This window comes from Rhodococcus sp. 06-462-5 (assembly GCF_002258315.1).
In the GTDB taxonomy this organism is placed as follows: Bacteria; Actinomycetota; Actinomycetes; order Mycobacteriales; family Mycobacteriaceae; genus Rhodococcoides.
Map to the genome: position 1 here is coordinate 113,114 of NZ_NOYD01000005.1, position 230,686 is coordinate 343,799.

General features: G+C 65.4%; 171 protein-coding genes and 2 pseudogenes (2 of these 173 cut by a window edge). 43 read left to right on the forward strand and 130 right to left on the reverse strand.

Annotation, left to right across the window (positions count from 1 at the left end; translation table 11 throughout):
- From CH251_RS02925 to CH251_RS02940, 5 genes and pseudogenes are all read right to left on the reverse strand, one after another.
- Positions 1-2: a 2-nt sliver of a hypothetical protein gene (locus tag CH251_RS02925; protein WP_094611772.1), read on the reverse strand. It extends 700 nt beyond the left edge of the window; only 2 of the gene's 702 nt are visible here; only part of the start codon is in view: it crosses the left edge, with 2 bases visible at positions 1-2; its stop codon lies beyond the left edge, outside the window.
- Positions 3-87: 85 nt separating this feature from the next.
- The gene (locus tag CH251_RS27690; RefSeq protein WP_179273598.1) at positions 88-258 is read right to left on the reverse strand and encodes a hypothetical protein; all 171 of its coding nucleotides are present in this window, start codon (positions 256-258) and stop codon (positions 88-90) included.
- A gap of 229 nt (positions 259-487) precedes the next feature.
- Positions 488-679: pseudogene (locus CH251_RS27155) on the reverse strand (MerR family transcriptional regulator); the annotation flags it as partial.
- Positions 680-731: 52 nt separating this feature from the next.
- Entirely contained in the window at positions 732-1,379 is a 648-nt protein-coding gene (locus tag CH251_RS02935; protein ID WP_032397495.1) for a response regulator transcription factor, read from the reverse strand.
- Complete coding sequence (locus CH251_RS02940; protein ID WP_373454909.1) at positions 1,376-2,704, reverse strand: sensor histidine kinase; 1,329 nt, start codon at positions 2,702-2,704, stop codon at positions 1,376-1,378. Before CH251_RS02940 ends, CH251_RS02935 begins: the two co-directional genes overlap by 4 nt.
- A gap of 256 nt (positions 2,705-2,960) precedes the next feature.
- Here CH251_RS02940 and CH251_RS02945 point away from each other — a divergent pair, with 256 nt between their 5' ends.
- Complete coding sequence (locus tag CH251_RS02945) at positions 2,961-4,334, forward strand: PspC domain-containing protein (RefSeq protein WP_256978776.1); 1,374 nt, start codon at positions 2,961-2,963, stop codon at positions 4,332-4,334.
- Positions 4,331-4,579 carry a hypothetical protein gene (locus CH251_RS02950; protein WP_094611776.1) on the forward strand — a complete coding sequence of 83 codons (249 nt, stop codon included), beginning with the start codon at positions 4,331-4,333 and terminating at the stop codon, positions 4,577-4,579. The genes CH251_RS02945 and CH251_RS02950 overlap by 4 nt, the downstream gene beginning before the upstream one ends.
- Positions 4,580-4,584: 5 nt before the next feature.
- Here the strand turns inward: CH251_RS02950 and guaA are convergent, their stop codons facing one another.
- From guaA to guaB, 4 genes are all read right to left on the reverse strand, one after another.
- Entirely contained in the window at positions 4,585-6,174 is a 1,590-nt protein-coding gene (gene guaA / locus CH251_RS02955; RefSeq protein WP_094611777.1) for a glutamine-hydrolyzing GMP synthase, read from the reverse strand.
- 30 nt (positions 6,175-6,204) lie between these two features.
- Positions 6,205-7,959 (reverse strand): FAD-dependent oxidoreductase, encoded by a 1,755-nt coding sequence (locus CH251_RS02960; protein ID WP_094611778.1) that lies wholly within the window; start codon positions 7,957-7,959, stop codon positions 6,205-6,207.
- 186 nt (positions 7,960-8,145) lie between these two features.
- Entirely contained in the window at positions 8,146-9,285 is a 1,140-nt protein-coding gene (locus CH251_RS02965) for a GuaB3 family IMP dehydrogenase-related protein (RefSeq protein ID WP_094611779.1), read from the reverse strand.
- 57 nt (positions 9,286-9,342) lie between these two features.
- On the reverse strand, positions 9,343-10,866 hold the full coding sequence (gene guaB / locus CH251_RS02970; RefSeq protein ID WP_179273623.1) for an IMP dehydrogenase: 1,524 nt from the start codon (positions 10,864-10,866) through the stop codon (positions 9,343-9,345).
- Between the two features lie 298 nt (positions 10,867-11,164).
- Between guaB and CH251_RS02975 the strand changes: the two genes are divergently transcribed.
- Positions 11,165-11,569 (forward strand): DUF5319 domain-containing protein, encoded by a 405-nt coding sequence (locus tag CH251_RS02975; protein ID WP_032378069.1) that lies wholly within the window; start codon positions 11,165-11,167, stop codon positions 11,567-11,569.
- Between the two features lie 83 nt (positions 11,570-11,652).
- On the opposite strand, the gene CH251_RS02980 is transcribed toward CH251_RS02975, so the two are convergent.
- The 3 genes from CH251_RS02980 to CH251_RS02990 all read right to left on the reverse strand — a co-directional run bounded on the left by CH251_RS02980 (position 11,653) and on the right by CH251_RS02990 (position 14,198).
- Positions 11,653-12,663, reverse strand: coding sequence for an anti-sigma-D factor RsdA (locus tag CH251_RS02980; protein ID WP_094611780.1), 1,011 nt, complete (start codon positions 12,661-12,663; stop codon positions 11,653-11,655).
- Positions 12,656-13,234 carry a sigma-70 family RNA polymerase sigma factor gene (locus tag CH251_RS02985; RefSeq protein ID WP_032376740.1) on the reverse strand — a complete coding sequence of 193 codons (579 nt, stop codon included), beginning with the start codon at positions 13,232-13,234 and terminating at the stop codon, positions 12,656-12,658. Before CH251_RS02985 ends, CH251_RS02980 begins: the two co-directional genes overlap by 8 nt.
- 136 nt (positions 13,235-13,370) lie before the next feature.
- A complete protein-coding gene (locus CH251_RS02990) occupies positions 13,371-14,198 on the reverse strand; it encodes a hypothetical protein (protein ID WP_094611781.1) in 828 nt (275 codons plus the stop codon).
- A gap of 721 nt (positions 14,199-14,919) precedes the next feature.
- Between CH251_RS02990 and CH251_RS03000 the strand changes: the two genes are divergently transcribed.
- The gene (locus tag CH251_RS03000; protein WP_027496361.1) at positions 14,920-15,213 is read left to right on the forward strand and encodes a WhiB family transcriptional regulator; all 294 of its coding nucleotides are present in this window, start codon (positions 14,920-14,922) and stop codon (positions 15,211-15,213) included.
- Positions 15,214-15,277: 64 nt separating this feature from the next.
- On the opposite strand, the gene groL is transcribed toward CH251_RS03000, so the two are convergent.
- Both groL and groES read right to left on the reverse strand, forming a co-directional pair.
- A complete protein-coding gene (gene groL, locus CH251_RS03005) occupies positions 15,278-16,891 on the reverse strand; it encodes a chaperonin GroEL (RefSeq protein WP_037188249.1) in 1,614 nt (537 codons plus the stop codon).
- A gap of 98 nt (positions 16,892-16,989) precedes the next feature.
- Entirely contained in the window at positions 16,990-17,289 is a 300-nt protein-coding gene (gene groES, locus CH251_RS03010) for a co-chaperone GroES (RefSeq protein ID WP_008718149.1), read from the reverse strand.
- Positions 17,290-17,821: 532 nt separating this feature from the next.
- Between groES and CH251_RS03015 the strand changes: the two genes are divergently transcribed.
- Complete coding sequence (locus tag CH251_RS03015) at positions 17,822-19,462, forward strand: Hsp70 family protein (RefSeq protein WP_094611783.1); 1,641 nt, start codon at positions 17,822-17,824, stop codon at positions 19,460-19,462.
- Here the strand turns inward: CH251_RS03015 and tsaD are convergent.
- From tsaD to glmS, 8 genes are all read right to left on the reverse strand, one after another.
- Complete coding sequence (tsaD, locus tag CH251_RS03020; RefSeq protein WP_094611784.1) at positions 19,447-20,484, reverse strand: tRNA (adenosine(37)-N6)-threonylcarbamoyltransferase complex transferase subunit TsaD; 1,038 nt, start codon at positions 20,482-20,484, stop codon at positions 19,447-19,449. The genes CH251_RS03015 and tsaD overlap by 16 nt on opposite strands.
- On the reverse strand, positions 20,481-20,972 hold the full coding sequence (gene rimI / locus CH251_RS03025) for a ribosomal protein S18-alanine N-acetyltransferase (RefSeq protein ID WP_094611785.1): 492 nt from the start codon (positions 20,970-20,972) through the stop codon (positions 20,481-20,483). The genes tsaD and rimI overlap by 4 nt, the downstream gene beginning before the upstream one ends.
- Positions 20,969-21,640 (reverse strand): tRNA (adenosine(37)-N6)-threonylcarbamoyltransferase complex dimerization subunit type 1 TsaB, encoded by a 672-nt coding sequence (gene tsaB / locus CH251_RS03030; protein ID WP_094611786.1) that lies wholly within the window; start codon positions 21,638-21,640, stop codon positions 20,969-20,971. Before tsaB ends, rimI begins: the two co-directional genes overlap by 4 nt.
- Before the next feature lie 52 nt (positions 21,641-21,692).
- On the reverse strand, positions 21,693-22,199 hold the full coding sequence (tsaE, locus tag CH251_RS03035) for a tRNA (adenosine(37)-N6)-threonylcarbamoyltransferase complex ATPase subunit type 1 TsaE (protein ID WP_094611787.1): 507 nt from the start codon (positions 22,197-22,199) through the stop codon (positions 21,693-21,695).
- On the reverse strand, positions 22,192-23,211 hold the full coding sequence (locus CH251_RS03040; RefSeq protein WP_094611788.1) for an alpha/beta fold hydrolase: 1,020 nt from the start codon (positions 23,209-23,211) through the stop codon (positions 22,192-22,194). The genes tsaE and CH251_RS03040 overlap by 8 nt, the downstream gene beginning before the upstream one ends.
- A gap of 3 nt (positions 23,212-23,214) precedes the next feature.
- The gene (gene alr / locus CH251_RS03045) at positions 23,215-24,417 is read right to left on the reverse strand and encodes an alanine racemase (RefSeq protein WP_179273622.1); all 1,203 of its coding nucleotides are present in this window, start codon (positions 24,415-24,417) and stop codon (positions 23,215-23,217) included.
- Between the two features lie 80 nt (positions 24,418-24,497).
- The gene (locus CH251_RS03050; RefSeq protein ID WP_094611789.1) at positions 24,498-25,931 is read right to left on the reverse strand and encodes an NAD(P)H-hydrate dehydratase; all 1,434 of its coding nucleotides are present in this window, start codon (positions 25,929-25,931) and stop codon (positions 24,498-24,500) included.
- Positions 25,932-25,939: 8 nt separating this feature from the next.
- Positions 25,940-27,802, reverse strand: a complete 1,863-nt coding sequence (gene glmS / locus CH251_RS03055) for a glutamine--fructose-6-phosphate transaminase (isomerizing) (protein ID WP_037188267.1) — start codon at positions 27,800-27,802, stop codon at positions 25,940-25,942.
- A 98-nt stretch (positions 27,803-27,900) separates the two neighbouring features.
- Between glmS and CH251_RS03060 the strand changes: the two genes are divergently transcribed.
- Positions 27,901-28,761, forward strand: a complete 861-nt coding sequence (locus tag CH251_RS03060; RefSeq protein ID WP_094611790.1) for a dienelactone hydrolase family protein — start codon at positions 27,901-27,903, stop codon at positions 28,759-28,761.
- A 22-nt stretch (positions 28,762-28,783) separates the two neighbouring features.
- Here the strand turns inward: CH251_RS03060 and CH251_RS03065 are convergent, their stop codons facing one another.
- From CH251_RS03065 to CH251_RS03075, 3 genes are read right to left on the reverse strand one after another with little or no spacing between them, the layout of a single operon-like run.
- Positions 28,784-29,053, reverse strand: a complete 270-nt coding sequence (locus tag CH251_RS03065) for a hypothetical protein (protein ID WP_094611791.1) — start codon at positions 29,051-29,053, stop codon at positions 28,784-28,786.
- Positions 29,050-30,909: a hypothetical protein gene (locus CH251_RS03070; RefSeq protein WP_094611792.1), complete on the reverse strand. Its 1,860-nt coding sequence runs from the start codon at positions 30,907-30,909 to the stop codon at positions 29,050-29,052. Before CH251_RS03070 ends, CH251_RS03065 begins: the two co-directional genes overlap by 4 nt.
- Positions 30,906-31,211, reverse strand: coding sequence for a type VII secretion target (locus CH251_RS03075; RefSeq protein WP_094611793.1), 306 nt, complete (start codon positions 31,209-31,211; stop codon positions 30,906-30,908). The genes CH251_RS03070 and CH251_RS03075 overlap by 4 nt, the downstream gene beginning before the upstream one ends.
- 153 nt (positions 31,212-31,364) lie before the next feature.
- On the opposite strand from CH251_RS03075, the gene CH251_RS03080 reads away from it, so the two are divergent.
- The gene (locus CH251_RS03080) at positions 31,365-32,405 is read left to right on the forward strand and encodes an LLM class F420-dependent oxidoreductase (RefSeq protein ID WP_094611794.1); all 1,041 of its coding nucleotides are present in this window, start codon (positions 31,365-31,367) and stop codon (positions 32,403-32,405) included.
- A 4-nt stretch (positions 32,406-32,409) separates the two neighbouring features.
- Here CH251_RS03080 and glmM read toward each other — a convergent pair whose 3' ends face one another.
- The 8 genes and pseudogenes from glmM to eccCa form a co-directional block, all read right to left on the reverse strand.
- Complete coding sequence (gene glmM / locus CH251_RS03085; protein WP_094611795.1) at positions 32,410-33,765, reverse strand: phosphoglucosamine mutase; 1,356 nt, start codon at positions 33,763-33,765, stop codon at positions 32,410-32,412.
- A 107-nt stretch (positions 33,766-33,872) separates the two neighbouring features.
- A complete protein-coding gene (rpsI, locus tag CH251_RS03090) occupies positions 33,873-34,397 on the reverse strand; it encodes a 30S ribosomal protein S9 (RefSeq protein WP_032397516.1) in 525 nt (174 codons plus the stop codon).
- Complete coding sequence (rplM, locus tag CH251_RS03095; RefSeq protein WP_037188282.1) at positions 34,394-34,837, reverse strand: 50S ribosomal protein L13; 444 nt, start codon at positions 34,835-34,837, stop codon at positions 34,394-34,396. The genes rpsI and rplM overlap by 4 nt, the downstream gene beginning before the upstream one ends.
- A gap of 199 nt (positions 34,838-35,036) precedes the next feature.
- Positions 35,037-35,378: a TraR/DksA C4-type zinc finger protein gene (locus CH251_RS03100; RefSeq protein WP_094611796.1), complete on the reverse strand. Its 342-nt coding sequence runs from the start codon at positions 35,376-35,378 to the stop codon at positions 35,037-35,039.
- Positions 35,379-35,505: 127 nt separating this feature from the next.
- Positions 35,506-35,787: a WXG100 family type VII secretion target gene (locus CH251_RS03105; RefSeq protein WP_128645625.1), complete on the reverse strand. Its 282-nt coding sequence runs from the start codon at positions 35,785-35,787 to the stop codon at positions 35,506-35,508.
- 65 nt (positions 35,788-35,852) lie between these two features.
- Positions 35,853-36,218, reverse strand: a complete 366-nt coding sequence (locus tag CH251_RS03110) for a WXG100 family type VII secretion target (RefSeq protein WP_179273621.1) — start codon at positions 36,216-36,218, stop codon at positions 35,853-35,855.
- A 234-nt stretch (positions 36,219-36,452) separates the two neighbouring features.
- Positions 36,453-37,802: pseudogene (locus CH251_RS03115) on the reverse strand (type VII secretion-associated protein); the annotation flags it as partial.
- 26 nt (positions 37,803-37,828) lie between these two features.
- Positions 37,829-41,827: a type VII secretion protein EccCa gene (eccCa, locus tag CH251_RS03120; protein ID WP_094611800.1), complete on the reverse strand. Its 3,999-nt coding sequence runs from the start codon at positions 41,825-41,827 to the stop codon at positions 37,829-37,831.
- Positions 41,828-42,039: 212 nt separating this feature from the next.
- Here eccCa and CH251_RS03125 point away from each other — a divergent pair, with 212 nt between their 5' ends.
- The 3 genes from CH251_RS03125 to mycP all read left to right on the forward strand — a co-directional run bounded on the left by CH251_RS03125 (position 42,040) and on the right by mycP (position 46,108).
- On the forward strand, positions 42,040-43,029 hold the full coding sequence (locus CH251_RS03125) for an LLM class flavin-dependent oxidoreductase (RefSeq protein ID WP_094611801.1): 990 nt from the start codon (positions 42,040-42,042) through the stop codon (positions 43,027-43,029).
- A 128-nt stretch (positions 43,030-43,157) separates the two neighbouring features.
- Positions 43,158-44,720, forward strand: coding sequence for a type VII secretion integral membrane protein EccD (gene eccD / locus CH251_RS03130; RefSeq protein ID WP_094611802.1), 1,563 nt, complete (start codon positions 43,158-43,160; stop codon positions 44,718-44,720).
- Complete coding sequence (gene mycP / locus CH251_RS03135) at positions 44,720-46,108, forward strand: type VII secretion-associated serine protease mycosin (protein ID WP_373454910.1); 1,389 nt, start codon at positions 44,720-44,722, stop codon at positions 46,106-46,108. Before eccD ends, mycP begins: the two co-directional genes overlap by 1 nt.
- Before the next feature lie 8 nt (positions 46,109-46,116).
- On the opposite strand, the gene eccB is transcribed toward mycP, so the two are convergent.
- Positions 46,117-47,610, reverse strand: a complete 1,494-nt coding sequence (eccB, locus tag CH251_RS03140; protein ID WP_256978789.1) for a type VII secretion protein EccB — start codon at positions 47,608-47,610, stop codon at positions 46,117-46,119.
- A gap of 96 nt (positions 47,611-47,706) precedes the next feature.
- Here eccB and eccE point away from each other — a divergent pair, with 96 nt between their 5' ends.
- Entirely contained in the window at positions 47,707-49,401 is a 1,695-nt protein-coding gene (eccE, locus tag CH251_RS03145) for a type VII secretion protein EccE (protein WP_094611803.1), read from the forward strand.
- Positions 49,402-49,408: 7 nt separating this feature from the next.
- Here the strand turns inward: eccE and CH251_RS03150 are convergent, their stop codons facing one another.
- From CH251_RS03150 to infA, 9 genes are all read right to left on the reverse strand, one after another.
- On the reverse strand, positions 49,409-49,966 hold the full coding sequence (locus CH251_RS03150; RefSeq protein ID WP_094611804.1) for an NADPH-dependent FMN reductase: 558 nt from the start codon (positions 49,964-49,966) through the stop codon (positions 49,409-49,411).
- 30 nt (positions 49,967-49,996) lie between these two features.
- Complete coding sequence (gene truA / locus CH251_RS03155) at positions 49,997-50,893, reverse strand: tRNA pseudouridine(38-40) synthase TruA (RefSeq protein WP_094611805.1); 897 nt, start codon at positions 50,891-50,893, stop codon at positions 49,997-49,999.
- A 5-nt stretch (positions 50,894-50,898) separates the two neighbouring features.
- Positions 50,899-51,486, reverse strand: coding sequence for a 50S ribosomal protein L17 (gene rplQ, locus CH251_RS03160; RefSeq protein WP_032397527.1), 588 nt, complete (start codon positions 51,484-51,486; stop codon positions 50,899-50,901).
- A gap of 34 nt (positions 51,487-51,520) precedes the next feature.
- Positions 51,521-52,585, reverse strand: coding sequence for a DNA-directed RNA polymerase subunit alpha (locus CH251_RS03165; RefSeq protein WP_008718222.1), 1,065 nt, complete (start codon positions 52,583-52,585; stop codon positions 51,521-51,523).
- Positions 52,586-52,684: 99 nt separating this feature from the next.
- Positions 52,685-53,290, reverse strand: a complete 606-nt coding sequence (rpsD, locus tag CH251_RS03170; RefSeq protein ID WP_032397528.1) for a 30S ribosomal protein S4 — start codon at positions 53,288-53,290, stop codon at positions 52,685-52,687.
- A gap of 21 nt (positions 53,291-53,311) precedes the next feature.
- On the reverse strand, positions 53,312-53,725 hold the full coding sequence (gene rpsK / locus CH251_RS03175) for a 30S ribosomal protein S11 (RefSeq protein WP_027496331.1): 414 nt from the start codon (positions 53,723-53,725) through the stop codon (positions 53,312-53,314).
- Positions 53,725-54,099 carry a 30S ribosomal protein S13 gene (gene rpsM, locus CH251_RS03180; RefSeq protein WP_008718227.1) on the reverse strand — a complete coding sequence of 125 codons (375 nt, stop codon included), beginning with the start codon at positions 54,097-54,099 and terminating at the stop codon, positions 53,725-53,727. The genes rpsK and rpsM overlap by 1 nt, the downstream gene beginning before the upstream one ends.
- 204 nt (positions 54,100-54,303) lie before the next feature.
- On the reverse strand, positions 54,304-54,417 hold the full coding sequence (gene rpmJ / locus CH251_RS03185; protein WP_025347279.1) for a 50S ribosomal protein L36: 114 nt from the start codon (positions 54,415-54,417) through the stop codon (positions 54,304-54,306).
- 89 nt (positions 54,418-54,506) lie between these two features.
- Complete coding sequence (infA, locus tag CH251_RS03190; protein WP_005140011.1) at positions 54,507-54,728, reverse strand: translation initiation factor IF-1; 222 nt, start codon at positions 54,726-54,728, stop codon at positions 54,507-54,509.
- A 347-nt stretch (positions 54,729-55,075) separates the two neighbouring features.
- Here infA and CH251_RS03195 point away from each other — a divergent pair, with 347 nt between their 5' ends.
- Positions 55,076-55,969, forward strand: a complete 894-nt coding sequence (locus tag CH251_RS03195) for a glycosyltransferase family 2 protein (RefSeq protein WP_179273619.1) — start codon at positions 55,076-55,078, stop codon at positions 55,967-55,969.
- 2 nt (positions 55,970-55,971) lie between these two features.
- On the opposite strand, the gene map is transcribed toward CH251_RS03195, so the two are convergent.
- The 9 genes from map to rpsH form a co-directional block, all read right to left on the reverse strand.
- The gene (map, locus tag CH251_RS03200) at positions 55,972-56,769 is read right to left on the reverse strand and encodes a type I methionyl aminopeptidase (protein ID WP_094611807.1); all 798 of its coding nucleotides are present in this window, start codon (positions 56,767-56,769) and stop codon (positions 55,972-55,974) included.
- Positions 56,769-57,323 (reverse strand): adenylate kinase, encoded by a 555-nt coding sequence (locus tag CH251_RS03205; protein ID WP_094611808.1) that lies wholly within the window; start codon positions 57,321-57,323, stop codon positions 56,769-56,771. The genes map and CH251_RS03205 overlap by 1 nt, the downstream gene beginning before the upstream one ends.
- On the reverse strand, positions 57,320-58,642 hold the full coding sequence (gene secY, locus CH251_RS03210) for a preprotein translocase subunit SecY (protein WP_032397531.1): 1,323 nt from the start codon (positions 58,640-58,642) through the stop codon (positions 57,320-57,322). The genes CH251_RS03205 and secY overlap by 4 nt, the downstream gene beginning before the upstream one ends.
- Before the next feature lie 315 nt (positions 58,643-58,957).
- The gene (rplO, locus tag CH251_RS03215) at positions 58,958-59,401 is read right to left on the reverse strand and encodes a 50S ribosomal protein L15 (RefSeq protein WP_032397532.1); all 444 of its coding nucleotides are present in this window, start codon (positions 59,399-59,401) and stop codon (positions 58,958-58,960) included.
- A gap of 2 nt (positions 59,402-59,403) precedes the next feature.
- The gene (gene rpmD / locus CH251_RS03220; protein WP_008718256.1) at positions 59,404-59,583 is read right to left on the reverse strand and encodes a 50S ribosomal protein L30; all 180 of its coding nucleotides are present in this window, start codon (positions 59,581-59,583) and stop codon (positions 59,404-59,406) included.
- Positions 59,583-60,254, reverse strand: coding sequence for a 30S ribosomal protein S5 (rpsE, locus tag CH251_RS03225; RefSeq protein WP_032397534.1), 672 nt, complete (start codon positions 60,252-60,254; stop codon positions 59,583-59,585). Before rpsE ends, rpmD begins: the two co-directional genes overlap by 1 nt.
- Before the next feature lie 34 nt (positions 60,255-60,288).
- Positions 60,289-60,705: a 50S ribosomal protein L18 gene (rplR, locus tag CH251_RS03230; protein WP_032365631.1), complete on the reverse strand. Its 417-nt coding sequence runs from the start codon at positions 60,703-60,705 to the stop codon at positions 60,289-60,291.
- Position 60,706: 1 nt separating this feature from the next.
- Positions 60,707-61,246: a 50S ribosomal protein L6 gene (rplF, locus tag CH251_RS03235; protein ID WP_032397535.1), complete on the reverse strand. Its 540-nt coding sequence runs from the start codon at positions 61,244-61,246 to the stop codon at positions 60,707-60,709.
- Between the two features lie 14 nt (positions 61,247-61,260).
- Entirely contained in the window at positions 61,261-61,659 is a 399-nt protein-coding gene (gene rpsH, locus CH251_RS03240) for a 30S ribosomal protein S8 (RefSeq protein ID WP_008718266.1), read from the reverse strand.
- 396 nt (positions 61,660-62,055) lie between these two features.
- Here rpsH and CH251_RS03245 point away from each other — a divergent pair, with 396 nt between their 5' ends.
- Both CH251_RS03245 and CH251_RS03250 read left to right on the forward strand, forming a co-directional pair.
- Positions 62,056-63,423, forward strand: a complete 1,368-nt coding sequence (locus CH251_RS03245; RefSeq protein ID WP_094611809.1) for a glutamine synthetase family protein — start codon at positions 62,056-62,058, stop codon at positions 63,421-63,423.
- 22 nt (positions 63,424-63,445) lie between these two features.
- The gene (locus tag CH251_RS03250) at positions 63,446-64,123 is read left to right on the forward strand and encodes a hypothetical protein (RefSeq protein WP_143537914.1); all 678 of its coding nucleotides are present in this window, start codon (positions 63,446-63,448) and stop codon (positions 64,121-64,123) included.
- 91 nt (positions 64,124-64,214) lie between these two features.
- Here the strand turns inward: CH251_RS03250 and CH251_RS03255 are convergent, their stop codons facing one another.
- The 4 genes from CH251_RS03255 to rplN are packed head-to-tail and all read right to left on the reverse strand — an operon-like array spanning position 64,215 to position 65,665.
- Positions 64,215-64,400 carry a type Z 30S ribosomal protein S14 gene (locus CH251_RS03255; protein WP_008718273.1) on the reverse strand — a complete coding sequence of 62 codons (186 nt, stop codon included), beginning with the start codon at positions 64,398-64,400 and terminating at the stop codon, positions 64,215-64,217.
- A 4-nt stretch (positions 64,401-64,404) separates the two neighbouring features.
- Positions 64,405-64,977 (reverse strand): 50S ribosomal protein L5, encoded by a 573-nt coding sequence (rplE, locus tag CH251_RS03260; RefSeq protein WP_008718275.1) that lies wholly within the window; start codon positions 64,975-64,977, stop codon positions 64,405-64,407.
- A gap of 1 nt (position 64,978) precedes the next feature.
- A complete protein-coding gene (gene rplX / locus CH251_RS03265) occupies positions 64,979-65,296 on the reverse strand; it encodes a 50S ribosomal protein L24 (RefSeq protein ID WP_032397537.1) in 318 nt (105 codons plus the stop codon).
- Positions 65,297-65,665 (reverse strand): 50S ribosomal protein L14, encoded by a 369-nt coding sequence (gene rplN / locus CH251_RS03270; RefSeq protein WP_032397538.1) that lies wholly within the window; start codon positions 65,663-65,665, stop codon positions 65,297-65,299.
- 238 nt (positions 65,666-65,903) lie between these two features.
- Between rplN and CH251_RS03275 the strand changes: the two genes are divergently transcribed.
- Genes CH251_RS03275 through CH251_RS03290 form a run of 4 tightly spaced genes read left to right on the forward strand, consistent with a single transcriptional unit; the run spans position 65,904 to position 72,078 of the window.
- Positions 65,904-66,941 (forward strand): endonuclease domain-containing protein, encoded by a 1,038-nt coding sequence (locus tag CH251_RS03275; protein WP_094611811.1) that lies wholly within the window; start codon positions 65,904-65,906, stop codon positions 66,939-66,941.
- Positions 66,938-67,582: a hypothetical protein gene (locus CH251_RS03280; protein ID WP_094611812.1), complete on the forward strand. Its 645-nt coding sequence runs from the start codon at positions 66,938-66,940 to the stop codon at positions 67,580-67,582. The genes CH251_RS03275 and CH251_RS03280 overlap by 4 nt, the downstream gene beginning before the upstream one ends.
- Before the next feature lie 17 nt (positions 67,583-67,599).
- Positions 67,600-70,722 carry an ATP-binding protein gene (locus tag CH251_RS03285; protein WP_094611937.1) on the forward strand — a complete coding sequence of 1,041 codons (3,123 nt, stop codon included), beginning with the start codon at positions 67,600-67,602 and terminating at the stop codon, positions 70,720-70,722.
- Between the two features lie 33 nt (positions 70,723-70,755).
- Entirely contained in the window at positions 70,756-72,078 is a 1,323-nt protein-coding gene (locus tag CH251_RS03290; RefSeq protein WP_094611813.1) for an AIM24 family protein, read from the forward strand.
- Positions 72,079-72,142: 64 nt separating this feature from the next.
- Here CH251_RS03290 and rpsQ read toward each other — a convergent pair whose 3' ends face one another.
- From rpsQ to rpsJ, 11 genes are read right to left on the reverse strand one after another with little or no spacing between them, the layout of a single operon-like run.
- A complete protein-coding gene (rpsQ, locus tag CH251_RS03295; protein WP_032397542.1) occupies positions 72,143-72,421 on the reverse strand; it encodes a 30S ribosomal protein S17 in 279 nt (92 codons plus the stop codon).
- Complete coding sequence (gene rpmC / locus CH251_RS03300; protein ID WP_027496314.1) at positions 72,418-72,663, reverse strand: 50S ribosomal protein L29; 246 nt, start codon at positions 72,661-72,663, stop codon at positions 72,418-72,420. Before rpmC ends, rpsQ begins: the two co-directional genes overlap by 4 nt.
- Complete coding sequence (gene rplP / locus CH251_RS03305; protein ID WP_027496313.1) at positions 72,663-73,079, reverse strand: 50S ribosomal protein L16; 417 nt, start codon at positions 73,077-73,079, stop codon at positions 72,663-72,665. Before rplP ends, rpmC begins: the two co-directional genes overlap by 1 nt.
- A gap of 3 nt (positions 73,080-73,082) precedes the next feature.
- Complete coding sequence (rpsC, locus tag CH251_RS03310; protein ID WP_027496312.1) at positions 73,083-73,892, reverse strand: 30S ribosomal protein S3; 810 nt, start codon at positions 73,890-73,892, stop codon at positions 73,083-73,085.
- Positions 73,892-74,314 carry a 50S ribosomal protein L22 gene (gene rplV / locus CH251_RS03315; protein ID WP_037188319.1) on the reverse strand — a complete coding sequence of 141 codons (423 nt, stop codon included), beginning with the start codon at positions 74,312-74,314 and terminating at the stop codon, positions 73,892-73,894. Before rplV ends, rpsC begins: the two co-directional genes overlap by 1 nt.
- Positions 74,311-74,592: a 30S ribosomal protein S19 gene (rpsS, locus tag CH251_RS03320; protein ID WP_008718309.1), complete on the reverse strand. Its 282-nt coding sequence runs from the start codon at positions 74,590-74,592 to the stop codon at positions 74,311-74,313. Before rpsS ends, rplV begins: the two co-directional genes overlap by 4 nt.
- 13 nt (positions 74,593-74,605) lie before the next feature.
- A complete protein-coding gene (gene rplB / locus CH251_RS03325) occupies positions 74,606-75,442 on the reverse strand; it encodes a 50S ribosomal protein L2 (RefSeq protein ID WP_008718311.1) in 837 nt (278 codons plus the stop codon).
- Between the two features lie 39 nt (positions 75,443-75,481).
- Positions 75,482-75,787 (reverse strand): 50S ribosomal protein L23, encoded by a 306-nt coding sequence (gene rplW / locus CH251_RS03330; protein ID WP_027496310.1) that lies wholly within the window; start codon positions 75,785-75,787, stop codon positions 75,482-75,484.
- Positions 75,784-76,461 carry a 50S ribosomal protein L4 gene (gene rplD, locus CH251_RS03335; protein ID WP_008718317.1) on the reverse strand — a complete coding sequence of 226 codons (678 nt, stop codon included), beginning with the start codon at positions 76,459-76,461 and terminating at the stop codon, positions 75,784-75,786. The genes rplW and rplD overlap by 4 nt, the downstream gene beginning before the upstream one ends.
- Entirely contained in the window at positions 76,458-77,123 is a 666-nt protein-coding gene (rplC, locus tag CH251_RS03340; RefSeq protein WP_027496309.1) for a 50S ribosomal protein L3, read from the reverse strand. The genes rplD and rplC overlap by 4 nt, the downstream gene beginning before the upstream one ends.
- 14 nt (positions 77,124-77,137) lie before the next feature.
- On the reverse strand, positions 77,138-77,443 hold the full coding sequence (gene rpsJ / locus CH251_RS03345; protein WP_003938093.1) for a 30S ribosomal protein S10: 306 nt from the start codon (positions 77,441-77,443) through the stop codon (positions 77,138-77,140).
- 491 nt (positions 77,444-77,934) lie between these two features.
- Here rpsJ and CH251_RS03350 point away from each other — a divergent pair, with 491 nt between their 5' ends.
- The 8 genes from CH251_RS03350 (at position 77,935) to CH251_RS03385 (ending at position 85,368) form a co-directional block, all read left to right on the forward strand.
- Positions 77,935-78,429 (forward strand): hotdog fold domain-containing protein, encoded by a 495-nt coding sequence (locus CH251_RS03350; RefSeq protein ID WP_094611814.1) that lies wholly within the window; start codon positions 77,935-77,937, stop codon positions 78,427-78,429.
- 12 nt (positions 78,430-78,441) lie between these two features.
- On the forward strand, positions 78,442-79,347 hold the full coding sequence (locus CH251_RS03355; protein WP_094611815.1) for a prephenate dehydrogenase dimerization domain-containing protein: 906 nt from the start codon (positions 78,442-78,444) through the stop codon (positions 79,345-79,347).
- 32 nt (positions 79,348-79,379) lie between these two features.
- The gene (locus CH251_RS03360; protein WP_094611938.1) at positions 79,380-80,333 is read left to right on the forward strand and encodes a diiron oxygenase; all 954 of its coding nucleotides are present in this window, start codon (positions 79,380-79,382) and stop codon (positions 80,331-80,333) included.
- A 120-nt stretch (positions 80,334-80,453) separates the two neighbouring features.
- Entirely contained in the window at positions 80,454-81,425 is a 972-nt protein-coding gene (locus CH251_RS03365) for an ATP-binding cassette domain-containing protein (protein ID WP_094611816.1), read from the forward strand.
- Positions 81,422-82,279: an ABC transporter permease gene (locus tag CH251_RS03370; RefSeq protein ID WP_094611817.1), complete on the forward strand. Its 858-nt coding sequence runs from the start codon at positions 81,422-81,424 to the stop codon at positions 82,277-82,279. The genes CH251_RS03365 and CH251_RS03370 overlap by 4 nt, the downstream gene beginning before the upstream one ends.
- Before the next feature lie 10 nt (positions 82,280-82,289).
- A complete protein-coding gene (locus CH251_RS03375) occupies positions 82,290-83,144 on the forward strand; it encodes an ABC transporter permease (protein ID WP_094611818.1) in 855 nt (284 codons plus the stop codon).
- 406 nt (positions 83,145-83,550) lie between these two features.
- A complete protein-coding gene (locus tag CH251_RS03380) occupies positions 83,551-84,474 on the forward strand; it encodes a triacylglycerol lipase (protein ID WP_094611819.1) in 924 nt (307 codons plus the stop codon).
- A gap of 39 nt (positions 84,475-84,513) precedes the next feature.
- Positions 84,514-85,368: a glycosyltransferase family 2 protein gene (locus CH251_RS03385; protein WP_179273618.1), complete on the forward strand. Its 855-nt coding sequence runs from the start codon at positions 84,514-84,516 to the stop codon at positions 85,366-85,368.
- Here the strand turns inward: CH251_RS03385 and CH251_RS03390 are convergent.
- The 11 genes from CH251_RS03390 to CH251_RS03440 all read right to left on the reverse strand — a co-directional run bounded on the left by CH251_RS03390 (position 85,365) and on the right by CH251_RS03440 (position 155,781).
- Complete coding sequence (locus CH251_RS03390) at positions 85,365-99,089, reverse strand: non-ribosomal peptide synthetase (RefSeq protein ID WP_094611821.1); 13,725 nt, start codon at positions 99,087-99,089, stop codon at positions 85,365-85,367. The two genes, CH251_RS03385 and CH251_RS03390, sit on opposite strands and share 4 nt — an antisense overlap.
- 197 nt (positions 99,090-99,286) lie before the next feature.
- A complete protein-coding gene (locus CH251_RS03395) occupies positions 99,287-105,025 on the reverse strand; it encodes a non-ribosomal peptide synthetase (protein ID WP_256978777.1) in 5,739 nt (1,912 codons plus the stop codon).
- 235 nt (positions 105,026-105,260) lie between these two features.
- Complete coding sequence (locus tag CH251_RS03400; RefSeq protein ID WP_094611823.1) at positions 105,261-127,028, reverse strand: non-ribosomal peptide synthetase; 21,768 nt, start codon at positions 127,026-127,028, stop codon at positions 105,261-105,263.
- Between the two features lie 53 nt (positions 127,029-127,081).
- Positions 127,082-147,967, reverse strand: a complete 20,886-nt coding sequence (locus tag CH251_RS03405; RefSeq protein ID WP_256978778.1) for a non-ribosomal peptide synthase/polyketide synthase — start codon at positions 147,965-147,967, stop codon at positions 127,082-127,084.
- 267 nt (positions 147,968-148,234) lie between these two features.
- Complete coding sequence (locus CH251_RS03410) at positions 148,235-148,660, reverse strand: PPOX class F420-dependent oxidoreductase (RefSeq protein ID WP_094611824.1); 426 nt, start codon at positions 148,658-148,660, stop codon at positions 148,235-148,237.
- A gap of 155 nt (positions 148,661-148,815) precedes the next feature.
- The gene (locus CH251_RS03415; RefSeq protein ID WP_094611825.1) at positions 148,816-150,009 is read right to left on the reverse strand and encodes a glycerate kinase; all 1,194 of its coding nucleotides are present in this window, start codon (positions 150,007-150,009) and stop codon (positions 148,816-148,818) included.
- A gap of 30 nt (positions 150,010-150,039) precedes the next feature.
- Positions 150,040-151,539 carry an SLC13 family permease gene (locus tag CH251_RS03420; RefSeq protein ID WP_094611826.1) on the reverse strand — a complete coding sequence of 500 codons (1,500 nt, stop codon included), beginning with the start codon at positions 151,537-151,539 and terminating at the stop codon, positions 150,040-150,042.
- Between the two features lie 72 nt (positions 151,540-151,611).
- Complete coding sequence (locus tag CH251_RS03425; RefSeq protein ID WP_094611827.1) at positions 151,612-152,271, reverse strand: response regulator transcription factor; 660 nt, start codon at positions 152,269-152,271, stop codon at positions 151,612-151,614.
- 10 nt (positions 152,272-152,281) lie between these two features.
- On the reverse strand, positions 152,282-153,772 hold the full coding sequence (locus CH251_RS03430; protein ID WP_256978779.1) for an ATP-binding protein: 1,491 nt from the start codon (positions 153,770-153,772) through the stop codon (positions 152,282-152,284).
- The gene (locus CH251_RS03435) at positions 153,769-154,209 is read right to left on the reverse strand and encodes a hypothetical protein (protein ID WP_094611828.1); all 441 of its coding nucleotides are present in this window, start codon (positions 154,207-154,209) and stop codon (positions 153,769-153,771) included. The genes CH251_RS03430 and CH251_RS03435 overlap by 4 nt, the downstream gene beginning before the upstream one ends.
- A 114-nt stretch (positions 154,210-154,323) precedes the next feature.
- Positions 154,324-155,781, reverse strand: a complete 1,458-nt coding sequence (locus CH251_RS03440) for an amidohydrolase (protein ID WP_045195987.1) — start codon at positions 155,779-155,781, stop codon at positions 154,324-154,326.
- A gap of 73 nt (positions 155,782-155,854) precedes the next feature.
- Between CH251_RS03440 and CH251_RS03445 the strand changes: the two genes are divergently transcribed.
- The gene (locus CH251_RS03445; protein ID WP_045195989.1) at positions 155,855-156,289 is read left to right on the forward strand and encodes a thioesterase family protein; all 435 of its coding nucleotides are present in this window, start codon (positions 155,855-155,857) and stop codon (positions 156,287-156,289) included.
- Here the strand turns inward: CH251_RS03445 and CH251_RS03450 are convergent.
- The 13 genes from CH251_RS03450 to mftE all read right to left on the reverse strand — a co-directional run bounded on the left by CH251_RS03450 (position 156,265) and on the right by mftE (position 172,355).
- Entirely contained in the window at positions 156,265-158,211 is a 1,947-nt protein-coding gene (locus tag CH251_RS03450; protein WP_094611829.1) for an acetoacetate--CoA ligase, read from the reverse strand. The two genes, CH251_RS03445 and CH251_RS03450, sit on opposite strands and share 25 nt — an antisense overlap.
- A 31-nt stretch (positions 158,212-158,242) precedes the next feature.
- On the reverse strand, positions 158,243-159,859 hold the full coding sequence (locus CH251_RS03455; RefSeq protein ID WP_179273617.1) for an AMP-binding protein: 1,617 nt from the start codon (positions 159,857-159,859) through the stop codon (positions 158,243-158,245).
- Between the two features lie 55 nt (positions 159,860-159,914).
- Complete coding sequence (gene eutC, locus CH251_RS03460; RefSeq protein ID WP_373454911.1) at positions 159,915-160,688, reverse strand: ethanolamine ammonia-lyase subunit EutC; 774 nt, start codon at positions 160,686-160,688, stop codon at positions 159,915-159,917.
- A 56-nt stretch (positions 160,689-160,744) separates the two neighbouring features.
- Positions 160,745-162,157: an ethanolamine ammonia-lyase subunit EutB gene (locus CH251_RS03465; RefSeq protein WP_094611832.1), complete on the reverse strand. Its 1,413-nt coding sequence runs from the start codon at positions 162,155-162,157 to the stop codon at positions 160,745-160,747.
- Positions 162,154-163,608 carry an ethanolamine permease gene (gene eat, locus CH251_RS03470; protein WP_094611833.1) on the reverse strand — a complete coding sequence of 485 codons (1,455 nt, stop codon included), beginning with the start codon at positions 163,606-163,608 and terminating at the stop codon, positions 162,154-162,156. Before eat ends, CH251_RS03465 begins: the two co-directional genes overlap by 4 nt.
- A gap of 140 nt (positions 163,609-163,748) precedes the next feature.
- A complete protein-coding gene (locus tag CH251_RS03475) occupies positions 163,749-164,726 on the reverse strand; it encodes a cation diffusion facilitator family transporter (protein WP_094611834.1) in 978 nt (325 codons plus the stop codon).
- Between the two features lie 80 nt (positions 164,727-164,806).
- Positions 164,807-165,346, reverse strand: coding sequence for a DUF779 domain-containing protein (locus CH251_RS03480; RefSeq protein WP_179273616.1), 540 nt, complete (start codon positions 165,344-165,346; stop codon positions 164,807-164,809).
- Positions 165,346-166,869 carry an aldehyde dehydrogenase family protein gene (locus CH251_RS03485; protein WP_094611835.1) on the reverse strand — a complete coding sequence of 508 codons (1,524 nt, stop codon included), beginning with the start codon at positions 166,867-166,869 and terminating at the stop codon, positions 165,346-165,348. The genes CH251_RS03480 and CH251_RS03485 overlap by 1 nt, the downstream gene beginning before the upstream one ends.
- A 123-nt stretch (positions 166,870-166,992) precedes the next feature.
- Positions 166,993-168,288 (reverse strand): transcriptional regulator, encoded by a 1,296-nt coding sequence (locus CH251_RS03490; protein WP_094611836.1) that lies wholly within the window; start codon positions 168,286-168,288, stop codon positions 166,993-166,995.
- A gap of 109 nt (positions 168,289-168,397) precedes the next feature.
- Entirely contained in the window at positions 168,398-168,535 is a 138-nt protein-coding gene (locus tag CH251_RS27355) for a hypothetical protein (protein WP_167326762.1), read from the reverse strand.
- Between the two features lie 92 nt (positions 168,536-168,627).
- Positions 168,628-170,112: a mycofactocin system GMC family oxidoreductase MftG gene (gene mftG, locus CH251_RS03495; protein ID WP_094611837.1), complete on the reverse strand. Its 1,485-nt coding sequence runs from the start codon at positions 170,110-170,112 to the stop codon at positions 168,628-168,630.
- A 33-nt stretch (positions 170,113-170,145) separates the two neighbouring features.
- Positions 170,146-171,543, reverse strand: a complete 1,398-nt coding sequence (gene mftF, locus CH251_RS03500) for a mycofactocin biosynthesis glycosyltransferase MftF (RefSeq protein WP_094611942.1) — start codon at positions 171,541-171,543, stop codon at positions 170,146-170,148.
- A 125-nt stretch (positions 171,544-171,668) separates the two neighbouring features.
- Positions 171,669-172,355, reverse strand: a complete 687-nt coding sequence (gene mftE / locus CH251_RS03505; protein ID WP_094611838.1) for a mycofactocin biosynthesis peptidyl-dipeptidase MftE — start codon at positions 172,353-172,355, stop codon at positions 171,669-171,671.
- Between the two features lie 70 nt (positions 172,356-172,425).
- Here mftE and CH251_RS03510 point away from each other — a divergent pair, with 70 nt between their 5' ends.
- The 3 genes from CH251_RS03510 to CH251_RS03520 all read left to right on the forward strand — a co-directional run bounded on the left by CH251_RS03510 (position 172,426) and on the right by CH251_RS03520 (position 175,634).
- Positions 172,426-173,142 (forward strand): GntR family transcriptional regulator, encoded by a 717-nt coding sequence (locus tag CH251_RS03510; protein ID WP_094611943.1) that lies wholly within the window; start codon positions 172,426-172,428, stop codon positions 173,140-173,142.
- 196 nt (positions 173,143-173,338) lie between these two features.
- Positions 173,339-174,892, forward strand: a complete 1,554-nt coding sequence (locus CH251_RS03515) for an NCS1 family nucleobase:cation symporter-1 (protein ID WP_094611944.1) — start codon at positions 173,339-173,341, stop codon at positions 174,890-174,892.
- A gap of 10 nt (positions 174,893-174,902) precedes the next feature.
- A complete protein-coding gene (locus tag CH251_RS03520; RefSeq protein ID WP_094611839.1) occupies positions 174,903-175,634 on the forward strand; it encodes an aspartate/glutamate racemase family protein in 732 nt (243 codons plus the stop codon).
- 3 nt (positions 175,635-175,637) lie between these two features.
- Here the strand turns inward: CH251_RS03520 and CH251_RS03525 are convergent, their stop codons facing one another.
- Both CH251_RS03525 and CH251_RS03530 read right to left on the reverse strand, forming a co-directional pair.
- Positions 175,638-175,835: a hypothetical protein gene (locus tag CH251_RS03525; RefSeq protein ID WP_094611840.1), complete on the reverse strand. Its 198-nt coding sequence runs from the start codon at positions 175,833-175,835 to the stop codon at positions 175,638-175,640.
- Between the two features lie 27 nt (positions 175,836-175,862).
- Positions 175,863-179,636 carry a hypothetical protein gene (locus CH251_RS03530; RefSeq protein ID WP_094611841.1) on the reverse strand — a complete coding sequence of 1,258 codons (3,774 nt, stop codon included), beginning with the start codon at positions 179,634-179,636 and terminating at the stop codon, positions 175,863-175,865.
- A gap of 222 nt (positions 179,637-179,858) precedes the next feature.
- Between CH251_RS03530 and CH251_RS27160 the strand changes: the two genes are divergently transcribed.
- A complete protein-coding gene (locus CH251_RS27160) occupies positions 179,859-180,185 on the forward strand; it encodes a LuxR C-terminal-related transcriptional regulator (protein ID WP_143537913.1) in 327 nt (108 codons plus the stop codon).
- Positions 180,186-180,227: 42 nt separating this feature from the next.
- On the opposite strand, the gene mftD (CH251_RS03540) is transcribed toward CH251_RS27160, so the two are convergent.
- From mftD (CH251_RS03540) to mftA, 5 genes are read right to left on the reverse strand one after another with little or no spacing between them, the layout of a single operon-like run.
- Positions 180,228-181,451, reverse strand: a complete 1,224-nt coding sequence (mftD, locus tag CH251_RS03540) for a pre-mycofactocin synthase MftD (RefSeq protein ID WP_094611842.1) — start codon at positions 181,449-181,451, stop codon at positions 180,228-180,230.
- On the reverse strand, positions 181,448-182,626 hold the full coding sequence (mftD, locus tag CH251_RS03545; protein WP_094611946.1) for a pre-mycofactocin synthase MftD: 1,179 nt from the start codon (positions 182,624-182,626) through the stop codon (positions 181,448-181,450). Before mftD (CH251_RS03545) ends, mftD (CH251_RS03540) begins: the two co-directional genes overlap by 4 nt.
- A gap of 2 nt (positions 182,627-182,628) precedes the next feature.
- Entirely contained in the window at positions 182,629-183,879 is a 1,251-nt protein-coding gene (mftC, locus tag CH251_RS03550) for a mycofactocin radical SAM maturase (RefSeq protein WP_094611843.1), read from the reverse strand.
- 34 nt (positions 183,880-183,913) lie between these two features.
- Positions 183,914-184,198: a mycofactocin biosynthesis chaperone MftB gene (gene mftB / locus CH251_RS03555; RefSeq protein WP_094611844.1), complete on the reverse strand. Its 285-nt coding sequence runs from the start codon at positions 184,196-184,198 to the stop codon at positions 183,914-183,916.
- Positions 184,199-184,200: 2 nt separating this feature from the next.
- The gene (mftA, locus tag CH251_RS03560; protein WP_082073741.1) at positions 184,201-184,314 is read right to left on the reverse strand and encodes a mycofactocin precursor MftA; all 114 of its coding nucleotides are present in this window, start codon (positions 184,312-184,314) and stop codon (positions 184,201-184,203) included.
- Between the two features lie 288 nt (positions 184,315-184,602).
- Here mftA and mftM point away from each other — a divergent pair, with 288 nt between their 5' ends.
- The gene (gene mftM, locus CH251_RS03565) at positions 184,603-185,430 is read left to right on the forward strand and encodes a mycofactocin oligosaccharide methyltransferase MftM (RefSeq protein ID WP_094611947.1); all 828 of its coding nucleotides are present in this window, start codon (positions 184,603-184,605) and stop codon (positions 185,428-185,430) included.
- Between the two features lie 28 nt (positions 185,431-185,458).
- Here the strand turns inward: mftM and CH251_RS03570 are convergent, their stop codons facing one another.
- The 8 genes from CH251_RS03570 to CH251_RS03605 all read right to left on the reverse strand — a co-directional run bounded on the left by CH251_RS03570 (position 185,459) and on the right by CH251_RS03605 (position 194,973).
- A complete protein-coding gene (locus CH251_RS03570; protein ID WP_179275125.1) occupies positions 185,459-187,819 on the reverse strand; it encodes an HNH endonuclease signature motif containing protein in 2,361 nt (786 codons plus the stop codon).
- A 207-nt stretch (positions 187,820-188,026) separates the two neighbouring features.
- Positions 188,027-189,124, reverse strand: a complete 1,098-nt coding sequence (trpS, locus tag CH251_RS03575) for a tryptophan--tRNA ligase (protein ID WP_373454912.1) — start codon at positions 189,122-189,124, stop codon at positions 188,027-188,029.
- A 176-nt stretch (positions 189,125-189,300) separates the two neighbouring features.
- Positions 189,301-190,566, reverse strand: a complete 1,266-nt coding sequence (locus CH251_RS03580) for an acyl-CoA dehydrogenase family protein (RefSeq protein ID WP_094611948.1) — start codon at positions 190,564-190,566, stop codon at positions 189,301-189,303.
- 149 nt (positions 190,567-190,715) lie between these two features.
- Positions 190,716-191,732: a helix-turn-helix domain-containing protein gene (locus CH251_RS03585; RefSeq protein ID WP_094611847.1), complete on the reverse strand. Its 1,017-nt coding sequence runs from the start codon at positions 191,730-191,732 to the stop codon at positions 190,716-190,718.
- Between the two features lie 132 nt (positions 191,733-191,864).
- Positions 191,865-193,127: a gephyrin-like molybdotransferase Glp gene (gene glp, locus CH251_RS03590; RefSeq protein WP_094611848.1), complete on the reverse strand. Its 1,263-nt coding sequence runs from the start codon at positions 193,125-193,127 to the stop codon at positions 191,865-191,867.
- Positions 193,124-193,366, reverse strand: coding sequence for a MoaD/ThiS family protein (locus CH251_RS03595; protein ID WP_094611849.1), 243 nt, complete (start codon positions 193,364-193,366; stop codon positions 193,124-193,126). Before CH251_RS03595 ends, glp begins: the two co-directional genes overlap by 4 nt.
- 18 nt (positions 193,367-193,384) lie before the next feature.
- Complete coding sequence (gene moaA, locus CH251_RS03600; protein WP_094611850.1) at positions 193,385-194,440, reverse strand: GTP 3',8-cyclase MoaA; 1,056 nt, start codon at positions 194,438-194,440, stop codon at positions 193,385-193,387.
- Complete coding sequence (locus CH251_RS03605) at positions 194,407-194,973, reverse strand: molybdenum cofactor biosynthesis protein MoaE (RefSeq protein WP_179273645.1); 567 nt, start codon at positions 194,971-194,973, stop codon at positions 194,407-194,409. The genes moaA and CH251_RS03605 overlap by 34 nt, the downstream gene beginning before the upstream one ends.
- A gap of 247 nt (positions 194,974-195,220) precedes the next feature.
- On the opposite strand from CH251_RS03605, the gene CH251_RS03610 reads away from it, so the two are divergent.
- The gene (locus tag CH251_RS03610; protein WP_094611852.1) at positions 195,221-196,246 is read left to right on the forward strand and encodes a helix-turn-helix domain-containing protein; all 1,026 of its coding nucleotides are present in this window, start codon (positions 195,221-195,223) and stop codon (positions 196,244-196,246) included.
- An 18-nt stretch (positions 196,247-196,264) separates the two neighbouring features.
- On the opposite strand, the gene CH251_RS03615 is transcribed toward CH251_RS03610, so the two are convergent.
- From CH251_RS03615 to CH251_RS03630, 5 genes are all read right to left on the reverse strand, one after another.
- Positions 196,265-197,254 carry an NAD(P)/FAD-dependent oxidoreductase gene (locus CH251_RS03615; protein WP_218828262.1) on the reverse strand — a complete coding sequence of 330 codons (990 nt, stop codon included), beginning with the start codon at positions 197,252-197,254 and terminating at the stop codon, positions 196,265-196,267.
- Entirely contained in the window at positions 197,251-197,565 is a 315-nt protein-coding gene (fdxA, locus tag CH251_RS27695; protein WP_094611854.1) for a ferredoxin, read from the reverse strand. Before fdxA ends, CH251_RS03615 begins: the two co-directional genes overlap by 4 nt.
- 36 nt (positions 197,566-197,601) lie before the next feature.
- Positions 197,602-198,036: a molybdopterin dinucleotide binding domain-containing protein gene (locus CH251_RS27750; protein ID WP_256978781.1), complete on the reverse strand. Its 435-nt coding sequence runs from the start codon at positions 198,034-198,036 to the stop codon at positions 197,602-197,604.
- Entirely contained in the window at positions 197,949-199,781 is a 1,833-nt protein-coding gene (locus CH251_RS03625) for a molybdopterin-dependent oxidoreductase (protein ID WP_256978782.1), read from the reverse strand. The genes CH251_RS27750 and CH251_RS03625 overlap by 88 nt, the downstream gene beginning before the upstream one ends.
- Positions 199,782-199,906: 125 nt before the next feature.
- The gene (locus tag CH251_RS03630) at positions 199,907-200,503 is read right to left on the reverse strand and encodes a TetR/AcrR family transcriptional regulator (RefSeq protein WP_094611855.1); all 597 of its coding nucleotides are present in this window, start codon (positions 200,501-200,503) and stop codon (positions 199,907-199,909) included.
- A gap of 187 nt (positions 200,504-200,690) precedes the next feature.
- On the opposite strand from CH251_RS03630, the gene CH251_RS03635 reads away from it, so the two are divergent.
- On the forward strand, positions 200,691-201,524 hold the full coding sequence (locus CH251_RS03635; protein ID WP_094611856.1) for an alpha/beta fold hydrolase: 834 nt from the start codon (positions 200,691-200,693) through the stop codon (positions 201,522-201,524).
- A gap of 41 nt (positions 201,525-201,565) precedes the next feature.
- Positions 201,566-201,988, forward strand: a complete 423-nt coding sequence (locus tag CH251_RS03640) for an SRPBCC domain-containing protein (RefSeq protein WP_179273644.1) — start codon at positions 201,566-201,568, stop codon at positions 201,986-201,988.
- Positions 201,989-201,998: 10 nt separating this feature from the next.
- Here CH251_RS03640 and CH251_RS03645 read toward each other — a convergent pair whose 3' ends face one another.
- The 9 genes from CH251_RS03645 to CH251_RS03685 form a co-directional block, all read right to left on the reverse strand.
- On the reverse strand, positions 201,999-202,679 hold the full coding sequence (locus tag CH251_RS03645; protein ID WP_306436830.1) for a response regulator transcription factor: 681 nt from the start codon (positions 202,677-202,679) through the stop codon (positions 201,999-202,001).
- Entirely contained in the window at positions 202,676-204,064 is a 1,389-nt protein-coding gene (locus CH251_RS03650; RefSeq protein WP_179273643.1) for a GAF domain-containing sensor histidine kinase, read from the reverse strand. Before CH251_RS03650 ends, CH251_RS03645 begins: the two co-directional genes overlap by 4 nt.
- On the reverse strand, positions 204,061-205,248 hold the full coding sequence (locus CH251_RS03655; protein WP_256978792.1) for an iron-containing alcohol dehydrogenase: 1,188 nt from the start codon (positions 205,246-205,248) through the stop codon (positions 204,061-204,063). Before CH251_RS03655 ends, CH251_RS03650 begins: the two co-directional genes overlap by 4 nt.
- A 184-nt stretch (positions 205,249-205,432) precedes the next feature.
- Positions 205,433-206,950, reverse strand: a complete 1,518-nt coding sequence (locus tag CH251_RS03660) for a VWA domain-containing protein (protein WP_094611859.1) — start codon at positions 206,948-206,950, stop codon at positions 205,433-205,435.
- Entirely contained in the window at positions 206,947-207,984 is a 1,038-nt protein-coding gene (locus CH251_RS03665; protein ID WP_094611860.1) for a MoxR family ATPase, read from the reverse strand. Before CH251_RS03665 ends, CH251_RS03660 begins: the two co-directional genes overlap by 4 nt.
- An 82-nt stretch (positions 207,985-208,066) precedes the next feature.
- A complete protein-coding gene (gene mdo / locus CH251_RS03670) occupies positions 208,067-209,338 on the reverse strand; it encodes an NDMA-dependent methanol dehydrogenase (protein WP_032376592.1) in 1,272 nt (423 codons plus the stop codon).
- A gap of 199 nt (positions 209,339-209,537) precedes the next feature.
- Positions 209,538-210,722, reverse strand: a complete 1,185-nt coding sequence (locus CH251_RS03675) for an MFS transporter (RefSeq protein WP_094611861.1) — start codon at positions 210,720-210,722, stop codon at positions 209,538-209,540.
- Between the two features lie 123 nt (positions 210,723-210,845).
- Positions 210,846-211,622, reverse strand: coding sequence for a glutamate racemase (locus CH251_RS03680; protein ID WP_094611862.1), 777 nt, complete (start codon positions 211,620-211,622; stop codon positions 210,846-210,848).
- Complete coding sequence (locus CH251_RS03685; RefSeq protein ID WP_094611863.1) at positions 211,619-212,791, reverse strand: cystathionine gamma-synthase; 1,173 nt, start codon at positions 212,789-212,791, stop codon at positions 211,619-211,621. The genes CH251_RS03680 and CH251_RS03685 overlap by 4 nt, the downstream gene beginning before the upstream one ends.
- A gap of 81 nt (positions 212,792-212,872) precedes the next feature.
- Here CH251_RS03685 and CH251_RS03690 point away from each other — a divergent pair, with 81 nt between their 5' ends.
- Positions 212,873-214,045 (forward strand): acyl-CoA dehydrogenase family protein, encoded by a 1,173-nt coding sequence (locus CH251_RS03690; protein ID WP_094611864.1) that lies wholly within the window; start codon positions 212,873-212,875, stop codon positions 214,043-214,045.
- A gap of 53 nt (positions 214,046-214,098) precedes the next feature.
- Here CH251_RS03690 and CH251_RS03695 read toward each other — a convergent pair whose 3' ends face one another.
- A complete protein-coding gene (locus CH251_RS03695; protein WP_094611865.1) occupies positions 214,099-215,484 on the reverse strand; it encodes a cystathionine beta-synthase in 1,386 nt (461 codons plus the stop codon).
- 96 nt (positions 215,485-215,580) lie between these two features.
- On the opposite strand from CH251_RS03695, the gene CH251_RS03700 reads away from it, so the two are divergent.
- Together CH251_RS03700 and CH251_RS03705 are read left to right on the forward strand one after the other, a co-directional pair.
- On the forward strand, positions 215,581-216,594 hold the full coding sequence (locus CH251_RS03700; RefSeq protein ID WP_094611866.1) for an SGNH/GDSL hydrolase family protein: 1,014 nt from the start codon (positions 215,581-215,583) through the stop codon (positions 216,592-216,594).
- A 71-nt stretch (positions 216,595-216,665) separates the two neighbouring features.
- Entirely contained in the window at positions 216,666-217,886 is a 1,221-nt protein-coding gene (locus tag CH251_RS03705; RefSeq protein ID WP_094611867.1) for an acetyl-CoA C-acetyltransferase, read from the forward strand.
- A 67-nt stretch (positions 217,887-217,953) separates the two neighbouring features.
- On the opposite strand, the gene CH251_RS03710 is transcribed toward CH251_RS03705, so the two are convergent.
- Positions 217,954-218,802: a Bax inhibitor-1/YccA family protein gene (locus tag CH251_RS03710; RefSeq protein WP_094611868.1), complete on the reverse strand. Its 849-nt coding sequence runs from the start codon at positions 218,800-218,802 to the stop codon at positions 217,954-217,956.
- Between the two features lie 197 nt (positions 218,803-218,999).
- On the opposite strand from CH251_RS03710, the gene CH251_RS03715 reads away from it, so the two are divergent.
- Positions 219,000-219,425 carry a hypothetical protein gene (locus CH251_RS03715; RefSeq protein ID WP_094611869.1) on the forward strand — a complete coding sequence of 142 codons (426 nt, stop codon included), beginning with the start codon at positions 219,000-219,002 and terminating at the stop codon, positions 219,423-219,425.
- A 4-nt stretch (positions 219,426-219,429) separates the two neighbouring features.
- Here the strand turns inward: CH251_RS03715 and CH251_RS03720 are convergent, their stop codons facing one another.
- Positions 219,430-220,557: a methyltransferase gene (locus tag CH251_RS03720; RefSeq protein ID WP_094611870.1), complete on the reverse strand. Its 1,128-nt coding sequence runs from the start codon at positions 220,555-220,557 to the stop codon at positions 219,430-219,432.
- A gap of 82 nt (positions 220,558-220,639) precedes the next feature.
- Here CH251_RS03720 and CH251_RS27755 point away from each other — a divergent pair, with 82 nt between their 5' ends.
- The gene (locus CH251_RS27755) at positions 220,640-220,762 is read left to right on the forward strand and encodes a hypothetical protein (RefSeq protein ID WP_254923930.1); all 123 of its coding nucleotides are present in this window, start codon (positions 220,640-220,642) and stop codon (positions 220,760-220,762) included.
- Between the two features lie 13 nt (positions 220,763-220,775).
- Here the strand turns inward: CH251_RS27755 and CH251_RS03725 are convergent, their stop codons facing one another.
- The 3 genes from CH251_RS03725 to CH251_RS03735 are packed head-to-tail and all read right to left on the reverse strand — an operon-like array spanning position 220,776 to position 222,685.
- Positions 220,776-221,300, reverse strand: coding sequence for a peroxiredoxin (locus tag CH251_RS03725; protein WP_032397591.1), 525 nt, complete (start codon positions 221,298-221,300; stop codon positions 220,776-220,778).
- Positions 221,301-221,316: 16 nt separating this feature from the next.
- Positions 221,317-222,087, reverse strand: a complete 771-nt coding sequence (locus tag CH251_RS03730; protein WP_094611871.1) for a tyrosine-protein phosphatase — start codon at positions 222,085-222,087, stop codon at positions 221,317-221,319.
- A gap of 25 nt (positions 222,088-222,112) precedes the next feature.
- Positions 222,113-222,685: an antibiotic biosynthesis monooxygenase gene (locus CH251_RS03735; protein ID WP_094611872.1), complete on the reverse strand. Its 573-nt coding sequence runs from the start codon at positions 222,683-222,685 to the stop codon at positions 222,113-222,115.
- A gap of 171 nt (positions 222,686-222,856) precedes the next feature.
- Here CH251_RS03735 and CH251_RS03740 point away from each other — a divergent pair, with 171 nt between their 5' ends.
- Both CH251_RS03740 and CH251_RS03745 read left to right on the forward strand, forming a co-directional pair.
- A complete protein-coding gene (locus CH251_RS03740) occupies positions 222,857-223,348 on the forward strand; it encodes an Lrp/AsnC family transcriptional regulator (protein ID WP_094611873.1) in 492 nt (163 codons plus the stop codon).
- Positions 223,345-224,523, forward strand: a complete 1,179-nt coding sequence (locus CH251_RS03745) for an FAD-binding oxidoreductase (RefSeq protein ID WP_094611874.1) — start codon at positions 223,345-223,347, stop codon at positions 224,521-224,523. The genes CH251_RS03740 and CH251_RS03745 overlap by 4 nt, the downstream gene beginning before the upstream one ends.
- A gap of 68 nt (positions 224,524-224,591) precedes the next feature.
- Here CH251_RS03745 and CH251_RS03750 read toward each other — a convergent pair whose 3' ends face one another.
- Positions 224,592-225,209 (reverse strand): TetR/AcrR family transcriptional regulator, encoded by a 618-nt coding sequence (locus tag CH251_RS03750; protein ID WP_094611875.1) that lies wholly within the window; start codon positions 225,207-225,209, stop codon positions 224,592-224,594.
- 146 nt (positions 225,210-225,355) lie between these two features.
- On the opposite strand from CH251_RS03750, the gene CH251_RS03755 reads away from it, so the two are divergent.
- Entirely contained in the window at positions 225,356-226,825 is a 1,470-nt protein-coding gene (locus CH251_RS03755; RefSeq protein WP_094611876.1) for an MDR family MFS transporter, read from the forward strand.
- 1 nt (position 226,826) lies between these two features.
- Here the strand turns inward: CH251_RS03755 and CH251_RS03760 are convergent, their stop codons facing one another.
- The 3 genes from CH251_RS03760 to CH251_RS03770 all read right to left on the reverse strand — a co-directional run.
- Positions 226,827-228,974, reverse strand: coding sequence for a thiamine pyrophosphate-dependent enzyme (locus CH251_RS03760; protein WP_094611877.1), 2,148 nt, complete (start codon positions 228,972-228,974; stop codon positions 226,827-226,829).
- 37 nt (positions 228,975-229,011) lie between these two features.
- On the reverse strand, positions 229,012-230,301 hold the full coding sequence (locus CH251_RS03765) for a dihydrolipoamide acetyltransferase family protein (protein ID WP_094611878.1): 1,290 nt from the start codon (positions 230,299-230,301) through the stop codon (positions 229,012-229,014).
- Between the two features lie 63 nt (positions 230,302-230,364).
- Positions 230,365-230,686, reverse strand: the 3' end of a protein-coding gene (locus CH251_RS03770) for an alpha-ketoacid dehydrogenase subunit beta (RefSeq protein WP_094611879.1). The gene runs 674 nt beyond the window's last position; the window shows 322 of its 996 coding nt (coding positions 675-996); its start codon lies off the right edge, out of view; its stop codon occupies positions 230,365-230,367.

Sequence of the window (230,686 nt, forward strand, 5' to 3'; positions counted from 1 at the left end):
ATACGCTCACGGTATCGAGAGTGGAAGCTGGTACCCAGTCATCGAAAGTCGACACTTCGCCGACTTTCGACGGTAGGAAGCACTCGATCAGCCGAGAACCGGCATCACCAGTGTCGTCAGAGCGCCGTCGACTGCCGACCGCACCAGCACCGGATGGTCCGGAGCGGCGATATCGAGCATCAGGTCCACCTCGACCAGCACGCCCCGCAGCACCGGAAACTCCTCGCTGGTCCCGGCCGCAGACGCGACCTGTTCCACCGCCGACGCGAATTCGGCGGCAGATACCGTTGCTGTGCAGTATTTTCGTCGAACAACCGGCGGATGGACACTGCGGCCTCGGCTGCTGCCCGCGCGCGTGCTGCCAGCTCGTCGACGTGCCGATCCACGATGTCGACCGCCGCAGCTCCCCCGCCGTCGAGAGCGGAGGCCACCTTGTCGAGCAAGGAGTGGAGCCTGCAGGAATGACCATGAAGACAGGCAAGCCGATCTCGCGCAATTGTCGAATGATGCTCGCCCGCTTCGCTTGTGCTCGGGTGTAGTAGCGATAGCCGGACTTCGCGTCGATGAAGGCCGGGACGAGCAGTGCACAGTCGTCGTAGAACCGCAGGGCGCTGGGGGTCAGCCCGCTCGAGCGAGCGAACGCACCGATGGTCAGGAATTCTTCGTCCGAATCAGTCATGGTGAAATCCTGAGGCTTCGGGTTGGTCGAAGGTCAAGCGTGATCCCGTCACCTAGTCGATTCGACGCTTGTGCGCCCATCGAGTGAGCGCATTCCTGTTGGACTGCTGAGTCTTTCGGAGAACGTTCGAGGCATGCGTCTCGACGGTCTTGACCGAGATGAACAGATCCTCGGCGATCTCACGATAGGTGTACCCGCGCGCCAGCAGCCGCAACACCTCGAGTTCACGGGGCGTCAGCGAATCCAGTTCAGGATCCAGCGGGGGCTCCGGGGCGGCGCTGCGACCCGTGAACGAGTCGAGCACGAACCCGGCCAGACGGGGGCTGAAGACGGCATCTCCCCCGGCGACGCGTCGAACACCGTCGGCGAGCTCCGAGCCGGAGATCGTCTTGGTGACGTACCCCCTCGCCCCGGCACGGATGACGGCGATGACGTCCTCGGCGGCGTCGGACACACTCAGGGCAAGACATACCGGACCCTCGGAGATGCGGTTCAACACGGCCACGCCGCCGCCGTCGGGCATGTGCACGTCGAGCAACACCACGTCCGGCTTCGTCGATTCGATTCCCGAGACCGCCTCGGACACGCCTCCGGCTTCCCCGACGACATCGATGTCCGCCTCGCGAGCGAGCTCGGCGCGCACGCCGGAACGGAACACCGCATGGTCGTCGACCAGGAAAACGCGGAAAGGTTCGGTCACGTCGGCTGCTCCTGCTGGGTGGATTCGGACGATTCGGTGGTGACGGAGGAGCCGTTGCGGGGCATGAAGATTCGCACTTCGGTTCCCTTGCCGACTGTCGACCGTACCTGCACCGTGCCACCGCGGCGCTCGATGCGTCCCCGAATGGACTTCGCCAGTCCCTGTCGATCCTCGGGTACTTCGGATTCGTCGAACCCGGTTCCGCGATCGCGGACGAAAACGCTGACCTGTTCCGGTTCGGTTTCGGCGAACAGATCGATATTGGTCTCACCGGAGTGCTTGGCCGCGTTGACAAGAGCCTCGCGCGTGGCACCCAGTAGCGCGGTGAAGCTCTCGCGGGACAGACCCGATTCGACGTCGTCGGGCAGTAGGTGCACGTCGCCGACTGTGATGGGTCGAACCGTCACGCCGTGCTGATCCTCGACCTCACCGGAGATGGTCTTGAGCGCGTCGGCCAAGCTGGAGTTGTCGGTGTCGCCGCCGTCGAAGAGCCATTTGCGTAGTTCACGCTCCTGCCCGCGCGCCAACCGCATCACCTCCTGCGGCTGGTCGGACTGCTTCTGGATCAGGGCCAGCGTCTGCAAGACCGAATCGTGCAGGTGCGACGCGATCTCCTCGCGTTCGTCGTTGCGGATGCGTGCAGACCGCTCGGCACCGAGCGCGCGCCAGGTGCGTAACCAGATGGGAACCGTCAACAGGCCGACGCCGACGAGAGTGACCACCACCGCCAGCAGTGACGAGCGCAGCGCGGCCAGATCGACGCGGGCGAGCACCACCACGGCGAGGCCGAGCACGATCAAGGTCGCTCCGCCGACGACCCTCGCCCAACTCAGCACGCTCGGATGCTTGGGGAGACCCAAAGCCGTTCGCGGTCCCTCGGAGTCGAACTCACGCCAGACCAGGGCCGCCCCGATCACCACGACGATGACCGGCACGATGACCGATGCAGCGGTACCGCTGAGCAGCCACGCGAGCCCGACGGCGAGGCCGAGACCGATGGCAGCCAACCCGAGCGCACGCTGACGTTCGGCGGCACTCGGATGCGCAGTGTCCTCGCCCGCGGGCGTGAACATCCAGATCAAACCGTATGCGGCGATGCCTGCACCGGCGGACGCGGCAAGCAGTGCGAACGCCACCCGAACCTTGAACACGTCGACGCCGAGATGGTCGGCGAGCCCGCCTGCGACGCCGCCGACGATGCGTCCGCCGCCGCGGCGTTGGAAGGGAGCAGGAGCGGAGCCTGCAGAAGCGACAGGAAAAGCAGGAGCGGAGCCTGCAGGAGCGACAGGAAAAGCAGGAGCGGAGCCTGCAGAAGCGATGGGCAGAACAGGGGTGATGGGCACGGCTGACGTGGTGTGGGCGGCCGTCGCGTCGCCTGCCGGGGACGGTGTGTTCCGGGCGGCGTCGACGGGTGGATTGTCGACAGGGTGCACGCCTTCGATCCTGGCACGGATGCGGTGGTGGTCGCATCAGGGTTCGCCCTGATGTTTCGCGGATCCGTCGAGGTGGGCCCGATATCGGGGACGAAGATCAGGGGTATCCCTGATGTGTTCGGTGGTCGTGGCGGCCACGATGGTTGGCATGAGCAACGTGACCGTCTCGGATCAACTTCAGCAGATGTGGCGCACCCGTCCGCACCGCTTGCCGCAACGCGGGCATGTGGCGGGTGTTGCGGCCGGTATCGGCTATCGCTACGACGTCGACCCCGTTCTGATTCGGATCGCGTTCGTCGTCTCCACCTTGTTCGGCGGTACCGGCATCGTGCTGTATCTGGCGGGGTGGCTGGTGCTCAACCGCGCCGGTGACACGGCGTCGGGCGCGGAGTCGCTGGTCGGGCGCGGCAACAGTTCCGATTCGACGACCAAGATGGTGGTCGTGGCGGTGGCATTGGTCATCGCGGTGTCGACGATCGGCCCGGTGGGTGTCGGACTCGGGGGTTCGGGGCTGATCTCGCTGGTGGCGATGCTCGGTGGACTGTGGTTGCTGCACCAACGGTGCCCGGAGCCGCCGCCGTACATGCGGACGGCGGAGTTCTCCCGTAACCGTTACGCCCCGATGCCTTTCGGCTCTCCCAGCACGTCGGCCGAGCAGTGGACGGCCGCGCAGTACCGTCCGCCGCAGTTCCAGCACGAGCGCTACACCCCGTACACGACATTGCCGAAGAGCTACGTTCCGACACCGAAGACTGTCGAGCACACCGGCACCGACGCGCATACCGTGAACCTGAGCAAGTCGACCGCATCGGCCGAGAAGTCGACCGACACGCCCACCGACATGCCCACCGTGACTCCACCGTCGTGGGACCCCCTCGGTGTGGCCCCGTTCGCCTGGGATCTTCCCGAACCGGCAGGCACATTCCCGCCTGCGGCGATCGAACGCAAGCGTCGATCACGGTGGACCGCAAGCTTTCTCGGCCTCGCTCTGCTCGCTGCCGGCATCACCGCGGCGGTAGGTGCCGCAACCGGCGGAGACTGGGCCACGGCGGGCCGCGTCGGGGCCGTCGCTCTCGCGGTCATCTCCGTGGGACTCGTGCTCGGTGCATTCCTGCGCAAGGGCTACGGATTGCTGGTGGTCGCGGCACCCCTGGCCGGCTTCGTCGTCCTGGCGTCAGCGGTCGGTCCGATGGACGTCGGCAACAGTGCGTCGGGAACGCAGCGCATCGCACCGGTCGCCGTTGCCGATCTCGCGGAAACCTACGACGTCGGTATGGGTGAGCTGGACCTCGACCTCACGGGCCTCGACCTCACCGCGAACCGCACCGTGAGTATCGATGTGGCGCTGGGCAGTGCATCGGTCACCGTGCCCGATTCGATGAACGTCACCGTGGAGTGCGAGGCGCTGGTCGGCACGTGCCCCTTCGAGACACGGTTCGGTCCGGGAACGAGCAGCGATGATCCGGTACTGACGATCGTCGGCGATGTGGCATTCGGCGAACTGAAAGTGGGGAACCAGTGAAGAAGAACAAGACAGACCGTGTCGGCCGCGACGACTCCGCCACCGAGGAGCGCAACTCGAGCCGGCGCGGCCCCTCGGCACTACTGCTGCTCGCCGGGCTGGCCGCCATGGTCGTCTCGGTCGCAGCACTGATCGGGCAGGGAGCGATCGCCGCACTGGGCGACGTCCAGTTCCGCTGGGTGTTCGTCGTCGCCGCGGTGGTGGTCGGCTTCGCGCTTCTACTGGGCCCCAGCAGAAAGAACTGAGTCCGCTACTCCCACTCGATGGTGCCCGGCGGCTTGCTCGTGACGTCGAGAACGACTCGGTTGACCTCCGGAACCTCGTTGGTCACCCGAGTCGAGATCGTTTCCAGCACGTCGTACGGCAAACGAGTCCAGTCCGCGGTCATCGCGTCCTCGCTCGAGACCGGACGCAGCACGATCGGGTGGCCGTAGGTACGGCCGTCGCCCTGCACGCCGACACTGCGCACGTCGGCCAAGAGCACCACCGGGCACTGCCAGATCTGCTGATCCAGGCCTGCGACCGTAAGCTCTTCTCGGACAATCGAATCCGCGTGACGCAATGTGGCCAGACGGTCGCGGGTGATCTCACCGACGATGCGAATCGCCAGACCGGGTCCGGGAAACGGCTGCCTGCCGACGATGTCCTCGGGCAATCCCAGTTCACGTCCGACCGCACGCACCTCGTCCTTGAACAGTGCGCGAAGCGGTTCGACCAGGGCGAACTGCAGATCGTCCGGCAGCCCGCCGACGTTGTGGTGGCTCTTGATGTTCGCGGTACCGGACCCGCCGCCGGACTCGACGACATCCGGGTACAACGTGCCCTGCACCAGGAACTCGACCGCGTCGCCGTGCTCGGCGTTCTCGCCCAGCACCTCGGCCACCGCACCCTCGAAGCTTCGGATGAACTCGCGGCCGATGATCTTGCGCTTCTCCTCGGGGTCCGAGACACCCTCGAGCGCACCGAGGAAGGTATCGACCGCATCGACGGTGACCAACTTGGCACCCGTCGCGGCGACGAAATCCTGCTGCACCTGCTCACGCTCGCCGGCGCGCAGCAGTCCGTGGTCGACGAAGACACAGGTCAGACGGTCACCGATCGCCCGTTGCACCAGCGCGGCCGCCACTGCGGAGTCGACGCCGCCCGAGAGGCCACAGATGGCCTTGCCCGTGGGACCCACCTGCTCCTGCACTGCGTCGACCAGGGCGTCGGCGATGTTGGCTGCAGTCCAGTCCGGGGCGATGCCCGCCGTCTCGTGCAGGAATCGGCTGAGAACCTGCTGCCCGTGCGGGGAGTGCAGAACCTCGGGGTGATACTGCACGCCCGCCATGCGCTTGCCCTCGTTCTCGAAGGCGGCGACCGGCGCGCCCGCGCTGGTCGCGGTGACGGTGAAGCCCTCCGGGGCCGCGGTGACAGCGTCACCGTGACTCATCCAGACCGGCTGCGTGGCGGGCAGACCGTCGTGCAGACGACCGCCGTCCACGCTGAGTTGGGTGCGGCCGTACTCCCGCGTTCCGGTGTGTTCGACGGTTCCGCCGAGGGCCTGAGCCATGGCCTGGAATCCGTAGCAAATCCCGAACACGGGGATGCCGAGGTCGAGGAGCGCGGAATCGAGCCCGGGCGCACCCTCGGCGTAGACGCTCGAGGGTCCGCCGGAAAGAACGAGCGCGACAGGATCTTTCGCTGCGATCTCCTCGGCGGTGGCGGTATGCGAGATCACCTCGGAGTACACATTGGCCTCGCGCACACGGCGGGCGATCAACTGCGCGTACTGGGCGCCGAAATCGACGACGAGAACCGGGCGTGCGTGTGCGGGATCGTGTGCAGAGGAGTCGGTCACCGGGTCAGTCTAGTGGGACTGCCGTAGCGGTCATGCAACACCCGAATGCTCGACCGGCCGTGCCGAGGAACCCGACCGGATCTCGACGATCGGCAGTCGCAGACCTCCGGGAGCATCCACCGGGACGACCGGGGAGTTCGGGGCGATCGGGTCGAGGCGCTGGTACGGCAGGCCCTGTGCCGGACGGAGATCCAGCTCGCCCTTGTTCGGCCACAGCGCGGCGGAACGCTCGGCCTGCGCGCTGATGGTCAGCGACGGGTTCACTCCGAGGTTGGCCGATACCGCAGCCCCGTCGACCACACTGAGCGTCGGGTAGCCGTGCACGCGGTGGTACGGATCGATGACGCCGTGCTCGGAATCCGAGGCGATCGCGCAGCCACCGAGGAAGTGGGCCGTCAGCGGAATGTTGAACAATTCTCCCCACGTACCGCCTGCGACACCACCGATCTTCTTGGCGATGCGTCGGGTGGCGTCGTTGCCCTCCGGGATCCACGTCGGGTTGGGCTCACCGTGACCCTGCTTGCTCGAGATCTTGCGGCCGAAGGGCCCGCGCTTGGTGAACGTGGTGATCGAGTTGTCCAGGTTCTGCATGACCAGCGCGATGATGGTGCGCTCGCTCCAGTGCCGGACGTTGACGACGCGGACGAACTGAATCGGATGAGCGATCATCGCGAACACGAACTTGAGCCAGCGCGGGATCTTTCCGCCGCCGTCGGTCATCAGTGTCTGCAGCATGCCCATCGCGTTCGAGCCCTTGCCGTACCGGACCGGTTCGATGTGGGTGTTGGGGCTGGGGTGGAACGAGGACGTGATGGCCACACCGTGCGTGAGGTCCATGTTCGGATCGACCGCCAACTTCGCGGCCCCGACGATCGACTCGGAGTTGGTGCGCGTCAGTTCGCCGAGCGTGTCCGACAGCTTGGGCAGCGCGCCGGTGTCTTTCATCTTGTGCAGCAGGTTCTGCGTTCCCCACGTGCCCGCGGCAAGCACGACGTTGGCAGCGCTGTAAGTCTTGCGTCCCTTGCGAATACGAGCACCGGTGCGTTCGGTGTCGACGTCCCAGGTGCCGTCGGATCGGGGGCGAAGGCCGGACACCGTCGTCATCGGCACGATCTCGGCTCCCGCGCGCTCGGCGAGACCGAGGTAGTTCTTTAGCAGGGTGTTCTTGGCTCCGTGGCGGCAACCGGTCATGCACTCGCCGCATTCGATGCATCCGGTGCGATCGGGTCCTGCGCCGCCGAAGTACGGATCCGGGACCGTCTTGCCGGGTTCTTCCCCGAAGAACACTCCCACCGGGGTCTGGATGAAGGTATCGGCGACGCCCATGTCCTCGGCGACCGACTTCATCACCTCGTCGGCCGGGGTCATGTGCGGGTTGCGGACGACGCCCAGCATGCGGGTGGCCTGGTCGTAGAACGGCGAGAGCTCACTGCTCCAGTCGGTGATGTGCGCCCACTGCTTGTCCTCGAAGAACGGTGCCTGGGGCTTGTAGAGGGTGTTCGCGTAGTTGAGGGAACCGCCGCCGACTCCGGCACCGGCGAGGATGAGGCAGTCGCGCAGCAGGTGCACGCGCTGGATGCCGTAGAGGCCGAGCTTCGGTGCCCACAGGAAGCGCTTGAGATCCCAGCTGTTCTTCGCGAAGTCCTTGTCCTCGAAGCGTTGTCCGGCTTCCAGGATGCCGACGCGGTATCCCTTCTCCACCAACCGAAGCGCGGTGACGCTCCCGCCGAAGCCCGAACCGACGATCAAGACGTCGTAATCCGTTGCGCGAACAGCTGAACCCATGGTGACCTCCGCTACATCCGATGCTGTCGAACAGTATGCACACCCCCATGTGACTACCGCCACAACCGATTCTAGCTGTTACGAGAGGTATCACCAACCCAGGGTCGGCTTACGTGGACGACAAGCAGCAGAAAGGGCGCGCACCCCCGTGTGAAAGGAGTACGCGCCCTGCCGGAGCAGTCTCGATCAAGCCCTGACGTTCAGGCCGACCTTCTGAAATTCCTTGAGATCGGAGTAGCCGGACTTCGCCATCGACCGACGCAGACCACCGACGAGGTTGATCGAGCCGTACGACTCACGCGACGGTCCGTTGAGCACCTGATCCAGGCTCGGTCGCTCCCCTGCCGACATCGGCAGCAGCGCGCCGCGCGGCATGGACGGGTGCGCCGCGGCGGACGGCCAGTACCAACCTCCACCGGGAGCCTCCGCGGCGACGGCGAGCGGAGCACCGAGAACCGCAGCATCGGCTCCGCAGGCGATGGCCTTGGCGAGGGCACCGGAGGTGGTGATGTCGCCGTCGGCGATGACGTGCACGTAGCGCCCGCCGGTTTCGTCCAGGTAGTCCCGACGTGCCGCGGCCGCATCGGCGATGGCGGTGGCCATCGGAACGCCGATGCCGAGCACCTCGCCGGTGGTCGTGCCACCTTCCACCGAGCCGTATCCGACGATGACGCCTGCCGCGCCGGTGCGCATCAGGTGCAACGCAGTGCGGTGATCGCTCACGCCGCCTGCAATGACGGGAACGTCGAGCTCCGCGATGAAGGTCTTGAGGTTCAGCGGCTCGTCCTCACCGTGAGCCACGTGCTCGGCGGAGATGATCGTGCCCTGGATGACCAGCAGATCGAGACCCGACGCCACGAGGGCGGGGGTGAGTGATCGAGCGTTCTGGGGGCTCACCCGAACGGCGACGGTCACCCCGGAGTCACGGACCTGACCGACCGCTGCGGCCAGCAGATCCGGCCGAATCGGCGCGGAGTGCAGCTCCTGCAGGAAGGCGATCGGTGCGTCGGGATCGAGATCGGTCTCGGCGATGTGGATCAGCTGATCGAGCTTGGCCTGCACGTCCGGGTGGCGCGCCCACAGTCCTTCACCGTTGATGACCCCCAGCCCACCCTGACGGCCCAGCTCGATGGCGAACTCGGGCGAGACCAGAGCATCGGTCGGATGCGCCAGAACGGGAATGTCGAAGCGGTACGCGTCGAGCTGCCATGCCGTCGACACCTCCTTCGACGACCGAGTACGACGGGACGGCACGATGTCGATGTCGTCCAACTGGTAGGTGCGGCGGGCTTCTCTGCCCATGCCGATTTCAACGAGGTCGCGCACGCGCGCACCTTTCTACTTCGAGAGCGAATCGAATCGGCCGAGGAACGGCCGAAGCGACTATCGGGTGGTGTAGTTCGGGGCCTCTGCGGTCATCGTGATGTCGTGCGGGTGGCTCTCCTTGAGCCCGGCCGCCGTGATCTGCACGAACTGAGCCTTCTGCAGGTCCTCGATCGAGGTGGAGCCGGTATAGCCCATCGCAGCGCGCAGACCACCGGTGAGCTGGTGGATGACCTGGTTCAACGGTCCGCGGTACGGAACGCGACCTTCGATGCCCTCGGGCACCAACTTGTCCTCGGCCAGCACATCGTCCTGGAAGTAGCGGTCCTTGGAGAACGACTTCGCTCCCCCTCGTCCCTGCATCGCGCCGAGCGAACCCATGCCGCGGTAGCTCTTGAACTGCTTGCCGCCCACCAGAATCAGCTCGCCCGGGGACTCAGCGGTGCCGGCCAGCAACGATCCGAGCATGGCGGTCGACGCACCGGCAGCGAGCGCCTTGGCGATGTCGCCGGAGAACTGCATACCGCCGTCGGCGATTACCGGCACACCGTGCGGCTTGCACGCGGCGACGGCTTCGAGGATGGCGGTGATCTGCGGAGCGCCGACGCCTGCGACCACGCGGGTGGTGCAGATCGATCCCGGCCCGACGCCGACCTTGACCGCGTCCGCACCTGCCTCGACGAGGGCGAGTGCGCCCGCGCGGGTGGCCACGTTGCCGCCGACGACCTGCACACGGTCGCCCACCTCGGCCTTGAGCTTGCTGACCATCTCGAGGACCTGCGAATTGTGGCCGTGCGCGGTGTCGACGATGATGACGTCCACTCCGGCATCGGTCAACGCCATCGATCGCGCCCATGCGTCCTGCCCGACACCCACAGCGGCACCGACCAGCAGACGACCGTCACGGTCCTTCGTGGCGTTGGGATGCTGCTCGGTCTTGACGAAGTCCTTCACGGTGATCAGGCCGGTGAGCGCGCCCTTGCCGTCCACGATCGGCAGCTTCTCGATCTTGTGGCGGCGCAGCAACCCGAGGGCCGCTTCGGCGGTGACGCCCTCCTGCGCGGTGATCAACGGTGCCTTGGTCATCACGTCGGCGACGCGGCGGTTCTGATCGACCTCGAACCGCATGTCGCGGTTGGTGATGATGCCGACCAGCGCGCCGGTCTCGTCGGTGACGGGAAGACCGGAGATACGGAAGCGCGCACACATGGCGTCGACCTCGGCCAACGAGTCGGTCGGCTTGCAAGTGACGGGGTCGGTGACCATCCCGGCCTCCGAGCGCTTGACCGTCTCGACCTGGGACGCCTGATCCTGCAGCGACAGGTTGCGGTGCAGCACGCCCATACCGCCTGCGCGGGCCATGGCGATGGCCATCCGGGCCTCGGTGACGGTGTCCATGGCCGAGCTGACCAGCGGCACCCGCAGGCGGATCTCGCGGGTGATCTGGCTGGAGGTGTCGACCGAGCTGGGAATCAGATCCGAAGCGGCCGGCAGCAGCAGGACGTCGTCGAACGTGAGGCCGAGCATCGCGACCTTGTTGGGATCGTCGCCGCCTGTGCGGACGTGGGCTCCGGGACTACTCATGCGAATCTGGCCCTCCCTAGAGCCTGGTTGCACTTCGGCGCGGCGTGCGGCTGGTGAGAGCTCGCAGGCGCACCGCAGTGCGGGATTGGAGAACGGATGGAGTTTCGGCACTTGCACTCATCTGTTCAGCGCCGTGAACCATGTTATCGGCTAGGGCGCAACCAGTGCGAATGCCTCCCGCTGTGGTGGCCTTCGAGCACCGAAATCGCAGTCGGCAGCATTGTCGGCGGCGGCCGCGTCCGGCATGTCGCATTCGAACAGCTGGCGCAGACCCACCAGTCCTGCGTACCGTGGAGGCGTGCGCGATCAACTGCCTCCCGGTCTACCCCCGGATCCGTTCGCCGGAGACCCAGCCGACCCGTCGGCCGCCCTCGACGCCATCGAGCCCGGCCAACCCCTCGATCCTCAGGAGCGGCTCGCCGTCGAAGAGGACCTGGCGGACCTGGCTGTCTACGAGGCACTGCTCGGCCACCGCGGCATTCGCGGACTGGTCGTGTGCTGCGAGGACTGCCAGCAGGACCACTACCACGACTGGGACATGTTGCGGGCGAATCTGCTGCAGCTCCTGGTCGACGGTACCGTCCGGCCGCACGAGCCCGCCTACGACCCCGTGCCCGATGCCTATGTGACCTGGGATTACTGCCGCGGTTTCGCCGACGCCTCGATGAACGACGCGTTGCACGGCGACGGATTCGACAGCTGACCTTTTCGACACCAACGCACGAAGAAGCCCGACACGATGATCGTGTCGGGCTTCTTCGTTGTCGATAGGGAACCGAAACCCGGTCAGCTGCCGCCGGACGGAACCGACATGCGATCGCGGTTCTCCGACGAGCTGCTGCCTCCAGCCGTCGCCGTCGGCTGATCGGGCTCCTGAACCACCGTCGTCGTGACATCCGGGGTCGTTGTCGGACTCGGAGTCGTCGTGGGCGGAACCTCGGTCGTCGTCGTGGGAGCCGGAGTGATCGGCACACCCGTGGTGTCGGGCGCGACCTGATCCACCGGTGCCTGTGGCAATAAGGCCTCCGAGCTGGGGACCGGAGCCGGGGCAACCGGAGCCGGCGGCGGAACGGGCGCAGGCAGCGTGAGTGCCTGCAGTTCCTGCAGCAGACGCGCCAGCCACTGATCGAGCTCGGCGCGCTGCGCGTCGTCGAGTACAGCGGAACTGCTGTTCGACGCGCCGTCGAGCAGTGCGCGAGCGGCAGTGGTGTCTCCGGAGGACAGAAGATTCTCGGCCTCTTGCAGCTTGGACGTCGTATCGATCTGCGCCACAGTCGAATCGGCCTGCTCCGAGAAGACGACCGACTTGACGCTCCACAGCGGATCGTCCGGTGTCGAGTTGTACGAGATGACAACCAGGCCACCCATCACGACGGCGATCGCGGCTGCGGCACCGGCGATGGGACGCAGCAAACGCATCCGTCCACCGCGGTTGGCCGAGCTCGAGCGCGCCATGTCGGCGGCGAGCTTCTCGCGTTCGACCGAGGCGACGACCACATCGAGGGAGGGTCCGGCCGGCATCGCCGGCGTGACCACGTCTGCTCGCCAATTGGCCAACAGAAGGGCGAGTTGGTACTCGTCTGCGTCATCGGTGGCAATCGGTCCGTCACCACTGATCGCGTCGATGAACGCATCGTCACGACGTACGGCGACGAGGTCCACAGGACCACCGTCTGCGCCGATGTCGGCATAGGGATCGTTCTGCTTCGGTCCAGTGGAGTTCACGTGCTCACCGATACGCGAGATTCCGCGACGCGGCGTCTCACCGGGGCCACCGTGACCATTGTCCCTAGCCATACATTTCACCTGCTCTCACAACTTCGTTCTTCAGTTTTGCGATAGCTCGGTGCTGAGCCACGCGGATAGCGCCTGCAGTGCTGCCGACGGCGGCTGCTGTTTCCTCGGCCGACAATCCGACTATGAGTCGGAGCACCAGAATCTCGCGGTGCTTGGCGGGCAAGGTGTCCAGCAGTGCAGTCATCTGTCGACTCGACTCGGATTCGAGAGCGCGTTGCTCCGGTCCGTGCTCCATCGACACGACATCTGGTACTTCGGCGGCCGGGTCCGATTTGTTACGCGAGGCACTGCGATGGGCGTCGGCGACCTTGTGAGCCGCGATGCCGTACACGAATGCCATGAACGGACGACCTTGGTCCTGGTATCGCGGCAAGGCGGTCATGACTGCCAAACAGACCTCCTGCGCCACGTCGTCGGCCGAAAGCTGACCGCGCTCAGCCGAACCGACCCGTGCCCGGCAGTACCGAACGACGAGTGGTCGGATGAATTCCAGGACCCGGGACAGAGCCAGTCGATCGCCTTGCGCTGCGGCAACGACGAAAGAGTCCAACTCCTCACCCGCTGTGTTCATCGTCGGCAAATTTCCCCGCGTTACAGGTACGCACCCGCCTGGGAGCGCTTCCACGTGGTGGTGGAACGAGACCAAGGATAGCGACACCACCCCGCAGCAACCGAACCACTCGGTCCGTCTCCGACCCAGGTCCTGGTCAGTCGACCGACGAACGACCCCGACGATCGATCACGGCAGCCAGATCGGCGGACGTGGCCATCCCGGGGTCGATGCCGCCGGTGCCCTCGCACAGCATCGTCGCAGCCCAACGCAACGGCAGTAGACCGTGCATCGCCGCAGCGCTGGCCACCTGGACGGCCGAGGCACGGGCACGGGAGGTCTCACCGACACAACTCAGTGCCGCCGCCAGCACCAGGTCCGTCTTGATGCTGTGGCGTAACGAATCGGCATCGGTGGAGAGAGCTCGAGCGGCCTCGGCGTGTCGGACCGCCTCGGCTCCGTCGCCGCGCATCATCGCCAACTCGGCCGCCACCCACGCCGCCCGCAGTGCCGGACGCCACAGCCCCTGACCGACAGGGCCCTGCCGCTGCTCCGCACTGCGGGCCAGCATGGCGTCCGCGAGGTGAAAACGTCCGCTTCCCAATGCATCTGCGGCCAGGCCGGTCAGTGCGTCGCTGCGGGCCTCAACGGAGTCCTTCGAATTCGACGGCCCTACGAGACCGACGAGAGAGACTGCGATGCCGTCGAATCGGCGGGCTCGCTCGTGTTCGCCCACCTGACGCAACCACGACGCTCTGGTCGAGGCGTGCAGCGACCGAAGTTCCGGGGTGCTGGGTCGATGCCGCCGAAGCTCGACTTCGGCGGCGCTGTACCGCCCCTGGCCTGCCAGCGCGACACTGCGAAACCAGCTCTCCCGCGGATCGGCGGCTGCGGGGAGCGGAAATCGGCCGGGGTTGCTGCCGAAAGCAGCATCGAAGAGTTCGGACTGCGTCGCGGTGAACCGCGAGCTCTGCTCTGTTGGCACGGACTAGAGGGTAGGGCCTTCGCCCGCGCCGAACCGCGCCCGAGTCCTATTCCATTCGATGCGACGCATTTGCATGGCGCGAATTCGCTATCGGCCTCGGAGGGACAACGGTGCGTCGTTTCGCGCGAACGGAATGCAGTTTTCAAGGAATTAACAATGTGAACACGGGCCGAATCGAAGACGAGAATCTGAACGCTGTGTGGCGAATAGGTTAATCGGCGCGCTCGATCGCACAATCGGGTTCCGACGCATCACCTACCGAATGCGCGGCCACTCGGCCGTCGCCCGGCGATCCGCGCCATCGCGTCGGACACTCCGCGCAGGCTCGGCCGAGCGAAACCGACGTCGAACCCGACGCGTGGATTCGAACTGCCTTCGACACCACCGAAACGGCTGTGATCAGCGGAAATGTCGGCAACAACAGCCCGGCCGGATCCAACGACAGTCCTGTCGACCACTGACGGACGTTTGCGCTCCGCAACACCGCACCGGCAACCGGAAAGCCGGTGCACTCCCCATCGTCTCGCGTGTCGACGGAATCTTCAACAGGAAGGACACGCACGCGGGTGAGGCGAAGTAAATATCGCCCGTGTTAATTCTTTGCCCCATAACTATGCATTTGCCCACGACAGAGAACTATTGACTCGATTTCGTCGATCCACATAACGTTGTCGGCATTCGGATCACGAATCCGAGAAGCCACACCACCCTAGGAGTTTCCATGCCGCAGCCGAATCACCTCCCTGGGCCGAACGCCGACATTTGGGATTGGCAGATGCACGGCCTGTGCCGTGGCGTCGATTCGTCCATGTTCTTCCACCCGGACGGCGAGCGGGGCCGGGCACGAGCACAGCGCGAGATGCGGGCCAAGGAAATGTGCCGCAGCTGCCCCGTACTCGCTCAGTGCCGTACACACGCTCTCAACGTCAGCGAGCCCTACGGGATCTGGGGCGGGATGTCCGAAACCGAGCGAGAACTGCACGCACGTCACAACCGCCGCCGCATCGCGGTGTAGTCACCGAACACACGAGAAAGCCCCCAACCCGATCGGGTTGGGGGCTTTCTCGTGTCACCGAACGTCAGTGAGCGTGTCCGTGTCCGGCAGCAGGCTCGGAGGCCTCTTCCGGCTTCTCCACGATCGCGCTCTCGGTCGTCAGGATCATGCGTGCAACCGACGCGGCGTTGACCACGGCGGAGCGAGTCACCTTGACGGGATCGACGACGCCGTCGGCCAGCAGGTCGCCGTACGTCAGGGTCGCGGCGTTGAATCCGTGGCCCTTCGGCAGTTCTGCCACCTTGCTGACGACGACGGAACCGTCGATGCCCGCATTGGAGGCGATCCAGAACAGCGGTGCATTGAGCGCTGTGCGCACGACGGCCACACCGGTGGCTTCGTCGCCCGTCAGGCCGAGGTCGTCGGCCAGAGCCAACGCTGCCTGAGTCAGGGCCGAGCCACCGCCGGGGACGATGCCCTCTTCGACGGCAGCCTTGGCTGCAGCCACAGCATCGTCGACGCGGAACTTGCGTTCCTTGAGCTCGGTCTCGGTGGCAGCGCCGACCTTGATGACCGCGATGCCGCCCGAGAGCTTCGCCAGACGCTCTTCGAGCTTCTCGCGATCCCACTCGGAATCGGTGTTCTCGATCTCGCGACGGAGCTGACCGACGCGTGCATCGATGTCGTCCTGCGTGCCCGCACCGTCGACGATGGTCGTGTCGTCCTTGGTGACGACGACGCGACGAGCGCGACCCAGCAGCTCGAGGCCGGCTTCCTTCAGACTCAGACCCACATCGGCGGTGATGACCTGCCCGGCCGTCACGACCGCGAGATCGTCGAGGAACGCCTTGCGGCGATCACCGAAGAACGGTGCCTTGACTGCCACGGCCTTGATCGTCTTGCGGATGGAGTTGACGACCAGCGTCGAGAGAACTTCACCCTCGGTGTCCTCGGCGATGATGAGCAACGGCTTGCCGCTCTCGGCAACCTTCTCCAGCAGAGGCAGGAAGTCCGGAAGCGACGTGATCTTCTCGCGGTACAGCAGGACGTAGGCGTCCTCGAGAACTGCTTCCTGCGCGTCGACGTCGGTGACGAAGTACGGCGAGAGGTAGCCCTTGTCGAACTGCACGCCTTCGGTGACCGAGAGCTCGGTGAGCAGCGTCGAGGACTCCTCGACGGTGACGACGCCGTCCGCGCCGACGCGGGTGAGCGCCTCGCCGACGAGTTCGCCGATTTCGGGGTCACGCGAGGACACGGTGGCGACCTGAGCGATCGCCTGCTTGCCCTCGACCGGGGTTGCGGCGGCGAGCAGGGCCTCGGCGACCTTGTCGGCCGCCTTGGAGATGCCGGTGCCGAGCGCGATCGGGTTGGCACCCGCGGCAATGTTCTTCAGACCGCCGCGCACAAGCGCCTGCGCGAGGACCGTCGCGGTGGTGGTTCCGTCGCCTGCGACGTCGTTGGTCTTGGTGGCGACGCTCTTGACCAGCTGCGCGCCGAGGTTCTCGAACGGATCCTCCAGGTCGATCTCACGAGCGATCGAGACACCGTCGTTCGTGACGGTCGGACCGCCGAATGCCTTGGACAGGACGACGTGGCGTCCCCGCGGCCCGAGCGTCACCTTGACTGCGTCGGCCAGCTTGTCGACACCGCGTTCGAGTGCGCGGCGCGCTTCCTCGTTGAATTGGATTTGCTTTGCCATGTTTCGGTGTTACTCCTTCGAGTAAAGAAACTCGATCGAACGCACACCGCCCCGGGACCGACACGAAAATCGGATACCGGGGCGGGATGCGTTGTGGCCTACTTGGCGATGACAGCCAGCACGTCGCGTGCCGACAGAATCAGGTACTCCTCGCCGGCGTACTTGATCTCGGTGCCGCCGTACTTGCTGTAGATGACGGTGTCACCTTCTTTGACGTCGACCGGGATGCGGTTGCCCTTCTCGGTGACACGGCCTTCGCCCACGGCGACGACGGTGCCCTCCTGGGGCTTCTCCTTGGCTGTGTCGGGGATGACCAGACCGGAGGCGGTCGTCGTCTCGGCCTCGTTGGCCTGGACGAGGATCTTGTCCTCGAGCGGCTTGATTTTCACGCTCGCCACGTTGAGCCCTCCAAAGTTATGGGGTACGCGTCCGGGGTCGGATCCCCGGACAGCTGTGTGTAAGTACTTCTCGTGCGGTTCTGACAATCACGGCCTGAGCTCGTTCCCGTCGTCGCGGGTGCCGGGACTTCGCTCGGTGCCAACTAGCACTCTATACACGAGAGTGCCAGCACTCAAGGGCTGGGTTCGCCAGGTTCGCGACGCGGTGTCCGCACTCGTGTGCAGGAGAGTGACTCTGCGCCGCTCGGCGCCGCCGCGGAGATCCGAAAACTGCCGAATTCGGGCTCGAAACGCCGAACAACGGTGTCGTTTCCCGTGGTTTCTCGGCGTTCGCAGACCCATCGAAAGGCCAGGTCGGACGCCATGAATGCTTCCCGGGTAACCGACCGAGCGGCATATTACACTCGCGTCGGAGCCCGAAGTAACGTTACGATAACGGAGCTGTCCGAACGATAACGATCGACAGCTGTGCCGCGACATGGCACACAGGTCAGTCGATTCCGGACGGATACACAGGGGCGGGAGGTGCAGCATGCGAGTAGGAGTGGGGATATCGACCGGATCCGAGGTCGTGTGCGCAGCCCTCGTCACCGTCGACACCGACGGTGGTCGCACTGTCGAGTACCGCACCGTCTCGACCGATCGCCAAGCCAACACCGACATCGGTGATCTGGTCACCTCGGCCATAGAACTCATGGCCTCCCTGATCCCCGGCCATCGGTCCCCCGACGCGATCGCCGTCACCTATCGCACCGAGCAGCACGCTGCGGGTATTCGTGCGGCGCTGGCCCACACGACCCGTGATGTTCGACTGGTGCCCGAGTCCGCAGCCGCGTCCGCGTACCTGGTGCCCACCGGCCTGGTCGATCGGTACGACACGATCGCGCTGGTCGATCTGGGAGCCTCGGGGATGTCGGTCACCGTCACCGATCGGTCCGCCGAAACGGTGCTGGCCCACGGCCGGTCGGACGCCGTCGCCGGCGACGCACTCGACGTGCTCGTCAAGAATCTCGTGCAGGACATGACCCGTGACAATCTCCGGGACGACATCCGCGACGACCGCGGAATCGGGTCTGCGCGGTACCGATCGATCAAGGAACGGCTCTCCCACGAGGACGAGGTCCGCATCGAGCGGTACAGCGGAATCCCACTGACGGTCACCCGCGACGCGTTCGACACCGCCGTGACCCCGATCTTCGACACCGCCGCTCAGTTCGTCCGCGGAGTGTTCGACGAGAGCACTCACGAACCCGAGGCCATCGTGCTGATCGGCGGAGGGGCGCACATTCCCCGGCTCGCCGCCGCGCTCACCGATCTGTTTCACGCCCCGGTCGTTCGACTGCCCGAGCCCGATGCCGTTCTTGCCGTCGGCGCTGCTGCCGTCGCCGCATCGGCCGTCGGCGGCGGCTACCAACTGGTTTCGGCCACGCGCAACTCCGCGGACCGGATGAGCCGATACTCCGGAGCCATCGCAGCTGCCGTCGTCGCAGGTGGCCTGGTGCTCGCCTACGGCGTGCAGACGATGACACCGGCCGACGATTCCAGCGTCTCACCGGCCGGAAGTGCCGCCAATTCCGCAACGGAATCGAGCGACGTCAGTACGCCGGTCGCCGGGGGCCGGTCTCCCGACGAGAGCCGCCCCACGACGGGACGCTCCCCCGGCGATCGATCCGACCCGACGACAACCTCGGTCGACGCCACCGGATCGTCGGCTCGGTTCACCACCACCGCTCCGCCGACCAGTACCCCGACGCTGCGTCCGGCACCCGACCTCCCGCGGATCGAATGGCCGATCGACCCCACGTCGAATCCTGTGTCCCCCGATGTCACCACTTCAATCCCGATCGAACCGCCGACCTCGGTCACCACGATTCCGGTTCGGCCCTCCGAACCTGTCGAGTCCTCGGACCCGAGCGATACGACCGAGATAGTCCCGGGACCGACGCCCGAGCCGACGACCGAGGTCACCCCGGTGCCGACCGAGTCGATCAGCGCGCCGACCACCGATGTCAGCGGTTCGGAGCCCACTCCGGAACTGACGGCACCTCCGACGGTATGGTCGCCGCCTGCACCGGCCCCCTCGAGTGAGCCTCTGTCCGCGGCCGTGCCGTCGACGACCCGTTCGTCCGAGACCACCGCCGCGTCCACTCAGGACGCTCAGCCGGGCACCTGACTGGTCGCGACCGACAGGCCGGGATCGGTCACCGCGGTCAAGGCCGACGGCTCGGCTCCGCCCGCGACGAGGTGAGCGCCCAGTGCGGCGATCATCACCCCGTTGTCGGTACACAGTCGCGGCTTCGGGATTCTCAACGTCAAACCCTGCTCGGCGCAACGGCTTTCGATCAACGAGCGGATCCGCGAGTTGGCAGTGGCACCTCCGCCGAGAACGATGGTGTCGACGTCGACGTCGGTGGCCGCACGGACGGCCTTCATCGTCAGGACATCGGCGACCGATTCCTGGAAGGACGCGGCGATGTCCGCGACCGGAATCGGATCTCCGGCGCGCTGCCTGGCCTCGACGAATCGAGCCACAGCGGTCTTGACTCCGGAGAACGAGAAGTCGTAGCGCGCATCGCGTGGGCCGGTCATTCCTCTCGGAAACGCGATGGCGGCCGGATCACCCTCGCGCGCAGCATCATCGAGCGCGGGACCACCCGGGTAGCCCAATCCCAGCAGCCGCGCAACCTTGTCGAAGGCCTCCCCGGCAGCGTCGTCGACCGTGGTCCCGAGCTCGACGATCGGCCGGGACAGATCGTCGACGTGCAGCAGATGAGTGTGCCCACCGGAGACCAACAGTGCCACGCACGACGGCATCGGCCCGTGCTCGAGCGTGTCGACCGCGACGTGGCCACCGAGATGGTTCACCGCGTAGAAGGGCACACCCCAGGCCGCGGCGTACGCCTTGGCAGCGGCAACCCCGACGAGCAACGCCCCGGCCAGCCCCGGGCCGATCGTCACCGCGACGGCGTCGGGACGGTCGATGTCCGCGGCCGCCAGGGCCCGCCGCATGGTCGGCACGATGGCCTCTAGGTGCGCGCGCGATGCTACCTCGGGCACCACCCCGCCGTACCGGGCGTGTTCGTCGACACTCGAGGCCACCTCGTCGGCCATCAGCTCGCACGTGCCCGCCCCGCCCCAGCGGACGATTCCGACTCCTGTTTCGTCGCAGGAACTTTCGATACCCATGACGATCATCGGGCTGATCCTTCCGTCTTCTCGCGCCGACGCATGGTGAAGGCGTCGGCGCGGCTCGGTTGGTAGTACTTCGCCCTGGTACCCACGATCTCGAATCCTTCGCGTCGGTACAGCTCGATCGCGGGCTCGTTGTCGGTGCGGACCTCGAGAAAGACCGGCCCACCGTGCTCGTCGGCCACGCGCAGCAATTCGTCGAGCAGCCGCCCGCCGATTCCTCTGCGGTGATGCGCCGGATCGACGCCGATGGTGTGCACCTCGGACTCCCCGACGACGAACGCTCCGCGGCTCGGCTGCCCCAGCAGAGAGATGCCTGCGTAGCCGACGACCTCACCGTTCTCTCGCGCAGTGACGTAATGATTGTGTGGTGCCGCCAGTTCCGCGATGAATGCATCCTCGGCCCACGGGTCGTCACCCGGGAACAGCACGGTCTCGAGATACGCGCACCGCGCGGCATCCGCCGCCGCCATCGACTCGATCGACACCGTCACTTCGCAGCCTTCGCTGCGGCGCGCTCGTCGAGCGTCTTGGCGTCGGGGCGGCGCAGGTACAACGGGACGAGCGGGCCCGGGACGACACCGCTGCCGATATCGGCGGCAGCAACCGCGACCAATCCGGCCGGAGACGGTGCCTGCACGTCACGAATCGGAAGCTCGAATGCCGCAGCATGCGGTGCCGATCCAGCGACCGCATCGACTCCCACACGATCCAGTTCGGCCGGGGCGACAACGTCGGGTCCCGCCACCCTCACTCCGGCTTCGTAACGCGCCCAGTAGATTTCGCGTCGGCGCGCATCGGTCACCACCAAAAGCGACCCGGGTTCGGAGACATCTGCGGCGATGGCGTCGAGACTGCAGACCCCGTACACAGGAAGACCGAGTGCGTCACCGAACGCCGCAGCCGTCGCCATTCCCACCCGGAGCCCGGTGTAGGGCCCGGGGCCGACGCCGACGACGACGGCACCCAACTCGGCCGCGGTGATGCCGGATTCGGCCAAGCACTCGACGATGTTGGGCGTCAGAATTTCTGCATGCGATCGAGCGTCCACCCGAACCCGGGTGGCGAGCGTCGTGGCCTCTGCACCGGCGGCGGGCTCGGTCAGGCTCACCACACCTGCGGTGACGGCGGGAGTCGAGGTGTCGACGGCAAGTACAAGCACGATATTTCAGATTACCCGTCACCGGGGATACGGCCGCGCACCCGGTACCCGGTCAGGGCTCTCGCGGATCCGCCCCGCTGTGTACCCGACTCACCGTCACGCGCCGAACATCGGAGTCCGGATCACGTGTCAGTCGAACCGACACATGGCCGTCCGTCAGCTTCTCGACCAATCCCTCGCCCCACTCGACCACGACGACGGCGTCGGTGAGGTCGGTATCGAGGTCGAGGGCATCGAGTTCGTCGACCGCGGACTGCCCCGTCATACCGAGCCGATAGGCATCGACGTGGACCAATGCAACCGGCGGTAATCCATGGGCCCGTGAGCCGGGCCGATGCTCGCGGGCGATGACGAACGTCGGCGAGGTGACGCGGCCCTGAACACCGAGTCCGGCCGCAATCCCCTTGGTCATGGCGGTCTTTCCGGCCCCGAGCGGGCCGTCGAGGATCACCAGATCACCGGCGACCAGAATGTCCGCAAGCCGGGCACCGAACTCGGCAGTGTCTGCGGCAGTGACCAATTCGACGTCCACCGGCAAGGTCAGTGGCTCGTCAGACAACGCCCCACCGCCGCTTCTTGCCCGCGGCCTCCGTTGCCCGTGCCACGAGCCGCTGTATCGCGCCGTTGACCTGTTCGGGGAATTCGAGTTGAACGAGGTGCCCACCCTGGCGCACCCGCACCATCTCCGAACGCGGCAGAGCCTGAGCGAGAGCCTCCGAGCTGGCGAACGGAATGATCCAATCCTCGTCGCCACACACCACCGACACCGGAATGTTCTCGAATTCGAGCAGGGCCTCGGACTCGTCGTGCAACTCGAGCGTCTCGAGGAAATTGACGATCGTGACGACGGAGGTGTCGTCGATCATCGACTGCGAGAACGCCACCAGCCGCGGAGAGACCCTGGTGCCGTAGGACGCCGCGCGCAGTACCGGTGAGATGAGCGCACGTACCGCGCCGCGACCGAACTGCACCAAGCCCGGTGACGTCCGAACTGCCGCGCGGAACGCATCCACTGCCGGGTTCTGCAGACTACGACCGACCCCGGACTGTGCGAGACCGGCAGCGGTCGTCGAGATCAGGACTGCGCCGATGACCCGCTGGCGCAGCACGTCCGATCGTTGCCGCGCCATGGACAGAATCGACATTCCGCCCATCGAGTGCCCGACCAGAACGATGCGACCCTTGGGTACCACCGAGCGAATCACCGCATCGAGATCGAGGCCGAGCTGTCCGATGGTGCAACTCTCCGGACTCGGCACTCCCGAACGTCCGTGACCGCGCTGGTCGTAGAAGACCATGCGCACCGCCCCACCCCACTGTTGTTCGAGCGCGCGGCGCTGAAAGTGCCACGACGACATTCGCAGGCAATAGCCGTGCACGAAGATCACGGTGGTCTCGGCGTCCGACGGACCCACTTCACGTACCGCGAGCGGTACACCGTCGTCCGCGGTGACGATACTGCCGCGATCGGCGTCCATCAGGTCCAGATTCTCGGTGGCAAGCGGATCCTTGTTGGACCGAAACGCCGTCTCGCGCACGACAATCGCAATACTCTCCAGCAATCCCAGCATGATCTAGATCGTCGCCTCCCCTGCGCGAGCGCCGACGAACCGTCGTCGGACGCGTCCACGAACGCCTGTGACGACTTCGTAGCTGATTGTCTCGAGCACATCTGCCCATTCCTGAGCGTGCGCCTCTCCCCTGTCCCCTGATCCGAACAGTAACGCCTCGTCGCCGACCGCGACACCTGAGCAGTCGCCACCGAGGTCGACGACGAATTGATCCATGCACACTCGCCCCACCGAGGGATAGCGACGACCTGCGATGGTCACCTCGAATCGCCCGCTGAGGCGACGGACGACACCGTCGGCGTATCCGAGAGCGACGAGTGCGACCACGGTGTCGGCGGGAGCGGTCCAGGTGTAGCCGTAGGACACCGATTCACCTTTGCTCACCTTCTTGATGTTCGCCACCTGCGCCGAGAGCGTCATGACCGGGCGTAGCCCCAACGTTCCCAACTCGGGCACCGGCGACAAGCCGTACAGAGCAATACCCGGGCGGACCATGTCGAAACCGAGGTCGGGTCTGGTCAGCGTGGCGGCCGAGTTGGACAGATGCACGACGGCGGGAGGCGTTCCGCGCCGGGTGGCTCGCCGCACCGCGTCGCGAAGCCGCTCGGCCTGGGCGTCGTTGGCGGGGTGAGCCGGTTCGTCGGAGCAGGCCAGATGCGAGAACATTCCGGTCAATCGCACCGAGCCCTCGGCGACGGCGTCTGCTGTGGCGTCGAGTACGGCGTCGAGATCCGCTTCCGCCACCCCGTTGCGGTTGAGCCCGGTATCGATCTTGAGCGAGAGATCAGCAGTGGAACCGACCCTGCGTGCTGCGTCGACCACGGCGTCGAGCTGGGCAGCCGTGGACACTCCGATCCCCACCTGCCCGGCGATCGCCGCCGCGAAATCGGAGTCCGTCCGGTGCAACCACGCCAACACCGGGACCGTCACACCCGCAGCACGGAGTTCGAGGGCCTCACCGATGGTGGTGACACCGAGCTCCTGCGCCCCTGCTGCAATTGCCGCGTGTGCGACCTCGACGGCACCGTGGTTGTATCCGTCGGCCTTGACCACCGCCATCACGGCGGCGTCCCCGGCGAACTGCTGCAACACGCGGACGTTGTTGGCCACTGCGTCGAGGTCGACGGACGCGACGGCACCCGAACCCGTCCGAGGATCGGTCCCCTCGTCTCCGCAGCCGATACTCACAACATTCGATAGTGCCATCCGAGCCGCCGATACGACGGATCAGGGTGCCACAACTCGTGACACACCCGGCGTCGAACGTGGGCCACCCAGGACCACGGTCAGACTGTGACCGAGCGCACGGTTCGGATGGCGTCGCGGATGGACTCGCGCAGTGGGCTCGCAGAAATGGGTGCCGCGAATTCTCCGTCCGACCCGTGAGCCGCACGCGCCGCAGCCAGTGCGTGGACCTTCGCTCCGCAGGCAGCCGCGGTGGACGGCGTCATTCCCGACGCGAGCAGGGCCCCGAGGATGCCCGACAGTACGTCGCCCGAGCCTGCGGTCGATGCCGCCGATCCCCCGGCGTCGCTGACGAACGTGGTGCCCTCCGCATCGGCGACGATCGTCGCTCGCCCCTTGAGGAGCACGGTCACGCCCCAGCGCGCGGCGAGATCTCGAACCGCGCCCACTCGGTCGGGTGCGGGGTCGGATCCGGTCAGGCGGGCGAATTCCCCGGCATGCGGGGTCAGCAGAGTCGGTGCGGCGCGTCCGGCGACCCAGCGTTCGTTGCGGGCGAGGATCGTGAGCGCATCCGCGTCGACGACGACCGGCAGATCCGTCTCCAGAACTCGACGCACGATCTCGGCCGAATCCTCGTCGGTGCCGAAACCGGGACCGACCACCCACGCCTGCACCTGCCCCGCCGCGTCGAGGTCCGAGGCGGCAACGACCTCCGGACAGTGCGAAACGACCTCTGCGCCTGCGCTTCCCACATAGCGGACCATTCCGGACGTGGCCGCGACCGCCGCTCCAACACAAAGCAGTGCGGCACCGGGGAACGTGGCACTACCGGCCAGGACACCCACCACCCCCTGCGAGTACTTGTCGTCCGAGGCTGTCGGCATCGGCCACGCCCTGCCCACGTCGACCGGCTCGAACGACGCCATCGCCGGAGCCGGCAACTCCAGGCCGATGTCCACGAGTTCGATTCGGCCGCAACGTGGTACGGCCAGCACATGAACGGGCTTGCGGGCACCGAACGTCACCGTCACATCGGCCGACACGGCCGGCCCGGAGACGGCACCGGTCTCCGCGTCGACTCCACTGGGCACGTCCACCGCCACGATCGGTGCGGTGATCTGCTCGACCACGGCAGCAGCATCGGGCCGCAGCGGACCCTTGCCGGAAATTCCCACGATGGCGTCGACCACGATGTCGGCAGGTCCGCATCGACTCACCACGCGTCCGCCCGACGACCGCAGGGCCTCGAGACCTTCGGCGTGCACCCGCGTCGGGTCGAGCAGTAGAGCCGAGACCGAGACGCCGCGTCGACGCAGATACGCCCCCGCCCACAGACCGTCGCCGCCGTTGTCGCCCGTGCCGACCAGGATCGTCACGCGACGCCCGGCGATGCCGCCCGTACGCACGGCCAGCTCGCCTGCCACGACCGTGGCCAGTCCGTACGCAGCGCGGCGCATCAGCACGCCGTTCGGCAGGGAACCAAGCAGTGGCGCTTCCGCATTCCGAATCTGCTCGGGTGTGTAGTAGCCGCGCATGCCGAGCGCTATTCGACGGTGACGGACTTGGCCAGGTTGCGCGGCTTGTCCACGTCGTAGCCGCGCGCCTGGGCGACTTCGGCGGCGAACACCTGCAGCGGGATCGTCGACAGCAGCGGTTGCAACAGCGTCGAGGCCGCCGGGATCTCGATCAAGTTGTCCGCGAACGGCCGCACTGCCTCGTCGCCTTCTTCGGCGATGACGACCGTTCGAGCACCACGCGCCTGGATCTCGCGAATGTTGCTCAGCATCTTCGAGTGCAACACCGCCCGACCCTTCGGCGACGGCATCACGATGATCACCGGCACACCGTCCTCGATGAGCGCGATCGGACCGTGCTTGAGCTCGCCGGCAGCGAAGCCCTCGGCGTGCATGTACGCCAGCTCCTTGAGCTTGAGCGCGCCTTCGAGAGCAACGGGGTATCCGACGTGTCGGCCGAGGAACAGGATGGTCGTGGCCGTCGAGAGCTCGCGCGCGAGCGCCCGAACCGGTTCGACCGTCTCGAGCACCCGCTGCACCAACTCGGGCATCGCTTCGAGTTCGGCGAATTCACGCGCGACCTCGTCGGGATACTTGGTGCCGCGAGCCTGCGCCAACGCCAGCCCGACCAGGTAGTTCGCGGTCACCTGGGCGAGGAAGGCCTTGGTCGACGCGACACCGATCTCCGGACCGGCCCGCGTGTAGAGCACGGCGTCCGCCTCGCGCGGAATCTGCGAGCCGTTGGTGTTGCACACCGCGAGCACTCGCGCCTTCTGGTCCTTGGCGTGCCGAACGGCTTCGAGTGTGTCCGCAGTCTCACCGGACTGCGAGATGGCCACGACGAGAGTCGATCGATCGAGAACCGGGTCGCGGTAACGGAATTCGCTGGCCAGTTCCACCTCGACCGGCAGTCGGGTCCAGTGCTCGATCGCATACTTGGCGAGAAGACCCGAATGATAGGCACTGCCGCAGGCCACGACGAACACCTTGTCGACGTCTCGCAGCTCCTGATCCGACAGTCGCTGCTCGTCGAGCACGATTCGACCGTTGTCGAAGTGGCCGAGCAACGTATCCGCCACCGCGGCGGGCTGCTCCTGGATCTCCTTGAGCATGAAGTAGTCGTGGCCGCCCTTCTCGGCGGCAGCCAGATCCCAGTCGATTCGGAACGGACGCCCCTGCGCCTCGTTGCCCTCGAAATCGCTGATGTCGTAGCCGTCGGCGGTGATCACGACGACCTGGTCCTGGCCGAGTTCGACAGCGTCGCGGGTGTGCTCGATGAACGCAGCGACGTCGGATCCGAGGAACATCTCGCCCTCGCCGACACCGAGTACCAGGGGCGTCGAGCGACGGGCCGCGACGATCGTGTCCGCGTGGTCGGAATGGGTGAACACCAGGGTGAACGCACCCTCGAGACGACGCAGCACTGCTTTCGCGCTGGCCACGAAATCGCCTGCGGTCGGGCCCTCGGCGTAGGCACGCGAGACGAGATGGACGGCCACCTCGGTGTCGGTGTCGGACAAGAACTCGATCCCGACTGCTTCCAGTTCGGCACGCAGCGGACCGAAGTTCTCGATGATGCCGTTGTGCACCACCGCGACGGTGCCGGACGCGTCGCGATGCGGGTGCGCGTTGCGGTCGGTGGGACGGCCGTGCGTCGCCCACCGGGTGTGTCCCATGCCGGTGGTGCCGACGAACGTGTCGGTGCCGATGTCGTCCAGTTCCGCTTCGAGATTGGCCAGGCGACCGGCCTTGCGCTCGACTGCCGTCGCTCCCGCGCCGTCGAGAATTGCTATGCCCGCAGAGTCGTAACCCCGATATTCCATACGCCGAAGCGCCTCGACCACCACACCCAGAGCTGGGCGGTGGCCGACGTAACCCACGATTCCGCACATGGACAGTCAGGGTACTCGGCGGGGCGCGCACGACCCATTCGCTCGGGTCGACGTGTCCCCGTCACCTGACGCGCCGCGGTTCGGTAGCGTCATCTCTCGTGGCGAAACCGAAGAAGCTGGCATCTGCTCTCTCCAAGCGCGGCCCGCACAAGGTGCTCCGAGGCGACCTGGCCCTCGCCGGGCAACCCGGTGTCGTCTACACCCCCGCCGAGGGCTTCGGCCTGCCCGGCGTGGCCTTCGCACACGGCTGGATGCTGCGTCCCAGTCATTACACCGACACCCTGAAGCATCTCGCGTCCTGGGGCATCGTGGTTGCGGCACCGGATACCGAGCGCGGTCTCGTACCGTCCCACCGCGGCCTAGCCACCGATCTGGGCACTGTGCTCGACATCATGACGGGCGTGCGACTGGGCCCCGGCAACATCAGCGTGCACCCGGACAAACTCGCCACGGCAGGCCACGCGATGGGTGCGGGCACCGCAGTTCTCGCCGCCTCGCGGCGATCCGACGTCAAGGCCGTCGCCGCGCTGTTCCCCGCACCGACGGCACCCTCGTCCGAGGACGCCGCCGCGGGCCTCGCCGTGCCGGGACTCGTCGTCGGAGACAACTCGAACGCCGATTCGCTCACCGACAACTCACTCGCGCTCGCCCAGGCCTGGAACGGACCGTCCATCCTGCGACGAATCGACGGCTCGACGGCGGACGGATTCGTCGAGGGCCGCCGGATCCTGGGCGCACTCGGTATCAACAAGCCCGACCGCAAGACTCAGCAGCGCACCCGCGCCGTCCTCACCGCGTTCCTGCTGTTCCACCTGACAGGTGACTCCGACTACGAGGAGCTGGCCGGATCGGCAGGTGAGATCGACGGAACCAGGGCGGTCGATCCGCACGCGCCGCTCGACGCGCAGCCCAAGCCCAAGGCCACCGCATCGATCAAGGCGCTGCTCGGACGGGGCTAGTCCCGATCGCCACCGAACGGCGTCAGACCAGCCAGGATCTGGGACGTTCGTCGGGGTCGGTCTCGACGTGCTGCATCGGCTCTCGCCGGTCCAGGTGAGCCGGTTGCAGTACCGAGCCCGGTATCGACTCGATGTCGGAGTCCGCTTCGCTCACCGCGGCTGAAACCCGTCCGCGTCGGTCGATCGCAGGAGCCTGGGCCCGACTCAACGCCTCGGCCGCCCGCGACATCGCGATCCGGTGATCGTCGCGTATTCGGTGCAGCTCCCGTCGCCACCCATTGCCGGTGCTCACAGCTCCCCTGCCTCACTCAGGCCCGCACCGGTACTCGTGTCTGCGGGTTGTGCATCGGTGACCGGTCGATCCGCAGTGACCGGATGCTGCACAGCAGGCTGCTCGATGTCGGGTGATTCGGGCGGGCACTGCGCCGGTGCATCCGAATCGGCTTCGGCGACAGGCACCGGGTCGATTGCAGGCACGGGTTCGGTCACAGGCACGGGCTCGGCCGCAGGCACGGGCTCGGCGGCCGGCACCGGTTCCGCGGCCGGCACGGGTTGCGCCGCAGCGACGGATTCGGCCGGGAGCACCGGTTCGGGGGGCAACGCTGCAGCAGAAGCCGGTCCGCCCACCGCGTCGGCGACACCGGGAACCTCGACGATCTCGGGTAGGCCCAACGGTCCGATTCTCATCTCGAACGAGCGAGTTCCCAGTCCAGGAGTCTCGAGTTCGAGGGACACCACACCGTCGTGTTCGAGCGCGATGCGGGCCCGATGCCCATCGAGCTCGGCCTCGAGATGACCACGCTCGTCGCCGGCCGCCTCGTTGCCGGCCGTGGGCGACGACTGCCCGGGCTGCGGTAGCGGAGCCGGCTCGGGTGGCTGATCACCACTCGCATCCGGAGCAGCGTCCTTCGCATTGTTTTCATCGGCCCGGCTGTCGACTGCGGTGTCGCCGGAGCCGTCGAGATCTCGACCGTCGATCGTCTCGGTCAGCGCGTTCTCGACCCGGTCGACGATCTCGGCGACCACTCGATCCACGAGCCCGTCCAGAGAATCCCCCGACTCGTCACCGACGGCGCTGTCGGCGGTCGGAGATCCGGCCGAATCCACGGTGTCTGCTCCGGCTGGTCCGCGGCCGCCGGGCAGTGACGCCTCCGGTCCTACCCCCGCTGGTCCTACCCCCGCTGGTCCGACCGAAGCAGGTCCGACCGCTGCCGAACCGAGGGCCGCCGGTGCTGAGCCGAAAACGGCCGGTGCAGAACCGATCTCGGTCGAAGCCTGGTCTGCGGACGGGCCGGCGGGCCCCGGCCACAGCGCCGACACCCCGGGTTCCATCGCCCAACTGCCCTCGTCGAGTTCGCCGAACGACGGCTCGTGAACACTGCCCAGAACGTCCACCACCAATGCCAGGCAGTTTTCGACGGCGATATCCGTGGCAGTACATGCTGCGAGGACCGCCTCGCACGTACCCTGCACCCTCGGTACGAACTCGGTGTCGATCCAGCGCCTGCAGCGTTCGGTCACCTCGGCGGCGAACTCGTCGGAGACATCGCCGCCGAGCACCCTGCCGTTCAGATCCTCGAACGCAGACGCCAATCGTGGGAACACCGACTCCCGATCGACCGGGAGGCACTCGATTCCCGACGCCACCAGAATGGCATCGATCTGGTCGACATCTTTGCCGTCCACCAGATCGATGTCGATGACGCCGACGAGCTCGGCCTTGTCGGTCACGGCGTCACGGAGAACCTCGACGGCCGCACACATGGTCTGGTGAGAATCCTCGATCGACGCGAGGAACTGGGAAGCCTTCTCCTGTTCGGCCGAGAGGTAGGTCTGCACTGCCTCCCCCGCATCACCGTGCCAGCGCAACTGCAGGACCCGGCGAAGTCGAACCTGCTCCTCGAGTTGATCGGTGAGTACGGCGGACACCGTCCCGACGGTGTCCGCATCGGCTCCGAGCGCACCCAGGTTCAGTCCGCGCTGCTCGTCGTACCTGGCGCACACGTCCTGATATTGCGGGACGTCGACGCCTGGAACCCGGCCGGCCAGCGGCAGGAAGCGCTCGAAGTACAGCAGCCCTTCTGCGTTGGCATCGAGAATGTCGTCGATCGACGCCCCGTCACCGGACGAGGCCGGAGGAGGTGTCACCGGTGTGACTCGATCGCGTACGCGGTGGCGTCGTCCTGCTGCTCGTACCCGTTCATCGCGGTGGTGAGGGCCTCGGAAATGTCGTCGACCGAGGACCTCCATGCCCTGACGGCCCGCCCGAGCCCGAGGTGCGCCTGGGAGTAGGCAGCGCCGAGGTCACCGTAGTTCCGTCCGGCGCCGGCTGGGCCGAAGCCTGCGTCGGCAACGGAATCGGCGGCGTCGCCGAGCGCCTCCGCCGACAACGTCAATGCATCTGCCACGCCGCGAACTCGGTCCGCGTCCACCCCGACTCCGTCGCTCATACGTTCCCGTTCCCCCCCTCGAAGTGCCCCTATCTCACTATGACGTGCGCCGACTCACATCGGTTCCCCAGGGAGCGGTAACGTCCCGATGTGAAATGTCCGTAACAGGTACCTGAAGTGGCTGCACCAGCTGCTCACCGAACGAGGAGTCCCATGCACATCGGAACGATGCTGAACTACAGCGGTGGTTTCAACGAGACCGTCGCCGAGGTCGCCGAGCTCGAGAAGGCAGGTCTCGACATCATTTTCGTGCCCGAGGCCTACTCGTTCGACGCCGTCAGCCAACTCGGGTTCCTCGCGGCCAAGACGAGCACGATCAAGATCGCGTCCGGCATCTTCCAGATCTACACCAGGACTCCGTCACTGACCGCCATGACCGCTGCCGGTCTCGACTACGTCTCCGATGGCCGGTTCGTACTCGGACTCGGCGCGTCGGGACCACAGGTCGTCGAGGGCTTCCACGGCGTCAAGTACGACGCACCGATCGCCAGAACCCGCGAGGTCATCGAGATCTGCCGCCAGGTCTGGCGCCGCGAGAAGGTCCAGCACCAGGGCAAGTACTACCAGATCCCGCTGCCCGCCGACAAGGGAACCGGCCTGGGCAAACCACTGAAGCTGATCAATCACCCTGTGCGCGATCGTATTCCGGTCGTCATCGCCGCACTCGGACCGAAGAATGTCGAACTCACCGCCGAGATCGCCGAAGGCTGGCAGCCCATCTTCTACTTCCCGGAGAAGGCCGCCGACGTGTGGGGCGATTCGCTCGCCGCAGGCAAGGCCAAGCGTGACCCGTCACTCGGCGATCTCCAGGTCTTCGCGAGTCCCACCCTCGCCATCGGTGAGGACGCGGAGAAGTACCTTCCCTGGGTCAAGCCGCACCTGGCGCTGTACATCGGCGGCATGGGAGCCAAGGGCAAGAACTTCTACAACTCGCTTGCCCAGCGATACGGGTACGAGGCCGAGGCCGAGAAGATCCAGGACCTGTACCTGGCCGGCAAGAAGGAAGAGGCCGCTGCGGCAGTTCCCGACGAGCTCGCTCGCGCAGTCAACCTCATCGGCCCGGAGAGCTTCGTCAAGGAGCGAGTAGCAGCCTTCGCCGAGGCCGGTGTGACCACTCTCAATGTCGCGCCGCTGGCCGAGAACACCGCAGGCCGTGTCGCGCAGCTGACCGCACTGCGCGAACTCACCGCCTGAGACGTCAGACCGACGCGACCCGGCCCGCCAGCTCTTCGGCGAGCCGGGTCGCGACGTCCAGTTCGGACGCTTCGACCATCACTCGCACCAACTGCTCGGTACCGCTGGGGCGCAACAGAACTCGACCCGATTCCCCGAGTTCGCGCTCGGCCGACGCCACGGCGTCCGAAACCGACGGTGCCGACGCCACCGCTGCTTTGTCGGACACTCGCACGTTGATCAGCACCTGCGGCAGTGTCCGCATGGCCGACGCCAGATCCGCCAGCGAACGCCCGGTCTGCGCCATCCGCTCCATCAGTCGCAGGGCAGTGGCGATTCCGTCTCCGGTCGTTCCGACCGCGGGCAACACGACGTGTCCGCTCTGCTCGCCGCCGAGCGCGAAGCCGCCGCGGCGCAACTCCTCGAGCACGTACCGATCTCCGACCGCGGTGGTGCGCAACGTGATTCCGGCCTCGCGCATCGCAATGTGCAGACCGAGGTTGCTCATCACCGTCGCGACCAACGTGTCGTCGGTCAAGTGGCCCGCGTCGTGCATCGCGATGGCCAGCACCGTCATGATCGCGTCGCCGTCCACCACGGAACCCGACGCATCGACGGCAAGGCATCGGTCCGCGTCTCCGTCGTGCGCGATACCGAGGTCGGCACCGTGCTCCACGACGGCCTTCTGCAAGCCCTCCAGGTGCGTCGACCCGCACCCGTCGTTGATGTTCAGCCCGTCGGGTTCTGCATTGATCGCCACGACGGTCGCGCCGGCCCGCCGGTAGATCTCGGGCCCGACGACCGAGGCTGCGCCGTGCGAGCAATCCACCACGACGGTCACGCCGTCGAGTCGATGCGACACCGACCCGGCGAGATGCTGGGTGTATCGCGCCGCAGCGTCGTGCGCGAGTTCGATACGGCCTATCGCGGCACCGGTGGCGTCGTAGGGCTGTTCGTCGTTCCGGGAGCGCCCCTCGGGATCGAGGGCAGCTTCTATCCGGTCTTCGACGTCGTCGTCCAGCTTGTGCCCACCCGCGGCGAAAATCTTGATTCCGTTGTCGAGCATCGCATTGTGGGATGCCGAGATCATCACACCGAGCGCCGCGTCGTATTCGGCCGTGAGGTAGGCGACTGCGGGTGTGGGCAGTACTCCGACGTCGATCACGTCGACACCCGACGCGGTGAGTCCGGCGCACACGGCTGCGCTCAGCATCGCCCCGCTCACCCGCGGGTCACGACCGACCACTGCCACAGCCCTGACTCCGTCGACCTTCGGTGCCAACACGGAGGCTGCGGCCCGCGCGATTCTCAACGCCAGCTCAGCGGTCAGAACCCCGCCCGCCAGTCCCCGAACTCCGTCGGTGCCGAACAATCGCGCCATGAACCAATAACCCCTTCGAGCGGAGAGAATGCGGTGAGAAATGCCTCGAGGGCAGGCGTCCGATACTGCTGGATGCCTGCCCTCGAGGATGAAACGGGTAAGACGCGTCAGCGCTTGGAGTACTGCGACGCCTTACGGGCCTTCTTCAGGCCGTACTTCTTGCGCTCGACTGCACGCGCGTCACGCGTGAGGTAGCCCGCGGCCTTGAGCGGCGGGCGATCGTCGGGTGCGAGCTCGATCAGTGCGCGCGAGATGGCCAGACGCAATGCGCCTGCCTGTCCCGACGGTCCGCCGCCGTGCAGCAGCGCGACGATGTCGAAGGACTCTGCGCGGTCCACCAGAACGAGCGGAGCCTTGATCAGCTGCTGGTGCACCTTGTTGGGGAAGTAATCCTCCAGGGTGCGGCCGTTGAGCTTGAATCCGCCGGTGCCCGAGGACAACCGAACGCGAGCGACGGCTTCCTTACGGCGACCGACGGTCTGGATCGGGCGATCGAACACGATCGGGGCCGGAGCGGCTGCGGCCTCGATGTCCGAGACGACCTCGGGATCTTCGACTGCCACGAACTCGTCGGCGGCGATCTCTTCGATGTTCTCCTGCGACGTCACGTCATTTCCCTCCGGCGCCGTCACTGGGACACCTGCTTGATCTCGAACGGAACGGGCTGCTGAGCGGCATGCGGGTGGTTCGGTCCCGCGTAGACCTTCAGCTTGCTCGCGATGGCACTACCGAGCTTGTTCTTGGGGATCATGCCGACAACGGCCTTCTCCACGAGACGATCGGGGTTGCTCTCGAGGACCTGACGGGTCGAGCGCGACTTCAGACCGCCCGGATGGCCGGAGTGGTGGTGGTGGAACTTGCCGTCGAGCTTGTTGCCGCTGATGGCAACCTTCTCGGCGTTGATGATGACGACGAAGTCGCCACCGTCGACGTTGGGTGCGTAGGTGGGCTTGTGCTTACCGCGGAGCAGAGTCGCGGCCTGGACGGCGAGGCGTCCGAGCACGACGTCCGTGGCGTCGATCACATGCCACGTCCGGGTGGTGTCCCCGGCCTTCGGGGCGTAAGTAGACACAGAAAATTCCTGTCTTCATGATGTCGCTGCTGGCCAAGACGAGTGGATGCCCCCGGCGGCCAGTTGAGACCCGAGGACAAGAGCTCGATACGCACACAAGTACGCGGCGAGCCCGTACACGCCAACGGGGAACGATACCGGGAGCGGACGCCCAGGTCAAAACGCCTCCGCTCGTCGACGCCTCGACTCGTCGTCCTCGTCAACGCAGGCGCACACACTGCATGCATCGACGGGCAGCGGGAAGAGCCTCGAGCCTGATCGCCGGGATCTCGCCACCGCACCGCTCGCAGGAACCGTACGTCCCGGCCGTGAGCCGCGAGACCGCCGCGTCGATCTCACGAATCTCGGTTTCGGTATCGGTGATCAGCGCCGCGATCTTCGCTCGCTCGAACGCGATCGTCGACCCCTCGGGATCGTGCTCGTCGTCGTCGGTGGTCAGCCGCGATCCTTCGATCACCGACGCCAGTTCGGCCCGCAGCGACGCCAGTCGATTCTCGGCACGAGACCGCTCGGCCCCCAGTACCGCTCCGAAGTCCGTCACCGGACCAGTAGACACCCAGGCGGTCGAAACCAGGACACCGAGCCCTCGAGAACCGGGCTCACCAGAAGACGAAAGCCCCGACCGATGTCTCGGTCGGGGCGTCCGCTCTTCTGTTCGTGACGACGGGTCAGCGAGCCATCCGCGCCTTGTTGGCCATCTCGACGCCGTGCATCGTCTCGCCACCGGTGCGGGCGGCCGCGACGAGGCTCGACAGAATGAGGTTGAGCTCGTCGGATGCAGAGGTCCACTGACGCTGCAGCTCGTAGTAGGACGTCATCGCGTCACCCTCCCAGGACTGGTAGAGCCGCTTCGCGGTGCTGTCCACGTCCCCGAGCAGGTCCTTGGTCACGTTCGCCTGCTTGTTCATCGCCTCGGTCAGCGCCGCGATCTGCGCGAAATCGTATTTCATGTCTGATCGGTCTCCTTGGTCGAGCATGGTCGTGTGGATTGTCGTGTGGTCACCGGATGCGACGTTCACTTGAACGAGGACAGTCCCGAGTTCAGGGATCCGGCCACCTGGTTCACGGCCGACACGTTGTCGTCGTCGGCGTCCGAGTAACCGTGGCCGTTGGTCTTGATGTCCGCGGAGATCTGTTCGAGCGCACTCCGCATCTTCTGCGCACTGGTGTCCCACTGGGCCATGACGTCCTGAAAGGACTTGCCTGCCTTGCCGACCCACGCCTCGGCGGTCTGCTCGACGATCGAGCGAACGGCCGAATTGGACGCGTTGATCGACACGCTCAGGCCTTCGATCGTGGCTCCGGCAGCGACGAGCTCCTGCGGTGTGACCGTGACGCCGTTCGACGAACCCGTTGCTTCCGGTCCCCCTGGATATCCCACTTCGACTCCTTGTCTTCGATACTCGATTCACGTGCACCCGCTGCGCACGTGCTGCTCGACCGAGAGGCCACTGTCGGCCCGCTCACTCCCCTACATCTCCTTTGACGCAACGCCCCCTCGATTCGGTTCCGACCGTGCGCGAAAAACTGTGGGCCGCTCTCACGACGCCGGAACGATGTCCAATGTCTGCGTTGCCTGTCCGCATTCGGCATCGATCACCGTCGCGTCGTCGCCCTCGAACTGGCAACCGATGCTGACCTGCAGGTCGGACTCGACGAACACGCGCCAGAGCACCGTCGAATAGTCGATCGGTCTCTCGATGTAGGCGATCCCGACGCGGCCGCCGAAATCGCGGGTGGGCTCGAGAGATCCGACGGTGGAATCCGGCCCACGGGCATCGATAGCCGACCGAAGCTCGTCGGCGACCTGCTCCTGCGTCGAGCCCGGCAGCAGGTCTGCCACGGTGACGACGATCCGACGCTCGGGCGGGGTCGGCGGAATCAGCACCATGCGGTCCGGGTCGTCCACCTTCGTCCAGGTGCCCGGCAACCGCATCGACACCCGCCCGAACACGAATGTCACCGTCTCGACCGGCGTCGGCGCGTCGGCCGTCGTGGTCGGCAGCGGTTCGACGACGGACGACGACGTGGCACTCGGGCCCATGGCAGGCGAAAAAGGTTGCGCCGCAGCACTACCGGAACCATCTGGAGACTGTCCGGCGAAGTACACAGCTGCGCAGACTATTGCGACGACCGCCGCCGCGGCACCCGCCACGAGCACTGGTGGACGCCGCTTCTCCCGCGGCCGCCGCGGTGCGGTGACGTCGTCGAGCCATGCCGCCGATCGCGTCGTCGCGGCACGGACCGTCGGTGCCGGGACGAGGTCCGCCCCGGCTCGCCGGTACAGCGACCTGGAGACGTCGAGTCCGGTCAACCATCGAGTGGGGTGATCGACGACGGGATCCGCTCCGTCACCGGGCACCCCCACCACGTACACCTCGTCGGGACAGTGCGGGACCGACGACCGAACGTACTCCCCGACCGCTCGTCGCCAACCATTGTCGTCACCCGTACCGAACGGCAGGATCGCGCCGGTGTCTCCGCCGTGCGCCCCCGATTCGTCGAGGACGACGACGGACGTATCGAGGGGCCCGACTTCGACGACGACTGCGGCGGACGGCGCGCGTTCACCCGACCACGACAGGGCCGCCTCGGCCGTCTCCACGAGCACCACCTCGTTCGCCGAGGTCGCGAACAGTGCGCGAACAATGCCCGATCGCTGCTCGCCCCAGGTCGACGGATACGCGATCTCGAGCACGTCGAGTCGGTCGTGCACCCCGGCACCCTGCAGGGCCGACCACACGATTCCGTGGAGTACCGCCTCCCGGTCCCACACCGTGCTCCCCACCGGGATCGACGCATCGTCGATACAGAGCAGGGGCGGAATCTCGTCTCCCGCCGCGCCCCGGCCGAACACCAGGCGGCCACCCTCCACCGTGGCGAACGCCGATCCGACGCTCTCTCGCGGACCCTCGAAGGCTCCGCCCGTGGCGACGACGGATATCTCCGTGTAGCCCAGATGCACTGCGGCATAACGCCACGAGGGGCTCGTCAACTCGAATGTCCGAGCTGGACGAGTGCCTGGCCCGAGCGGTCGACGAATACCCCACGTCCGGGCGGCATGGCGCTGGGACGTACCGTCCCGAGCAGATTCCCCTCGTCGCGGCTTCCGCTCATGACCAGTCCCGGCGTCACCAGATCGCGCAACCGTCCGATCACCGGGTCGAACAGCGCCCGGCCTGCCCCGCCGGAACGACGCGCGACGATGACGTGCAGCCCGATGTCCCGTGCATGGGGAAGGTGTTCCACCAACGGGGCCAACGGATTTCCCGACGACGTGGCGACCAGGTCGTAGTCGTCGACGACGACGAACACCTCCGGGCCGTTCCACCACGACCGTTCGCGAAGCTGCTGCTGGGTCACGTCCGCACCCGGCATGCGATCGGCCATGCGGCCGGCGAGGTCGACGAGCATGGCCGTCAGCGTCGCCTGCGAGGCCGCATACCCGGCCAGATGCTCGGAATCGACTGCGCCGAGGAGAGTTCGGCGATAGTCCGCGACGATGAGTTTGACCGAGTCGGACGAGTTCGCCTCGACGAGCGATCGACAGATTCCGCGCAACAGAGAAGTCTTGCCGCACTCGCTGTCGCCGAACACGACGAAGTGTGGATTCTCCGCGAAATCGACCACGACCGGTGCCAATTCGGCCTCGTCGATGCCGATGGGAACTCCGAGCTCGGGGATACCGCCACGGGTTCGCGGCCACGCATCGCCGAGTCGATCGAGAACTGCGGATCGTTCGAGCAGCTCCGGCAGCATCCGCACCGGCGGCGCCGGGGTTCCCGCGGATGCAGCCGTGATCGCGGCGACCGACTCACCGACGGCGCGAGACAGGTCGTCGACGGAACAGACGTCGTCCACCCGTGGAAGTGCGATCAGCAGATGCAGTCCGTCCCTTGTCATGCCCCGGCCCGGACGCCCCTCGGGAACGCTCGCGGCCTTGGCTCGGCCCATGTCCGAATCAGACGGATCTCCCAGCCGCAGTTCCAGTCGGGTACCGATCAGGTCCTTGGTCGCAGGCCGAACTTCCGCCCACCGCGATGCGGTGAGGATCAGGTGCAGACCGAAGGCGAGGCCCTGCGTCGTCAAGGTGGCGATCTGCTGTTCGAGACTCTCGAAATCGGACCTGATGGACGGCCAGCCGTCGATGACGAGAAAGACGTCACCGAACCGATCCTCGGGGTCGACGGGTTGGGTTGCGCGTCGACGTCGGAACTCCGCCATCGAGTCGATCCCGCGATCACGGAATGTCCTCTCTCGCTGCCGAACGACGCCGGCGACCTCGGCCACGGTCCGCCGAACCCGATCGACATCGAGTCGGTTGGCCACCGATCCGACGTGCGGCAGATCGGCCAGCCCGGCCAGCGTTCCGCCGCCGAAATCCAAACAGTAGAACTGGACCTGCGCGGGCGAGTGCGTCATCGCGAGAGCCAGGATCAACGACCGAAGCGCCGTCGACTTACCCGATTGCGGGGCACCGACGATGGCGACGTGGCCTGCAGCACCGGACAGATCGACGGTCAGCAGATCGCGGCGCTGATCGAAAGGCCGGTCGATGATGCCGATCGGGGCACGCAGGGCGGCGAGCGGACCGATGCGCTCGGTCAGAACCGATCCGGGCAGCAACCGGTTCAACGTCGGTGCGGTGTCCAACGGCGGCAACCACACCTCGTGGGCCGGCATTCCGCGACCCCGAATTCGTCCGACGACCACGTCGAGCACCGTCGCACCGGTGCTCTCGGAGTCGACCGGATCGGGCTGCGCCTCCGGCGCAGTGGCAGCCTCGATGCGGCCGAGATCGATGGAGTCGAGCGGTACCGCGTAGGCGGTGAAGGGCTTCGGCCTGATGTCGCCTCCGAGCGTGGGCCGCGCGCCAGGACCGGAACGCGGCGGCGCGTACGGACCGGAGACGTACGCCGCAGCGAACCTGACGATCTCGGCCGAATCGCACTTGAGGTAGCCCGCACCCGGCTGCGCAGGCAGGTGATAGGCGTCGGGAACTCCGAGCACCGATCGAGACTCGTTCGCGGAGAACGTCTTCAGGCCTATTCGGTACGAAAGATGACTGTCGAGACCGCGCAATTTTCCTTCTTCGAGGCGCTGGCTGGCGAGCAGCAAGTGCATGTGGAGAGACCGTCCGAGTCGGCCGATCGCGACGAACAGTTCGGCGAATTCAGGTTGCTGGCTGAGCAATTCCGAGAACTCGTCGACCACCACGAACAGGGCGGGCATCGGTGCCAGGTCCGCTCCCGCGGCTCGTGCCCTCAGGTAGTCGGAGACGTTCGCGAAGTTGCCGGCCGAACGCAGCGACTCCTGCCGACGGTTCATCTCACCGGCCAACGCATCGCGCATTCGATCCACCAACGCCAGGTCCTCGGACAGGTTGGTGATGACCGCGGCCACGTGCGGTGCCGACTCCAGGCCAGTGAATGTCGCGCCGCCCTTGAAGTCGACGAGGACCAGGTTCAGCTGTTCCGGCGAGTGAGTCGACACCAAGCCGAGCACGAGCGTGCGGAGGAACTCGGATTTTCCGGAACCCGTTGCCCCGATACACAATCCGTGAGGTCCCATGCCGTTCTCGGCGGATTCCTTCAGATCGATCTCGACGGCGCTGCCATCGGGGGCGACACCGATCGGTACCCGCAGCCTCTCGCGTCCGCGCCGCATCGTCCACGCTCGATCCGTGTCGAATGCGCCGACATCGGCGATACCGACCAGGCTGTTCCATCCCGAGATCGGGGTTCCGCCGTCGTCCACGACGTCGACGACCGACGAGGACGACGGCGCACGATACGGCGACAGGCGTCGAGCCACGGCGTGCGCCTGGGTGGTGCTCATCGAATCCGCGACGGCGAACACCTCGACCGTGGTTCCGCTGACCGCTCCGATCGACCCGTTCTCGGCGAAGAGTTGGAGACCACGCGATGCGGCGAGTCCGGGGCACAGGCCGGACAGATCGATGATCGTGACGGAATCGAGGCCCGTGTCGGTGAGATCGGTCGATCGGTTGTCCAGAAGCCCGCCGTCCACCACGATCACCAACTGCACGACGCCTGCAACCGGCACAGCTCCGCGCGCGAACCGATTCCGCATCGACAGCACGTCGCCGAGCGCGCCCTCGAGTTCGAGGAAACTGCCGAAGATCATCCGAGCGGACCCGGCCCCGTCGCGCAGAGCGTCGTGCTGAGTGTGCGGAAGCCACTTGGCCCACTCCCACTGCTGCACGGTGTCCGGACCGCAGACGATCGCGACAGCGACGTGGTCGGGTCCGTGAAAGCTGCACAGCGAGGCCAACATCGCGCGCACCATGGCTCGGGCGTCGTCTCGGTCTCCGGCGATGGACAACGCCGCGAATCCCCTCAGTGACACCGCAGTCGGCAGCGCGGCCACCACCGAATGCGCCCGTACGAAACGCCGCAGAGACACTGCCGAGACGGGTTCGAGTTCTTCCACCGGCCCGGTCTCCGGTGGAACCAGTCGAGTGGCAAGCCGCTGATCCCCAAGGCCGACGCGTACGTGGGCGAAATCCGGATCCGACAGTCGCCGTTCCCACATCCGCTCGGTTCCGGCGATCGACCACAATGTCTCGGGGGCCGGGTGACTCCATTCGAGCGCTCGGCGTTGCGCGCGCTCGGTCTCGGCGACGTCGCGGCGGAGCTGATCCAGATAGCGGAGGTAGTCCTTGCGGTCCTCGTTCGCCTCGGCCGTCCGCGCTCCGCCCGACTTCCCGCCACCGGCCAACATCCCCACCATGGACATCAACATCATGGCCGGGAACATCAACATCATCGGGTTCGCCGCTGCCCCGGAGGTGAACATCAGCGCGACCATCCCGACCATCGCGGCCACCATCACCAGCGGCATCAGCTTCATCAGCAGATTGCCCGGCACCGCGCGCGGGATCTCCGGCGGCGACTGCAGGGTGACTTCACCGCCCGGCGATCGAGGTACTTCCCGTCGGGCACCGCGAACGAAACGCACGGTACTCATCGATCCGCCCCCACGGCCACGCCCCCAAGAACTGCATCGCGGCGGCCTCCCCCCGAGGCCGCAGGACGACAGGCTAACGCATCGAAGACCGGGTGGTCCACAGCTGCCGTCCCACCCCCGGAGGGTCGAGAAATAGAACGCTGCCCGACGCCGTTGCACTCTGATGTGGCTCTTCGGCCGCGTGCTCGACGAACGAAAGGCTGGCCCCAACCGTGTCCGTACCTCTGTCCATCCTCGATCTCGCTCATGTCGGCGAGGGCGAAACAGTCCGCGACAGCTTCGATGCAAGCGTCGCACTCGCTCAGCATGCCGAGAACTGGGGATACCGACGCATCTGGTACGCCGAGCACCACAACATGAAGACGATCGCGTCGTCGGCCACGTCGGTTCTCATCGCGCACGTCGCTGCCAACACCGAGCGAATCCGGCTCGGATCCGGCGGGATCATGCTTCCCAATCACGCGCCGCTGACCATTGCCGAGCAGTTCGGCACCTTGGCGACGCTGCACCCGGGACGAATCGATCTGGGTCTGGGCCGCGCCCCCGGCAGCGACCAGGTGACGATGCGGGCGATGCGGCGCGATCCCGCGTCGTCCGATCGCTTTCCCCAGGACGTCCAGGAACTGCAGGGCTACCTGTCGTCCGAGTCCCTGATCCCCGGAGTGAGTGCGACTCCCGGCGCCGGTACCGAGGTACCGCTGTACATCCTTGGGTCGTCGCTCTTCGGCGCGCAGCTCGCTGCCGCACTCGGCCTGCCCTTTGCGTTCGCCTCGCACTTCGCACCCGACGCCCTCGAGCAGGCCGTCGAGATCTATCGACGCGACTTCCGACCGTCCGCGCAATTGTCGGAGCCGCACCTGATCGTGGGTGTGAACGTGATCGCGGCCGATTCGCTGGCCGAGGCACAGGCGCAGTTCCTGCACACCAAGCGCAGTCGCGTCAGCCTGCTGCTCGGCCGCGGCCGGACCTTCACCGACGAAGAAGCCGACATGGTCCTCGAAGCGCCTGCGGGCCAACAGATCGCGAAGATGACCAAGTACTCGGCGGTCGGCACTGCGGACATGGTGAAGGACTACCTCGATCGATTCGCCGAACGCACGGGGGCGGACGAGCTGATTGTCGCGTCCGGTGTGTCCGACCGCGCATCGTGGCTTCGCTCGTTCGAGTTGCTCGCACAGGTCAGTGATCTGGTTCCTGCCTGAGAGCTGCGCGCGTCGCCGGCAGATCCCGACGGGCGGTTGCTTGTCGCCGTGATGTCGTAAGGTTTGGACACCGATGCCCACTGGGGCGGGCATCGGCACGCGAATCGTACGTATCCGGGGGGATCTTCATGACACGCGCCGACAGCCGTCCATCGGCCGGCCATGCGCCGCCGCGCACAGCACCTGCCGATCCGACACAGTCACCCACCGCGCCGGACACGAGTCGGCGGGCGTCGGGCGCGCAGGCCGTCTTCGCGCAGGAAGTCTGTCGGGTGACGGTATTGGCCAGGTCCACGCAGGTGGACATGGCGCTGCCGGTGGACGTTCCGGTATCGCTTCTCGTTCCGGGAATCGTCGACATGATTTCGGCTCATAGTCCTGGTTCGGGACGCGGTGAGCCGAGCGACGGGGATCGAGCGTCGGACGGGTTGCCCGTTGCGTGGACGCTCGCACGGATCGGGTTTCCACCGTTGTCGCCGACTGCGACGTTGGCCGAGCTGTCGGTGCGAGACGGGGAACTGCTCGTGCTGGGTGTAGCCGAGCGCCCCGCGCCGGTTCCGCTGTTCGACGACCTCATGTATTCCGTTGCACGGTCGGGTAGTGACGATGTTCCGCACTGGACTGCCCGTACGGCGCGGACAGTGGGTTCGGTCGTCACCGGTCTGCTGGTGTTGCTGGCGTGCGCGGTCGTGTTGCGTGAGCCGATCCGCGCGGGAACCGAGCACGTCGGCAGTCTCGTCGAGGGGCTGGCTGCCGTCACTGCGTCGATTCTCTTCGCGATTGCGGGTGTGATTCTGGGGCGGGTGTATCACCAGAACGCCGTCGCTGTCCTCCTCGGCGGATGTGCCGTCGCGCTGATGTTCACCGGCGGAACCGTGCTGGTACCCGGGCAGTTCGGTGCGGCTCAGCTGATGTTGGGTTCGGCCATGGCAGGCGCTGTGGCGCTGCTGTCACTTCGTATCGGCGGGACCGGGTTCGCTGTGTTCACCGCTGCGATCGTGCTCGCACTGCTGACGTTCGCTGCTTCGGTGTGCACATTGTTCACCTCCGTTCCGCAGCCGACCATCGGCACGGCGGCTGCCCTCACCGGCCTGGCGGGGATTGCGCTCTCTGCCCGAGTGTCGATGATGCAGGCCAAGTTGCCGCTTCCACCGGTTCCCACCGCAGGAGCACCGTTGGACACGGTGGAGGAAGCCGAACTCGACGCGATCTCGTTCGCCGATCTGCAGGCCGCCGCAGCCCGGGCGCGTAGCTGTCTGACCGGATTGCTGTCGGCGTTCACCGTCGCCGTGGTGGCGGGCGTGCTCGTTGCGGCGGCAGCCGACTCCGCCGGTGGCGTGCGGTGGCCTGCGGTCGCGCTCGCGGGATTGTGCGCGCTCGTCCTGCTGCTGCGTGGACGCACCTATGCGGTGGTGACCCACGCTGTTCCGCTGGTCGCAGGCGGAACGACAATTCTGCTGGCGCTCCTCGTCGGTGCGGTCGTTGCACTACCCGAATACTCTCTCGCCCTGTTCGGTGTGGCACTGGCCGGCGCAGTGACGGCATCGATCTTCGGGGCTTTCGTGCCCACACGCACGTATTCGCCGGTGATCCGGCGATCGGCAGAACTGCTCGAATACGCCACCATCGCTCTGGTCATTCCGATCGCAGTGTGGGTGTGCGGTCTGTACAGCGTCGTTCGCGGGCTGTGATTGCGCGCAAGCAGCGAACGATCGTCATTGCAGCGTTCACTGCTCTCGCCCTGTCGTTCGACGCGGTCGTCGGCGTGTATCCGGCACGCGCCGAACGTCCGGTGATCGACCCGTTCCAGCTGCCTCCGCCGAGTCCTCCCGGCCCTCTCGAACCAACGGAACAGAAGAACGCCTGCGCCCTTCCGTCCGCGGCCACCGATGTTCAGGACGTGCCGACCGCGCTGAAGGCGCTCGACTTCGCATCGGTCTGGCCCATCACCCGTGGGGCAGGTCAAACGGTTGCCGTCATCGACACCGGGGTCACCGCTCATCCACGCCTACCGGGTCTGATCGCCGGCGGTGACTACGTCAGCGCAGGTGACGGATTGTTCGACTGCGATGCGCACGGGACGATGGTCGCCGGCCTGATCGCCGCACAGTCCGCACCGGGCAGCGGATTCGCCGGAGGCGCACCCGATGCACGAATTCTGTCGATTCGTCAGTCCAGCAATGTCTTTCAGATCGTCGACAACAGGCCGGAGGAGGAGCAGGCGGGCGAGCCGGAGAACGCCGCCGGCTACGGCAACGTTCGCACCATGGCCATGGCCATCCGAACTGCGGTGGACTCGGGTGCTTCGGTCATCAACATCTCCGAGGTCGCCTGCGTGCCCGCGGGAGGCGGTGTGCCCGACGGTCCGCTCGGTGCGGCCGTGCAGTACGCGGTCCGAGAAAAGAATGTCGTCGTCGTTGCAGCAGCCGGTAATCTCGGCAGCGCGGCCTGCCAGGCCCAGAACCCGATGACCGACCCGCTTCGGCCCGACGCGGACCCGTGGGCCTCCTTCGCGACCATCGCCACTCCGGCGTGGTTCGACGACGTGTTGACGGTCGGCTCGGTCGAGTCGGATGGCACACCGTCTTCGTTCAGCCTGGCCGGTCCGTGGGTCGACGTCGCGGCTCCGGGTTCGAATATGACCTCGCTGTCGCCGACGGGCAACGGACTGGCGAACGGCACCCGGGGCACCGATGGCGTGATTCCCATGACCGGAACCAGCTTCGCGGCACCGCTGGTGGCTGCGGTGGCGGCGCTGGTGCGCGCCCACCGGCCCGAACTGTCGGCGCTCGAGGTGGTGGACCGGATCGAACGAACCGCGCATGCGCCGGCCGAAGGGTGGAATCCCCTCGTCGGCCACGGCATCGTCGATCCGCTTGCCGCAGTGACCGATTCGGTGACACCGGCTCCCCTGTCGGTGCCTGCGGACAGTGTCGCGATGAGTGCGCCGTTGCCACCGCCCGCGCCGGATCATCGCCCGCGGACCGCAGCGGTCACCGGTTCGGTGCTGGTGGCGGTGATCCTGGCGCTCGGGCTCGCACTGTCGGTGCCGCTGCGCCGACGCGGCAGACCCGACTGAGCCGGACGCTACTTCGTGGGAAGTGCCGCGGCCTGCGGGTCGGGAGCAACACCGTCGTGCATCGTCAGGGCTTGGCCGCGCCCCAGAGTGGGCCCACTGCCGAGCAATTGGAGTATCTGCCAGGGTGCCGGTGCAGGCGGCCCGAACCCCAGCGCTGACGCGGCCTCGGCACCGTCGACGCCGTAGCGCACTCCGGTGTCGGCCACGAAGAAGACGCTGCCCTGACGCGTACTCGACGTCGAGATACCGGTACTGCGCACGAATCCGCCGCTGCCGGGTGCCAGATAGACCTGGTCGACGGCGTCGCCGCCGCCATCGGCCTGAGCCAACGCAACCGGTTGTGCCCCGGTCTCGAGCGGCAACCCACGACCGGCGGACTCGATCAGTCGGGCCGACGGTCCGCCGTCGGCCACTGTGAGTGGCTCCCACGTCAGGCATCCGACAGGGCGCTCACCGGTATCGACTATCTCGGGAGTGGTCGCCGGGAACGTCGACACCTCCAGTCCGGACGAGGTTTTGGGAGCATCCGCGAGCAGGTCGGGATTGACGGCTGCGATATCAGGACTGCCCTGCGAATCGGTGAACTTGATGAGCAGTGCCGCAGTTTCGTTGATCGCTTGGATTCCGTCCTCGAGAACCACGTAGTACTGGACGTCGCGACCGGCGACCTGGACGACCGAACCGATCGTCCGGCCGTCGAACGGGAACGCAGGGGCCTCGCCCGCTCGAGGAACGAACGGTGCTGCGACGGGCGGCGATTCGGGCACGGAGTTGAGCAGACCGGTACTGACCGGGGACGGCGTCGCGTCCTCCAGTCCCAGTGCGCGGACCACTGCCCTGTTGTTCAGATCGACCGGCGATCTGGTGCCGTCGTGCACCAGATACGCAGTGCCGTTGGATGTCCAGAGAAACGCCTCGGAATCGGCGAGCGGAGCCGTGCTGTCACCGTAGCGAGGATCGCCCACCACCACCGTTGTCGAGGTCACTCCTGCGATCGGGTCGACGGTGTCGCAGACGGTCCACGATTGCGCGCTGCCGTCACCGTCGTGCGGCAGCGCAGACGGAGCACCGGGAATCCCCACCAGTGCGCCGCGGGGTCGTGACGACAACTCGGATTCCTTGACCGTCAACGGATTGTCCGGCTTTCCGACGATCAATCGAGCCGACGCGAGATTGAGGACCGGATGAAACACGTCGTCCACTTTCACGAACATCGCGGCCGAGTCCTTGCCGACCACGATCGACGCGTCGCCGATCTTGTCCTGTGGCCGAAACAGTGCCAGGGCAGCGCATCCCGCCAAGCCGATGCAGGCGATGACGACACCCACCAACAGTGCTCGCGACTGCGACTTCATCGGGTCGTGCAGCATCCGAACGTCGCGCCTGATCAGCGCGTGTTCCATCCTGCGGACGAGAAAGCGATAACCGCCAACCTGCCACTTCGTTGTCGGCGTCGACGCCACGATTCCTCCCCAGGATTGTGCAGACGACCCGATCCCCATTCGGGTCACGCGACACAGTACAGTTCGTCCGCACACCTCGGCGACCGCGTTGGCGGTCATCGACGGGGCACTGCGACCTTCGGGGGGAGGGTTTCGATGACGCGTACCGGTTGGGCAGGGCGGGGGCGAGCTTCCGGTCCTTTCGTCGCGCCCACGGTCCGGCGGGTGATCGTGGCCGAGTCCGCAGCCGTGGCGACCGGTCTGGCTCTGTCGGCGGCGCAGGTTCGGCCCGGGTGGGTACTACTCGCCGCTGCCGCAGTAGCGCTGGCTCCGTTCGTGGCCGTTCGGCGCAGACCGGTCGTCGACTGGGTTCGGGCCATCTGGCGGTTTCTCGCCGATCGCGCCCCCGCTGTGGGCGTGACCACGGAACACACCGACACCGCAGACGGCCCGGTCGGGGTCCACTGGCAGCGCGACACCGTCACCTGCACCATCGAAATCACCGCTCCCGAACACGCCACCACGGTCCTCGGCCGGGCGAGCGCCGAGACGCAGCACGCACTTCCCGTCGATGCGTTGGCGTCGTGTCTACGACAGCACGACATCGAGGTCTGCTCGATCGACGTCGTCGTACTCGGTTTCCGCAGTTCGGCCGGTTCGGTCGCCGCCGAGGTGTACGAGGGACTCATCGGTCCGCTGCCTGCAGTAGCGGTGCGAACCGTCTGGGTGGCAGTCACTCTCGACCTGCGCGCGAATGCTCGAGCGATCGAGGTCAGAGGCGGAGGCAGGTCCGGCGGCGCCCGCACGGCTGTTGTCGCGACGACGCGGGTCCTTCGCGCTCTCCGCGCCCACGGTCTGTCCTCGCGACTGTTGACGGGCTCCGAACTCCGGACGGCCGTGTTGCACCTCTGTCAGGGGGTGAGTACCGACGATCTGACCCAGACTTGGTCGACAGCACCCCTGCCGGGTGCGTCGAGCACGGTATTCGGAATCGATTGCAGCGCAGTAACTGCCGAGGACATCGCTACTCTGTGGGCAACACCGTCACTCGGAACGACGATGTCCTTCCACCTGCAGCCGAGCCGCGACACCGGAAAGGTGCGCCTGCGTGGGTCGTGCAGATTCGCCGCCAGGACACCCATCACGAAGCCTCGTGTACGCGCGTTGACCTCGATGAGCGCAAGTCAGCGTGACGGCATCCTCGCACAGCTTCCGTTGGCCGTACCCGCACCGAATTCATTGTCTCCCAGCCGAATACTCGACATCTCGACGCTGAACGAGTTGATGCTCCCCGTGAGCGGCTGCGGCCAGCTGCTGGGATCCGACGCCCGCGGACACGGCGTCGCGGTGCGGCTGTTCGGACCGGGACTGACTCGGGTTCGAATCGTCGGAGAGCTCTATCTCGCTCGGCAACTGCTCTTCCGCGCCATCGCCACCGGCGCCAGAGTCCTCGTCCGCACCGACCGCCCCCATGCCTGGCGCGCGCTGCTCGACGCCATCGGCGCTCCCGATCGACTACTGGTCGATGGCACCACGTTCCGATCCCGCCCGTCCTACGACGTGATCCTCGTCGACTTCGCCGACGGTTCGGCACCGCCTGCGCAACAGGGACTTTCGGGCGTCACCGTGATCTCGCTGTTCGAGCACGTGCCGCGGACCGGCCACACCGAGCAGGAGCGAGGCGTGCCGCGATCGGAGCCGAATCTGACGATCGTCCAGCCCCATGCGTCGGGTGATCGAATTCGAGTCCGGTCCGGTCCACTCGACGTCGAGTTGACGCTGGTCACGATTCCTCAGGAGACGGCGTTCATCGGCCGGCCCAGGAGTCTGCGCCCTGCGGTACGTACGTGACCGATTCTCAACCGGGGTAGTCCGCCCGCCCACGAGCGCCGGCCACTGCGTCGGCCCACCATTCGAGCTGGTCGAGAAGACGCCCGAGAGCGTCGACGGCGGCTGCGTCGTCGATGCGTCCCGACTCGTCGAACCGCTTGCGCACCCGATGCAGCGACACGGCGTCCCGGACGGAGACCATGTGCAGTTCGGCGGTGATCTGCCGTAGCTGTTCGGTGGCTCGAATTCCTCCGCCGAGCCCACCGTAGGAGACGAATCCCACCGGCTTGCCACGCCACTCGTACTTCACCGTGTCGAGGGCAGTCTTCAACGAACCGGGCACGCCGTGGTTGTACTCGGGGGTGACGAACACGAAGGCATCGGCGCGTCCGACGGTCCGGGTGAAGCGTTCGGAGTCCTCGCACGGAACGAGGGAGTTCGGCAGATCGAACTCGGCCAAGTCGACGTCGACCACCTCGACGGTGGCGCGTTCGGTGGCGACACCTCGGACCCAGGCGGCGACTGTCGGTCCCACTCGACCGGCGCGCACACTACCGACGACGATCGCGAGCTGTATCGGCTGCATCGCTCCGACAGTAGACCCGGTGGCGCTCGGTCAGCCCTCTCCCCCACAGCAACCGTCGCCGGTGATCGCCGACCGCACTTCTCGGGTGGCCGCGTTCCGGGCGGCCAGCTCGTCGGCCGGTGGATAGTCGACTCGAACCAAGGACAAGCCGTGCGCCGGAGCCACCGCCACCTCGCTCGCCCTTTCGCGGCGAGTCAACAGTGAGCGCGCCCAGTCGGGAGTTCGGCGACCTTCCCCCACGGCCTGCATGGCGCCGACGAGACTACGGACCATCGACCAGCAGAATGCGTCGGCGCTGACGTACGCGGTCAGGCGGTCGCCGTCACGCTCCCAGTCGAACCGCTGCAGTTCCCGAACGGTGGTGGCACCGTCACGTCGCTTGCAGAACGCGGCAAAATCGTGCAGACCGATCAATCCTGCGGATGCCTCGCGCACCGCGCCCAGATCGATGGGCCTCGGCCAGGAGACGACACCGGCGACGTCGAGGGGGTCGACGCCGTAGAGCGCCGTGCCGAATCGATACTCGTAGTGCCTGCGGTACGCCGAGAACCTGGCGTCGAAATCGCTCGAGACGGGGCTGATGGCCCGCACTCGAACATCGGTGGGCAGAAACCGGGCCATTCGCCGGACCAGTCTGTCGTGATCGTCCGGCACGTCGACGGCATCGAAGTGAGCCACCTGACCCGTTGCATGGACTCCCGCGTCGGTTCGCCCCGCCACGGTCAGCTCTACCGGCTGCCGCAGCACCGTGGAGAAGGCTTCTTCGAGCACTCCGCACACGGTGCGGATACCGGGTTGACGTGCCCATCCGGAGAAGTTCGTGCCGTCGTAGGAGATGTCGAGCCGAAATCTGGTGGGTACCGAAAAAGCGGGCCCGCCTTCCCCTGAGGGAATGGCGGGCCCGCTTCGATCGTGCTCGGAGCTCAAAAGGACTAGTCCTTCTTGGCTTCCTCGGCCTCGGGGGCGTCCGACGCGTGTGCGTCGTTGTCCTCGATGCCGTCGATGACTGCGTCGGCGTTGGCCACCTCGGCGTCGGTCGCGTCGGCTTCGACAGCCTCGACGACGTTCTCGTCGGTCGCGTCCTCGGCCGGAGCCTCGGTTGCGGCGGGAGCAGCCTGCGAAGCCTTCACGCGGCGTGCGCGATCGGCTTCGTTGGACACCGTCTGCTCGTTGACGAGCTCGATGATGGCCATCGGCGAGTTGTCACCCTTGCGGGGGACGGTCTTGATGATGCGCGTGTAGCCACCGTCGCGATCGGCGAAGAAAGGCCCGATCTCGGCGAACAGCTTGTGCACGACATCTTTGTTGTTGATCGTCTTGAGAACCTCACGACGATGCGCCAGATCACCCTTTTTGGCGTGGGTGACCAGCTTCTCGGCGTGGGGACGAAGGCGCTTGGCCTTCGACTCGGTGGTGGTGATGCGGCCGTGCTCGAAGAGTGACGTCGCCAGGTTGGCCAGGATGGCCTTCTGGTGCGACGCCGACCCGCCGAGACGGCGGCCCTTGGTGGGCTTGGGCATGATGAATCTCCTAGTAAGAGCTCCAGCGAGCTGATTACAGCTGTTCTGTCTCGGCGTAGTCCTGCTCGGCACCTTCGGTGTCGCTGAAGGAGCCGGCGTCGGTGTCACTCCACGTGCCCGTGGTGGCGTCGTAGCCAGGCACGGTGCTCGGATCGAACGACGCGGGGCTGTCCTTGAGGGAGAGGCCGAGCGAATGCAGCTTGACCTTCACCTCGTCGATGGACTTCTGCCCGAAGTTACGGATGTCGAGCAGATCGGACTCGGTACGGCCAACCAGCTCGCCGACGGTGTGAACACCCTCGCGCTTGAGGCAGTTGTAGGAACGGACGGTGAGGTCCAGGTCCTCGATGGGGAGTCCGAAGGAAGCGATGTGATCGGCCTCGGCGGGCGAGGGTCCGATCTCGATGCCTTCTGCTTCGACGTTCAGCTCACGGGCGAGGCCGAAGAGCTCAACCAGGGTCTTGCCCGCCGAAGCGAGCGCGTCCCGCGCGGTGATGGAATTCTTGGTCTCCACGTCGAGAACGAGCCGATCGAAGTCGGTGCGCTGTTCGACGCGGGTGGCCTCCACCTTGTAGGTGACCTTGAGCACGGGTGAGTAGATCGAGTCGACCGGAATACGGCCGATCTCGGCACCCGATGCCTTGTTCTGAACGGCGGGGACGTAGCCGCGACCGCGCTCGACGACGAGCTCGATCTCCAACTTGCCCTTGTCGTTCAGGGTCGCGATGTGCAGGTCGGGGTTGTTCACCGTGACGCCTGCCGGAGGCACGATGTCGCCTGCGGTGACAGCGCCGGGGCCCTGCTTGCGGACGTACATGGTGACCGGTTCGTCTTCTTCGGAGCTCACCACGAGGCCCTTGAGGTTCAGGATGATGTCGGTGACATCTTCCTTGACTCCGGGGACGGTGGTGAATTCGTGGAGGACGCCGTCGATACGGATGCTGGTGACAGCAGCGCCGGGGATCGACGACAGCAGGGTGCGGCGGAGCGAGTTGCCGAGTGTGTAACCGAAGCCGGGCTCGAGCGGCTCGATGACGAATTTCGAGCGGTTGTCGGCGATGACCTCTTCGGTCAGCGTCGGGCGCTGTGAAATGAGCATTGTGTGTTCCTCCTGTACGGGCGTCCGCTATTTGACGCCCACGTGTGGAGGCGAAGACGCATGTGAGCCTCGCGGGGAGACTCACATGCGTGCCGCGCCTTACTTCGAGTAGTACTCGACGATGAGCTGCTCCTGGAGCGGCACATCGATCTGTGCGCGCTCCGGCAACCTGTGAACCAGGATGCGAAGACGGTTGGGAACGACCTGCAGCCACGGGGCGACGGGACGGTCGCCGTAGCTTTCGCGTGCGATCTGGATCGGCAGCGTCTGGGCCGACTTCTCACGGACGTCGATGATGTCGTACTGCGAGACGCGGTAGCTGGGGATGTCGACGCGCTTGTTGTTCACCAGGAAGTGACCGTGCGTGACCAGCTGACGGGCCTGACGACGCGTACGTGCCAGTCCGGCACGGTAGACGACGTTGTCGAGACGACTCTCGAGGATGGTCAGCAGGTTCTCGCCGGTCTTGCCGACGGTCCTGTTGGCTTCCTTGTAGTACAGACGGAACTGCTTCTCCATGACGCCGTAGGTGAAGCGAGCCTTCTGCTTCTCCTGCAGCTGGAGCAGGTACTCGCTCTCCTTGATCCGCGCGCGGCCGTGCTGGCCGGGCGGGTAGGGACGACGCTCGAACGCCTGGTCGCCTCCGACGAGGTCGACGCGCAGACGACGCGACTTGCGGGTGATAGGACCGGTATAACGTGCCATTTTCTAAACCTTTCCTTCCCGCTAGACCCGACGCCGCTTGGGCGGACGGCAGCCGTTGTGCGGCTGAGGGGTGACATCGGAGATGGTGCCGACCTCGAGGCCAGCGGCCTGAAGCGAGCGGATCGCGGTCTCACGGCCGGAGCCGGGACCCTTGACGAACACGTCGACCTTCTTGACGCCGTGCTCCTGTGCCTTGCGCGCAGCGTTCTCGGCTGCGAGCTGTGCGGCGAACGGAGTCGACTTGCGTGAGCCCTTGAAGCCCACGTGTCCCGAGGACGCCCACGAGATGACGTTTCCGGCGGGGTCGGTGATCGACACGATCGTGTTGTTGAACGTGCTCTTGATGTGCGCAGATCCGTGCGGGACGTTCTTCTTGTCCCTGCGACGCGTCTTCTGCGCCTTCTTCGGACCGGTACCGCGTGCTTTGGGGGGCATTACTTCGCCTTCTTCTTGCCGGCAATGGTGCGCTTGGGTCCCTTGCGGGTACGCGCATTGGTCTTGGTGCGCTGTCCACGGACGGGCAGACCACGACGGTGGCGAAGACCCTGGTAGCAGCCGATTTCGATCTTGCGACGGATGTCGGCCTGAACCTCGCGGCGCAGGTCGCCCTCGACCTTGAGGGACTCGTTGATGTAATCGCTGAGCTTGCGCAGATCGTCGTCGCCGAGATCCTTGCTTCGCAGGTCGGGGCTGACGCCCGTCGCTGTGAGGATCTCCTTGGAGCGGGTACGGCCGACGCCGTAGATGTAAGTCAGTGCGATCTCCATGCGCTTTTCGCGCGGCAGATCCACACCTGCGAGACGTGCCATGTGGCATTTCCTTTTCTTGTCCGGAGGTCTGCTCCCAGTCCGTCCCCTGTGTCCTTCTCACCGCTGGGGTGTGAAGCGTCTTTCAACAAACTCAGTGGGGCCCCGGCCTCCGTGCCGGGGGTGTGCCGTGACGCGTGTGTCACGGTTGGTGCTGGGAGGTCATCTTCTAGCTGTTGCCAAGCCGACGTGCGAAATGCTCGGTGGTTATCCCTGACGCTGCTTGTGACGCAGGTTGTCACAGATCACCATGACGCGTCCGTTACGACGAATCACCTTGCACTTTTCGCAGATCTTCTTGACGCTCGGCTGAACCTTCACGTCGTTGATCTCCTGTGTGTAGCTCGGCCCCGCTGCATGCAGTGGCCCCGAGCATGGTTCTCCCCGACCGGACGTGGCCGGGGAAGCTCTTACTTGTAGCGGTAAACGATGCGTCCACGCGTGAGGTCGTAGGGCGAAAGCTCTACCACGACGCGATCCTCGGGAAGGATGCGGATGTAGTGCTGACGCATCTTTCCGCTGATGTGAGCGAGTACCTTGTGGCCGTTTTCGAGCTCAATGCGAAACATCGCATTGGGCAGCGGTTCGACAACTCGGCCCTCTACCTCGATAGCACCGTCTTTCTTGGCCATATCCTCCGCGATCCTGGCTCTCACACCTGGTTGATTGCATCTGTTTCCGTTACCGTGATGCCCACTGACCGACCCGAGTCAACGGGCCGGTGTGTCGCCGGAACGGTTCGCAGGCCACCAGGGCACGCGAACATCCGGTACGCAGGACGCACCGTCGATCCATGTTACCGGGTAATGCACGTCTGGCCAAATGCGTCCCGCGTCCATGCTCCAGGTCAACGGTTGCCCCAGTTCGATTTCCTGAGCTAGCGTTCTGCCGGGCTGCATCACAGCCGCACAACACAAGCCGTCCCGCCTGCGCTCGCAGCGACGGCGAAGTCCGCGACGACGACTACAAGGCAACCCTCTTGAGCTCAGACACGCGCGCCGGCAACCCGGTCGTATCCGTCATCATTCCGGTCCACAACTCCAAGGATGTTCTCGACGATCAACTACGAGCTCTCGCTCGACAGGACTACGAGCATCCCTTCACGGTGATCGTCAGCGACAACGGCTCGACCGACGGCCTTCGCGAACACATCGAGAACCATTGCCTCCAAGGGGCCCTGGACCTGACGTACGTCGATGCTGCGGGACAACCGGGCGCATCGTTCGCACGTAACAGGGGTGCGGACGCCGCCCGCAGCGAACTGCTCGCATTCTGTGACGCGGACGACGCGGTCCACCCGAACTGGCTCCGGCGCATCGTCGCCGGCCTCGACGAGTTCGACCTGGTGGGTACCGGCCTCGAGACGGAGACCCTGAACTCCGCTGCCACGCGCGCATCGACACCGTTCGCACCGCCCTCGGATCAGGGCAAGTCGGCATTCCTACCGTTCGCCATCGGTGCCAGCATGGCGTGCCGCAGATCGACCTACCGTCAACTCGGCGGAATGCTCGAATACATTCACGCCAGCGAGGACATGGAGTTCTCGTGGCGCGCGCAGCACGCGGGATATCGATTGCACTTCATCGCCGAACCGCTGGTCTCGTACCGACTGCGCACCGGCCATCGGGAGAACTGGAAGCAGGCAGGCGCGCTGGGGTACGGATCGGCTCACGTGCGCGGCCTGTACCGAGCACACGGCTGCCCGCCCTTCCGGGCTCGCTCGATCTCCATCGCCCTGCTGATGCTCGGCATACGAAACCCGCTGCTTCCCACTGCAGTGACCAGGATGCCCACTCGACTCTGGCTTCGTCTGGTGGCTGCGCACCTCGGACTGGTCCGCGGCGGACGACGCTACGGATCGTTGGCCTGGTGACGCTAGCTGGGTCGTAGTGTCAGGATCCGCGGCCCGTCCTCGGTGACGGCAACGGTGTGTTCCCAATGCGCGGACCGGGATCCGTCAGTGGTCACGACAGTCCATCCGTCGTCGAGAATGTCGGTGTCGTACGTTCCGAGGGTCAGCATGGGCTCGATCGCGAGAGTGGATCCGACGACCAACTCCGGTCCCTTACCCGGCGCACCCTCGTTCGCGAGAAACGGATCCATGTGCATCTCACGTCCGATGCCATGACCGCCGTACCCGTCGACGATTCCGTACTTGCGGCCGTGAGCCTGCTCGGCCGCGTGAGTTCCGGATTCGATGGCGTGCGAGACGTCGGTGAGCCGGTTGCCGGGAAGCATCGCGGCGATGCCCGCTTCCATCGACAGCCTCGTCGCCTCGCTCAACATCGCATCGGCCTCGATGATGTCGCCGACACCGAATGTCCACGCAGAGTCTCCATGCCAACCGTCGAGCACTGCCCCACAGTCGATGGACACCAGATCGCCTGCGACCAGCAGCTCGTCTGCCGACGGAATGCCGTGCACCACACGGTCGTTCACCGACGAGCAGATACTGCCGGTGAAGCCGTGGTAGCCGAGGAACGACGGCACCGCGCCGGCGTCCCGAATGACCGCCTCGGCCACTCGATCGAGCTCGAGAGTCGAGACACCGGGTACCGCCGCCGTACGGACGGCCACCAGAGCAGCGCCGACGACCGCGCCGGCCGCAGCCATGGCGTCGAGTTCGCCGGCACTGCGGAACGGCACGACCTTGCGTTTACGGCCGAATGCCATTACTTGCCGTGGTCCTCGATGGACTTCAGCGCGCGAGCATTGACCTCGTCCACCTCACCGATCGCGTCGACCGTGACGAGTTGGCCCTCGTAGTAGTCGAGCAGCGGCGCGGTCTCGTCCCGGTACACCTTGAGTCGGTTCCGGATGACGTCTTCCTTGTCGTCCTCGCGGCCACGCGAGAGCATGCGTTCGACGACGACGTCCTCGTCGACGGCGAAGGAGAGGACGGCGTCGAGCTTGGCGTTCAGATCCGCCAGGATGCCGACCAGCGCCTCGGCCTGACCCACCGAACGTGGGAAACCGTCGAGCAGGAAGCCGTTCACGGCGTCGGGCTCGGAGAGGCGACTGCGGACCATGTCGATGGTCAGCTCACTGGGAACCAGGTCGCCTGCATCGAGGTACTTCTTCGCTTCGAGTCCGAGCGCCGTCTTCTCACCGATGTTCGCGCGAAACAGGTCGCCGGTCGAGATGTGCGGAACGCCCAGCTTCTCGGACAGGAGGACGGCCTGGGTGCCTTTGCCGGCACCGGGGGGACCGAGCAGAACAAGTCTCACTTGAGGAACCCTTCGTAGTTACGCTGCATCAGCTGGCTTTCGATTTGCTTCACGGTATCCAGGCCCACACTGACCATGATCAGCACGGCAGTGCCACCGAAGGGGAGGTTCTGTCCTCCACCCGAACTGCCGATGTCGAGGAACAGGTTCGGGAGCACGGCAATGGTGCCCAGGTAGACCGCGCCCGGCAACGTGATGCGACTGAGGACGTAGTTCAGATAGTCGGCGGTCGGCTTGCCCGGCCGGATGCCGGGGATGAATCCGCCGAACTTCTTCATTTCGTCGGCGCGCTCTTCGGGGTTGAACGTGATCGCAACGTAGAAGTACGTGAAGAAGACGATCAATCCGAAGAAGATGGCGATGTAGACCGGGTTGGCGGGGTTCACCAGGTACTCGTTGATGATGCGCTGCCACCAGCTCGGATCGACCGCGGTGCTGGCCGAGGTGAGCTGGGCGATGAGGTTGGGCAGGTACAGCAGCGAGGACGCGAAGATCACCGGGATGACGCCGGCCTGGTTGACCTTGAGCGGAAGGTACGTGGACGAGCCGCCGTACATCTTCCGCCCGACCATGCGCTTGGCGTACTGGACGGGAATTCGGCGCTGACCCTGCTCGACGAAGACCACGCCGGTGATGATCAGGAACGCTGCGAAGCAGACGAATCCGAACACCAACCCACCGCGGCTCTCGAGGATCGAGTTGCCCTCGGACGGGATACGCGAGGCGATTCCGGCGAAGATGAGCAGCGACATACCGTTGCCGACGCCGCGCTCGGTGATGACCTCACCGAACCACATGACGACGGCTGCACCGGCGGTCATGACGAGCACGATGATGACGAGCCCGAAGATGCTCTGGTCGGCGATGATGTCCTGCTGGCATCCCTGAAGCAGTTGGCCGCGCGAAGCGAGGGCCACCAGGCCGGTCGCCTGCAGGATGGCCAGCGCGATCGACAGGTAACGCGTGTACTGCGTCATCTTGGCCTGTCCCGACTGTCCCTCCTTGCGGAGTTCCTCGAACTTCGGGATGACGACGGTGAGCAGCTGCACGATGATGCTGGCGGTGATGTACGGCATGATGCCGATCGCGAACACCGAGAGCTGAAGGAGCGCTCCACCGGAGAACAGGTTGATCAACGAGTAGATGCCGGCCGAGTCTCCACCGGAGACCTGGTCGATGCACGCTCGGACATTGGCGTAGTCGACACCCGGCGACGGCAGCGTGGCACCGAAGCGATACAGGGCCACCAGACCGAGCGTGAAGAGGATCTTCCGTCTCAGGTCAGGAGTCCTGAGGGCCGACACGAAGGCGGAAAGCAAAGATCCTCCTGGCACGACTGCGTTGACGCTGCGAGTGCTTCGTCGGGAGCGCAACCGGCGCTCCCGTGAGCCTCACGAGCATGGACTGCAGGCGACATGCGTCGCCCGCATCGAAACGAACTTCTGTGAACTCTAGAACTCTAACAGTGCGTATCGAACCGCCCGACGGTCAGTGTTGGACCCTGTCCGTTCGGTCGACGACGGCACGTGGTGCCGAGGCAACGATGGCCGCAGCTCAGCTGCGAGAGCTGTGGCTGCGGCCATCGTCACGAACTGCTGGTCGATGCGCTGCTACTCAGCACATCGAACCGATGCTCATACCTCGGTTGCAGAACCGCCGGCAGCGGCGATCTTTTCCTTGGCGGAGCCCGTGAACTTGTTGGCCGAGATCTCGACCTTCACGGTGAGGTTTCCGTCGCCGAGAACCTTGACGGGCTCGTTCTTGCGAACAGCGCCCTTGGCGATGAGCTCGGGGATACCGATCTGACCGCCCTCGGGGAACAGACGCTCGATGTCGCGCAGGTTCACGACCTGGAACACGACACGGTTGCGGTTGGTGAAGCCCTTGAGCTTCGGGAGCCGCATGTGGAGGGGCATCTGGCCACCCTCGAAGCGTGCCGGCACGTTCTTGCGTGCGCCGGTTCCCTTGGTACCGCGACCTGCGGTCTTGCCACGCTTGCCACCTTCACCACGGCCGACGCGAATCTTCGTCGACTTGGATCCGGCTGCGGGGCGCAGGTGGTGCAGTTTGATGGTCATGGTTAGACCTCCTCAACAGTTACGAGGTGGCGCACCGTGTTGACCAGTCCGCGGTTCTGCGGGTTGTCCTCGCGGACGACCGTCTGGCGGATGCCCTTGAGCCCGAGAGTACGCAGGCTGTCACGCTGGTTCGCCTTCTGGCCGATGGTGCTCTTGATCTGGGTGACCTTCAGCTGAGCCATTACTTCACCGCTCCTGCCTGTGCGCGTGCGCGCAGCATTCCGGCGGGTGCAACCTCTTCGAGGGTCAGGCCGCGGCGAGCCGCAACTTCCTCGGGACGCTGCAGACCCTTGAGGGCTGCGACGGTCGCGTGCACGACGTTGATGGCGTTGTCGCTACCGAGCGACTTCGACAGCACGTCGTGGACACCGGCGCACTCCAGCACGGCGCGCACAGCGCCACCGGCGATGACGCCGGTACCGGCGCTGGCCGGACGCAACATGACGACGCCCGCTGCGGCTTCGCCCTGGATGGGGTGCGTGATGGTGCCGGCGATCATCGGGACGCGGAAGAAGCTCTTGCGAGCCTCCTCGACACCCTTCTGGATTGCCGCGGGAACTTCCTTGGCCTTGCCGTAGCCGACGCCGACCAGTCCGTTGCCGTCACCGACGATGACGAGGGCGGTGAAGCTGAAGCGTCGACCACCCTTGACCACCTTGGAGACGCGGTTGATCGTGACGACCTTCTCGATGAAGTTCGACTTGTCCGCAGCGTTGCCGCCACGGCCGTTGTCACGACGGTCACGACCGCCACCGCGGTTGTCGCCGCGCTGGTTGTTGTCGCCACCTGCGTTGGGGCCACTGTTCTGTCCGGCGGGGCCGCTTCCGCCGTCACGCCGTTGACGTCCCGGCATCAGGCTGTCCTTCCGTTGTCAGTCATTGTCATCATCAGAACGTCAACCCGCCTTCGCGGGCTGCGTCTGCGAGTGCCGCGATGCGGCCGCTGTAGTTGTTGCCGCCGCGGTCGAACACGACTGCCTCGACGCCGGCTGCCTTCGCACGGCTGGCGATGAGCTCGCCGACCTTCGCGCTGACGGCCTTCTTGTCGCCCTCGAGGGCGCGCACATCGGCTTCGATGCTCGACGCGCTGGCCAGCGTGTGGCCGGCGAGGTCGTCGATCAACTGCACGTGGATGTGACGCGAGGACCGGTTGACGACCAAGCGGGGACGCTCGGGCGTGCCGGAGATCTTCTTGCGAAGGCGGAAGTGACGACGTGCCTTCGACAGGCGACGCTTCGTCGAGACGTCGGTGCCACGCGGAGTGCGCTTGACGACGTTCGCCTTGTCTGCTGTTTGCTGGCTCATATCACTTACCCGTCTTTCCGACCTTGCGGCGGATCACTTCACCCTCGTAGCGGATGCCCTTGCCCTTGTACGGGTCCGGACGCCGCAGACGACGAATGTTTGCAGAGATCTGACCGACCTTCTGCTTGTCGATGCCGACAACGGTGAATCGCGTGGGCGACTCGACCGTGAACGTGATGCCCTCGGGTGCTTCGATCAGCACGGGATGGCTGTAACCGAGTGCGAACTCGAGGTCCTTGCCCTTGAGTACGACGCGGTAACCGACGCCGTGAATCTCCATCTTGTTGGTGTAACCGTTGGTGACACCGGTGATGAGGTTCGCGACGAGAGTGCGCGAAAGTCCGTGCAGTGCACGGCTCTTGCGCTCGTCATCGGGCCGGGTGACGGCGATGGTGCCGTCGTCGGCGCGAGCGATCTGGATGGGCTCGGCGACCGTCAGGCTCAGGGCACCCTTGGGGCCCTTGACCGCAACGTTCTGGCCGTCGATGGTGATATCGACTCCAGCGGGGACCGGTACCGGCAATTTTCCAATACGTGACATGGTGGTGGCCTCCCCTACCAGACGTAGGCGAGGACTTCTCCGCCCACACCCTGCTTGGCCGCCTGACGCTCCGTGAGCAGACCTGTGGACGTGGAGATGATCGCCACGCCCAGGCCGCCGAGAACCTTGGGCAGATTGGTGGATTTTGCGTAGACCCGGAGACCGGGCTTGGAGACGCGTCGCACGCCGGCGAGGCTGCGCTCACGGCTCGGGCCGTACTTCAGATCGACGATGAGGGTCTTGCCCACCTCGGCGTCTTCCGTGCGGTAATCGGAGATGTAGCCCTCGCGCTTGAGGATCTCGGCGATGTTCGCCTTGAGCTTCGAGTGGGGAAGCTTCACCTCGTCGTGGTACGCCGAATTGGCGTTGCGCAGACGGGTCAAGAAGTCTGCAATTGGATCGGTCATCGTCATGGTGTGACCTGTGCACCTTTCTCGCAGCGGTTCCCATGCAGCACGCGCGAGCTGGTGCCCCTGGATTCTCGAAAACCCGGCGGGCCTGGCTCGTCACATCGTGGGCCTACAACGAAGTGAACATGTCCTGACCGACTGTTGCCGGTCAGGGGTTGCGCTCCAAGCAATGCATCGCTGCACTGCCAGGTGTTTCGAGCTTCCGCATTTCGATGCTGACGTACGGAGAACTCGAGGTTGCGTTCTGTATTGCAAGGACTCGCGTGCAGGCACGACGAAGCCCGGGCAACCGCTCTAGTGTAGGCATCGCGCACCCGAAGACCAAATCGCCCTACCATTGTGCGACGGCTCCGGTCCAGTCGGACACCCCGGCGTCCACTTCTTCGCTAACGTCGGACCATGACGGACTCGAAGGCAGTCGACATCGACCACCTCACCCACACTCTGCGCGACCGCAACATCGTGGGGGTGACGATCGGGTGGGTCGACAACAACGGCATCGTCCGGTCACGCACCGTGCCGACCTCGGAATTGACCGCAGTCGCACACCGCGGAGTAGGGATCACCGCGGTCTTCGCGGTGTTCGATTCGCACGACGGGATCACCTTTGCCCATGATGGACTGTCGACGCCGTCGGGCGATGTGCGGTTGATTCCGGTGCTCGACAGCGCGTCGAGCGTGGTCGCGCTCGCCGGCCAACCAGGGCTTGCCTGGGTACATGGCAGGCAGCTCTCGGCGGACGGCTCTGCCTGGCCCTACGATCAACGCGCGGTTCTCGAGCGGCAGGTGCAACTGGCGGCTGATGCCGGCTTCGAGGTACGGGCCGGATTCGAGATCGAGTTCGCGCTGACCCGTGAATCGGACGGCATATCCGCTCATCGCGGCCCTGCCTACTCCGCCAACGCACTACGCGATGTCGACGACTTCGTCGTATCGCTGCTGCACGCCCTGTCTGCGAACGGTGTCGGCATCGGTCAGATTCATGCCGAGTACGGCACTTCCCAGCTCGAGATCGCGCTTGCTCCACTCGATCCACTCGCCGCAGCCGATGCGCAGGTTCTCGCGCGGCAGACCATCCACTCGGCGGCGAAAACTCACGGCCTGCGGGCGAGCTTCGCTCCCCTGCCCTCGTCGAGCAGTGCCGGCAACGGATGGCACCTGCACACGTCGCTGGTTCGTGACGGTCGGAACGCTCTGACCGGAGAGGGAGAGCACGGATTGTCCGAGACCGGGCGGTCGTATATCGCAGGCCTGGTTCGAGAACTCGCGGGACTCACTGCCATCACGGCACCGAGTTCGGGATCGCTGCTGCGTCGTCGACCCGGCTATTGGGCCGGTGCCTTCGGGTTCTGGGGCGTCGAGAACCGCGAGGCGGCAGTGCGGCTCGTACCCGGTTCTCCCCTACTCGGGCCGAATCACACCAACGTCGAGTTGAAGGCGTGCGACGCGTCCGCCAATCCGTATCTGGCGCTGGCCGTCACGATCGCGGCCGGCCTGTCGGGAGTAGCGGACGGCGCGCAGTTGTCGCCACCGATTCAGGAGGATGTGGGCGGCTGGGACGACGCCCAACGCGACGCCGCCGATATCTCCCCACTCGCGACCACCCATGCCCGACAACGGGAGAACCTACTGTCGTCCGCGCTGGTCGCAGATGTGTTGGGCGAAGAACTTCTGGGCGCATTCATTGCCTGCCGGGACGCCGATGCAGCGTGGGCGGAGAGCCACACCGAGGACGAACTGCTCGAATCGCTGCGCTGGATCTACTGACATGTTGCGACGGTTCCCCGGCGTGGACGCAATCGTCTCGGCCCTCGACAGCGCTCTGCCACAACCGGATCAGCTCTGCGGACCGTTCTCGGCATCGATAGCACTGACGGCCGTCGTGGGCGACGACGCACCGGACGTCACTGCACTCGCGATCGCTGCGGGGTCTTCGATCTGGCCGGGCGAGACCGTCGCGGCCCGTCCTCCCGGAACGCACCGGATCACAGACGGGTGGGATTGCCTGCCGAGGGCCGCATCGATCGACACGGCCGGGACCACAGCGGCAGGTCTTGCGACGGGCATCGAGACGGTGACCGAACGACGCGTCGCCGTGGTTCCGATCATGGGGCCCGGTGCCGAGGGGCTGCGCCTGCTACTTGCCCGCCTTATCGACGTGCAGTTCCTGTTCGGCCTGGTGGCGAATGTACACACCGCAGAACTGACCGAATTCGATTGGAATGTAGGACATTTCGTGACCGTCCTGGGAATGGACACCGTCGCGAACGTGGTCGCGATCGCCGATACCTACAGGGAGCTCGGAGCCGCGGGCATGCCACCCGGATGTCGAACCGTTCCCATCGACGCTCTCGCGTCGTCGATGGGCGAACGAGGCCTACTCCTGGTTGTCGACAGCGACGACCGTTCTGCCGCACTGGATCTGACTCGGTCACTCGACCTACGAAACGACGTGTGGTCGGTATGAGTCGGGAGCCCTGAGAAACACGAAATGGGCGTGGGTTCCTGTCGGAACCCACGCCCATCAGCGTGGTGTGGTGAAGCCCGGAGGCCTCAGATCACCAGGAGCTCTTGCGAACTCCGGGAAGCTCTCCGGCGTGTGCCATCTCGCGCACGCAGATACGGCAGAGGCCGAACTTGCGGAACACGGAATGGGGACGGCCGCAGCGGTTGCAGCGAGTGTATGCACGCACCGCGAACTTCGGCTTCTTGTTGGCCTTGTTGACCAATGCCTTCTTCGCCATGGACTCAGTTCTCCTTGAACGGGAAGCCGAGGTGCTTGAGCAGCGCGCGGCCTTCTTCGTTGTTGGTTGCGGTGGTTACTACGGTGATGTCCATGCCGCGCGGACGGTCGATCTTGTCCACGTCGATCTCGTGGAACATCGACTGCTCGTTGAGGCCGAACGTGTAGTTTCCGTTGCCGTCGAACTGCGTGCCCGAGAGGCCGCGGAAGTCCCTGATTCGGGGAAGGGCAATGGAGACCAGACGGTCGAGGAACTCCCACATGCGGTCGCCACGGAGGGTGACGCGTGCGCCGATGGGCATTCCTTCGCGCAGCTTGAACTGTGCGATGGACTTGCGTGCCTTGCGGATCTCCGGCTTCTGGCCGGTGATGGCAGCGAGGTCGGCAACTGCACCGTTGATCAGCTTGGCGTCACGGGCGGCGTCGCCGACACCCATGTTGACGACGACCTTGACGATGCCGGGGATCTGCATGACATTCTCGTATGCAAATTCGGTGTTCAGGGCGTCTTTGATCTCGGCGCGGTAGCGCGCCTTGAGGCGGGGCTGTTCGCCCGCGATGTTTTCGGTGGTAGTCATCTCAGATGTCCTTCCCGTTCTTCCGGGAAACACGAACGCGCTTGCCGGTTTCTTCGTCGGTCCGGTAGCCCACGCGAGTGGGGTTGCCGTCCGAGTCGACCACTGCGACGTTCGATACGTGGATCGGGGCTTCCTGGGTGACGATGCCACCCGAGGATGCGCCGCGCTGGTTGGCGGAGACCGCGGTGTGCTTCTTGATGCGGTTCACACCCTCGACGAGAACCTTGGAGTCAGCGGGGTAGGCCTGAATGACCTTGCCCTTGGCACCCTTGTCCTTGCCTGCGATCACGAGAACGGTGTCGCCCTTGTGCACCTTCATTTACAGCACCTCCGGGGCGAGCGAGACGATCTTCATGAACTTCTTCTCACGCAGCTCACGGCCGACCGGGCCGAAGATACGAGTTCCACGGGGATCGTTGTCCGGCTTGATCAGCACCGCAGCGTTCTCGTCGAAACGGATGTACGAGCCATCCGGACGGCGACGCTCCTTGATGGTGCGGACGATGACGGCCTTGACGACCTCACCCTTCTTGATGTTTCCGCCGGGAATGGCGTCCTTCACCGTAGCTACGATGATGTCGCCGATTCCGGCGTAGCGACGTGACGAACCACCGAGAACGCGGATGCAAAGGATTTCCTTCGCGCCCGTGTTATCAGCGACGCGTACTCGCGACTCCTGCTGAATCACTAACTTCTCCTTGACCTGGATGTACGTACGTGCCGGATTTCCGTCCCGACACGCGCGGTCGGCTGCTGGGTACGGGCGCACGAAGACACACCGCTGCCACAGGCAACCGGTCAAGTGTAGGGGACCGTGTCTCCGGGATCCAAATCGCCTTCGTTCGAGCACCGGCCGTCGCCTGCAAACCCGGAACTCTCGGTACGGTTTCCGGGATGGGACATCTTCGGATCAGCGGGGCGCGGCGATGACGTCGCCGGGCGACGACGGCGGTTGGTGGTCGAATCTGCCACCGGACCGGGTCGTCCGTGTGCACGGTGCCACCGACCGCGAACTCGCCGAGTCCGTGAACCCTCTGCCGTCGAACGCACCCTCGATCGTGTTCTTCGCGGTCGATCCCACGACGGCGAATCGTGCCGCCGATCTCGTCGATGCGGTGGTCGCGGAACTTGAGAACGCGGCAGTCGAGTCGATTCCGCTGCTGCTCACCGAATTCGACCGTCACGAAGGTTCGTCGACATTGGATCGGCGTGCCGCACGCGTCGCGGCGGTGCGGCTCGCAGGCGACACCGCGCACTTCGGCCCGTATGTCGGTGCCCTCGCAGACGCCGCAGTCGCGGGGCGGTCGGCGCGTCGAACCGCATTCACCCTCGAGACCCGAGCAGCAGGGTCCACCGGCGTACTGGTCTCGGCTCACCGTCGAAGCACTGCTGCCCTCGTGTTGGTCGTGCCCGCCGAAACGGACGCCGGAGTCGTCGCGGCAGCAGCGGAATGGTTGTGCACGCACGCCGGGGCGGCGGTGTGGGTGACGGGCGACGGGGCGTCGAACATGGACCGATTCCCATCGGTGTCGGTACGTGCGCCGGAAGTACCGGACGGTGTCAGTACTGTCCTCGACCGATTCCGTCCGCTCAGCTATCCCCCGATCGCGGGTCATCCCCACCCGGCCAGCGAACCCGAGAAGCGTCTGGCTCGCGCGCTCGACGCCCACGACTGGGCCACCGGGCGTGAGCACAACCGCTCGATCCGACTCGGCGAGCTGACGCGTCCGTTCACCGTCGACGTACTGTGGCGCATCGAGAAGGTCGTGGTGGAGATCGACGGCAACGAGCATCGAGCCGTCGACCGTTTCGCCGAGGACCGCGTCCGTGACAACCAGCTGCAGATGCACGGCTACATGGTGTTGCGCTTCACCAATGCTCAGGTGATCGACGATCCGCAACGTGCGGTCGCTACCATCCGCGAGGCAGTATCGAGAAGACGATCGAAGGGGGATCCTCGATGAGTACCGAAGACCTGAACGGGACCGAAGCAGCGGTGCTGCTCGTCCTGATGGCCGAGGCTAGTCCGGTCAAGAACTCCGAACTCCGAGCGATGGGTCCCGAGCTCGCGAAGCCGTCCCGCGACAAGCTGAAGAGCGCCGGTCTCATCGAGGTGAATTCGTCGGTGCGCCCGATGACACTCGAACTCACCGACAAGGGGTGGCGGATCTGCGGCGAACTCATCGGCGGTGAACCACCGGCTCGATCGACCGGCGCAGGAAAGGCCATGTTCACGGTGTTGGCGGGGTTGCGTCGGTGGCTCGATCGCACCGACAGCCGCCCGGCGGACGTGTTCTCGCCGCGAACAGATGAGCCTGCGCCCGTCGCGAAGACCGACGCGACAGTCGACATCGAAGCCTCGATTCGCGCGGCCTATGCCCGGCTCGCCCGCGAACCCGGCAGCACCGTTCGGCTGTCCAGGCTGCGAAACGAGTTGCGCGACATACCCCGAAGCGATCTGGACGACGCCCTCGCGCGTCTGCGTCGCGCCGCGGACGTCTCGTTGATACCCGAGGAAAATCAGAAGACGCTGACCGAGGAGGAACGTGCCGCGGCCGTTGTCGTCGGAAATCAGCAGAACCACCTTCTCTCGATCGAACCATGATGGGCGTTGAGTCGACGATGACGGACAACGAGCAGATCCGAGCTCTCGAATCGGTGCGGCTGAGCTGGGCACCGACACCCGACGACGTGTGGCGTTCCCAGTCGAACGTGCACGTACCGGGGATGCACGAACGTGTGTTCCTCGAGGTGATGAATGCATACGACGACGCGGACGCCTCGGACGACGCCAGCCCGCTCGGCGTCGTCGTGCGCGGCCCGGCCGGTTCGGGCAAGACGCACCTGCTCGGCCAGGTACGCGAAGAAGTGCAGCTCAAGGGCGGCTACTTCTTCCTGATCAGGTTGCTCGACGCCGCCGGATTCTGGCGCTCGACGCTGATGGGGATGCTCGACGACCTGATGCGTCCGTCCGGCCGCGGATCGGACAGCCAGCTCGGCCTGTTGCTTCGACGGCTCTGCGAGATCGGCGACATCGCCGAGGATCAGCGCGCAAAGATCATGGGCGAGAGCATGATCGACGCGGATACGCTCGACGATTTCGTCACTGCGGTGTACAAGGTTCACCCGCGCCATCGACGGACGTCGCAGCACACGCTGCGCGCGCTCGTGCTGTCCATCGCCCCCGATTCGGCCGTTCAGGATCTGGGCGACGCGTACCTGCAGTCGATCGACGACGTCGATCCCGACGAGTTCTCGACCTGGGGCATCCGCCGGGCCGAGCTCGGCCATCAGGGCATTGCCGAGAACATCTCGCGTCTGCTCGCGATCACCGGTCCGACGATTCTCGCGATCGACCAGATCGACACGCTCGTAGCGCAGTCTCGTACCGGATCGGATCAGGAGTTCGCCGACGCGCAGGAAGACAAGGTCGTCGAACAGCTCGCACACGGCTTGATGTCGCTGCGCGAGACCCTCCCCCGTACTGCGTCGGTGCTCTCCGCGCTGTCGAGCGCCTGGGAACTGATCGCCGCACGGGGGGTCGCCCCCATGCGAGACCGTTTCCGAGTCACTCAGTCGCTCAAGCCGATTCCGTCGTCGGACATCGGACGCCTGCTTCTCGGACGACGTCTGGCGGCGTGCTTCCTCGAAGCCGGGTTCATCCCTCCGCACCCCACGTGGCCGGTTGCGCCCGACGCGTTCGAGCAGGCCCCGGATTTCACTCCGCGCCAGCTTCTCATCGCCGTCGATCGGCACATCAGGCACTGCCTCGACACCGGGGTCGCGTCGGAGTTGGAGAGCTTCACCGACAGCTCCGGTCCGACCGATGCGCCCGACCTGCCCAAGGCGCGGGTCAACGAACTCGACATGCTCGACGATCGGTACAAGCAACTTCGTGAACGGGTCGACGTCTCCGTCCCGTTGCGACCCGACAGCGAGGACTCGATCGTTCCCGCTCTGCTGTCCGCGGGTCTGACGGCGTGGATTCACGAGCATCAGTCGTCCGACGACAGCCTGGCTCAGGATCCGCCCCCGAGCGGCAAGCCTGCACTGCACGCCCGGCTGCGCCACACCGTCGACACCGACACCGACGACGAGGAGCACTGGTGCTTCCGCGCGGTCACGTCCGGCAATGCGCGCGCCGCGCTGGCCAGAGTCGAGCGTGCCGTAACCACGGCTGGACTGCGCGTGGATATGCCGAAGCGGCGACTGATTCTGATCAGGAACGACCCGTGGCCCAACGGAGCGAAAACCGAGCAGACGATCGCGGCCCTGCGCCGCGCCGGGGGCATCGTGATGCCCCTCGGCGACGAGGACCGCCGGGCGCTGGCGGCGTTGTCGATCCTGCTGGCCGAGAACTCCCCCGCACTGACGTCCTGGTTGCTCGCACGCAAGCCGGCACACGATGTCGAACTCTTCGGGGCGGTGCTGCCCGCTGTGAGTGTCGTCGACGACGACACCGCCCTGATCGAAGCCGAGACACCGAGCGTTGCAGCGCAGCCCGCGGTGTCGCGCCGGCCCTCCATCGTGATCGGTGCCGAACTCAGCACCGGCGCGGACGTCGCCGTTCCACTCGAAGCGCTGCGCAAGCACACGGCGATCTTCGCGGGATCCGGTTCGGGCAAGACGGTTCTGATCCGCCGGCTGGTGGAAGAGTGTGCCCTGCAGGGCGTTTCGGCGATCGTCCTGGACGTCAACAACGACCTGGCTCGGCTCGGTACCGCCTGGCCCGAGGACGAGAGGACCTGGCCACCGGGTGACGAGGCCAAGGCAACGGCGTACCTGCGCGACACCGACGTCGTGGTGTGGACGCCGCGCAAGTCCGCCGGTCGGCCACTCAGCTTCCAGCCGCTTCCCGACTTCGCCAGCGTCGTCGGCGACGCGGACGAGTTCGAGTCCTCGGTCGAGTCCGCCTTGGCATCGCTCGAACCGGCCGCGGGTGTCCTCGGCACGTCCCAGAAGGCCAAACACGGTCGAGCAGTACTGAAGTCGGCCCTCGATCAGTTCGGTCGCCGTTCTCGGGGCGGGGATCTGTCGGACTTCATCGACCTATTGGAAGAATTCCCCGAGGACGCGAGCGAGATGCGCGATGCGGTGCGGATCGCCGCCGGACTGGCCGAGAATCTCAAGGCCGCCGCCGCGAACGATCCGATGTTCGCAGGAGCGGGCACGCCGGTCGACCCCGCTGTCCTGCTGACGCCTGCCGAGGGCAAGAAAGCCCGGGTATCGGTGATCAACCTCGCGGGGCTGACCACCGACGAGCAGAAGCAGAGCTTCGTCAATCAACTCCAGATGGGGCTGTTCGCCTGGATCAAGAAGAACCCGGCGGGCGACCGGCCACTCGGAGGACTGTTCGTCATGGACGAGGCACAGAATTTCGCACCGTCCGACCGGAGCACTGCGGCAACCCACAGCACCCTGGCCCTGGCGTCGCAGGCGCGAAAGTACGGACTGGGACTGGTGTTCGCCACACAATCGCCGAAGGGACTGCACAACCGCATCGCCGGCAATGCGTCCACGCAGTTCTACGGCCTGCTCAACAGTCCATCGCAGGTCGAGGCGGCCAAGGAGATGGCGCGGGTGAAGGGTGGTTCGGTTCCCGACGTCGGACGCCTGCCCGCCGGTCAGTTCTACGCGGCGGTGGAGGGCGCAGAATTCCGACGCACCGCCACTCCCCTGTGCCTGTCCTACCATCCGAAGAGTCCGCCGACCGAAGAAGAAGTCATCGAACTCGCACGTTCCTGACGGCGGGCGCCCAACACTGGCACACTGGATTCGATGAAAAACCTCGCTCGCGGGGAGAACTGCCCCGCTCCGACCGGACCCCTGACGGTGACATTGGCCGCTTCGACCTCCGTCGACGTATCCGCGCTGCTGTTGGGGCCGGACGGACGTGTGCGTTCGGACGCGGATCTGGTGTTCTACAACCAGTCGTCCGCGCCCGGCGTCGAGTATCGCCGTACGTCGAACGGCCACCTGCTGATGTTCGACGCCACCGCGGTACCCGCCGGTGTCGATACCGTGGCCGTGGCGGCGTCCCTCGACGGAACGGGACCCGCAACGTTCGCAGCCGCAGGCCCGACGGCGGTGACGGTCTCCGATGCGTCGGGCACGGCCCAGGTCGGATTCACTGCCGATGCGCTCGGCGACGAGAGCGCGCTGGTGTGTCTCGAGTTCTACCGGCGCGGCGAGCAGTGGAAGATCCGTGCCGTCGGCCAGGGTTACGCCGACGGTCTGGCCGGTTTGGCCACGGCGTTCGGTATCAGTGTCGAGCACGACGAGCCGACGCCCGACACTCCGAACGAACCATCCGCGGACGTCATCGCGCCACCCGTGAATTCACCTGTCCATCAAGGAGTTCTGGCCATGAGAAGTGAACTGTTCGCGCCCGCCCACGCCGAGGTTCCCGGTTCGGGTATCCAGAAGCAGGGCAGCAAGATGTGCCGCATCGGGATGAACGGCGACGTGATGGCCCGGGCCGGTTCGATGGTGGCGTATCAGGGCAATCTGCAGTTCGAGGCGAAGGGGTCCGGCGGGATCGGCCGGGCTCTGAAACAGGCGCTCTCGGGCGAGGGTGTCCCCCTGATGAAGGTCACCGGCCAGGGCGACCTCTTCCTCGCCAACGCCGCTCAGGACGTTCATCTCATCGACCTGGACGGCACTGACGGGTTGACCATCAACGGTGCCAACGTGCTGGCCTTCGAGAGCTCACTGAGCTACGACATCAAGCGTGTGCAGGGTGCCGCGGCAGGCGGCAACGCGGGCTTCTTCAACTGTGTGTTCACCGGGCGTGGGCGGATCGCCATCACCACGGACGGAGTGCCGGTGGTGCTGAACGTCGATCAGCCGACGTTCGCCGATCCGCAGGCTGCGGTCGCGTGGTCGTCCTCCTTGCAGACGAGGGTCAAGAAGAACGATTCGTTCGGTCTCGGCACGCTGATCGGTCGAACGACCGGTGAGCGATTCACCCTCGAATTCTCCGGGCAGGGATTCGTGGTGGTTCAGCCATCGGAGCAGCCGCCGGGCGGCCTGGTCGGCGGCAGCGGCAGCGGGGAGCAGGCCGGAGTCGGCGGCGCGCTCGGCGGCTTGTTGGGCAGGTAGGGCCCGCACACCGGAACGCAAAATGCCCGCTCCCAGAAAGGGAGCGGGCATTTGTGTGCAGGTACTACTTGGCCTTTTCGAGAACCTCGACCAGTCGCCAGTGCTTCGTGGCGGACAGCGGGCGGGTCTCCATGAGCTGAACGCGATCGCCTACGCCGGCGTCGCCCTTCTCGTCATGTGCCTTGACCTTGGTGGTACGACGGATGATCTTGCTGTAGAGGGGGTGCTTGACCCTGTCCTCGAGCTCGACCACGATCGTCTTCTCCATTTTGTCGGATACGACGTAGCCGATCCGGACCTTACGGTTGTTGCGCTCTTCAGTCACAGTCTTTTCCTCGCTCATGCCGCGTCACCTGCAGTGTCCTCGGAAGGACCAGATGCCAAGCCGAGCTCACGCTCGCGCAGGACGGTGTAGATGCGCGCGATCTCGTGACGGACGGTGCGCAGTCGACGGTTGTTGTCCAACTGGCCGGTAGCCATCTGGAAACGAAGGTTGAACAGCTCTTCCTTCGACTCACGCAGCTTGGTGACCAGCTCTTCACCGGTGAGCTCGCGGAGCTCTGCGGCTGGGGTTCCGGTAGCCATCAGAACTGCTCCTCCCTGGTGATGATGCGTGCCTTGATGGGCAGCTTGTGGATGGCGCGAGTCAGTGCCTCACGCGCGATGGTCTCGTCGGGGTACGACAGCTCGAAGAGCACACGACCCGGCTTGACGTTCGCGATCCACCACTCGGGCGAACCCTTACCGGAACCCATGCGGGTCTCGGCAGGCTTCTTGGTGAGCGGGCGGTCCGGGAAGATGTTGATCCAGACCTTGCCGCCACGCTTGATGTGGCGAGTGATCGCGATACGAGCGGACTCGATCTGGCGGTTGGTGATGTAGGCGGGCTCGAGAGCCTGGATGCCGTAGTCACCGAATGTCACCTGAGTTCCGCCCTTGGCGGCACCCGAACGCTTCGGGTGGTGCTGCTTGCGGTGCTTGACCCGGCGGGGGATCAACATGCGTCAGCCCTCCTGAGTGGGCTCGGTCGAGGCCGGAGCCTCGGTTGCGGATGCCGCGCGGCCGGCCTCTGTGCTGGTCGCCGTGGTGCCCGAGGCACCGCTGCGACGCGGACGAGTCGGACGCTCACGACGGGGACGGTCTGCACCGGCGGCCGGAGCCGCAGCGGCAGCGAGTTCACGCCGTCCGCCGACGATGTCGCCCTTGTAGATCCAGACCTTCACGCCGATGCGGCCGAAGGTGGTCTTGGCCTCGTACAGCCCGTAGTCGATGTCGGCACGGAGCGTGTGCAGGGGAACGCGTCCCTCGCGGTAGAACTCCGAGCGAGACATTTCGGCGCCACCGAGACGACCCGAGCACTGAACACGAATGCCCTTGACGTTCGGCTGACGCATGGCCGACTGGATGGCCTTACGCATGGCGCGACGGAATGCGACGCGGTTGCTGAGCTGCTCGGCAACACCCTGGGCCACGAGCTGAGCCTCGGACTCGGCGTTCTTGACCTCGAGGATGTTGAGCTGAACCTGCTTGCCGGTCAGCTTCTCGAGAGCTCCGCGGATGCGGTCGGCCTCGGCGCCACGACGACCGATGACGATGCCCGGACGTGCCGTGTGGATGTCCACGCGAACACGGTCACGGGTGCGCTCGATCTCGACCTTCGCGATGCCTGCGCGCTCCATGCCGGTGGCAAGAAGCTTGCGGATCTCGACGTCTTCCTTGACGTACTCCGAGTACTGCTTGTCTGCGTACCAGCGCGACTTCCAGTCAGTGGTGATACCCAAGCGGAAGCCGTGCGGGTTGATTTTCTGACCCACTACTGAGCCCCTTCCTTGGACGCCTGGCCCTTACGACGGTTGCGAGACGTTCCGCCGGTCTTGGGCAGGCTTTCGACGATCACCGTGATGTGGCTGGTGCGCTTGCGGATCCGGAATGCCCGGCCCTGAGCGCGCGGCTGGAATCGCTTGAGGGTTGCACCCTCGTCTACGAATGCAGTGGCGACGATCAGCGTGCTGGGATCGAGATCCAGGTTGTTCTCGGCGTTGGCCGCTGCGGACGCGATCACCTTGGCGACCGGCTCGCTCGCTGCCTGCGGCGCGAACTTGAGGATGTTGAGCGCGTCCTCGACGGAGCGCCCGCGAACCAGATCCACGACGCGACGTGCCTTCATCGGCGTGACGCGAACGTGCTTCGCTACGGCCTTGGCAGTCGGATTGGCGGTGGGGGTGAAGTTGGTCATCGCCTCTTCGCCTTCCGGTCGTCCTTGATGTGACCCTTGAACGTGCGGGTCGGTGCGAACTCCCCGAGCTTGTGGCCGACCATGGAGTCGGACACGAACACCGGTACGTGCTTGCGACCGTCGTGGACGGCGAAAGTGTGACCGATGAAGTCGGGCAGGATTGTCGATCGACGGGACCAGGTCTTGATGACCTGCTTGGTTCCCTTGTCGTTCTGGACGTCAACCTTCGCGAGGAGGTGATCGTCTACGAACGGGCCTTTCTTCAGGCTGCGTGGCATTCTGAACTCCCTCCTAGCGCTTGTTCTTGCCGGTACGACGACGACGGACAATCAGCTTGTCGCTCGCCTTGTTCTTGCGGGTACGGCCTTCCGGCTGTCCCCAGGGGCTGACCGGGTGGCGTCCACCGGAGGTCTTGCCCTCGCCGCCACCGTGCGGGTGGTCGACCGGGTTCATCACGACACCACGAACGGTCGGGCGCTTGCCCTTCCAGCGCATGCGGCCGGCCTTGCCCCAGTTGATGTTCGACTGCTCGGCGTTGCCGACCTCGCCGACGGTTGCGCGGCAGCGCACGTCGACGCGACGGATTTCACCGGACGGCATACGCAGCGTGGCGTAGGGGCCTTCCTTACCGAGGAGCTGGATGCTCGCTCCGGCGGAGCGAGCCATCTTCGCGCCACCACCCGGACGGAGCTCGACCGCGTGGATGGTCGTACCCGTCGGGATGTTGCGCAGGGGCAGGTTGTTGCCGGGCTTGATGTCGGCGTTGGCACCCTGCTCGATCGGCGAGCCCTGGGCGATGCCCTTGGGTGCGACGATGTAGCGCTTCTCGCCGTCTGCGAAGTGCAGCAGTGCGATGTTCGCGGTGCGGTTGGGGTCGTACTCGATGTGAGCGACCTTGGCCGGCACGCCGTCCTTGTCGTTGCGGCGGAAATCGATGAGACGGTACGCACGCTTGTGACCGCCACCCTTGTGCCGGGTGGTGATGCGACCGTGTGCGTTACGTCCACCGCGACCGTGCAGCGGGCGGATCAGCGACTTCTCGGGGGTCGAACGCGTGATCTCAGCGAAATCGGAAACGCTGGAGCCACGACGGCCCGGGGTTGTCGGCTTGTATTTACGGATTGCCATGAGTCTTCTCGTCCTCTATATCCGAAGAGTCCCAGTCGCTTACGCGACCGGACCTCCGAAGATCTCGATGGGCTTGCTGTCGGCGGAGAGCGTTACGAGCGCGCGCTTGGTGTCCTTGCGCTTGCCGTAACCGAACCGGGTCCGCTTACGCTTGCCCTGACGGTTCATCGTGTTGACGCTGGTCACGGTGACGTCGAAGATCTTCTCGACGGCAATCTTGATCTGCGTCTTGTTCGAGTCCGGGTGCACCAGGAACGTGTAGGTGCCTTCTTCGATCAGTCCGTAGGACTTCTCGGAGATGACCGGTGCCAGCAAGATGTCGCGGGGATCGGCGATCGTGGTCACTTGCTTGCCTCCTCGTTCTTTGCAGGCCCAGCGATGAAGGTGTTCAGCGCTTCCACGCTGAAAACGACATCATCGGCGTTGAGCACGTCGTAGGTGTTGAGCTGGTCGGGTGCAATGGGGTGCACGCCGTCCAGGTTCTGAACGCTCTTCCAGGCTGCGATGTCCTCGCGGCCGACGACGAGCAGGACCTTCTTGCGGTCCGAGATCTCGGCGAGGAACGTCTTCGCGCCCTTGGTGGACGGAACCTGTCCGGCAACCAGTTCGGTGATGACGTGCAGACGCTCGCTGCGGGCCCGATCGGAGAGGGCTCCGCGCAATGCGGCTGCCTTCATCTTCTTGGGGGTCCGCTGGCTGTAGTCGCGCGGCTGCGGTCCGTGGACCGTGCCACCGCCGACGAACTGAGGAGCGCGGGTCGAGCCCTGACGAGCGCGGCCGGTGCCCTTCTGCCGGTACGGCTTCTTGCCGCCGCCGCGAACCTCGCCACGAGTCTTCGTGGAGTGGGTTCCCTGACGTGCAGCTGCCAGCTGTGCGATGACGACCTGGTGCAGCAGCGCGATGTTGGCCGGAGCGTCGAAGATCTCCGCGGGGAGATCGACGGTGCCGTTGGTCTTGCCGCCGGCTTCCTTGACATCGAGCGTCAGCTTGGTCTCGGTGTTCTTCTCGAGGCTGGTCATGCCCGTGCACCACCCTTCAATGCAGACTTGACGATCACGACGTTGCCGCGACGGCCCGGGATCGCTCCCTTGATCAGCAGCAGACCGTTCTCGCTGTCCACCTTGTGGACCGAGAGGTTCTGCGTCGTGACGCGGTCGCCACCCATACGTCCGGACATGCGCATTCCCTTGAAGACGCGACCGGGTGTTGCGCAGCCACCGATGGATCCGGGGCGACGGTGCACGGCCTGTGCGCCGTGGCTCGCGCCCTGACCCTTGAAGCCGTGACGCTTCATGGTTCCGGCGAAGCCCTTGCCCTTGCTGGTGCCGGTGACGTCGACGTATGCGCCGTCCTCGAACACTGCAGCGGTGAGCTCCTGGCCGACCTCGAACTGCGAGGCGTCGGCTACGCGAATCTCCACGATGTGGCGACGCGGCGTGACACCTGCCTTCTCGAACTGGCCGGTGGTGGGCTTGTTCACCTTGCGCGGGTCGATCGCACCGAATGCGACCTGGACGGCGCTGTAGCCGTCACGTTCCTGGGTGCGGATCTGGGTGACCACGTTGGGGCCTGCCTTGATCACGGTCACCGGAACGACGCGGTTGTTCTCGTCGAAGACCTGGGTCATTCCGAGCTTGGTGCCCAGAATTCCTGTCGCAGGCCGGTTCTTGTTATCAGTCATCGTTGTCTCCGCGCTCACTGGATGTTGACGTCGACACTAGCCGGGAGGTCGATGCGCATGAGCGCGTCCACCGTCTTCGGTGTCGGGTCGAGGATGTCAATGAGCCGCTTGTGAGTACGCATCTCGAAGTGTTCGCGCGAGTCCTTGTACTTGTGCGGCGAACGGATGACGCAGTACACGTTCTTCTCTGTCGGCAACGGCACCGGTCCGACGACGCGGGCACCCGTACGGGTGACCGTTTCGACGATCTTGCGCGCTGACGCGTCGATCGCCTCATGGTCGTAGGCCTTGAGCCTGATGCGGATCTTTTGTCCCGCCACGCTTAGTGTCCTTTTCTTGCCGCTTGGTCGTAGAACGGGCCGTTCGGCCTGCTCCACCTCGTCTGCACAGTCCCCGAGCCGGGGGAATCCCTCCGACTCGAACTGCCTTCGTGCTCACACGACAGTGAAAAACGTTGACGACCAGGCGTGGCCTGATTCCGTTGCCGCTCTTCATCTGTCATGGTTCTCCGGTCCACGCGGTCGGGCGTGTCGCGATTCCGCTCATTCTTCTGCGTTGAAACTTTCGCTTCAACCATCCGAATCGAACGAAATCCGCACCGATCGAGCTGGTGTACCGGACGCGCTCACGTGGAGCGCTGGTCTCATGTTCTTGCTCAGTCGACTTTTCGGCCGACTCACCTGTTTCAGGCCGCACGCAAGCGCGTCCCGTGTCCAGGCAACCCGACCAGTATGCCGCAGACCGGGCAGCAGATCAACTCGGGGCCGAGCGATTGCTACCGCGCTACCTTACCGAGCAGTAAGGTAGCGCCATGACCACCGTTGAGAACACCACCGGCGCGACCTATCGCGCCTGGTCGAAGCTACCGAACAACACTGTCGGGTCCACACTCTTCTCCGTCGGCATGTGCCTGCGGGTTCCGTACTTCGCATCCGTGCTGCCCCGTGTCGTCGCGCTCGAGCCGGGACGCTGCGAGGTCACCGCACCCAAGTGGTTCGGCATTCGGAACCACCTGGGCACCTTCCACGCCATCGCCGCCTGCAACCTCGCCGAGGTCGCCATGGGCATGCTCGCCGAAGCGACCGTCCCCACCTCGCACCGCTGGATCCCCAAGTCCATGACGGTTCAGTACCTGACGAAGGCCACCACATCACTGCGCGCCGTCGCCGAACTCGACGAGGTCCCCGATTTCGGGACGATCACCGATGGAATCGACATCGTCGTACCCGTCGCGATCCGAGACACCGCGGGCATCGAAGTGGTGCACGCGGACATCACCATCTGGGTCTCCGCGGCGTCCCGTTGACATACTCGACCGATGAACTCGGCACAGCAGACTGAACCCGACGACTCGGTCGTGGTGGTCGGTGGGTCCGGAGCCGTCGGCCGTCTGATGGTCGACCTGCTGCGTGGGGACGACGTACCCGTGACTGTCGTCGACCTGCACGACGGTCGCGACCCCGCCTTCCCGATCACGGTCGGAAACATCACCGAGCCCGACGAACGGCTCGCTTCGGTGCTTGCACGTGCTGCGACGGTGATTCTGGCGGTGCCCGAATCGGTGGCGCTTGCAGCGGATCTGTCGGCCGTACGCTCCGACGCCCTTCTGGTGGAAACCCTGTCGGTGAAGTCCGGGTTCGCCCGCCATCTGGACGGCGCCGATCGTCTCGGTGCGGCCCTGGGCATCAATCCCATGTTCGCTCCGTCGCTCGGAATGGCCGGACGCCCGGTCGCAGCCGTCGTGCACCGACAGGGCCCGCCGGTCGACGCCTTCCTGGAGTGCATCACGCGGTGGGGTGGTCGAGTGGTCGTTCTCGACGCCGCGCGCCACGATCGCCTCGCCGCCGCGACGCAGGCCATGACGCACGCGAGTGTGCTGGCGTTCGGCCTCGCGCTGGCCGAACTGGATCTTCCGTTCGTCGAGATCGACGCCGTTGCGCCTCCCCCACACACGACGATGCTCGCAGTCCTCGCTCGGATCACCGGCGGCGAACCCGAGGTCTACTGGGATGTTCAGGCCGGCAATCCCCACGCCGCCGAGGCCAGGGCGGCCCTACGTCGGGCCGCTCAGCAGGTGAGCGAGACGGTGGACTCCGGTTCCGAGGCCGAGTTCGCTCGGATGCTGACCCGGGCAGAGGCCGCTCTGGGCGGGAGCGAGGATCGGTATCGGGCGGTGTGCGCGGAGATGTTCGGTATCGTTCGAGGTAGCAGTGGTAACCGATGACCACGAGTACGAGCGCGGAGGCGAGGCACACGATGTTGGAACAACCGTCGTTGCCGGAGTTCGACTCCGACGATGTCGTCGAGAGTGCGGTCGTCGCTCGGTTGGCGAAGAACTGGTCGCAGCGCGCGACGGTGAAGAAGCCCGAGCCCGAGCTGGACGATCTGTTCGACGTGGCCAAGCAGGATTTCCCCGACCCCCTGATCCCGTTCGGCGAGCACGACACCTTCACCGGTGCCACTCCCGAGCAGCAGGATCGACTGCGTGCCTGGGGTTGGATCGCGTTCAACAAGAACGTGATGGACGTCGAGCAGCACGTCGTCCATCCCGGTTTCGCTCTGTTGGCGCAGGACGTGTTCGAGACGGGGATGGGTGACACCCTCGCGGTGGCGGTGACCCAGGCCATGGTCGACGAGCAGTACCACACCTTGATGCACCTCAACGCGAGCGCAGCCACCAGGCGCGGACGCGGCTGGGCTCTGTCGGAACGCTCACTGCCGTTCAGCTCCACTGTGCGCAGGCAGCGTGCGGCTCAGGCGAACAGTGACGACCCCTGGTCGGCCGCGATCAGCTCGCTCGCGTTCATGACGGTTGCAGAGATCTCCATCACCTCGTATCTGGACCTGATCGAGGACGACGACGTCATTCAGCCCATCAACCGGGCAACCGTCAAGCTGCACAACCGCGACGAGTACTGCCATGCGTCGATTGCCGACGATATGGCCGCGATCGTCTTCGACCGACTCGGACCCAACGACCGCCAGCAGTTCCTGAACGGTCTCGTCGACGGCATGGACGCGTTCTCGAGCAGCGACTTCTCCACCTGGGGACGCATTCTCGAACTCGAGGGCATCCGAGGTGCCGAGGAAATGCTCGCCGACGTAGAGCAGGACAAGAGTCGCCGTGCACTCGTCCAGGACTACAGCGGGCTGCGGTCGTTGTGCCGAAAACTCGACGTCGAGGACAGTATCGATATCGACTGGGGCTGACTCCAGAGCTCTCCGGGCAGCGGCCCGCGGGTAACATTCTCGGAGGTTTCCCGTATCAAGTAGTGGCCCTTCACTCCATGAGTCCGGTCCCACCATTCGCCCCAACAGCTCGGAGATTCGATGTCGTCAGCTCAACACGCAGCCGTACACGTGGAGGACGTTCACAAGTCCTTCGGCGATGTGCAGGCGTTGCGCGGCATCAGCTTCTCCGCCGAGCGGGGAACGGTTCTGGGCATTCTCGGCCCGAACGGTGCAGGCAAGACGACGACGGTGAAGGTGCTCTCCACCCTGATCGCACCCGACCGGGGCCGGGCCTTCGTTGCGGGTCACGATGTCGCGGCCGACGCTCCGGCAGTACGCCGCTCGATCATGATGACCGGGCAGTACGCAGCCCTCGACGACACACTGTCCGGCCGCGAGAACATCGAGCTCTTCGGTCGTTTGATGGGTCTGGACAAGAAGGCCGCGAAGGCGCGAGCCAAGGCACTGCTCGACGAGTTCGACCTCTCCGACACCGGTAAGCGCCCCGTGCGTGGCTACTCGGGCGGTATGCGTCGCCGGATCGACATCGCCTGCGGCCTCGTCGTGCGGCCGGAGGTCGTGTTCCTGGACGAGCCGACCACCGGACTCGACCCCCGCAGTCGGCAGGGTGTCTGGTCGTTGGTCGAGGCACTCAAGGCGCAGGGCATCACCGTGCTGTTGACGACGCAGTACCTCGAAGAGGCCGATGTTCTGAGCGACAACATCATCGTCATCGACAAGGGCACGGTCATCGCAGAGGGCACCTCGGACCATCTCAAGGCCATGACCGGCGGCAGCTACTGCGAGGTGGTTCCCCTCGATCCCGGGCAGCTGCGCGCGGCCGCCGAAGCATTGGGCGACATGGTCCCACCTGCGGTGCACGCCGAGATCACTGCTGCCTCGGACCGGCTCTCCGTTCCTGCCCCCGACGGCGCAGCCACGCTGTCGGAGATCCTGCGGCGCATCGACGCACAGGGCATCGTGTTGGCCGACATCGCTCTCCGCCGTCCGTCGCTCGACGACGTGTTCCTCACACTCACCGGGCACTCGCAGACGAGCACCACACCATGACGGCCACGACGCGAGGCGTAGCCGGTTCGCAGGCGAGGTCCGTGCAGCGGACCGACGTCGGCTCGACGGCTCAGCAGCCGAAGCGCCGGTCGAGGACGAAGCCGTCGGGATTCGTGCAGTGGCAGGCCCTCACCGGGCGTGCGCTGTGGACCATGCTGACCAAGGGTGAGTTACTGATCGCGGTCATCGCCCCGCTGATCTTCACCATCGGCTTCTACCTACCACTCAAGTTCGTGATGGGCCTGCAAGGGATCAACTACGCCCAGTTTCTGATGCCGATCATCGTGCTGCAGGCCATGGCGTTCACCGCTATCTCAGCCGCGCAGAGGGCATCGACGGAGGCGATGAGCGGCCTGAATTCTCGTTTGAAGACGATGCCCGTCGTACGCGGTGTCCCACTGGTGTCACGAATCTCGAGCGGAGTAGTCCGCTCGTTGGTGTCGCTCGTATCCGCCCTCGGTTTCGGTTATGTCATCGGTTTTCGCTTCACCGCGGGGTTCGGACAGGCCCTGTTGTTCTGCGCACTCGCCATGCTGATCAGCACCACATTGTCGATCGGTGCCGATGCGATCGGAACGCTGTCGAAGAGTCCCGAGGCAACCAGCCAGGTACTGACCCTCCCCCAGCTCATTCTGGGTATGGCCTCGTGCGGGTTCGTTCCGGAAAGTGGTTTCCCAGAACTGATCCGCCCGTTCGTACGCAACCAGCCGATTTCGCAGTTCTCCTTCGCGATGCGGGACATGGCCGAAGGCGGAGTCAGCTTCCAGGTGTTGTGGCCGTCGCTCGCGTGGGTGGCCGGCTTGATCCTGTTCTTCGTACCGCTCGCCATCTGGGCGAGCTCCAGGCCAGAGTGACGAGTCGGAGATGACGATGTCCGAAGCGTCGGTGAGCACCACCCGCGTGTCGAGCTTGACCTTTCCCGAACCCAACATGGTCCTGGGCGAGAGGTCCGTCCGTGCTCTGTGGACCCACAGCCTGATCCAGGCCAAGCGACTGTTGATGCGATGGATGCGCGATCCGTCGACGATGATTCAGGCGTTGCTGTACCCCGCCTTGATGCTGGTCATGTTCCGCGTCGTACTCGGCAACTCGATTTCCGCGGCGACCGGATCGCCCGCGATCTACGGCCAGGTGCCGATGATCGCCCTCGTCGGAGCCATGTTCGGATCCATCGTCAGCGCGGTCGGACTCAAGGGCGAGGTAAAGTCGGGTTTGTTGTCGCGGTTCTGGACAACGCCCACGCACCGTGCCGCCGGACTGCTGGGCAGAATGATCGCCGAAGCCGTTCGAGTTCTCGTCACGACCCTCGTCATCACCACTGCCGGTGTGGCCTTGGGATTCAGATTCACCCAGGGAATCCCGGCCGGCATCTTGCTGATGTTGGTGCCTGTCGTATTCGGTATCGGGTTCGCGGTGATGATCACATTCCTGGCCACTGTCGCCGGCGATGCACCCCTGGTCGAGGTCGTGTCGATATTCGCGACGCTGCTCATGTTCTTCAACGCCGGCTTCGTACCCGTGCTCGCCTACCCGCCGTGGCTTCAACCGGTCGTCGCGGCACAGCCGATGTCGGTCGCGGTCGATGCAATGCGAAACCTGGCAATGGGTGGTCCGGTCCTGACGCCGGTGTTGCAAACTCTTGCGTGGTCACTCGGAATGGCAGTCGTGTTTCTGATCCCCGCAATCCGCGGCTACAAGAAGGCATCTTCGGACGGCTGAAAGGGGTTCACACCCGATTGCTTTCGGACCGGCCCCCTCCCCGCTCGGGATATGTCTTTGCGCACCGTGAACCGCAGCGCGAACCTCTGTAGAGCCTTCTGTTTCTGCTGACAAGTCGACTATCGACAGTGAGCAGGCGTTGTCGACCATTTCCCAGCCAGTAAGGACTTAAAAGGTCAGCTGGCACCTGTGAATGGCAGACCGCAGTGTCGAACACCCGGTATTCAGATGGTTGACAAATTGACCAACTAAGTGAGCATTATCACATTACAGCGGGTACACAACTCGCCTACCAGTAGTTCGGCAATTGACCAAAAGGACGCTCGCAGTAAAAATGTTACGGTTCTGTCAACCACATGCTAAAGCTGACGTCGTCCGACGCGGCGAGCTGAATCGGAAAGAGGCCATGGCGATTACACCCCGAGCCGCGCGAATTCTCTGTGCGCTCGCAGCAGCGTTTGCCATGATCCTCTCCGGACAAACCATCGCGTCCGCCGATCCTGCCGCTACCCCTGCACAGTTCCCGACAGTCGAGGGGACCAACGACTTCGGCTGCGTCCCCAGCCCCGAGCATCCTCGTCCCGTCGTTCTCATTCACGGCACCAAAATGGACGCCACGACATGGACGATCCTGGCCCCTCAGCTCATCGAACAGGGTTACTGCGTGTTCGCGCCCAACTACGGCGCGGTCGGACTGCTCTTCGAACCCGGCAAGATTGTTTGGGGATCGGGCGACATACCCGAATCGGCACGCGAGATCGGCGGCTTCATCGATCGAGTTCTGACCGAAACAGGAGCCTCACAGGTCGACATCGTCGGACACTCGCAGGGCGGAATCGTAGCCAGGCAGTACATGAAGTTCGACGGAGGAACAGATCCCGCCGACCCCGCTCGCAACAAAGTCCACAGCCTTGTCACCTTGGGCGCGACAAACCACGGAACAACTTTCGGTGGACTGCAGGAGTTGGCAAAGCTCGTCACCTCACTCGGACTGCCCGGTGACGCCATCACACCCTTGACGTGGAACATGGCCGGTGCCCAGCAACTCGTCGGCTCTCCGGTTCTGGTCAATCTCAATGCCGGTGGTGATGTGCTGCCCGGAGTCGACTACACGGTGATCGCCACTCGTGACGACACGATCTCTACCCCGCCCGAGCTGACCTTCCTACGCACGGGCGATACGGAGTCGGTGCACAACGTGTGGGTGCAGGATGTCTGCCCCGCCGCCACCACTACCCACGTCGGTCTCGTCACCGACCCGGTACCGAACAACATGGTACTTTCCGCACTCGACCCGGAGTACGCCGCAACCCACACTGCAGCTTGCTGATCACCCCCGATCACCTCCCCCACCAGGAGAGGTCAGCTTGTGCATGATTCCGTAGCCGTTTCGGTCGTGATCCCCGCTCACAACGCCGGCGAACTCCTGGCTGTGCAGTTGTCTGCGCTCGCGCATCAGGACTACGACGGTCGGCTCGAGATCGTCGTAGTCGACAACAATTCGACGGACGGTTCGGTGGACCACCTCGAAATTTCGGATTCAGGTCAGGCGGTACGCATCGTGCGGGCCCACGACGGTGTCGGCCCTGCCTACGCCCGCAATCGAGGGGCAGACGCCGCCCACGGCGAACTGCTGCTGTTCTGTGACGCCGACGATCGAGTCCACCCCGATTGGGTTCGCAAGATGGTCGATTTTCTGCACGATGGCAGGTACGACATCGTGACCTCTGCTGTCGAAGGACGAACCCTCAACCCCGCAGGGCATCGCAAGATCGCCGAGATCGCATCTCCGGAAAACTTTCAATCCTCCAAATTCTTTGCACCGATCGTCGTGGGTTGCAGCTTCGGATGCACCGCTGCGGCATACCGAGATTTGGGTGGGATCGACGAAACCTACCGTGCCAACGAAGAAGTCGAATTCGGATGGCGGGCAGTTCGGTCCGGCTACCGTGTGGGCTACTTGCCCGAGGCACTTGTCGCATACCGGTATCGCGTCGGCTTCCGAGCCGGCTTCCACCAGGGCATGTCTCGCGGAACCAGTTTCGCGCGACTCGCAGATGCGTTCCCCGGCAGTGGGCTACCCGCCCAATCGGCCACTCGCCTATGCCGTGAACTCCTCGGACTCGCTGTCGCGCGCGCGACGCCCGAGGAGCGCGGCTTGCTGACAGGTATCGCCCTCGGCCGCCTGCGCGGCGCGATCACGCACCGCACCCTTCGTCTCTAGTCGACCGTAATCCCCTCGGCGGCTTGCATCGCTGTGTCGAGTGCTCGCCCGACGACCACCAGCGACTCCGCTGAGGTCATGTTCGCGTGGGTAGCGTCGACATCGATGTTCTCGATGGTGCCGCCCACGTACGGCGACCACAGCAGGGCCGCATCGCCTGCGGACGGGTGATCTCGCGCTGCGGAGAAGAACAACAGATCCCCCTCGAGCGCCACCGGCGAATAGCCGTTGATCTTCATCGCGCTCGCCAGAGCGTCCTCGTACAGGTTCGACACCTGCAACTCGTCGAACATGTCCAGTTCGGCCAGCACGAGATCGACAACCTGCCGGCGAGTGGTCTCGCTGCGCAAGTCGGTGAGTTCCCCCGCTCCGCCGATCCCGAGCGCATGCAGGTTGTCCGCGAACTCCTCGGCGAAGACCGTCTCGTCGACAGTCGGGAGACTGTCGAGCATCGCGACCACTCCCACGTCGTGCCCGGATGTTCGGAGCGAAACGCTGATGGCATGGGCGAGCACGCCGCCGAACGACCAACCCAGTAGATGGATCGGACCGGTCGGCTGCACACGAAGGATCTCGCGGGCGTAGAACTCGGCTTGCTCTTCCATGGTTGTCGGCAATGCCGAACCACCGCTCAGTTGCGGAAGCTGCAGGCCGTAGATGGGGCGTCCCGGAGCGGTGGTCTCGGCCAGCGCGGCATAGTTCCAGGCCAGCCCGATCATCGGGTGGATACAGAACAACGCCGGACGGTCACCGCCAGTACGAATGGGCAGGACTGTCGCCAGCGGGTCTGCTGCGTCCGTGGAACCAACAGACTCCTGAATACGGCGCGCCAGCAGCTCGACGGTGGGCTCGGTCAGAATCCACTGCACCGAAACTGCAGCGCCGCAACGTGAACGGATCCGAGCGGCAAGCTTGGCCGCGAGGAGCGAATTGCCACCGAGCTCGAAGAATCTGTCGTCCAGCCCGACTTCGGTCAGTCCGAGCACGTCGGCCACCGAGGCAGCCACCTCTGCTTCGAGATCCGTCGTTGGAGCGCGGAACTCGATCCGGCGCACTTGTGGGTCCGGCAGTGCACGACGATCGAGCTTGCCGTTGACCGTCAACGGCAACGACTCGAGGGCCATCAGGGCGTCGGGAACCATGTACGACGCCAGGCTCTGCGCCACGTGCCCGCGCACGTGATCGAGATCCACCGACCCGTTGTCGGCCACCACGTATCCGACGACCCGGGATCCGAGGTGATCGTCTTCGCGGACGACGGCGACAGCCTGCGCCACACCGGGTGCGGACCGAAGCGCTGCTTCAACCTCGCCGAGCTCGATCCTGAAGCCCCGCAACTGGACTTGCGAGTCCGACCGGCCGACGTAATCGAGGGTGCCCTGCGGCGTCCACTGCGCCAGATCGCCGGTGCGGTACATACGCGCGCCGACGCCCTGGAACGGATTCGCGACGAAGCGTCCGACCGTCAGTCCTGCACGTCCGAGGTACCCGCGCGCGAGCTGCACACCGAAGACGTAGACCTCGCCCACCACTCCGACCGGGACCGGGCGAAGACCCTGATCGAGGACGTACGTTCCGAGGCCGTCGATCGCGGTCCCGATCGGGTGTCGGACGCTCTCGTCGACACCACGGACCTCATGGTGTGTCACGTGCACAGTGGTCTCGGTGATCCCGTACATGTTGCTCAGCAGCGGCGCATCGACTCCGTGCGCATCGAACCATCCGGTGAGCTTGCTCGGATCCAGAGCCTCTCCGCCGAACACGATGTGTCGCAACGCCGTCGGAGACGACGAGGCCCGCTCGGCGTCGACGAACTGGTAGAACGCCGATGGCGTCTGGCTGAGCATCGTCACGCCCTCACGCGCCACGAGCTCGACGAACTCCCGAGGCGACCGGGACGTGGGATGATCCACCACCACGAGAGTGCCGCCGTGCAGCAACGGTCCCCAGATCTCCCACACAGAGAAGTCGAACGCGAACGAGTGGAACATCGTCCACACGTCACTCGGTCCGAAGTCGAATGTCCGATCGGTGTTGCGGAACAGTCGCACGACGTTCTCGTTGGGTATGGCAACGCCTTTGGGCGTGCCGGTGGACCCGGAGGTGTAGATGACGTACGCGAGATCCGCACCACTGCGCGCCGTATCGGGTCGAGTCACCGAAGGCTGCTCGGTCTCGGTCTCGCTCATACCATCCCAAGCGATGACGGGCACACCGAATTCGGCGTACGCCCTCGCGCCGTCACGGTCCGTCAGTACACACGTCGGACGTGCATCCTCGATCATGAAGCGCGCCCGGTCGAGCGGCAGCGACGTGTCGACGGGGAGGTAGCCGGCACCTGACTTCAGTACGGCCAGCAAGCCGACGATCAGCTCGATACCGCGGGGAAGCGCTATGGCAACCAGGGTTTCCCGCCCCGCGCCAGCGGAGAGAAGCCTGCCGACCAGCTTGTCGGCTCGTACGTCGAGCTCGCGGTAGGTCACGCGCTCGTCACCGAAGACCACGGCGATGGCGTCGGGTGCGGCCAGTACCTGCTTCTCGAACAGTGAGATCAGCGATTCGTCCCATGCCTCGGAATCGAGCTCGGCTGCAACGGTTTCCGTCACACCGTTCCAGATCTGCAGCACCTGCGCCCGCTCGGTACCATCGAGAATGTCGATGGAACCGGCTGTGTCGGCACCCTTCGATTCGTCGGCGACGGAGTCCAGCACGCGAGCAAATCTCGTCGTCATCGATTCCGCGGCGTCCGCGTCGACCAGATCTGCCCGGTACTTCAGGGTGAAGGTGATCTCGGCGTCGGCTACGACCACCATGGTCAACGGGTAGTGAGTTGCATCCTTGGTGTCGACACCGAGAACGCTCATCCCGTCGATCGAACTCGCCGCGGACAACCCGGACTTGTCGATCGGGTACGACTCGAACACCACCAGGGTGTCGAACACTGCTGCCGAGCCGACCGTCTGCTGAATGTCGGTCAGACCCACGTAGTGATGATCGAGAAGTTCCGCCTGCGCCCTCTGCGTGCGGTGCACCAGATCCTCGATGCTCGCGTTCGCGTCCTGGGTGAATCGGACCGGAACGGTGTTGATGAACAGACCGACCATCGATTCGATGCCGTCGAGCTCCGCCGGACGACCGGACACCGTGGTTCCGAACACGACATCGTCGCGAGTCAGCAAGCGCGAGAGCAGAATTCCCCATGCCACCTGAACCAGAGTGTTCATCGTGACGCCCAGTTCCGACGCGCGGTCCGACAACCGAGCGGCGTCCACACCTCTGAGAACGATCTTCTTCTCGGCGATCTCGGGAGAGTCGGCATCTGCAGAGCCACGCTGCGAGATCAGCGTCGGATCGTCGAGTCCTGCGAACGCCCCTCGCCACGCGCCCAACGAGTCGTCGATGTCACGCGTGGACAGCCACGCAAGGAAATTGCGGTACGGACGCACCCTCGGCAGAACGGACGTCTCACCGCGGGTTGCGTACAGGACCAGCAGATCCTTCATCAAGATGGGCATCGACCAGCCGTCGAGCAGGATGTGGTGGCTGGTCACGCCGAGCGTCCACAGATCGGCGGCCGTGCGGATCAGCAGGAACCTGATCAACGGCGGCGCGGTCATATCGAATCCGAACGCTTGTTCAGCACTCAGCAGCTGGTCCGCCGTCATCGAATCATGTTCGGCAACAGTGAGATCGATGGTTCGCCACGGCACGCGAACCGACTCTACGACGACCTGTACAGCATTGCCGGTCTCGTCGCGCAGGTATGCGGTGCGTAGGTTGGAATACCGCTCGAGAATCCGATCCGCCGCGACGTGCAGCCTCTCCGCGTCGACGTCGCCGCCCAGGTGCAGCTGGATCTGCGTGGTGTACACGTCGGTCGTGGCCTCGGAGATCGACGCGTGGAACAGCAGTCCGTTCTGCAGCGGCGACAGCGGCCAGATGTCGCGCACCGACGGCAGCTGTGCCTCTATCTGCTCGATGTCGCGCTGAGTCAGCTGCACGAGCGGGAGATCCGACGGCGTCAGACCTCCGGCGCCGTCATGTCGTCCGTGCTCGACGATGGACGTCAGCGCATCTCGCCAGTGCTCGGCCAAAGCGTGAACGTTCGACTCCGACAACAGGGTCGTCGGGAAGCCGAAGTCTGCGGTGAGGCGTCCACCGACGACAACGGCGTTGATGTCGATCGGAGCCATGGCGGGGGCGTCCACGTCGGCCGTCCCGGTCAGGTCACCGAGGTCGCCGGCCGGAATCCAGCCGACTTTCTCCATGCCCTCGGGTATGTCGGCCGCCGACACGCGGCCCAGGTAATTGAAGCTGATCTGCGCGTGCGCCGCCGAGGGCGGTGCGAACGCCGGGTCGCCCATGTACCGCAGCAATCCGTAGCCCAGACCCTTGTCCGGAATCGATCGCAGCTGCTCCTTGACCGACTTCACGACGGCCCCCGCAGCGACGCCACCGGAGAAGGCGTCGCCCACATCGATGGTTTCGAGTTCGAGTCGGACGGGGTAGATGCCGGTGAACCAGCCGACAGTACGGGACAGATCGGCTCCTGGGGCCAGCGACTCCTCGCGCCCGTGACCCTCGAGTCTGATCAGAACCGACGAACACTGCGTGCCCCGCTCTTCACGCCAGCGGGCCACCGCGAGCGAGAGCGCGGCGAGGAGAACATCGTCGACACCGGCGTTGAAGGCAGTGGGGATCGCCGTCGTCACGGCCTCGGTCGTGGCCTCGTCCACCTCGATGTGGACCTTGCGCACCGTCGATGCCAAGTCCACGGCCGGGTCGAAGTCGCGCGGGCCCACCGGCAGTTCGACACGATCGAGAACCGAAGTCCAGTAGGGCAATTCAGCTCGACGAAGGTCGGAACGCGCGTTGTCGGCCAGTGAATGCGCCCACCGCCGGAACGACGTGCCGACCGCGTCGAGTGTCGGCACGGAGCCTGCAGACACCTGCAACCAGGCGGAGATCAGATCGGGAACGATGATGCGCCAGGACACGCCGTCGACGACGAGGTGATGCGCAGCGACGATGAGCCTGCCCGTGTCGTCGGTTCGTTCTCCCGACGGTGAGGTCGGATCGAGCCACGCGAACTCGACGACTCGTCCGGCTGCCGGATCCAGACGACTCAGTGCACCCTCGAGCGCTGTCGCGGCGAGGGCAAGACGATCTTCGTCACCGAGGGCCGGGTCGACGGCAGTACGAGTGACGGCCGTTGCGACATCGACACTGCCCGGCTCGCGCGTGCGCAGCACCCACGCACCCTCGACGTCGCGTTGCAGCACCGCGCGCAACATGTCGTGGCGATCGATCACCGCGGTCAGGGTGGCAACGATCTGGTTCTCGGTGATGCCGGCAGGGAGCTCGAGAGCGAGGTTCTGGGTGAACCGATCGAAGCCACCGGCGCGCTCGACCATGAAGCCGACGGCCGGGGTCAGCGGAATCGTCCCCACTCCCCCGCCGGGCAGTTCCTCGAGCACCTCGGCGGCACCGGATTCCACGATCTCAGCCAGTGCGGCAACGGTTCTGAGCTCGAACACGTCCCGCGGTCCGAAGTTGAGCCCGCGGGCCCGGGCGCGCGAGACCAGCTGGATGGACACGATGCTGTCACCGCCGAGAGCGAAGAACGAGTCGTCCACGCCCACGGTGTCGACACCCAGTACTTCCGCGAACACCTCGCTCAGGGCGCGCTCGGTGTCGGTGGACGGCTCGCGACCCACAGTGGTCTCGAACACCGGCTCCGGCAATGCGTTTCGGTCGAGCTTACCCACCGGGGTCAGCGGCACTTCGTCGACCACAACGACGGCCGAGGGCACCATGTGTGCAGGAAGAGATCTACCGACGTGCTCACGAACGTCAGCGGCGTCGATGTGAGCTCCCGACTGCAAGCGCACGTAGGACACGAGGGCGGTGCCGCCGGAGGCAAGCGTCCGCCCGAGGGTGGCCACGAAGTCGACGCCCGGATAGGTCGCGACGACGGAGTCGATCTCACCGAGCTCGATGCGGAATCCGCGGATCTTGACCTGGAAGTCCGAGCGACCCACGTACTCGATCACGTTGCTGCCGTTGCTCTTTCGCCAGCGTACGACGTCACCTGTTCGGTACATCCGGTCTCCGGCATCGCCGAAAGGATTCGCGACGAAACGCTCGGCTGTCAGGCCGTGCCGCCGGAGATATCCCCGAGAGAGCTGCACACCGGCGAGATAGAGCTCGCCGGTGACGCCGAGCGGAACCGGGCGCAGGCGCGAATCCAGGACGTACGACGCCATGCCCCGGATGGGCCCGCCGATCGACAACAGGTCGCCGGGGCTCAGAGCGTCGCTGATGTTGGTCATGATGGTGGTCTCGGTCGGGCCGTAACCGTTGAAGAACCGCACGTGAGTGGACCAGCGCTGCACCAGCTCCGGCGAGCACTGCTCACCGCCGGCGATCACGACCTCGAGACTGGTCACCGCGTCGGGATCGATCGAGGCCAGAACCGTCGGAGTCAGGAACGTGTGCGTTACCGACTCCCGAGTGATCAGCGCCTCCAGTTCGCCGCCGCCGTACGTGCGAGGAGGCGCGATCACCAGGGTGGACGCGGAGGCAACCGCGAGAAGCAGTTCGAGAACCGACGCGTCGAAACTGGGCGATGCGAAGTGCAGCGCGCGTGATTGCTCGGTCAGCCTGTAGCGCTCACTCTGCTCGGCCGCGAAGTTGGCCAGCCCGCGATGCGTGACCACCACACCCTTGGGCTTTCCGGTGGAGCCGGAGGTGTAGATGACGTACGCGGCGTCGTCGGTCTGCGCACGGCGGATCGAATCAGGCTGCACTACTGGGGTGTTCGGCTGCGCGAGTGTGTCGACGACGATCCAGTCCACCTCGGTCGGCAGTGAGTCGACGACATCCGACGTCGTGAGCCCGATCCGAACGCCGGAGTCACTGAGCATGAAGCGAACTCGATCGTCCGGGTAGTCGGGATCGACGGGCACGAACGCCGCGCCGGACGCCGTCACGGCCCACACCGCGGTCACCGACGAGATGCTCCGGCGGGTGGCGACCGCCACCGTGGTGCCCGGCCCGACACCGCGACCCCGCAGAATCTCCGCGATCGCGGCGGACGTCTCGTCGAGCTCGCGATAGGTCACCTGGTCGCTGCCCTGGGCCAGTGCAGTTCCGTCCGGGTTCGCCGCGACGGCAGCGGCCATCAGATCCGCGAGGGTTCGTGGGGCGACGGTTCCCACCGGCCCGCGCAGCAGATCCTGCACCTCGCTGGGTGCCGACAACTCGATATCGCCCACCACCGTCTCGGGATCGGCCGCAACGGTGGCCAGCACCCGCACGAGCCGCGCCGAGATCTCGTCGACGGTGTCGGCATCGAACAAGTCCGTGGCGTAGGTGATCACGCCTGCCATGCCGTCGGCGGTGCCGTCGGGCCGGGCTTGTTCGGACAGTGTGAACTGCATGTCGAACTTTGCGCTCGTGTCCTCGATGTCGACACCGGCGATCGTCAGATCGGGCAGCGTCAGGGAACTCGTAGCCGGGTTCTGGAACGAGAGCGCAATCTGGAACAGGGGGTGCCGGGACTGCGAACGTTCGGGGTTCAGCTGTTCCACCAGACGCTCGAACGGCACATCGGCATGCGCGAAGGCCTCGAGGTCCGCGTGCCGCACGGTGTTCAGAACGGTCGCGAACTGGCTGCTCGGCTGCACATCGGTCCGCAGAACGAGCGTGTTGACAAACATCCCGACGAGATCGTCGAGGGCGGCGTCTCCGCGGCCTGCGATCGGCGTCCCGATCACGACGTCATCGGTGGCCGCCAGTCGTGCCAACAGCACGGCGAGCGCTGCGTGGACCACCATGAACAGCGTCGAACCACTCTCGCGGGCGACCCGGCCGAGGGAGGCGTGCAGGGACGCGTCGATCTCGAAACGAGCCGTCGCTCCCCTGTTGCTGATCACCGGTGGACGAGGTCGGTCCGTGGGCAGATCCACTCGATCGGGAATTCCGGCCAGCGTCCGAGTCCAGAAGTCCAACTGCTTCGAGAGCACCGACTCCGGGTCGCTCTCCTCTCCCAATACCCGACGCTGCCACAGGGTGTAGTCCGCGTACTGCACGGCCAGATCCGACCAGCTCGGGGCAGCTCCCGCCGTGCGAGCCGAATACGCCACCGCAAGATCCCGCGCGAGCGGTCCCATCGAGAATGCGTCGCCGCTGATGTGGTGCACCACCACGGCCAGTACGTGCTCGCGCTCAGCGAGCCGGTAGAGCCACGCTCTGAGCGGTACCTGGATCGTCACGTCGAACGGCATGCTCATGGCGTCGGCCAGAACCGCGACGAGTTCGTTCGACTCGACGGCAATGGGTGTCAGATCGGGCACCTCGATGCCGTCCGTCACCACCGATTGCCTTGCCCGACCATCGGTTTCGGGATACAGCGTCCGCAACGACTCGTGTCGATGGACGATGTCGTATACCGCGCCCTGCAGCGCAGCCACATCCAGATCACCGGTCAGCGAGATCGCCAACGGCAGATTGTCGGCGGCCGAGGTGGTGTCGAACTGGTTGAGGAACCACATTCGCTGCTGTGCGTACGACAGCGGGATCTCCGCCGGACGCTCGACAGCCTCGAGCTTCGGAACGGCGCGCTCGGACGACAACGCCGAGACCGCCGCGGCGAAGGCGGCGACAGTGGAGGCCTCGAACAGCGCTCGAACCGGAACACGCCATCCGGCGGCGACGCCCACTCGTGCGACGAGACGGGTTGCGATCAGAGAGTTCCCGCCCAGATCGAAGAAATCGTCGTCGAGTCCGACGCGCTCGACACCCAGAACATCGCCGAACGATGCCGCGACGATCTCCTCCACGGGTGTCGACGGTGCGCGGTACTGCCGGGTGTCGATCGACGGGGACGGTAGTGCGCGACGGTCCAACTTGCCGCTCGAGTTCAACGGCAGTTCGCCGAGGACCACGACAGCACTCGGAATCATGTACGCGGGCAACAAGTTCTTGGCGAACTCGGTCACAGATGCACGATCGGGTGCGGCACCGACCGTCGGCACCACGTAGGCCACGAGCTGATCACCGGTGGCCGTCGGCAACACCAGCACGACGGCCTGGTTGACATCGGCAGAGGTGAGCAGCGCAGACTCGATGTCACCGAGTTCGATGCGCTGGCCGCGGAACTTGACCTGGAAATCGCTGCGCCCGATGTAGTCGAGCACGCCGTCGGGTCGACGCCGAACCAGATCGCCGGTCCGATACATCCGGGTGCCGGAACCGCTCACGTCGGCGACGAATCGGTCCGATGTCAGATCCGGACGGGCGACGTAGCCCCGGGCGAGTTGGTCACCGACCAGATAGAGCTCGCCCTGCACACCTGCCGGCACCGGGTGCAGCCGTCGGTCGAGTACCAGTGCGCCGACGTTCCACTCGGCCACACCGATGGGTACCGAGCCGCGCGAATCCGGCTCCGCACGATGATGAGTCACCGATACCGCGGCCTCGGTGGGCCCGTAGAGATTGTGGACGCGGGCAGAGCTGACGCGACCGAAATCGGTCACGGTCTCCGGCGGCAACGCCTCACCGATGACGAAGATGTCACGCAACGTGGCGCATTCGGCGGCGCGTGCGTGCGCAGCGAACACGGTGAGCATCGACGGTACGAAGTCCGTGAGTGTCACCCCGTGCCGGGCAATCGAGGACGAGATGTACTCGGGATCGCGATGCCCGTCCGGCGTCGCGAGAACGATGCGGCCCCCGGTACGCAGCGGCAGGAAGAAGCCCCACACCGACACGTCGAAGGTGGTTGCGGTCTTTTGGAAATAGACGTCGGTGTCCGCCACGTCGTACTGTGCCGTCATCCACGCCAGCTGGTTCTCGACCGCGCGGTGGGACACCGCGACGCCCTTGGGGTTTCCGGTCGAGCCGGAGGTGAAGATGACATAGGCGGGACTGGCCGTGTGCAGCGGGCGCAACTCGTTCGCGCGCAGAGGAGAACCGTCGAGCGCCGGGGCGAGGGTGTCGATCGCAATGGACTCCGGCACCGTCTCGTGCCTGCGGGTCTCGTCGGGTTCTATGTCGGCGGCGCTGGTGAGCAGACACAACGGAGCAGCCGTGCCGAGGATATGGGCTCTGCGTTCGCTCGGGAGATCAGGATCGATCGGCACGTAGGCGCCGCCTGCTCGAACCACGGCGTAGATCGCCACCAGCAGGTCGATCGAGCGCCTGATGGACACGGCGACGAGCACCTCGGGGCCGACACCGCGCGAGATCAGGTGCCGCGCAAGCGCATTGACTCGGTGGTCGAACTCCGCGTAGGTCAGCGTGACGTCCTCGAACGTCACCGCCGGCGCATCGGGAGTCGCGGATACCTGCCGCACGAAGGCGTCCAGGATCGACCGGTCCGGCACCGATACTGCGTCGACAGCAGCGTGTTCGGTGGACAGTGCCCGCTCGGCGGCGTCGAGCAGATCCACATCGCCGACCGGAAGTGTCGGCGCATCGACGAGTCGCGCGAGCAGCAGGACGAAGCGGTCGGCGATTCCGCGTACCGTCGCCTCGTCGAACAGATCTGCCGCATAGGTGAACGTGCCCGCGAGAGCGTGCTCCTCGGTACCGGCGGCGCGGTCCTCCAGGACCAGTTGCAGGTCGAACTTCGCGACCACCTCACCGAAGTCCAGTGGGGAGACCGTCAGATCGGGCAGCTCGAGTGTGCCTGTTGCCTGGTTCTGGAAGAACAGAGCGACCTGGAACAGCGGGTGCCGGTCGCCGGAGCGAATGGGGTCGAGCACCTCCACCAGACGCTCGAACGGGAGGTCGGCGTGCGCGAACGCCTGAAGATCGGCTTCGCGAACCTGGGAAAGCAGGTCCGAGAACGTGCGGGACGCATCGACGGCGGTACGCAGAACGAGAGTGTTGACGAACATTCCGATCACGTCGTCGAGCGCCTGCTCACCTCGACCGGCGATCGGCGATCCGACGACGACGTCCGTGGAATCGGACAGGCGGGCGAGCAGCACGGCGAAGGCCGTGTGTACCACCATGAACGGCGTGGCCCCGTGCTCGCGGGCCAGACGCCCGATCGCCGCAGTCGACGCCGCGTCGATGTCGAATCCGAGTACCCGACCGACTCCGGACGGATCGAGTGGGCGGCTACGGTCGGTCGGCAGGTCGAGCTGATCCGGCAACCCCTCGAGGTTGTCCTTCCAGAACGAAATCTGCTGATGCGCAACGGACTCGGGATCATCATCGGATCCGAGCACCTCGTGCTGCCACAGCGCGTAATCGGCATACTGCACTGCCAGTGGTTCCCAGCCGGGTGCATTCCCCGCGCTGCGAGCGGCGTAGGCGGTCATGATGTCTCGCACCATCGGCGCAACGGACGAGCCGTCGGCGGTGATGTGGTGGGCCACCAGCACGAAGACGTAGTGGTCGGTGCCCAGACGTAACAGGTGCAACCGCACCGGGACCTGCTGGGTCACATCGAAACCCGCGAAAGCCAGCTCTTGGACCCGACGCGCGACCGCATCGGCCTCGATCGATTCGATCTCGAGCGTGACTCCGCTCTCGACTGCGTCCCGCACCATCTGATACCCGGTCCCGTCGACCTCGGGGTAGTACGTCCGCAGAGATTCGTGACGATCGACGACATCGTCGATCGCGGAGGACAGCGCCGGGACGTCGAGAATTCCGCGCAGTTCGATGGCGGCCGGGATATTGTTCGCTCCCGACGCGGTGTCGAAGCGGTTGAGGAACCACATCCGCCGCTGAGCCAACGACAGTGGGATCTGCTCGGGGCGCTCCCTCTTCGCCAGCACCGGTTGTGGTCGGCTCGCGGCGTAGTCGCCATCGGACGGGGCATTCTCCATGCGGGCGGCGAGGGATTGCACCGTCGAGAACTCGAAAACGGTGCGTGCCGGCACTCGGGTTCCGGTCGCAGCGCCCAGACGTGCGGCCAGTTGCGTTGCGATCAGGGAGTTTCCACCGAGCTCGAAGAAGTCGTCGTCGGCACCGACTCGGTCCATTCCGAGCAGCTCGCCGAATATCTGCGCGACGGCGATTTCGAGGGGCGTCGACGGGGAGCGGAACTCTGCCGCGGCGAAGACCGGAGCGGGCAACGCGGCCCGATCCAGCTTGCCGACGGGCGTCAGAGGGATCGAGTCGAGTGCGATGATCATCGACGGAACCATGTGTCGCGGAAGATGTTGTGCCGCAATCGTGAGCAATGCTTGCTCGTCGAATTCTTCTGACCCCGAAGGCAACACGTACGACACCAGGGCGGTGGCTCCCGAAGGTGTCTCTCGGCCGACCGTCACGGCGAATTCGACGTTGTCGTCGGCCGCCAGAACGGCGTCGATCTCACCGAGTTCGACGCGGAAGCCGCGAATCTTGACCTGAAAGTCGTTGCGGCCGATGTATTCGACCACTCGCTCGCCCTCGACCACCCGCCAGCGCACGACATCTCCGGTGCGGTACATCCGCGCACCGTCCTCGCCGAACGGACAGGCGAGGAAGCGATCCGAGGTCAGTCCACGTCGCTGGTGATAGCCGCGGGCAAGTCCCGGTCCGGCCAGGTACAGCTCTCCTGCCACCCCGTCGGGAGCTGGTTTGAGGGATGCGTCGAGCACATACGCGCTGACGCCGCGGATGGGCCCGCCGATGGTCACGCGCTCGTTCTCGGCGATCGGTCCGCCGATGTTGGTCATGATCGTGGTTTCGGTGGGCCCGTACCCGTTGAAGAAGCGGCGGCCCGGTGCCCATCGGTTCGCCAGCTCGGGCGGGCAGGCCTCGCCGCCGACGACGACGGTCTGCAAAGTGTTCGTGTCGGCCGGATTCACCGACGCCAGTGCTGCTGGGGTGATGAAGGCGTGGCTCACGTTCTGAGCGCGGATGAGCGCAGCAAGATCGTTTCCGCCGAGGATCTTCGGAGAGGCGACGACCATCGTCGAACCCCGACCGATGCTCATCAGAAGTTCGAGTACGGACGCGTCGAAACTCGGTGATGCGAAGTGCAGCACTCGCGACTGCTCGGTGAGCGAGTAGCGATCGATCTGCTCCTCGCAGAAGTTGCTCAGTCCGGCGTGGGTGACGACGACGCCCTTCGGCAGACCGGTCGATCCGGAGGTGTAGATCATGTATGCCGGGTGTGTCGGCTCCAGAGCTCGCACCCGATCCTCCGCGGTGAGAGGCTCGCCGGACAGTTCATCGAGACGCCGAGTCATGTCGCTGTCGTCGATGACCAGCCATTCGACCTCCACGGGCAGGTCCTCGCTCACCGCGCCGACGGACAACCCCAGCAGCACGCCGGAGTCGGACACCATGTGCCGTACCCGGTCGGCCGGGTAGGTCGGATCGATCGGCACGAATGCTGCGCCGGTCTTGGCCACCGCCCACAGCGCCATGACGGACAGATCGGAGCGCGGAATCGACAACGCGACGAAGTCCTCGGGACCGACGCCACGCGCGATCAGTACGCGGGCGAGCGCGGACGATCGAGCGTCGAGCTCGGCGTAGGTCCAGGTTCGGCTGTCGAACACGAGGGCATCCGAGTCGGGTCCGAGTTCGACCGCCGAGGCCAGCAGCTGAGGCAGGAGTGGGGTACGCGGGCGTCGACGGCGTACCGGACGCTCACGTCGTGCCGGCCGCTCTCTTGTTCGCAATTCCCGGCCCCGCTCTCGCGAACCGTCCTGCACCGGGTTACCGCCGCCGGTCGTTCCTGCTGTCCCCGACGTCTCGGTACCCATGTGCTGTCGTGCTCCTCACATTCGAACGGCATCGGCCGTCCACCACTCACCCGATCCAGCCCCGGCGGACTATTGGTGTCCGACGGTACGCATCCCTCGAGATATCGGGTACTTCGCCGGATTCGTTACCCTCGAACTGACGCTACGTTCACGTGTGAGCTGCTCGGCGATACGACTCCATCCGGTGCCGCTCGACGTCAGCGCGATGTCCATTCGTCGAGGACGGGTCCGATCTCGGCGAGGGCCGACGCCGACGCCATCTGCCAGTGCGTCGAATGAACTTGCGTCACGGTCGGTTTCCCGTCGACGAACTCGGTCCATGTCGATGCACCGGCATCACCGGTCGGGTCGTCGACGACGGACGCGAAATAGAGCAGCGCACCGTCGAACCACTCAGGCTCATGGGCCTGCAGAATCGCGGCCGACTGCTCGATTCCGTCGACGATGCCCTGCACCCGATCTCTGGACAAGGCATCGAACGGAGCGGGCATGGTGCGCAGTAGCGCCATAGCGGAATCGACGGACAGTTCGGACACGTCCGAGTCGTGTTCGGAGTCGATGCCCAACCCGCCGAGCACCTCCCCCGCAGTCACCGTCCGTTCGACGAGGTGCGTGGTTCGGGACAGCACGAACGAATCCATCATCGCCAGCGTCGACACCGTCTCGCCGAGCCGACGCAACTGCACGGCGACGGCATGAGCGATGACGCCACCCATCGACCACCCCAGCAGGTGGTAAGGACCGCTGGGCTGAATCTCGCGGATCCGATCTACGAAGGTCGATGCCCACTCCTCGATCGAGGCGGGCATCGGGTCGCCGGCGAGTACCGGCGATTGCAGGCCGTACATGGGCCGCGTGCTGTCGATGTACGGCGCAAAGCCGCCGAACGCCCACGACAGTCCCACGATCGGATGTACACAGAAGAGTGGTGTTCCGCTGCCGCCGCGCAGTTCGACGACGGTGTCCAGTCCGGTCTCCTCGGCGATCGGAGTACCGGCACGACGCGCCGCGTCGATCCGAGACGCCAACGCCGTGACCGAGGAATCGGAGAACAGCCACGACACCGGCACCGTCACGCCTTCGAGGGAGCGGCCCAATCGGGACACGAGCTTCATCGCCGACAGCGAGTTTCCGCCCAGCGAAAAGAAGTCGTCGTCCGCACCTACTCGCTCGACGCCCAGTACATCTGCGAACACCGACGCCACTGCCTCTTCCACCGCAGTGGCAGGAGAGCGGAATTCGCGTGCCTCGAACACCGGATCCGGCAACGCTCGGCGATCGAGCTTGCCCGCCGGATTCAGCGGAAGTGACTGCAGAACAACAAAAGCCGACGGAACCATGTACGACGGAACCAGCGAGCCGAGCCTGGTGCGAACATCCTCGATATCGAGAACCGCATCGGCTACCGGTACGAGGTATGCAGCCAGGAGGTCACCGGCGACCGAACCGGAGACCACGACCACCGCCTGACCGATCCCGGGCAACGATGTCAGAGCGGTCTCGATCTCCCCGAGCTCGATGCGCTGACCGCGGAACTTGACCTGGAAGTCGGTACGTCCGATGTACTCGATACGGCCGTCGCCGAGCATCGACCATCGCACCAGGTCGCCCGTTCGGTACATGCGGTCACCGGCGCTGCCGAACGGATCGGCCACGAACCGTTCGGACGTCAGGTCCGGTCGTGCGACATAACCGCGGGCCAACTGCACGCCCGCCAGATACAGCTCACCGGGCACACCGGCAGGAACCGGATTCAATCGCGAATCCAGAACTCGTACAGCAGTATTCCATTCCGGAACACCGATCGACACCGAACCGTCGCCGGACACGGAACCTAGGTCGAGTGCGTCATCGGAGACGTCACGATAGGTCACCGACACCGCCGCCTCGGTGGGACCGTATAGATTGTGCACTCGCGCGTTCGACACTGCGCGGCAGGCCGCCACCGTCCGAGCGGGCAGAGCCTCTCCGATGACGAATATGTGCCGCAGTGTGGATATCGATTCCGCAGCAACGGATTCCGCAAAGACGGTCAACATCGACGGTACGAAATCGGTCACGGTCACTCGGTGTCGAGAGATCAGGCCGCCGACGACATCGACCTCGCGCTGCGCACCCGGCGGCGCGACGATCAGCTGCCCGCCGGTCCGCAGGGGAAGAAAGAAGCCCCACAGTGACACGTCGAACGTCGTCGCCGTTTTCTGTAGGTACACGTCCGATTCGTCGAGTCCGTACTCCTCGGCCATCCAGACCATCTGATTGACGATGGCCCGATGCTCGACGGCGACACCCTTGGGCATGCCCGTCGAACCCGACGTGAACAGGACATACGCGAGATCGGCGGAGTGGGGACGACCGAACGTGGGCACAGCATCGATCCGCTCCACCCCGTCGACGAGCAGGACCGGGACATCGCTGCCCGTCGTGAATTCTTCTCTGCTGGTGGACAGTACGACCATCGGATCTGCCGTGGAGAGAATGTGATCGTTTCGCTCGGTCGGTTGATCGGGGTCGAGGGGAACGTAGGCCGCACCGGTGCGCACCACCGCGTACATCCCGACGACCAGTTCGACGGACCGCCTCATGGCCAACCCGACGAGCGCGCCGGGACCGGAGCCGTCCTCATGCAACCGCTGCGCGACGGCATCCACCCGAGCCGAGAACTGGGCGTAGGTGAGCACATCGTCACCGAAGACAACGGCTACGGCATCCGGCGTCGCAGCGACCTGTCGATCGAATCCGTCGAGCAGCAGCTCTTCATCGGGGACACTCGAATCTCGGGTGTCGTTCCACTGCAACAGAATCCGGTCTCGTTCGGAGTCCGATACGATCTCGAGGTCACCGGAAGCTACGTGCGGGTTCTCGGTCACAGCAACGAGCAACGCGAGCAGCCGCTCCCCGAAGGCGACCACGGTGCCCTCGTCGAACAGGTCGGTCGCATACAGGAGTTCGCCGGCGAGTCCACCCGCCGACTCCGTGAACGTGACCTGCAGATCGAACTTGGCCGAGAACGCTGCGGACCCGAACCGCGAGACCGTCAAGCCGGGAAGCTCGAACGTCCCCTCGGAGAAATTCTGGAAGAACAGTGCAACCTGCACCAGGGGGTGTCGGTTCTGCGATCGCACCGGGTCGAGCACCTCGACCAGGCGCTCGAACGGCACTTCCGCGTTCTCGAAGGCGTCCATGTCGGAGATCCGCACATGGTCCAGCAGCTGAGCAATCGATCGATCTCCGTCGATCCGTGTCCGCAGGATCACCGTATTGACGAACATGCCGACCAGATCGTCGAGCCCGGCATCGCCGCGGCCACCGACCGGTGCACCGACGGCGACGTCGGGGGACCCGGACAACCGCGCAAGCAGAACCGCCAACGCCACGTGTACCACCATGAACGGTGTCGCGTCATGCCTGCGCGCGAGTTCGACGATGCGCTCGTACGTCTCGGGCTCGACGACGAACTGCGTCAGTCCACCTCGCCCGGACGCCACCCGGGGACGTGGTCGATTCCATGGCAACTGCAGTTGCTCCTGGGTGCCTGCCAATGCAGCTTTCCAGAAAGCGATCTGCCTGGACGTCAACGAATTCGGATCGTCCTCGGAACCGAGCATCTCGTGTTGCCACAGTGTGTAGTCGGCGTACTGCACAGCCAGCGGAGGCCACTCCGGTGCATCTCCCGCCGCCCGAGCCACATAGGCAGTCATCACATCTCGTGACAGCGGACCCATGGACAACCCGTCGGCAGAGATGTGATGAGCGACGAAAGCCAACACGAATTCCGGCTCGGAACCATCCGGGTCCTTGATCTCGAACAGCCGAACCCGAAACGGAATCTCCGTCGTCACGTCGAATCCCCTCGACAGGAACTCGCCCACCGCCTCGGGTGCCGACTCGGGTGACGCCGGAACGACCTCCATGGTGACATCGACACCGGACACGTCGAGAATCTGCTGGAACCCCGTTCCGTCGAGTTCGGGATACACGGTGCGCAACGACTCGTGCCGAGCGATCACATCGTCTATCGCCGCGCGCATCGCATCGACGTCGAGTGCTCCGGTCAGAGCCAACGCCACCGGCACGTTGTTCATCGCCGATGCAGTGTCGAATCGGTTGAGGAACCACATGCGCTGCTGCGCCGGAGAAAGCGGAATATGTTGCGGGCGCGGCCTGGAGGAGTCCAGTACGGTCAGCGCGTCGGCCTCGGCCGTATCGATCGACGCGGCCAAGGACTCGACGGTGGCGTTGTCGAACAGAGCCCGCGGTCGCACTCGGCGCCCGAGGGCTGCGCCGATGCGCGCAGCAGCCTGCGTCGCAAGGAGCGAGTTGCCACCCAGCGAGAAGAACTCGTCACTGGCCCCCACCTCGTCCACACCGAGCAAGTCGGCGAACACGTCGGCCACGGCGATCTCGGTCGGAGTCGTCGGAGCGCTGAACTCGCGCACGGCGAACACCGGTTCCGGTAGCGCACTTCGATCGAGCTTGCCCGCCGGTGTCAGTGGAATCGACTCGAGTATCGTCAGCGTCGTCGGGACCATGTGGGCAGGCAAGTATCTCTTCGCTGCGTCCAGGACCTCATCGACGTCGAGATCCACCCCCGCGTTCGGCAGAACGTAGCCGACCAGTTCGGTTGCGCCGGAATCACGTCGATATCCGACGGTCACTGCGAAGTCGACCCCGTCGACGGCCGCGAGCACCGCGTCGATCTCCCCGAGTTCGATGCGAAAGCCTCGCAGCTGAATTTGGGCGTCGTTGCGACCGACGTACTCCACCGCGGGTCCGCTGTCGCCCTGTCGCCACCGAACCAGGTCGCCGGTTCGGTACATCCGCGAATGCGACTCATCCCCAACTACTGCAAAGGGATTGGCCACGAACCGTTGAGCCGTGAGCCCCGCACGCTCGAGATAGCCGCGGGCCAGTCCCGGCCCACTCATGTACAACTCCCCCACCACACCCGCCGGCACCGGCCGGAGTCGGTCGTCGAGCACATGACTGGCCATACTCTGTGTGGGAGAGCCTATGTCGACAGCCCCGCCGGAGACTAGCGGGGCGGACAGACTGCAGATGACGGTCGTTTCGGTAGGACCGTAGGCGTTGTGGAACTGCCGACCACGGGCCCACCGTCCCATCAGCTCCGCGGTGAAGGTTTCCCCACCGACGGCGAGCGCGCGAAGTTCGGGAAGGTCGCCGGAATCCATTGTCGTCAGCGCGGCAGGCGTGATGATCGCGTGAGTGACTCGATGCTCCGCCATGATCTCGGTCAATTCCGTGCCGCCGTAGATGCCCGACGGAACGATCACCATCATCGACCCGTTCACGATGGAGATCAGCAGTTCCAACACCGAGGCGTCGAAACTGGGTGAGGCGAAATGCATTGTGCGAGAGTCACCGGAGGTGGCGAACGTTTCGTTGACCGTGGCAGCGAGCGGGGCAAGCCCGGCGTGCGTGACCGCGACCCCTTTCGGCCTTCCGGTCGACCCGGACGTGTAGATCACGTACGCGAGATTCGCGGGAACCGGCTGAGCCAGTCGGTCCTGCGGTGCGATCGGCTCTGCTGACAACTGCTCGAGTTGCCGCTCTTCGTCGGTCCCGTCCAGTGCGATCCACGACACTCCGTCGGGCAGCTCGGCCACCCGGTCGGACGTCGTCAGTCCCCATCGAACACCGGAGTCGGTCACCATGTGCTCGATTCGCCCGGGGGGATACCGCAGATCGATCGGCAGGAAGGCTCCGCCGGACTTCGCGACCGCCCACACCGAGGCCACGGACTCGATGGATCGATCGAGCGCGATCGCCACCAGGTGGTCCGGTCCGACGCCGTGAGAGATCAACAGCCGAGCCAATTTCGACGACTGCCCGTCGAGTTCTTCGTACGTAACCGACGTTTCGCCGAAAACGAGCGCAGTACCCGTCGGATTCTTCTCGACCGCTGCCGAGAGCAATGCCGGCAGGGTAGGAACCCGTGCGGGTCGGCTACGGCCCGGTTTCGGACGCCTCTTACGTCCATTCGGTCGCTTTGCCTCACCCGACGTACTGGTCCCCGACCAATCCGAACTCACTGAACACTCCTCATCGGCGGCGCTCCCGCACAACCACGTCAGTGACGCGTGCCGAGAACGCTCACCGTCTCTACGGACGGTTGTTGTTCAGGGCCGAAGTCTATCGACCTGAACGGGTTCAGCCGAACCGTGGCGCGCCGTGTATCGACACACCGACCGGTCGTTCGGTCTCCTCCACATCACCGTCCACGATCACCAGAGCCACCAGGTCCTCGAGATCGTCCGACTCCAATTCCGCAACCGCCGTGGCTTCCGCCGCAGTCACGAACACGTGCGTCATCCACTCGGCGACGACGAGATCGGCAGAATCCTCCGGTGATTCGGCCCGATCGACCACCAGCACCGCACCGACCGAAGCAGCCATCACACCGGCGAACCACGCTGACGGAGAGGTGATCGCTGTGGGTACGCCCAGTCGCGACTCGTAGTCGATCCCGTACTCCCCGACCGCCCGAACGGCCGTGGCAGCAAGCGCACCATGGCTCACCGTAGCGCCGGTCGACACATCCACCACCAGAGCCGGGCTGTCTGCGGAGAGCACAGCCACGCGGTCGGTGTACGTGATCGGACGAGCCGATCGGCCGGTCACCGAGCCGGCGGTCGCCTCGTCACCGAGATCGACGATCGTGGAGACTCGATCCCAGTCCTGCGCCCGACCGGTGTCGATGACGACGGCGCTCGCGCCCACCCTGACGGCACTGTCTATATCGTCCACCAGGGCCAGAGCGCCGCCCGCCTTGACCACCGCCCACCGGGCCACGACGGATTCGACTGCGTCGTCGACGACGACGGCAACCGTGACGTCGGGTCCGACGTTGCGCTCGATCAGTTCACGGGCCAGGCGTGACGAACGTCGGTCGAGCTCGAGGTACGTGGTTTCCTCACCTGCCGAGGACAACGCCGGGGCCTCCGGATCCGCCTCCACGGTCGCAGCGAGCAATTGAGGCAAGGTTCGACCAGCCACCGCGCCGACGGCATCGGCGACCGGTGTCGGGGATGCAGTCAACGCTGCCCGCTCGTCGTCACCGAGATCGTCGATCGCACCGACCTTGATTCCCGGAGCCGCCGCGACGACGTCGGCGATCCTGACGAAACGCTCGATCATCGCCGATACTGTCGACTCGTCGAACAGGTCTGCGGCGTAGGCGAACTCGACCGCGAGGTCTGGTTCGCCCTCGGTACCGGCTGCGGGCCTGGTCTGCACCGTCACCTGGAGATCGAACTTGGCGGTCGGCTCGAATCCCTCGACGGGCTCGACGGTCAGGGCAGGCAGCTCGAAGCGAGCCTCGCCCAATGGTTCGACGGACAGCACGGTCTGGAACAACGGGCTGATTCCGGGGGTTCGGTCCTGCCCGATGACGTCGACTACGTGCTCGAACGGTACGTCCGCGTTGCCGAATGCCCGCAGGTCGCTTTCCCGAATGCTGCGCACGAGATCCTCGAACGTCGCGTCCGGATCGACGCTGGTACGAAGCGCAAGCGTGTTGACGAACATTCCGACGATGTCGTCGAGTTGTTCGTCTCCCCTACCGGCAATCGGAGTTCCGACGGCGAATTCCCGTGCACCGGTGGTTCTCGCCAGCAATACCGCGAGGACGCTGTGCAACACCATGAACAGAGTCGCGTTGTTCGATCGCGCGATGTCGACGAACGCCTCGTGGGTCTGCGCGTCGAGATGTGCGCGGACACTTCCGCCGTGCAGCGAGGGCTCTGCCGGTCTCGGCCGATCCCACGGCAAGGCGATGACCGGGGTGATACCGCTCAGCTCGGTGCGCCAGAAGTCGACCTGCCGATTCGCTGCGGAACCCGGATCGTTCGTCGAACCCAGCACCTCACGCTGCCACAGCGTGTAGTCGGCGTACTGGATCGACAGCGGTGCCACCGAGGGAACCGTGCCGGCTGTCGCGGCGAGATACGCGGTCATCACGTCGCGAGCCAGCGGTGCCATCGATGCTCCGTCGCCACTGATGTGGTGCATCACGATGACGAACACGTACTGCATGTCGCCGTCGTCCGTTCCGGCGAGTCGGAACAGTGCCCCACGCACCGGAGGCGCGGCGGTGACGTCGAAGCCGTCGTACACCAGTCGACGTACCCGATCGGCGATGTCGGCTTCGCCCGTGGCGTCGATCGGATCGAGGTCGAGAGTGGTGGCCCGGGCACCCAGGACCTCCTGGAACGCAGTGCCGTCGGCATCCTCGGGATAGCGGGTGCGCAACGTCTCGTGCCGCTCGATCGCCCACGTCGCGGCCGCCTGCAGTGCGGCCACGTCCAGGTCACCGGTGAGCCGCAGGGCGAGCGGCATGTTGTACGCGCCCGAACCGGGGTCGAGTCGATTCAGTACCCACATTCGCTGCTGCGCGAGCGAGAGCGGTACCCGCTCGTCGCCCGTCCTGGGTCGAAGCGGCACGCGATGCACCGTTCCCTGGAGGTCCGTGCGCGCTGCGAGCGCTGCGACTGTCGAGTTCTCGAACAGCTCGCGAACACCCACCTGCTTGCCCAGAGCAGCGGTGATGCGCGCCGCTGCACGGGTGGCCGCGAGCGAATTTCCGCCGAGCGCGAAGAAGTCGTCGTCCGATCCAACCCGATCGATACCGAGCACGTCGGCGAACACGTCGGCGATGGCGATCTCGGTCGCGGTTACCGGTGCACGGAACTCGCGCGCCTCGAACACCGGCTCCGGCAATGCTTTTCGATCGAGCTTGCCGCTGGCGTTCAGTGGGAACTCGGCGAGCACCATGATCTGGGTCGGCACCATGTAGCCGGGAAGTCGGCTGCCTGCGAACGAGGTCAGCTCGCTCACGTCCACCGACGCACCGGTACGAGGAACGACGTAGCCGACCAGGATTTCGCCCGACGCCGTCGACGTCACCAGTACGGTCGATCGGTCGACGTCGGGGTGAGCGGTCAACGCCGCCTCGATCTCACCGAGCTCGATGCGCAGGCCGCGCAGTTTCACCTGGAAGTCGGTGCGGCCGATGTAGTCGAGCTCGCCGTCGACGTTCCACCGGACCAGGTCGCCGGTCCGGTACATCCGAGTACCCGGTGCACCGTACGGATCGGCAACGAACCGGTCTGCGGTCAGATCCAGTCGCCCGAGGTAGCCGCGGGCCAGCTGGACTCCCGCGAGGTAGAGCTCACCCGCGACGCCGACCGGCACCGGTCGCAGCCGCGCGTCGAGCACGGTCACTCGGGTGTTGGCCACCGGCACACCGATCGGTACGCCGGCGACGTCGGCGGCGGTGACGCGGTGGTAGGTCACGTCCACCGCAGCCTCGGTGGGGCCGTACAGGTTGTGCAGGTCCGTGTTCGGCAGTGCCGTACCGATTGCCGAGGCGACCGATACCGGCAGCGCCTCACCCGACGCGAACAGCATGCGCAGGCTCGAACACCGCGAGACTCCGTCCGCTGCCGCGAACACGGCCAACATCGACGGCACGAAGTGTGCGACGGTGACCGACCGCTCGGTGACGATCTCGACCAGATATGCCGGGTCGCGATGCCCGTCCGGTCTCGCGATCGCCAATTCGGCACCGATGTGCAACGGCCAGAACAACTCCCACACCGACACGTCGAACGTCACCGGAGTCTTCTGCAGCACCACATCGTCGACGGTCAGACCGTACTCGTACTGCATCCACACGAGCCGGTTGACGATGGCGGCGTGCGTCACGGCAACACCCTTGGGCTTGCCCGTCGAGCCCGAGGTGAAGATGACGTACGCGACGTCGTCGGGGAGCAGCGCGGCGCGGCGCTCGTCGGCGCGAACCGCATCGGTGGCGAATCCGGTGAGATCGACGGAATCGACCTCGAGTCGCGGTGCGGCGGCCGAGACAGATTCCACGGCAGACGAATCCGCCTCCGTGGTCAGAATCGCAACGGGATCGGCCGTCGCCAGGATGTATTCGACGCGCTCGGCCGGCTGGTCGGGATCGATCGGGACGTACGCCCCGCCCGCGGTCAGCACCGCGTAGACACCGACGAGCATGTCCACCGATCTCCGCATGGCGATGCCGACCATCGTTTCCGGGCCGACGCCCTCGCGGATCAGCAGTCGCGCAAGCGCGTTCACTCGACCCGCGAATTCCGCGTACGTCACTCGATCGTCCTCGAAGGAGACCGCGATCCGGTCCGGGAACTGCGTCACCCGACCCTCGAACATCGACACGAGCGTTGCCGCGGAATCGATCTCGCGGGCAGTGTCGTTCCACTCGTCGAGTATCTGTGTGCGCTCCGCGGTGTCGAGCAGGTCGATGTCGACGACCCGGCGCGTGGGGTCCGCCGCGAACGTAGCGAGAAGCGAGACGATGCGCGCCAGGATCGACTCGACCGCACGGGTGTCGAACAGGTCGCTGATGTACTTCGCCGTCAGCGTCACTTCCTCGTTCGCCACCACCAGCAGGGTCAGCGGGTAGTGGGTGTTGTCGTTGGAGCCGACACCTTCGACGGTCATGCCGTCGATCGATGCGGCCTGCTGCGCCAACTCGGCCTCGTTCACCGGATACGACTCGAACACCGTCAGCGTGTCGAACAGGTTGCCCAGCCCAGCATCCCGCTGGATGTCCGCCAATCCCACGTGGTGGTGATCGAGCAGATCGGCCTGCTCACCTTGGAGCCGCGTGAGGTACTGCTCCACGGTGTCGTGTGCATCGAGGCGAACTCGTACCGGAATGGTGTTGATGAACAAGCCGATCATCGACTCGACTCCGGGCAGGTCCGCGGGCCGACCCGACACCGTGGCCCCGAAGACCACGTCGTCGCGGCCCGTCATCTGAGCCAACAGCATTCCGTACGCGGCCTGTACCAACGTGTTCACAGTGACGCCGAGACGTCCACCGAGCGCGATCAACGCCGCGGTGGCCTCCGCGTCGATCCGTACCTCGGTCTCCGCCGATCGGGTGGAGATCTCGCGGCCCAGCGTCGAAGGAGTCAGTAGTGTCGGCTCGTCGACGCCGTCGAGTGAACGGGCCCAAGCCTGCCGGGAGGTCTCCGGGTCGCGATGACCGAGCCACTGCAGGAACGAGCGATACGAGCGCGGACGCGGCATCGACGACGTGTCGCTGCGGACGGCGTACAGGTAGAGCAGCTCCTTCATCACCAGCGGCAGCGACCAGCCGTCCAGCAGCACGTGATGGTTGGTCATCGCCAGTCGGTACGTCGTGGGCCCGAGGCGAATCAGCAAGAACCGCAACAATGGGGCGGTGGTGATGTCGAAATGCTCCCGCTGATCCTCGTCCAGTGCAGCCGCGACCGCGGCGGCGCGCTCGTTCTCCTCGACATCGCTGAGATCGACAGTGCGCCAAGGTAACCGCACACCCTGCTGAACTATCTGCACGCTGTCGCCGTCCGCGGTCACCGCGAACACGGCGCGGAGGTTCTCGTACCGATCCAGCAGGGCCTGCGCAGCATCACGCAGACGCTCCTGATCGACCTCGCCTGCCAGGTCGAGCACGACCTGCATCGTGTAGACGTCCAGCGAGGTGTCGGCGAACAGGGCGTGGAACAGCAAGCCCTGCTGCAACGGTGCCAGCGGCCACACATCGGTCAGTGCCGGATAGCGCTGCTCGAAGCCGAGAATGTCGGCCTGACTCACGCGCGCCAACGGAAGGTCCGACGGAGTGAGGCCACCGGCACCAGGGGTACGTGCGTGGGCCGCGAGCGAGTCGAGCAGCCCCGACCACAGTTGTGCCAGACGCGCCACGGTCGCCTCGGAGATCGCGCCCCGCGGGAATGCCAACGAAGCGCTCAGGGCGCTTCCGTCGTCGGTGTCGACCACGATGGCGTTGATGTCGATCGTCTTGTTCGCGGCCATGTCCGGATCGCCCGCTGCGGACAGACCTGCGGTGTCCTCGGCAGGCAACCAACCGAGAGACTTCATGTCCTCCGGCACATCGCCGGTACCGACCCGACCGAGGTAGTTGAAACTGATCTGCCCGGTGGACAGCGGCGCGAGCTCCGTCTCGCTCTTCGGATCGAGGTAGCGCAGTAGCCCCCATCCCATTCCCCGGTCGGGCAACGCCAGCATCTGCTCCTTGACGGCCTTCACGGCGTCGCCGAGGGCAGAACCGCCGCCGAGGGCGTCGTCGACGTCGATTCCGGTCAGGTCGAGCCGAACCGGGAAGAGGCTCGTGAACCAGCCCACGGTCCGGCCGAGATCTGCTCCGGGGACCACGGTCTCCTCGCGGCCGTGCCCTTCGAGCTGAAGCAGCGTCGCCGGGGCATCGATTCCCTGTTCCTTGCGCAGCGCGGTGACTGCAAGCGCGAGTGCGGCGAGCAGTCCGTCCGCGACTCCGCCGTGGTAGATCTCGGGCACCGTGGTCAGCAACGTGCGCGTCGCATCCGACGACAGGGACATCTCGACTCGCTCGAGGGTGTCCACCACGTCGACGGCCGGCTCGAAGGCCCGCTCCCCCAGAACCGGGTCCGGGGTCCCGGCGATGCGGCGCCACTCCGGCAACTCGTGCGTCCGGCGCGCCGCTTCCTCCACGAGTGCGTGCGTCCATCGCCGCATCGAAGTACCGACATTCGGCAGCACCGGGCCGGCACCGCCGGCGATCTGCGCCCACGCGGACACGAAGTCCGGCACCAGGATTCGCCACGACACGCCGTCGACGACGAGGTGATGCGCGACGACCGTCAGCGTGTTCGGCGCGCTGTCGACCCACACGAACGCGAGCATGCGCCCGTTCTCCGGATCGAGCGATCCGACCGCCGCATCCACCGCGGCGGCTCCACCGTCCGCCGGTGAGGTCGTCAGCAGCTCGTCGACGTCCACCGAACCGGGCTCGCTCACCTCGAGGCCCCAGCCGCGATCGTCGTGCACGAGGGTCGACCGAAGAATGTCGTGATGGTCGACGACAGCAGTGAGCGTAGCCACGACACCGTCGCGGTCGATCCCTGCCGGGAGCTCGAGCGTGAGTGCCTGATGGAAACGACGGTACCCACCGCCGCGCTGCAACATTGCCGCACCGAATGGCGGCGACGGCATCCAGCCGATTCCCCCACCGTCGAGTTCCTCGAGCACGACGGCGTCGCTGCCTTCACCGACGGTCACCGCGATCTCGGCGAGACCGGCGACGGTCTTGCGCTCGAACACATCTCGTGGTCCGAACTGGATTCCCCGCGCCTTGGCACGGGAGACCAGCTGGATGGAGACGATACTGTCGCCCCCGAGCGCGAAGAACGAATCGTCGACGCCGACGGTGTCGAGCCCGAGCACGTCCGCGAAGACCTCCGCGATGATGCGTTCGGTATCGGTACTGGCGGTGCGGTATTCGGCGTCGCTGCCGAATTCGGGTTCGGGTAGTGCTCGTCGGTCGAGCTTGCCGTTCGGGCCGAGCGGCAATGCGTCGAGAACCACGAGACCGGCGGGAACCATGTACTCGGGCACCGATGCGGCGACGGCGGCGGTGACCGTGTCGGCGTCGATCGTCGCCCCGGCAGCGGGCACGAGGTAGCCCACGAGAATTTCACCGGAAGACGGTGTCTGCCGAACGAGGACCACGGCCTGATCCACGGACGGGTGTGCCGCCAGCGAGGCCTCGATCTCACCCAGTTCTATGCGCAGTCCGCGCAGCTTGACCTGGAAGTCGGTGCGGCCGAGGTATTCCAGCTCACCGTCGGCGTTCCACCGAACGAGGTCTCCCGTGCGGTACATCCGCGAGCCGGCAGTGCCGTGCGGGTCGGCGACGAACCGGTCCGCGGTGAGGTCCGCTCGTCCCAGGTATCCACGCGCGAGTTGAACTCCGGCGAGATACAGCTCCCCGGGTACCCCGACCGGGACCGGGTGCAGGCGTGCATCGAGCACGGTGACTCGGGTGTTCCAGACCGGAGCACCGATGGGGACCGACGCGATGTCGGCCGGCACCACGCGGTGGTAGGTGACGTCGACTGCGGCCTCGGTCGGGCCGTACAGGTTGTGCAGTTCGGTGGTCGGCAGTGCAGCGCGCAGGGCCGACGCAACCGACGCAGGCAGCGCCTCACCGGAGGCGAAGACCGCGCGCAGTCCGGTGCAGTTCGAGACGCCCTCGGCGGTCGCGAACACCGCGAGCAGCGACGGCACGAAGTGGGCAACGGTGATGCCTCGTTCGGCGACGGTGCTCACCAGATAGATCGGATCGCGATGGCCGTCGGGTTCGGCGATCACGAGCTCGGCACCGATCTGCAACGGCCAGAACAACTCCCACACCGACACGTCGAACGTGACCGGCGTCTTCTGCAGCACCTTGTCGCTCTCGGAGAGTGAGTACTCCGCTTGCATCCACAGCAATCGATTGACGATCGACTGGTGGCTCACTGCGACACCCTTGGGGCGACCGGTCGATCCGGACGTGAAGATGACATAGGCGATGTCGGTCGGCCGCAGCGGTGCGGTTCGCTCCGCGTCGGTCACCGGTGCGGCGGACACACCTGTGGTGTCGACGGCGTCCACCAGGATTCGGGTGACATCGGACCGGAGTGCGGTGCCGTCCCGTTCCGTCGTGAGCAGGACCACCGGTGCCGCGGTGTCGAGGATGTACCCGATTCGGTCGGCGGGCAGATCCGGATCGACCGGCACGTAGGCCCCACCCGCGGTCAGCACCGCATAGATACCCACCAGCATGTCGACCGATCGCCGCATGGCGGTCGCCACGACGGTTTCCGGGCCCACCCCTTCCGCGACGAGAACTCGCGCCAATGCGTTCACGCGGTCCGAGAACTCGCGATAGCTCACCCGTTCGTCGCCGAAGCTCGTCGCGATGTTCTCCGGGTTCGCCGTAACCTGCGACTCGAAGAGAGAAACCAGCGTCGCCGCGGCATCGACCTCGTGCCCGGTGGCGTTCCACTCGTCCAGAACGCGGGAGCGCTCACCGTCCTCGAGAATGTCGATGTCGCCCACGACGCGATCCGGATCGTCGACGAGAGTGCCGAGAACGCGCACCAGGCGACGCGCGAGCGAGCTCATGGTCGACTCGTCGAACAGATCTGTGGCGTAATCGAATTGGACGTCGATACCGGCTGGAGCGCCGGATTCGTCGACGTTCTCCCACAGCGTGACCTGTAGATCGAACTTGGCGAACGCGCTGCCGAGGTCGATTCCTTCGACACCGAGCTCGGGCAGCGTCAACGACTGCCGTTGGAGATTCTGGAAGGTCAGCATGACCTGGAAGATCGGATGCCGGGCCTGAGACCTGTCCGGTGCCAGCTCGTCGACGAGTCGCTCGAACGGCACGTCGGCGTGCCCGAATGCACCGAGATCGGCGTCTCGGACGAGCGCCAGTTGGTCTCGCAGCGACGCCGCCGGGTTCACCACGGTTCGCAGTGCGAGGGTGTTGACGAACATGCCGACGAGTCCGTCCAGGTCGGCGTCTCCTCGGCCTGCCACCGGGGTCCCGATCGTGACGTCGTCGGTTCCCGCCATCGCCGCCAGCAACACGGCCAGTGCGGTGTGCACCACCATGAAGTTGGTGGCATTGGTGGATCGAGCGACGCGGGCGATGTTCGCCTGCAGGGCCGCGTCGATCGAGAAGTTGTATGCCGCACCGCGATAGGACGCCACGGCGGGCCGCGGACGGTCGGTGGCGAGATCGAGCTGCGCAGGCGCTCCCGCCAGGACCGAGGTCCAGTACGCCAATTGCGCTGCCAGTGGCGACTCGGGGTCGTCCGCCGAACCGAGGACTTCCCGCTGCCACAACGTGTAGTCCGCGTACTGCACGGCAAGCGGTGCCCACTGCGGACTCTCGCCCGCCACGCGGGCCGTGTAGGCGAGCATCACGTCCCGGGTCAGCGGCCCCATCGAGAAACCGTCCGCGGCGATGTGGTGCGCCACGAAGGCCAGCACGTACTCGGACTCGCTCACCCGCAGAATTCGGACCCGAACCGGAACGGCACGGGTGACGTCGAATCCGGCCGAGACGAATGTTCGCAGGACCTGCTCCACGGAGTCGGCATCGACGTCGTCGACGGCTACCGTCACCCCCGACTCGGCAGTACCGAGGACCACCTGACTACCTCGTCCGTCGACCTCGGGGTAGACGGTGCGCAGAATCTCGTGTCGAGCGAGGACATCGCGGACCGCACTCGACAGCGCATCGACATCGACGTTTCCGGACAACCGAATTGCCACCGGAATGTTGTTCACGGCAGACGTCGGATCGAACTGGCTCAGGAACCACATGCGCTGCTGCGCCATCGACAGCGGCACCACATCGGGACGCGGGCGCGCCGTGAGTGCTCGTCGTGCACCGGTACCCACCTTGGATTCGACGGCACGGGCGAGCGAGAGAACCGTCGGAGACTCGAAGATCGAACGCACCGGCACCTGGGTGTCGAGCGCTGCTCCCAGTCGGGAGACCACCTGGGTCGCGATCAGCGAGTTGCCGCCGAGTGCGAAGAAGTCGTCGTCCAGACCGACCCGTTCCACCGAGAGCACCTCGGCGAACACCGCCGCCACCGCCTCTTCGACCGGGTTGGTCGGTGCGCGGAACACTGCAGTCTCGAAGTGCGGCTCCGGCAACGCTTGTCGGTCCAGCTTCCCGTTCGCGTTGCGGGGCAACGCCTCGAGGATCACGAAAGCCGACGGAACCATGTACGACGGCAACCGGCCGGACAGAGCTGCGCGCAATCCGTCGGAGTCCACCGTGGCACCGACAGCGGGCACGACGTAGGCCACAAGGCGCGCACCGAGTCCGGTGTCGTCGAGCGCCAGCACCGCGACGTCGCCGACCTCGTTCAGCGACCCCAGTGCTGCGTCGATATCGCCGAGTTCGATGCGGAATCCGCGAATCTTCACCTGGAAGTCGGTCCGACCGACGTACTCCAGTTCGCCGTCCTTGCGCCAGGTGACCAGGTCGCCGGTGCGGTACAGCCGTCCGCCTGGAGTGAACGGGTCGGCTACGAACCGCTCCGCGGTCAGGTCCGGCCGAGCGACATAGCCATCGGCCAGCTGCGCGCCCGCGAGATAGAGCTCGCCTGCCACGCCCACCGGTACCGGCGCGAGGCGCGAGTCCAGGACGTAGACGCGGGTGTTCCATTCGGGTCCACCGATGGGCACCGAGGTGGCGGTTGTCTCGACGACACGATGCGCGGTGACCGACACAGCGGCTTCCGTAGGGCCGTACAGATTGTCCAGTCGTGCGGTGGAACCACGCAGTGCCCGGTCTGCCGTCGCGACCGGAAGCGCCTCACCGATCGCCAGGATTCTCTTCAGGCTCTTCGGAAGTGACCCCGCCGACGCAGCGACGAGGGCGTCGAGCACGGAGGGCACGGTGTGCAGCGTGGTGACCGATCGTTCGGCGATCAGGTCCACCAGATAGGCCGCATCACCCTGTGCACCGGCCTCGGCGATCACGACGGCACCGCCGGAGATCGTGGCCACCCAGAATTCCCAGACGGACAGGTCGAATGTCGCTGCGGTCTTGAGCAGCACCCGGTCGGTGCTGTCGATTCCGTAATGCTCTGCCTGCCAGAGCAACTGGTTGGCGATCGCACGGTGGCTCACCGCGACGCCCTTGGGTCGACCGGTAGAACCGGACGTGAAGATGACATACGCGGTGTTCGTTGCGCGCAGCGGCGCAGTGCGCTCGGCGTCGGTGACGGGCGCATCCGAGATCCCGGCATCCGAACCGTGCAGCCTGTCATCGGTGTCGACCGACACGACCGGCACCGTTCCTGTGTCGATGTCGACTCCGGTGGTGCTGAGCACCAGTGCCGGAGCGGCGACCTCGAGGATGTAGGTGTTCCGCTCGGCGGGCTGATCGGGGTCGATCGGCAGGTACGCGCCACCGGCCTTGGTGACCGCGTACATGGCCACCAGCAACTCGACGGACCTGCGGATCGCCAGTGCCACGGTCACCTGCGGGCCGACCCCCGAGGCGATCAGGACACGCGCCAGCCGGTTGATCCGTGCGTCGAACTCACTATAGGTCAACGACTCTCGTGCGTCGACCAGTGCGATCGCGTCAGGATCCGCCTGCACACGACGATCGAACAGTTCCGCCAAGGTCAGCTCGGAATCGACCGGATGGGCGGTGTCGTTCCAGTCACGCAGAATGGTGCTGCGCTCTGTCGCAGTGAGGACATCCAGATCCCCGACGACGACCGAGGGGTCGTTCGTCACGGTCCGCAGTATCTCGACGAATCGCTCGACGAAACCGTCGATGGTCGAACGATCGAACAGGTCTGTGGCGTAACTGAATTCGGATACCAGCTCGGCCGGCGCACCGTCCGGGGCGTACTGGTCCGATATCGACAGCTGCAGATCGGTCTTGGCCGTCGCCGTGTCGGCGTCGACCGCACTCACCGTCAACCCGGGGAGCTCGAACGTCGAATCGGCGAGGTTCTGGAAACTGAGGCCGATCTGGAACAACGGGTTGCGGGCTGTCGAGCGGACCGGGTTGAGCACCTCGACGAGGCGCTCGAAGGGTACGTCGGCGTGCGCGAATGCGGACAGGTCGCGCTCGCGCGACTGCGCGAGCAGCTCCTCGAACGTCATCGACGGCTCGACCGTCGACCGGAACACCAATGTGTTGACGAACATGCCGATCATCGGATCGAGTGCACGCTCACCGCGCCCGGCGATGGGGGTGCCGATTGCGATGTCCTCGGAACCGGAGAGCTTGGCGAGGAACACCGCGAACGCCGAGTGCACGACCATGAACAATGTGGACTGGTGTGCGCGTGCGAGTTCGGCGAGACCCTCGTGCAGTCCCGCGTCGACAGTGAAGCGCACCGTATCGCCGCGAAAACTCTGACTCGGCGGGCGTGGGCGATCGGCGGGAAGCGCCAGCTGGTCCGGCAGCTCGGCCAGGGCCTGCTTCCAGAACGACACCTGCTGTGCAGCAACGGAATCAGGATCGGACTCGGAACCGAGCACGTCACGCTGCCACAACGCGAAGTCGACGTACTGCACGGAGAGCGGTTCCCAATCCGGTGCGCTACCTGCCGATCTGGCGGTGTACGCAGTCATGATGTCCACTGCCAACGGACCCATCGAGGCACCGTCCGCCGAGACGTGGTGGACGACGAACGCCAGGACGTACTCGGCGTCGGCCACGCGGAACAGTCGTGCATCGACGGGCACCTCGCTGGTGACGTCGAATCCGCGTCGGAAGAATTCCCCGACGGCCGCCACCACATCGGCCTGCCCACCAGCGGCCAGGTCGCGAACAGCGAGGTCGAGGGCAACCTCGGAGGCCGGGAGTACGTGCTGATAAGGACCTTCGGGTGAGTCGGGGTACTGCGTCCGCAGCGATTCGTGACGTTCGAGAACGTCGAGAACGGCAGATTGCAACGCCGTGACGTCGAGATCACCCGACAGCCGCACCGCGAACGGGATGTTGTCCACCGACGACGTGGTGTCGAATCGGTTCAAGAACCAGTAGCGCTGCTGGGCCGAGGACAAGGGCGGGCGTTCGGGACGCGCCCTCGGTGCCAGAACCACCCTGGCACCAGATCCGACGGCTGTCTCCACGTGCGCCGCCAGCGCCGCGACAGTGGGGCTCTCGAACAGCGCCCGTACCGGCACCACGGTGTCCAGAGCCGCGCCGAGGCGGGACACGACCTGCGTTGCGATCAACGAGTTACCGCCGAGCGCGAAGAAGTCGTCGTCGAGTCCCACCTGTTCGATGCGTAGAACGTCGGTGAACACCCCCGCGACGATTTCTTCCAGTGCTGTTGTCGGCGCGCGGAACTCGTGTGCCGCGAACACGGGGGCGGGCAGGGCCGCACGGTCCAGCTTTCCGACCGACGTGAGCGGTATTGCGTCGAGCACGACGATCGACGACGGAACCATGTAGGCCGGCAAGGACTTACCGACGAGGGCCGCCAACTTGTCCACATCCACGACGGCACCGCGGGTGGGAAGCACGTACGAGACCAGGGTGGTGACACCGGACGGCAATTCGTGTCCGAGAGTCACGGCGAAGTCGACGCCGGGGTCCGAGGTCAGAGTCGAGTCGATCTCACCGAGCTCGATGCGGAATCCGCGTACCTTGACCTGGAAGTCGGTTCGTCCGACGAACTCCAACTGTAGATCGGGCGTCCACCGCACCACGTCTCCGGTGCGATACATCCGCGCACCGTCGGAGCCGTGCGGGTTGGCGACGAATCGCTCCGCGGACAGTGCCGAACGATCGAGGTATCCCCGAGCGAGCGCCCCGCCGCCCAGATAGAGGTCACCGGCCACACCGGTGGGAACCGGGTTCAGCCGCGCGTCGAGAATCAGCGCGGACATGCCGTGGATCGGACGACCGACGGTGATGGGCTCGCCCGGAGTCAGCTCGGCGAAACTGGAGATGATCGTCGTCTCGGTCGGGCCGTACCCGTTGAAGTACTTACGGCCCGGCGCCCACCGCTCGAGCAGCTCCGGTGTCGTCACGTCACCACCGACCGAGAGCACCTCGAGGGATTCGATTCCCGCCGGATCCATCGTGCCCAGAACCGCGGGCGTGATGATGGCGTGGGTGACCTCTTCCGACTTCAGCAATTCGGACAGCTCGGTGCCGCCGAGGATCGACGCGGGCACGATGACCAGAGTGGCCCCGTTGGAGAATGCAGCCATCCATTCCAACACCGACGGATCGAAGTTGGGCGAACAGATGTGCAGAAATCTCGAGGTGGATCTCAAGTGGTATAGATCCACGGCGGCGTCCAGGACGCCGCCCAGCCCGGCGTGCGTGACGACGACGCCCTTGGGCTTCCCGGTCGAGCCGGAGGTGTAGATGACGTAAGCCGGGTTCTGGAACGTCACGGGCCGCAGTCGATCGGCGTCGGTGACCGGATCGGTGGAGCGTGACCGGATGTCGGCGATCACACCCTCGTCGTCGAGGCAGAGCCAGTCGAGCACCCCGTGTTCGGTCCGCACCGACTCGACGTCGGCCGTCGACGTCAGGCCGATGACGGCACCGGAATCGGACACCATGTGGCCGATTCGATCCCGAGGGTAAGTCGGATCGATCGGTAGATAAGCGGCACCGGACTTCGCTACTGCCCACACTGCGAGCACCATCTCGAAGGATCGTGCGAACCCCAGTGCCACCACGTCTTCGGGGCCCACTCCGCGCTCGATGAGCACCCTCGCGAGCCGAGAGGACGTGGCGTCGAGCTCGGCATAGGAAACAGACCGTCCTCGGTGGCGAACAGCGATCGCCGACGGGTCGAGAGCAGCTCCGGCAGCGAAGATCTCGGCCAGAGTTCCGCCGGCCAGCACCTCGTCTCCGTGCACGTGGGTGAGCCGGTCGTTCTCGTCGTCGTACAGGATCGGGAGATCCCCCACCGGTGCGTTCGGGGTCCGAACCACAGCAGCGAGGAGCCACCGCAGTCGACGGGAGAACACCTCGATCGTGTTCTCGTCGAACAGGTCTCGTGCGAACAGGAAGCTGGCCGACATGCCGGCACCGTCGGGCTTCTCGTGCAGTGTCAGCGACAGATCGAACTTCGCCGTCTCTACCTCGAAGTCGACGGCAGAGACCTCGAGTCCGGGCAGACGGAAGGAGCTCGGCGGAAGGTTCTCGAAGGCGATCGCCACCTGGAAGAGCGGATGGCGGGCGGTGGATCGCTCGGGATCGAGCAGATCGACCAAACGCTCGAACGGGATGTCCGCGTGTGCGAACGCGGCGAGATCGACCTCCCGCACGGCGGCGAGCATCTGGTCGAAACCGAGTGCGCGGTCGACCTTCGTTCGCAATACCAGAGTATTGACGAACATTCCGACGACATCGTCGAGCGCAGCGTCGCCGCGGCCCGCTACCGCGGTACCGACCGCAACGTCGTCCGAGTTCGACATGCGAGCGAGGAACACCGCAAAAGCAGTGTGCATCACCATGAACAGGGTCGTTCCCGAGGTACGGGCCATGTCGGCGAGACCCGAATGGACGTCGGCATCGATGTCGAAGGAGAATCGACCACCGGTGTACGACTGAACAGGTGGACGGGGACGATCGACCGGCAGCGACAGTTCGGCGGGCAGGTCCGCCAGCGCAGTTCGCCAGTAGTCCGCCTGCCGCGAGATAAGACTCGTCGGATCCGATTCGGCACCGAGAACCGAACGCTGCCACAACGCGAAGTCGATGTACTGCACGGGTAACGGTGACCACTGCGGAGCGTCGCCGCCTGCTCGGGCCACGTATGCGGTCATCACGTCGCGAGTCAACGGTCCCATCGACCAACCGTCGGCGCTGATGTGGTGGACGACGACCACGAGCACGTACTGCTGCGCCGAGGCTTCGAACAGTCGAGCGCGCAACGGGACCGAGGCCGTAACATCGAATCCACCGGAGACGAACGCGGTGACGTCCTCGAGAATCGTTGCCGCCGAGGAGGGGACCGGAGTCATATCGGGCAGCGCAGAACTGACCGGCAGCACAACCTGGTAGCCCGACCCGTCCTGGCTCGGATACACGGTACGCAGGGATTCATGGCGGTCGAGCACGTCGGCCACGGCTGCCCGGAGTGCGCCGACATCGAGTTCGCCTGACAGCCTGATCGCCACCGGGATGTTGTTGACGGCAGATTCCGGCTCGAAGCGGTTGAGGAACCACATCCGTTGCTGCGCAAGCGAAAGCGGGATGCTCTCCGGCCGTTCCTGCGGCACCAGCGGGGCGCTCCCGCCATGGCCGACATGGCTTTCCATTCGCGCGGCCAACGCACCAACGGTGCTCGCCTCGAACAGCATCCGTACCGCAACGGTGGTTCCCAGCTCCGTCCCGAGCCGCGACACCACCTGGGTCGCCACCAGTGAGTTGCCACCGAGCGCGAAGAAGTCGTCGTCCACACCGACGCGGTCGACACTCAGGACGTCACCGAACACTGCGGCGACGATCTCCTCCACCGGATTCGACGGGGCGCGGTACTCGGTTTCCTCGACTGTGACGTCCGGCAACGCTTTTCGATCGAGCTTGCCACTGGAGCCGATCGGCAGTCGATCGAGCACCACAATCGTGCGCGGCACCATGTACGTCGCCAGACGCTCACCCAGTGCTTCTCGAAGGGCCTCGGTGTCGACGGTCCCGCTCTCGTCACCGCTGTCCACGACGATGTAGGCGACCAATTGCTCGCGGCGCACCACCGTCACTGCCTGACGAACCGAGGGCAGTTCCGTCAATGCCGATTCGATCTCACCGAGCTCGATGCGAAGACCACGCAATTTGACCTGGAAATCCAACCGACCGACGTACTCGATCTCACCGTCCGGCGTCCATTTCACGACGTCACCGGTTCGGTACATTCGCAATCCGCTCCCCCGTGCCGGATCGGCGACGAAGGGGTTGGCGACGAACCGCTCCGCGGTCAGGTCAGGCCGTTCGACGTAGGCCCGCGCCAGCTGAACACCCGCCAAATAGAGCTCCCCCTCGACACCGACCGGAACCGGCTGGAGCCGCGCATCGAGAACGAACACCGAGGTGTTCCACACGGGCGCACCGATGGGAACCGAGGTGGTGTCGGAGTCGGTCACGGTATGGAATGTGACCTCGACCGCTGCCTCGGTGGGGCCGTACAGGTTGAGGACCTCGATCTCGGGCAGCAATGCCCGTAGTTCGTGCGCGGTCGCCGATGCTAGAGCCTCGCCGGAGGCGAGCACCCGACGAAGCGAACGTGCGGCGGCAGGCCGCTGCCGAAGCTCCGGCACGAACACCGACATCATCGACGGCACGAAGTGCGCCGTCGTGATCTGCTCGCGTTCGATCAGATCGAGCATGTACGACGGGTCGCGGTGACCGTCGGGGGCCGCCAGCACCAGCGTCGCACCGTTCTGCAGCGCTCCGAACAGCTCACCGACGGAGACGTCGAAGGTGACCGGCGTCTTCTGAACGACGACATCGTCCGGCGACGACGGGAATCGACCCTGCATCCAGAGCAATCGATTGCGGATCGCCGAGTGCGAGACGGCAACACCCTTCGGTCGTCCGGTCGAACCCGACGTGAAGATGACGTACGCGATGTTCGTCTCGCGGAGCGGGGACAATCGTTCGCCGGGGGTGAGCGGATCGGCGGACAGCGCGCTCAGGTCGAGGGTATCGATGTCGACAGTGGAGAATCCTTCGATGTCCACGTGGTCACGGGTGGTCGAGAGCACGCAGACCGGTGCGGCCGTGGATGCGATGTAGCGATTGCGATCGACGGGCTGAGTGGGGTCGATCGGAACGTACGCGCCACCTGCTTTCAGGATGGCGTACATGCCGACCATCATCTCCACGCTGCGGTCGATGGCGAGACCGACGGTGCGCTCGGGACCGACTCCGAGCGACACGAGGTGTCGCGCAAGGCGATTGACTCGCTCGTCGAACTCGCGATACGACAGGCGCTCGGCACCGTAGACCAGGGCCGAAGCCTCGGGACTGGCGGAGACCTGCGCCTCGAACAACTGCACCAACGTCGAGCCCGTCGGGACCTCGTGCGCCGTCGAGTTCCAGGACGTCACCACCCGGTCCAGTTCGCCGGCATCGAGGATGTCGACGTTTCCGATCGGGGCCGCCGGGGTCTGCACCACTGCCGAGAGCACCCGAAGGAACCGCCGACCGAATTCGGCCATAGTGGATTCGTCGAAGAGGTCGGCGGCGTAGGTCAGCGCCACGGTCAGACCCGACGGCTCGCCTTCTGCGGCAATCGAATTCCACAACGTCACCTGCAGGTCGAACTTCGCCAGATCCGCCTCGTAGTCGAGTGCGGCGACGCGAAGACCCGGGATCTCCACCGAGGTCTGGTCGAGATTCTGGAACGTGAGCATCACCTGGAAAAGCGGATGGCGGGCCTGCGACCGCGCCGGAGCCAACGCGTCGACCAGCTTTTCGAACGGCACATCGGCGTGCGAGAAAGCCGCGAGGTCGACGCCCCTCACCTCACGCAGGAAGTCCTCGAACGTCGCGTCCGGTTCGACGGCTGTGCGCAGAACCAGGGTGTTGACGAACATACCGATGACGTTGTCGAGCACTGCGTCGCCACGTCCGGCCACCGGTGTGCCGATCGAGATGTCTTCGCTGGCAGACAGTTTGGCGAGCAGAATCGCCAGTGCGGCGTGCACGACCATGAAGGTGGTCGCGCCGTGTGCGCGGCCGAGCTTCTCGAGCGAGAGAACCAGGTCTGCATCGATCTCGAACTTGTACGTGCCACCTCGGGTAGTGGCGACGGCAGGACGGGGTCGGTCGGTCGGCAGTTCCAATTGGTCGGGCGCTCCGCCGAGGCGTCCGCGCCAGTAGTTCTGCTGAGCCGAGAGCACCGACTCGGGGTCGTCCTCGTTACCGAGAACTTTTCTCTGCCACAGCGTGAAGTCGGCGTACTGCACCTCGAGCGGAGTCCATTGCGGGTTCTGCCCGTTCGAGCGGGCGACGTAGGCCGTCACCACGTCGCGAGTGAGCGGACCCATGGAGAATCCGTCGGCGGCGATGTGATGGACCACGAACGCGAGCACGTGCTCGGTGTCGGACAACGCGAGCAGCAGTGTCCGGAAGGGCAGCTGAACCGACAGGTCGAACGGGCGTAGGGCGAACTCGAGCAGGGTGGCGGGAAGTTCCGCTTCCTCCGCAGACGAGATCTCCAGTTCGACTGTTGCCGAATCGGATCGGAGTACGTGCTGGTAGCCGACACCGTCGCGGTCGGGGAACACCGTGCGCAGCGACTCGTGCCGATCGAGGACGTCGGCGAGCGCGGCACGCAGCGCCGTGAGGTCGAGCTCACCGGACAGGGTCAGAGCCACCGGGATGTTGTTGACGGCAGATTCTGGCTCGAATCTGTTGAGGAACCACATGCGCTGCTGAGCGAGCGACAGAGGGACGTGGTCGTGATCCGGGTGCGCAGTCAACGGAATGCGATGGCCCGTCGAATCCGACGCGTCCACGGCCGCTGCGAGTTCGGCAACGGTCGGAGCATCGAAGAAGGCACGGACGTCGACAGCCGAACCGCGTTCGGCGTTGACCCGCGCGATCACGCGGGTGGCGTTGAGAGAGTTGCCGCCGAGTGCGAAGAAGTCGTCGTCGACACCGATGCGCTCGATACCGAGCACGGTCTCGAAGATCGACACCAACGCGTTCTCGGTCTCGGTGCTCGGTGCGCGGTATTCCTGCACCTGCGATGCGAAATCGGGTGCAGGCAATGCTTTTCGGTCGAGTTTGCCGCTCGCGTTCAGCGGAAATTCGTCCAGGACGACGAACACAGACGGCACCATGTACTCCGGCATACGCCGTCGCACCGCGTCCGCGAGGCCGTCGTGATCGATATCGGGATCGGTGCTGACGACGTATCCGACGAGCTGTTGTTCCGACTGCTCCGAGGAATGAAGCAACACAGCCGCCTGCGTCACCTCGGGCTCGGCGAGCAGCGCCGATTCGATTTCGCCCAGCTCGATGCGCAGGCCGCGTAGCTTGACCTGGAAGTCGGTGCGCCCGATGTACTCGATCAGGCCGTCGCCGCGCCTGCGCACGAGGTCGCCGGTGCGGTACATGCGGTCACCCGGCTCACCGAACGGGTCGGCTACGAACCGGTCGGCCGTCAGGTCGGTGCGTCCGAGGTATCCGCGAGCGAGCTGTACGCCGGCCAGATAGAGCTCACCCTCGACTCCACGGGGCGATCGCCGCAGTCCTTCGTCCAGCACGTACAGATCGGTGTCGTCCACGGCAGCGCCGATGGGAACCGAGGCCTCTTCCACCTGCTGGGTTCGGTAGTACGTGACGTCGACGGCCGCTTCGGTCGGCCCGTAGAGGTTGTGCAGTTCCGCGTTCGAGATCGAGTGGAACGCGTTGACGGTCCGCGCCGGGAGCGCCTCACCGGACGCGAACACCATTCGGAGCGAATCGTCCTGCGCAGCAGTGGGTTCGGCGACATACACCGAAAGCATGGAGGGCACGAAGTGCGTCACGCTCACGCTCCGCTCGCCGATGATGCGGGCGAGGTAGGCGGGGTCGCGGTGGCCCTCGGGCTCGGCGATCACGAGCGCCGCACCGATCTGCAACGGCCAGAAGAACTCCCATACCGATACGTCGAACGTGAACGGTGTCTTCTGCAACACGATGTCGGCAGCGCTCATCGCATATTCGCGCTGACGCCAGGAGATGTTGGCGACGATGGCCCGGTGGCTCACCGCCACGCCCTTCGGACGTCCTGTCGAACCGGAGGTGAAGATGACGTAGGCGAGGTCGTCCTCGGTCAGGGCACCACGACGGTCCGCATCGGTGATCCGCCCTACCGGCACGTCGGTCAGGTCGACGTCGTCGACGAGAACGGTGACGGTGCCCTCGGGCAACCGGGGCATGTCGTTCGTGGTCGTCAGAACCAGGACCGGGTTCGCGATGTCGAGAACGTACCCGAGTCGATCGATCGGATGATCCGGGTCCAACGGAACGTAGGCTCCGCCTGCTGCGGAGATCGCGTACATGCCCACCAGCAGATCGAACGATCGGCGGATCGACAGTCCCACCGCTGAATCGGGGCCGACACCCTGCGAGATCAGCACCCGTGCGAGACGCTCGACCGAGGCGGCGAACTCGGCGTAGGTGCGAGTCTCGTCGCCGAAGACCAGCGCAGGTGCATCCGGGGTGCGCTCGGCCTGATCGGCGAACAGCGCATACAGCGTGGTGGCTTCGGGATCGGCCGAACTCGACTTCGAATCATCGTCACCGAGAACGGACACTGCATCCGTGACGACGGTCGACACAACCGAGTCCAGACCCCCCTCGGTGGCCTCGATCAGGCCCGCGAGAGTGTTGGACAGCACGACCGGCACCAGCGCGTCGGGGCCGAGGACGCCGCCCATGGCCGTATCGAGGGTGGTGATCTCCTCGTCCAGGCGGGCGTAGGTCAGTTCCGTACCGAGGTGCGTGAGCGCTACGCGGTCGGGCTCGACCGCTGCAACGCTGCGAACCAAGCGCGGAAGGTCCTCGACCGTCAGAGCTGCATCGCTTCGACGTCCTACCGCCATCTAACTTTTCCTCCTGATCGATCCACGTGCACAACCGGCGAACTCGGCATTCGTCACGACGACGCGATCACCGACTCCGCCCGTTCGATCAACGATGCCAGAGCGGTGGTCAGACCCTCCGCACCGAGGGCGGGCAAGATACCCGGGATCAGTGCCGACAGCGTGACCGTCACCAGAGCCTGCGGCTTCATCGCAGAGCCCATCGTTGCCGACATCTGTGCCAGTTTGGCGTGCAGAGCAGCGAAATCGACCGTCGTCGATTCGTGTTCGATGGCCACCGCATCGGGTGCGACGGTCGCTGCCTGGGCAACCAGTTCGGGCAGGTCGTCCACCGTCTTGGGCTTGGCTCGCGGTGCGAACTCCGCCTTCTCCTCGTCGGAGAGGATGTCGATCGACCGCAGCACCACATCCGGATCCGAGACGACGGCGTTCAGAATTCGCAGTAGCCGATCGGCGAACGTCGCGATCGACGACTCGTCGAGGATCGCCGTCGCGTAGGTGAACGTCGCCTCGATGTCGCGTAGCGCTCCGGTGTCGTCGAAGCTTTCGACGGCGGTCAGCTGTAGATCGAACTTGGCCTGGTCGTCGCCCGCGGGCAACGCCTGCACCTGCAGGCCCGGCAGCTCGAACGTTCCGGTCACGTGGTTCTGGAACGTCAGCATCGCCTGGAACAGCGGAGTGTAGGCACTCGACCGAGCGCGGCCCAGCGCGTCGACGAGCCGCTCGAACGGGACGTCGGCGTGACCGAACGCCGCCAGGTCCTTGTCCTTGGCCTGCTGCAGCAGCTCGGCGAACGTGCCGCTCTGATCGAGTCGAGTTCGCAACACGAGCGTGTTGACGAACATACCGACGAGCTCGTCGAGTTGCTGTTCACCGCGACCCGCAGTGGGTGTGCCGATGCTGATGTCGGAGGAGTTGCTCAGCCTCGACAGCAGCACGGCGAAGGCACTGTGCACCACCATGAACGTGGTCGCGGAGTGTTCCCGAGCGATCTTCTCGATCGCCGATGCGATGTCGGTCCCGAACGAGAACTCGTACGAGGCACCCTGCATCGTCGGGCGAGGCGGTCGCGGCCGATCCAGCGGGAGTGCCAATTGTTCCGGTGCTCCTGCCAACTCGGTCGTCCAGTACGCCAGTTGCTTCGCGAGCGGACTCTCGGGATCGCTCTCGCTGCCGAGAACGTCGCGCTGCCACAGCGCGAAGTCGGCGTACTGGACCGGCAGCGGCGACCACGCCGGCATCTCCCCCGCAACCCGAGCGGTGTAGGCCACCATGACATCCCTGATGAGCGGTCCCATCGAGAAGCCGTCGGCGGCGATGTGGTGTGCCACCACGGCGAGTACGTGCTCGTTCTCGGCGACCTGCAGCAACGCGGCCCGCACCGGAACCGACTTCGTGACGTCGAACCCGGCACCGAGAGTCTCGGTCAGGCGGGAGATCACCGCGTCCGGTTCCACCCGCTCGGGCGTCAGCTCGACTCCTACCTCGGCGACGGAACCGATCTGCTGCACCGGCCCGTCCACCGAGTCGGGGTACGCCGTGCGCAGAATCTCGTGGCGTCCGAGAACGTCGTCGAATGCCCCGCGCAGGGAGTCGATGTCGAGTGCACCGGTCAGCCGGACCGCGACAGGAATGTTGTACGCCGAGGAACCGGGGTCGATCCGGTTGATCGTCCACATTCTTTCCTGAGCGATCGAGAGCGGAAGCAGATCGGGCCGCTCACGAACGGTCAGTTCTCGGCGCGCACCGCCACCGACGAGTGGGGCGATGTGGGCGGCCAGACCTGCGACGGTGGACGCCGCGAACACTGCTCGCACCGGAATCTGGGCGTCGAGCGCCTGACCCAACCTGGAGACCAATTGCGTTGCGACCAAAGAGTTTCCACCGAGCGCGAAGAAGTCGTCGTCGAGCCCTGCGCGGTCGAGACCGAGTAGTTCCGCCACGGTGGACGCAACGATCTCCTCGATCGGGGTGACCGGGGCACGGAACTCGGCAACCTCGAACTGCGGTGCCGGAAGGGCCCGTCGATCCAGTTTGCCGTTGGCGTTGAGCGGGAGGGCATCGAGGACGACGAACGCTGCCGGAACCATGTACGACGGCACGGCGCGCGCGAGCTCGGCTTCCACACTCGCCACGTCGAGTACTGCCCCGGACTGTCCGACGACGTAGGCGACCAGCTGGTCCCCCATCGATTCGCCGGTATGCACGACGACGGCGGTGTCGGCCACCGTTGCCTGAGCGCGCAGGGCTGCCTCGATCTCACCGAGTTCGATGCGGAATCCGCGAATCTTGACCTGGAAGTCGGCGCGCTCGATGTAGTCGAGGCGGGCCGCTGCGGGTGCGCCGTCGACGAGCGGAACCCGCCAGCGCACGAGGTCGCCCGTGCGGTACATCCGCGTTCCGTTCGGGTCGAACGGATTCGCCACGAACCGTTCGGCGGTGAGGTCTGCTCGCCCGAAGTACCCTCGCGCCAGTTGCGCACCGGCGAGGTAGAGCTCTCCGGTGACTCCGGCCGGAACCGGATGAAGGCGAGAGTCCAGCACGAACACGGCAGTGTTGGACTCGGGCACGCCGATCGGCACGGCGACGGTGTCGGCATCGGTGACCGGATGCGAGGTCACCGATACCGCTGCCTCGGTCGGGCCGTACAGGTTGTGCAGCTCGGCGGAACCGTTGTGCCGCCGGAAATCCTGCGCCACCGCTGCGGGTAGTGCTTCACCGATGGCCAGGACGCGTCGCAGATCGGGTGACAGCTCGCCCGCGGCAACGGTGCCGAGCATCGACAGCATCGACGGGACCAGATGCAGCGTCGTCACCGCGTGCCGACGGATCAGCGTGAGCAGGTAGTCGGGATCACGATGCCCTTCCGGGTTCGCGACGACGAGTCGTCCACCCGAGGTCAGCTGTGACCAGAACTCCCACACCGACAGGTCGAAGGTCGCTGCGGTCTTGAGCAGCGACGCATCGGTCTCGTCGAGGCCGTACTCCGCACGCAACCAGTTCAACTGGTTGACGACGGCACCGTGCGAGACCGCAACGCCCTTGGGGCGGCCGGTGGAGCCGGACGTGAAGATGACATAAGCGGTGTTGTCGGCGGAGAGCACACCGGAGCGCTCGGAGGCATCCACCGGCGCGGGCGAGCAGCTCGCGAGATCGAGCTGTGTCAGATCGACGACCGTTGCTGCAGAAGAGATCTCCGTGCCGACGGCACCGGATGTCAGTACGCACAGCGGAGCTGCGGTCTCCAACACGAGCGCGTTGCGCTCGGCCGGCTGATCCGGATCGATCGGGACGTAGGCACCACCGGCCACGGAGATGGCGTACATGCCGACGAGCAGATCCACCGATCGCCGAATGGCAAGTCCCACCGGCACTTCGGGTCCGACGCCCAGGCCGATCAGGTGGCGGGCCAGGCGCGACACCCGCTCGGAGAACTCACCGTACGTCAGCGTGCCGTCGTCGTGCACGAGGGCAACGGCGTCACCGTTGCGCGCTGCCGAGTCCACGAACAGATCGGCGAGCGTGGTGCCGCCAGCGGAATCGAAGTCGCGGTCGGTGTCGTTCCACTCGTCGACGATGGCGGGTAGCTCACCGTCGAGGAACAGATCGAGATCGCCGACCGGGGTCGACGGCGACGCCGCGACGGCGTCGAGAACGGCCTCGAAGCGGGCGACGAGTGAGCGAGCAGTGCGCTCGTCGAACAGATCGGTCGCATACGTCAACAAGGCATCGAAGCCGCCCGACACCTCGTCCTCGCGCGGGGCGTCGGAGACGATCAGGTGCAGGTCGAACTGCGACGTTCCGGTCTCGGTGTCCAGAGCCGAGATGTCGAGTCCGTCGAGCTCGAATTCTCGACGCGCGAAGTTCTGGAACGAGAAGCCGACCTGGAACAGCGGGTGACGCGCCGTCGACCGGGTGGGGTTGACGACCTCGACGAGCCGCTCGAACGGTATGTCGGAGTTGGCGAACGCATGCAGATCGGTCTCTCGAGCCGCGTCGAGAAGGTCCTCGAAGCTCGCTCCCCCCGCCACGTCGAGCCGCAGCACCAACGTGTTCACGAACATGCCGACGAGGTTTTCGATGGCCGCTTCACCGCGACCCGCGATGGGAGTTCCGACGACGATGTCCGGCGATCCCGACATGCGCGCGAGCAGCACGGCGAACGCCGCGTGCACCGCCATGAACACCGTCGCGTTGTGCGCACGTGCCAGTTCGGTCAGTCGAGCGTGCGCGGCTGCGTCGATCCGGAAATCGACACGGCCGCCCCGGAAACTCTGCTCGGCGGGACGCGGACGATCCAGCGGTAGCTCGATCTGCTCGGGCAGCTCGGCCAGAGTAGCTTCCCAGTACCGAATCTGCTGCGCAGCAATCGATTCCGAGTCCTCTTCGGATCCGAGAACCTGACGCTGCCACAGTGCGTAATCGGCGTACTGCACCGGTAGCGGTGCCCACGCGGGATCGGAGCCGCGGGTGCGAGCGGCATATGCGGTCATGACGTCGGTGGACAACGGCATCACCGACAGACCGTCGGCGCTGATGTGGTGGATGACCATGCCGAGGACGAATTCGGTGTCCGAGACTCGGAAGAGCGCGGTCTTCAGCGGAACCTGGGTCGTGACGTCGAACGTCGCCGACAGGAGCTCCAGAACCCGAGCGGTCACCGACTCCGCGTCGGTGTCGATCACCTCGAGGGTGGTGGGCACCTCCGACATCGGCACGATCACCTGATGTGGGCCCTCGGGTGAATCGGGGTACACCGATCGCAGGGTCTCGTGACGCTCGATCACGTCGGCGACGGCACGCTGCAACGCCTGGACGTCGAGACGTCCGCTGAGCCGAAGCGCGAACGGGATGTTGTACGCCGTGGACTCGGAATCGAAGCGGTTGAGGAACCACATCCGCTGCTGCGCGAGCGAGAGCGGCACTCGGCTCGGCCGCGTCGACGCCACCAACGCCGGACGCGCAGCTACGCCCGAACCCTGCTCGACCCGCGCTGCCAGAGCAGCGACCGTCGGGGCCTCGAACAGTGCGCGGACGGGAACAGTCGTCTCCGCTGCGGCACCCAGCCTGGACACCACCTGAGTTGCCACCAGCGAGTTGCCGCCGAGCTCGAAGAAGTCGTCGTCGAGACCGACCCGTTCGACGCCGAGAACGTCGGCGAAGACGTCGGCGACCAGTTCCTCCACCGGAGTGGTCGGTGGCCGGAACTCACGAGTGCGCGCAGCCGGCTCGGGTAGGGCTCGTCGGTCCAGTTTTCCGTTGGCCGTCAACGGAATCGCATCGAGAACCACGAACGCCGAGGGCACCATGTACTCGGGAAGGTTCTCCCCGACCGCCGCCCTGACGACGTCGATGTCGATCGTCGACTCGGCCGCGGGCACGACGTACGCAACCAACCGTGCGGCACCGGGAGTGTCCTCGCGCACGATCACCGCTGCCTGCCCGACGACAGGAGCGGACGCGACGGCGGATTCGACCTCGCCCAGCTCGATTCGGAAACCACGGATCTTGACCTGGTCGTCGGCGCGACCGACGAACTCGAGTTCGCCGTCGGTCGACCACCGTGCCACGTCACCGGTGCGGTAGAGCACCGATCCGTCGCCTGCGAAGGGATCGGCGACGAACCTCGTCGCGCTCAATCCGGCTCGACCGAGGTACCCGCGCGCGACCTGACCACCGGAGACGTACATCTCCCCCGGCACGCCTGCGGGTACCAGCGACAGCCGTGAATCCAGGACGTACACCGACAGCCCGGAAATGGCGCGTCCCACCAGAGATCCCGATGCCTGCGCCGCGGACCGCGCGTCCACGACACGGTGCGACACGTGCACCGTGGTCTCGGTGATGCCGTACATGTTGACCAGTTGCGGGGAAGCGTCGCCGTGACGGTCGAACCAACCGGTCAGTCGTCGCAGTTCCAGCGCCTCGCCACCGAACACGATGTACCGCAACGAATAGTCGCCTGCCGAGCCTGCGGTGCGATCGACCTGATCGAGCTGGTAGAACGCGGACGGAGTTTGGTTGAGAACGGTGACGCGCTCACGAACGAGCAACTCCCGCAATGTTTCCGGCGACCGGGAGGTGAAGTAGTCGACAACGACGACGCTACCGCCGGTGGTGAGCGGGCCCCACAGTTCCCACACCGAGAAGTCGAACGCGAACGAGTGGAACAGCGTCCACACGTCGCCCCGACCGAAATCGAAGTGCCGCGCGGTGTTGGCCAACAGCCGTACGACGTTGCGATGCGGGATCAGCACGCCCTTCGGCTTGCCCGTCGAGCCCGAGGTGTAGATGACGTACGCCGTCGAAGCCGCGGTCGCCGGAATCGGATCGGTCGCCGGAAGGTCGCTCTCGGCCGAGGCGGTGTCGATGTCGATCCTGGGGAGCTCTGCGGGAAGCGCGACGTCCACACCGGTCCACGTCAGGACGGCAACCGGACGAGAATCGGTGAGAACGAACTCGATCCGGTCGGCCGGGTAGGACGGGTCGATCGGAACGTAGGCACCACCGGCTTTGAGCACCGCGAGCAGTGCCACGACGAGGTCGGCGGTGCGCGGCAGCACGACGGCCACCAGCGACTCCGGCCCGACTCCCTGAGCGGCGAGGATCTTCGCCAATGCAGTCGAGGACTCGTCGATCTCTCGGTAACTCCTGGAAGCACCCTCGAACACCACTGCGGGAGCGTCGGGGTCCTCGGCCACCCGAGCGGCGAAGAGGTCGACGATCGTGTCGAGCGAATCGGCGACGGCAGGCGCGTCCTGGGCGAGCGCGAGCACACGGCCGCGCTCGGCCTCGTCCATCACCGGGACGTCGCCGATTCGCTGTTCCGGATCGCCGGCCACGGACTCGAGAACGCGGATCAGGCGTTCACCGATTGCACGCGCCGTGCTGTCGTCGTACAGGTCGCGGGCGAAGGTGACGTCGATGGTCATGCCGCCGTCGACGTGATTCTCGGTGAAGGTGAACTGAACGTCGAACTTGGCCGTCTCGACGTCGAGGTCGACTGCGCGCACACTCAGGCCGGGCAGTTCGAGCTCGGTCTGCTCCATGTTCTGCACGGTGAGCATCACCTGGATGAGCGGGTGACGAGCCGCCGACCGCGGTGGGTCGAGTACCTCGACGAGCCGCTCGAACGGCACCTCGGCGTGGGCGAACGCCGACAGGTCGGTCTCGCGGGCCCGAGCCAGCAACTCGGTGAATGCGCCGCCGTGATCGATGTCGGTCCGCAGCACCAGCGTGTTGACGAACATTCCGATGACGTCGTCGAGGGCCGCCTCACCGCGCCCTGCGACCGGGGTACCGATCGCGATGTCGGTCTCACCGGACAGTCGGGCCAGCAGCACGGCGAGCGAGGAGTGCAGCACCATGAACAGCGAGCTCTGGTTGGCGCGGGCCACGTCGCCGAGGCGGCCGTGCGTCTCGGCGTCGAGGGCGAGCGTGATGTTGCCGCCTCGATACGACGACCGGTCCGGTCGGACGCGATCGCCGGGGAAGGTGACCTCGTCCGGCAGCGAGGACAGTGCACGAGTCCAGTGCCGAATCTGGTTCGATACCGGTGACGTCGCATCGTCCTCGGAGCCGAGAACGGCCTGCTGCCAGAGGGTGTAGTCGACGTAGCGGACGGCGAGCGGAGCCCAACCGGGCTCGGTGCCCGCGCTACGGGCTGCGTACGCGACCATCAGATCCCGGGTCATGGGACCGATCGAGAAGCCGTCTGCCGCGATGTGATGGGTGACGAACGCCAGAACATGGCGGTCCGAGTCGAGCTCGAACAACGCAGCCCGCAACGGCGGCGCAGCGGTGACGTCGAACCCGCCCATGGCCAGCGCCGCCAGGGCCGACGGCAGTTCGGCCGCGGTGGTCGCAGTCGGCACCAGATCCGGCGTCACCTGTTCCGCCGGAACGATCACCTGGGAGGCGACGCCGTCGACCTCCGGGTACACCGTTCGCAGGGACTCGTGTCGCTCGACCACGTCGGCCACTGCGGCCCGCAGAGCGGGGATGTCCAGATCGCCGCTGAGCTCGATGGCGACGGGGAGGTTCTCCGTCGCGGACTCGGGGTCGAACCGGTTGAGGAACCACATCCGGCGCTGCGCGAGCGAGAGCGGTACCAGATCCGGCAGATCGGTGCGCACCAGAGGAATTCGACGGCCCGAACCCGAGAGCTCGTCGAGCCTGGCCGCCAGTGCGGACACGGTCGAGGCCTCGAAGATCGTCCGAACGGTCACGGTGGTGTCGAGTGCCGCACCGATTCTCGACGCCACTCTCGTGGCGACGAGGGAGTTGCCACCGAGGGCGAAGAACTCGTCGTCGGCACCGACGACATCGATACCGAGAACATCGCGGAACACTTCTGCCACAACGATTTCCGATGTGGTGGACGGCGCACGGAAGGCGCGCTGCTCGATGTTCGGCTCCGGCAGAGCGCGACGATCGAGCTTGCCGTTGGGCGTGAGCGGCAGCGCGTCGAGCACGACGGTCGCGGCCGGGACCATGTAGCTCGCGAGCGAGCGCGACGCGAAGTCGGTCAGCTCGGCGACGTCGACGGTCCCGCCGACCGCAGGTACGACGTAGGCGACCAGTTGGTCGCCCGCGACAGCGGTCTGCCGAACCAGAACGACGGCGGATTCCACGGACGGGTGTTTGCGCAACACGGTCTCGATCTCGCCGAGTTCGATGCGCAGTCCCCGGAGCTTGACCTGGAAGTCGGTGCGGCCCAAGTACTCCAACCGTCCCGAACCGGAGGCCGCTGCACGCCAGCGCACCAGGTCACCGGTGCGGTACATGCGCGCACCCGGTTCTCCGAACGGGTCGGGAAGGAATCGATCGGCCGTCAGGTCCGTTCGTCCGAGGTAGCCGCGGGCCAGTTGAACTCCGGCGAGGTACAGCTCGCCCGCCACCCCGGGAGCCACCGGAGACAGTCGAGCGTCGAGAACATACGTTCTGGTGTTCCACACGGGGACACCGATCGGAACGAGGTCGACGTCCGCCTCCGACACCGCGTGGTAAGTGACGTCGACGGCCGCTTCGGTGGGACCGTAGAGGTTGTGCAGCGCCACGCCCGGCAGGACGCGTCGGAGCCGATCGCCGACCTCTGCGGGCAAAGCCTCTCCGGACGCGAACAGAGTCCGCAGGGAGGTGGCCGCAGGCGACGATGCCGCTGCAACCACGGAAACGAAGACCTCGAGCAGCGAGGGTACGAAGTGTGCGGTGGTGACCGACTGCGCCTCGATCGTCTCGAGCAGGTACTGGGGATCACGATGGCCGTCGGGCTTCGCGATGACCAGCGTGGCACCGATCTGCAACGGCCAGAACAGTTCCCACACCGACACGTCGAACGTGACCGGGGTCTTCTGCAGCACGACGTCGTCGGCGGCGAGCTCGTACTCCGCCTGCATCCACAGCAGGCGGTTGACGATCGCCTCGTGCGTGACGGCCACGCCCTTGGGCTGCCCGGTCGAACCCGACGTGAAGATGACGTAGGCGGTGTTCGACGGTGCCAGCGCACTGATTCGGTCCGCGTCGGTGATCGGCGCATCGGAGAAGCCGGACAGATCGAGGGTGTCGATATCGAGGACCTCGACACCGTCGGCCTCCACCGCGTCTCGTGACGTGGTCAGCACGCAGACCGGTGCCGCGGTTCCGAGAATGTGTGCGATCCGCTCGGCAGGCTGGTCCGGATCGATCGGTACGTACGCACCACCGGCGGCGATGATCGCGTGAATTCCGACGAGCAGTTCCACCGAGCGACGGGCAGCGATGCCCACTGCGCTCTCGGGCCCGACACCGCGGGCGATCAGGAACCGCGCCAGACGAGCGACCCGTTCGTGGAACTCGCCGTAGGTGAGTATCTCGTCTCCGAAAACCAGTGCAGGAGAGGACGAGTCGACCTGGCCGGCGAGCGAGGCCAACGTCTGGGCGCGATCGAGCTCGTGTTGGGTGTCGTTCCAGTCGACCAGTACCCGCCTGCGTTCGACGGGCTCGAGCAGTTCGATGTCGCCGACCACGGTAGAGAGGTTGCCTGCGACGGCTTCGAGAACTGTGATCAGGCGGTCGCCGAGTGTGACGACCGTGGCTTCGTCGAAGAGATCGGTGGCGTAGGTGACGTCGACCGTCATGCCCTGCGGAGCACCGCTGGGTCCGATCGACTCGACGAACGTGAACTGCAGATCGAACAGCGCGACCAGCGTCTCGAAGTCGACACCGGAGACCGACAGTCCCGGCAGTTCGAGATCCTTCTGTCCCAGGTTCTGGAACGCGAGCACCACCTGCACGAGGGGATGGCGAGCCGTGGATCGGGCGGGGTTGAGGATTTCGACCAAACGCTCGAACGGTACGTCCACGTGGGCCAGAGCCGACAGATCGGTCTCGCGGGTGTCGGCGAGTACCTGGTCGAATCGCCGCGCCGTGTCGATCTCGGTGCGCAGTACCAGGGTGTTGACGAACATGCCGATCAAGTCGTCCAGGGCGGCCTCACCACGACCGGCCACCGGGGTGCCGATCGCGATGTCGGCTTCGCCGGACAACCGCGACAGCAGTACGGCGAGCGATGTGTGCACCACCATGAACAGCGATGCGTTCTCTGCTCTGGCGGCATCGATCAGTGCGCGGTGCAGATCCTCGTCGATGGAGAACCGCACGAGCGCACCACTGTTCGATGCCACGACGGGCCTCGGGCGATCGGACGGCACGTCGAGCTGGTCCGGCAGGCCGGCCAGAGCGGTTGTCCAGTAGTCGATCTGCTGCGAGACGACCGACTGCGGGTCGTCCTCGGAACCGAGTACTTCGCGCTGCCACAGGCTGTAATCGGCATAGTCGATCGGCAGAGGAGACCAGTACGGTTCCTGCGACATCGACCGAGCGGCATACGCATTCATCACGTCACGAGTCAGCGGGCCAAGCGAGAACCCGTCGGCCGCGATGTGGTGGACGACGAACACCAACAGGTGCTCGGTTGGGCTGACCTCGAAGAGCCTGGTTCGGAAGGGCAGGTCCTTCGACAGGTCGAAGCCGGTGGTCGCCAGTTCTCGCAACGCGTCCGCGACGTCGTGGGCGGCGATGTCGATGGGCGTCAGATCCGGTGTGGCCGAGGCTGCGTCGACGATGACCTGATGAGCGGTTCCGTCGGTCTCCGGGAACACCGTGCGCAGGGACTGCTGCCGAGCCACGACGTCCGCGACCGCGATCTGCATGGCGCGACGGTCCAGCAGACCGGACAGTCGCACGGCGATCGGGATGTTGTTGGCCGCGGATTCGACGTCGAACTTGTTGAGGAACCACATGCGCTGCTGCGCCAGTGACAACGGAATATGTTGCGGCCGTTGTTGAGGCACCAGCGGAGGACGACTTCCGGTGGCGACCAGTGTACTCAACCGCGCGGCCAGATCTGCCACCGTGGAGGTGTCGAACAGCTCTCGCACCGCGATTCGGGTGTCCAACGCGACGCCCAGTCGTGACACCAGTTGCGTTGCGATGAGGGAGTTTCCACCGAGCTCGAAGAAGTCGTCGTCGAGACCGACACGCTCGACTCCGAGGACCTGGGCGAAGACCTCGGCAACGGTGCGTTCGATGTCGTTGGTCGGTTCCCGGTACTCGGTCACCTCGAAAGCGGGATCGGGCAGGGCCTTGCGGTCGAGCTTTCCACTCGCGCCGAGCGGAAATTCCTCGAGCACGATCAGCGTCGACGGCACCATGTACTCGGCCAGTCGAGACCGCAGCGCGCCGAGCACGGCTCCGGTCTCCACCGAGGCACCGGACGGTACGACGTACCCGACGAGTTGCTCGTTGCGGACCACCACGACAGCCTGGGAGATCGACCGTTGCGCCAGCAATGCCGATTCGATCTCGCCGAGTTCGATGCGCAAGCCGCGCAGCTTCACCTGGAAATCCGACCGACCCACGTATTCCAGTTCGCCGCTGCGGTTCCACCGCACGACGTCGCCGGTGCGATAGAGGCGTCGCCCGCCCGTTGCGAACGGATGGGCCACGAAGCGGTCCGCCGTCAGGTCGGAGCGTCCCACGTACCCGCGAGCCAGCTGCGTACCTGCGAGATAGAGCTCACCTGCAACACCGACGGGAGTGGGATGCAGTCGCGAATCGAGCACGTACACCGAGGTGTTCCACACCGGCGCACCGATGGGCATCACGTCCGAATCCTCGTCCGTGACAGCGTGATAGGTCACGTCGACGGCAGCCTCGGTGGGGCCGTACAGGTTGTGCAGCTCCACTCCTGCGATTGCCCGTCGCAGTGCGCGGGCCGTGGTGGGAGCCAGCGCCTCACCGGATGCGAACACCAATCGCAGCGAGGCACCCGATGCACGGCGCCGCTCCACCTCCGGTACGAACACCGACATCATCGACGGCACGAAATGCACCACCGACACATGCTCACGAGCAATGACATCGAGCAGATACATCGCATCCCGATGACCATCCGGAACAGCAACGGCCACCGACGCACCGTTCTGCAACGCCCAGAAGAACTCCCACACCGACACATCGAACGTCGACGGAGTCTTCTGCAACACCACATCACCGGCACTCAGCCGATACTCGTGCTGCATCCACAACAACCGATTGACGATCGCCTCGTGCGAAACACCCACACCCTTCGGACGACCCGTCGACCCCGACGTGAAAATCACGTACGCGAGATTCGAAGGCCGTAACGGTGCTCTGCGCTCGGCATCGCTCAACGGCATCGAGGACAGATCCGACACATCCAGGGTGTCGATATCGATCGTCTCGACACCAGCGAACTCCACATGATCACGCGTCGTCGACAACACCCGAACCGGAGCCGCCGTCGCCACGATGTACTCGTTACGATCCGCCGGCTGCGACGGATCGATCGGAACGTACCCCGCACCGGCCTTCACGATCGCGTACATACCCACGAACAGATCCAGGCTACGTCCGATCGCCAACCCCACCAGCGAATCAGGCCCCACCCCCACCGACACCAAATGCCGCGCAAGACGATTCGCACGCCCCGCGAACTCCGCATACGTCAACCGCTCACCCTCGAACACCAACGCCTGCGCATCAGGAGTCTCGGCCACCTGACGATCGAACAGGTCGACCAGCGTAACTTGTTCCGGTACTTCGTGTTCGGTGCGGTTCCACGCCGTCACGACGCGGTCGCGCTCGCCGTCCTCGAGAAGATCGATGTCTCCCACCGAGACCGACGGGTCGGCCACCACAGCGGTGAGCATTCGCACGAAACGTTCGGAGAAGCCGCGCACCGTGTCGGCGTCGAACAGGTCGGTCGCGTAGGTCAACTCGGCGGCCATGCCCTGCCCGCGACCGTCCACTCCGATGGATTCGGTGACGGTCAGCTGCAGGTCGAACTTCGCCACCTCGGCGTCGAGGGCGACGCTGTCCACCGACAGTCCCGGTAGGTCCACGTGCGTGCGGGTGAGGTTCTCGAACGAGAGCATCACCTGGAACAGGGGATGCCGCGCCTGTGACCGGGACGGGTTGAGCACCTCGACCAAGCGCTCGAACGGCAGATCGGCGTGCCCGAACGCACCGAGCGCCACTTCTCTCGCGCGCCCGATCTGCTCCGAGAACGTCCGACCCGACTCGATGTCGGTGCGCAACACGAGGGTGTTGACGAACATGCCGACCACGTCGTCGAGGGCTGCGTCGCCGCGGCCCGCGACCGGAGTACCGATCGCGATGTCCTCGGTGCCGGACAGGCGCGCGAGCAGTACCGCCAGAGCAGCGTGAACGACCATGAACAGCGATGCGTTGTGCGTGTGGGCCAGCGACGACAGGCCTCGGTGTACCTCTGCCGGCACGTCGAATCGGATCGACGATCCCTGGTAGGACTGACGATTCGGGCGCGGCCGATCGGTCGGAAGATCGAGCTGATCGGGCAGACCGGCGAGCATGTCGGCCCAGTAGTCGACCTGACCGGAGATCAGCGACTGCGGATCGTCCTCGGAGCCGAGAACCGAACGCTGCCACAGGCTGTAGTCGGCGTACTGCACCTCGAGCGGCATCCACGCCGGGTTCTCCCACGCGGTGCGCGAGGCGTACGCGATCATGAGGTCGCGGGCCAGCGGACCCATCGACCAGCCGTCGGCCGAGATGTGGTGCACCACCATGGCGATGACGTGTTCGCGCGGACCGATCTCGAACAGGCGAGCCTGGATCGGAACGTTGACCGTCACGTCGAACGTCGTCGATGCCAGCGTGAAGACCTGACGCTGGATGTCGGCCCCTGACGTCGGAATGGGCATCAGGTTCGGCACCGTCTGAGCGGCGTCGAGGATGGACTGCTGCGGGCCTGCCGCGGTGTCCGGGTAGACCGTGCGCAGCGATTCGTGCCGGTCGATCACGTCCATGATCGCAACCTGCAGCGCGGCCACGTCGAGCTCGCCGGTCAGCTTCAGTGCGAAGGGAATGTTGTACGCGGTGGAGTCGGCGTCGAATCGATTGAGAAACCACATTCGCTGCTGCGCGAGCGAGAGCGGGATTCGCTCGGGCCGCACGGTCGCGACGAGCGCGACACGGCCGCCCTCTCCCGCGGCCTGCTCCACCCGCACGGCGAGCAGCGCTACGGTCGATGCCTCGAACAACATGCGCACCGGAACGGTGGCATCGAGAGCGACTCCCAGGCGCGAGACCACCTGCGTGGCGATCAGCGAGTTACCGCCGAGCTCGAAGAAGTCGTCGTCGAGACCCACGCGCTCCACTCCGAGAACGTCAGCGAAGACGTCGGCAACGATCTCCTCGATCGGTGTGGTCGGGGCACGGAACTCACGCACCTCGAATACCGGAGCCGGCAGTGCTCGGCGATCGAGTTTGCCGTTGACGGTCAGCGGGATCGAGTCGAGCACCACGAAAGCCGACGGCACCATGTATTCCGGAAGTACTTCTGCGATACCGGTTCTGATGTCCTCGATGTCGACGATCGGCCGGCCCTCGACGGCAGCGGACACCACGTAGGCGACCAGTCGAGCTGCACCGGGCGAGTCCTCGCGAACGACGACGGCTGCCTGGGTGACGGTGGGCTGCGCGGTCACCGCGGCCTCCACCTCGCCCAGCTCGATGCGGAATCCGCGGACCTTGACCTGATCGTCCGAACGACCGAGGTATTCGAGCTCGCCTGCTGCGTTCCACTGTGCGAGGTCTCCGGTGCGGTACAGCAGCGATCCCTCGTCGGCTCCCGACGCGAAGGGGTTCGCCACGAAGCGAACCGACGTCAGTTCCCGGCGACCGAGATATCCGCGGGCCAATTGTCCACCGGCAACGTACATTTCGCCCGGCACCCCGACCGGAACCGGATGCAGGCGGGTGTCGAGCACGAACACCCGCAATCCGGCGATCGGCTTGCCGACCACCGACGCACTGGTCTCGACCGACGCGGCATCGAGCGCGCGGTAGGACACGTGCACGGTCGTCTCGGTGATGCCGTACATGTTGACGAGCTGGGGCGTACGGTGCCCGTGCCGCTCGAACCACCCGGTCAGCCGTCGTTGTTCGAGGGCTTCACCACCGAAGATCACGTAGCGCAGCGACAATTCGCCGTGCTCGGTCGCCGTGGTGCGATCGGCCTCGGAGAGCTGATAGAACGCCGACGGCGTCTGGTTGAGCACCGTGACCTGCTCGTCGACGAGCAGTCGATGGAATGCCTCCGGCGAGCGCGACGTGAAGTAGTCGACGACGACCAACGTGCCGCCGTAGAGCAGCGGGCCCCACAGCTCCCAGACAGAGAAGTCGAATGCGTAGGAGTGGAACATCGTCCACACGTCGTCGGCACCGAAGCCGTAGACCGAATCGGTGTTGTCGAGCAGCCGAACGACGTTGCGATGCGGAATCATCACGCCCTTGGGCTTGCCCGTCGAACCCGAGGTGTAGATGACGTAGGCGACGTTGTCCGGCCGCAGCGGACTCCTCCGGTCCTCGTCGGTGACGGGATCGCCGGACACCGAAGACAGATCGACGGTGTCGATGTCGAGCAGCGCTGCGCCGGTGCGAGTTTCGACGTCGGACGGCAGTTCCACCCGGTCCGAGCCGGACAACAGAACGGTTGTCGGCCGCGCGTCGTCGAGCATGTATTCGACTCGGTCGAGTGGGTAGCTCGGGTCGACCGGGAGGTATCCACCGCCTGCTTTGATCACCGCGACGAGCGCGACGATGAGTTCCGCCGACCTCGGAAGGGCAACGGCGACCAAGCTTTCGGGGCCGACGCCGTGGGAGATGAGAACGCGGGCAAGGCGATTGGTGTGCGCGTCGAACTCGGCGTAGGTCATCGACGAGCCGTCGAAGCGCACCGCGACGGCGTCGGGGTGCGCTGCGGCAGCAGCGTCGAGCAGATCCACCAGGGTGAGTTCCCGAGAGACGTCGTCTCCCGAGGCGTTCCACTGCGAGACCACGGACCGGTGCTCCGCGGCATCGACGATCGTGACGTCGCCGACCGGCACTGTGGCGTCCGTGGTCACCGCGTCCAGAATCGTCAGGAAGCGGCGCGCGAAACTCTCGACGAGATCGACGTCGAACAGATCCGTTGCGTACTCGAACACCGCGTCGATACCCGCGGGTGCGCCGTCGTCGAGATGCTCGGTCAGCCACAGCTGTACGTCGAATTTGGCGATGGGAACATCGAATTCGGCGGCTTCGGCGCGCAGTCCACCGACGGTGAGTTCGCGAGACATCGCCGATTCCAGCGAGATCGCGACCTGGAACAGCGGGTGCCGGGACGTCGAACGCACCGGGTTCAGCACCTCGACGAGGCGCTCGAACGGCACGTCTGCATGTGCGAAAGCGGACAGATCCGTGTCTCGAACGCGCGAGAGGAGTTCCTCGAACGTCAACGCCGGATCGACCTCGGTGCGCAGTACGAGCGTGTTGACGAACATGCCGACCAGGTCGTCGAGTGCAGGTTCTCCTCGACCGGCCACGGGCGCACCGATGGCGATGTCGGTGGTGCCGCTGAGCCGGGCGAGCAGCAGCGCGTACGCGGACTGCATGACCATGAACAGCGAAGCATTGTTGGCACGGGCCAGGCTCGCCAGCGAGGCGTGCAGACGAGCCGGAACGTCCACCCGAAGCTTGCTGCCCGCGTTCGAGGACACTGCCGGACGTGGCCTGCTCGACGGCAGCGCCAGCTGATCGGGAAGATCCTCGAGAGTTGCGCTCCAGTAAGCGATTTCGCGCGACGCCAACGACATCGGATCGGTCTCGGGACCGAGCACCGCTCGTTGCCACAGCGCGTAGTCGGCGTATTGGACCTCGAGCGGCGTCCACTCGGGTGCGCGCCCCTTGATCCGGCTCGAGTACGCAACCAGCACGTCCCGGGCCAACGGACCGAACGACGCCCCGTCGGCGGCGATGTGGTGCAACACCATCGCGAGTTCGTGTTCGGTCGGTGAGATCTCGAACAGTGCGATGCGGAAAGGTGTGTCGACCGTGACGTCGAATCCCTTGGCGACCAGTTCGTGCAGGCGGCCGCCCAGTTCGTCGCGCTCGATGCGGACCGGCAGAATCGTCGCCGGGGTCCGCGCCGCCGTGAGTACGACCTGTTCCGGAGAGCCGTCCACCTCGGGGTAGACGGTGCGCAGCGTCTCGTGTCGGTCGACGACGTCGGCGAATGCGGCCGACAGGGCCACCACGTCGAGCGGCCCGGTCAGACGCACGGAGAACGGCAGGTTGTACACCGCCGTGGTGGGATCGAAGCGGTTGAGGAACCACATGCGCTGTTGCGCAGGTGAGAGCGGAATACGCTCGGGTCGTTCCCGCGACTCCAGCACCGGGGTGTCCGCCCCGAGCCGAGCCGCCGACTCGGCCCTGGCCGCGAGTGCGCCGACGGTGGGAGCCTCGAACAGCTCACGGACACCGAGGCGAACTCCCAGAGCGCTGCCGACTCGCGTCACCAACTGCGTGGCGATCAGAGAATTGCCGCCGAGCTCGAAGAAGTCCTCGTCCAGACCGACCTTGGAGGCCCCGAGCAGATCCTCGTAGATACCGGCGACGACGTACTCCGCCCGGCTCTGCGGGGCCCGGTACTTCTTCGCACTGCTGAACACCGGTTCCGGCAACGCTTTCCGGTCGAGCTTGCCACTGGTGTTCAATGGCAGGGCGTCGAGAACGACGACCGCTGCAGGCACCATGTACGACGGCAGGGCCTGACCGGCGAACTCGATCGCCGCGGCGGATTCGATGGATCGGCCCGGAGTCGCGACGACATACGCCACCAACTGATCACCGGTGACCGTCTGGACCACCAATACCACTGCCTGCGAGATGGATTCGTGGGCGAGCAGAACCGTTTCGATCTCGCCGAGCTCGATGCGTTGTCCGCGGAACTTGACCTGGAAATCCGTCCGGCCGATGTAGTCCAGCACGCCGTCGCTGCGCCAGCGCACGAGGTCACCGGTGCGGTACATCCGCTCGCCGCCGGTGCCGAAGGGGTTGGCGACGAAGCGATCCGAGCTCAGATCCGGCCTGCCCACGTAGCCGCGCGCCAGCTGGACGCCTGCGAGATACAGCTCGCCCGATTCGCCGATCGGGGTGGGTCGCAGCCGAGCGTCGAGAACGAAGGCTCTGGTGTTCCACTCGGGTACACCGATCGGAACGGTGCGGGTGTCCTGCGGGCCACTGGGGTGATAGGTGACCGAGACGGCGGCCTCGGTGGGGCCGTAGAGGTTGTGCAGACCGGCTCGACACATCGCGCGGAACGACGCTGCGGTCTCGACCGGCAGTGCCTCACCGATGACGAACACGTGGCGCAGCGAACTGCAGGTGCCCGCGGGCGCGTTGGCCACGAACACCGTCAGCATCGACGGCACGAAATCGGTGACGGTGACGCGATGTTCGGCGATCTTGTTGGCGACGTAGACCGAGTCTCGATGCCCGTCGGGGGTGGCGAGCACCATCGTCGCGCCGACCCGCAGCGGCAGGAAGAATCCCCAGAGCGAGACGTCGAAGGTGGTGGCCGTCTTCTGCAGATAGACGTCGGAGGCGTCCATCGGATACTCCGAGAGCATCCACTCCATCTGATTGTCGATCGCCGCGTGCTCGACCGCGACACCCTTCGGCCGTCCGGTCGAACCGGAGGTGTAGATCACGTACGCGGTATTCGAAAGTCGGAGTGGCGCAGTGCGTTCGGCATCCCGAACGGGCTCCGCGGACCTGGCCGAGCAGTCGACGAGATCGACCGCAACCGTCTCGGTGCCCTCGGGCAGCGCAACGTCGTCGCGTGAGGAGATCAGCACACATCGCGGCTGTGCGGAGTCGAGAATGTAGGCGGTGCGATCGGCAGGGTGGTCGGGGTCGATCGGCACCCAGGCACCGCCCGCCGCCACGATCGCGTACATGCCGACGACGAGGTCGAACGAACGGCGGATCGAGAGTCCGACGAGAGTCTCGGGGCCGACCCCCATGTCGATCAGGTGGCGAGCCAGGCCGTTCACGCGCGCCGAGAGTGCGCCGTAGGTGAGAGCTTCGCCCTCGTACACCAGTGCCGTCGTGTCGGGGTGTGCGGCCGCGGCGGCCTCGAAAGCGGACAGCAGCGTGCGCGGTTCGGTCCGGTGCTCGGTGGCATTCCACTCGGCCACGACGAGTTCGCGTTCGACACCGTCCGTCAGGGCCAGATCCCACACCGCATGCTTCGGTCCCGACGCCACGAAACGGGCGAAGAAATCCACGAACCTCTCGTGGTTGCGTCCGGACTGCTCGGGTCCGTACAGATTGGGATTGGACTCGAAGTCGATGTGGGTGGTCGACCCGGCAACGCTGGTGTAGAGGTTGAGCCCGAAGTCCTCGATGAGGCCGGTCGAGAGAATGTTGATGCCGCCGACCATCGAGCCGAGGCGCACCTCGCCGAAGAACAGCATGATGTTGACCCACGGGCCGAAGAACGAGGCCTGACCGCTGGCCGCTCCGGCGTCGCGCCGAATGTCCTCGTGCCGGTATCGCTGGTGACGCAGTGCGCCGGAGACCTCCGCATTGACGCGCGCGAGCAGCGTCTCGACGGTGGTGTCGTCCGACACGTCGAGCCGCAGGGGAACGACGTTGGAGACCATGCCGCCGGAGCGGCGCAACACCGCGGTGGTGCGCGCGGTGACCGGGAGCGAGAGCACGACGTCCTTGCGTCCGGTCATCTGCGCGAGGTAGGCGGCGAAGCCGGCGATGACGATGGTTGCCATCGTCGTGTCGGTCTCGACACGCAGGGCTTCGAGGCTGTCCATCGTCTCGGTGGACAGAGCTGTGCTGTCGATCTGACTCGTCGCTGCGGGAGCAGCGGTGTGACCGGCGAGGGTGGTGACTCCGTCGATCCCGTCGATCCGCGACGCCCAGTACTCGCGATCGGCCTCGAAACGGCTCGAGTCGCGGTAGGCCACGTCGATGTCGTAGACCTTGGTCAGGTCCGATGCCAGGTTCTTGCTCGGTTCGGTGCCCTCGACCGCAGCGGTGTAGAGCTCGGCCGCGCGGTTCATGAACGTGACGGCACCGAATCCGTCGAGCACCACGTGATGCACGCGCTCGTACCAGAACCAGACGTCGTCCTCCAGGCGCAGGACGGTCGCGGCGATCAGTCGGTCGCGGAGGATGTCGATCGGCGCGCTGTAGTCGGCGTGCATCCACGCCAGTGCCGCTGCCCGCGGATCGGCCTCACCGCGTAGATCCAGATAATTCAGTGAGTCGTCGAGTGTGGGATCGACGAGCTGCCGGGGCTCGGCGTCGATCTCGACGATGCGCACGAAACCGGACTGCAGCTCGAGTGCCGCCTGTGACGATGCTCGACGGAGCAACTCCACGTCGAGCTCGCCGTGCAGCTCGATGTACTGGGCGATGTTCGCGGGTACCGAGGGGTCCACATGCTGCGCGAACCACATTCCCAATTGGGCCGGTGACAGTGGGAACGACGAATGCTCAGGACTGTCGACTCCGTCGTCGTGTCCAGCACCTTCCACACCTAGCGGGTCCAATCGAATCCTCTCTTTCCCACAATCACACGCGCCCCCACCGGCCGCCGAATCGGCAGCGATCGGTGGGCACCGAACACGTCGAGCAAGTTGCTTACTTCGTTCTCTATTTTCTCACCGGAAACAACTCGAAGTTACCTTTCAGTACATATCCGTATGCATGTACCGGACCGTTACATGTCGGTACCCGATTCGGGTCCACCCGACACACTCCGACTCATTCGGCACCCGGTCAATCTACAGGCCCGACAGCGCGGATCTCGTCGGTCGTCATCCCGTCATGTCGAAAGCGGCAATAACCTTGGACGGCCTGATCCGTACGATCAATTCGCCCGGTACGCCGTTCCGAGCGCCGAACTCCTCGGCTCGCTCGCGGCCCATGTACCTGGCCCCGATCTCGGTCGCTGTGCGGACCAACTCGGCGGGGTCCTCGTCGACCGACGCGATGCCCTGCACCTGGACGAATCCGTACGGTGGCTCCTCGAGATCGACGGTCAGCACGACGCGTGGATCACGGCTGATCGACTTCCCCTTCGCCGTGTCGGCCCCGGTGTTGAACACGATTGCGTCGCCCTCGACGACGAACCAGATGGGTGCCACCAGTGGCCTTCCGTCGGAGGCGAGGTACCCGAGCTTGCCGGTGCGGGTGCCCGCGGACAGAAACTCGCGTACGCGCGGATCGGTGATCGACGTCATCGCTGTCACGCTACGCGGGTGGTCCGACAGAAGCGGCGATCTCGGACACTTCCGCAGGTCTGCGGGGCCGATTCGCACTGCTCGGACATCCCCGACCAGCTCTCGTGCGTCGTACGGACGATGCGCGCGGTCGATTCCGCTCGACCGGTGCCGACTCAGTGGCCCAGGGTCGCTCCGACCAGAATCAATCTCATCGCTCGCTCCGTGGCGTCGGTCAGGAACTCGGCACCCCGTTCGAGCGCCTCGACCAACTCGACCGGAGAGGGCAGGATGCCGGCGAAGGCGTCGATACCCGAGTCGTAGTTGGCGCGGGCGTCGAGACCGATGGTTCCCGCGAGTGCCACCACAGGTTTGCCGTGAAGCTTGGCTCGGCGGGCGACCTCCGTCGGGATCTTCCCCTTCGGCGTCTGCTTGTCGATGGCCCCCTCGGCGGTCAACACCAGGTCGGCTGTCGCGATGAGACTGTCGAGGTCGACGTGATCGAGCATCACCTCGAAGCGCGGTAGCAGCTCGGCCCGCAGGACCGCTGCCACACCTGCCCCCATCCCGCCGGACGCACCGGTACCGGGCCCGGTGCGGAGGTTCAGACCGGCCGGTCGCGTCGACACGTCACGCTCCAACACCTCGGCCCAGCGGTCCATCGCAGCCGACAGGATCTCCACTTGCGTCGAGCTGGCCCCCTTCTGCGGTGCGAAGACCCGTGCGACCCCGCCGGGCCCACAGAGAATGTTGTGTGGGTTGCATGCGACCCTGATCTCCACACCGCTTCCCGGAGTCAGCCGTGAATCGAGGCCGGATACATCGATGTGGTCGAGCCGAGTCAACTCGCCTCCGCCGTCGCCCAATTCGACGCCGTCGGCATCGAGGAGTCGCACTCCGAGCGCCTGTAGGAGCCCCGCACCGCCGTCCGAGGTGCCGGAGTCGCCGCAGCCCAACAGGATTCGTTCGGCACCGTAGTCGAGGGCGGCGCGGATGAGCTCACCGACTCCGCGACTCGTGGTCACCGTCGGGTCGCGCATGTCTCGCGGAACCAGCGACAGACCGGCCGCTGCCGCCATCTCCACGACCGCTGTGACCGGCCCGTCCGTTCCCAGCAGAGCGAAATGGGAATCGACCGGCTTGCCCACCGGCCCTGTCACGACGGTGTCGATCACCTTGCCCAGGGTGGCACCGGCAAGGGCGCGCGCGGATCCCTCACCCCCGTCGACGAGGGGGACCGAGTTGACGATGGCCCCGGGTACCACCCGGCGGATACCAGCGGCAATAGCCGACGCGACCTCGTCGGCACCGAGAGATTCCTTGAAACCGGACGGGGCGACGACGAACCGGAGTGGGGTGGAAGACGGCATGGTGATCGATTCCTTTTCGAGGGTGGGAGATCAGGCGATGGGGGTGCCGAGCAGAGGCCACACGAACACGGCGAAGAACAGCACGGTCCCTGCGGTCAGCGGCGCGAGAAAGGCGGACAGGCGTAGCAAGTCCTTCGGTGAATACGTCTCCACACCTTCGGCTTTGGCAAAGATTGCCACCGGCTTCGCCGAGGACGGCATGGTGTGACAGAAGCCCGCTGCAGCCGTCGAGGCGAATGCCGCGGCCACGGGATCGACTCCGAGCGCCAGAGCCGTGGTCACGACCAGCGGAACGAGGACGGACGAACGCGCCGAGCGAGATTGAATCAGAAGATGCGAGGCAACCGAGACGACGATCACCACCGCGATGAACACCCAGGGCGGTGCCGACCCGATCGGGACCACCGTGAACAACCCGTCCGAGAGCCACCCTGCCGCACCGGACGTCGTCAACGCGGTCCCGAGGGCCAGCGTCGCCGCCATGAACAGCAGCAGCGACCACGGCACAGTAGCGAGAGCCTTTCCGAACTCGGTCGTACCGAAGCGCGGTGACGTGGAGATCAACGCACCCAGCAGAGCGATGACGGCAGGGTGCACGCCGTGCAACGGTTCGGAGCACCACAGCACCATGACGACGGCCAGCAGGGTCGCGGCCCGGTTCTCTGCGATGGTCAGCGGTCCCGTCACCGGCGTCGGCAGCCGCGACGCCAGATCGGACACGTTCACCGCCAGTGGGATTCGACGATCCTCACGATCGGTGAACAGCAGCAGCACGAGTTCCGCTGAACAGTGGCTGCTGACCACGGCCAGCGGAACACCGAGCAACAACCACGCGGTGAAGCTGATGCCGGTGCCCGTGGCGCTCTCGAGCACCTGGCTGGTGATCAGATGTGCCCCAGCGCCGATGAGGGTCGCCACGGCGGACAGCAGGATGACGGTAGGAAACAGGATTGCCAACGCCCGCACCACTCGCTTGCGCTCGGCAAGCGCCTGCGCCAGCGCCAGAAATACGGGCAGCGCAAGTGCCGCACGACCTGAGGTGGCGGGGATCGCGAAGGCGGTCACTATCAGGGCGGCCGTCACCAGGTGCGCCAGCTGGCGTACGGTGCCCGCGCCGCTGACGATGAACACTGCTGCGCGCGTTGCCAAACCGGACTCGCGAACTCCAGCGGCAATGATGAACGCCGCGATGAGAAGCCAGATGGTCTCCTCGCCGAGGGTGTCGAACAGTCCGTCGGTGCTCACCACACCGGTCAGTACCAGAGCCAGTGCGGCACCGAGAGCGACGTAGGTGTCGTCGATCTTCGTGAACACCCAGAGTGCGACAGCTGCAGTGAACACCACGAGCGTGGTGCGTCCCGCGGCGGGTAATCCGTCCGCCGCGCCTGCGAGTACGGCCAGGAGCACCAGCAGCGCACCCGAACTCGAGACGACCTGAACCACCCTGCGGGTCACCAGGTCGCGAAAGCGCCACGACTGCAAGGGTTCCGGGACCGGAGGTGGCTGCGTTCTGAAGCTGACCGTGTTCATGTGAACCAGTCTCGGGCCGACCGATGAAACGTCGATGAACAGTCGATGAGCGTTCTTTCATGAGCGATCCGCTCAGGCCAGTCGATACCCCATCCCGCGCACCGTCTCGATTCGGCCGGAACCGATCTTCTTGCGCAGCATACGAACGTAGACATCGACGACGTTGGAACCGGGGTCGAAGTCGTATCCCCATACGTGACTGAGGATCTGCTCACGCGAGAGGACCTGCCGCGGGTGACGGAGAAACATCTCGAGCAGAACGAACTCGCGTGAGGTCAACGACACCACCGCATCGTTCACCACGGCACGTCTGGTGAGCAGGTCCACTGCCAGAGAGCCCGATTGCAGAACGGAGACCGAGGGCTCTCGGTCACCGCCACGCAGACGCAATCGAATACGTGCGAGTAGCTCCTCGAATCGGAACGGCTTGGTCATGTAGTCGTCCGCTCCGCCTTCGAGGCCGGTCACGGTGTCGTGCACCGAGTCACGGGCCGTCAGGATGATCACGGGAACTCCGACACCGGCGCCGCGCAGTGATGCGATCACCTCGAACCCGTCTTTGCCCGGCAGGCCCAGATCCAGCACGACGAGGTCGAAGTCTCCGGTCGACGCACAGTCGATCGCATTGATGCCGTCGGCAACAGTGGTGGTGGTGAAGCCGTTGGCCTTCAATCCCTTTTCGACGAAGGACGAGATGCGCTCGTTGTCCTCGGCGATCAGTATTCGGCTCATCGTCGCTCACTCATCGGGCCGGCAGGTCGAGCCCGAATGTGGCACCCGCACCGGGCCTGCTGTCGAGCGTCGCGGCACCGTGGTGCCCATCGGCGATTGCACGCACGATGGACAGACCGAGACCCGCGCCGCCATTGTCCGAGCGACTCGATCCGGTACTGCCCCGGGCGAACCGCTCGAAGATGGTTCTCGCGTCCTCGCTGGACACACCGGGTCCGGAGTCACTCACCCACAACAGAACTCGATCTTCGGCACGCTCCGATCCCACCACGATCCGGTCACCGGTCCTGGTGTGCGACACCGCGTTCTGCGCCAGCTGAAGCACTGCCTGGGTGACTCGTTGCGGATCGACCCCTACCGAGCCCGTACCGACGTGCCCCAGTATCCAGTCGCGGTCGGCGAGCGCGCGGACCTTCGCGTCGATGTCGCGCGTGAGGGTTTCGAGATCCACCGGCTGCTTGTGGACGAAATCCGGGCGCTCGGCTTTGGCGAGGAGCAACAGGTCCTCCACGATCCGGTTCATTCGGTCCAACTCGTCGGTGACGAGCCGGACCGTCTCTTCGCGCTCACGGGGATCGTCGCCCATCAGTTCGAGATGCCCGAGGACGATCGTGATCGGCGTTCGTAACTCATGGCTCGCGTCGTCGACGAATTGTCGCTGCGCGGCGAACGCGGCCTCCAGTCGATCGAGCATGTCGTTGAACGTGTCGGCCAGCTCGGCAACATCGTCGCGACCGCCCACCTCGATCCGCCTGGACAGGTCGTCGGTGGTGATTTGGGCCGCGGTCCGGCGAACCAGGCGCACGGGCGCAAGGATCTGTCCGGCCACCACCCAGGCGATGCCGCCCGTGAACAGCAATGCCATCAGTGACACTCCGACCACTACGCGAACGGTGTCGGACACGTCGCCGCGCTCGCGGTCGACGAGAATTCCGATCGCGAAAGTTCCGGCCTGGCCCCCGCCGGACGGTTCGGCGACCTGTTTCGCCCAGGCGACTTCGCCTTCCGAAGTCTGCGTGGATCCAACACTGTCGGGTGAGTTCACGATGGCCGACACGACAGCCGCATCGGCGACCAGATCTCCTGGACCGCTGCGTTCCTGACGCAACAGTCGATCGGTGTAGCCGAACAGGATCTCGTCATCGTCCGGGTATTGGCGCTGCAGGTGCAACTGGAGCAGATCGGCGACGTTGCCGAACGGCAACCCGTCGTCCGGGTCGCGACCGGTGGCAGCGAACTCGCTGAACTCGCCGATCTCCTGCTCGAGAGCTACTGCGGTGTCTCGCTCGACCTCCGCGAGGAGGATCGTTCGCACGGCAACCCCGACGGCCAGCATGGCCAGCGCCATGACGAACAACAGCCAGCCGAGAATGCGCACCCGCGCCGGAACCCGCGTCCCTACCCGGGCGCTACGGAGCGCAGGCTCTGGTCCCGGCCCCTTCGGCGCGAGCGCCTCGGTGCGAGCCTTCGTGTCGTCGATCGATTCTTCGGTCGAGTTCACCCGTCGTCGTCTTCCGCGTCGTCGCTGTCCGCATCGTCCTGGTCGCCGAAGTCGTCGTCGTCATCCCAGTCCGGTAGGACCTCGACAGGCGGCGGGGCGGGGACGACGATGGATTGCGGCGCCGCTGGAGGGGCCGGTGCGGCCGGAGCCGTCTCGCCCGCTGCACCCGTGGCGATGGGAGGAGCTGCGGCGGTCGATCCGCCCGGGTTGGCCGTTGGTGCCGTATTGCCCAGTGGGGCCGGGGCACTCGATGGGGCCGACGACGGTGCCGCGTCGGACGGCTGGGGTGACGCGCTCGATGTCGCAACTCCGACGGTGACCCGCGGCTCGAAGCTCGGTGACTGCGGGGTATCGGCAAGTACAGTGCTCGCCAGCGCTACGCCCACCGGAACGATCACCACGGCCGCCAGGACTGCGATCTTGGGTGCGAACTTCACGCCACCACTGTCTCTGCGGTGTGTGAGACGACGATGAAGGCGACATGAGTAATTTCTCATGTCCGCGCAGGCGGTGCTTCGCCGTACGCTTCCAGTTCTCGCCGAACCGGGCGCCTACCCCCCAGCTGCGTGAGTGAGCGCACCGGCGCAGATCGTGGCTCTGATCTCCGTCTCGGCGAGATCGTGCACCGAACGGTGCACGGGATGCTCGACGAGAACGACGATGTCCGCCGCATCCCCCACTCGGAGTGACCCACGGCCACCGCACGACGCGCGCAGGGCAACCTCGAGGGGCACTGCTTCGTCGAGGTGCCATGGGGGTCGCTCGTCGTCGGTACGGAACACCGCTGCGGCGACTCCCGCCAACGGCTCCGGTGGACTGACCGGGGCGTCGGAACCGAAGAGCAGCCTCGCACCGCTTCGGTGCAGCGAGCCGTAGCCGTAGGCCACCGAGCGGCGTCCGGCCCACAGGTCCTCGGCGATGTCGCGATCGGACATCGCGTGCTGCGGTTGTACCGATGCCGTGACGCCCAAGTCGGCGAAACGCGTGATGTCCTCCGGCAGGATCTGCTGTGCATGTTCGATTCGACCACCGCAGCCGGCGCGCTCGAATGCATCGAGCGCGACACCGTTGGCGCGATCACCGATCGCGTGGACGGCCGCCGTGATGCCGCCGCGTGACGCACGTGCAACGAGCTCGAACAGACTCTCCTGGGTCTCGAGCAACAGCCCGTACGCGTCGTCACCGTCGATGCCCGGATACCGATCGTGGCAGCACGCCGTTCGAGTATTGAGTGAACCGTCGAGCATCACCTTGAGCGGGCCGCGCCTGATCAGTTCCGAGTGGGCCGAGACGTCTCCGGTCCGCTCGCCGCGATCGAGTGCCTCGTCGAGCCACTGGGGCCACACCGTAGTGTCGATGCGCACCGCAGGAGATCCGGCCGTCAGGCGTCGATCCCAGACCGTCTTGTTGTCTGCGAACTCGAAATCCACGACGCCGGTGACACCGCGGACCGCCAGTGCGGCGGTCGCGTCGAGCACGGCCCGATCGAGCTCGGCCGGGTCGTCCTGCTCCTCGAGCGCCATGACTGCTTCGAGGCCGTCGACGTCGCGGAGCACCCCGGTGGGGTGATCGATACCCAGATCGTCGAGCAACGCCGGGCTCAGCCACAGCGTGTGCAGGTCCATGCTCGTCATGGCCACCCGGGCACCGGGCAGTGCATTCTCGAGCAGGTCCTTGTGCGGCTCCTCGGGCCAGTGCGCGTCACGGAAGCCGTTGGCGCGCACCACCGAATCTCCTGCCGTCCGCGCGTAGGGGTACACCAGTGCGACGGCATCGGCCGCCGACATCGCCGGCCCGACATCGATTCGCCGACGCGCCGCCGCCCACTGCGTCAGGTGCACGTGCGAGTCCACGAACCCGGGCAGCGCCACTCCGCCCCCACCGTCGAGCACCTCGGCACCCGGTGTGCGTCGAGAGCCCGCGGGGGTGATCGACGCGATGACCGAGCCTACGAGTTCGATGTCGACGAGCACGCCGGAACCATCCAGTGCGACATTGGCGATAAACACTCCTGGGACTCTAGAGCGTCCTACTCACGGGCGCGCATGCCATCCTCTAGCAATGGATACAGAGCCTGTTGCGATGCAGACAGAGCCGACCGAGCCCGTCGGATATCACGCGAGCGTGACGGTGCGCTGGTCCGATATGGACGCTTTCGCGCACATCAACCATGCCCGGATGGTCACCCTGCTCGAAGAGGCGCGTATCGAATGGCTGCTCAGCGAGGGCGAGGCCAACGAGTCTCTGATCAAGAGCGCGTTGATCGCCAACGTGACCATCGCGTACAAGAAGCCGCTCCGACACTCGGACGGTCCACTCGACGTGACGCTCTGGTTCGAGAAGGTACGCGCGGTCGATTTCACCATCGGGTACGAGGTTCGGGCGGCGGGCGCGGCACCCGATTCGCCGCCGGCCGTGGTGGCGACGACCCGGATGGCGATGGTCGACGTCGGTGCCGAGACCCTGCGCCGCATCGCGCCGGAGGAGAAGGCCTACCTCGCGCGCTGGACTCGCTGAAACTCGGCCGCCCGGTCGACGAACCACGCCAACGCAGTCGGATCGTCGACGGCACTCGCATCGAGAGTGCCTGCAGCAGCGGCACCTTGGAAGAGTCGTTTGAGAGGTACCTCGAGCTTCTTCCCCGTTCGAGTGTGGGGTATCGCGGGCGTGGCAACGATGTCGTCGGGAACATGTCGCGGCGACGCCTGCGTCCTGATCACGGATTCGATGCGTTCACGCAACTCGTCGGTCGCACCGCCCGGGACCACCACGAACAGGGGCATCCAGTAGCCACCGTCGGGTAACTCGATGCCCAGAACGAGTGCCTCGGTGACCTCGTCCAGCGATTCGACGGCCTGGTAGATGTCGGCGCTCCCCATGCGGATTCCGTTGCGGTTGAGTGTCGAATCGGATCGCCCGTGCACGAGCACACTGCCGCGATCGGTCACGGTGATCCAGTCGCCGTGCCGCCAGATTTCCGGATAGGTAGCGAAATAGGCGTCCCGGTAACGAGATCCGTCGGGGTCGTTCCAGAAGTACAGCGGCATCGACGGCATCGGCTCGGTGACGACCAGTTCACCGACGGTGCCGCGGACGGGTTCACCGTCCTCGTCGAAGGCGTCGAGCGCGACGCCGAGGAACGGCACCGACAGCTCCCCCGCCCAGACCGGGGCGGTCCGCACTCCCCCGGCGAACGCCGACACCACGTCGGTTCCGCCCGAGATGGAGAAGACCGGCACGTGCGCACCGATGTTCTCCGACAACCAGATCGACGACGTGGCGGGCATCGCGGATCCGGTGATGCCGACGGCCCGCAGCGCCGACAGATCGTGGTCGACGCCCGGGTGTGTGTCTGCCTTGATGCAGGCGAGCACGTAACCGGGGCTGGTGCCGAGGTAGGTCACACCCAGCCGACCGGCGATGTCCCACAGTGCATCGGGCGTCGGAAATGCCGGATTGCCGTCGGCGCACACGATCGTGGATCCGGTCAGCAGGCCGGCGATCTGGAAGTTCCACATCATCCAGCTGGGGCTGGTGTACCAGAAGAACACGTCCTCGGGCCCCAGATCGGAGTGCAGCGCAACGGATTTGAGGTGCTCGAGCACCACACCGCCGTGACCGTGCACGATCCCCTTGGGTAGCCCCGTGGTACCCGAGGAGAACACCACCCACAGCGGGTGATCGAAAGGCACTGCGACCGGGGCCAGTTCACGACTCTGCGCTGTTGCGGCAGACCAGCTCACTGCGTTTCCCGACGCCTCGCCGACCGTCACCACCACCCGTAAGGTCGGCAAGGCCTCGACCAGCGCAGCGACATCACTGGACCTGTCTCTGAACTTCCCTCCGTACACGTATCCGGAGGCTGTGATCAGGGCCGTGGGCTCGAGCTGTCCCAGACGATCGCGCGCGGCCGAAGCCGAGTAGTCCTGCCCGCACGCGGACCACACCGCACCCAGACTCGCGGTCGCCAGGAATGCGATCACCGCCTCGGGAACGTTGGGCAGGTACCCGACGACGCGGTCGCCGCGTCGGACTCCCGCGTCGGCGAGTGTGCCCGCCAGCGCCCCGGTCCGATCGATCATCTCCTCCCACGTCACGGTCCGCGTCGAACCGTCTTCGCGGGCATGGACGATCGCGGCGCGGTCGGGTCGAGCGTGCCTGATCACCTGGTCGACGTAGTTCAGCTGCGTACCCGGAAACCACTGCGCGCCCGGCATGGTGCGTTCTGCGAGCGCCGTCGTCGGCACACTGGAGGCGCGAACCTCGAAGAAGTCCCACACCGCTCGCCAGAACAGTTCCAGCTCGTTCGTCGACCACCGCCACAGAGCCGGGTAGTCCGGCAGCTCTACGTCGTGACGTTGCTCGACGAAGCGCGCGAACTCGGTCACCCGAGCCTCGGCGACGTCCGAATCCGTCGGTGTCCACAGCGCACTGGTCATGGCAGCGAGTATGGCAGCCCGAGGGCGATATTCAGATCAATCCGAGCGACCGTTCGCGCATTTCCACCTTGCGCACCTTGCCGGTGACCGTCATCGGGAACTCGTCGACCACGTGCACGTAGCGCGGGATCTTGTAGTGCGCCAATCGTCCGTCACAGAAGGACCGTATCGCCGCCGAATCGAGAGGCGCGGCATCGTCTTTCATCCTGATCCACACCATCAGCTCCTCGCCGTATTTCGGGTCGGGCACACCGATCACCTGCGCGTCGAGGACATCGGGATGGGTGTACAGGAACTCCTCCACTTCGCGGGGATAGATGTTCTCGCCGCCGCGAATCACCATGTCCTTGATCCGCCCGGTGATCGCCACGTAGCCGTCTCCGTCCATCACCCCGATGTCGCCGGTGTGCATCCACCCCTCGCCGTCGATGGCCTCGGCGGTCTTCTCCGGCTGCTCCCAGTAGCCGAGCATCACCGAATAGCCGCGGGTGCACAGCTCGCCCGCCTCACCTCGTGGCAGCGTTTCGCCGAGGACGGGGTCGACGATCTTCACCTCCAGATGAGGACCGACGCGTCCGACGGTCGACACCCGCTGCTCGATGGAGTCCTCGCTTCGAGTCTGCAGCGACACCGGAGACGTCTCGGTCATGCCGTAGCAGATCGACACCTCGGCCATCCCCATCCGCTCGATCACCTGCTTCATCACCTCGGTGGGACACGGCGATCCGGCCATGATGCCGGTACGCAGACTGCCGAGGTCGAAATCGGCGAAGTTCTCCAGTGCCAGCTCGGCGATGAACATCGTCGGGACTCCGTAGAGCGACGTGCACTTCTCCGCGGCGACGGCCGTCAACGTCGCCACCGGATCGAACGAGGGCCCGGGAATCACCATCGCTGCGCCGTGCGACGTGCACGCGAGATTGCCCATCACCATGCCGAAGCAGTGGTAGAACGGCACCGGAATGCACACGCGGTCCTCGGCGGTGTAGTGGCAGAGCTCGCCGACGAAGAAGCCGTTGTTGAGGATGTTGCGATGACTGAGCGTCGCACCCTTGGGGAATCCCGTTGTTCCCGAGGTGTACTGGATGTTGATGGCATCGTCGGCACCGAGCCGCTCGGACACATCGGTGATCATGCGCGGAGTCTTCGCCAACGCTCGATGGCCGCGATCGGTCACCGCCTCCCATTGGATGCTCCCGATGAACAGCACCTCACGCAGAGATTCCACCTCGGGACGCACGTCGTCGATCATCGCCGCGTAGTTCGATCCCTTGAACTCCGTGGCCGACAACAGCACCGACACCCCGGCCTGCTTCAGCACGAACTGCAATTCGTGCGAGCGATACGCGGGATTGATGTTGACCAACACGGCACCGATCTTGGCCGTCGCATACTGCGCCAAAACCCATTCCGGGCAGTTCGGAGCCCATATTCCGACGCGGTCACCCACCTCGACTCCGGCCACGAGCAAACCGGCCGCCAACAGGTCGACGTCGGCGACGAACTCCGAGTAGGTCCACCGCCGCCCGGACGCAACATCGATCAAGGCATCACGATCCGAGTACCGCGCCGCCGTGCGATCCAGATTCGCGCCGATGGTGTCGTCCAGCACCGCTGTGTCCGACGGACCGGAAGAGTAACTGTCCATGATCCCCACGGTAGTGAGCCCGGTCACGTACGGCCACCCCCGAATAGGGGGGACGTCAGTCGAGTGTCAGGGCCTCGGCCGCTTCGAGCACATCGGCTCGCGAGGTGTCCTTCAACGCCACACCCGACCGCCCCAGCTTCCTGGCGCCTGCCAACAGACCTGCCACGATTCGTGCCGACTGCGCATACCCCTGGCCTTCCGGCGGATGGATGTTGGAGATGCAGTTGCGATCGGCGTCGGTGCACCCGGGTTTCGGCAGATGCGTCAGATAGATACCGAGACTGTCGGCGACCGACAACCCCGGACGCTCCCCGATCAGAACCAACACCGTCCGCACACCCATCGCCGCGGCGATGTGATCACCCAGCGCCACCCGAGCCTCGGTCGCGATCACGGGAGCCGCGATCGAATAACGATCCGACAGCTCTGCTTTCAAGGCCTCGAGCATCGCCACACCGTGATCGGCGAGCGCACGCGGAGACAACCCGTCGCCCAACACGATGCCGATCTCGTCCTCGGAATGCGGCACTGCCGAGAGATCTTTCGGCTGCCGACCCAGATCGGGCCGTCTCAGATACTCCGCACGACTCGTCGCCAACGATGTCACCACCGACGGTGCACCGAGACCCACCTGCTCGACCCGGCCCACGAACTCTTCGACCTCGAGCGGCATGTGCACCGCATCCCGCGCAGCGGCATGCGCCGAACGAAACTCGAGCACCCGCGTGGTCGGCAACGAATCACCGATGCGTCCCAAACCGATTCGAGCCTGGGTCATCGCCCTCAGGTCACCCCAGAACTCTGTTTCCGGCCGTTCCGCGGGCTCCACTCCTGCACTCCCTGGTCGTTCCGCGGGCTCCACTCCTGCCACCTCCGACTCACCGGTCATCGCGCACTCATCAACGCGCGCAACGGGCTTCCCGCTGCATCCACGTCCAGTACTCGACCGTCGGCGTCGACCATTCCCAGTCGGGAGAGCCACGACTCGAATTCCGGTGCCGGCCTCAGACCGAGAACCTGCCGAACGTAGAGCACGTCGTGGAAGCTCAACGACTGGTATCCGAGCATGACGTCGTCGGCACCGGGCACCGCAATGACGAACGCGACACCGGCGGTACCGAGGAGCGTCAGCAGGGTGTCCATGTCGTCCTGGTCGGCCTCGGCATGGTTGGTGTAGCAGACGTCCACTCCCATCGGCAGTCCCAGCAGCTTGCCGCAGAAGTGATCTTCCAGGCCGGCCCTGATGATCTGCTTACCGTCGTAGAGGTACTCGGGTCCGATGAATCCGACGACGGTGTTGATCAGCAGCGGCTCGAGATCGCGGGCCACCGCGTACGCACGCGTTTCGAGGGTCTGCTGATCGACGGGGCGGTCGCCGGTACCGATGTGCGCACCCGCCGACAACGCGGAGCCCTGACCGGTTTCGAGATACATGACGTTGTTCCCGACGGTTCCGCGGTGCAGCGATCGGCCGGCCTCGTTGGCTTCCCGGAGCAGCGGAACGTTCACTCCGAAGCTCGAATTGGCTCCTTCGGTGCCCGCGATGGATTGGAACACCAGATCGACCGGAACGCCCTTGTCGATCAGTTCCATCGTCGTCGTCACGTGCGAGAGCACGCACGATTGCGTGGGAATCTCGAAACGTTGCCGAATCTCGTCGAGCAGGTGCAGCAACTCGGCCGTCGCCTGAGGTGAATCGGTCGCGGGGTTGATCCCGATCACCGCATCGCCCGATCCCAGCAGCAACCCGTCGAGCGTGGCCGCGGCGATTCCGCGGGGATCGTCCGTCGGATGATTGGGCTGGAGCCGAGTGGTGAGTGTGCCGGGAAGTCCCACCGTCGTGCGGAACGCCGACGTCACCTGCACCGCCCGCGACACTGCGATCAGATCCTGGTTTCGCATGATCTTGCTGACCGCGGCCACCATCTCCGGAGTCAGTCCGGCAGCCACCGACCGCAACGTCGCCGCCGCGTCCGGCCTCGCGGTGACCTGGAGCAGCCAGTCCCGCAGGCCGCCGACGGTCAGGTGCGAGACGGCACCGAATGCGATGCGGTCGTGTGAATCGATGATGAGCCGGGTGACCTCGTCGCTCTCGTACGGGACGAGCAGATCGTGCAGGAAGACATCGAGTGAGACCTCCGACAGCGCCCATTGCGCTGCCGCACGCTCGGCATCCGATTCGGCTGCGCAGCCGGCCAATTCGTCACCGGATCGCAGCGGTGTCGCCTTGGCCATGAGGTCGACCAACCCGTCGAACGTGTAGGTGGTGCCCGAGACCTGCTGGGTGTAGATCGTCATTCCAGCTCGGCCTCGGCCTCGGCCAGTGCGGCGAACTCCTCGTCCGGCGAGTTCGCGACCAGATGATGCCTGCTGTAGATGCCGAAGTAGGCCATGAACGCGACGAACACGGCCAGGCACCACAGTGCCGCCGTGGAATCGACGACGAAGGTGGCGACAACAGCGAGGGCGGCGATGACCAGGGCGAATCCGGTTGTCACGACGCCGCCGGGGGTTCGGTACGGCCGTTCCATGTTCGGCTCGTTGCGACGGAGCACGATGTGGCTGACCATCATCAGAACGTAACTCAGAGCCGCGCCGAACACGGCCATGTTGAGCAACATTCCGCCCTGACCGGTCAGGGAGAGCAGGAAGCCGATGACGCCCGGCACGATCAACGCCAGCGTCGGAGCCTTGCGAGAGTTGGTGATGGACAGTGTCTTCGGCAAGTATCCGGCGCGCGAGAGGGCGAACAGCTGGCGCGAGTACGCGTACATGATCGAGAAGAAGGACGCGACCAATCCCGCGAGGCCGATGTAGTTGACGATCTTGCTCGCGGTTCCGTCACCGAGGGCTTCCACCAACGGGTTTCCCGATTCCTTGACGGCGTCGGCACCGCCGGCCCCGGTCACCAGGAACAGCACGACGGCACCGGTGACGAGCAGCACGCCCATGGCGGCGATGATGCCGCGTGGGACGTTCTTCGTCGGATCCTTGGCCTCCTCAGCGGCCAGCGGGACGCCTTCGATGGCGAGGAAGAACCAGATGGCGAACGGAACGGCGGCCCAGATTCCGAGGTAGCCGAACGGCAGGAATCCCGAGGCTCCGGCGGCGTCGGTGGGTGCAATGTCGGTCAGGTTGCTCGCGTCGAATTGCCCGATGGCGGCGATGGCGAACACCACGAGCCCGACCAGGGCGATCGCGGTGATGACGAACATGATCTTGAGGGCTTCGCCTGCGCCGGAGAGGTGGATTCCGATGAACACGGCGTAGACCGCCAGGTAGACCCACCAGCCGTCGGTGATACCGAACAGTCCGAGCGATTCGACGTAGGCACCGATGAACGTGGCGATCGCCGCGGGAGCGATGGCGTACTCGATGAGAATGGCTGTGCCGGTGGCGAATCCGCCCCACGGCCCGAGAGCGCGGCGGGCGAAGGTGTAGCCACCGCCCGCGGCGGGCAGCGCCGACGACATCTCGGCCATACCGAGGACCATGGCCAGGTACATGCCCGCGATGATGATCGCCGCGATGAGCAGACCACCGAAGCCGCCCTCGGCGAGACCGAGATTCCAACCGGAGTAGTCACCGGAGATGACGTAGCTGACTCCGAGGCCCGCCAGCAGGACCCAGCCTGCCGTCCCCTTCTTCAGAGTTCGCTTGGCCAGGTAGTCACCGCCCTCGACGTGCGACCGAGTGCTCTCGTGAGAGCCTGATTTCGAGTGAGACGACTGGGGGTCTACTACGGACATTGCAAGCCTCTCGTAACCAATTCGCTCGGAGCGGGGTCACGCCCGAGGGGACGATTCACAACACGTGTGGCGCGCGAATCGGTTCAAGATAGGCCCGTGATGTAAGCGCCGCGTCATCGATGAGTGACGGGCGAATTACGTCAGGTATCGACGGCGTTCACGTCGCCGATGTCTCCCTCGTCCGGTTCGGCGACTGTCAGTACCGCGTCCACCACAGCCCTGTTGGTTTCCAACTCACGCTCCAGCCGCCGGAGCGTGTGCGCGATGCGTGATTCTGCGAAATCACCGACGAGATCGACACTCGCCACCACGTAGATCTGTTTGGGACCGACGAACTCGATGCGCACGAATCTGACCGACGCCACCTCGGGAAGTTGCTCGATCCGCTGCACCACCGCGTTCCATAATGCTCTCGATCCCGGTTCGCCGGTGAGGAATCGACGGTTCCGATCGATCAATACGAAGGCGACGATTCCGAGCAGCACACCCACCAGGATGGAGCCGATGGCGTCGAACGCCGCCGATCCGGTGAGCTGATGCAACCCGATTCCGGTGCCGGCGATGACGATGCCGATCAGTGCGGCACTGTCCTCCGCGAACACTGCCCGCAGCGTCGGATCGGAGGTCTCGAGCGCGTAGTCGAGGAAGTCCTTGTCGTATTCGGCCGCTTCACCGCGAATCTGCCGAACCGACTGCAGGAACGACACTCCCTCCAGCAGAAAAGCGATGGCGAGCACCACATACGCGACGAGGTAGTTCTCGCTGCTCGATTCGCCGGCGAGCAACGACGTGATGCCGTGCCACACCGACACGGCCGCACCGGCGACGAAGAGTCCGATCGCCGCGAGCGTCGACCAGAAATAGGTCTCCCGCCCGTACCCGAGTGGCCGTCGATCATCGGGCCCACGTGATCCACGGCGATTGGCGACGAGCAGGAATATCTCGTTTCCGGTATCCGCCCACGAGTGCGCAGCTTCGGCGACCATGGAGGCCGATCCGGTGAACACGGCCGCGAACGTCTTCGCGATCGCGACGCCGAGATTGGCGACGAAAGCGATGACCACAGTGCGCAGGCTCTCGCCGCCGTCGGCGTCGTCGGACTTCGGTGCGCTCTTCATCTTTCGCACTGTATGCGCTGCGCGCAGTGGTGCGGTTATGTGCCACCTGCGGCATCCAACCGCACCACTGCCGCAGGCACTCAGCCCTGAAGCATCCCCGGGACGGGACACGCGTCGACGGCCTCGGCGACCACCAAGGGGTCTGCGGGAACCTCCGGTCGTCGACCTTCTTCCCAGTCGACGCCGACCAGTGGTGGATGCTCCGCGAGGATGGCGTTCTCCTCGGCGGTGTAAGCGCGTCCGCGGCTGAGGAACCGCACTCCCTCCGGCGATTCGAGCGAGAATCCACCACCGCGGCCGGGAACCACGTCGAGCACCAGTTGAGTGTGCTTCCACGCCTGGAACTGAGATCCCGAAATCCACACCGGTACACCGTCGCTCCCGGTCGGCAGGTCCTGTGGGACCTCGCCGACCCCGAGTCGAAGGTCGATGTATCCCAGGAGGACATCCCGGTCGCCGACGATGAATTCGCCTGCGGGATAACACATCGGCGACGACCCGTCACAGCATCCCCCGGACTGATGCATCATCAGTTCCCCGTGGATACCGCCGAGGCGACGGAGCAGGTCCATCGCCTCGACGGTGGTCTTCAGCCGCGCGGGCTGCGCAGCGCTGGTCATCAGAAGAAGCCCTGGGCCTTCTGGGCGTAGCTGACGAGCAGGTTCTTGGTCTGCTGGTAGTGATCGAGCATCATCTTGTGGTTCTCGCGGCCGATACCGGACTGCTTGTAGCCACCGAACGCGGCGTGCGCGGGGTACTGGTGGTAGGTGTTGGTCCACACGCGACCGGCCTTGATGTCGCGTCCGGCGCGGTAGGCGACGCCGCCGTCACGAGACCAGACGCCTGCTCCGAGTCCGTAGAGGGTGTCGTTGGCGATGTCGATGGCATCGTCGTAGTCCTTGAAGGACGTGACCGACACGACCGGGCCGAAGATCTCCTCCTGGAAGATGCGCATGTTGTTCTTGCCGGTGAAGATCGTCGGCTGCACGTAGTAGCCACCGTTCAGATCTCCGCCGAGCTGCGCACGCTCACCGCCGGTGACGACCTGTGCGCCCTCGCCCTTGCCGATCTCGATGTACGAGAGAATCTTCTCGAGCTGATCGTTCGATGCCTGCGCGCCGATCATGGTCTCGGTGTCGAGCGGATCGCCCTGTCGCACAGCCTTGGTGCGGATGGCGGCCAAGGCGAGGAACTCGTCGAAGATGTCCGCCTGGATCAGCGAACGCGATGGGCAGGTGCACACTTCACCCTGGTTGAGGGCGAACATCGTGAAGCCTTCGAGGGCCTTGTCCTGGTAGTCGTCGTTGGCCTGCAGCACGTCGGAGAAGAAGACGTTGGGGCTCTTGCCGCCGAGCTCGAGAGTCACCGGAATCAGGTTCTGCGACGCGTACTGCATGATGAGGCGGCCGGTGGTGGTCTCGCCGGTGAAGGCGATCTTGGCGATGCGCGGGCTCGACGCCAGCGGCTTGCCTGCCTCCACTCCGAATCCGTTGACGACGTTGAGCACGCCGGCGGGCAGCAGGTCGCCGATGATCGAGATCAGGTGCAGGATCGACGCGGGAGTCTGCTCGGCGGGCTTGAGCACCACGGCATTACCGGCAGCGAGAGCGGGTGCGAGCTTCCACACGGCCATGAGGATCGGGAAGTTCCACGGGATGATCTGCCCGACGACTCCGAGCGGCTCGTGGAAGTGGTAAGCCACTGTGTCGCTGTCGATCTCGGAGAGCGAGCCCTCCTGCGCGCGGATGCAGCCGGCGAAGTACCGGAAGTGATCGATGGCCAGCGGGATATCGGCGTTGAGGGTCTCGCGGATCGGCTTGCCGTTGTCCCAGGACTCCGCCAGTGCGATGGACTCGAGGTTCTCGGCGATGCGGTCGGCGATCTTGTTGAGAATCACGGCGCGCTCGGCGGCAGAGGTCTTGCCCCATGCGGGCGCTGCGGCGTGTGCGGCGTCGAGCGCGAGCTCGATGTCCTCGGACGTGGAGCGGGCGACCTCGCAGAAGTTCTCGCCGGTCACGGGCGTCGGGTTCTCGAAGTACTGACCCTTGACCGGCGGTACCCACTCGCCGCCGATCCAATTGTCGTAGCGCGACTGGAACGACATGACGGAATCGGCGGTACCTGGACGGGCGTAGACGGACATTGAAAATCCTCCTGATCGACACGTGCTTCACAGTTGATGCGATGTGTGATTCAAGACACTAGGGGTTGCAACGTTGCAACTACGTTGCTTCGTCTCATGCACGAGGACCGGTGGAGCCTGCGGTCAAATTCCCAGTTCGCGGTCGAGCAGATCGATGCGTGCGCTGACTTGCCCGTAGAGCGCGGAATCACTGCTCAGGGTGGCCCGATACGCCTCCCACGCGATCACGTCCGAGCGACCGTGAATGGACGATGTCCACTGCGCCAGCAGCACCGGATCTCCGAGTCGGAGCAATGCGGCCTGCATCCGCGACCGCAGTTCCTCGCGGATCTCCTCGATGCCGGGCGCGGACGATCCGGGCAGCACCGGGCCCGAGTAGATACGCAGAGCAGCCTCGACGTCGCCGCGGTCGAGGGCACGCCGGATGTCGCCGACGTCCGAGGACAGCTCGCCGACCAGACGGTAGGGCCGCGACGCCAGGCCTGCGGTCCCGAAAGCCTTGCGCAATCTCGACATCTCGGCGCGGATCGTCACCGAGTCCAGTTCCTGCTCGTCGAGCAGCACGGCGAGGTGGTCGGAGCTGAGGCCTTCGGGATGCTCCCCGAGCAGAAGCAGGATCTCCGCGTGTCGCTGCGAGAGCGGGATCCGGCCGGAACCGCGCACCACTCCCGGCCGTCCCGATCCGAGGACCTCGAGCCGAGGAGCAGTGTCTCCCAGCGATTTCGGAGAGTTCATCAGATGCAGGCGTAGCTCGGATTCGGCGGCGGCGACGGTGGCACGCACCAGCGAGAGCACCTCGGGTACCGCAACGCGGGGGCCACCGGTGATATCGATGGCTCCCAGGATGTGGCCGCTGGTGGGGTGGTGAACCGGTGCCGCCGAGCAGCTCCACTCGTGCACCGACCTGGAGAAGTGCTCGGACGCGAAGATCTGCACACTGTGGTCGACCGCGAGAGCAGTGCCGGGGGCATTGGTGCCCTTGCTCTCCTCGCTCCAATCGACCCCCTCGGCGAAGTCCATCGTGAGCGCTCGGTCCTTGGCCGCGGAATCACCCTCGACCCACAACAGCCGTCCCTCGGCATCGGAGATGGCCACGAGCAGACCCGTGTCCGAAGCGTCCTCGACCAGCAGCTTGCGGATGACAGGACGGATGATGGCCATCGGGTGCCCGTTGCGGTAACGCTCGAGATCCGGCCCGGTCAACGCAGGAGTGTCGTTGCCGCCGTCGGGATCGACGCCCTTGGTTCGACTGCGCATCCACGAATCGAGCACGACGGACCTCACCGTCGAGCCCTGGGTACGAATGTCGTCGACGAAAGATTGGTGGGCACTGGACATCTGGCGCGCGAGCACAGCGATGTCCTCGCCGGGGCGCACGGCGACCCAGGGGTTGCCACCACTGTTCGATCGGCTTGCCATTCGACGCTTCCTCCGTGACCTGTCCACATCGTTGTAACCCAGCTCACAAGCCAGGATACAGCCGTGGCCGGCGCGCGCGGCCCAGGCCGGTCGCGCCGACCCCGGGTGCCTACTTCTTCTTGACCGCCGAGGTGATGATGTCGTTGCTGGTGTCACCACTCGACTTGGCCCGCTTGTCCGCGCGCTTGTCCTTGAGAGATTTGCCGGATTTCTTGGTCATCGTGTTGCGGGGCGATTTGTCCGACATGGCAGTAACCCATCTATCGGGGAACCTGAACGGTCCCCAGACCACGAACGCTACGCCTCGACGCGCCGACCGTGGTCTTCAACAGCCACGACTCAGTGCGCCGGCTCGACTCCCACCAGTGCAGCGGCGCGCTCGGCGAACATGATGGCCGTCGCATGCGGGCCCCGGCTGGGCACCACCGGAAACGCCGAGGTGTCGACGACGAAGACACCGTCCACTCCGCGCACGCGGCAGTGTTCGTCGAGCACCGACCCCGGATCCGACTCCGGTCCCATCCGGGCGCTTCCGGACAGGTGCAGCGACGTACCGAGTGCCGCGAAGGGATCGTCGATCGCGGGGACTTCGACGCTGCAGGGCATCGACGGCGACGCGAGCAGATCTCGCGCCAGTTCGACGCCACCTCGCATCGCCCGCCGGTCGCTCTCCGATTCGAGATAGCGGTATCTCACGTCAGGGGCCTCGAACGGATCCGTGCTGCGCAGCGCGATACTCCCCCGCGCCGTCGAGCGCATGAGGCCGACACCGAACACGTGCGGCCCACGCGCAAGACCGGAGATCAGTCGATCGAATCTCCTGGTGTACGGCCTGATCTCCACGTCGCCCGCATGCAACACTGCTTCCAGAGCAGGAGATGGCGTCGAGAATTCCGTCGTCGGCACCACGGGAACGGCAACCTCGGGATGGTCACTGAAGCCGGCTCCGACTCCCGGACTGTCGACGACCACCGGAATCCCCAGTGCAGCCGAGCTTTCGGACGCTCCGATGCCTGATCGCAGCAGCAACGCGGGGGTGTGCACCGCGCCGGCCGAGAGTACAAGGGTGTCGGACTCGACGACGGTGCGTACCCCGTCGACGATGATCTCGACCCCGATCACCCTGCTGCCCTTGAACTTCAACGACGCAACCGTCGTATTGCCTTGTACCCGTAAGTTCTTTCGGCCGATGACCGGTAAAAGATATGCCACAGCGGCACTTACGCGGATCCCGTTGCGGATGTTGGACGGTACCGCACCTACTCCGCCCACGGCCGCGGCGGGAGCGTTCAGGTCCTCGTGGAATCGAAAACCCGCGTTCCCAGCGGCCTGCACGAACGATGCGGTCAGAGGATGTCGGTCCTGCTCGGGTGTGCGCGAGACCGGCATCGGCCCGCGGGAACCGTGCCACCGATCGATCGCTCCGGCATCGAGATCGGTTTCGGAGCCGATGTAGAACGGCAGCACCTGATCGAAGGACCACAACGACTGAGGCCAAGCGTCGAAGTCACCCGGCGTGGCGCGGACGAAATAGCCACCGTTCACCGCGCCGGAGCCTCCCAGCACCCGGCCTCGCGCGATCGTCCGAGACACACCCGCCGCGAGTTCGGCCGCATAGGTTCCCACCCATTCGCTACCGGGGCCGATCGGAAGCGTCGACGCGTCGAGCAAGGCCGCCGGGACATCGGCGACGCCGGAGAACGCCGGCCCGGCTTCGAGCAACAGCACCGACCGATCGGGGTCCTCACTGAGCCGCGACGCGAGAACGCAACCGCAGGATCCACCGCCGACGACGATGACGTCGGCGAACTCGATCGGGTTCACACCGTCGGCGGAGCCGACCGGGCTCGCACCTCGTCAGCCGTCGAGGCGGGGTTTGAGGGCCTCGACGCTGCGGGCGGACAGTGCGCCGCGCCACAGCCCCGCTCCGTAGGCGACGTCATCGGCTCGTTTGTAGAAGGCATAACGCACAGGATCGAGGCCGCCGAGCTCCCGATGCTTGTACCAATCCGAGAATGCCTCTGCCACAGCCAATCCCAGCGCGATTCTACGAATTCGACTCGACAGCAGCACGGCGAGCAGGGTGATCGGCCAATAATGTCGACACAGGGCCGACGCCAGTTGCCACAACCCCGCCACGAAACCCTCGGCGGCGAGAATGGCCGCGATCCGCGTGGGCTGATCGAGACCGACGAACATCTTGCGCAGGCGAACGATCGTCACGCCGAGTGTGGCGGCGGCACCGACGAGTCCGATCCGCGTCAGACTCGCGGCGAGCAGACACGCGACCAACGTCCACGGAGACATCGCGATCGGCGGCACCATGCCCGGATGACGCGCCGACAACGGTGTGGCACCGGTGCCGTAGAACAGCTTGCGGGCGAACCACTCGACGAAGGTGACGCGATGCTCGTGCGCGACGTGGGCGACGGGTTCGTAGCGCAGCCGCCACCCCGCCTCCTGCAGTCGCCAGCACAGGTCCACGTCCTCGGCCACGTGCATCGACTCGTCGAATCCGTCGCAGTCCATTGCCACCGACCGGCGCATCAACATCGCGGCGCTGGGAACGTACGACACCGAACTGCCTGCCCGTACCGCCGCTTCCTTGCGGCCCAGGTCGAGCGACGACCGGGCGTGTTCGTACCTGGCCAGCGCGCTGCCCTCGGGCTCGAGTGCGACGATGCGGGGGGCCACCAGAGCGACCGCCGGATCCGAGAAGTGACCGAGCATCACCTCCAGCCACCCCTTGCGTGGGACGACGTCCGAATCCAAGAACGCGACAAAATCCGTTGTGGCACATCGTAAGCCAGTGTTTCGCGCCGCAGCCGGTCCGCGTGAGCGCTCGTGCCGCAGCACCGTCACGCTGCCCACACTCCAGGAGATCCGCGGTACTGCGACCGGGACGTCAGAGCCGTCGTCGACGATGATGACGTGCAGACCGTGGAGTGCCGCGATCAAGCGCTCCAACCCCGCCTCGTTGTTCTTGAGCGGTACGACGACGGTGACGTCGCACGGCGACGGGATCGACATCGGGCGCGGGTTCCCGACACCCGAGTCGAGCAATTTGCGAGCCACGAGAGCGGACTGCGAGTCGGTCACTTCGATGAATCCATCGCCGATCATCGCCGCAGCGGTGGGTGCGAGCTTGAGCATGCGGGTCGGTGAACCACCGATCAGGACGCGTCCTTCGGAGAATGTGCGTACGCGTGGATCGACTCGCACCCCGAAGCCATCAGGCAACCGACCTTCACCCATCAGGAGATCGTAAGCGGACGAGACGCCGAAGTGTCGGCCACCCGTGAAATCGGACGGAACATACCTGTTCCCCGTTTTTCGCAGCTTCTCGTCTGGGTCGCGACCAGTCGTTTCACCGGGTTCGGTCACGAGATCACGCCCTGCTCGGAGGGACTCCATCGCCCGACTGCATCGGCTGCTCTGGTGCACATCTGCTCGAAGGCGCGACGCCCTTCGTCCGCATCGGCCCCGGTCGGATCGCCGAGCACGCCGTTGGCAGTGATCGGTGCCAATCCACCGTCGCGAAGTGCAGGCAGCAGGGCGGCGATGTCGGTCACATTTCCCACCTGCGCCTTCGCCATGTTCACCACCTCGGGCGAAAGGTGCAGTAGCAACGACGTTTCGGTCCGTCCGGCGTGAGCATCTGCTCCGGGTATCGCGCACGGAAACCACACGACATCGCGTCCCTCGTACCGGAGCTGCAGCACTGCGGTGCGCACCGTCGGCGCGTTTCCGCCGTGGCCGTTGACGAACACCACTCTCTCGGCCCACCGGCACGCGGAACGTCCGTACTCCACCAGAAGTGTTTCGAGCGCGGCTGCACCGATCGAGACGGTGCCGGGAAAGCCTTCGTGTTCGCCACTGGCCCCGTACGCGATCGACGGGGCCACGACTGCGTCGGGAATGGTTCGCGCCACGGCGTCGGCGATACGGGTGTCGGTGTCGAGGGGAAGGTGCGGTCCGTGCTGCTCGATCGAACCGACCGGCACGACGAGGGTCCTCGACCCGTCGACGTCCGGCCAGTACTGCGCACCGAGGGAGTCCGTGGCCATGGATGCAGATGCTATCGGATGGAACGAAGCCGTCACGCCGTCGAAACACACGGGCGCTAATCTTCGATTCGTGCCACCCCGTCGTCGATCCATATTGCTCTCGCAATTGTCGATATCGGCACCCGGCGGCCCGCAGCCGTCGATCCTGCGCGAATTGCGTTGCGTTATTCTCGCTGGCGACGCTCCACCGAATACCCCTATTCCACTCAACGAAGTCGCGGAACTGTTCGGGGTCAGCCGAATACCGGTGCGCGAGTCGCTCAAGACGCTGATCGGTGAGGGATTGGTCGATCATCGGCCGAATCTGGGCTATACGGTCGCCCAGTTGACGGCAGCCGAACTACGCGAAATGTACATCGTCCGAGAGGTTCTGGAGACGGCAGCGCTTCCGATCGCCGTCGAACTCGCCACCGATGCCGACCGCGAACACATCGCCGAGATCAATCGGCAACTCGAAGCGTCACTGGCTCGCGACGACTCGCGGGAGTATCACCGACTCTCACGTGAATTCCACCTGTCCCTGACGCGCCCGTCTCGGATGCACCGGTTGCTGCACATGCTCGAATCAGCATGGAACATAACCGAACCCGTGCAACCGATGGTGCATGTCGCCGGGTCCGACAGGGCGTCGCTGCACAGCGACCATGCCGATATGCTCACGGCATTCCTGGACGGCGATTCCGCCGGACTGCTCAGCGCAGCACAACATCACCACACGCGTCTCAATTCGGTCATTTCGACACTTTCGAACGACCACGGATTGTTTGCCGACCCGCCGTCGGAATAGCGGAGGAACGACCCGAAAAGATACGGGAGTGGAGCCTGCAGGAACGACCCGAAAAGATACGGGAGTGGAGCCTGCAGGAATGACCGAAAAGATATATCGCTCTCGTCACGAATGCGCAACACTTCGCCGCTAGCTTTTCCTCATTCGCTCGTTCACCTCCTTCGTTCACCTCAATGCCATGCCGTCAGGAGCATCGATGACAGATACAGCGCACGGTCCCGCTCAAACGGGAGATCTCGTGGAAGCCGCGGGCCACCCCGTCGGTGGTGGCCTGATCAAGGACAGCTACGACCCGCGGCTGACCAACGAGGACCTCGCTCCGCTGAAGAAGCAGACGTGGACGTCGTACAACCTGTTCGCCTTCTGGATGTCCGACGTGCACTCGGTCGGCGGTTACGTGACCGCGGGCAGCCTGTTCGCGCTCGGGTTGGCCAGCTGGCAGGTGCTGATCGCATTGCTCGTCGGCATCACGATCGTCTACTTCTTCTGCAACCTCGTCGCCAAGCCGAGCCAGGTGTCGGGTGTTCCCTATCCGGTCATCTGCCGCAGTGTTTTCGGCGTCCTCGGTGCCAATATTCCAGCCATCATTCGCGGTTTGATCGCAGTGGCCTGGTACGGCATTCAGACGTTCTTGGCCTCGGCCGCTCTCGACATCGTGTTGATCAAGTTGTTCCCGTCGCTGGCTCCGTACGCCGTCACCGCGGATTACGGTTTCGCAGGGTTGTCGCTGCTGGGCTGGGCGAGCTTCTTGTTCCTCTGGGTCGTCCAGGCCGCGGTGTTCTGGCGTGGCATGGAGTCCATTCGTAAGTTCATCGACTTCTGCGGCCCGGCCGTCTACGTCGTGATGTTCATGCTGTGCGGCTACCTGATCTGGAAAGCAGGCTGGGGCGCAATCGATCTCAATCTCGGTGAGGTCGAGCACACCGGTCTGAGCTCCATTCCGGTGATGCTGGGTGCCATCGCTCTGGTCGTCTCCTACTTCTCGGGCCCGATGCTGAACTTCGGCGACTTCTCCCGCTACGGCAAGTCCTACGCGGCGGTGAAGAAGGGCAACTTCCTCGGCCTGCCGGTGAACTTCCTGGTGTTCTCGATTCTCGTCGTCGTCACCGCCTCCCTGACGCTTCCGGTGTTCGGTGAACTGATCACCGATCCGGTCGAGACCGTCGCCCGGATCGACAGCACGTTTGCCATCGTCCTCGGAGCACTGACCTTCACAATCGCCACCATCGGCATCAACATCGTCGCCAACTTCATCTCCCCTGCATTCGACTTCTCGAACGTCAGCCCCCAGCGCATCAGCTGGCGCGCAGGCGGCATGATCGCCGCCATCGGCTCGGTGCTGATCACGCCATGGAACCTGTACAACAACCCCGACGTCATCCACCTGACGCTCGAGACCCTCGGTGCATTCATCGGACCCCTGTTCGGCATCCTCATCGCCGACTACTACCTCGTCCGCAAGCAGAAGGTCGTGGTCGACGAGCTGTTCTCGATGTCGCCCACCGGGCTGTACTGGTACTCCAAGGGTTACAACCCGGCCGCGGTGTACTCCACCATCGTCGGCGCATTGGTCGCGATGTTCACCGTGCTCTTCAACGGGGCCATCGACGGTATGGAGATCGCCGGTATGTCGACGGCATCGAAGTACAGCTGGTTCATCGGCTGCGGCATCGGATTCGTCATGTACTACTACCTGGCGACGCGAACCAAGCTTGCTGTCACCAACTTCGACGTTCCAGCGAAGGCATAGGATTTCTTCCGTGCTCATCAAGGTCATCAATCCGAACACCACCAGTTCGATGACCGCAACGATCGGCGACTGTGCCCGGGCCGTGGTCGGCCCGGGCACGGTCGTCGACGCGGTCAGCCCCTCGATGGGGCCCGTGTCCATCGAAAGTCACGTCGACGAAGCGCTCAGCGTCCCAGGCATTCTCGCCGAGATCGCCCGTGGCGAGGCCGCGGGGGTCGACGGCTACGTCATCGCCTGCTTCGGAGATCCCGGCATCGACGCAGCCCGCGAGCTGGCGGCCGGGCCGGTCATCGGCATCGCCGAGGCGGCCATGCACGCCGCGAGCTTCCTGGGCCGAGGATTCAGCGTCGTCACCACACTCGGACGCACCATCGGGCGTGCTCAGGATCTCGCGAACCACTACGGCTTCGGACGCCACTGCCTCGGCATCCATGCGTGCGAGCTGCCGGTCCTCGATCTCGAGACCGATCCCGATGCCCGCAAGATCGTCACCGAGGCGTGCCGCGTCGCCGTCGAGACGGACGGCAGCGATGCCGTCGTACTCGGATGCGCGGGCATGGCCGATCTGTGCCAACACATTTCGGCCGAGATCGGCGTACCGGTGGTCGACGGTGTGGCCGCGGGAACCCTTTTCGCTCAGTCCCTCGTCTCGCTGGGACTGGGCACCGGAAAGCGGGGCGAATTCGCGACTCCGCCGGCCAAGCTCTACACGGGGATGCTCGAGGGCTTCAGCCGCGAGTGACTGCTACCGCGAACGAGTCAGCGTGGCAACGGTGTAGCCGATCGCTCCGCCGGCGACCAGCACGCCGACGAGCAGCAACACAACCTGCAGAACAGTCGACATCGAGTCCGCGAACAACGCTACGTAGACCACGACGCAGGACGCGACGATCGCGATGAGAGCAGACAGTGTCGGGGGGACTCTCGGAGACTTGTCGGTCATGGTGTCAGTACACCATCTCCGAGTCCATCAGGTCTCGCACAAGCCCCGATAGGGAACACCGGGTAGGTATTGGGCCCATTCCGCTTCCGTCACCACCGACCCGCCGGATTCGCACAGATGGGTACGAACCTCGTCGGGGTCGGTTCGCCAGATGCGAACATCGCGGGCCGTGCCACCGCCGAACAGCACTCGCCCGTCCGCGGCGAAAACAGCGTCGTTGACGCGCTGACCGTATGCGGTGAGGGCGGCGTACTGCGACGGTGCGGCACGGTCCGCCACATTCCACAGCCAGACCGACGATCCACCGTCGCCCGCGGCCAACCGGGTGCCGGACCGATCGAAGGCGAGCGAGGAGATCGGGCTCGACGGCCCGACGACTCGAGCCAGGTGCTGCGGTTCTGCGGAGTCTGTCATGTCCCACAGTCGAATCGAGCGATCAGCACTGCCCGCGGCAAGAGTTCTCCCGTCCGGTGAGATGGCCACGGCCTGGACGCTACTTCCGAAACCGCCGAGCACGGCCGTCCGGCGCGGATCGGTCGGGTCTCCGACATCCCACAGCTCGACCACACCACCGACACTGGCGATGGACAGTACGGACGCATCGGGAGACAGTGCCATTCCGGCGGGATAGTTTCCCGCATTCAGGGTCGACACCATGCGCGGAGCGGCAGGGTCCAGAAGCGACCACAACGACACGTCGTTCGAGTTCTGGCCGGACGCGACCAGCAAGGTCCCGGTGCGGTCGAAGACCAACACAGCAGTCAGACTGCTCGTTGCCGTCCGAACGGTGCCGAGCGCCACCGGATCGGCGAGATCGGTTGTGTCCCACAGCTGAAATCCTCCGGTTGCCGTACCCGCCGCCGCCCGGGTTCCGTCCGCAGTGAGCGCCACCGCGCCCGTCTGGTCCATACCGTCACCGATGACCAACGGCTTCGACGCCACCGGATGCTCGACGTCCGAGACGTCCCAGAGCGTCGTGGCGAGAGCCCGGGTGCCTGCTCCGACGAGCAAACGCGTTCCCGATGCACCGATGGGGTTCTGAAAGATCGTGTCGCCGGCATCGGCGAGAGCTGGTCCGGGCAGCGGCCAGATCCGGGTGATTCCATCGCCACTGGCAGTGACGATCGACGAGCGATCCGGGGTGAATACGAGCGAACTCACCTCGGAAGGACCGGGAAGCGTCAGCTGTGGCGTTCCCGAGGCCGCGTCCCACACCTTCGAGGAATTGTCCGAACTCGCCGCAGCGATCAGAGTCCCGTCCCCGCTGAACGCCACATCGTTGACATAGCTGGTGAATCCCGTCAACGCCGGCAGAGGAGACAACCGGCCTGCGTCGACAGCCCACCGCAGAACCTCACGACCGGTAGTACCGGCGATCAACGTGGTGCCGTCAGGCGAGAAGGCCAACTGTTGTGCGGTGTAGGTCGATCCGTCCGAGGGGACGTCGATCAGTGGAACGGTGGGGGCTGCTGGAGACCTCGTCAGCTGCGCGGCGTCCCACAACCGCATCGCGCGCCCGGGACCGACCGTCACCAGGTACCGCCCATCGGGGCTGAACTCAGTCGCTGTCGGTGAACCGGGTTGAGCCACTTCGGCCACTGCGGTCGGCCGCGCAGGATCGGCGACGTCGAGGACAGGCAACGACTCGGCCCCGGTGCCGACGAGAAGCAAGCGGCCATCGGGAGAGTAGGACAGGTTTCGCACCTCGTCGACATCGTTGCGCGACAACATTATCGGTGCCGTCGGATCCGACACATCCCACAGTTCGACGCCGTAGAACCCACCCACGGCGAGAACGTCACCCCGCGGATCGAACGTCAGCGCCGATGCGTCACGAGAGGTGATCTCGCCGAGTCGCGCGTGGCCGTCCGCGAGGGACCACATCCGGACGCGACCGTCGGAACCAGCTGTTGCCACGAGGCTTCCGGCCGGGTCGACCGAGGTCACCGCCCCGCCTTCCACACCGAGTAACCGCACCGGAGTGTGGATCGCGGACGAATCGAGTATTGCTGATCGCGCCTCGGACGTTCGATCCACCTCGTACGACGCCAACGCGAAGTACGCCGCCAGACCGGGATCTTGATTCCTCAATTGGCTTGCGACACCAGCGATTTGACGAGAGACGGCTTCTGCCTCTGCATGTTCGGCATCGACCCGCCGTTTGTTCGCGTCCGAGCGAGCGACGAACGCGGTGACCGCCAGTGTCACCGACAGTACGGTCAGAATCGCCAATGCAGTGACGAGCGTTTCGAGAATGCGTCGTCGACGTCGGTCGTTTCGGTGTTGTTGCTCGATTCGATTCGCACTTGCTTCGAGGTAGAGCCTCTCGATGGAATTGAGATCGCGCCGACGCACCGGTCCGACGGATTCCTGTACCACCACCAGCCTGGACTCCGGCAACAGCGAGCCCTCGTCGCGGTCGTTGTTCTCCCACAGTTCGGCCGCCTGGGTGAGCCGACGGTGTTCGACCAGCCACTGACGATCGTCGTCGAGCCACTCACGCAGCCGCTTCCATGCCGTGAGCAACGCCTCGTGCGTCACCTGGACCGTCTCTTCGTCGACGGTCAGCAGTCTGCCCGCGGCGAACCGTTCGATGACGACATCGACGTCGGTGACCACGTCCATGTCGTCGTCTCCGTGGAACAGCTCGAGACGATCGACGCGGCGGCGCGTGACCACGTCGTCGTCGAGATTGACCAGACGCATGAAGATGCGGCGTGCTTCGCGCTGCTGTTCGGAAGTCAAGGCGGAGAAGACTTCCTCGGCACTCTGGCCCACCGCTCCGCCGATTCCGCCGGTTGCGAGATAGTCCGCGACGGTCAGAGTTCTGCCGTTGGAAACCTGCCACGTGGTCAGCAGTGCATGCGAGAGCAACGGCAGGGCACCGGAGTCGTGGGCGAACTGCGATCCGCGTGGACCCAACTCGCCGATCAGTACCTGAACGAGGGCATCGTCGACGGTGACGCCCGCCTTGGCTGCAGGCGAGACGATGACTTCCCGCAACTGCGATTCGGTGAGGCGGCCGACGACCACAAGGTTGTCGGACAGTCCGGACAGCAGAGCATCCTCCGATACGGCGTTCTGATAGAAGTCGGCCCGCAGACCGACCACCAGCACCGACCCGGAGTCGCTCGAAGCCGATGCCGCACGAAGAAAGTTCTCGCGCTCGCGCGCTGTCGCCAGCGTCCACAACTCCTCGGCCTGATCCAGAACGACGACCGAACTCGACTCGAGCGACCCGACTCGCTCGGGAAAGGCACGGATATCGCCGACGCCCGAGCAGATTTCCGAACCAGCGAACCTCGATGCCAGGCCTGCACGCAGCAGCGAGGACTTCCCCGAACCCGATGCACCGACGACGAAGACGATGCCTCCACCTGTCTCCAGAACCTCACGGACGCGCGCGCTCAGACGCTCGACAACGTCGTCGCGTCCGAAGAACCACTCCGCATCGGCGGTCCCGAACGCCTCCAAGCCCTTGTACGGCGGGTTGCCCTTCGCCGGGTCGACCGAGCGCCTGCCCGAGACGGACCGCACCCTCGACACTGCGTCCCACCACCGTGCCCGCTCGTCCTCGTCGTCCACTCCGCAGGCGACGAGCACTGCAGCGAACATCTCGGCGCTGGCCTTCGTCGGTACGTGGTGACCGGAGAACCAGCCGCTGATGGTGCCGTGCAGGCCACCGGAACGCTCGACGATATCGCGGACCGTGGCATCCGCCCGAGTCCTGATGGCACGCAACCCCGCGGCGAATTCGGTGCGATCCGAGATCGACGAGGGATCCGGGCGATCAGAGGTCATGGGCGAGAACTATAGAGCCGGGAGATCATGAGCCGATGCACTCGAACACCCCACTGAGCAGCAGAAACTGCAAATTGCTGCGTTTGAATGACGCACACGTCGAGCCCGGATCCGTCCGTATTGACCTTGTATGGACTTCCGTGCACAGCTGGATCCGCGGTGAGTTTCCTTCCACGATGGACGCAGCGGTCGGGGTAGGTGGATTCACGAGGGGGAATTTTCGTGCGCGAGCAGACGTCGGCATCGGCGGTACATCACTCGTTCCGGAGGCCGAGGCAGTCGGCACCCGGGGCACTCCCAACACCGACCGAAGCTCACCGCGCCAAGCCTGCGCTGAGCGCTCGCGAGATCGAGGTCATGATCGCCTGGTTCGCCTCCGACTCGAAAACGGACGCAGCTCGGTCCGTCTACATTTCGGTGGGCACGATCAACACGCACATCACCCGTGTCCGACAGAAGTACGCGGCAGTGGGCCGCAACGCGCCGACGAAGGCGGCCCTGTTCGCCCGCGCACTGCAGGACGGTCACACTCACCTGTCCGATTGGTGACCATCGGTTCGACTACCCCTCGCGGGATGGCCGGGCGCGAAATCAGCTCCTCGGATATGAGTTTCCTACTCCGATCGGCGTCGGGTTTACCGGACCGGGGAGTCGATCGGCGCAAGCGAAGTCGGGCGGTACGACGACATCGGATGGTCCGAGCGTGCGAACCGATGCATGCCCGAGTCCGAGTACAGCGGAATCCAGTCCGCCGCGCAGGATATCGAGGACGTTCTCCACCCCTGCCTGACCGTTCGCCGCCAACCCCCATAGATACGCCCGCCCGATCAGCACTGCCCGCGCACCGAGCGCGAGTGCTTTCGCCACATCGCTTCCCCGCCGGATACCACCGTCGAGGGTGATCTCGACCTGATCGCCTACCGCCTCGGCGATCGACGGCAGCACCCGAATCGACGCCGGAGAGCCGTCGAGATTGTTGCCCCCGTGATTGGACACCGACATCGCCGTGACACCTGCATCGACAGCCCGCACCGCGTCGTCGACCCGCGAGATGCCCTTGAGCATGAACGGTCCACCCCACTGCTCACGTAGCCAGGCGATGTCCTCCCACGTGGGCAGCGGGGTGGACTTCCACTCGCGATATGCGGCAAAGAACGTCGGCGCAGGCTTTCCTGGCGGAGCAAGATTCGGTGCCGTCAAATCCGGGAACGTACCCGTCCGCGCCCACCGCGCAAGCCATCGCGGACGCGCCAGTGCTTCCGGTGCCAACCGCATCATCGCCGCCATATCGAGCCGTTCGGGAATCACCGGACTCCCCCAGTCGCGGCCCTCGGAGAACGACCAGTCCATCGTGACGATCAACCCGACGGCACCCGCACTGCGTGCGCGCTCGACCATGTGTCCCAACAACTCCCGCGAACCCACCCAGTGCAGCTGAAAAAACGTCCGCGGGTTCGCCGCGACGACCTCCTCGATAGGTTTGCTCGCGAACAACGACAACCCCATCGCCACACCGCGTGCCGCTGCCGCCCTCGCGACGGCAACCTCACCATCGGGATGCACCGCCTGCACACCCGTCGGCGAGATCATCACCGGAAACGACAGCGGCTGCCCCATCAGCGTCGTCGACAACTCCCGCTCGTTCGACAGACCCACCACGTGCGGGGCGAACCCGAGTTCAGCGAACGCAGCCGTATTGTCCGAGGCAGTGATTCCGCGTTCCGATCCCGCCACCAACGCCGCATACACCGACCTCGGCAGACGCCTCTTCGCGCGCCGCTCCGCCTCGGCAACAGTCTCGAACCAGTCGGTCACACACCCAGCCTGCGATCGAAACCGGCCGGCATCACCACATCCGACGGCGACAGATCGTGCACCGAGTTGTGCCCGAGCCCCAGGACAGCGGAATCGACTCCGCCGCGCAGGATATCGAGCACGTTCTCCACACCGGCCTGACCGCCCGCCGACAGACCCCACAGGTATGCCCGGCCGATCAGCACGGCTCGAGCACCGAGAGCCAGTGCCTTCACCACATCGCTGCCGCGCCGGATACCGCCGTCGAGGGTGATCTCGATCTGATCACCGACGGCCTCGGCGATAGCAGGAAGAGCCCGGATCGGAGCCGGGGTGCCGTCGAGATTGTTGCCGCCGTGGTTGGACACCGAGATCGCCGTGCACCCGGCGTCGACAGCCTTCTTCGCGTCGTCGACGCGCATCACGCCCTTGAGCATGAACGGCCCACCCCAGTGCCCACGCAGCCACGCCACGTCCTCCCACGTCGGCAGCGGAGTGCCCATCCATTCGCCGTATGCACCGAAGAACGTCGGGGCCGGACCACCCGTGGGCGGGGTCAGGTTCGGGGTCGTCAGGTCTGGGATCTTGCCGGTCTTGGCGAACTCCCACAACCACTTCGGGCGGGTGATGCCTTCCGGGGCGAACTGGACCATCGCTTTGAGGTCCATCTTCTCCGGGATCGACGGGCTTCCCCAGTCGCGGCCGTTGGAGAACGACCAGTCCAACGTCATGATCAGTCCGACCGCCCCGGCTGCGCGGGCCCGCTCCATCCGTTGCAGCAGTACCTCGCGCGATCCGACCCAGTACATCTGGAAGAACGTCTGCGGGTTCGCCGCCGCGACCTCCTCGACGGACTTGCTCGCGAACGAGGACAAACCGATCGGAATCCCCCGCGCCGCAGCGGCTCTCGCGACAGCGACCTCACCGTCGGGATGCACCGCCTGCACGCCCGTCGGCGAGATCATCACCGGGAACGACAGCGTTTGCCCCATCACCGTCGTCGACAGATCACGCTTGTCCGACAGCCCGGCCACATGCGGGGCGAAGCCGAGTTCACCGAACGCCGCCATGTTGTCATCGACCGTCAGTCCGCGCTCCGAGCCTGCCACCAGGGCGGCGTACACGGACTTCGGTAGACGCTTCTTCGCACGCCGTTGCGCTTCGGCAACGGTCTCGAACCACGCACTCTTCGCCATCACTACGCTTCCTGTTCCATTCCTGCGAGCGGGTTCTCGTCGCAGATCTTGGTCGGTGGACGCATCATCAACGTGAGCGGCACCGACTTTCGTGGGGTTTTGCGTTGCCCGGTCCGGGAATGGTCGACACTGGACTTGGGGATCTCCCCCGCCGCTGCCAACGCCATTTCACCGTTCCCGATGACGCATTCGGGGTCCGGTCCGTCCATGGGCAGGCCGGTGAAGAATTTCGCTGCCATGCACCCACCGCGGCACGCGTCGAAGTGGGCGCACTTGGTGCACGCGCCCGAGGTCTGCGGCGAGCGCAGATCCTGGAACAATTCCGATGTCTGCCATACGGATTGGAACCCGCCCATGCCCGCCGACGTTTCCGAAGCAACAGTCGCGTCACGGACGATGTTGCCGGCGAGGAAGTTCTCGTGAATGGCGAACGGGCAGGCATAGACGTCGCCGATCGGATCGATCAGGCACACCACTCGTCCGGCACCGCAGAGGTTGAGCCCGGGCAGAGCGTCACCGAATGCCGAGAGGTGGAAGAACGAATCGCCGGTCAACACGCCTTCACCGTTGGCGACGAGCCAGTTGTAGAGCTCACGCTGCTGACCGGCCGTCGGGTGCAGATCGTCCCAGACATCGGCGCCGCGACCCGACGGCCGTAGCCGTGTGATACGCAGTGTCGCAGCGTATTTGTCGGCGAGAGCCTTGAAATCGTCGAGCTGGCTGACGTTGTGCCGGGTGACGACCACCGAGATCTTCGCGTCCCGGAAGCCGGCCTCCTTCAGATTCTCCAACGCTCGGCAGGCCATGTCGAACGAACCCGGTCCGCGGACCGCGTCGTTGACCTCGGCGGTTGCGCCGTCGATGGAGATCTGGACATCGACGTAGTCCGACGCGGCCAGACGCGCGGCCACCTTATTGTCGATCTTGACCCCGTTGGTCGAGAACTTCACCCCCACCTGATGCGCCGTCGCATAATCGACCAGCTCCCAGAAGTCCGACCGCACCGTCGGCTCCCCACCACCGATATTGACGTAGAACACCTGCATCTTCTGCAACTCGTCGATCATCGACTTGCACTGCTCGGTGCTCAGTTCGCGAGGGTCACGGCGACCCGACGAGCTCAGACAGTGCACACACGACAAATTGCAGGCGTAGGTCAGCTCCCACGTCAAACAGATGGGCGCGTCGAGTCCGAGTTCGAACTGGTCGACCAGTTTGCCTACCGGAGCGGGTCTTTCGAGGGTGGAGGTCATGGGCGGAAGTCCTCTTCTGCTAATGGGTGTGGCTTTACGGGCGGGTGATCATGCTCGAGTCGGCCAACGTTGCGAGTGCTTTCACGTATGGGGCCGACTGCGACTCGGTGATCCCTGCGGCCGCGATCGCCGAACGCATGTCCGAGTGTTCCGGCAGCGATTCGATGATCGCCACGATCGTGCGGTTCTTCAGAAAGGAGAGCTTGCGTGTTCCGAAGTGGTAGAGCAGCGCCCCGAACGATTCGGGGCGCAGCGCCACCTGTGGGTGAAGTGCCCACGGCGCATCGAGATCGAGTGCGTCCTGCACTGCAGTGGTCATGATCAGTACACGCCGCACATGCCGTCGATCGACACTTCCTCTACCAACGACTCTTCGATCAAGTCGGATTCGACGACAGCCGTACCGACCACAGCGTTCTCGTTCTTCTTCGACATCTGAAACCTCCTGCGAAATATGCTCGGTCACAATCCGATTGGTTGTGTCTCGGATCATCACGCTAGCGGCCGACCACGACTCGGAACCGGCGTGACGGGAGGAACTGGTCTGCCGTCGCGATCAACCGTCCATATGGGTAGGTGTCGTCCCGTCCGGCATGCGGGGTCCACAACGTCCGAGCGGCCCGACCTGCGCGGGAGCGGCCGATTCGTCGACCGATGTGTGGAACGCTCGACCTCACCGAAGGGGCGGCCACTCCCGGCGTCCGACGAACAGAAATGACTTCGATGACCGAACTGGATGCACTCGCACCGAGCCCCGATGGAGTCTGGGCGCACGAGAACGTTGTGGTCCGCCATCTCCACGGACTCGAGTTCGACGCGGTCCGAACCGGATCGACCGTGCAGGTGTGCCATGGCCTGACGTCGGCCGAGATCGGTGAGCGCCTGGTTCCGATCGTGACCGCACAGGCACGTCATGTGGGTCTTTCACAGCGGGAATTCGAGTTGGTGTTGGTCGGGATCGTCCGCACCACCGTCGCCGATCCGGTCGACGCATGGGCGACCTATTACCGAAATTCACTGGACGAGCTGCTCTCGGGCACCGCCGATTTCGCTCCCGTCCACGAACACGCGGAAAACCTGATCGTCGGATCGGTGCTCGATATGGGGTCGTGTTTCGGCTTCTTCCCGCTCCGACTGGCGATGAAGGGGCACTCGGTGACTGCGACGGACCTCTCCGCCGGCACCATGCGGTTGCTCGCCGTCGTGGCCCCGCATCTCGGGATCACACTCGACACCGTGGTGTGCGACGCGGCAGATGTTCCCGTTGCCGACAGCAGCGTCGACACGGTGACTGCACTGCATCTCCTCGAACACGTCGACGCCGAGACCGGCTCCCGCATAGTGGAAGAAGCACTACGCATCGCGCGCACTCGTGTCGTGGTTGCCGTGCCCTTCGAGGCCGAGACCACCGCCTGCCACGGACACGTCCGCACGTTCGACGAATCGTCGTTGGTGGACTTGGGGCGGTCGACGGGTTCGATGTTCGAGACCTCGGAGCATCACGGCGGGTGGCTCGTGATCGACAAGACCTGGGCACACCAATTCACCTGAACAGGTTTCGCGTCCGGGGCGTAACTCCCTAGAACGGCAGAGCGTCGGTGTCTACGTCGGTTGGTTCTGTTACCGGCTCGTGGCTGTCGGGTGGGTGGGGGTAGGCGATGATGCCGGATCGTTTGGGTCGGGTGGGGATGTGTGGTCTGAGGTCGTTGCCGAGGATGGGGACGGCTGTGCCGTTGGTGGGCAGGGTGATTCGGGTGGTCTTCGATGTCGATGTCCACAGGATCGCGCCGCCGGGGAGCATGACGGCTTTCCAGTAGCCGGCGGTCTTGACGGTGTGGTGGTATTCGCAGAGGCATTGCAGGTTGTTGACGGTGCTCCAGCCGCCGCCGAGAGGGTTGGTGTGGTCGAACGGGTTCACGTGGTCGAGTTGGCAGCGTGCGGCAGGGCGGTGGCAACCGGGAAAGCGGCAGTGTTTGTCGCGGAATCGGACCGCTGCGGTGGTGAGGGCATCGGGGCGGTAGATCAGGGCGCGGTCGGTGAGGGGGTCGCGGGGGACGGATTTTCCGAGGGTGGGGTCGGCGGCGATGGCGGCTTCGAGTGCAGCGGCGAGCGATGCGTTGCCGAGGTAGAGGCCCGAGGGCGTGTGGCCTGCTGTAGGGATCGTGCGGTTGTTGAGCCGGATTGCGGAGGGCAGGTCGAGGGCAGAGCTGTGCCGTGTTCCCCTGCCGACTGGTGTGTGGGTGCAGTACAGGGCTGCAGCGGAGGTCAGCGACTGCGGACGACGCTGAGGTCGATCGTCGCCCGGTGCCGGGTCGGTCGGGCCAGTCTCTGCTGGGACTGGATCCGGTATTGAACCTTGCTCGGCTGGCGGCTTCGAAGTGGGCGATGACAAGGTGGCCGTCGCTGGTTCAGGTACTGGCGTCGGACCAGCTGTTGTGGAGCCGGATAGCGTTGTGGAAGAGCGTGATTCCGGACAGTTCGGTCCGGTATCAGGTGCCGGCGATGTCTGTCGCGCAGGTGATCGTGGAGCTGACTCGGGTTCGGTTCGTGCAGCAGGGTCGGTGTTCGACGTTGCCTCCGGTAGCGGGTCGGTCACTGGTGCCCCAGCGCGTGTTGCTGCCTGCTTCCGGACAGGATCGGCGGCGTCCGGGTCGGGGGTTGCCGACGGGTCGCCCGCAGGTACGGGTGTGGACTCGTCGTTCTCCTCAGCATCGTCGGTCTCGTCGACCTCATCTGCCGGTGCCGCTGGTGCCGCTGGTGCCGAGGTGTTCCCAGGCGCAGAAGCAGGAGCAGGAGCAGGCGAACTGGACGAATTCGGTTCGGTCGAGGAATCAGCCTCTCTATCCCAATCCGTGGCCGACCCCGTTCCCTCGCCAGCATCAGCATCAGCAGCCGAATCCAGGTCTGCGCCTGTGTCCGCGTTGGCGTCTCTGTCCGCGTCGGCGTCGGCGTGCGCATCTGTTTCCGTCTCGGGTCCTGTTGCAGCCCTAGCCTTCTCACTGTCCGGGCGTCGTTCCCATTCCCCGGTCTCCGGGTTCTGCACCGCCAGGCCCAACTTCTCGGCGAGGGTGACTGCTTCGGTGAGCAGGACCTGCCACTGACTGTTCCGTGCCAACTCCCGCGCGAGCTCCGGATCGATGGATCCGTGCCCGGCCAGATACGCCGGGTTCGCCAGCAATCCGATGAGGGTGGCGATGTCGACGGTGACCATCGTCAACGGTACCCGCCGATCGGGCAGCTCTGCATCTTTTTTCGGGCAGTCGTCGCGGTGGCACAGGCATGTCAGGCGGGGTTCGCCGTGCATGCGGGCCATGAATGCATCGCACAGGCGTTCTTTCTTGCCTCGGGGGTCTTTCGGGCAGAGGGTGTCGGCCATCTCCTCGAGGAGCTGCCACGCCGCCGCGGCTTCGGGTGCGGTCAACTCGGCCCTGATCCGGGTGAGTTCGCCGGCGGGGCTGTAGGTGACGTTCCGGAACTTCTTCGCGAACTCACGTAGTGCTGCCGCTTCCTCCGGCGCGACCCGCAGCAGGATGTCCCAGATCTCCTTTTCGAGGGGACCCGGTGAACACCTGCGCGCGGCTTCCACAACCTCTTCCTCGACCAGAGACACGATGCTGTCGGAGAGGTTGTCGAGGATCCGGCACACCGTCCGCACTCGCGGGAAGTCGATCTCCCCGGCCTCGAACGCGGTCTTCACCAACGGAAGCCGGGTGTGCAGGGCAACACCGACGGACACATACGATTCGGAGACGGTTTTCGAGCACCCCAACGCCACTGCCATTTCGGTGCGCCCGTACCGGCTGTAGTGCTTGTGCTCGATATCGCTCTCGATCCACTCGCAGTGCACCCGATAGCAGGCAGCGACCTTCCGGGCAGCGTGACGATTTTCTGCACACGCAGCAGCAGTCAATGCCTCCAGCGACACGATCGGTACTGCCATCCCCATTCACCCCCCGGTGACCCGAAACAAGAACGCCTGTTCGAACAAGAAGAACAGTAACCCGGACCACCGACAAGAAACCGAAGCGCAAGCTCGGCAGGTCGTGTCAACCTCTCCGAGCGGGACCGATCACCCGAGGTCGAACTCTGGAGGTCGTGAGTTGAACCTCTTTTCGATCGCATCGACGACCGTCTCGAGCAGGCGGGCCTAATACGCGGTACCCATCGCTGCGCGTACCTCGTTCAGCGTCTGCTCCGCGATCTCGTTCGCACGCTCGTTCCCCCGGCTCACCACCGATCTCACGTAGTCAGGGTCGGCGGCCAACTCCGCCCGACGACGGCGATGTTCCGCCAGAGTCGAGTTGACTACCTCTGTCACAAGACCTTTCAACGATCCGGCTCCAGCACCGCCTATGTCTGCGGCGATCGATCTCGGGTCCTGCCCGGTACACAGGCCCGCGACCGTGAGCAGTGCCGACACCCCCGGCCGTGCATCCGGATCGAACGAGATGTGTCGATCTGCGTCCGTCGGCGTTCTTCGCACCACCGCGGCTGTCTCGTCCGGTGTCATGGACAGCGTGATCGCATTGCCGAAGGTCTTGGACATCTTGCGGCCATCGAGTCCAGGAACGGCGGGGCTCGAGGTGAGCAGACCCTGCGGCTCCTCGAATACCGCGCCGTAACGGGAGTTGAATCGCCGCGCGATAGTCCTCGCCATCTCGATGTGCGGAAGTTGGTCTTTGCCGACAGGCACCACGTTCGCTTTGCAGAACAGGATGTCGGCCGCCTGGTGCACCGGGTACGTCAGCAACAGCCCACTCAGTGCGCGGCCACTGGCGGCGAGTTCTGCTTTGACAGTGGGGTTTCGGTGGAGTTCCGCCTCGGTCACCAGGCTCAAGAACGGTAGCATCAGCTGATTGAGGGCGGGTACCGCAGAATGGGTAAAGATCATGGACTTCTCGGGGTCGATACCCGCGGCCAGATTGTCCAACGCAGCGTCGTACACATGTTGCCGCACTTGCCCGATTGCGTCGCGATCGGTGATCACCTGATAGTCGGCCAAGACCACCATTGTCCGGACCCCTAGATCCTGCAGCCGAACTCGCTCTCGAATTGTCCCGAAGAGATGACCGAGATGCAGTGGACCTGTTGGTCGTTCACCGGTCAACGTTGTGTAGCTACTTGGATCAGCAGCGATGTCGGAGGCGAGCGCCTCGCTACGGCCGATGCTGGACAAGTAAGTGTCCATCGAATTCCTCCTGAAAGAACGAAGGGCTGTACCGACCGCGCTTCGATCCGAATTCAGGACATCGGCGGGCTGAGTACAGCCCGCGGGACATGATCGACCGGGCTGCTAACGCAGCCACCACCAAGCCTGTCGAGGGTCGATCATCTCGAAAGGCTACCAAGACTCGGATCGACGGGAGCGACCGATGTGGTGTCAGGATCGCAATGGATCCTGACACCACTGCCTCTGTGGGTCTAGGCGTGCTCGGGTACCGACAACCGATTCTCGGCTGCGGCAAGAGAATCGAATCCCTCCGCCTTGAGCAAATTGTGGACGTTGCGCCGTCGGACGCCCATGTTGCCTCCGTCGTACACCGGGAAACACAGGACGTCTTCCATGATCACCGCGATCGGTGTCAGGTTCGTGTACGCATCGACGCCGACGAGACGCATGGCGTCGTACACGACCTGCACGGCCGTCTCGGATGCAAAGATCTTTGCCTCGTTGGCCAATTCGCGGTCACGTCCGCCGGTACGGTCGAAATGATCGGCGGCCTTCCATGCAAAGTAGCGGACCGCCTCGATGCGAGTCTTGATGTCCACCAACATGTATCCGGCGTTCTGATACTCGATGACCGGCACCGGACCTGACCGATGGTCGGTCTTGGCGAACTGCAGAGAATAGTCGAACGCAGCTCGCATCCTGCCCACGCACGCAGCAGCAATGGACGAGCAGGTCCAGGAGAAGGCGGTGGCGACGATGTCCAACCCGTCGCCCGGCTTGCCGATGAGGTTGCCGACCGGCACCCGCACGTCGCGGAATTCCACCCGCGGCGAATTGGTGGCGCGATGTCCGATGGTGTCGATCATGTCGGTGATTTCGACCCCGGGCGTTCCCCTCTCCACGACGATGACGGCGAGCGACTCCGACGGCGGCAGTGCAGGATCGGTACGGCAGACCACACTGATCAGGTCGGCACCCTGACCGTCCCAGCCCGAGGCATTGGTGGTGTAGTGCTTGGCACCGTTGATGACCCATTCGTCGCCCTCGCGACGCGCGAAGGTCCGGATTCCGACGGTCGGGTCTTCCGAGTCATAATTTGCTCCGCCGGTCACCTCTGTGTAGGCGATCGCAGCCAATCGGGGTTCGCCGTCGCAGAACAACGGGAGCCAGCGATTCTTCTGTTCCTCGGTGCCGAAATTGATGATCGGGTTGAGTCCCAATCCGGTGCCGAGCAATGCAGTGGGAGTGTTGATGTCGACCCGAGCGAGTTCCTCGGCCGCGAGCGCGAAGGTCAAGTTGTCGAAGTACGCGCCGCCGTATTGGTCGGGAACCAGCCCCTTGACGAATCCGAGACCGGCCAACTGCTTGTAGACCGGCTGCAGTGCGTAGAAGCGATCCTCCGGCCGCGGCAAGGATGAGATAGCTGCCGCTACTTCGCTCAGGATGTCGTCTGCCACTTGCCGCGCTTGCATGCGCACGGCCATCTGCTCGGGGCTGAGCTCGAAACTCAGGGTCATGTGAGACTCCTCGATGTCTGTCCTGATGGGGTGGAGAACGGAATCGGGCGACGCTGCCCTGCACACCATGTTTCACGGGCCGACGTGTCCACGTCTTGTATCGGACTGCGCCATGATCGGTACCGTTCTGCACACTCGGACAGAGCGTTTCACCCCTGAGCCAGCTGTGGTACTTCCCTTGTCTTCACCGACTCGCGATATTCGACCGGACTGCATCCGAAGCGCGATCGAAAGGTCTTGGCCAGATGCGCCGAATCCGAGAATCCCCACGCTGCAGCGATCGCGCCGATCGATCGATCGTCGCGTGAATCGGCAAGCTCACGACGACACGCTTCGACCCGATGCTCACGGACGACAGCACCGAAAGTCGTTCCGGCCCTCTCGAACAGGGCATGAAGGGTGCGAACCGATACCCCTACGTGGCGGGCTGCCTCGGTGGCGGGAACTCGGCCGAAGGGAAGCCGGGAATCGATGTATCGAACTGCGGACACCCGGAGTACTTCGTCGGTCTGCACAGAGCATCCGGCACCCCGTTCGGCCGTCCCTCCCAGCACCGCACGGAGCAGATCGACATGGGCGGCACCGATCATCTGTCGCTCGGCGGGATGCAGCGAGGAATCGGTTTGCCAGGTCTCCACCATCAACGAGCTGAGCAAGCGAGCCGAGCCCGACGAGCTCGAAAAACGCCGCGCAGTAGTCGCTGCCGACGGGCCGACCACGTCTGCCAGCAGAGGGCGCGGCAGTCGGAAAGACAGCACTCGCCACAGTTCGTCGTTACCCGGCTCGACGAACTCGAGCCGGTACGGGCGAGTCGAATCGACGATGGCAAATTCGCCTCGGGAGACGGTGCACTGCCGCCCGTCCTGAGTGGTCGTACACTGCCCGTCCAATTGCAGGTTGACAAAAACGACGTCCTCGTCGGCGCGGGCAACTTCACGTTTTCCGTGGTCGATTCGCTGTGTGCAGGAGGCAATCTCCGCTGCATTGCCACCCCCGATCGCCGCCGAGCGCACCCACCCGGGAAGTCCGGAGCTCGAGGAACTGCGTTCGACGTGGTCCCGAGATCGCCACGGTGCCAGCGGAGTGAATGCCTGGCAGAGGACGTCGGCCCAATAGCTCATCTGATCGGCCGGACCGAGTCCCCTGGTTGTCCAATATGACGTCATGATGCACTCCGCGCTAGGTTCGAGTGCACCCACGGTAGGCCTTGGGCGTAAGCCATCCGAGGCGTTTGCGTTACGAAATGCGTGCACTCTCCTCACATCGACGCGAGAGTCGCGGAGAGATTCTTCGAGTTTTCAGATGCAGGTACCTCGCCGCGTCGACGCGACCGAGTCCAGCATCCATGCGGGGTACTCACCCGGCGGACCCAGGCCGCCGTCGGAGGGCGGAATTACGATCACACAGTTGGCATGGGCGAGCGCACCGACCGAGTGCGATCGAATGATCGCGGCGCTTTCACCGTCGACGATGCCCAGCATGACCCGGGGCACCGGTGAGGCAGGAACGGCCTCCCCCGCTACCCTGACCGTTCTGATCGTTCGCTCTGCTCGCGGGTTGCGCAGTGCCGCAACGATCATCGGCCGGACGAACAGTTCGTACGAGATCAACGCGCTGACAGGGTTTCCGGGCAGACAGACGATCGGAGTTCCCTCGACTTTTCCGCACGCCTGCGGTTTGCCCGGTTTGACTGCAACCGAGACGAATTCGACGTCCTGGTCTGCTAGCGCGAGCCGGATCACCTCTTCGGTACCCGCACTGATCCCACCGGTCGTGACGATGACATCGGCAACCGCGGCGCATCGGGCCAGTGCCGCCCGACACGCGTCGACGTCGTCGGCGACGGCCGGTTCGAGGTGAACGTCGGCACCGCACCGAAGCAGATCGGCCACGATCATCGCCGAATTGGCGTCGTAGCATTCACCGCGCGCGAGTTCCGTCCCGACCGGTCGAACCTCGGATCCCGTCGACAGCACCGCCACGACCGGAGCCGACTCGATCAGTACATGGGTGCGACCGAGCGCCGCCAGAGCACCGACCTGGGCCGGCGTGACCGATGTGCCTGCCCGGACGGCGACTTCGCCGACCTCGAAGTCCGAGGCACGACTGCGGATGTTGCTCTTCGAGCCGACCGAGTGGATCGTCACCTCCAGGGCACCGAATGTCTCGACGAACCCACTGGTTCCTTCGACCGGAATCACCATGTCTGCGCCGCACGGAACCGCGGCACCGGTCATGACCTGTACCGACTCCCCCGGACGAAGGTGCAGCGGTGTCGGTTGTCCACCTGCGACACTGCACGCGGAGACGAGCAACCGTACGGGCAGATGTTCCGGACCGACGACATCGGCAGAGCGAACGGCGAATCCGTCGACCGCCGAGTTGTCGAACGCCGGCAGTGCGTGGTCGGCAACGACGTCCTCGGCGACCACTGCGCCCACCGCGTTGCCGATCGACACGGAACGCACCTTTGCCGATACTCCCAGTTTCTTTATCGCGCAACGATGTTGGTCCACCGTTCGGAGATGGACCGGCACGCTGCCCACTGTCGTCGACATCATCCGCCGGAGATCGGAGGCAGGACCGCGATCTCGTCCCTATCGCAGCACGGCGAATCCTCGTCGAGAGCCAGCGATCGTCCATTTATCCAGATACGCGAGACCGCCAGCACCTCGGCGAACGACGCACCGTATCGTTCGACCGCAGTATCGAGCACCTCCCTGACGGTCGATCCCGACATACTGTTCGACGCCTCCCCTGCAATCTGTCGTGCCGCAGCGAACATCACCAACTCGGCCATACGATCAGGCCCTTTCGATCATCCACCGATGTAGGACATTTCGATCCGATCTCGCACCGGATCCTCCTTCGTTTCCGCTCGAAGCTCCGAGTACCGATCGTCCCGTCGCATCCACAACGTCGCGAGGCGGGATACGAGTTCGTCCTGCGACGCCCCCGCGCGCAGCAACGCACGCAGGTCGGTGCCGGTCGACGAGAACAGACAGGTGTACACCTTGCCGTCCGCAGACAGCCTCGCGCGGGTACACGTTCCGCAGAACGGCTCGGACACCGACCCGATCACGCCGATCTCTCCACTGCCGTCGAGGTATCGATATCGAGTCGCCACTTCACCGTCGTACACCGCCTCGACTCGCACCAGCGGATGGACCCGGCCGATCGTCTCCACGATCGCTTGCACGTCCATGACCTGCGACAACTCCCACCGATTCGTCGCGCCGACGTCCATGTATTCGATGAAGCGCACCACGACGCCGGTGCCTTTGAACCGCTCGGCCAGGGCCAGAATCGAATCCTCGTTCACCCCGCGACGCACCACGACATTGACCTTCACCGGCGACATCCCGGCGTCAACCGCCGCGTCGATGCCGTCGAGTACGGTCTGCACGGGCACCCGAGTGTCACTCATGCGAGCGAACGTTGCCGGGTCCGTCGAATCGAGGCTGACGGTCACTCGTCCCAACCCCGCGTCGACCAACTTCACAGCGTGTGCGCCGAGCAGAGAACCGTTGGTGGTCATCGCCAGATCGATACCCTCGATGGTGCTCAGTCGCTCGACGAGCGAGACGATTCCGGTGCGCAGCAGGGGTTCGCCACCGGTCAGGCGCACCTTGCGAATACCGATGGCGGCAGCAGCTCGGGCGACTCGGTCGATCTCCTCGAACGACAGCAGTTTCGCGGTCTTCAAGAATTCGTGGTCGGGGCCGAACTCGGACCGCGGCATGCAGTAGACACAACGGAAGTTGCACCGGTCGGTCACGGAAATGCGCAGGTCCCGAAGTGGCCGCCCCCGAACGTCTTTCGCGGCGGATTCGAAGTCCCTCACGATGCGGCACCGCACGTGACTGGCGACCACTGCGAGGCCGCCTGCTCGACACTCTCGATCTGCACACCGGTCTCCACCCAGGATTGCGCGGTCTCCCGCTGTTCGAGCTTCCACACCGGAACGGATGCCTTGACGATGTCGATGCAGAATTGAGCCGCCAGAAACGCGTCGACGCGATGGCCCGCGGACACACAGACCAGGACACTGGCTTCACCGACCGCGACGGATCCGGTCCGGTGCAGCAGGGCGATACGGCCGATGTCGGGCCAACGCTGTTGTGCGGCCTCGGCGATCTCGAACAGCCGCGCACGGGCGACAGACTCGTAGGACTGATAGTCGATCGCGACGACTCCGTCTGCACGCAGGCCGGTGGAATCCTTCGAGTACTCGCGTACCACCCCGGTGAAAGTGACGACGGCCCCGCACCGGGGAATCGTTGCCCAATCGATGATCGGCTCGACCGCCAACGCGTCGGCGGTCACCGCGACCCGCACGTCGCTCGTGCGAGATTCACTGTCGTGCGCACTCTCGTCCAGGTGTCGGACAGTGTCGACTTCGTTCACGGCGCACCCCTTTCGTCTCGTCCGGATTCAGAATGGCCGGGGTGGGGGGCGCGCATTTGACCGCCAGCGACCGTTAGTTGACCTGCAGAGACCTCTCCATGCCGTCCGGATCGGACTTTCCGGCAATGTTACGAACAGTGAATCAACCGGAAACATTGCGCGCTAACCTCGAACAAGGCTCCTGCATCGCAGTGACGACACGGTCACCAGGACCGACGACGGTGGGCTTCGACGAAAAGGGGTTCCCATGCTGTCCAGATCCGGATTCTCGATCCCGACTCGCACGACCAGCCGCAGCGACTGGTGCGACATGTTGAACGAGCACTTCGTCGCACTGGACGTCGCGGACGTGGCCGACAGCCGATTCACCGGTGCCGTCCGATCGATGTCGCTTGCACACCTTCAGGTTTCGAGTGTTCGATCCACCACGCAGCGCATCGCGCGTACCGACTCGCTGATCGATCAGGATCGCATCGAATACGTCCAGATCGGGATGATCAGACGCGGCTCGGCCATCGTCGTGCAGGACGGCCGCGAATGCACTCTGACGCGAGGCGACTTCGCGATCTACGACACCTCACGCCCGTTCGACTGGATCATCGACGGCCATCCCGACGACGATCAGTGGGAACTGGAGGTCTTCACCTGGCCCCGTCACATGCTTCGGCTCGACGCCCGTGAGTCCAGCGACATGACGGCGATGGCGTTCGACGGATCCGCCGGATTCAGTGGGCTACTGGGCCGGTTTCTTCACGATCTGAGTTCGACGCGCTCGTCACTGGACATCACCGGAGCGCAGGCGATAGCGGACGAGGTCGGCGATCTCGTCAGCGTGATCGCCCGCAACACCACCACGAACTCGACCGTCGACTCGCCCAGCGCAGCGCTGGTTCGGTCAGCGCAGCGGTACATCGAGGAAAACCTCGCAGACACCGAACTCTCACCTACCTCGGTGGCGTCGGCAATGTTGGTCTCGACGCGACAGTTGCACCGTGTGTTCGCCTCGAGCGGCACGACGGTGGCCCGCACCATCAGAACCAAACGGCTCGAGCGCTGCCGCCGCGAGATCGTCGGCAGCATCACGCTGGACAAGTCGCTCGGGCAGATCAGCCGGAGATGGGGCTTCGCGGACCTCGCAGTCTTCAGCCGCGCCTTTCGTGAGCAATACGGCATGAGTCCGCGGCAGTACCGCGCCAGTGTCTGTGCCCGATCGGACGACCCGCGTGCGGTGACGCGCTCGACACGGCCGACCGACCGAGAACAGAGGCACTGACGCGACGAGCGACTCGACTCAGTGAATCGAGTCGCTCGAATGGCCCGGCGTGACCGGTGCCGAACCGTCGATCAGTGGTGCGATGTGGTTGACCGCCGTCGCCGCCTCGGCGAATCCGACCGCGATCAGCTTGACCTTGTCCTGGTGTCCGGCAACGTCGCCCACCGCGAATACTCGCCGACGGTTGGTCCGCATCGTCCGGTCGACGGCGATGTCGCGCTGGTGCTTGTCGAGGCCCCACGTCCCGATAGGACCCAACGCCGCTTTGAACCCGAGTGCAGCAACGACACTCGACACTTCGAGTCGACGGCGTTCGGTCCCGGCTCCGTCGACGATCGTCACCGACTCGACGGCGTCCGAGCCCGCGATCTCCTCGACTTCGTACGGAGTCAGTACATCGACACTCGACCGCTCCAACAGTCCCAAGCTGTGAGCATGAGCCCGAAACTCGTTGCGGCGGTGCACCAATACCACCGACTTCGCAATCGGTTCCAAACTCAGAGCCCAGTCCACCGCCGAATCACCGCCGCCGACGATCATCACGTGTTCGCCGGCCAGCTCGTTCAGTCTCGGCACGAAGTAGCGAAGCCCACGATCGTGGAACTCCGATCCCGCCGGCAACGGTCTCGGCGTGAATTTGCCGATCCCCGCTGCCACCAGAACTGCCTTCCCGACGACGGTGACACCCTTGTCCGTCGTGATCCTGACGGACTCCTCGGATTCTTCGAGCTCGGTCGCTACGTGTCCCATCAGATACGTCGGCTTCGCCTGCTCTGCCTGCTCCACCAAGGCGTCGACCAAATGCTGCGCCTTGATTGCCGGGAAACCGGCGACGTCGAAGATCTTCTTCTCCGGATACAACGCGGCCAGCTGACCACCGGGATGCGGTAAGGCGTCGATGACAATGACCGTCAGCCCACGGAAGCCCGCATAGTAGGCACCGTAGAGGCCGGCCGGGCCAGCGCCGACGATGATCAGGTCACACTCGAAATCGGTTGCATCACTCACTTCTTCGCCACTTCGTCGATCGTCGGATGGTCGTGGCCGACCGGGCCGAGATCCTCCGCGCCACCCGACGCGTCGGCATCCTCGCAGAACTCCACTGCGATATCGACGAACCGCCTCTGCTCGTCCGGAATCTTGTGTTCCCAGAAGATTGCGTCGTTCGGGCACGCGGGCATGCATTTTCCGCAGTCGACGCACTCGTCGGGATTGATGTACATCATCCGAGCACCCTCGTAGATGCAGTCGACGGGGCACTCCTCGGTGCATGCCTTGTCGAGCAGGTCGATGCACGGTTCGGTGACGACGTAGGCCATGGCGAAATCCTCGTTCTCGTTGTAGGGAAGGTGTTGTCAGGCGTCGAGTGGTCGCACGTCGACGAGGGTGTCGGAGAACGTGGGGGCGTTTCCGAGGTCGGCGAACACGGTCGGGTTCAGCGAGGCCGGCGTGGACAGCGAGAGCATGTTCTTTCTCCACGCTCCCATCGCGCACACCGTCACGCCCTCCATGACGGACTTGTCCAGCTTGGCCAGGACGGTGAACTCACCGCGATCGTTGAACACTCGAACCACGTCACCGGTCGCGACACCTCGCCGCTCGGCGTCGGCCGGGTTGATCAGCAGGGTGGGCTCCTTCTGCACCTTGCGATGCATGTCGAGATTTCCGAAGCTCGAATTCAGATAGGCGTGCGATTTGGGCGTCAGCAGGTTGAGCGGATACTTCTGCGCCAGTTCGGGGTTGGTCCGTGACGATTCGCGTGGCGCGATGTAGTGCGGAAGCGGATCCACCGGTTGACCCGGCTGGTGATCGTTCGAACCCTGCCGGAAGAGAGGCAGAACGAAGTTGCACCCGCCGCTGCCGAGGACAGGAACTCGGTCTTGCCGGACGGCGTCCGGAAATTGCCCTCGGCGTGGGGTGCGTACTCGTCGGGGCCGGGAAGATTGAGCCGCTGCCACCCGAGCTGCTTGAGCGACTCGATCGAGATGCCCTCCATGGCCGGCGCGTTCCAGTCGTACGACAGGGCTATGAGTTCCTCGTCGGTTCGGGAGAACACCGGCTCGGTGAACCCCATGGCCTTGGCCAGTCGCCGGAAGAGTTCGGTGTTGGGGACCGCTTCTCCCATCGGCTCGATCGACCGATTGTTGTAGGTGACGAACAGGTGGCCCCACGAGAAGTTGATGTCGTCCTGCTCGAGCTGTGTGGTCGCCGGCAGGATGATGTCCGCGTAATCGGCTGTGTCGGTGATGAAATGGTCACTGACGACGGTGAACAGATCCTCGCGGCTGAGCCCGTCGATCATTCGCTTCTGATCGGGACACACCACCACCGGATTCGAGTTGTAGACCATCAGGCCTTTGAGGGGCGTGTCCAGATTGAGCCCGCCGGTCAATGCTTCGCCGAGTTGGTACAGGTTGATCACCCGTGTGCCTGGAGTCTGCAGATCCGTCTGCAGGAACTCGGGCCAGTTCACCGGGAATGCCCACAGGGGTAGCTGCAGGATCCCACCGCCGGGCTTGCGCCAGGCACCCACCAACGACGGCAGGCACGAGATGGCTCGGACGCTCTGCCCGCCACCGGCGCTCCGCTCGATCGCGACACCGATGCGAATCACGGCCGGCTGACTCTGCGCGTATTCCCTTGCCAGGGTGTAGATGTCGTCGACGGGGATGCCCGTCTCCTCCGACGCCCACTGCGGGGTATATTGCTGCACGCGTTCGGCCAACTCGTCGAAACCGATGGTGTGACGTTCGATGTAATCCGCGTCCGTCAGCCCCTCGTCGATGATGACGTGCATCATCGCCAGTGCGAGTGCGCCGTCGGTGCCGGGACGGATGGGGATGTACCAACTCGCGGCCTTCGCGGTTCTGGTCTTGACCGGATCGATCACGACGACCTTGGCACCGCGCTTCTTGGCCTCGGCCACATACGGCCAGAGGTGCAGATTGGTGCTCATGATGTTCGACGCCCAGATCAGGATGAACTTGGAATGGACGAAGCTTTCGGGATCGACACCCGCCGTGTCGCCGACCGTCATCGCGTAGGCAGTGCACGAGCCCGCGTCGCAGTAGGTGCGCTCGGCCACCGTTGCGCCGAGACGGTTGAAGAATGCGTCGCCGACGTTGAGCCCCTGCGTGATTCCCTGGGTGCCGAGGTAGTTGCACGGCATGATCGCTTCCGGGCCGAATTCATCGGCGATGGCGGTGAACTTCTCCGCGATGGTCGCGACGGCCTCGTCCCACGAGATTCGTTCGAAGCGGCCGGAGCCTTTGGGTCCGGATCGCTTGAGCGGGTACAGCACTCGGTCGGGGCTGTAGACCTTGTCCAGGTAGTTGTCCACCTTCACGCACAGTCCACCGTTGGTGTACGGGTTGGTCTTGCTACCGCTGACGCTGGTCGCCACACCGTCCGCGACGGTGACCACCATGGAGCAGGAATCCGGACAGTCCTGGCCGCAGGCTCCGAGAACGGTGAGCTCCGCGGGGCGATCTGCGGGAGCGTCGTCTTGGCGTGTGCCTTCTTCAACAGTCGTCATGGGGTGCTCCTCGGCATGGATATCACTGGTGTGTGTTATCCCGAGCCTGCACCTCGCGGACGCTCCGAACAGGACGCGGAGCGCCGTCTACTTTGCGCTCTGCGCCCGCGCGAGGGTTCCTCGCATCAATCCGACTCGGGCCCCGGCCGCGGCTTGGTGTCCGCCCATCGAGTGAGGGCGATGACGAACCCGTCGACGAGACGCTCGAAGCTCCGATCGACGTCTGCACTCATGGCAAACGCTCCTGCCGTTTCGTAGGAGACGAATCCATGGAGGGTGGATCGGAACGCCCGGATCGCATCGATCGCATCGTCGCCTTCGAGGCGGTACGCGGTCAGTACGTCGGCGATGACACCGATAGCGGCCAGTGAGACCGACTCGTCCTCGACATCGCCCGGCGCTGGCATCAGATTCGACGCCTCGTATCGGGCCGGATGCTCGAGCGCCCAGGCGCGGTAGGCCCGCGACATGGCGGAAATGCTCTCTGCTCCCGAACGACCTACTGCCGCTCGCGCGAGCACTTCGCCGAGTTCGCGCTTTGCATTGACAGCGATGTCGCGGTGCAGGCCTGCCATCGAGTCGATGTGCTTGTACAAGGAGGGCTGCTTCACGCCGAGTCGGTCCGCCAATGCTGCCAGGGTGAGCTTGCCGAGACCCACGTGATCGGCCATCATCGCCGCTTCCTCGGCCACACGTGCACGCGTCAGACCTGCTCTAGGCACGGGACACCGACCACGCGTAGGTGGAGATGAGGGAATCGAACGTCGAGCTCATGTTTCTCACCGAGCTATGGCTACTCCATTTTCTGGCTAGCGTCAATAGCCTGGCATCGACCGATTCTCGTGCCACCGTTCCCAGATTCTGCTTTGGCTATTGCCAATAGCCTTAAGGCATGCCATAGTAGCTTCCATGACTTCCTCAGCCTCGCATCCCATCCCGTCGACTCAGTACGTCTCCCGCCCGGAGGGACGCATCGCCTACGACCTCCAAGGCGAAGGCCCCCTTCTCGTCCTCGTGCCCGGCATGGGCGACCTGCGCTCCTCCTACCGCTTCCTGACGCCCGCCCTCGTCGCAGCCGGATACTCGGTGGCAACCACCGATCTGCGTGGCCACGGCGACAGCGACACCACGTTCACCTCCTACGGCGATACCGAGACTGCCGGCGATGTGCACGCGCTGATCACCCACCTCGGCGGATCGGCGGTCATCGTCGGGAACTCGCTGGCCGCGGGAGCAGCGGTGATCGTGGCCGCCGATCATCCCCATCAGGTCGACGGGCTGGTGTTGGTCGATCCGTTTGTGCGCAACCCACCCTCGAATGTGTTCACGCGGACCATGTTTCACACGATGATGGCCCCGCTGTGGGTTGCCGTGATGTGGAAGTCCTACATGCCCACCCTCTACGCGGGACGCAAGCCCGACGACTTCGACGACTACCGCACCGCCGTCGTGACCAGCCTCAAACGCAAGCCGTACGGCAAGGCATTCTCGAAAACGACACGACAGACCGATCACGCAGTTGCCGAGGCCCGACTCGGCGAGGTTGCCGCGCCCGTCGTGGTGATCATGGGAGAACTCGACCCGGACTTCAAGGATCCCGCGGCCGAGGCCCAGTGGATCGCCGACACACTCCATGGCGAGGCCGTCATGGTCGCCGAAGCCGGCCACTATCCGCAGTCACAGCAACCCGATGTGACCGCCCACGCCGTGCTCGAATTTCTCACCGCCGTATACAGCGCCTGACCCCCACCCGAATCTTCACGAACGGACACATCATGGGCATCGTGCTCACTTCCACCATCGACATTGCCGCCACCCCCGACCAAGTCTGGGACGTACTCTCCGACTTCGATTCCTACGGCCAGTGGAGCAACTTCTCCCGCGTGAGCGGAACAGCGACGAAGGGCACCAGGCTCTCCATTCGCATGCCGGGCATGTCTTTTCGGCCGTACGTGACTGCGGCCGTTCCGAATCAGGAGCTCGAGTGGTCGGCGACGATCGCCGGCGAACGCTTCTTCGTCGGCCGACACACCTTCACCCTGACCCCGAACGACGACGGAACCACCCGACTGAACAACGTCGAAACCTTCTCCGGTATCTCCGTACGGCCGTTCCGACGACTGTTCACCAGCAAGGAGGACGACGGCTATGCATCGTTCAATCGAGCACTGAAGCAGCGGGTCGAGACGCGACCCTCACCGGCATGAGTCAGTCGTTCTAGATGAGCCCCTGCTTGCTCGCCGCGTACACGGCCTCGGCTCGCCTGGACACCGCGAGCTTGCGCATGATGTTGCTGACGTGGAATTTGACCGTCGTCGCCGAGATGAACAGTCGCGTTCCGATCATGTTGTTGGACAAGCCCGTCGCGAGCAGCCTCAGGACCTCGAGCTCACGCTCGGTCAGGCGCTCGATGCTGCTCGGTGTGCCGTTGAGAGAGCGAACGACGGCCGAGGCGCTCCGCGAGTCGAAGGCGCTCTCGCCGCGCGAGACCGCGCGGATCGCGCGTACCAGCTCGGTGGTGTCGACGTCCTTGACCACGTATCCGCGCGCTCCCGCATGCACCGCCTCCACCACGAGTCGGTCGTCGAGGAAGGTGGTGAGCACCAGAAGACCGATTCCGTTGTGCGCCTTGGCCAGTTGCGCACACAAAGCAAGGCCCTCGTAGTCCGAGCTGGCCGAGAGCTTGAGGTCCATCAGCACGATGTCGGGCTCCACGCGCGCGACGACGGCCAACCCCTCCTCCCGTGTCGACGCCTCCCCCACGATCGTCAGATCCGACTCGCGTTCGAGCACCGACCGTAGTCCGTCGCGCAGAATCGCATGATCGTCGACCAGCACGATGCGGACCGTGGGTGCGGCCACCTGACCTTGGCCCTCGCGGATCGTCGGTACGCTCACGGGGTGTCGCCCTTCTCCGAAGTACTGCCGAGGGGATTGCTGCCGAGCGGGATTCGCACGGTCACTCGCACTCCCCCGGTACGGGCACGTCTGATCTCGAAGACGCCACCGTGCTCGCGGGTACGGGCCGCCATGTTCGCCAATCCTCGATGCCTGCCGTCGACGTCGGTGGACTCGGACAGATGCAGCATCATCCGCAGATGGGCCGGATCGCCGTCCCCGTCGTCGGCGATGGACAACTGCACCTGATCAGGCGAGTAGGTCAGTCTCAGAATTGCCCGCGACGCATGGGCGTGCACCGCGGTGTTGAACAGCGCCTCACCAGCGATGCGCAGCAGGGCGTGCTCGCATTCGCTGCTCAGCTCGACCGGAGTTCCCTCCACTCGCAACGACACCTGCAACTCGTCTGGCATGTGCACCACCGAGAGCTGCTCGAGCATCTCGGGCAGAGACGTTCGATCGGCATCCTGCGGATGGTTCAGCGCATAGATCGCAGACCGCAATTGTTCGACGGCTCGACGCGTCAACTCCTTGGCCAGATCGAGCCGTTCTCCGCGCTCCTCGGCCGGAATGTCGCTGCGGCACACCTCGATCTGCATACCGGCCGACAACACCGCCTGCGTCACGCTGTCGTGTAGTTCGCGGGCGATGCGATGCCGTTCGTCGTCGAGCACCTGATGTCTGTGCGCGGCACCCAACTGCCGCTGAGTCACTTCGAGTTCGGCGTTGCGGGCTGCCAGATCCGCTGCTGTGCGGTGGGCCTGGGCGTACGCGTTCTCGGTGCGTTCGAGCAATTGTCGCCGGCTCTGGAACAGAGCCGAATTCTGCAGTGCCACAGCCGTTTGACTCGCCAGAATGCTCAACACGGCCGCGTCGGTTGCGTCGAGTACCCGGTGGTCGCCGGTCCACGCCGCGAACGCGCCGACGACGCCACCGTCGAACGCGATCGGCACGAAAGCGTGATGGGCCGAGATGACCGGAGTCTGCCCGTCACCGCACGTGGACGTCCGAATCGACTCGAGGCAGTCGATGACGTCGTCCGGCAGCGGCGGACCCTCGACGTTGTCGACGAGGAACGGCGTGGCGTCCGGTCCGAGCACCAGTCGCCGGGGGCCGGCATCGGGGAGTGCACCGTCGGCGAGCGCGAACACGACCCACTGTGCGCTCAGATGAGCACGAGCTGCTTCCGCGACCGCGCACACGAGCGTCTCGGGGCCGTCGACCGTCCGCACCAGCGCCCGCGAAATCAGTTCCAGCGCATAGACGACGCGTTCGAGCCGTTCGGCCGCGCCGCGATACTGGGGGTAGAACGTGTTCTTGCCCGAGCGCAGTCCCGTCAGTAGCGACAGGTCGGGTCCGGACGTCACATCGGGTCCCGACGTCACAGCGCACTCCGGAACAGTTCGACCATCTCGCGGTGCGTCGCGGAGCGCGGATTGGTGGACATGCAGGCATCGTGTAAGGCGTTGGTGGCCAACACATCGAGATCCGACTCACTGACACCGATCTGCGCGAGGCCCGAAGGGACACCGACCTGTCGCGCGAGTCGGTCGACGCGGTCGGCCACCGCCATCGCGGCCTCTTCCGGCCTCGCGCTACCCTCGGGCAGTCCGAGGCTCGTCGCAATGGCCACGTACGGCAACGGATCCTCGGCCGCATTGAAGCGAATGACATGGGGCAGCAGCACCCCGTTGATCACGCCGTGCGGCAGGTCGAGCAGTCCACCCACCTGGTGGCTCATGGCATGCGTTGCACCGAGGATCGCATTGGTGAAGGCCAGTCCCGCTTCGAGACTCGCCTGGGCCATGGACCCGCGCGCAACCATGTCGGCAGGTTCGTCGATGGTGCGCGCCAGCTGCGACATCACCATGGTGATGGCCCGCAGGGCATGGTGGTCGGTGAGCTGATTGTGTCCGAGCGAGACGAAGGCCTCGATACCGTGCGTCAGGGCATCCAAACCCGTTGCTGCATTGAGCCATTCGGGCATCGTGGTGAGCAGCCGTGGGTCGATCACGGTGATGTCGGGGACCAGAGCCCTGCCGAGAATGGTGATCTTCGTCGAGCGCGCCGTGTCGGTGACGATGCAGAACTGGGAGACGTCGGCACCCGTACCGGACGTCGTCGGCACCATGACCAGGGGCGGAATCGGACGCGTGGCCTGGTCGACGCCCTCGTAGTCGAGGATTCTGCCGCCGTTGCCGGCCAGGATCGCAATGCCCTTGGCCGCATCCATCACCGATCCCCCACCGATGGCCACCAGCACATCGCAGCCCGATTCGGCGTAGACCGCATGTCCGGCTTCGATCTCGACGTCTTTCGGGTTGGGCGTCAGGTCGCTCCATACCTGGGGAAACAGGCCCTGTGCGGTGAGCAGATCGATCAGCTGACCCGCCCAACCGCTGTCGATCAGACCGGCGTCGGTGACCACCAGCGGACGCACTCCGCCCAACCGAAGCGTCGCGTGCGCCACTTCACCCAGCGAATCTTGACCGAACACGATCTCCGGGGCGTGGAACTTGAGCACGCGGGGTGCTTCCGGGCGGCTGCGTCGATCGTCGAGGTCGTGCAGCGCCTTGCCTACGTTCGCAGTAGCTGCCTGGTCCACGGTTCACACCCTCGCTGTCCATCGGCCCGAGACATCCGGGCATGTGATTCAGGTTACAACCCTACGAGGGGGGTTCGTCGAATCCCACCAGCGCCGGACCAGGTTCCCACCTACCCGATCGGGTAGGTGGTGGGCGCCGGCGGACAGGTCACGACAGCGCGTGCCCCAGTTCGGCCGCCTGCGCCGTCAACTGTTCCCCGTCCCTCGCCACCACGACCCGGTCGCAGACCTGCTCGTAGTCCTCCATCGAACACGCGGCCTGAGCCCAGTAGCGGCGCGCCTCCGGGGTGATCCACGCGATGCGGTGCACCTTGGACCGAATCTTCTCCAGCGCATCGAGCCCCGCCGGGCGGCCGTTGCACCGGCCGTCGCCGACGATGATCACCGCGGTGCGCTTGTTCAGTACCTCGGCGTGCGAGTCCAGCAGATCGGCGAACGTGGTGCCGTAGTCGCTACTGGCTTCGAGGTCCAGACGCGCATCCGCGAGCACGGCAGCCAGCGCACCGTCCCCGGTGCTGCCGAGCAGGGTGGTCGTCACGTCCACCGGAGCATCGACGAACCCCATCACCGTGCATCGGTGCGCTCGCGCATGCATGGCTTGTGCGAGCCTCAACGTGAACGCGGTGATGGGCCGAACCGACAGTGATACGTCCGCGAGCACGAGGAGTCGGACCTTGTCCGGTACGGGTGTCTTCGTCACCAGACGAAACGGTATTCCGTCGGTCCGCAGACTCGAGCGCACGGTGCGTCTCATGTCCAACGGCCCTCGCGAGTGCTCGCGCGGTCGCGGTCGCGGGGTGCCGCGCATGTGCTGCAGCACTTCGTGACTCGCGCGCTCGATCTCGGCGTGCCGGCCGATCGCCTGCGCCGCGGCGTCGATCGGTATCGATGAGGACATGGTGCCCGTCAGATCACCCAGCGCAGCGACGAAAGCCTCGACAGCATCGGTGATCCGGTCCAGCATCGCGGCACTGAGCGGACCGGAATCACCGCCGTCGCCGTAGACGCTACGCGGATCGTAGGCGTCGAACCACGCCAGGATGCTCGCCGGATCCTCCCAATTCAGCTGTCCCGCAACCGCTCCGCTGGTACTCGACGCCAACTCCCCTGCCGCCGTCGAGCCGGACCGCTCCAGGTCGACGGTGTAGGTGACCCCTCGACGACCCATGTCGCCGTCGGTGTCGATCGACAGATCGTGATCCTCGGAGGACAGGCTGATGTCGTCGTCGTCCTTGTGTGGGTTGAAGCCTTTGTCGGCTTCGGGCGCGTCGAGCAGATCCCCGATCTCGACGGCACGCTCGTTGTACTCGGCGTACTTGGCGGCCTCCTGGTCCGCTCCCACATCCAGGTCCGTCGGAAGTCCACCCGCCACCTGCGCACCCAACGGCGATCGATGCTCGTCCACGGCACTGTCGACGGGATCCCTGAACATCGACTCGAAAGCGAGATCGAAACCGTGCTGTTCGTGGTCGTACTTGGCACACGTCGCGCGCAGGGCCGCACGCAGAATCGTGACGTCCCGGCCCCCGAGGAAACCGAGGACGCGTCGTACCTCGATGACCTCGGCCGGCGACGCCGCCACTCCGAAGCGCCTGAGCGTACGCCCGAAAACCGCTGCCAACACATCGAGTACCACCGACGGCGTGAACGGCTCCACAGCAGTCATCGTCGTATTCCTATGCCGCCCTTGTCGCGTCCACCGTGTCCTCGAAAGGCCGTTGCGGTCGTGTTGACGATCGTTCCCAGTGACGGTGCGGCAGAGGCTGTCTCTGCAACCGGACCGGCCATGGCGATCTTCATGTCCGAGGAGTACTTGACCAGCGCTGCGAGCAGATACTTGCGGGTGTCCTCGGTGTGTCCGAGGACCGACGCGATGCGGGCGGCGTCGATCACTTCCGAGATGGACGGGCTCTTGCGCAGCGGAAGCTCACGCAATTGCGTTGCCAGTGCGACGATGTCGGCCGCGATGTGTGCGGGCACCTCGGGAGCACGAGCGGTGACGATCTCGCGTTCGCGCGCAGCCGTCGGATAGTCGAGGTGGAAGTGCAAGCAGCGACGCTTGAGCGCCGAGGACAGCTCGCGAGTGTCGTTGGAGGTCAATATCACCCACGGATCGCTGCGCGCGGTGAACGTGCCGACCTCAGGGATGGTCACCTGCTTCTCCGCGAGTACCTCGAGCAGCAACGCCTCCATCGATTCCTCGGTGCGGTCGACCTCGTCGACCAGGAGCACCACCGGCTCCTCCGAGAGCACCGATTCCAGCAGGGGGCGCACGGCGAGGAAGGGCTCGGAGTAGAGGCCGAAGTCCTTGGCCGCAAGCATCTTCGAGGCGTCGTCGATATCGGTGACGTGCTGGGTGAGCGCGCCGATGTGCTCGCGCAGCATCTGCACGTGCAGCAATTGCTTGGCGTAGTCCCACTCGTAGAGGGCTCGGTTGTCGTCGAGGCCCTCGTAGCACTGCAGCCGAACCAGCTTGCGTCCGCTCGCCGCGGCGAGGGACTTGGCCAGCTCGGTCTTGCCCACGCCCGCAGGACCTTCGAGCAGCAGTGGGCGATCGAGCGCTGTCGCCAGATGCACCACGGTGGCGAGGTCGTCGTCGGCGATGTAGTCCTGCTCACCGAGCGCACGCTGCAGATCGGCGGCGTCGGTGAATCGAACGGTGCCGGTGTCGTCGCTACGCACTGTCGACAGCGAGGTCATGTGTTTCCCTTCGTGGTGCGGCGGAGCCGCAGTGGTGCGGTTATGCGCCGCCCGGGGCACATAACCGCACCACTGCGCAGCATCAGTACGACTCGTTGATCGCGTGAGAAACGACGGGAATCATCGACTCCACGGTCACCTCACGGGGGTTGCCCGGGGTGCACCAGTCTTCCTGGATGTGCTCGGAGATCTTCAGAACCGACTTCTCGTCGCCCTTGATCACGTCGCCCTTGCCCGCGTACTTGCCGGTGTTCATCCGGTTCTTGTCGTACGTCGCGGAACGAATAGAGCCGAAGTTGTCGGGAATTCCGACGTCCTTGGCGAGGCGGATGGCGGCTTCGACGGCAGCATCGGCCGCCTGCACGGTGGTCATGTTCTTGGTGTCGACGCCCATGGCCACGGCGATCTCGGCGTAACGCTCGTAGCGTGAGGGCAGGTTGTACTCCCACACGCGCGGCAGAGCGATGGCGTTGTTGAGGCCGTGCGCGCTGTCGTAGAACGCGCTGATCGCGTGCGAGATCGAGTGGATGACACCGAGTCCGCCGGAGTTGAACGCCTGTGTGGCGATGTACTGAGCGTTCATCATGCCCTCGCGAGCCTTCAGGTTGCCCGGGTCGTACACGGCTTCACGAAGGTGCTTGGATACCAACCCGATCGAATAGATCGCGTTGCCCAGCGACGGCGCGAAATCGAGACGCGAGACGTACGGCTCGGCACCGTGGGCAAGAACGTCGAAGCCACAGAACGCGGTCCACTGCTGGGGGCAGGTGTAGTAGAGCAGCGGATCGTCCAGTGCCAGAGTCGGTGTCGACGCCTCGTCGAAGGCAAGCCACTTGTGCGGCTTCTCCATGTCCGAGGTGTCGGTGATGACGTAGGCCCAGGAAGTCTCCGAACCCGTTCCGGCAGTGGTCGATACGGCGATGTGCGGTGGGTTCTGCTTGTTGGTGGACTTGGAGAATCCCTCGAACTCGTTGATGTTGCGGCCGTCGTGGGCGACGACGACGCGAATGCCCTTGGCCGCGTCGTGGCTCGAACCACCACCGACGGAGATGACGCTGTCGCACTTCTCCTTCTGGTACAGCGCGGCACCGTCCATGACGTTGTAGTCCTTGGGATTGGACTCGACCTTGTCGTAGAGGACCACCTCGACGCCCTGGTACTCGATCTTGCCGATCAGTTCCTCGATGATTCCGGACCCGCGCAGACCCGTCGTGACGAGCAACGAGCGCTTGAACCCGAGTTCCTTGGCCTCGACGCCGATCATGTCGTGTGCGCCGACTCCCAGCTTGGCGCGCGGCAGCGGGTGAAACTCCTTGATGGGGAATTCCCAGATCTGATTGAGCTCGATAACCATCGGTGTCTCCTCGGTGAGTGTGAGTGACAAGACGCCTCGTCCTGTGATCGGCGTCTCACTGATGACCACACTCCACTGCCTGGCACCGAGTTGGGAACACCTCGAGGCGGGAACCCTGCCAACGACCCGACCGAACTACCCGATCGGGTAGGAGTACCCGCTCACCCTCGGCAGAGGAAGACTCACAGACTCTGGCGCACTACCGATCTCGCCGCTGAGCCAGCGAGAATCCGAGAACCGAGAACAACGCCATCGAGATGACGAACGCGCCGTACACCTCCACCGTCGTGCTCAACCCCAGTCGGTGCACGGCCAGTCCTGCGGCGACTGCCGGCACACTGAAGGCGAGGTAGCTGATGACGAACGTCGTGGCGAACACCCCGCCTCGCTCGGCGGCGGGAACCAGCGCACCGAGCGTGCGCATCGCGCCCAGAAATGTTGCTCCCCAGCCCGATCCGGCGATAACGGCCCCGACGAAGTACAGCGCTATCGACTCGATCTGCACCGACACCAGGGTCAGTGCGACGCCTGCCGCCAACACCGTCGCGCCGGTCATCATGACCGTACGAGGGAACCCGTTGCGCACCACCGCAGCTGCCACGGCACCTGAGGCGAACAGTGCGAAGATCTCCAGCCCGCCGACGATGTGGTTGTCGATATCGAAGACGCCGCCGACGATCGAGGGACCGAGCGAGAGGTGGAAGCCACCGAGAGACCAGGTGGCGAACAGGGCCGGGGCGATGAGAAAGAACGGTGCCCGCACCGACTTCGGAATCGACATCCTCGGCAGCAGGGTCGACGCGAGGTGGCGTCGGGAATCGAAGCCGCGCAACGCCGAAGTCTCGGGGACGAACAGCAGCGCGACGGCCAGGGTCAGGGCCGCGACGATCAGCAGTGCGAACACCAGGATCTCGGGCGCGGGAGCCAACTGCACCAGCAGCCCGGCCCCGAGCGCACCACCTGCCAGACCGAGGGAGGGCGCGATGCTGTTGAGCAACGGCCCGGTGGATACGTTGGGCTGCAGATCGATGACGGCCGCGCTCATGGCTCCCGTGGCCGCGCCTGCTGCTATTCCTTGCACGACGCGTGCCGCGATGAGGAGCGGCACGCTGTCGGCAACGATGAACAGCACCAGGCTCACCACCAGCAACATCAGTGAAGTGATCAGAATCGGCTTGCGGCCGATGTGGTCCGACAGGCTGCCGACGGTGAGCAGCGTCGCCAACAGCGCCACCGCGTAGACGGCGAAGATGAGGGTGAGGGTGATCGCGCTGAATCCCCACGACTGCTGGTACACCGGATACAGCGGAGAAGGTGCCGCCGAGGACGCCATCAGCACGATGAAGGCGACACCGACCACCCAGAAGGCGTACCGATGCGGCATCCTCACCGCAGTCCTTCCGGTACTACCCCGCGTTTCCACGTCGACCATGTGTTGTCCCTCCACCGCCGCGACCGTTACCTCAGTGAAGGACAACGCGTAGGAGTGGCTCGCATTCCCGACGAATCAGAATCGGTGTGCTCCCGCGCCCTCGAGCAGCAGCTGTCCCTCGCGGTAACGCTGAACGCTCGCAGGCAATTCACCCTCGATTCCGCTGAGCCACACCGATACGCGGCCGGTGCTCGCACCGCTCGAACCGACTTCGTCGACGCGTCGCACCGTCTGGTTGGCCACCGCCTCGGCGCTGTCGAACATCGTGATGGCACCCGGCAACTGCGCCACGATCTCGCCCCGCACCAGTGGGTAGTGCGTGCACCCCAGCACGATCGATTCGACGTCGGCGGGTGTGGCGGCCACTGCAGCAGCGATGGCTGCGCTGATTCCACGTTCGTCGCCGCGGTCGATCGAATCCGCCAGACCATGGCACGCCACACTCGTCACCGTTCGGTGCGAGGCGAACTGCTCGATCAAACGTCCCTGATAGGCGCTCGCGGTCGTGGCCGCCGTCGCCCAGATCGCGATCCGATCGCTCACCGCTGCAGCGGGTTTGATCGCAGGAACGGTACCGACCACCGGAATCGTGTCACCGAGCGCGGCACGAACGTGACTCAGCGCCGTCACACTGGCGGTGTTGCACGGAAGCACGACCACCTCGGCACCGAGTTCGACGGCATGCCGAGCGGTACCGACCACCCGCTCGATCACCCACGCATCCGGCTTCGGACCCCACGGAGCGTTGTCGGGGTCCATCATCAGCACCAGATCGAGCTCGGGGCGCGCTTGTCGCAGCCGCGCAGCCGTCGGGAGCATCCCCAGGCCCGAGTCGATCAGTGCGACGATCATGCCAGCGCTTGCTCTACGTCACCGACCAGATCGGCACCGTCCTCGATACCGACCGACAGACGCACCAGATCGTCGGGCACCTCGAGCAACGAACCGGCCGTCGAGGCATGGGTCATCGCGCCGGGGTGTTCGATCAACGATTCGACGCCGCCCAAGGATTCCGCGAGAGTGAAGATCTCGGTCTTCGCGCAGAAGTCCAGTGCTGCCTGCTTGCCGCCGGCCAGACGCACCGAGACCATGCCGCCGAAGCGTCGCATCTGCTTCGCGGCGACCGCGTGAGACGGGTGCGCTTCGAGTCCGGGGTAGATGACCTGCGAGATGGCCGGGTGACCGTCGAGGAATTCGACGATCTTCTCGGCATTGTCGCTGTGTCGCTCCATCCGCAGCGCAAGGGTCTTGATTCCGCGCAGGGTCAAGAACGCGTCGAACGGCCCCGGAACTCCGCCCGCGCCGTTCTGCAGGAACGCGAACGCCGTATCGAGTTCTTCGCTGTCGGTCACCAATGCGCCGCCGACGACATCGGAGTGTCCGCCGATGTACTTGGTGGTCGAGTGCAGCACCACGTCGGCACCGAGACTCAGGGGCTGCTGCAGGTACGGGGACGCGAAGGTGTTGTCGACGACGAGCTTGGCCCCGCCCTCGTGTGCGACGCCCGAGAGGGCCTCGATGTCACCGACGTTGAGCAACGGGTTGGTGGGCGTCTCCACCCAGACCAGCTTGGTGTTCGGGCGCATCGCCGCGCGGACCTCGTCGACATCCGACACCGCGGCCACCGAGTACTCGATGCCCCACTGGGTGAAGACCTTGTCGATCAATCGGTACGTGCCGCCGTAGGCGTCGTTGGGGATGACGAGGTGGTCACCGGGGCGGAGCGCCGAGCGGAGCAGGCAGTCCGTCGCCGCCATGCCCGAGGAGAACGCGCGCCCGTAGGTGCCGGACTCGATGGCCGCCAGATTGGCTTCGAGCGGCCGACGCGTCGGGTTGCCGGTGCGCGCGTACTCGAAACCGCTGCGCATGCCGCCGACGCCGTCCTGCGCGAAGGTGGAGCTGGCGTAGATCGGCACGTTCACCGCGCCGGTCAGCGGATCGGGCTCGTACCCGGCATGGACCGCCTTGGTGGAAAAGCCCTGCCAGGAGGTGTTGTCTGCCTTGCTGCGCTGCTCACTCATGCCCTCCACCCTAATCGGCCTGCGTCGCCCGGCGGGGTCGTGGGTAACCTGCGAAGACAACCCCCAGCGGAAAGAGGCACCGTGGCCAACTCCCAGAGCGTCGACGAACTGTTCGCGATCGATTCACTCCTCGACGACGAGGAGCGCCAGATCCGGGACACCGTCCGCAAGTTCGGCAACGAGCGCATCCGCCCGCACATCGCCGACTGGTTCGACGAGGGCACGGTGCCGGCCCGTGAATTGGCCAAGGAACTGGGCTCGCTCGGGTTGCTGGGCATGCATCTCGAGGGATACGGCTGCGCCGGAACGTCGGCGACGGCGTACGGCCTGGCCTGCCTCGAGCTCGAGGCGATCGACTCCGGCATCCGCTCGTTGGTCTCGGTGCAGGGCTCGTTGGCGATGTTCGCCATCTGGAAGTACGGCTCCGAGGAGCAGAAGCAGCAGTGGCTTCCGGGCATGGCCGAAGGATCGCTGATCGGCTGCTTCGGGCTCACCGAAGCCGACTTCGGATCGAACCCCGGCGGGATGCTCACCCGGGCCAAGCGCGACGGTGACGACTGGATCCTCAACGGCAGCAAGATGTGGATCACCAACGGTCCCGTCGCCGACGTCGCCGTCGTGTGGGCGCAGACCGAGGACAAGATTCGCGGATTCGTCGTGCCGACCGACACACCGGGATTCACCGCCAACACGGTCAAGAAGAAGCTGTCGCTGCGTGCGTCGATCACCGGTGAGTTGGTCTTCGACGACGTTCGACTGCCTGCCGACGCGATGCTGCCCGAGGCCCGCGGTCTGAGCGGACCGTTGAGCTGCCTCAACGAGGCCCGCTTCGGCATCGTCTTCGGCGCTATGGGTGCGGCGCGGGACTGCATCGAATCTGCCATCGAGTACTCGCAGACTCGCGCGGTGTTCGACAAGCCACTCGCCGGATACCAGCTCACCCAGGCCAAGCTCGCCAACATGGCACTCGAACTCGGCAAGGGGCAACTGCTCGCACTGCACCTGGGCCGACTTAAAGACAAGGGCGAACTGCCGGGCGAGCGGGTGTCACTCGGCAAGCTCAACAACGTGCGCGAAGCGATCAAGATTGCTCGTGAATGCCGAACGATATTGGGAGCCAACGGAATCACGCTGGAATACCCGGTGCTCCGACATGCCAACAACCTCGAATCCGTCCTCACCTACGAGGGCACATCCGAGGTCCATCAACTGGTGATCGGGCAGGCGCTCACCGGTACCAGCGCGGTGCGCTGACGCGCAGTGGTGCGGTTGAGTGCCCCCTGGGGCGCTCAGCCGCACCACTGCCGCTAGGCACCCTTGCTGAGGAATCCGAGCAGATCGTGGCGCGTGATGACGCCGACGGGCTTGCCTTCTTCGACGACCATCAGCGCATCGGATTCGCCGAGTGCCTTGGTGGCGTCGGAGACGGTTTCGCCTGCACCGATCAGCGGGAACGGCGCGCTCATGTGCTTGGCGACGGGGTCTGCCAACGCCGCGCGACCCTCGAACACGGCGCTGAGCAGATCACGCTCGGTGACGCTGCCTGCAACCTCGCCTGCCATGACGGGCGGCTCGGCTCCGACGACGGGCATCTGCGAGACGCCGTACTCGCGCAGGATTTCGATGGCGTCGCGCACGGTCTCGGACGGGTGGGTGTGCACCAGATCCGGCAATGCACCGGACTTGCCGCGCAGCACCGCGCCGACGGAGGTCTCCTCGGTGGTGCCGTCCAACCTGGACCGCAGGAATCCGTACGAGGACATCCAGGAATCGTTGAAGATCTTGGCCAGGTAGCCGCGTCCGCCGTCGGGCAGCAGAACGACGACCAGCGCGTCGGGACCTTCGCGCTCGGCGACCTGGATAGCAGCAACGGCAGCCATGCCGCAAGAGCCGCCGACCAGCAGGCCCTCCTCCCGTGCGAGGCGACGGGTCATGTCGAACGAATCAGCATCGGAGACCGCGATGATCTCGTCCGGGATGGACGGGTCGTAGGCGGTCGGCCAGAAGTCCTCGCCGACGCCCTCGACGAGGTACGGGCGTCCCGTACCTCCGGAGTACACCGAGCCCTCGGGGTCGACGCCGATGACCTTGACCTTGCCGCCGGAGACCTCCTTGAGGTACTTGCCGGTGCCGGAGATGGTGCCGCCGGTGCCGACGCCTGCGACGAAGTGGGTGATCTTGCCGTCGGTGTCGGCCCAGATCTCGGGACCGGTGGTCTCGTAGTGGCTGGCCGGGCCTGCGGGGTTGGCGTACTGGTTGGGCTTCCAGGCTCCCTCGATCTCGCGGACGAGCCGGTCGGAGACGCTGTAGTAGCTGTTGGGGTCCTCGGGTGCGACGGCCGTCGGGCAGACGACGACCTCGGCTCCGTAGGCGCGCAGCACGTTGCGCTTGTCCTCGCCGACCTTGTCGGGGCACACGAACACGCACTTGTAGCCGCGCTGCTGAGCTACCAGCGCGAGACCGACACCGGTGTTGCCGGACGTGGGCTCGACGATGGTGCCGCCGGGCTTCAGTTCCCCGGACGCCTCTGCCGCGTCGATCATCTTGACCGCGATGCGGTCCTTGGACGAACCACCCGGGTTGAGGTACTCGATCTTGGCCGCGACTGTGCCTGCACCGTCGCCGACGACGGTGGACAACTTCACCAACGGGGTGTTGCCGATGAGTTCGGTGATGTGCTGTGCGATGCGCATTGCACCATCTTCCCAGATGCGGGTATTCGACTCTCGGTCACGGCCGTCGACACCCGCCTACGATGGTGACGACGGCGCGACGAGAGGGATCGATCTGTGACGGCGAGCGGATGGCGTACCGCTGCGAAAGCGAGCGCCGCGACGGTTCTCGCAGGCTCCGGAGCAGGGACTGCGTCCTGGGCCGCGTACCGACATCTGATGGCGCAGGCCGCTGCGGCACGCGGTGTCATCGGGCGCACCACCGCCAAACCACCGGAGGCCGACGGCGTCTACACCGCGGGATGCGCGGCCCCGGAACGGTGGCGGATGGGAAATTCAGCAGATATTCATCTGATGATCTTCGGCGACTCCACTGCAGCAGGAGTGGGCTGCATCGTCGCCGACGAAGTCCCCGGCGTGCTGCTCGCACGCGGACTGGCCGAGGAAACCGGGCAACGAATCCGATTGAGTACCAAGGCGATTGCCGGTGCCACCTCGAAGGGACTCGAAGGCCAGGTCGACGCGATGTTCGTCGCGGGCCCGCCCCCGGACGCGGCGGTCATCTTCGTCGGCGCGAACGACGTCACCAAGAAATTCTCCATCGCGGCGTCCGCGGCCCGGTTGGGCGACGCGGTGGAGCGGCTCACCGCCAAGGGCTGCGTCGTCGCCGTGGGTACGTGCCCCGATCTCGGTGTCGTGACGGCCATTCCGCAGCCGCTGCGCACCGTCGTCCGCAATTGGGGTCGACGCCTCGCGAACGCGCAGACGGCCCGCACGCTCAGCGCAGGCGGGCATCCGGTGGCGTTGGCGGATCTGCTCTCCCCCGAGTTTCTCGCGGCACCCGACACCATGTTCTCGGCGGACCGCTTCCACCCGTCGGCCGCCGGCTACGAGCTCGCGGCGCAGCAGATTCTGCCGGTCCTCGCATCGGCGTTGGGGGTGTGGCACGGCGGCCCGCTCCCGGAACTGCCCACCGTGTCCGCGGCCGTCGAATCACGCAAGGCCATCCCCCGCGCAACGGCCGCACTCGATCGCTTCCTGCGTCGCAGAACGGCGGAGCTCGACGCCGAGATCGTCACTGCATCCGAGGATCTCGTACGTCGTGGCGGCGGCGGTCGGGCGGGGTTGTAAGTTCGGTCAGGAGACATCGCCTACTCGGCGGTAACAGAGCAGGTAAGCAGTATCGATTCGAAGGAGATCTCATGCCAGAGGCAGTCATCGTCGCCACCGCGCGCTCACCGATCGGCAGGGCGATGAAGGGGTCGCTCAAGGACATTCGTCCCGACGACCTCACCGCCCAGATGGTCGCCGCCGCGCTGGCCAAGGTGCCTTCGCTGGACCCGAAGGACATCGACGACCTGCTCCTGGGCTGTGGCCTGCCCGGCGGCATGCAGGGCAACAACCTCGCTCGCATCGTCGCGGTTCAGCTCGGCTACGACTCGCTGCCCGGAACGACGATCACGCGTTACTGCTCGTCCTCGCTGCAGACCACCCGCATGGCGCTGCACGCGATCAAGGCAGGCGAGGGTGACGTATTCATCTCCGCAGGCGTCGAGAGCGTGTCCAGCTTCGTCCACGGCAGCTCGGATTCGCTTCCGGAAAGCCACAACCCGATCTTCGCCGACGCCGAGGCCCGCACCAAGAAGGCACAGGAAGAGGGCGCGGACAGCTGGACCGATCCCCGCGAGAACGGCGAACTGCCCGACGCGTACATCGCGATGGGCCAGACGGCCGAGAACGTCGCCCTCCTCACCGGCATCACCCGCGAGGACCAGGATCACTGGGGCGTGCGCAGCCAGAACCGCGCCGAAGAGGCCATCAACGCCGGTTTCTTCGAGCGGGAGATCACCCCGGTGACCCTGCCCGACGGCACCGTCGTCAACACCGACGACGGCCCTCGCGCCGGCACCACGTACGAGAAGATCAGCCAGCTCAAGCCGGTCTTCCGCCCCAACGGCACCATCACTGCAGGCAACGCCTGCCCGCTCAACGACGGCGCAGCAGCGCTCGTCATCATGAGCGACACCAAGGCCAGGGAACTGGGCCTGACGCCGTTGGCTCGCATCGTCTCCACCGGAGTCACCGGCACGTCCCCCGAGATCATGGGCCTCGGACCGATCGAGGCCACCCGCAAGGCGCTGAAGATCGCGGGCATGTCGATCTCCGACATCGACCTGTTCGAGATCAACGAGGCCTTCGCCGTGCAGGTCCTGGGATCGGCCCGTGACCTCGGCATCGAGGAGGACAAGCTCAACGTCTCCGGTGGTGCCATCGCGATCGGCCACCCGTTCGGTATGACCGGTGCACGCATCACCACCACGCTGCTGAACAACTTGACCACCCAGGACAAGACGTTCGGCGTCGAGACCATGTGCGTCGGCGGCGGCATGGGTATGGCCATGGTGCTGGAACGACTCAGCTGAGTCGAGAGATCACAACGAAAAAGCCCCGCCCTCCTCGAAGGAGCGGCGGGGCTTTTTCGTGTGAGTACTAGTCGTTCTGGAAGTAGCTCAGCAGACGCAGGATCTCGACGTACAGCCAGACCAACGTGATGGTCAGACCGAGGGCGACACCCCAGGCTGCCTTCTCGGGAGCCTGTGCGCGGATCAGCTGATCGGCCTGGTCGAAGTCGAGCAGGAAGCTGAACGCCGCGATGCCGATGCAGACGAGGCTGAAGATGATGGCCAGCGGTCCGCCGGAGCGAAGACCGAAACCGTCCTCCATGAAGAAGCTGGCGACGAGGTTACCGAGCATCAGGACGACGACGCCGATGAGGGCACCGACGATCATGCGGGTCAGACGCGGGGTGACGCGGATCGCGCCGGTCTTGTAGACGATCAGCATGCCGAAGAACACGCCGAACGTGCCGAGGATGGCCTGGCCGATGAGAGCCGATCCACCGACTCCGCCGAACGCGACATCGGTGAACATCAACGACAGTGCTCCGAGGAACACGCCTTCCGCAGCGGCGTACGCGAGCACGATTGCCTTGTTGTCCATCTTGCGACCGAAGGTCGCGAACATGACGAGGCCGAAGCCGATCAAGCCGCCACCGATGACGAACGGGATGGCCAGGCCGGTGTTGTTGGAGACCAGCAGGTACGAGATGATCGCCGTGACGCTCAGCACACCGAGGGTGATGCCGGTCTTGGTGACCACGTCGTCGATGGTCATGGCCCGCTGTGAGGGCTGCGTGGTGTACGGATCGGCCTGCGTTCCGGGATGCTGGCCGAAGGTTGCGGCCTGCGAGGCTCCAGCCGTCGCAGATCCGAATGTGGCGTAGCCGCCGCCCTGCTGCTTGGGCAGGTTGCGGAACACCGGGTTGCTGGAGGTGCGCACCGTGTCTCTTCCCTTCGTAAGTTCTGATCCCCACCGGGGATCTCCCCGTCGGTCATCAGTAGAACGTCTGACATCCGGACAAAAGTTCCCAGGAGGAGAACTTCTACGACGGACAAATCGGACTCTACCGGGTAGGGGCTCGACACGCGGAGACGACGGCGTGTGTGACACCGAATCGAAACGGGCACTATGAGGAAATGGCAATCGAAGACGGACCCGACCAGACTTTGGACCCCAGCGAAAGCGTCGACTCCGACGAGGTGCGCAACGACGACGGCGACACCGTGGTCGATCCCCCCGATCACTGGAGCGAGGCCAACAGCTTCGGCACCACCGCTCGCGAGGCAGCCGAGGGCGAGAGCCTGGACCTCAAGCTCAGCGAGGAAGAACCCGACATCGCCGTCGAGGAAGACCTCGACCGTCCGATCACGGAGACACCCGACGACGAGTTGACCGAGGAACTGGTCGACCACGTCATCGAGGAGTCGGACGAGGATCCCGACGTCGACTACGCGGAAGGCCAGCGTCAGGCCGAGATCGTCGAAGGCACTCTCGTCGAGGATCTCGGACGCAACCGGGGCCAGATCGACGGAACACCCGAAGACGGCGGCCCGGTCACCTGACCGCCTACCGTTGCTCGCTCGGACGTACCGAGCGAGCAACGGTGAACTTGCCGTTCTTTCCCATCAGGTCGGTGGGGCCGACCGCGTCCGCCAGTTCGCGCCGATAGTTCAGGTGGGTGTTGAACACCGTCCACAGCTGCCCTCCGGGCCTCAGCACTCGGCCGGCCGCCGTGAACAACTTGCTCGCGCCGCCTGTGTGCACCGCGGCACCCTCGTGGAACGGCGGGTTGCAGACCACCAGATCGACCGACGCGGACTCGACAGTGGACATTGCATCGTCTGCGAGCACCGATACTCGCGTCCCGTTCGCCTCCGCAGTGGCCTTTGCCGACGCGATCGCCGCGGATGATCGATCGGTGGCGATCACCTCGAGATCGGGCCTCGTTCGAGCCAATTCGGTGGCGAGAATTCCTGTGCCACAGCCCAAGTCGACGGCAACACGGGCTCGCGGGAGCATCTTCGGAACGAACTCGAGCAGGTACCTGGTCCCGATGTCGAGACCGGCACCTGCGAACACCGCCCCGTGCGCCACCACCGTCAAGTCCAGGTCGGCAATTCGCTTGCTCACCGGATACGTCATGCCCGACGCCACCGCCCCGCGTGCGGTGAGCACTCGGGCTTTCTGTCGGCCGCGGCCGGCCGTCACCGTCTCGAACGAGCGTCGTAGGACGTCGTTCATCGCCGGGGTCATGTGCTTGTCTCGTCCGCCCGCGAGGACGACGACGTCCGCGGACGCGTGCGCCGCGATGTGCTCGGCGATCTCGGTGAGTTCGGCCAGACCTCGCGGCAACTGCATCAGCACCACCCCGACGCCGTCGAGCAGTTCGGCACCGAGCGCGTGCTGGGTGTACGTGCCGGCCATCGAGACCCGTGCCGCGTTCAACTCGAGCGCGCGCACTCCGGTGACGGCGTCCTGATGCACGCGTATCGCGGTGAACCCGAGAGACACGGCCCCGAGGGTCAGGGCTCCGTACCGGTCGCCGATCACCGCGATCGGCGTGGTCCTGTCGATTCCGGGGAGTTCGTCGACGGTGTCGAGGACGAGGCGGTCCGCAGCGTCGACGGCATGGAGGTTGGGTGCCTCGGCGTCGGGCTCACGACGAAGGGCGTCGAACAGGGATTCATCGGGCACTCGAGCAGTATCCCACCCTGCGGAGCCCGGACAGTCCGCGCGGCGAGTGGCTATTGCCGCGAATCAGGGGCATGCTCGGGGAATGGAACACAAGGACAAGAACGAGGCGCTCTTCAGCCACCCCGACGACGCATCGACCGATGCGCACGCCGAAACATCGAAGCCTGCCGTCTACACCGCCCTGTTCAGCGGCGCGAACGAATAGCGAGAACAGCCCTTCACGACAGGTAGCGCAGGTACTCCAACGCCTTGGTCGCATGTACGTGACCGCGTTCGCTCTGCACCACCATCCGCACCACTCGGTTCCGATCGATCACGAATGTCGTCCGCTTCACGGACAGTAGCTGCCGCAGGTACCCCCGGTTGGCTGCATGCGCCCGCCCGCGTTCGAGCTCACGAAGCCGACGCCGCCGGGTGAACCACCCGCCTCGTCGCACTCCGAACTGCTCGGCCACCGCACCGTCGGAGTCGGACAGCAACGGATAGTCGAACGACCTCTGCAGCGCGAAATGCTGGTTGCGATCTCGGGTGTCGGTACTGATGCCGACACGTTGTGCGCCGAATCTCTCGAATTCCGTGCCCAAGTCCCTGAAATGGCACGCTTCGGCGGTGCAGATGGGGCTGTTGGCCGCCGGGTAGAAGAACAGAACGACCGGGCCCGACGCAGTCAGGTCGGTCAGCGCACGCAGTTCCCCGGAATGGTCCGGTAGCTCGAAATCCGGGGCGGTATGTCCGATACGCATGGGGCGAGGCTACCGCTCAGTCGTTCACGAGGGCGGCAGTCAGGCGACGCCGGAGGTCCCGATCGATACCCAGGTGCGTCAGATATCCGTCGAACGATCCGTGTGTCGACTTCATGACGTCCAGCCCGTGCTCCAGGTAGGACGCGCGAACGCCCAGTATCGCCTCGGTGGGTCGGACCTCCGTGTCGGACGCTCCCACCCAGGTTCGGCGCACGTGTGCGAGTAGGGGCTCGATCGCGTCGTTGCTGCGTAGGTAGTCCGCGACGATGCCGTCCTCGCTGACACCGGCCGCCCGCAACACCGTTGCGACCGTCCACCCTGCCCGGTCCTTGCCCGCCGCGCAGTGCACCAGGACGCCGCCGCGACGCTCGACGATCGCGTCGACCACGCGCTTGATCGCATGCGACGCACCGTCGAGAGTCGAGAAAGACGCATACGCCCGCATCATGTAGTCCACTTGACTCTGCTCGTCGCTGATCGGAGCTTCATGAGGGGCGCGCTCGCCCCGCACGATCTCGAAGGGAACCGAGATCGATTCCACGCCCGGCGGAACACGGTCCGCGCCACTGCGACCTATCTCGGTCTCGCCACGAAAGTCGAACACCGTGCGAATTCCGAGATCCGCGACGGTGCGCTGACCGTGCTCGGTCAGCGCACTCAATTCGGATGCGCGATAGAGCAATCCAGGCCGAACCGCCGCCCCGTCCGTCGTAGGCGCACCGCCGAGATCGCGAAAGTTCCAGGCCCCGTCGAGGGCGAATTGATCCTGTACCGGAACGTCGGGCATGGGTTCGACCCTATCGAAGGTGATGCTACGAGCGCGGCACCAGCCACCGACGCAGCCGGGCAGTGACGAACGGCATCACCACGTAGACCATCAGCGGCGTGCACATCATCACCACCAGCGCGGTGCGCAGGGCCACGTTCAGATCCGTCAAATGCGGCGTCAGAACGATGTTCACGAGCAGACTGACGGCGTAGAACGCGACGCCGATCGAGACCGCCTGCTTCCACCGCGGCGGCGGACCACCGATCACTCGGACGGCGTCGGTGAGGTTGGACTGCGGCTCGAACCATCCCTCCACACCCGAGAGTCGATGTGTCACAACGTCGTCGGCGATGGGACGGCCGGTACTGAGCCAGGTGCGCCTGGCATCCGAGCGCAGCCAGGCGTCGAGGTTGTCGTGTGTCTCGAATCGATACACCACGTGGTAGTCGCTGGAGCCGCCGGAACTGCGCAGCCAACCGCCACCGAGAAAACCGGGAAAGGTTCGGACGAGATCCATCCCGCGATCGGTCCACTCCACGAAGTCGGCTTCGTATCCCTGACGAACGCGTCGTGCGACCGAGGTCGTGACGTGATCGAGCGTGTCGGTCGTGGTCATGCGGTACCCCTCCTGCGCGTGTTCGTCGCGGATCGATGTGTTCTACACAGAGTGCGGCCAGATGGACCGACATTCAAATCGGGAGCCGAATCGGAGATCGATGGCTCCTTGCCGGAAAGAATGTGACAATTCGTCCACACAGACCCTTCTCGAGCGACCAGGAGTGGACGGATGGCACAGACCGAATACGAGCTCGACGATGTGGACCGACGTATCGTCACCGAGCTCAGCCGTGACGGCCGAATGTCCATGCGCGCCCTGGCCGAGGCCACCCATATCTCCCGAGCGCACGCCTACGTGCGCGTCGACCGTCTTCTCGACGAAGGGGTGATCGAGGGATTCACCGCGCGCATCGCCTACGAGAAAGCGGGGTTCGGCGCGTCGGCGTATGTGGCACTGTCCATTCGGCAGGATTCCTGGCGCGCCGTCGCCGACGACCTGAGTACCTTCCCCTTCGTCGAACACGTCAGCCTCATGGGCGGCGACTTCGACGCACTCGTTCTGGTGCGAGCTCCGGACACCTCGGCGCTACGCCATCTGGTGCTCGACAAGCTGCAGGGACTCGACGGGATACTGTCGACGCGAACCTGGCTGATCTTCGACGAGGCGATCGGCCCCGGCGCGCAGTGGACCGCAGAGACAACGAACGGGAGCAATCCATGACCACGTCCGAGCGGGAACGGAACTCCACCGACGTCATCGTGATCGGCGGCGGAATCGGGGGTGTCTCGCTCGGCTACGAACTCGCGAGCGACCGACGCGTCACACTGCTCGAGCGCGAACCGACCCTGGCCTTCCACACCACCGGACGTTCGGCCGCCCTGTTCCTGGAAACCTACGGCAACAGCACCATTCGGGCGCTGACGACAGCCAGCCGGGCCTTTCTGGTCGACCCGCCGGAGCACTTCCGAACCGAGCTGCTGGCCCCGCGTCCGCTGCTGCAGTTCGCGGTCATCGGGCGGGGTGACGCGCTCGAGGCGATGTATGCGGACGTCAGCCGACTGACTCCCGACGCCCGATTGGTCTCCCCGACCGACGCGCGCACGCTCTTTCCGCCGCTGCGCCCCGAGCTGATCGATTGTGCACTGTACGAACCACATTCGATGGAGGTCGACGTCCACGCGCTGCACCAGGGTTTCGTGCGGGGGCTGCGCGATCGAGGTGGACAGGTCCACACCGGGGCAGGCGTGACGCAACTCGGACGCGTCGACGGACTGTGGCACGTGCACACCACGGACGGGTCGGTCCACACTGCTCCCCTCGTCGTCGACGCAGCAGGCGCGTGGGCGGACGTCGTGGGCGGCATGGCGGGTGCCGATCCGATCGGACTCGTCCCGATGCGTCGGTCGGTGTTCATGGTCGCCGCGCCCGACGATCTCGACACCGCGAATCTTGCGACGTTGAGCGATATGGACGAGAAGTTCTACATCAAACCCGAAGGCAGGAGTGGAGCCCGCGGAACGACCGTGGGGAATGCACAACTCTTGTGCTCACCTGCAGACGAGACGCCCACCGAGCCGAGTGACGCGCGCCCCGACGAGTTGGAGATCGCGCGGGCGTTCGACGACATCGCCGAGGCCACCACGCTGACGGGCCGGCATCTGCGCTCGTCCTGGGCAGGTCTGCGCAGTTTCGTTCCCGATCGCACCCCAGTCGTGGGCTTCGACCGGAAGGTCGAGGGTTTCTTCTGGTGCGCCGGGCAGGGTGGGTACGGAATCCAGACCTGTGCGGCACTGGCACGAGTCGGCGCGTCAATCGTTCGCGGAGAACCACTTCCGGCCGACGTCACCGCCCGCGGACTCGTCGAAGCGGACCTGTCGCCAGGCCGCTTCGGGTGAGAGGCGCTTCGCGCCACGTGCACGAAAACTCGACCCCTGCTACGAAGTTCCACTCACGACGTCCACCGTCAGCCGGCCACGACGCGTCGTAGATCGCGCAGCGTGGTTCGGTAGATGTCCACCAGGTCGGCCTCCTGCCCGGCATCGATGCGCTCGGCCCAGTCGTCGAAGGCGATCCGCATGGCCATCCCGGCACCCTCGATCAGCAACCGTGCGTACGAACGTGATTCGTGGCCATCGAGCTTGGCGGCCACCGAGTCGGTGACGCGACACAGCGTCATGGCGTCGGTCGCGAAGGCGGCGGACCGCAGGTGATCGTCGCGCCCGATCAGCCGTCGGGTACGCAGTAATCGATCTCGCGCTTCGTGCGGTGCCGTGGATAATCGTTCGACGGATCGCTCGTACAGTGCTTCGATAGCTGCAAGGGTGATGTCCGCGGGGGCCGTCGATGCCAGCCAGGCGTCGATGTCGAGCTCGAACTCCGGGGCGAGCCCGAGAACCGATTCTTCCTTGGATGCGAAGCTACGAAAGAACGTGCTGGGCGATACTCCGGCCCGACGTGCGATCTGGTCGACCGTCGTTGCGGCGCAGCCCTGCGTCTCGAACAGTTCGAGCGCGGCACGGGTGATCTCGAGCTGGGTTTCTCGGCGACGTCGCTCTCGCAGGTCCGGCACGTGCTCGCTCATCGTCCTCCACCCATCGCCTACTTCTTCGTATTCTCACCGTCAACTTACCAGCAATGTTCAAGTTGACAGTCACTATCACAATGAGTCAGGCTGTCGCAGCACGACCTTTCTCCACACTTGAACCCATACGCGAAAGTTCTCGACAAATGACCACACCTGAGACCGACCACGCACCCGACGCGCAACTCGCGCCGGGCAGCAAGTTACTGATCGGCATCCTCGTCATCGCGGCGTTCGTCATGATCCTCAACGAGACGATCATGAGCGTGGCGCTACCCACCCTGATGGTCGACCTGAGCATCACGGCAACGACGGCGCAGTGGCTCACCACCGGATTCCTGCTGACCATGGCCGTGGTCATTCCCATCACTGGCTACCTGTTCCAGCGATTCACGTTGCGTCAGGTCTTCGTGGCCGCAATGACGCTGTTCACCGTCGGCACGTTGTTCGCGGCCTCGGCCCCGGGCTTCGAACTGCTCCTGCTGGGGCGCATCACCCAGGCCAGTGGCACAGCAATCATGTTGCCGCTGCTCATGACCACGGTGCTCACCGTCGTCCCGGCCCACAAGCGCGGCGCGATGATGGGCGTGATCTCCATCGTCATCGCCGTCGCACCCGCGGTCGGTCCGACGATCTCGGGGATCATCCTCGCGTCGCTGGACTGGCGTTGGATGTTCTGGCTCGTTCTTCCGATCGCACTGATCGCGTTCACCATCGGGACCACCCTGGTGAAGAACGTGACCGAGACCGGTCGGCCGTCGTTCGATCCCGCGTCGGTCGTATTGTCCGCGTTGGCTTTCGGCGGCATCGTCTACGGCCTGAGCAGCCTGGGACATTCGGCCGAGGAGTCCGTGGTGCCGGTATGGCTGCCGCTGGTCGTCGGTGCCGTCGCCCTCGTGGTGTTCGTTCTCCGGCAGATCTCGCGGCAGGATCGCGGCGGCGCGCTGCTGGACATGCGGCCGTTCCGCACCACCACCTTCAGCATCGGGCTCGGCATGATCGCGATCTCGATGATGGCCCTGTTCGGTGCCCTGATCCTGCTGCCGATGTACCTGCAGAACGTCCGCGGTCTCGACACTCTCGACACCGGACTGATGCTGCTCCCCGGCGGACTGCTGATGGGTCTGCTCGCCCCGTTCGTCGGCAGAATCTTCGACCGAGTCGGGCCGCGTCCGCTGGTGATTCCTGGAGCCGTCGTGATGAGCGCCGCCCTGTGGTCGATGACCGTGCTCGACGCGCAGACTGCCCTGCCGCTGGTCATAGCCATCCACATGCTGCTCTCGGCCGGCCTCGCGCTCATCATGACGCCGCTGATGACGTCGGCACTGGGTTCGCTGCCCACCCCGCTGTACTCGCACGGAAGCGCAATCTTCAACACTGTGCAGCAGTTGGCCGGCGCCGCCGGAACCGCACTGTTCGTCACCGTCATGTCGAACACCGCGGCGGCCCGAATCTCCGACGGCGCAACCCAGGTCGGCGGTTCGGAGGCGGGCATCCACACCGCCTTCCTCTACGGCGGCGCAGTATCTCTGGTGGCGGTGGCGGCGTCGTTCTTCATCCGCGCTCCGGCACGCAAGGATGTCGACGAGGTCGCTCCCGTGCAGCCGGTGCACTGAGTCAGGCGGATTCGACCATCTCCACAGCCGCAGAGACGATCTCGTCTTCCGACAGGAGGACGAGATCGGCTGCGGCACCCAGCGGAACGAACGAATTCTTGCTCGCCACTCGGCGGACCATACCCGCGTAGCCACCCTCGACGAGAGCCGTCACGACGCCTTCTCCCACTCCCCCGTCGTATCGGGTCTCGTCCGCGACCAACACTCGATCGAAGACGTCGAGCCGGCTCAGAAGGTCGTCGACCGGCAGCGGAACGATCCAGCGCAGATCGACGATCGTCACGCCGATCCCGCGCTCACGCAACCTCGATGCGGCACGCCTGCTCATCACCACGCCGTTACCGAAGGTGACTATGGCCAGATCGTCACCGTCCGAATGGGTTGCGATGGTGGCGAACTCGGCCGACGCGTCGTCGACGCACCGCAACGCTCCGTCGCCGTCGTCCAGATCGACGCGGTGGTACAAAGCAATCGGCTCCAGAAAGACGCACACCCGTCCCTCCTCCACGGCCAGCGCCACACACGTCCGCAGCAGCGCGGCGGCCTCGGCCGCGGAACTCGGAACCGCGACGACGATGCCCGGAATATCGCGCAGAACCGCTACCGCGTTGTCGTTGTGAAAGTGCCCGCCGAAACCGCGCTGATACGCCAGACCGGCGATGCGCACGACCATCCCGTTGGTGAACTGCGCATCGGAGAAGAACTTGAGCGACGCGGCCTCACCGCGAAGCTGATCCTCGGCATTGTGCAGATACGCCAGATATTGGATCTCGGGTATCGGGACGAATCCCGCGAGCGCGGCACCGAGGGCGGTGCCGAGCACCGTCTGCTCGTCGAGCAGCGTATCGAAAACCCTTGCTGCGCCGTACTTCTTGCGCAAACCCTTGGTGACGCCGTAGACGCCGCCCTTGACGGCCACGTCCTCCCCGAACACGAGGATGTCCGGTCGCGCCGCCATGATGTCGGCGAGTGTCCTGTTGATCATGGCGGCGAGCGTCAGACGCGGCCCGCCCGGTGCCGGTCGCAGGCTCTGCTCGGTGGCGGCCACGGCACTCGGTCGTCGTTCGGTGAGCGGAGCCATCACTGCGTCCGCGGTCGCCAGGCGCGACGACGCCCCGGACCGCAGCGACTCGACCACAGCCTCGGCCTCGGTCATCACGGTCTCGCGCACTGCCTCGTAGCGGTCTTCGACGTCGGCTGCCGAGAGCACTCCGGCCCCGATCAGCGCACGTGCGCAGGCGAGCAACGGATCTCGTGCGTAGTCGCCGACGATGTCTGCGTTGGTGCGGTACGCGAGCTCGGCGTCGGATCCGGCGTGGCCCATCAACCGCACCGTCTCGAGATGCAACAACACCGGCCGACGCCCCTTCCGCACCGCGGCGACAGCGGCGTCCACGGTAAGCATCAGCGCGACCGGGTCGGTCCCGTCGGCTCGCACGTACTCGATCGACGGAAATCGGCTGAGCGACTGCTCGATCCAGCCCCGCGGTGACCGCGTACTGATTCCGATGCCGTTGTCCTCGCAGACCAGAAGGATCGGCATCGGAATCGACTGGTGGGCACAGTACGCAGCCGAATTGAGTGCACCGACGGTGGTCGAATGATTGGCCGAGGCATCGCCGAAGCTGCACACCACGATGGCGTCCTCGGGCCATGGCGTTCGATGACGCAACGCCTTCGCTCGCCCCAGCGCGAATGCCAGACCGACCGCGCGCGGGACCTGCGAACCGATGGTGGACGTCTGCGGCACGATGCCCAGATCGGGGTGTCCGAACACCTTGTGCCGTCCGCCCGAGATGGGGTCGCGGGTGGAGGCCACCAACCCGGCGAGCACGTCGCGGATCGGATTGGACCCCGAATTCTGTTGTGCACGTGCGGCATAGAAGCCGCCGGAGCGGTAGTGCAGCAGGGCCGGGTCGGTGACGGTCGTCGCCGCACCGACGGTTGCATTCGCCTCGTGCCCGGACGATCCGATGGTGTAGTACCCGAAGCCCTCGGACTGCAACCAGCGGGCTGCGAAGTCCAGGTGCCGGCTGGCGAGCTGCGCATCGAAGCACCGCAGCAGACGATTCGGATCGGCGAGCTCCGGCCCGCTCGTCGCCGCGACACGGATCCGATCCAGGAAATGCGCGTCGATCGCGTTCGCCACGCCCGCCCCTCTTCGTCTCACGGTACGAGCCGGGAAGTCAGCCCAGCGCGATCATATCCACCGGATTGCTCAACAACCGGCCGACGAGCGCGAGAAACTGCGATCCTTGCTGCCCGTCGACGAGGCGATGGTCGAACGAGAGCGACAGTGTCGTCACCGACCGCAGTGCGATCTCGCCCTCGTGTTCCCACGGCATGCGGCGAATGGAGCCGAAACAGAGGATGGCAGCCTCGCCGGGGTTGAGGATCGGCGTACCGGCGTCGACTCCGAACACTCCGACATTGGTGATGGTGATCGTGCCGTCGGCAAGATCGGCCGGACTGCTCTTGCCTTCCTTGGCCGTCCGCGTCAGATCCGACAACGCGCGTGCGATGTCCACCAGAGACTTCTCGTGTGCGTCCTTGATGTTCGGCACCATCAGCCCGCGCGGAGTCGCGGCGGCGATACCGAGATTGACGTAATGCTTGGTGACTATCTCCTGTGTCGTCTCGTCCCACGAAGAGTTGAGCGACGGATTCGATTTCAGCGCAACGAGAACCGCCTTGGCGACCAGAGCCAGCGGGGTCAGACGAACGTCGGCGAAGTGAGCAGACGCCCGCAGGGAGTCCAGCAGTGTCAGGGTTTCGGTGACGTCGACGGTGACGAACTCGGTGACGTGCGGAGCGGTGAATGCACTGCGCACCATCGCATCCGCCGTGTGCTTGCGTACTCCCTTGATCGGCGTGCGCTCCTCGCGACCGACCCGTTCCACTGTCCGCTCCTCGACCGGGTTGTCACCCTTCAGGTAGATGTCGATGTCCTCACGGGTGACGTCGCCGCGGTCTCCGGTGGCTGGCACCTCGGCGAGGTCGACGGCATTGTCCTTGGCCATCTTTCGCACCGGTGGCGCAGCCAGCGGTTTCCCGTTCTGCCCGTTCGGTGTTGGGGTGGCCGGTGCGGCACCTCGACCGCTGCGTCGACTGGAGCCTTCCTTCGCCACGCCGTAGCCGACGAGAACCGGAACGCGCTCGTCCCCGTCTTCGGCCGGAACCGTCACGTCCACCTCGGGAGCGGCGGGCTCCGGCTCGGTGTCGGCGTCGTCGCCACCGACCCTGATGTCGATGATCGGCACCCCGACCTCGACGGTGTCACCTTCCGCCACGTGAAGGGCTGCAACGACGCCGGCGAACGGTGAGGGAAGTTCCACGGCGGCCTTGGCCGTTTCGACCTCGGCGATGTTCTGATTCAGCTCGATGGTGTCGCCGACGGCGACGAGCCAGGTCAGCAGATCGGCTTCGGTGAGTCCTTCCCCGAGGTCGGGCAACGGAAAGCTCTTGATGGTGGGCATCGTCGAATCCTGTTCGGTACGTATCGGCGGCGGTCGGTAAGCGCTGGGTCAGTGAGAGCCGGGTCAGTGCGAGCGGCAGCGGTCGACTGCGTCGAGGATCCGGTCGACGTCGGGAAGGAAGAATCTCTCCAGTTTCGATGCCGGGTACGGGGTTCCGAAGCCGCCGACGCGCAACACCGGTGCCTTGAGGTTGTAGAAGCACCGTTCGGAGATTCGAGCTGCGATCTCCGAACCGAGTCCCATGAACACCGGTGCCTCGTGGGTGACGACCAGACGCCCGGTCTTGCGTACCGAGGCCTCGATGGTCTCGAAGTCGATGGGCGAGAGCGAGCGCAGATCGATGACCTCGATCGACACTCCCTCGTGGGCGGCGACTTCGGCGGCC

Bases quoted from the DNA above. Each gene is read 5' to 3' on its own strand.
- CH251_RS02945 (WP_256978776.1), top strand. From the start codon at position 2,961: ATGAGCAACGTGACCGTCTCGGATCAACTTCAGCAGATGTGGCGCACC.
- CH251_RS02960 (WP_094611778.1), bottom strand. From the start codon at position 7,959: ATGGGTTCAGCTGTTCGCGCAACGGATTACGACGTCTTGATCGTCGGT.
- guaB (WP_179273623.1), bottom strand. From the start codon at position 10,866: ATGAGTAGTCCCGGAGCCCACGTCCGCACAGGCGGCGACGATCCCAAC.
- CH251_RS02980 (WP_094611780.1), bottom strand. From the start codon at position 12,663: ATGGCTAGGGACAATGGTCACGGTGGCCCCGGTGAGACGCCGCGTCGC.
- CH251_RS02985 (WP_032376740.1), bottom strand. From the start codon at position 13,234: ATGAACACAGCGGGTGAGGAGTTGGACTCTTTCGTCGTTGCCGCAGCG.
- CH251_RS03000 (WP_027496361.1), top strand. From the start codon at position 14,920: ATGCCGCAGCCGAATCACCTCCCTGGGCCGAACGCCGACATTTGGGAT.
- groL (WP_037188249.1), bottom strand. From the start codon at position 16,891: ATGGCAAAGCAAATCCAATTCAACGAGGAAGCGCGCCGCGCACTCGAA.
- CH251_RS03015 (WP_094611783.1), top strand. From the start codon at position 17,822: ATGCGAGTAGGAGTGGGGATATCGACCGGATCCGAGGTCGTGTGCGCA.
- tsaD (WP_094611784.1), bottom strand. From the start codon at position 20,484: ATGATCGTCATGGGTATCGAAAGTTCCTGCGACGAAACAGGAGTCGGA.
- CH251_RS03040 (WP_094611788.1), bottom strand. From the start codon at position 23,211: ATGCTGGGATTGCTGGAGAGTATTGCGATTGTCGTGCGCGAGACGGCG.
- alr (WP_179273622.1), bottom strand. From the start codon at position 24,417: ATGGCACTATCGAATGTTGTGAGTATCGGCTGCGGAGACGAGGGGACC.
- CH251_RS03050 (WP_094611789.1), bottom strand. From the start codon at position 25,931: ATGCGCGGCTACTACACACCCGAGCAGATTCGGAATGCGGAAGCGCCA.
- glmS (WP_037188267.1), bottom strand. From the start codon at position 27,802: ATGTGCGGAATCGTGGGTTACGTCGGCCACCGCCCAGCTCTGGGTGTG.
- CH251_RS03075 (WP_094611793.1), bottom strand. From the start codon at position 31,211: ATGAGCGACGGAGTCGGGGTGGACGCGGACCGAGTTCGCGGCGTGGCA.
- CH251_RS03080 (WP_094611794.1), top strand. From the start codon at position 31,365: ATGCACATCGGAACGATGCTGAACTACAGCGGTGGTTTCAACGAGACC.
- glmM (WP_094611795.1), bottom strand. From the start codon at position 33,765: ATGGCGCGATTGTTCGGCACCGACGGAGTTCGGGGACTGGCGGGCGGG.
- CH251_RS03105 (WP_128645625.1), bottom strand. From the start codon at position 35,787: ATGAAATACGATTTCGCGCAGATCGCGGCGCTGACCGAGGCGATGAAC.
- eccCa (WP_094611800.1), bottom strand. From the start codon at position 41,827: ATGAGTACCGTGCGTTTCGTTCGCGGTGCCCGACGGGAAGTACCTCGA.
- eccD (WP_094611802.1), top strand. From the start codon at position 43,158: ATGACACGCGCCGACAGCCGTCCATCGGCCGGCCATGCGCCGCCGCGC.
- eccB (WP_256978789.1), bottom strand. From the start codon at position 47,610: ATGGGGATCGGGTCGTCTGCACAATCCTGGGGAGGAATCGTGGCGTCG.
- eccE (WP_094611803.1), top strand. From the start codon at position 47,707: ATGACGCGTACCGGTTGGGCAGGGCGGGGGCGAGCTTCCGGTCCTTTC.
- CH251_RS03150 (WP_094611804.1), bottom strand. From the start codon at position 49,966: ATGCAGCCGATACAGCTCGCGATCGTCGTCGGTAGTGTGCGCGCCGGT.
- rplQ (WP_032397527.1), bottom strand. From the start codon at position 51,486: ATGCCCAAGCCCACCAAGGGCCGCCGTCTCGGCGGGTCGGCGTCGCAC.
- CH251_RS03165 (WP_008718222.1), bottom strand. From the start codon at position 52,585: ATGCTCATTTCACAGCGCCCGACGCTGACCGAAGAGGTCATCGCCGAC.
- rpsD (WP_032397528.1), bottom strand. From the start codon at position 53,290: ATGGCACGTTATACCGGTCCTATCACCCGCAAGTCGCGTCGTCTGCGC.
- rpsK (WP_027496331.1), bottom strand. From the start codon at position 53,725: ATGCCCCCCAAAGCACGCGGTACCGGTCCGAAGAAGGCGCAGAAGACG.
- rpsM (WP_008718227.1), bottom strand. From the start codon at position 54,099: ATGGCACGTCTCGCAGGTGTGGATCTGCCGCGCGAAAAGCGCATGGAG.
- infA (WP_005140011.1), bottom strand. From the start codon at position 54,728: ATGGCCAAGAAAGACGGTGCTATCGAGGTAGAGGGCCGAGTTGTCGAA.
- map (WP_094611807.1), bottom strand. From the start codon at position 56,769: ATGGCATTCGGCCGTAAACGCAAGGTCGTGCCGTTCCGCAGTGCCGGC.
- rplO (WP_032397532.1), bottom strand. From the start codon at position 59,401: ATGACCATCAAACTGCACCACCTGCGCCCCGCAGCCGGATCCAAGTCG.
- rpmD (WP_008718256.1), bottom strand. From the start codon at position 59,583: ATGGCTCAGCTGAAGGTCACCCAGATCAAGAGCACCATCGGCCAGAAG.
- rpsE (WP_032397534.1), bottom strand. From the start codon at position 60,254: ATGCCGGGACGTCAACGGCGTGACGGCGGAAGCGGCCCCGCCGGACAG.
- rplR (WP_032365631.1), bottom strand. From the start codon at position 60,705: ATGAGCCAGCAAACAGCAGACAAGGCGAACGTCGTCAAGCGCACTCCG.
- rplF (WP_032397535.1), bottom strand. From the start codon at position 61,246: ATGTCACGTATTGGAAAATTGCCGGTACCGGTCCCCGCTGGAGTCGAT.
- rpsH (WP_008718266.1), bottom strand. From the start codon at position 61,659: ATGACGATGACCGATCCAATTGCAGACTTCTTGACCCGTCTGCGCAAC.
- CH251_RS03245 (WP_094611809.1), top strand. From the start codon at position 62,056: ATGACGGACTCGAAGGCAGTCGACATCGACCACCTCACCCACACTCTG.
- CH251_RS03255 (WP_008718273.1), bottom strand. From the start codon at position 64,400: ATGGCGAAGAAGGCATTGGTCAACAAGGCCAACAAGAAGCCGAAGTTC.
- rplE (WP_008718275.1), bottom strand. From the start codon at position 64,977: ATGACTACCACCGAAAACATCGCGGGCGAACAGCCCCGCCTCAAGGCG.
- rplX (WP_032397537.1), bottom strand. From the start codon at position 65,296: ATGAAGGTGCACAAGGGCGACACCGTTCTCGTGATCGCAGGCAAGGAC.
- CH251_RS03275 (WP_094611811.1), top strand. From the start codon at position 65,904: ATGACGTCGCCGGGCGACGACGGCGGTTGGTGGTCGAATCTGCCACCG.
- CH251_RS03280 (WP_094611812.1), top strand. From the start codon at position 66,938: ATGAGTACCGAAGACCTGAACGGGACCGAAGCAGCGGTGCTGCTCGTC.
- CH251_RS03285 (WP_094611937.1), top strand. From the start codon at position 67,600: ATGACGGACAACGAGCAGATCCGAGCTCTCGAATCGGTGCGGCTGAGC.
- CH251_RS03290 (WP_094611813.1), top strand. From the start codon at position 70,756: ATGAAAAACCTCGCTCGCGGGGAGAACTGCCCCGCTCCGACCGGACCC.
- rpsQ (WP_032397542.1), bottom strand. From the start codon at position 72,421: ATGAGCGAGGAAAAGACTGTGACTGAAGAGCGCAACAACCGTAAGGTC.
- rpmC (WP_027496314.1), bottom strand. From the start codon at position 72,663: ATGGCTACCGGAACCCCAGCCGCAGAGCTCCGCGAGCTCACCGGTGAA.
- rplP (WP_027496313.1), bottom strand. From the start codon at position 73,079: ATGTTGATCCCCCGCCGGGTCAAGCACCGCAAGCAGCACCACCCGAAG.
- rplV (WP_037188319.1), bottom strand. From the start codon at position 74,314: ATGACCAACTTCACCCCCACCGCCAATCCGACTGCCAAGGCCGTAGCG.
- rpsS (WP_008718309.1), bottom strand. From the start codon at position 74,592: ATGCCACGCAGCCTGAAGAAAGGCCCGTTCGTAGACGATCACCTCCTC.
- rplB (WP_008718311.1), bottom strand. From the start codon at position 75,442: ATGGCAATCCGTAAATACAAGCCGACAACCCCGGGCCGTCGTGGCTCC.
- rplD (WP_008718317.1), bottom strand. From the start codon at position 76,461: ATGACCAGCCTCGAGAAGAACACCGAGACCAAGCTGACGCTCGATGTC.
- rplC (WP_027496309.1), bottom strand. From the start codon at position 77,123: ATGACTGATAACAAGAACCGGCCTGCGACAGGAATTCTGGGCACCAAG.
- CH251_RS03350 (WP_094611814.1), top strand. From the start codon at position 77,935: ATGACCACCGTTGAGAACACCACCGGCGCGACCTATCGCGCCTGGTCG.
- CH251_RS03355 (WP_094611815.1), top strand. From the start codon at position 78,442: ATGAACTCGGCACAGCAGACTGAACCCGACGACTCGGTCGTGGTGGTC.
- CH251_RS03360 (WP_094611938.1), top strand. From the start codon at position 79,380: ATGTTGGAACAACCGTCGTTGCCGGAGTTCGACTCCGACGATGTCGTC.
- CH251_RS03365 (WP_094611816.1), top strand. From the start codon at position 80,454: ATGTCGTCAGCTCAACACGCAGCCGTACACGTGGAGGACGTTCACAAG.
- CH251_RS03370 (WP_094611817.1), top strand. From the start codon at position 81,422: ATGACGGCCACGACGCGAGGCGTAGCCGGTTCGCAGGCGAGGTCCGTG.
- CH251_RS03375 (WP_094611818.1), top strand. From the start codon at position 82,290: ATGACGATGTCCGAAGCGTCGGTGAGCACCACCCGCGTGTCGAGCTTG.
- CH251_RS03380 (WP_094611819.1), top strand. From the start codon at position 83,551: ATGGCGATTACACCCCGAGCCGCGCGAATTCTCTGTGCGCTCGCAGCA.
- CH251_RS03390 (WP_094611821.1), bottom strand. From the start codon at position 99,089: ATGGGTACCGAGACGTCGGGGACAGCAGGAACGACCGGCGGCGGTAAC.
- CH251_RS03400 (WP_094611823.1), bottom strand. From the start codon at position 127,028: ATGGCGGTAGGACGTCGAAGCGATGCAGCTCTGACGGTCGAGGACCTT.
- CH251_RS03410 (WP_094611824.1), bottom strand. From the start codon at position 148,660: ATGACGTCGATCACCGATCCGCGCGTACGCGAGTTTCTGTCCGCGGGC.
- CH251_RS03415 (WP_094611825.1), bottom strand. From the start codon at position 150,009: ATGCCGTCTTCCACCCCACTCCGGTTCGTCGTCGCCCCGTCCGGTTTC.
- CH251_RS03420 (WP_094611826.1), bottom strand. From the start codon at position 151,539: ATGAACACGGTCAGCTTCAGAACGCAGCCACCTCCGGTCCCGGAACCC.
- CH251_RS03425 (WP_094611827.1), bottom strand. From the start codon at position 152,271: ATGAGCCGAATACTGATCGCCGAGGACAACGAGCGCATCTCGTCCTTC.
- CH251_RS03445 (WP_045195989.1), top strand. From the start codon at position 155,855: ATGCAGACAGAGCCGACCGAGCCCGTCGGATATCACGCGAGCGTGACG.
- CH251_RS03450 (WP_094611829.1), bottom strand. From the start codon at position 158,211: ATGACCAGTGCGCTGTGGACACCGACGGATTCGGACGTCGCCGAGGCT.
- CH251_RS03455 (WP_179273617.1), bottom strand. From the start codon at position 159,859: ATGGACAGTTACTCTTCCGGTCCGTCGGACACAGCGGTGCTGGACGAC.
- CH251_RS03465 (WP_094611832.1), bottom strand. From the start codon at position 162,157: ATGACGATCTACACCCAGCAGGTCTCGGGCACCACCTACACGTTCGAC.
- eat (WP_094611833.1), bottom strand. From the start codon at position 163,608: ATGTCCGTAGTAGACCCCCAGTCGTCTCACTCGAAATCAGGCTCTCAC.
- CH251_RS03475 (WP_094611834.1), bottom strand. From the start codon at position 164,726: ATGAAGAGCGCACCGAAGTCCGACGACGCCGACGGCGGCGAGAGCCTG.
- CH251_RS03480 (WP_179273616.1), bottom strand. From the start codon at position 165,346: ATGACCAGCGCTGCGCAGCCCGCGCGGCTGAAGACCACCGTCGAGGCG.
- CH251_RS03485 (WP_094611835.1), bottom strand. From the start codon at position 166,869: ATGTCCGTCTACGCCCGTCCAGGTACCGCCGATTCCGTCATGTCGTTC.
- CH251_RS03490 (WP_094611836.1), bottom strand. From the start codon at position 168,288: ATGGCAAGCCGATCGAACAGTGGTGGCAACCCCTGGGTCGCCGTGCGC.
- CH251_RS27355 (WP_167326762.1), bottom strand. From the start codon at position 168,535: ATGTCGGACAAATCGCCCCGCAACACGATGACCAAGAAATCCGGCAAA.
- mftF (WP_094611942.1), bottom strand. From the start codon at position 171,543: ATGGGTGAAGGTCGGTTGCCTGATGGCTTCGGGGTGCGAGTCGATCCA.
- mftE (WP_094611838.1), bottom strand. From the start codon at position 172,355: ATGGCCACGGACTCCCTCGGTGCGCAGTACTGGCCGGACGTCGACGGG.
- CH251_RS03515 (WP_094611944.1), top strand. From the start codon at position 173,339: ATGACAGATACAGCGCACGGTCCCGCTCAAACGGGAGATCTCGTGGAA.
- CH251_RS03525 (WP_094611840.1), bottom strand. From the start codon at position 175,835: ATGACCGACAAGTCTCCGAGAGTCCCCCCGACACTGTCTGCTCTCATC.
- CH251_RS03530 (WP_094611841.1), bottom strand. From the start codon at position 179,636: ATGACCTCTGATCGCCCGGATCCCTCGTCGATCTCGGATCGCACCGAA.
- mftD (WP_094611946.1), bottom strand. From the start codon at position 182,626: ATGGCGAAGAGTGCGTGGTTCGAGACCGTTGCCGAAGCGCAACGGCGT.
- mftC (WP_094611843.1), bottom strand. From the start codon at position 183,879: ATGACCTCCACCCTCGAAAGACCCGCTCCGGTAGGCAAACTGGTCGAC.
- mftB (WP_094611844.1), bottom strand. From the start codon at position 184,198: ATGACCACTGCAGTGCAGGACGCACTCGATCTCGATGCGCCGTGGGCA.
- mftA (WP_082073741.1), bottom strand. From the start codon at position 184,314: ATGTCGAAGAAGAACGAGAACGCTGTGGTCGGTACGGCTGTCGTCGAA.
- mftM (WP_094611947.1), top strand. From the start codon at position 184,603: ATGACCGAACTGGATGCACTCGCACCGAGCCCCGATGGAGTCTGGGCG.
- CH251_RS03570 (WP_179275125.1), bottom strand. From the start codon at position 187,819: ATGGCAGTACCGATCGTGTCGCTGGAGGCATTGACTGCTGCTGCGTGT.
- CH251_RS03580 (WP_094611948.1), bottom strand. From the start codon at position 190,566: ATGACCCTGAGTTTCGAGCTCAGCCCCGAGCAGATGGCCGTGCGCATG.
- CH251_RS03585 (WP_094611847.1), bottom strand. From the start codon at position 191,732: ATGACGTCATATTGGACAACCAGGGGACTCGGTCCGGCCGATCAGATG.
- glp (WP_094611848.1), bottom strand. From the start codon at position 193,127: ATGATGTCGACGACAGTGGGCAGCGTGCCGGTCCATCTCCGAACGGTG.
- CH251_RS03595 (WP_094611849.1), bottom strand. From the start codon at position 193,366: ATGGCCGAGTTGGTGATGTTCGCTGCGGCACGACAGATTGCAGGGGAG.
- CH251_RS03610 (WP_094611852.1), top strand. From the start codon at position 195,221: ATGCTGTCCAGATCCGGATTCTCGATCCCGACTCGCACGACCAGCCGC.
- fdxA (WP_094611854.1), bottom strand. From the start codon at position 197,565: ATGGCCTACGTCGTCACCGAACCGTGCATCGACCTGCTCGACAAGGCA.
- CH251_RS03625 (WP_256978782.1), bottom strand. From the start codon at position 199,781: ATGACGACTGTTGAAGAAGGCACACGCCAAGACGACGCTCCCGCAGAT.
- CH251_RS03635 (WP_094611856.1), top strand. From the start codon at position 200,691: ATGACTTCCTCAGCCTCGCATCCCATCCCGTCGACTCAGTACGTCTCC.
- CH251_RS03660 (WP_094611859.1), bottom strand. From the start codon at position 206,950: ATGACTGCTGTGGAGCCGTTCACGCCGTCGGTGGTACTCGATGTGTTG.
- CH251_RS03665 (WP_094611860.1), bottom strand. From the start codon at position 207,984: ATGACCTCGCTGTCGACAGTGCGTAGCGACGACACCGGCACCGTTCGA.
- mdo (WP_032376592.1), bottom strand. From the start codon at position 209,338: ATGGTTATCGAGCTCAATCAGATCTGGGAATTCCCCATCAAGGAGTTT.
- CH251_RS03675 (WP_094611861.1), bottom strand. From the start codon at position 210,722: ATGCCGCATCGGTACGCCTTCTGGGTGGTCGGTGTCGCCTTCATCGTG.
- CH251_RS03680 (WP_094611862.1), bottom strand. From the start codon at position 211,622: ATGATCGTCGCACTGATCGACTCGGGCCTGGGGATGCTCCCGACGGCT.
- CH251_RS03685 (WP_094611863.1), bottom strand. From the start codon at position 212,791: ATGAGTGAGCAGCGCAGCAAGGCAGACAACACCTCCTGGCAGGGCTTT.
- CH251_RS03695 (WP_094611865.1), bottom strand. From the start codon at position 215,484: ATGCGCATCGCACAGCACATCACCGAACTCATCGGCAACACCCCGTTG.
- CH251_RS03705 (WP_094611867.1), top strand. From the start codon at position 216,666: ATGCCAGAGGCAGTCATCGTCGCCACCGCGCGCTCACCGATCGGCAGG.
- CH251_RS03715 (WP_094611869.1), top strand. From the start codon at position 219,000: ATGGCAATCGAAGACGGACCCGACCAGACTTTGGACCCCAGCGAAAGC.
- CH251_RS27755 (WP_254923930.1), top strand. From the start codon at position 220,640: ATGGAACACAAGGACAAGAACGAGGCGCTCTTCAGCCACCCCGACGAC.
- CH251_RS03725 (WP_032397591.1), bottom strand. From the start codon at position 221,300: ATGCGTATCGGACATACCGCCCCGGATTTCGAGCTACCGGACCATTCC.
- CH251_RS03730 (WP_094611871.1), bottom strand. From the start codon at position 222,087: ATGCCCGACGTTCCGGTACAGGATCAATTCGCCCTCGACGGGGCCTGG.
- CH251_RS03735 (WP_094611872.1), bottom strand. From the start codon at position 222,685: ATGACCACGACCGACACGCTCGATCACGTCACGACCTCGGTCGCACGA.
- CH251_RS03740 (WP_094611873.1), top strand. From the start codon at position 222,857: ATGGCACAGACCGAATACGAGCTCGACGATGTGGACCGACGTATCGTC.
- CH251_RS03745 (WP_094611874.1), top strand. From the start codon at position 223,345: ATGACCACGTCCGAGCGGGAACGGAACTCCACCGACGTCATCGTGATC.
- CH251_RS03750 (WP_094611875.1), bottom strand. From the start codon at position 225,209: ATGAGCGAGCACGTGCCGGACCTGCGAGAGCGACGTCGCCGAGAAACC.
- CH251_RS03755 (WP_094611876.1), top strand. From the start codon at position 225,356: ATGACCACACCTGAGACCGACCACGCACCCGACGCGCAACTCGCGCCG.
- CH251_RS03765 (WP_094611878.1), bottom strand. From the start codon at position 230,301: ATGCCCACCATCAAGAGCTTTCCGTTGCCCGACCTCGGGGAAGGACTC.